The 228,629-nt window shown below is 35.4% G+C and carries 229 protein-coding genes, 3 tRNA genes, 3 pseudogenes and 1 riboswitch (2 of these 236 only partly in view); of the genes and pseudogenes, 109 read left to right on the forward strand and 126 right to left on the reverse strand.

From position 1 onward, the window contains the following. The 31 genes from R1T42_RS08280 to rpsL all read right to left on the reverse strand — a co-directional run. On the reverse strand, window positions 1-359 hold the 5' portion of the coding sequence (locus R1T42_RS08280; protein ID WP_006795793.1) for a DNA-directed RNA polymerase subunit alpha. Its footprint begins 634 nt before the window's first position; only the first 359 of its 993 coding nucleotides appear in the window; the start codon lies at window positions 357-359; its stop codon lies beyond the left edge, outside the window. Between the two features lie 23 nt (window positions 360-382). Continuing rightward, window positions 383-988, reverse strand: coding sequence for a 30S ribosomal protein S4 (gene rpsD / locus R1T42_RS08285; protein ID WP_042247937.1), 606 nt, complete (start codon window positions 986-988; stop codon window positions 383-385). Between the two features lie 84 nt (window positions 989-1,072). Beyond that, entirely contained in the window at window positions 1,073-1,462 is a 390-nt protein-coding gene (gene rpsK, locus R1T42_RS08290; protein WP_036580357.1) for a 30S ribosomal protein S11, read from the reverse strand. Between the two features lie 11 nt (window positions 1,463-1,473). After that, the gene (gene rpsM, locus R1T42_RS08295) at window positions 1,474-1,848 is read right to left on the reverse strand and encodes a 30S ribosomal protein S13 (RefSeq protein ID WP_036580355.1); all 375 of its coding nucleotides are present in this window, start codon (window positions 1,846-1,848) and stop codon (window positions 1,474-1,476) included. A 3-nt stretch (window positions 1,849-1,851) separates the two neighbouring features. Next, window positions 1,852-1,968: a type B 50S ribosomal protein L36 gene (gene ykgO / locus R1T42_RS08300; protein ID WP_015361145.1), complete on the reverse strand. Its 117-nt coding sequence runs from the start codon at window positions 1,966-1,968 to the stop codon at window positions 1,852-1,854. A 1-nt stretch (window position 1,969) separates the two neighbouring features. After that, on the reverse strand, window positions 1,970-2,185 hold the full coding sequence (gene infA, locus R1T42_RS08305; protein WP_015361146.1) for a translation initiation factor IF-1: 216 nt from the start codon (window positions 2,183-2,185) through the stop codon (window positions 1,970-1,972). Further along, the gene (secY, locus tag R1T42_RS08310; protein ID WP_036580349.1) at window positions 2,185-3,522 is read right to left on the reverse strand and encodes a preprotein translocase subunit SecY; all 1,338 of its coding nucleotides are present in this window, start codon (window positions 3,520-3,522) and stop codon (window positions 2,185-2,187) included. Before secY ends, infA begins: the two co-directional genes overlap by 1 nt. A 9-nt stretch (window positions 3,523-3,531) precedes the next feature. Continuing rightward, window positions 3,532-3,984 carry a 50S ribosomal protein L15 gene (gene rplO / locus R1T42_RS08315; protein ID WP_317290013.1) on the reverse strand — a complete coding sequence of 151 codons (453 nt, stop codon included), beginning with the start codon at window positions 3,982-3,984 and terminating at the stop codon, window positions 3,532-3,534. A gap of 11 nt (window positions 3,985-3,995) precedes the next feature. Continuing rightward, window positions 3,996-4,175, reverse strand: a complete 180-nt coding sequence (gene rpmD, locus R1T42_RS08320; protein ID WP_036580343.1) for a 50S ribosomal protein L30 — start codon at window positions 4,173-4,175, stop codon at window positions 3,996-3,998. A 10-nt stretch (window positions 4,176-4,185) separates the two neighbouring features. Further along, window positions 4,186-4,710 carry a 30S ribosomal protein S5 gene (gene rpsE / locus R1T42_RS08325; RefSeq protein ID WP_006795799.1) on the reverse strand — a complete coding sequence of 175 codons (525 nt, stop codon included), beginning with the start codon at window positions 4,708-4,710 and terminating at the stop codon, window positions 4,186-4,188. Window positions 4,711-4,727: 17 nt separating this feature from the next. After that, entirely contained in the window at window positions 4,728-5,075 is a 348-nt protein-coding gene (gene rplR / locus R1T42_RS08330; protein ID WP_036580341.1) for a 50S ribosomal protein L18, read from the reverse strand. 14 nt (window positions 5,076-5,089) lie between these two features. Continuing rightward, complete coding sequence (gene rplF, locus R1T42_RS08335; protein ID WP_036580339.1) at window positions 5,090-5,632, reverse strand: 50S ribosomal protein L6; 543 nt, start codon at window positions 5,630-5,632, stop codon at window positions 5,090-5,092. A gap of 10 nt (window positions 5,633-5,642) precedes the next feature. Then, entirely contained in the window at window positions 5,643-6,041 is a 399-nt protein-coding gene (rpsH, locus tag R1T42_RS08340) for a 30S ribosomal protein S8 (protein ID WP_042288581.1), read from the reverse strand. Between the two features lie 19 nt (window positions 6,042-6,060). Further along, complete coding sequence (gene rpsN / locus R1T42_RS08345) at window positions 6,061-6,330, reverse strand: 30S ribosomal protein S14 (RefSeq protein WP_036580333.1); 270 nt, start codon at window positions 6,328-6,330, stop codon at window positions 6,061-6,063. A 4-nt stretch (window positions 6,331-6,334) separates the two neighbouring features. Next, window positions 6,335-6,886, reverse strand: a complete 552-nt coding sequence (rplE, locus tag R1T42_RS08350; protein WP_006795803.1) for a 50S ribosomal protein L5 — start codon at window positions 6,884-6,886, stop codon at window positions 6,335-6,337. A gap of 2 nt (window positions 6,887-6,888) precedes the next feature. Next, entirely contained in the window at window positions 6,889-7,200 is a 312-nt protein-coding gene (gene rplX / locus R1T42_RS08355; protein ID WP_036580331.1) for a 50S ribosomal protein L24, read from the reverse strand. A gap of 9 nt (window positions 7,201-7,209) precedes the next feature. Continuing rightward, window positions 7,210-7,578, reverse strand: coding sequence for a 50S ribosomal protein L14 (rplN, locus tag R1T42_RS08360; protein WP_006795805.1), 369 nt, complete (start codon window positions 7,576-7,578; stop codon window positions 7,210-7,212). Beyond that, on the reverse strand, window positions 7,578-7,835 hold the full coding sequence (rpsQ, locus tag R1T42_RS08365; RefSeq protein WP_036580329.1) for a 30S ribosomal protein S17: 258 nt from the start codon (window positions 7,833-7,835) through the stop codon (window positions 7,578-7,580). The genes rplN and rpsQ overlap by 1 nt, the downstream gene beginning before the upstream one ends. A 9-nt stretch (window positions 7,836-7,844) precedes the next feature. Next, a complete protein-coding gene (rpmC, locus tag R1T42_RS08370) occupies window positions 7,845-8,027 on the reverse strand; it encodes a 50S ribosomal protein L29 (RefSeq protein WP_036580326.1) in 183 nt (60 codons plus the stop codon). 6 nt (window positions 8,028-8,033) lie between these two features. Beyond that, window positions 8,034-8,456, reverse strand: coding sequence for a 50S ribosomal protein L16 (gene rplP / locus R1T42_RS08375; RefSeq protein ID WP_006795806.1), 423 nt, complete (start codon window positions 8,454-8,456; stop codon window positions 8,034-8,036). A gap of 9 nt (window positions 8,457-8,465) precedes the next feature. Further along, on the reverse strand, window positions 8,466-9,188 hold the full coding sequence (gene rpsC, locus R1T42_RS08380) for a 30S ribosomal protein S3 (protein WP_006795807.1): 723 nt from the start codon (window positions 9,186-9,188) through the stop codon (window positions 8,466-8,468). Window positions 9,189-9,196: 8 nt separating this feature from the next. Further along, on the reverse strand, window positions 9,197-9,607 hold the full coding sequence (rplV, locus tag R1T42_RS08385) for a 50S ribosomal protein L22 (RefSeq protein WP_036580323.1): 411 nt from the start codon (window positions 9,605-9,607) through the stop codon (window positions 9,197-9,199). An 8-nt stretch (window positions 9,608-9,615) separates the two neighbouring features. Further along, window positions 9,616-9,894, reverse strand: a complete 279-nt coding sequence (gene rpsS, locus R1T42_RS08390) for a 30S ribosomal protein S19 (protein ID WP_036580320.1) — start codon at window positions 9,892-9,894, stop codon at window positions 9,616-9,618. Window positions 9,895-9,896: 2 nt separating this feature from the next. Next, window positions 9,897-10,721, reverse strand: coding sequence for a 50S ribosomal protein L2 (rplB, locus tag R1T42_RS08395; RefSeq protein ID WP_036580318.1), 825 nt, complete (start codon window positions 10,719-10,721; stop codon window positions 9,897-9,899). A 16-nt stretch (window positions 10,722-10,737) separates the two neighbouring features. Further along, the gene (gene rplW, locus R1T42_RS08400) at window positions 10,738-11,028 is read right to left on the reverse strand and encodes a 50S ribosomal protein L23 (protein WP_036580315.1); all 291 of its coding nucleotides are present in this window, start codon (window positions 11,026-11,028) and stop codon (window positions 10,738-10,740) included. A 3-nt stretch (window positions 11,029-11,031) separates the two neighbouring features. Beyond that, a complete protein-coding gene (rplD, locus tag R1T42_RS08405) occupies window positions 11,032-11,661 on the reverse strand; it encodes a 50S ribosomal protein L4 (RefSeq protein ID WP_036580313.1) in 630 nt (209 codons plus the stop codon). Then, window positions 11,661-12,278: a 50S ribosomal protein L3 gene (gene rplC, locus R1T42_RS08410; RefSeq protein ID WP_042247915.1), complete on the reverse strand. Its 618-nt coding sequence runs from the start codon at window positions 12,276-12,278 to the stop codon at window positions 11,661-11,663. Before rplC ends, rplD begins: the two co-directional genes overlap by 1 nt. A gap of 75 nt (window positions 12,279-12,353) precedes the next feature. Beyond that, on the reverse strand, window positions 12,354-12,659 hold the full coding sequence (gene rpsJ / locus R1T42_RS08415; RefSeq protein ID WP_006795812.1) for a 30S ribosomal protein S10: 306 nt from the start codon (window positions 12,657-12,659) through the stop codon (window positions 12,354-12,356). A 10-nt stretch (window positions 12,660-12,669) separates the two neighbouring features. Continuing rightward, on the reverse strand, window positions 12,670-14,811 hold the full coding sequence (gene fusA, locus R1T42_RS08420; protein WP_036580308.1) for an elongation factor G: 2,142 nt from the start codon (window positions 14,809-14,811) through the stop codon (window positions 12,670-12,672). 6 nt (window positions 14,812-14,817) lie between these two features. Beyond that, complete coding sequence (gene rpsG, locus R1T42_RS08425) at window positions 14,818-15,294, reverse strand: 30S ribosomal protein S7 (RefSeq protein ID WP_006795814.1); 477 nt, start codon at window positions 15,292-15,294, stop codon at window positions 14,818-14,820. Window positions 15,295-15,358: 64 nt separating this feature from the next. Then, complete coding sequence (rpsL, locus tag R1T42_RS08430; RefSeq protein ID WP_006795815.1) at window positions 15,359-15,733, reverse strand: 30S ribosomal protein S12; 375 nt, start codon at window positions 15,731-15,733, stop codon at window positions 15,359-15,361. Between the two features lie 173 nt (window positions 15,734-15,906). Between rpsL and R1T42_RS08435 the strand changes: the two genes are divergently transcribed. The 5 genes from R1T42_RS08435 to rlmB all read left to right on the forward strand — a co-directional run bounded on the left by R1T42_RS08435 (window position 15,907) and on the right by rlmB (window position 23,870). Next, window positions 15,907-17,571 (forward strand): BamA/TamA family outer membrane protein, encoded by a 1,665-nt coding sequence (locus R1T42_RS08435; RefSeq protein WP_317290014.1) that lies wholly within the window; start codon window positions 15,907-15,909, stop codon window positions 17,569-17,571. A gap of 116 nt (window positions 17,572-17,687) precedes the next feature. Then, a complete protein-coding gene (locus tag R1T42_RS08440) occupies window positions 17,688-20,702 on the forward strand; it encodes a SusC/RagA family TonB-linked outer membrane protein (RefSeq protein WP_317290015.1) in 3,015 nt (1,004 codons plus the stop codon). A gap of 11 nt (window positions 20,703-20,713) precedes the next feature. Continuing rightward, window positions 20,714-22,201: a RagB/SusD family nutrient uptake outer membrane protein gene (locus tag R1T42_RS08445; RefSeq protein ID WP_317290016.1), complete on the forward strand. Its 1,488-nt coding sequence runs from the start codon at window positions 20,714-20,716 to the stop codon at window positions 22,199-22,201. A gap of 17 nt (window positions 22,202-22,218) precedes the next feature. Next, on the forward strand, window positions 22,219-23,064 hold the full coding sequence (locus tag R1T42_RS08450; RefSeq protein WP_317290017.1) for a hypothetical protein: 846 nt from the start codon (window positions 22,219-22,221) through the stop codon (window positions 23,062-23,064). Between the two features lie 71 nt (window positions 23,065-23,135). After that, complete coding sequence (rlmB, locus tag R1T42_RS08455; protein WP_036580296.1) at window positions 23,136-23,870, forward strand: 23S rRNA (guanosine(2251)-2'-O)-methyltransferase RlmB; 735 nt, start codon at window positions 23,136-23,138, stop codon at window positions 23,868-23,870. A gap of 8 nt (window positions 23,871-23,878) precedes the next feature. Here the strand turns inward: rlmB and R1T42_RS08460 are convergent, their stop codons facing one another. Then, window positions 23,879-24,553 (reverse strand): rhomboid family intramembrane serine protease, encoded by a 675-nt coding sequence (locus R1T42_RS08460; protein ID WP_317290018.1) that lies wholly within the window; start codon window positions 24,551-24,553, stop codon window positions 23,879-23,881. Window positions 24,554-24,667: 114 nt separating this feature from the next. Here R1T42_RS08460 and R1T42_RS08465 point away from each other — a divergent pair, with 114 nt between their 5' ends. Next, complete coding sequence (locus tag R1T42_RS08465) at window positions 24,668-25,963, forward strand: replication-associated recombination protein A (RefSeq protein ID WP_317290019.1); 1,296 nt, start codon at window positions 24,668-24,670, stop codon at window positions 25,961-25,963. Here R1T42_RS08465 and R1T42_RS08470 read toward each other — a convergent pair. The 7 genes from R1T42_RS08470 to R1T42_RS08500 all read right to left on the reverse strand — a co-directional run bounded on the left by R1T42_RS08470 (window position 25,942) and on the right by R1T42_RS08500 (window position 31,876). Continuing rightward, the gene (locus tag R1T42_RS08470) at window positions 25,942-26,634 is read right to left on the reverse strand and encodes a YjjG family noncanonical pyrimidine nucleotidase (RefSeq protein WP_036580290.1); all 693 of its coding nucleotides are present in this window, start codon (window positions 26,632-26,634) and stop codon (window positions 25,942-25,944) included. The genes R1T42_RS08465 and R1T42_RS08470 overlap by 22 nt on opposite strands. Further along, a complete protein-coding gene (locus R1T42_RS08475; RefSeq protein ID WP_317290020.1) occupies window positions 26,627-27,940 on the reverse strand; it encodes a DUF7033 domain-containing protein in 1,314 nt (437 codons plus the stop codon). The genes R1T42_RS08470 and R1T42_RS08475 overlap by 8 nt, the downstream gene beginning before the upstream one ends. Then, on the reverse strand, window positions 27,940-28,638 hold the full coding sequence (gene radC, locus R1T42_RS08480) for a RadC family protein (protein WP_042270816.1): 699 nt from the start codon (window positions 28,636-28,638) through the stop codon (window positions 27,940-27,942). The genes R1T42_RS08475 and radC overlap by 1 nt, the downstream gene beginning before the upstream one ends. 16 nt (window positions 28,639-28,654) lie before the next feature. After that, window positions 28,655-29,416 (reverse strand): peroxide stress protein YaaA, encoded by a 762-nt coding sequence (yaaA, locus tag R1T42_RS08485; protein WP_036580284.1) that lies wholly within the window; start codon window positions 29,414-29,416, stop codon window positions 28,655-28,657. 142 nt (window positions 29,417-29,558) lie between these two features. After that, entirely contained in the window at window positions 29,559-30,608 is a 1,050-nt protein-coding gene (locus R1T42_RS08490; RefSeq protein ID WP_042270814.1) for an RluA family pseudouridine synthase, read from the reverse strand. Continuing rightward, a complete protein-coding gene (locus tag R1T42_RS08495; RefSeq protein ID WP_042247874.1) occupies window positions 30,592-31,197 on the reverse strand; it encodes a PASTA domain-containing protein in 606 nt (201 codons plus the stop codon). Before R1T42_RS08495 ends, R1T42_RS08490 begins: the two co-directional genes overlap by 17 nt. Window positions 31,198-31,201: 4 nt before the next feature. Beyond that, window positions 31,202-31,876: an N-acetylmuramoyl-L-alanine amidase family protein gene (locus tag R1T42_RS08500; RefSeq protein WP_317290021.1), complete on the reverse strand. Its 675-nt coding sequence runs from the start codon at window positions 31,874-31,876 to the stop codon at window positions 31,202-31,204. Window positions 31,877-31,897: 21 nt separating this feature from the next. On the opposite strand from R1T42_RS08500, the gene R1T42_RS08505 reads away from it, so the two are divergent. The 4 genes from R1T42_RS08505 to R1T42_RS08520 are packed head-to-tail and all read left to right on the forward strand — an operon-like array spanning window position 31,898 to window position 35,871. Continuing rightward, window positions 31,898-32,878 (forward strand): D-alanine--D-alanine ligase, encoded by a 981-nt coding sequence (locus R1T42_RS08505; RefSeq protein ID WP_317290022.1) that lies wholly within the window; start codon window positions 31,898-31,900, stop codon window positions 32,876-32,878. Next, window positions 32,875-33,327, forward strand: coding sequence for a pantetheine-phosphate adenylyltransferase (gene coaD / locus R1T42_RS08510; RefSeq protein ID WP_036580273.1), 453 nt, complete (start codon window positions 32,875-32,877; stop codon window positions 33,325-33,327). The genes R1T42_RS08505 and coaD overlap by 4 nt, the downstream gene beginning before the upstream one ends. Then, window positions 33,324-35,078: a M14 family metallopeptidase gene (locus R1T42_RS08515; protein ID WP_317290023.1), complete on the forward strand. Its 1,755-nt coding sequence runs from the start codon at window positions 33,324-33,326 to the stop codon at window positions 35,076-35,078. The genes coaD and R1T42_RS08515 overlap by 4 nt, the downstream gene beginning before the upstream one ends. Continuing rightward, entirely contained in the window at window positions 35,071-35,871 is an 801-nt protein-coding gene (locus R1T42_RS08520) for a hypothetical protein (RefSeq protein WP_317290024.1), read from the forward strand. The genes R1T42_RS08515 and R1T42_RS08520 overlap by 8 nt, the downstream gene beginning before the upstream one ends. Here R1T42_RS08520 and R1T42_RS08525 read toward each other — a convergent pair. Then, window positions 35,851-36,471: an NUDIX hydrolase gene (locus R1T42_RS08525; protein ID WP_317290025.1), complete on the reverse strand. Its 621-nt coding sequence runs from the start codon at window positions 36,469-36,471 to the stop codon at window positions 35,851-35,853. The two genes, R1T42_RS08520 and R1T42_RS08525, sit on opposite strands and share 21 nt — an antisense overlap. Here R1T42_RS08525 and pyrE point away from each other — a divergent pair. Then, on the forward strand, window positions 36,470-37,114 hold the full coding sequence (gene pyrE, locus R1T42_RS08530) for an orotate phosphoribosyltransferase (protein WP_036580265.1): 645 nt from the start codon (window positions 36,470-36,472) through the stop codon (window positions 37,112-37,114). The genes R1T42_RS08525 and pyrE overlap by 2 nt on opposite strands. 6 nt (window positions 37,115-37,120) lie before the next feature. Next, the gene (locus tag R1T42_RS08535) at window positions 37,121-37,507 is read left to right on the forward strand and encodes a hypothetical protein (RefSeq protein ID WP_042295445.1); all 387 of its coding nucleotides are present in this window, start codon (window positions 37,121-37,123) and stop codon (window positions 37,505-37,507) included. On the opposite strand, the gene R1T42_RS08540 is transcribed toward R1T42_RS08535, so the two are convergent. Beyond that, complete coding sequence (locus tag R1T42_RS08540; protein WP_317290026.1) at window positions 37,504-38,211, reverse strand: biotin--[acetyl-CoA-carboxylase] ligase; 708 nt, start codon at window positions 38,209-38,211, stop codon at window positions 37,504-37,506. The genes R1T42_RS08535 and R1T42_RS08540 overlap by 4 nt on opposite strands. Before the next feature lie 84 nt (window positions 38,212-38,295). Here R1T42_RS08540 and rsfS point away from each other — a divergent pair, with 84 nt between their 5' ends. The 6 genes from rsfS (at window position 38,296) to R1T42_RS08570 (ending at window position 43,135) form a co-directional block, all read left to right on the forward strand. Further along, the gene (rsfS, locus tag R1T42_RS08545) at window positions 38,296-38,667 is read left to right on the forward strand and encodes a ribosome silencing factor (protein WP_036580258.1); all 372 of its coding nucleotides are present in this window, start codon (window positions 38,296-38,298) and stop codon (window positions 38,665-38,667) included. Between the two features lie 20 nt (window positions 38,668-38,687). After that, complete coding sequence (ftsH, locus tag R1T42_RS08550) at window positions 38,688-40,709, forward strand: ATP-dependent zinc metalloprotease FtsH (protein WP_317290027.1); 2,022 nt, start codon at window positions 38,688-38,690, stop codon at window positions 40,707-40,709. 64 nt (window positions 40,710-40,773) lie between these two features. After that, on the forward strand, window positions 40,774-41,391 hold the full coding sequence (locus tag R1T42_RS08555; protein WP_317290028.1) for an LUD domain-containing protein: 618 nt from the start codon (window positions 40,774-40,776) through the stop codon (window positions 41,389-41,391). A gap of 1 nt (window position 41,392) precedes the next feature. Then, the gene (locus R1T42_RS08560; protein ID WP_317290029.1) at window positions 41,393-42,217 is read left to right on the forward strand and encodes a phosphatidate cytidylyltransferase; all 825 of its coding nucleotides are present in this window, start codon (window positions 41,393-41,395) and stop codon (window positions 42,215-42,217) included. Next, on the forward strand, window positions 42,207-42,857 hold the full coding sequence (locus tag R1T42_RS08565; RefSeq protein ID WP_317290030.1) for a phosphatidylserine decarboxylase family protein: 651 nt from the start codon (window positions 42,207-42,209) through the stop codon (window positions 42,855-42,857). The genes R1T42_RS08560 and R1T42_RS08565 overlap by 11 nt, the downstream gene beginning before the upstream one ends. Continuing rightward, window positions 42,857-43,135, forward strand: a complete 279-nt coding sequence (locus tag R1T42_RS08570) for an acyl-CoA-binding protein (RefSeq protein WP_317290031.1) — start codon at window positions 42,857-42,859, stop codon at window positions 43,133-43,135. The genes R1T42_RS08565 and R1T42_RS08570 overlap by 1 nt, the downstream gene beginning before the upstream one ends. 258 nt (window positions 43,136-43,393) lie before the next feature. Here the strand turns inward: R1T42_RS08570 and R1T42_RS08575 are convergent, their stop codons facing one another. Continuing rightward, window positions 43,394-46,027, reverse strand: a complete 2,634-nt coding sequence (locus R1T42_RS08575) for a valine--tRNA ligase (RefSeq protein ID WP_317290032.1) — start codon at window positions 46,025-46,027, stop codon at window positions 43,394-43,396. 119 nt (window positions 46,028-46,146) lie between these two features. Between R1T42_RS08575 and R1T42_RS08580 the strand changes: the two genes are divergently transcribed. Beyond that, window positions 46,147-46,578 (forward strand): DUF1573 domain-containing protein, encoded by a 432-nt coding sequence (locus tag R1T42_RS08580; RefSeq protein ID WP_317290033.1) that lies wholly within the window; start codon window positions 46,147-46,149, stop codon window positions 46,576-46,578. A 19-nt stretch (window positions 46,579-46,597) separates the two neighbouring features. On the opposite strand, the gene R1T42_RS14350 is transcribed toward R1T42_RS08580, so the two are convergent. Both R1T42_RS14350 and R1T42_RS08585 read right to left on the reverse strand, forming a co-directional pair. Further along, window positions 46,598-46,816, reverse strand: coding sequence for a PDZ domain-containing protein (locus tag R1T42_RS14350; protein WP_394805720.1), 219 nt, complete (start codon window positions 46,814-46,816; stop codon window positions 46,598-46,600). A gap of 33 nt (window positions 46,817-46,849) precedes the next feature. After that, on the reverse strand, window positions 46,850-47,926 hold the full coding sequence (locus R1T42_RS08585; RefSeq protein ID WP_317290034.1) for an aspartyl protease family protein: 1,077 nt from the start codon (window positions 47,924-47,926) through the stop codon (window positions 46,850-46,852). Between the two features lie 80 nt (window positions 47,927-48,006). On the opposite strand from R1T42_RS08585, the gene R1T42_RS08590 reads away from it, so the two are divergent. The 8 genes from R1T42_RS08590 to R1T42_RS08625 all read left to right on the forward strand — a co-directional run bounded on the left by R1T42_RS08590 (window position 48,007) and on the right by R1T42_RS08625 (window position 56,512). Further along, window positions 48,007-49,197: a pyridoxal phosphate-dependent aminotransferase gene (locus R1T42_RS08590; protein ID WP_317290035.1), complete on the forward strand. Its 1,191-nt coding sequence runs from the start codon at window positions 48,007-48,009 to the stop codon at window positions 49,195-49,197. After that, complete coding sequence (gene murB, locus R1T42_RS08595) at window positions 49,197-50,225, forward strand: UDP-N-acetylmuramate dehydrogenase (protein WP_317291860.1); 1,029 nt, start codon at window positions 49,197-49,199, stop codon at window positions 50,223-50,225. The genes R1T42_RS08590 and murB overlap by 1 nt, the downstream gene beginning before the upstream one ends. Window positions 50,226-50,258: 33 nt before the next feature. Continuing rightward, the gene (locus tag R1T42_RS08600; protein WP_036580230.1) at window positions 50,259-50,462 is read left to right on the forward strand and encodes a hypothetical protein; all 204 of its coding nucleotides are present in this window, start codon (window positions 50,259-50,261) and stop codon (window positions 50,460-50,462) included. Between the two features lie 7 nt (window positions 50,463-50,469). Continuing rightward, a complete protein-coding gene (locus R1T42_RS08605) occupies window positions 50,470-51,576 on the forward strand; it encodes a glycosyltransferase (RefSeq protein WP_317290036.1) in 1,107 nt (368 codons plus the stop codon). 65 nt (window positions 51,577-51,641) lie between these two features. Beyond that, on the forward strand, window positions 51,642-52,517 hold the full coding sequence (lipA, locus tag R1T42_RS08610) for a lipoyl synthase (RefSeq protein WP_036580226.1): 876 nt from the start codon (window positions 51,642-51,644) through the stop codon (window positions 52,515-52,517). 74 nt (window positions 52,518-52,591) lie between these two features. Continuing rightward, entirely contained in the window at window positions 52,592-53,029 is a 438-nt protein-coding gene (locus tag R1T42_RS08615) for a hypothetical protein (protein WP_036580223.1), read from the forward strand. Beyond that, a complete protein-coding gene (gene gap / locus R1T42_RS08620) occupies window positions 53,023-54,012 on the forward strand; it encodes a type I glyceraldehyde-3-phosphate dehydrogenase (protein WP_317290037.1) in 990 nt (329 codons plus the stop codon). The genes R1T42_RS08615 and gap overlap by 7 nt, the downstream gene beginning before the upstream one ends. Before the next feature lie 241 nt (window positions 54,013-54,253). Next, the gene (locus R1T42_RS08625; protein ID WP_317290038.1) at window positions 54,254-56,512 is read left to right on the forward strand and encodes a hybrid sensor histidine kinase/response regulator; all 2,259 of its coding nucleotides are present in this window, start codon (window positions 54,254-54,256) and stop codon (window positions 56,510-56,512) included. Here R1T42_RS08625 and lpxK read toward each other — a convergent pair. Next, window positions 56,493-57,476: a tetraacyldisaccharide 4'-kinase gene (gene lpxK / locus R1T42_RS08630; protein WP_317290039.1), complete on the reverse strand. Its 984-nt coding sequence runs from the start codon at window positions 57,474-57,476 to the stop codon at window positions 56,493-56,495. The genes R1T42_RS08625 and lpxK overlap by 20 nt on opposite strands. A gap of 47 nt (window positions 57,477-57,523) precedes the next feature. Between lpxK and R1T42_RS08635 the strand changes: the two genes are divergently transcribed. The 20 genes from R1T42_RS08635 to hisIE all read left to right on the forward strand — a co-directional run bounded on the left by R1T42_RS08635 (window position 57,524) and on the right by hisIE (window position 76,902). After that, window positions 57,524-58,615 carry a Nif3-like dinuclear metal center hexameric protein gene (locus tag R1T42_RS08635; RefSeq protein ID WP_317290040.1) on the forward strand — a complete coding sequence of 364 codons (1,092 nt, stop codon included), beginning with the start codon at window positions 57,524-57,526 and terminating at the stop codon, window positions 58,613-58,615. A 4-nt stretch (window positions 58,616-58,619) separates the two neighbouring features. Then, entirely contained in the window at window positions 58,620-59,399 is a 780-nt protein-coding gene (locus R1T42_RS08640; RefSeq protein ID WP_036580212.1) for a zinc ribbon domain-containing protein, read from the forward strand. A gap of 119 nt (window positions 59,400-59,518) precedes the next feature. Then, window positions 59,519-60,157: a peptide-methionine (S)-S-oxide reductase MsrA gene (gene msrA, locus R1T42_RS08645; RefSeq protein WP_317290041.1), complete on the forward strand. Its 639-nt coding sequence runs from the start codon at window positions 59,519-59,521 to the stop codon at window positions 60,155-60,157. Window positions 60,158-60,363: 206 nt separating this feature from the next. Continuing rightward, window positions 60,364-62,028: an asparagine synthase B gene (gene asnB / locus R1T42_RS08650; protein ID WP_317290042.1), complete on the forward strand. Its 1,665-nt coding sequence runs from the start codon at window positions 60,364-60,366 to the stop codon at window positions 62,026-62,028. Between the two features lie 187 nt (window positions 62,029-62,215). After that, a complete protein-coding gene (locus R1T42_RS08655; protein ID WP_317290043.1) occupies window positions 62,216-63,628 on the forward strand; it encodes an anthranilate synthase component I family protein in 1,413 nt (470 codons plus the stop codon). Next, a complete protein-coding gene (locus tag R1T42_RS08660; protein ID WP_317290044.1) occupies window positions 63,625-64,101 on the forward strand; it encodes a hypothetical protein in 477 nt (158 codons plus the stop codon). The genes R1T42_RS08655 and R1T42_RS08660 overlap by 4 nt, the downstream gene beginning before the upstream one ends. Beyond that, window positions 64,101-64,667, forward strand: a complete 567-nt coding sequence (locus R1T42_RS08665; protein WP_317290045.1) for an anthranilate synthase component II — start codon at window positions 64,101-64,103, stop codon at window positions 64,665-64,667. The genes R1T42_RS08660 and R1T42_RS08665 overlap by 1 nt, the downstream gene beginning before the upstream one ends. Window position 64,668: 1 nt before the next feature. Next, complete coding sequence (gene trpD / locus R1T42_RS08670; protein WP_036580197.1) at window positions 64,669-65,664, forward strand: anthranilate phosphoribosyltransferase; 996 nt, start codon at window positions 64,669-64,671, stop codon at window positions 65,662-65,664. Window positions 65,665-65,711: 47 nt separating this feature from the next. Beyond that, on the forward strand, window positions 65,712-66,515 hold the full coding sequence (gene trpC / locus R1T42_RS08675) for an indole-3-glycerol phosphate synthase TrpC (RefSeq protein WP_317290046.1): 804 nt from the start codon (window positions 65,712-65,714) through the stop codon (window positions 66,513-66,515). A gap of 17 nt (window positions 66,516-66,532) precedes the next feature. Continuing rightward, window positions 66,533-67,150: a phosphoribosylanthranilate isomerase gene (locus R1T42_RS08680; RefSeq protein WP_317290047.1), complete on the forward strand. Its 618-nt coding sequence runs from the start codon at window positions 66,533-66,535 to the stop codon at window positions 67,148-67,150. Next, window positions 67,147-68,322: a tryptophan synthase subunit beta gene (gene trpB, locus R1T42_RS08685; protein WP_317290048.1), complete on the forward strand. Its 1,176-nt coding sequence runs from the start codon at window positions 67,147-67,149 to the stop codon at window positions 68,320-68,322. The genes R1T42_RS08680 and trpB overlap by 4 nt, the downstream gene beginning before the upstream one ends. A 9-nt stretch (window positions 68,323-68,331) precedes the next feature. Then, window positions 68,332-69,096, forward strand: coding sequence for a tryptophan synthase subunit alpha (gene trpA, locus R1T42_RS08690; protein WP_317290049.1), 765 nt, complete (start codon window positions 68,332-68,334; stop codon window positions 69,094-69,096). A 290-nt stretch (window positions 69,097-69,386) separates the two neighbouring features. Further along, window positions 69,387-70,253: an ATP phosphoribosyltransferase gene (gene hisG / locus R1T42_RS08695; protein WP_317290050.1), complete on the forward strand. Its 867-nt coding sequence runs from the start codon at window positions 69,387-69,389 to the stop codon at window positions 70,251-70,253. Then, on the forward strand, window positions 70,253-71,548 hold the full coding sequence (hisD, locus tag R1T42_RS08700) for a histidinol dehydrogenase (RefSeq protein ID WP_317290051.1): 1,296 nt from the start codon (window positions 70,253-70,255) through the stop codon (window positions 71,546-71,548). The genes hisG and hisD overlap by 1 nt, the downstream gene beginning before the upstream one ends. Before the next feature lie 35 nt (window positions 71,549-71,583). Continuing rightward, window positions 71,584-72,741 (forward strand): pyridoxal phosphate-dependent aminotransferase, encoded by a 1,158-nt coding sequence (locus R1T42_RS08705; RefSeq protein WP_317290052.1) that lies wholly within the window; start codon window positions 71,584-71,586, stop codon window positions 72,739-72,741. A gap of 118 nt (window positions 72,742-72,859) precedes the next feature. Continuing rightward, on the forward strand, window positions 72,860-73,969 hold the full coding sequence (gene hisB / locus R1T42_RS08710) for a bifunctional histidinol-phosphatase/imidazoleglycerol-phosphate dehydratase HisB (protein WP_104515716.1): 1,110 nt from the start codon (window positions 72,860-72,862) through the stop codon (window positions 73,967-73,969). After that, window positions 73,966-74,562, forward strand: coding sequence for an imidazole glycerol phosphate synthase subunit HisH (gene hisH, locus R1T42_RS08715; protein ID WP_104515717.1), 597 nt, complete (start codon window positions 73,966-73,968; stop codon window positions 74,560-74,562). Before hisB ends, hisH begins: the two co-directional genes overlap by 4 nt. 1 nt (window position 74,563) lies before the next feature. Beyond that, window positions 74,564-75,277 (forward strand): 1-(5-phosphoribosyl)-5-[(5-phosphoribosylamino)methylideneamino]imidazole-4-carboxamide isomerase, encoded by a 714-nt coding sequence (gene hisA, locus R1T42_RS08720; protein WP_317290053.1) that lies wholly within the window; start codon window positions 74,564-74,566, stop codon window positions 75,275-75,277. Beyond that, complete coding sequence (gene hisF, locus R1T42_RS08725) at window positions 75,274-76,098, forward strand: imidazole glycerol phosphate synthase subunit HisF (RefSeq protein ID WP_317290054.1); 825 nt, start codon at window positions 75,274-75,276, stop codon at window positions 76,096-76,098. Before hisA ends, hisF begins: the two co-directional genes overlap by 4 nt. Window positions 76,099-76,245: 147 nt before the next feature. Next, window positions 76,246-76,902 carry a bifunctional phosphoribosyl-AMP cyclohydrolase/phosphoribosyl-ATP diphosphatase HisIE gene (hisIE, locus tag R1T42_RS08730; protein WP_317290055.1) on the forward strand — a complete coding sequence of 219 codons (657 nt, stop codon included), beginning with the start codon at window positions 76,246-76,248 and terminating at the stop codon, window positions 76,900-76,902. Between the two features lie 7 nt (window positions 76,903-76,909). On the opposite strand, the gene metF is transcribed toward hisIE, so the two are convergent. The 4 genes from metF to R1T42_RS08750 all read right to left on the reverse strand — a co-directional run bounded on the left by metF (window position 76,910) and on the right by R1T42_RS08750 (window position 82,636). Next, window positions 76,910-77,866 carry a methylenetetrahydrofolate reductase [NAD(P)H] gene (gene metF / locus R1T42_RS08735; RefSeq protein WP_317290056.1) on the reverse strand — a complete coding sequence of 319 codons (957 nt, stop codon included), beginning with the start codon at window positions 77,864-77,866 and terminating at the stop codon, window positions 76,910-76,912. 39 nt (window positions 77,867-77,905) lie between these two features. Continuing rightward, window positions 77,906-80,608, reverse strand: coding sequence for a methionine synthase (gene metH, locus R1T42_RS08740; RefSeq protein ID WP_317290057.1), 2,703 nt, complete (start codon window positions 80,606-80,608; stop codon window positions 77,906-77,908). Next, window positions 80,608-81,609 carry a homocysteine S-methyltransferase family protein gene (locus tag R1T42_RS08745; protein ID WP_317291861.1) on the reverse strand — a complete coding sequence of 334 codons (1,002 nt, stop codon included), beginning with the start codon at window positions 81,607-81,609 and terminating at the stop codon, window positions 80,608-80,610. Before R1T42_RS08745 ends, metH begins: the two co-directional genes overlap by 1 nt. Window positions 81,610-81,847: 238 nt before the next feature. After that, a riboswitch (SAM riboswitch) is annotated at window positions 81,848-81,956 on the reverse strand. 113 nt (window positions 81,957-82,069) lie between these two features. Further along, window positions 82,070-82,636, reverse strand: a complete 567-nt coding sequence (locus R1T42_RS08750; RefSeq protein WP_317290058.1) for a TetR/AcrR family transcriptional regulator — start codon at window positions 82,634-82,636, stop codon at window positions 82,070-82,072. Between the two features lie 107 nt (window positions 82,637-82,743). On the opposite strand from R1T42_RS08750, the gene R1T42_RS08755 reads away from it, so the two are divergent. After that, window positions 82,744-84,396: an aromatic amino acid hydroxylase gene (locus R1T42_RS08755; RefSeq protein ID WP_317290059.1), complete on the forward strand. Its 1,653-nt coding sequence runs from the start codon at window positions 82,744-82,746 to the stop codon at window positions 84,394-84,396. On the opposite strand, the gene R1T42_RS08760 is transcribed toward R1T42_RS08755, so the two are convergent. Beyond that, window positions 84,397-85,074, reverse strand: coding sequence for a sensor histidine kinase (locus R1T42_RS08760; protein WP_317290060.1), 678 nt, complete (start codon window positions 85,072-85,074; stop codon window positions 84,397-84,399). A 218-nt stretch (window positions 85,075-85,292) separates the two neighbouring features. Between R1T42_RS08760 and R1T42_RS08765 the strand changes: the two genes are divergently transcribed. The 4 genes from R1T42_RS08765 (at window position 85,293) to R1T42_RS08780 (ending at window position 88,789) form a co-directional block, all read left to right on the forward strand. Then, a complete protein-coding gene (locus R1T42_RS08765) occupies window positions 85,293-86,735 on the forward strand; it encodes a hypothetical protein (RefSeq protein ID WP_317290061.1) in 1,443 nt (480 codons plus the stop codon). Between the two features lie 51 nt (window positions 86,736-86,786). After that, entirely contained in the window at window positions 86,787-87,089 is a 303-nt protein-coding gene (locus tag R1T42_RS08770; protein WP_317290062.1) for a rhodanese-like domain-containing protein, read from the forward strand. A 34-nt stretch (window positions 87,090-87,123) separates the two neighbouring features. Next, complete coding sequence (locus R1T42_RS08775) at window positions 87,124-87,954, forward strand: helix-turn-helix domain-containing protein (protein WP_317290063.1); 831 nt, start codon at window positions 87,124-87,126, stop codon at window positions 87,952-87,954. A 157-nt stretch (window positions 87,955-88,111) separates the two neighbouring features. Continuing rightward, entirely contained in the window at window positions 88,112-88,789 is a 678-nt protein-coding gene (locus R1T42_RS08780; RefSeq protein ID WP_317290064.1) for a fimbrial protein, read from the forward strand. Window positions 88,790-88,875: 86 nt separating this feature from the next. Here R1T42_RS08780 and R1T42_RS08785 read toward each other — a convergent pair whose 3' ends face one another. Beyond that, window positions 88,876-89,415 (reverse strand): carboxymuconolactone decarboxylase family protein, encoded by a 540-nt coding sequence (locus R1T42_RS08785; protein ID WP_036580156.1) that lies wholly within the window; start codon window positions 89,413-89,415, stop codon window positions 88,876-88,878. A 235-nt stretch (window positions 89,416-89,650) separates the two neighbouring features. Between R1T42_RS08785 and R1T42_RS08790 the strand changes: the two genes are divergently transcribed. From R1T42_RS08790 to R1T42_RS08830, 9 genes are all read left to right on the forward strand, one after another. After that, on the forward strand, window positions 89,651-90,937 hold the full coding sequence (locus R1T42_RS08790) for an APC family permease (RefSeq protein WP_317290065.1): 1,287 nt from the start codon (window positions 89,651-89,653) through the stop codon (window positions 90,935-90,937). A 56-nt stretch (window positions 90,938-90,993) separates the two neighbouring features. Then, window positions 90,994-94,122 (forward strand): WD40/YVTN/BNR-like repeat-containing protein, encoded by a 3,129-nt coding sequence (locus tag R1T42_RS08795; RefSeq protein ID WP_317290066.1) that lies wholly within the window; start codon window positions 90,994-90,996, stop codon window positions 94,120-94,122. After that, window positions 94,122-94,586 (forward strand): hypothetical protein, encoded by a 465-nt coding sequence (locus R1T42_RS08800; RefSeq protein ID WP_042270752.1) that lies wholly within the window; start codon window positions 94,122-94,124, stop codon window positions 94,584-94,586. The genes R1T42_RS08795 and R1T42_RS08800 overlap by 1 nt, the downstream gene beginning before the upstream one ends. Window positions 94,587-94,686: 100 nt before the next feature. Further along, complete coding sequence (locus R1T42_RS08805) at window positions 94,687-95,520, forward strand: universal stress protein (protein WP_317290067.1); 834 nt, start codon at window positions 94,687-94,689, stop codon at window positions 95,518-95,520. A gap of 79 nt (window positions 95,521-95,599) precedes the next feature. After that, on the forward strand, window positions 95,600-96,892 hold the full coding sequence (locus R1T42_RS08810; RefSeq protein WP_317290068.1) for an acetyl-CoA hydrolase/transferase family protein: 1,293 nt from the start codon (window positions 95,600-95,602) through the stop codon (window positions 96,890-96,892). 102 nt (window positions 96,893-96,994) lie between these two features. Further along, complete coding sequence (locus tag R1T42_RS08815) at window positions 96,995-97,396, forward strand: DUF983 domain-containing protein (RefSeq protein WP_036580148.1); 402 nt, start codon at window positions 96,995-96,997, stop codon at window positions 97,394-97,396. Next, complete coding sequence (locus R1T42_RS08820) at window positions 97,380-98,006, forward strand: Crp/Fnr family transcriptional regulator (RefSeq protein WP_036580146.1); 627 nt, start codon at window positions 97,380-97,382, stop codon at window positions 98,004-98,006. Before R1T42_RS08815 ends, R1T42_RS08820 begins: the two co-directional genes overlap by 17 nt. A 59-nt stretch (window positions 98,007-98,065) precedes the next feature. Continuing rightward, window positions 98,066-98,866, forward strand: coding sequence for a sulfite exporter TauE/SafE family protein (locus R1T42_RS08825; protein WP_317290069.1), 801 nt, complete (start codon window positions 98,066-98,068; stop codon window positions 98,864-98,866). Window positions 98,867-98,925: 59 nt separating this feature from the next. Beyond that, window positions 98,926-100,332, forward strand: coding sequence for an MBL fold metallo-hydrolase (locus R1T42_RS08830; RefSeq protein WP_317290070.1), 1,407 nt, complete (start codon window positions 98,926-98,928; stop codon window positions 100,330-100,332). 56 nt (window positions 100,333-100,388) lie between these two features. Here the strand turns inward: R1T42_RS08830 and R1T42_RS08835 are convergent, their stop codons facing one another. Next, on the reverse strand, window positions 100,389-100,976 hold the full coding sequence (locus R1T42_RS08835) for a class I SAM-dependent methyltransferase (protein WP_317290071.1): 588 nt from the start codon (window positions 100,974-100,976) through the stop codon (window positions 100,389-100,391). Window positions 100,977-101,094: 118 nt separating this feature from the next. On the opposite strand from R1T42_RS08835, the gene R1T42_RS08840 reads away from it, so the two are divergent. From R1T42_RS08840 to R1T42_RS08890, 11 genes and pseudogenes are all read left to right on the forward strand, one after another. Continuing rightward, window positions 101,095-101,442 (forward strand): rhodanese-like domain-containing protein, encoded by a 348-nt coding sequence (locus R1T42_RS08840; protein WP_317290072.1) that lies wholly within the window; start codon window positions 101,095-101,097, stop codon window positions 101,440-101,442. Between the two features lie 125 nt (window positions 101,443-101,567). Continuing rightward, entirely contained in the window at window positions 101,568-101,834 is a 267-nt protein-coding gene (locus R1T42_RS08845) for a heavy-metal-associated domain-containing protein (protein ID WP_317290073.1), read from the forward strand. Beyond that, window positions 101,834-102,094: a DUF202 domain-containing protein gene (locus R1T42_RS08850; protein WP_317290074.1), complete on the forward strand. Its 261-nt coding sequence runs from the start codon at window positions 101,834-101,836 to the stop codon at window positions 102,092-102,094. The genes R1T42_RS08845 and R1T42_RS08850 overlap by 1 nt, the downstream gene beginning before the upstream one ends. 97 nt (window positions 102,095-102,191) lie before the next feature. After that, the gene (locus tag R1T42_RS08855) at window positions 102,192-102,458 is read left to right on the forward strand and encodes a cupin domain-containing protein (RefSeq protein WP_042248049.1); all 267 of its coding nucleotides are present in this window, start codon (window positions 102,192-102,194) and stop codon (window positions 102,456-102,458) included. Between the two features lies 1 nt (window position 102,459). After that, the gene (locus tag R1T42_RS08860) at window positions 102,460-103,464 is read left to right on the forward strand and encodes a Tll0287-like domain-containing protein (RefSeq protein WP_317290075.1); all 1,005 of its coding nucleotides are present in this window, start codon (window positions 102,460-102,462) and stop codon (window positions 103,462-103,464) included. Between the two features lie 96 nt (window positions 103,465-103,560). Continuing rightward, window positions 103,561-103,740, forward strand: a pseudogene (locus R1T42_RS08865) (NAD(P)/FAD-dependent oxidoreductase); the annotation flags it as partial. A 22-nt stretch (window positions 103,741-103,762) separates the two neighbouring features. After that, on the forward strand, window positions 103,763-104,233 hold the full coding sequence (locus tag R1T42_RS08870; RefSeq protein ID WP_317290076.1) for a methyltransferase family protein: 471 nt from the start codon (window positions 103,763-103,765) through the stop codon (window positions 104,231-104,233). Window positions 104,234-104,323: 90 nt separating this feature from the next. Further along, window positions 104,324-104,989 (forward strand): peroxiredoxin, encoded by a 666-nt coding sequence (locus tag R1T42_RS08875; RefSeq protein ID WP_036580126.1) that lies wholly within the window; start codon window positions 104,324-104,326, stop codon window positions 104,987-104,989. A gap of 63 nt (window positions 104,990-105,052) precedes the next feature. Beyond that, a complete protein-coding gene (locus R1T42_RS08880; RefSeq protein ID WP_317290077.1) occupies window positions 105,053-106,381 on the forward strand; it encodes an MBL fold metallo-hydrolase in 1,329 nt (442 codons plus the stop codon). Window positions 106,382-106,387: 6 nt separating this feature from the next. Beyond that, complete coding sequence (locus R1T42_RS08885; protein ID WP_317290078.1) at window positions 106,388-106,861, forward strand: Dps family protein; 474 nt, start codon at window positions 106,388-106,390, stop codon at window positions 106,859-106,861. Between the two features lie 8 nt (window positions 106,862-106,869). Continuing rightward, window positions 106,870-107,475 carry a class I SAM-dependent methyltransferase gene (locus R1T42_RS08890; RefSeq protein ID WP_317290079.1) on the forward strand — a complete coding sequence of 202 codons (606 nt, stop codon included), beginning with the start codon at window positions 106,870-106,872 and terminating at the stop codon, window positions 107,473-107,475. Window positions 107,476-107,521: 46 nt separating this feature from the next. On the opposite strand, the gene R1T42_RS08895 is transcribed toward R1T42_RS08890, so the two are convergent. The 3 genes from R1T42_RS08895 to R1T42_RS08905 form a co-directional block, all read right to left on the reverse strand. Then, entirely contained in the window at window positions 107,522-107,989 is a 468-nt protein-coding gene (locus tag R1T42_RS08895) for a tyrosine-protein phosphatase (protein WP_317290080.1), read from the reverse strand. Between the two features lie 86 nt (window positions 107,990-108,075). Further along, on the reverse strand, window positions 108,076-110,178 hold the full coding sequence (locus tag R1T42_RS08900; protein ID WP_317290081.1) for a TonB-dependent receptor domain-containing protein: 2,103 nt from the start codon (window positions 110,176-110,178) through the stop codon (window positions 108,076-108,078). A gap of 89 nt (window positions 110,179-110,267) precedes the next feature. After that, window positions 110,268-110,636: a hypothetical protein gene (locus R1T42_RS08905; protein ID WP_317290082.1), complete on the reverse strand. Its 369-nt coding sequence runs from the start codon at window positions 110,634-110,636 to the stop codon at window positions 110,268-110,270. Between the two features lie 177 nt (window positions 110,637-110,813). On the opposite strand from R1T42_RS08905, the gene R1T42_RS08910 reads away from it, so the two are divergent. The 8 genes from R1T42_RS08910 (at window position 110,814) to R1T42_RS08945 (ending at window position 121,087) form a co-directional block, all read left to right on the forward strand. Further along, entirely contained in the window at window positions 110,814-112,169 is a 1,356-nt protein-coding gene (locus R1T42_RS08910; RefSeq protein ID WP_104515736.1) for a cytochrome ubiquinol oxidase subunit I, read from the forward strand. A 10-nt stretch (window positions 112,170-112,179) separates the two neighbouring features. Beyond that, the gene (cydB, locus tag R1T42_RS08915; RefSeq protein ID WP_042247779.1) at window positions 112,180-113,217 is read left to right on the forward strand and encodes a cytochrome d ubiquinol oxidase subunit II; all 1,038 of its coding nucleotides are present in this window, start codon (window positions 112,180-112,182) and stop codon (window positions 113,215-113,217) included. 155 nt (window positions 113,218-113,372) lie between these two features. After that, complete coding sequence (locus R1T42_RS08920) at window positions 113,373-114,830, forward strand: NAD(P)/FAD-dependent oxidoreductase (RefSeq protein ID WP_317290083.1); 1,458 nt, start codon at window positions 113,373-113,375, stop codon at window positions 114,828-114,830. 13 nt (window positions 114,831-114,843) lie between these two features. Then, a complete protein-coding gene (locus R1T42_RS08925) occupies window positions 114,844-114,981 on the forward strand; it encodes a hypothetical protein (RefSeq protein WP_317290084.1) in 138 nt (45 codons plus the stop codon). A 126-nt stretch (window positions 114,982-115,107) separates the two neighbouring features. After that, window positions 115,108-116,418 carry a TolC family protein gene (locus R1T42_RS08930; RefSeq protein WP_317290085.1) on the forward strand — a complete coding sequence of 437 codons (1,311 nt, stop codon included), beginning with the start codon at window positions 115,108-115,110 and terminating at the stop codon, window positions 116,416-116,418. Between the two features lie 51 nt (window positions 116,419-116,469). Continuing rightward, window positions 116,470-117,546: an efflux RND transporter periplasmic adaptor subunit gene (locus R1T42_RS08935; RefSeq protein WP_317290086.1), complete on the forward strand. Its 1,077-nt coding sequence runs from the start codon at window positions 116,470-116,472 to the stop codon at window positions 117,544-117,546. Window positions 117,547-117,667: 121 nt separating this feature from the next. After that, window positions 117,668-120,862 carry an efflux RND transporter permease subunit gene (locus R1T42_RS08940; protein ID WP_317290087.1) on the forward strand — a complete coding sequence of 1,065 codons (3,195 nt, stop codon included), beginning with the start codon at window positions 117,668-117,670 and terminating at the stop codon, window positions 120,860-120,862. 12 nt (window positions 120,863-120,874) lie between these two features. Further along, on the forward strand, window positions 120,875-121,087 hold the full coding sequence (locus tag R1T42_RS08945) for a YgaP family membrane protein (RefSeq protein ID WP_036580099.1): 213 nt from the start codon (window positions 120,875-120,877) through the stop codon (window positions 121,085-121,087). 31 nt (window positions 121,088-121,118) lie between these two features. Here the strand turns inward: R1T42_RS08945 and R1T42_RS08950 are convergent, their stop codons facing one another. The 7 genes and pseudogenes from R1T42_RS08950 to R1T42_RS08980 form a co-directional block, all read right to left on the reverse strand. Next, the gene (locus tag R1T42_RS08950) at window positions 121,119-121,757 is read right to left on the reverse strand and encodes a VIT1/CCC1 transporter family protein (protein WP_317291862.1); all 639 of its coding nucleotides are present in this window, start codon (window positions 121,755-121,757) and stop codon (window positions 121,119-121,121) included. 77 nt (window positions 121,758-121,834) lie between these two features. Beyond that, window positions 121,835-122,529: pseudogene (locus R1T42_RS08955) on the reverse strand (efflux RND transporter permease subunit); the annotation flags it as partial. Between the two features lie 932 nt (window positions 122,530-123,461). Next, window positions 123,462-123,815 (reverse strand): DUF6686 family protein, encoded by a 354-nt coding sequence (locus tag R1T42_RS08960; RefSeq protein ID WP_317290088.1) that lies wholly within the window; start codon window positions 123,813-123,815, stop codon window positions 123,462-123,464. A 10-nt stretch (window positions 123,816-123,825) separates the two neighbouring features. Then, entirely contained in the window at window positions 123,826-126,021 is a 2,196-nt protein-coding gene (locus R1T42_RS08965) for a PepSY domain-containing protein (protein WP_317290089.1), read from the reverse strand. Between the two features lie 7 nt (window positions 126,022-126,028). After that, on the reverse strand, window positions 126,029-126,520 hold the full coding sequence (locus tag R1T42_RS08970) for a DUF2271 domain-containing protein (protein ID WP_317290090.1): 492 nt from the start codon (window positions 126,518-126,520) through the stop codon (window positions 126,029-126,031). A gap of 1 nt (window position 126,521) precedes the next feature. Continuing rightward, window positions 126,522-128,012 (reverse strand): ankyrin repeat domain-containing protein, encoded by a 1,491-nt coding sequence (locus R1T42_RS08975; protein ID WP_317290091.1) that lies wholly within the window; start codon window positions 128,010-128,012, stop codon window positions 126,522-126,524. A gap of 4 nt (window positions 128,013-128,016) precedes the next feature. After that, window positions 128,017-128,922 (reverse strand): DUF6607 family protein, encoded by a 906-nt coding sequence (locus tag R1T42_RS08980; RefSeq protein WP_317290092.1) that lies wholly within the window; start codon window positions 128,920-128,922, stop codon window positions 128,017-128,019. A 110-nt stretch (window positions 128,923-129,032) separates the two neighbouring features. Between R1T42_RS08980 and R1T42_RS08985 the strand changes: the two genes are divergently transcribed. The 3 genes from R1T42_RS08985 to R1T42_RS08995 all read left to right on the forward strand — a co-directional run bounded on the left by R1T42_RS08985 (window position 129,033) and on the right by R1T42_RS08995 (window position 132,324). After that, window positions 129,033-131,132, forward strand: coding sequence for a TonB-dependent receptor plug domain-containing protein (locus R1T42_RS08985; RefSeq protein WP_317290093.1), 2,100 nt, complete (start codon window positions 129,033-129,035; stop codon window positions 131,130-131,132). Between the two features lie 16 nt (window positions 131,133-131,148). Continuing rightward, window positions 131,149-131,778: an HmuY family protein gene (locus R1T42_RS08990; RefSeq protein WP_317290094.1), complete on the forward strand. Its 630-nt coding sequence runs from the start codon at window positions 131,149-131,151 to the stop codon at window positions 131,776-131,778. A 96-nt stretch (window positions 131,779-131,874) separates the two neighbouring features. Next, entirely contained in the window at window positions 131,875-132,324 is a 450-nt protein-coding gene (locus tag R1T42_RS08995) for a Fur family transcriptional regulator (RefSeq protein WP_317290095.1), read from the forward strand. Between the two features lie 60 nt (window positions 132,325-132,384). Here R1T42_RS08995 and R1T42_RS09000 read toward each other — a convergent pair. The 15 genes from R1T42_RS09000 to mraZ all read right to left on the reverse strand — a co-directional run bounded on the left by R1T42_RS09000 (window position 132,385) and on the right by mraZ (window position 148,537). After that, window positions 132,385-132,458: transfer RNA gene (locus R1T42_RS09000), tRNA-Arg, on the reverse strand. 9 nt (window positions 132,459-132,467) lie between these two features. After that, window positions 132,468-132,914 (reverse strand): GatB/YqeY domain-containing protein, encoded by a 447-nt coding sequence (locus R1T42_RS09005; protein WP_317290096.1) that lies wholly within the window; start codon window positions 132,912-132,914, stop codon window positions 132,468-132,470. Window positions 132,915-133,050: 136 nt separating this feature from the next. After that, complete coding sequence (gene ftsZ, locus R1T42_RS09010; RefSeq protein ID WP_317290097.1) at window positions 133,051-135,054, reverse strand: cell division protein FtsZ; 2,004 nt, start codon at window positions 135,052-135,054, stop codon at window positions 133,051-133,053. Window positions 135,055-135,120: 66 nt separating this feature from the next. Continuing rightward, on the reverse strand, window positions 135,121-136,452 hold the full coding sequence (gene ftsA, locus R1T42_RS09015) for a cell division protein FtsA (RefSeq protein ID WP_317290098.1): 1,332 nt from the start codon (window positions 136,450-136,452) through the stop codon (window positions 135,121-135,123). Window positions 136,453-136,456: 4 nt separating this feature from the next. Beyond that, the gene (locus tag R1T42_RS09020; protein ID WP_317290099.1) at window positions 136,457-137,170 is read right to left on the reverse strand and encodes a cell division protein FtsQ/DivIB; all 714 of its coding nucleotides are present in this window, start codon (window positions 137,168-137,170) and stop codon (window positions 136,457-136,459) included. Beyond that, window positions 137,160-138,527 carry a UDP-N-acetylmuramate--L-alanine ligase gene (murC, locus tag R1T42_RS09025; protein ID WP_317290100.1) on the reverse strand — a complete coding sequence of 456 codons (1,368 nt, stop codon included), beginning with the start codon at window positions 138,525-138,527 and terminating at the stop codon, window positions 137,160-137,162. Before murC ends, R1T42_RS09020 begins: the two co-directional genes overlap by 11 nt. After that, a complete protein-coding gene (gene murG, locus R1T42_RS09030; RefSeq protein WP_317290101.1) occupies window positions 138,520-139,608 on the reverse strand; it encodes an undecaprenyldiphospho-muramoylpentapeptide beta-N-acetylglucosaminyltransferase in 1,089 nt (362 codons plus the stop codon). Before murG ends, murC begins: the two co-directional genes overlap by 8 nt. Then, window positions 139,595-140,800 carry an FtsW/RodA/SpoVE family cell cycle protein gene (locus R1T42_RS09035; protein ID WP_317290102.1) on the reverse strand — a complete coding sequence of 402 codons (1,206 nt, stop codon included), beginning with the start codon at window positions 140,798-140,800 and terminating at the stop codon, window positions 139,595-139,597. The genes murG and R1T42_RS09035 overlap by 14 nt, the downstream gene beginning before the upstream one ends. Then, window positions 140,801-142,159 carry a UDP-N-acetylmuramoyl-L-alanine--D-glutamate ligase gene (murD, locus tag R1T42_RS09040; RefSeq protein ID WP_042270693.1) on the reverse strand — a complete coding sequence of 453 codons (1,359 nt, stop codon included), beginning with the start codon at window positions 142,157-142,159 and terminating at the stop codon, window positions 140,801-140,803. Next, window positions 142,159-143,394: a phospho-N-acetylmuramoyl-pentapeptide-transferase gene (gene mraY / locus R1T42_RS09045; protein WP_036580071.1), complete on the reverse strand. Its 1,236-nt coding sequence runs from the start codon at window positions 143,392-143,394 to the stop codon at window positions 142,159-142,161. Before mraY ends, murD begins: the two co-directional genes overlap by 1 nt. A 10-nt stretch (window positions 143,395-143,404) precedes the next feature. Next, complete coding sequence (locus R1T42_RS09050; RefSeq protein ID WP_317290103.1) at window positions 143,405-144,871, reverse strand: UDP-N-acetylmuramoyl-L-alanyl-D-glutamate--2,6-diaminopimelate ligase; 1,467 nt, start codon at window positions 144,869-144,871, stop codon at window positions 143,405-143,407. Next, window positions 144,868-146,859: a penicillin-binding protein gene (locus R1T42_RS09055; protein ID WP_036580066.1), complete on the reverse strand. Its 1,992-nt coding sequence runs from the start codon at window positions 146,857-146,859 to the stop codon at window positions 144,868-144,870. Before R1T42_RS09055 ends, R1T42_RS09050 begins: the two co-directional genes overlap by 4 nt. Continuing rightward, window positions 146,846-147,178, reverse strand: a complete 333-nt coding sequence (locus R1T42_RS09060; RefSeq protein ID WP_317290104.1) for an FtsL-like putative cell division protein — start codon at window positions 147,176-147,178, stop codon at window positions 146,846-146,848. The genes R1T42_RS09055 and R1T42_RS09060 overlap by 14 nt, the downstream gene beginning before the upstream one ends. A 2-nt stretch (window positions 147,179-147,180) precedes the next feature. Continuing rightward, the gene (gene rsmH / locus R1T42_RS09065; RefSeq protein WP_036580062.1) at window positions 147,181-148,095 is read right to left on the reverse strand and encodes a 16S rRNA (cytosine(1402)-N(4))-methyltransferase RsmH; all 915 of its coding nucleotides are present in this window, start codon (window positions 148,093-148,095) and stop codon (window positions 147,181-147,183) included. Continuing rightward, the gene (gene mraZ / locus R1T42_RS09070; RefSeq protein ID WP_317290105.1) at window positions 148,070-148,537 is read right to left on the reverse strand and encodes a division/cell wall cluster transcriptional repressor MraZ; all 468 of its coding nucleotides are present in this window, start codon (window positions 148,535-148,537) and stop codon (window positions 148,070-148,072) included. Before mraZ ends, rsmH begins: the two co-directional genes overlap by 26 nt. A gap of 298 nt (window positions 148,538-148,835) precedes the next feature. On the opposite strand from mraZ, the gene R1T42_RS09075 reads away from it, so the two are divergent. Both R1T42_RS09075 and yihA read left to right on the forward strand, forming a co-directional pair. Beyond that, the gene (locus R1T42_RS09075) at window positions 148,836-149,600 is read left to right on the forward strand and encodes an alpha/beta fold hydrolase (RefSeq protein WP_317290106.1); all 765 of its coding nucleotides are present in this window, start codon (window positions 148,836-148,838) and stop codon (window positions 149,598-149,600) included. Window positions 149,601-149,711: 111 nt separating this feature from the next. After that, window positions 149,712-150,317, forward strand: coding sequence for a ribosome biogenesis GTP-binding protein YihA/YsxC (gene yihA / locus R1T42_RS09080; protein ID WP_317290107.1), 606 nt, complete (start codon window positions 149,712-149,714; stop codon window positions 150,315-150,317). On the opposite strand, the gene R1T42_RS09085 is transcribed toward yihA, so the two are convergent. The 3 genes from R1T42_RS09085 to gldB form a co-directional block, all read right to left on the reverse strand. Next, window positions 150,314-150,562 carry a DUF3820 family protein gene (locus R1T42_RS09085; RefSeq protein ID WP_036580050.1) on the reverse strand — a complete coding sequence of 83 codons (249 nt, stop codon included), beginning with the start codon at window positions 150,560-150,562 and terminating at the stop codon, window positions 150,314-150,316. The genes yihA and R1T42_RS09085 overlap by 4 nt on opposite strands. 125 nt (window positions 150,563-150,687) lie before the next feature. Continuing rightward, window positions 150,688-151,026 (reverse strand): gliding motility protein GldC, encoded by a 339-nt coding sequence (gene gldC / locus R1T42_RS09090; protein ID WP_036580048.1) that lies wholly within the window; start codon window positions 151,024-151,026, stop codon window positions 150,688-150,690. Beyond that, complete coding sequence (gene gldB / locus R1T42_RS09095; RefSeq protein WP_317290108.1) at window positions 151,026-152,012, reverse strand: gliding motility lipoprotein GldB; 987 nt, start codon at window positions 152,010-152,012, stop codon at window positions 151,026-151,028. The genes gldC and gldB overlap by 1 nt, the downstream gene beginning before the upstream one ends. Window positions 152,013-152,086: 74 nt before the next feature. On the opposite strand from gldB, the gene nadE reads away from it, so the two are divergent. Further along, window positions 152,087-152,878 carry an NAD(+) synthase gene (gene nadE, locus R1T42_RS09100; RefSeq protein ID WP_317290109.1) on the forward strand — a complete coding sequence of 264 codons (792 nt, stop codon included), beginning with the start codon at window positions 152,087-152,089 and terminating at the stop codon, window positions 152,876-152,878. Between the two features lie 97 nt (window positions 152,879-152,975). Further along, complete coding sequence (locus R1T42_RS09105; RefSeq protein ID WP_317290110.1) at window positions 152,976-153,608, forward strand: response regulator transcription factor; 633 nt, start codon at window positions 152,976-152,978, stop codon at window positions 153,606-153,608. Here the strand turns inward: R1T42_RS09105 and dnaG are convergent. The 6 genes from dnaG to R1T42_RS09135 all read right to left on the reverse strand — a co-directional run bounded on the left by dnaG (window position 153,605) and on the right by R1T42_RS09135 (window position 160,027). Further along, window positions 153,605-155,566, reverse strand: coding sequence for a DNA primase (dnaG, locus tag R1T42_RS09110; RefSeq protein ID WP_317290111.1), 1,962 nt, complete (start codon window positions 155,564-155,566; stop codon window positions 153,605-153,607). The two genes, R1T42_RS09105 and dnaG, sit on opposite strands and share 4 nt — an antisense overlap. 228 nt (window positions 155,567-155,794) lie before the next feature. Next, a complete protein-coding gene (locus R1T42_RS09115; protein ID WP_317290112.1) occupies window positions 155,795-156,565 on the reverse strand; it encodes a hypothetical protein in 771 nt (256 codons plus the stop codon). A 126-nt stretch (window positions 156,566-156,691) separates the two neighbouring features. After that, on the reverse strand, window positions 156,692-157,876 hold the full coding sequence (locus R1T42_RS09120) for a porin family protein (protein WP_317290113.1): 1,185 nt from the start codon (window positions 157,874-157,876) through the stop codon (window positions 156,692-156,694). Window positions 157,877-157,955: 79 nt separating this feature from the next. Then, on the reverse strand, window positions 157,956-158,723 hold the full coding sequence (locus R1T42_RS09125; RefSeq protein WP_317290114.1) for a hypothetical protein: 768 nt from the start codon (window positions 158,721-158,723) through the stop codon (window positions 157,956-157,958). Next, the gene (locus tag R1T42_RS09130) at window positions 158,713-159,273 is read right to left on the reverse strand and encodes an RNA polymerase sigma factor (RefSeq protein ID WP_317290115.1); all 561 of its coding nucleotides are present in this window, start codon (window positions 159,271-159,273) and stop codon (window positions 158,713-158,715) included. Before R1T42_RS09130 ends, R1T42_RS09125 begins: the two co-directional genes overlap by 11 nt. A 166-nt stretch (window positions 159,274-159,439) precedes the next feature. Beyond that, window positions 159,440-160,027, reverse strand: a complete 588-nt coding sequence (locus R1T42_RS09135) for a fasciclin domain-containing protein (protein ID WP_317290116.1) — start codon at window positions 160,025-160,027, stop codon at window positions 159,440-159,442. Window positions 160,028-160,137: 110 nt separating this feature from the next. Here R1T42_RS09135 and R1T42_RS09140 point away from each other — a divergent pair, with 110 nt between their 5' ends. Further along, complete coding sequence (locus R1T42_RS09140; RefSeq protein WP_317290117.1) at window positions 160,138-160,701, forward strand: RNA polymerase sigma factor; 564 nt, start codon at window positions 160,138-160,140, stop codon at window positions 160,699-160,701. Then, window positions 160,698-161,495, forward strand: coding sequence for an anti-sigma factor (locus tag R1T42_RS09145; protein ID WP_317290118.1), 798 nt, complete (start codon window positions 160,698-160,700; stop codon window positions 161,493-161,495). Before R1T42_RS09140 ends, R1T42_RS09145 begins: the two co-directional genes overlap by 4 nt. A 91-nt stretch (window positions 161,496-161,586) precedes the next feature. On the opposite strand, the gene era is transcribed toward R1T42_RS09145, so the two are convergent. Genes era through R1T42_RS09160 form a run of 3 tightly spaced genes read right to left on the reverse strand, consistent with a single transcriptional unit; the run spans window position 161,587 to window position 164,732 of the window. Beyond that, window positions 161,587-162,489: a GTPase Era gene (gene era, locus R1T42_RS09150; protein WP_317290119.1), complete on the reverse strand. Its 903-nt coding sequence runs from the start codon at window positions 162,487-162,489 to the stop codon at window positions 161,587-161,589. Window positions 162,490-162,507: 18 nt separating this feature from the next. After that, window positions 162,508-163,152, reverse strand: coding sequence for a hypothetical protein (locus tag R1T42_RS09155; RefSeq protein WP_317290120.1), 645 nt, complete (start codon window positions 163,150-163,152; stop codon window positions 162,508-162,510). Between the two features lie 47 nt (window positions 163,153-163,199). After that, the gene (locus tag R1T42_RS09160) at window positions 163,200-164,732 is read right to left on the reverse strand and encodes a T9SS type A sorting domain-containing protein (protein ID WP_317290121.1); all 1,533 of its coding nucleotides are present in this window, start codon (window positions 164,730-164,732) and stop codon (window positions 163,200-163,202) included. A 197-nt stretch (window positions 164,733-164,929) separates the two neighbouring features. On the opposite strand from R1T42_RS09160, the gene R1T42_RS09165 reads away from it, so the two are divergent. Then, window positions 164,930-165,883, forward strand: a complete 954-nt coding sequence (locus tag R1T42_RS09165) for a mechanosensitive ion channel family protein (RefSeq protein WP_317290122.1) — start codon at window positions 164,930-164,932, stop codon at window positions 165,881-165,883. Window positions 165,884-165,920: 37 nt separating this feature from the next. Here the strand turns inward: R1T42_RS09165 and R1T42_RS09170 are convergent, their stop codons facing one another. Together R1T42_RS09170 and R1T42_RS09175 are read right to left on the reverse strand one after the other, a co-directional pair. Continuing rightward, window positions 165,921-166,730 (reverse strand): helix-turn-helix domain-containing protein, encoded by an 810-nt coding sequence (locus tag R1T42_RS09170; protein WP_317290123.1) that lies wholly within the window; start codon window positions 166,728-166,730, stop codon window positions 165,921-165,923. Between the two features lie 155 nt (window positions 166,731-166,885). Continuing rightward, a complete protein-coding gene (locus tag R1T42_RS09175; protein WP_317290124.1) occupies window positions 166,886-167,335 on the reverse strand; it encodes a nuclear transport factor 2 family protein in 450 nt (149 codons plus the stop codon). 144 nt (window positions 167,336-167,479) lie between these two features. Between R1T42_RS09175 and R1T42_RS09180 the strand changes: the two genes are divergently transcribed. After that, window positions 167,480-168,454 (forward strand): VPGUxxT family thioredoxin-like (seleno)protein, type 2, encoded by a 975-nt coding sequence (locus tag R1T42_RS09180; RefSeq protein WP_317290125.1) that lies wholly within the window; start codon window positions 167,480-167,482, stop codon window positions 168,452-168,454. Window positions 168,455-168,550: 96 nt separating this feature from the next. Here R1T42_RS09180 and R1T42_RS09185 read toward each other — a convergent pair whose 3' ends face one another. From R1T42_RS09185 to R1T42_RS09225, 9 genes are all read right to left on the reverse strand, one after another. Then, a complete protein-coding gene (locus tag R1T42_RS09185; protein WP_317290126.1) occupies window positions 168,551-169,000 on the reverse strand; it encodes a hypothetical protein in 450 nt (149 codons plus the stop codon). A gap of 186 nt (window positions 169,001-169,186) precedes the next feature. Beyond that, the gene (gene acs / locus R1T42_RS09190; protein ID WP_042248483.1) at window positions 169,187-171,097 is read right to left on the reverse strand and encodes an acetate--CoA ligase; all 1,911 of its coding nucleotides are present in this window, start codon (window positions 171,095-171,097) and stop codon (window positions 169,187-169,189) included. 25 nt (window positions 171,098-171,122) lie between these two features. Beyond that, a complete protein-coding gene (locus tag R1T42_RS09195; protein WP_317290127.1) occupies window positions 171,123-173,018 on the reverse strand; it encodes an acetate--CoA ligase in 1,896 nt (631 codons plus the stop codon). 2 nt (window positions 173,019-173,020) lie between these two features. Beyond that, window positions 173,021-173,386 (reverse strand): response regulator transcription factor, encoded by a 366-nt coding sequence (locus R1T42_RS09200; RefSeq protein WP_317290128.1) that lies wholly within the window; start codon window positions 173,384-173,386, stop codon window positions 173,021-173,023. Window positions 173,387-173,390: 4 nt separating this feature from the next. Beyond that, complete coding sequence (locus tag R1T42_RS09205) at window positions 173,391-176,069, reverse strand: ATP-binding protein (RefSeq protein WP_317290129.1); 2,679 nt, start codon at window positions 176,067-176,069, stop codon at window positions 173,391-173,393. 310 nt (window positions 176,070-176,379) lie between these two features. Further along, window positions 176,380-178,170 carry a sodium:solute symporter family protein gene (locus tag R1T42_RS09210; protein ID WP_317290130.1) on the reverse strand — a complete coding sequence of 597 codons (1,791 nt, stop codon included), beginning with the start codon at window positions 178,168-178,170 and terminating at the stop codon, window positions 176,380-176,382. 140 nt (window positions 178,171-178,310) lie between these two features. Then, the gene (locus R1T42_RS09215; RefSeq protein ID WP_036579994.1) at window positions 178,311-178,574 is read right to left on the reverse strand and encodes a DUF4212 domain-containing protein; all 264 of its coding nucleotides are present in this window, start codon (window positions 178,572-178,574) and stop codon (window positions 178,311-178,313) included. A gap of 18 nt (window positions 178,575-178,592) precedes the next feature. Next, a complete protein-coding gene (locus tag R1T42_RS09220) occupies window positions 178,593-179,837 on the reverse strand; it encodes a hypothetical protein (protein ID WP_317290131.1) in 1,245 nt (414 codons plus the stop codon). A 119-nt stretch (window positions 179,838-179,956) separates the two neighbouring features. Then, entirely contained in the window at window positions 179,957-180,370 is a 414-nt protein-coding gene (locus R1T42_RS09225) for an IS1/IS1595 family N-terminal zinc-binding domain-containing protein (RefSeq protein WP_036579986.1), read from the reverse strand. 132 nt (window positions 180,371-180,502) lie between these two features. Between R1T42_RS09225 and R1T42_RS09230 the strand changes: the two genes are divergently transcribed. Together R1T42_RS09230 and R1T42_RS09235 are read left to right on the forward strand one after the other, a co-directional pair. Further along, on the forward strand, window positions 180,503-181,324 hold the full coding sequence (locus R1T42_RS09230; RefSeq protein WP_317290132.1) for a hypothetical protein: 822 nt from the start codon (window positions 180,503-180,505) through the stop codon (window positions 181,322-181,324). 223 nt (window positions 181,325-181,547) lie between these two features. Next, window positions 181,548-182,411, forward strand: coding sequence for an OmpA/MotB family protein (locus R1T42_RS09235; protein ID WP_317290133.1), 864 nt, complete (start codon window positions 181,548-181,550; stop codon window positions 182,409-182,411). A gap of 75 nt (window positions 182,412-182,486) precedes the next feature. Here the strand turns inward: R1T42_RS09235 and R1T42_RS09240 are convergent, their stop codons facing one another. The 3 genes and pseudogenes from R1T42_RS09240 to R1T42_RS09250 all read right to left on the reverse strand — a co-directional run bounded on the left by R1T42_RS09240 (window position 182,487) and on the right by R1T42_RS09250 (window position 185,848). Further along, entirely contained in the window at window positions 182,487-185,336 is a 2,850-nt protein-coding gene (locus tag R1T42_RS09240) for a M16 family metallopeptidase (protein ID WP_317290134.1), read from the reverse strand. Window positions 185,337-185,456: 120 nt separating this feature from the next. Next, window positions 185,457-185,744 (reverse strand): annotated as a pseudogene (locus R1T42_RS09245) (hypothetical protein); the annotation flags it as partial. Between the two features lie 31 nt (window positions 185,745-185,775). Beyond that, a tRNA-Met gene (locus R1T42_RS09250) sits at window positions 185,776-185,848 on the reverse strand. 210 nt (window positions 185,849-186,058) lie between these two features. On the opposite strand from R1T42_RS09250, the gene R1T42_RS09255 reads away from it, so the two are divergent. Next, the gene (locus tag R1T42_RS09255) at window positions 186,059-186,523 is read left to right on the forward strand and encodes a ferritin-like domain-containing protein (RefSeq protein WP_042248442.1); all 465 of its coding nucleotides are present in this window, start codon (window positions 186,059-186,061) and stop codon (window positions 186,521-186,523) included. A gap of 45 nt (window positions 186,524-186,568) precedes the next feature. Here R1T42_RS09255 and R1T42_RS09260 read toward each other — a convergent pair whose 3' ends face one another. The 5 genes from R1T42_RS09260 to R1T42_RS09280 form a co-directional block, all read right to left on the reverse strand. Continuing rightward, entirely contained in the window at window positions 186,569-186,748 is a 180-nt protein-coding gene (locus R1T42_RS09260) for a CPXCG motif-containing cysteine-rich protein (RefSeq protein ID WP_317290136.1), read from the reverse strand. Continuing rightward, window positions 186,745-188,109 carry a TolC family protein gene (locus tag R1T42_RS09265; RefSeq protein ID WP_317290137.1) on the reverse strand — a complete coding sequence of 455 codons (1,365 nt, stop codon included), beginning with the start codon at window positions 188,107-188,109 and terminating at the stop codon, window positions 186,745-186,747. Before R1T42_RS09265 ends, R1T42_RS09260 begins: the two co-directional genes overlap by 4 nt. Then, window positions 188,099-191,317 carry an efflux RND transporter permease subunit gene (locus R1T42_RS09270; RefSeq protein ID WP_317290138.1) on the reverse strand — a complete coding sequence of 1,073 codons (3,219 nt, stop codon included), beginning with the start codon at window positions 191,315-191,317 and terminating at the stop codon, window positions 188,099-188,101. Before R1T42_RS09270 ends, R1T42_RS09265 begins: the two co-directional genes overlap by 11 nt. Before the next feature lie 5 nt (window positions 191,318-191,322). Beyond that, complete coding sequence (locus R1T42_RS09275) at window positions 191,323-192,483, reverse strand: efflux RND transporter periplasmic adaptor subunit (RefSeq protein WP_317290139.1); 1,161 nt, start codon at window positions 192,481-192,483, stop codon at window positions 191,323-191,325. An 80-nt stretch (window positions 192,484-192,563) separates the two neighbouring features. After that, window positions 192,564-194,489 carry an ABC-F family ATP-binding cassette domain-containing protein gene (locus R1T42_RS09280; protein ID WP_317290140.1) on the reverse strand — a complete coding sequence of 642 codons (1,926 nt, stop codon included), beginning with the start codon at window positions 194,487-194,489 and terminating at the stop codon, window positions 192,564-192,566. A gap of 58 nt (window positions 194,490-194,547) precedes the next feature. On the opposite strand from R1T42_RS09280, the gene R1T42_RS09285 reads away from it, so the two are divergent. After that, a complete protein-coding gene (locus R1T42_RS09285) occupies window positions 194,548-194,934 on the forward strand; it encodes a DUF983 domain-containing protein (RefSeq protein WP_036579942.1) in 387 nt (128 codons plus the stop codon). Window positions 194,935-194,938: 4 nt separating this feature from the next. Here the strand turns inward: R1T42_RS09285 and R1T42_RS09290 are convergent, their stop codons facing one another. The 7 genes from R1T42_RS09290 to topA form a co-directional block, all read right to left on the reverse strand. Beyond that, window positions 194,939-195,988 (reverse strand): NAD(P)/FAD-dependent oxidoreductase, encoded by a 1,050-nt coding sequence (locus R1T42_RS09290; protein ID WP_317290141.1) that lies wholly within the window; start codon window positions 195,986-195,988, stop codon window positions 194,939-194,941. Between the two features lie 89 nt (window positions 195,989-196,077). Beyond that, a complete protein-coding gene (gene porN, locus R1T42_RS09295; protein WP_006795966.1) occupies window positions 196,078-196,953 on the reverse strand; it encodes a type IX secretion system ring subunit PorN/GldN in 876 nt (291 codons plus the stop codon). A gap of 18 nt (window positions 196,954-196,971) precedes the next feature. After that, window positions 196,972-198,510, reverse strand: coding sequence for a type IX secretion system motor protein PorM/GldM (porM, locus tag R1T42_RS09300; RefSeq protein ID WP_317290142.1), 1,539 nt, complete (start codon window positions 198,508-198,510; stop codon window positions 196,972-196,974). A 51-nt stretch (window positions 198,511-198,561) separates the two neighbouring features. Beyond that, window positions 198,562-199,221: a type IX secretion system motor protein PorL/GldL gene (gene porL / locus R1T42_RS09305; RefSeq protein WP_317290143.1), complete on the reverse strand. Its 660-nt coding sequence runs from the start codon at window positions 199,219-199,221 to the stop codon at window positions 198,562-198,564. 40 nt (window positions 199,222-199,261) lie between these two features. Beyond that, window positions 199,262-200,629, reverse strand: coding sequence for a T9SS ring complex lipoprotein PorK/GldK (porK, locus tag R1T42_RS09310; RefSeq protein ID WP_317290144.1), 1,368 nt, complete (start codon window positions 200,627-200,629; stop codon window positions 199,262-199,264). A gap of 115 nt (window positions 200,630-200,744) precedes the next feature. Beyond that, window positions 200,745-201,905: a formimidoylglutamase gene (locus R1T42_RS09315; protein WP_317290145.1), complete on the reverse strand. Its 1,161-nt coding sequence runs from the start codon at window positions 201,903-201,905 to the stop codon at window positions 200,745-200,747. Window positions 201,906-201,911: 6 nt separating this feature from the next. Beyond that, entirely contained in the window at window positions 201,912-204,437 is a 2,526-nt protein-coding gene (gene topA / locus R1T42_RS09320; protein WP_317290146.1) for a type I DNA topoisomerase, read from the reverse strand. Window positions 204,438-204,736: 299 nt separating this feature from the next. Between topA and miaB the strand changes: the two genes are divergently transcribed. The 12 genes from miaB (at window position 204,737) to R1T42_RS09380 (ending at window position 217,856) form a co-directional block, all read left to right on the forward strand. Then, a complete protein-coding gene (gene miaB / locus R1T42_RS09325; RefSeq protein ID WP_317290147.1) occupies window positions 204,737-206,209 on the forward strand; it encodes a tRNA (N6-isopentenyl adenosine(37)-C2)-methylthiotransferase MiaB in 1,473 nt (490 codons plus the stop codon). 2 nt (window positions 206,210-206,211) lie between these two features. Continuing rightward, the gene (locus tag R1T42_RS09330; protein ID WP_036579919.1) at window positions 206,212-207,501 is read left to right on the forward strand and encodes a sigma-54-dependent transcriptional regulator; all 1,290 of its coding nucleotides are present in this window, start codon (window positions 206,212-206,214) and stop codon (window positions 207,499-207,501) included. After that, a complete protein-coding gene (lptE, locus tag R1T42_RS09335) occupies window positions 207,491-208,006 on the forward strand; it encodes an LptE family protein (RefSeq protein ID WP_317290148.1) in 516 nt (171 codons plus the stop codon). The genes R1T42_RS09330 and lptE overlap by 11 nt, the downstream gene beginning before the upstream one ends. After that, complete coding sequence (locus tag R1T42_RS09340) at window positions 208,000-208,839, forward strand: tetratricopeptide repeat protein (protein ID WP_317290149.1); 840 nt, start codon at window positions 208,000-208,002, stop codon at window positions 208,837-208,839. The genes lptE and R1T42_RS09340 overlap by 7 nt, the downstream gene beginning before the upstream one ends. Further along, on the forward strand, window positions 208,840-209,184 hold the full coding sequence (gene secG / locus R1T42_RS09345) for a preprotein translocase subunit SecG (RefSeq protein WP_317290150.1): 345 nt from the start codon (window positions 208,840-208,842) through the stop codon (window positions 209,182-209,184). It begins immediately after the preceding gene. Window positions 209,185-209,331: 147 nt separating this feature from the next. Next, window positions 209,332-209,607: a co-chaperone GroES gene (locus tag R1T42_RS09350; protein WP_036579909.1), complete on the forward strand. Its 276-nt coding sequence runs from the start codon at window positions 209,332-209,334 to the stop codon at window positions 209,605-209,607. Between the two features lie 113 nt (window positions 209,608-209,720). After that, entirely contained in the window at window positions 209,721-211,358 is a 1,638-nt protein-coding gene (gene groL / locus R1T42_RS09355; protein ID WP_036579907.1) for a chaperonin GroEL, read from the forward strand. Window positions 211,359-211,495: 137 nt separating this feature from the next. Beyond that, window positions 211,496-213,964, forward strand: coding sequence for a zinc-dependent metalloprotease (locus R1T42_RS09360; RefSeq protein ID WP_317290151.1), 2,469 nt, complete (start codon window positions 211,496-211,498; stop codon window positions 213,962-213,964). A gap of 117 nt (window positions 213,965-214,081) precedes the next feature. Then, a complete protein-coding gene (locus tag R1T42_RS09365; protein ID WP_036579901.1) occupies window positions 214,082-214,273 on the forward strand; it encodes a hypothetical protein in 192 nt (63 codons plus the stop codon). Window positions 214,274-214,275: 2 nt separating this feature from the next. Then, window positions 214,276-215,652 (forward strand): class I SAM-dependent methyltransferase, encoded by a 1,377-nt coding sequence (locus tag R1T42_RS09370; RefSeq protein ID WP_317290152.1) that lies wholly within the window; start codon window positions 214,276-214,278, stop codon window positions 215,650-215,652. Then, entirely contained in the window at window positions 215,642-217,105 is a 1,464-nt protein-coding gene (locus R1T42_RS09375) for a hypothetical protein (protein WP_317290153.1), read from the forward strand. The genes R1T42_RS09370 and R1T42_RS09375 overlap by 11 nt, the downstream gene beginning before the upstream one ends. Before the next feature lie 79 nt (window positions 217,106-217,184). Next, on the forward strand, window positions 217,185-217,856 hold the full coding sequence (locus R1T42_RS09380) for a hypothetical protein (RefSeq protein ID WP_317290154.1): 672 nt from the start codon (window positions 217,185-217,187) through the stop codon (window positions 217,854-217,856). Here the strand turns inward: R1T42_RS09380 and R1T42_RS09385 are convergent. Together R1T42_RS09385 and xrtF are read right to left on the reverse strand one after the other, a co-directional pair. Continuing rightward, the gene (locus tag R1T42_RS09385; RefSeq protein WP_042270630.1) at window positions 217,853-218,299 is read right to left on the reverse strand and encodes an exosortase F system-associated membrane protein; all 447 of its coding nucleotides are present in this window, start codon (window positions 218,297-218,299) and stop codon (window positions 217,853-217,855) included. The two genes, R1T42_RS09380 and R1T42_RS09385, sit on opposite strands and share 4 nt — an antisense overlap. Then, window positions 218,296-218,829 (reverse strand): exosortase family protein XrtF, encoded by a 534-nt coding sequence (gene xrtF, locus R1T42_RS09390; RefSeq protein ID WP_317290155.1) that lies wholly within the window; start codon window positions 218,827-218,829, stop codon window positions 218,296-218,298. The genes R1T42_RS09385 and xrtF overlap by 4 nt, the downstream gene beginning before the upstream one ends. 73 nt (window positions 218,830-218,902) lie before the next feature. Between xrtF and R1T42_RS09395 the strand changes: the two genes are divergently transcribed. Further along, entirely contained in the window at window positions 218,903-219,358 is a 456-nt protein-coding gene (locus R1T42_RS09395) for a GAF domain-containing protein (protein WP_317290156.1), read from the forward strand. Here the strand turns inward: R1T42_RS09395 and galE are convergent. The 9 genes from galE to R1T42_RS09440 form a co-directional block, all read right to left on the reverse strand. After that, window positions 219,345-220,373 carry a UDP-glucose 4-epimerase GalE gene (gene galE, locus R1T42_RS09400; protein ID WP_317290157.1) on the reverse strand — a complete coding sequence of 343 codons (1,029 nt, stop codon included), beginning with the start codon at window positions 220,371-220,373 and terminating at the stop codon, window positions 219,345-219,347. The genes R1T42_RS09395 and galE overlap by 14 nt on opposite strands. Window positions 220,374-220,488: 115 nt before the next feature. Continuing rightward, window positions 220,489-220,563: transfer RNA gene (locus tag R1T42_RS09405), tRNA-Val, on the reverse strand. Window positions 220,564-220,623: 60 nt separating this feature from the next. Then, window positions 220,624-221,841 carry a bifunctional folylpolyglutamate synthase/dihydrofolate synthase gene (locus R1T42_RS09410; RefSeq protein WP_317290158.1) on the reverse strand — a complete coding sequence of 406 codons (1,218 nt, stop codon included), beginning with the start codon at window positions 221,839-221,841 and terminating at the stop codon, window positions 220,624-220,626. A 2-nt stretch (window positions 221,842-221,843) separates the two neighbouring features. Further along, on the reverse strand, window positions 221,844-222,659 hold the full coding sequence (locus tag R1T42_RS09415; protein WP_317290159.1) for a hypothetical protein: 816 nt from the start codon (window positions 222,657-222,659) through the stop codon (window positions 221,844-221,846). A 1-nt stretch (window position 222,660) separates the two neighbouring features. Next, window positions 222,661-223,053 carry an ExbD/TolR family protein gene (locus R1T42_RS09420; RefSeq protein WP_317290160.1) on the reverse strand — a complete coding sequence of 131 codons (393 nt, stop codon included), beginning with the start codon at window positions 223,051-223,053 and terminating at the stop codon, window positions 222,661-222,663. A gap of 1 nt (window position 223,054) precedes the next feature. Continuing rightward, window positions 223,055-223,750 (reverse strand): MotA/TolQ/ExbB proton channel family protein, encoded by a 696-nt coding sequence (locus R1T42_RS09425; RefSeq protein ID WP_042248419.1) that lies wholly within the window; start codon window positions 223,748-223,750, stop codon window positions 223,055-223,057. A gap of 127 nt (window positions 223,751-223,877) precedes the next feature. After that, entirely contained in the window at window positions 223,878-225,428 is a 1,551-nt protein-coding gene (locus R1T42_RS09430) for a Na(+)/H(+) antiporter NhaB (RefSeq protein WP_042248417.1), read from the reverse strand. Beyond that, window positions 225,428-226,654, reverse strand: coding sequence for a Glu/Leu/Phe/Val dehydrogenase dimerization domain-containing protein (locus R1T42_RS09435; protein ID WP_317290161.1), 1,227 nt, complete (start codon window positions 226,652-226,654; stop codon window positions 225,428-225,430). The genes R1T42_RS09430 and R1T42_RS09435 overlap by 1 nt, the downstream gene beginning before the upstream one ends. A 70-nt stretch (window positions 226,655-226,724) precedes the next feature. Next, the gene (locus tag R1T42_RS09440; RefSeq protein WP_317290162.1) at window positions 226,725-227,780 is read right to left on the reverse strand and encodes an anhydro-N-acetylmuramic acid kinase; all 1,056 of its coding nucleotides are present in this window, start codon (window positions 227,778-227,780) and stop codon (window positions 226,725-226,727) included. A gap of 79 nt (window positions 227,781-227,859) precedes the next feature. Here R1T42_RS09440 and R1T42_RS09445 point away from each other — a divergent pair, with 79 nt between their 5' ends. Then, a protein-coding gene (locus tag R1T42_RS09445) for an acyl-CoA dehydrogenase family protein (RefSeq protein ID WP_317290163.1) crosses the window boundary here: on the forward strand, window positions 227,860-228,629 show its 5' portion. The gene runs 373 nt beyond the window's last position; 770 of the gene's 1,143 nt are visible here — the first part of the coding sequence; its start codon is at window positions 227,860-227,862; the stop codon falls past the right edge of the window.

Here is a 228,629-nt window from a genome sequence, read left to right on the forward strand (position 1 = left end):
GAAATATACTTCTGCATATCTCCAGCGGTAAAGGTATCCTTTCCTGAGAAAGAAACATTTACAACCTCACTATCAACTTCATCAATCTGACGTCTGAATCTAATCTGCTTGAAATTTAAAATGATTTCAGTAACATCTTCAACTACTCCTTCGATTGTTGAGAATTCGTGATCCACACCTTCTATACGTATAGAAGTAATAGCAAACCCTTCAAGTGATGAAAGTAATACTCTACGAAGAGCATTTCCCACAGTAAGACCATATCCTGGCTCTAAAGGTCTGAATTCGAATTTACCTTCAAAATCAGTAGAATCAATCATGATTACTTTATCCGGCTTTTGGAAATTTAATATTGCCATAAGATTACTTTGTGGATTAATTATTATTTAGAGTACAATTCAACAATCAACTGTTCTTTAATGTTTTCAGGAATTTGCATTCTTTCAGGTACACTAACGAAAGTTCCAGACATGCTTGATTTATTGAATGTAATAAAATCATAAACATGTTCATTACTGGATAAGGACTGATCAATAGCACTTAAAGATTTTGATTTTTCACGAACAGCGACAACATCACCAGGCTTCAATTGATAAGAAGGGATATTAACTAACTCTCCATTAACAGTAATATGTCTGTGTGAAACTAACTGACGTGCTCCACGACGAGTTTTTGCAACACCCATTCTGTAAACCACATTATCTAAACGTGACTCACATAACTGAAGTAATACCTCACCAGTAATACCAGTACTACGAACAGCCTTTTCAAACATTAAACGGAATTGCTTCTCTAGCACTCCATAAGTATACTTAGCTTTCTGTTTTTCTTTAAGCTGAACCGCATACTCTGATTCTTTTCCACGGCGTCTTGCATTACCGTGCATACCTGGAGGATAATTTTTCTTCTCCAAAGCTTTACTAGGGCCAAAAATTGGTTCTCTGAATCGACGTGCAATTTTTGCCTTAGGACCTCTATATCTTGCCATTTTACAAAATTTATTGAATGATGTACTGTGAATTCAGGTCAATATCCTTCGACAGCCACATAACCATTCGTTATTAATAATTAATTAAACTCTACGACGTTTAGGTGGACGACAACCATTGTGTGGTAATGGAGTAACGTCAATAATTTCAGTTACTTCTATTCCTGAATTGTGAATACTACGAATAGCACTTTCACGACCATTACCTGGACCTTTAACGTAAGCCTTTACCTTACGAAGACCAGCTTCATGTGCAACTTTGGATGCATCTTCAGCAGCCAATTGAGCTGCATAAGGAGTGTTTTTCTTAGAACCACGGAAACCCATCTTACCTGCAGATGACCATGAAATAACTTCTCCTTTTTTATTTGTCAAAGAAACCAATATGTTATTGAAAGAAGATGAAATATGAACTTCACCAACTGATTCAACAATTACTTTACGCTTTTTTGATACTGTTTTAGACTTTGCCATATCAATACTTATTATTTAGTTGCCTTTTTCTTGTTAGCAACAGTCTTACGTTTACCTTTACGAGTACGTGAGTTGTTCTTAGTTCTTTGACCTCTAAGTGGAAGCCCAGATCTGTGGCGAATACCACGATAGCAACCAATATCCATTAGACGCTTAATATTAAGCTGTGTCTCAGATCTTAATTCACCTTCTATAGTGAATTCACCTATGGCTGCACGAATCTTACCAATTTCATCATCATTCCAATCTGTCACCTTTTTATCTAAGCCAACACCCGTATCGATAAGAACTTGTTTTGCACGATTACGTCCGATACCGTATATGTAAGTCAATGAGACTTCTCCACGTTTATTTTTAGGTATATCTACCCCTGCAATTCTAGCCATAGCTTAACCTTGTCTTTGTTTAAATTTTGGATTCTTTTTGTTGATTACATAAAGACGACCTTTACGGCGTACAATTTTACAATCAGCACTTCTCTTTTTAATCGATGCTCTTACTTTCATATTAGTACCTATAAGTGATCCTTGCTTTCGTTAAATCGTAAGGACTCATTTCTAATTTTACTTTATCTCCTGGAAGCAACTTAATGTAATGCATACGCATCTTTCCAGATATGTGTGCCGTTACTACGTGCCCGTTTTCTAATTCTACCCTAAACATTGCGTTAGACAATGCCTCTATAATGGAACCGTCTTGTTCTATTGCCGACTGTTTTGCCATTACGCTACTGCTTTTCTATTTTTACCTGTTTTAATTAAGCCATCATAATGACGATTTAACAAGTATGAATTTATTTGTTGCATAGTATCTATCGCTACTCCTACCATAATTAATAATGATGTACCTCCATAAAATAATGCCCATTGCTGTGTTACTCCCATAAGAGAAACAAAAGCTGGAAATATAGCTACTAAAGCAAGGAAAATGGATCCAGGCAAAGTAATTTGCGACATAATTTTATCTAAATAATCCGCAGTTTCTGTTCCAGGTCTAATTCCTGCAATAAAACCACCATTTCTTTTTAAATCATCGGCCATCTTATTAGTAGGCACAGTTATTGCGGTGTAAAAATAAGTAAATATTATAATTAATAGTGCAAAAACTAAATTATACCAAAAACCAAAAATATCACCGAAAGCAGTTTGAACTGTTGTAGCCCAAGAAGTATCTAGCTGACCTAAAGCTGCTGGAACAAACATAATTGCTTGAGCGAATATAATAGGCATTACTCCAGATGCATTTAACTTTAAAGGGATAAACTGTCTAGATCCTTGTTCATTTTTTTCATAACCACCTGATGCAGCTCTTCTTGCGTATTGTACAGGAATTTTACGAACAGCCATTACAAGCATAATACATAACAAAATTACAACAAACCAAACTAATAACTCAACCAAAACTAACATCACACCACCAGTACCCGTGACTCTCGCAGCAAATTCTTGTACGAACGCCTGAGGTAATGTAGCTATAATACCAACCATAATTAACAGCGATATACCATTTCCAATACCCTTGTCAGTAATTTTTTCTCCTAACCACATCGCAAAAACGCAACCAGTAACAAGAATAATAGTACTACTAACAAGAAAAAGATTCATATTATCTGGCATCAAATAAGCATCACTAGGAACACCTAAGGTACCAAGACTTAAAAGATAACTTGGAGCCTGAATTAAACAAATACCAATAGTTAACCATCTAGTAATTTGATTAATCTTCTTTTGACCACTAGCACCTTCTTTTTGTAGCTTCTGTAAATAAGGAATCGCAATCCCCATAAGCTGCACAACAATACTAGCCGATATATACGGCATTATACCTAAAGCAAACACTGACGCATTTGAAAAAGCACCACCGGTAAAAGCGTTAAGGACGAAACCAATACCACCACCCTCGAAATTTTCAGAGAAACTAGCTAGTTTACTTGAATCTATTCCTGGAAGAACTACTTGTGCACCAAAACGGTAAACAAGAAGCAAACTGAAAGTCATAATAATACGATCTTTCAGCTCATCAATTTTCCAAATATTTTTTAATGTTTCTATAAATTTCATCGATTAAGATTATAAGATTTGTGCTTGACCACCAGCTTTTTCAATGGCAGCCTTTGCAGTTGCAGTAAACTTATGAGCACTTATGTTAATAGTAGCTTTCAATTCACCACGACCTAATATCTTAACTAAATCATTTTTATCGACAAGACGCTCCTCTATTAAATTCTCAATAGTAATTACATCACTCAAACGTCCTTCATCTACATAAGCTTGCAAAACATCTATATTGACACCTGCATACTCTTTACGATTGATATTTGTAAAACCAAACTTAGGAACACGTCTTTGTAAAGGCATCTGACCACCCTCAAAACCGATTTTCTTAGAATAACCAGAACGAGATTTAGCCCCTTTGTGACCACGTGTAGCTGTACCACCTTTACCAGAACCCTGACCACGACCAATGATCTTGGCAGATTTTTTAACTGAACCTGCAGCAGGTTTAAGATTATTTAAACTCATTTATTTTCTTTTTAAGCCTTCTCAACAGAGACTAAATGTTCAACTTTAGCAATCATTCCCTGAATAACAGGAGTATCATCATGCTCTACAACCTGATTCATTTTACGTAAACCCAACGCTTCCAGAGTACGTTTTTGTCTTAACGGTCTTTTAATTGCGCTACGCACTTTTTTTATTTTTAACTTTGCCATTATCGTATGATTAACCGTTAAATACTTTATCTAAAGAAACACCTCTTTGTTTCGCCACTGTATGAGCATTACGCAATTGCAACAGAGCATCGAAGGTAGCTTTTACAACATTGTGAGGATTTGAAGAACCTTGATTCTTAGAGAGAACATCATGTACACCCACAGCCTCAAGAACTGCACGAATAGCACCACCGGCAATTACTCCAGTACCTGTTGCAGCAGGAATTAATAAAACTCTTGCTCCACCAAATTTACCCTTTTGCTCATGTGGTATTGAACCTTTAACGAGAGGAATTCTTACCAAGTTTTTCTTAGCATCCTCAACAGCCTTAGAAATAGCCTCAGAAACCTCTTTAGACTTACCTAAACCATGACCTACTACTCCACTTTCATCACCAACAACGACAATCGCTGAAAATCCAAAAGCACGTCCACCTTTTGTTACCTTAGTAACACGTTGAACACCCACTAAACGATCCTTAAGATCAAGCCCACTAGGTTTTACTAATTCTACGTTTTTATATTTTTGGTACATTACTGTAATGTTTGTAATTAAAATTTAAGACCAGCTTCTCTAGCCCCATTAGCCAAAGACAATACGCGACCGTGATAAAGATAACCTCCACGATCAAACGATACCGTTTCAACACCAGCAGCTTTAGCCTTCTCTGCTACAGCCTTTCCAACCTCATTTGCTATAGAAATTTTTTCGCCATTTGACTTTAAATCTCTTGATGAAGCTGACGCTATAGTTACTCCATCTACGTCATTGATAACTTGAGCATAAATCTCTTTATTACTACGGTACACCGATAAACGAGGACGCTCAGCTGTTCCCGAAATATTCTTACGAATTCTTCTGCGGATTTTATTTCTTCTTTCAGACTTTGAAAATGCCATAATATACTTATCTATTATGCTGATTTACCAGCTTTTCTTCTTAATTGTTCACCCACAAATTTAACACCTTTTCCTTTATAAGGCTCAGGTTTTCTGAAAGATCTTATTTTTGCTGCTACTTGACCAACTAACTGCTTGTCAAAAGAAGATAATTTAATCTTCGGGTTCTTACCTTTCTCAGAAATTGTTTCTACCGTTACTTCCTTAGCTATATCCAACACAATATTGTGTGAATAACCTAAAGCTAAATCCAAGACCTGTCCTTGATTAGATGCTCTATAACCAACACCGACGAGTTCAAGTTCTTTAGACCAACCTTCAGAAACACCAGCAATCATATTAAAAACTAAAGACCTATATAATCCATGCTTAGCTTTATGATCTTTGGAATCAGAAGGACGAGTTACTAAAACTTCATCTCCTTCTACCTTAATGGCAACATCCGAGTAAACCTGAGTAAGCTTACCTAACTTACCTTCTACATTTATAACTCCGTTGTCGACCTTTACGGTAACACCAGCTGGAATTGCTACGGGATTATTTCCTATTCTAGACATATCTAATTATTTAATATACGTAACAAAGAACCTCACCACCTACATTCTCTGTACGGGCTTGTTTATCTGTCATTACACCTTTACTAGTTGAAACAATGGCAACACCTAAGCCATTAAGAATTCTAGGTAACTCACCTGCACCAGCATATTTACGTAAACCAGGCTTACTTAACCTTTGGATATCCTTTATAACTGATTCCTTAGTTTCTCTATCATATTTCAAAGCTATCTTAATGTTATCCTGAGCTGCATGCTCTTCAAACTTATAACTTAGAATATAACCTTGATCAAATAAAATCTTAGTAATTTCCTTTTTTAACTTAGAAGCAGGCACATCAACAACACGGTGATTAGCACGTACTGCATTTCTAATTCTAGTTAAATAATCTGCGATTGGATCTGTATTCATAATGCTATATTTAAGCTAATTACCAACTAGCTTTTTTAACTCCTGGGATTAAACCTTGATTTGCCATCTCTCTAAAAAGAACACGGGAAATACCGAACTGTCTCATATAACCTTTTGGCCTACCAGTAAGCTTACATCTATTGTGTTGTCTTACAGGAGAAGCATTTTTAGGCAACTTCTGAAGAGCTTCATAATCTCCAGCTTCCTTTAAAGCTTTGCGCTTGTCAGCGTACTTTGCAATTAGTGCCTCACGTTTGCGCTCACGCGCTTTCATTGATTCTTTTGCCATTGTATTAATCCTTTTTGAAAGGTAAACCAAGCTCACCAAGAAGAGACTTTGCCTCTTTATCAGTTTGCGCACTAGTAACGAATGTAATATCCATACCAGAGATTTTATTAACCTTATCTATATTTATTTCTGGAAAGATGATTTGCTCAGTAATTCCTAAATTATAATTTCCTCTACCATCAAAACCACTAGCTTTGATACCTTGAAAATCTCTAACACGCGGTAATGCAACCGTAACTAAACGATCTAGAAATTCGTACATACGCTCACCCCTCAACGTCACCTTAACACCTATAGGCATACCTTTACGTAACTTAAAGGAAGCAACATCTTTCTTAGAAAGCGTAGCAACAGCTTTTTGACCAGTAATTGTTGTCAACTCATCAAGAGCATAATCAATCAATTTTTTATCGGCAACTGCAGCACCAACACCACGGCTTAATACTATCTTTTGCAACTTAGGAATCTCCATTACATTATTGTAACCGAATTCCTCTTTTAAAGAAGCAGCAACGCGCTCCTTATATTCTGTCTTGAGTCTAGGAATATATGCCATGACTAAATTAAATCGTTTGTTGTTTTAGCAAATCGAACCTTCTTATCACCTTCCATACGATAACCAACACGAGTTGTTTTACCATTATTGTCAATCAATGACAAATTAGAAATCTGCATTGGAGCTTCAATTTCTTTAATCCCACCCTGTGGATTGGTAGCGCTTGGCTTCTCATGCTTTGAGACCATATTCACACCTTCCACGATGGCTTTATTTTTGTCTTTAAAAATACGAGTAATAACACCTTCAGAACCTTTATGTTCTCCAGCAAGTACACGTACTTTATCTCCTGTTTTAATTTTTACCTTTACCATGATTGTAAATTATAATACTTCTGGAGCTAATGAAACTATTTTCATAAATTGCTTATCACGCAATTCTCTCGCAACCGGCCCAAATACACGAGTACCTCTCATTTCCGAGTTAGGATTCAATAACACACAAGCATTATCGTCAAATCGTATATAAGATCCATCTGGTCGACGCACCTCTTTTTTAGTTCTTACTACTACTGCGGTAGAAACAGCACCTTTTTTGATATTACCATTAGGTGTAGCTTCTTTAACAGAAACAACAATTTTATCTCCTACTGACGCATACCTTCTTTTAGTACCACCTAACACCCTAATACAAAGCACTTCTTTTGCTCCCGTATTATCAGCCACCTTAAGTCTTGATTCCTGTTGTAACATTACTTAGCTCTTTCTATAATTTCTACTAATCTCCAATTCTTAGATTTACTAAGAGGTCGAGTCTCCATGATACGCACCGTATCACCTTCATTACACTCATTTTTTTCATCATGAGCAACGTATTTCTTAGTCTTTAAAACGAACTTTCCATACATAGGGTGTTTTCTCTTCTTAACTTCCGCAACAACGATACTTTTATCCATCTTGTTACTTCTTACAACACCAATACGTTCTTTTCTTAAATTTCTAGTTTCCATAATGTTCGTCTACTGATTATTTATAGCCGTTTTAAGTCGAGCGATAGTTCTACGCAAATCCTTAATTTGAGAAGGATTATCTAGTGGGGACACTATATGCGTTCTCGTAAGATCTGCATAAACCTTCTGTGATTCTGCTAACTTATCACTAAGTTCAGCAGCAGAATAACCTTTTACCTCTGATTGTTTCATAACTACTTATTGTTCTTGAAAATCGCGAGCGACTATAAATTTTGTTTTAACTGGTAACTTTTGCGCCGCTAACCTTAGAGCCTCCTTTGCTGTTTCAAGTGGAACACCTGAAATTTCAAATAAAATTCTACCTGGCTTAACTACAGCAGCCCAATATTCTACCGCACCTTTTCCTTTACCCATACGAACCTCTAAAGGCTTCTTAGTTATAGGCTTATCCGGAAATATTTTGATCCATAAAGAACCTTCTCTCTTCATGTAGCGAGTCGCAGCAATACGCGCAGCCTCAATTTGACGAGAATTAATAAATTCTGAATCTAATGATTTGATACCAAACGTACCATACGCTAGCTGATTACCGCGTCCGGAATTACCCTTCATGCGACCCTTCTGCTGTTTTCTAAACTTTGTCTTTCTAGGTTGTAACATCTCTAGCTATTATTTTCTGCGACGACGATTTCCACCTCTGTTCCCAGAGCCGCCATCTGATTTACTTTGTTTCTTCGATAAACCTACTAACGGAGATAACTCACGCTTTCCATAAACCTCACCTTTCATAATCCACACCTTAACACCTAAGCGACCATAAGTCGTATGAGCCTCAACTAAAGCATAGTCTATATCAGCACGGAATGTAGATAAAGGAATTCTACCATCTTTGTAAGATTCAGAACGAGCCATTTCAGCACCATTCAACCTACCAGAGATTTGTATTTTAATACCTTCAGCATTCATACGCATTGCAGCAGCGATAGCCATCTTTATTGCACGTCTATATGAAATTCTATTCTCAATTTGGCGAGCTACACTTGCTCCTACCAAAAAGGCATCAAGTTCAGGACGTTTAATTTCGTGAATATTAATCTGCACATCTTTACCAGTAATCTTCTTAAGCTCTTCCTTAAGACGATCCACTTCTTGACCACCTTTACCTATAATAATACCAGGTCTAGCAGTAGTTATTGTTACAGTTACAAGTTTCAAAGTACGCTCTATAATAACTCTTGAAACACTAGCTTTAGATAAACGAGCATGAATATACTTACGTATTTTATCATCCTCTGCAAGCTTGTCACCATAATCATTACCACCGTACCAGTTAGATTCCCATCCTCTGATGATACCTAAACGATTTCCTATCGGATTAGTTTTTTGTCCCATATCCTTTTTTAGTTAACCTCTGTATTATTAGTTTGACCTAACACAACAGTAACGTGATTCGATCTTTTTCTTATTCTATGTGCTCTACCTTGAGGCGCTGGACGCAACCTTTTCAACATAGACCCACCATCAACTCTTATCTCTTTAATAAAAAGACCAGCTTCAGCAACATCAGAATCTTCATTCTTCGCTTGCCAATTAGCTATAGCAGACAAAACTAATTTATCAAGTCTACGAGCAGCTTCTTTAGATGAAAACTTTAAAATATTTAAAGAATCCTCAACCTTTTTACCTCTGATAATGTCCGCCACTAACCTCATTTTACGAGGACTAGTAGGACAGTTGTTAAGCTTAGCAAATGCGACGCTCTTTCTCTCTTCCTTAAGCCTTTCAGCCATTTGTTTTTTACGAACTCCCATAGCTTAGATTACTTTTTTCCTTTGTTCTTAGCTCCTGCATGACCTCTAAAAGATCTTGTTGGAGAGAATTCACCTAACTTGTGACCAACCATATTCTCTGTAACATAAACAGGAATAAATTGCTTCCCATTATGAACACCAATAGTTTGCCCGACAAAATCAGGAGTAATCATTGATGCACGAGACCAAGTTTTAATAACAGTCTTTTTTCCGGACTCAACATTTTGAGCCACCTTAGTTTCCAACTTATGGAATACATAAGGTCCTTTTTTTAATGAACGAGCCATAATTATTTCTTTCTACGTTCTAAAATATATTGAGTACTAGCTTTATTCTTGTCACGAGTACGATAACCCTTAGCAGGTATACCGTTACGAGAACGTGGATGACCACCTGAAGACTTACCTTCACCACCACCCATAGGGTGATCGACAGGATTCATAACAACAGGACGTGTTCGAGGCCTTCTACCTAACCATCGTGATCTACCAGCCTTACCACTAACCACCAATTGGTGATCGCTATTTGAAACAGCGCCAATTGTAGCTAAACACTCTTGCAAAACTAACCTTGTCTCACCAGAAGGCATTTTAACAGTTGCATACTTACCATCCCTTGCCATTAACTGAGCAAATGAACCAGCACTACGAGCAATAACAGCTCCCTGACCAGGATGCAACTCGATACAACTAATAATACTACCTAAAGGAATACTCGATAATTTCATAGCATTACCAACCTCAGGAGACACAGAGTCACCAGAAACTATATTCTGACCAACTTGCAAACCATTCTGAGCTATAACATAACGCTTTTCTCCATCTTGATAATTCACTAAAGCAATAAAAGCAGTCCTATTCGGATCATACTCTATAGACGCGATTGTAGCAGGCACTCCTTGCTTATCTCTTTTAAAGTCTATAATACGGTAGCGCCTCTTATGACCACCACCTTTGTAACGCATAGTCATACGACCACTAGCATTACGACCACCTGAACGTTTTTTCGGAGCGAGTAAACTCTTTTCCGGCTTATCAGTCGTTATGGCATCATAGCCATTAACAACTCTAAATCGCTGTCCAGGAGTAACAGGTTTTAATTTTCTAACTGACATCTTTTGTCTGTATTATTTATATATTACTATAAAGGTCGATGGTATCTCCATCTTGCAATTGTACAAAAGCTTTTTTACTAGCTTTAGTTTTACCAATTTGCATCCCTGATTTTGTAAACTTTGTTTTACGCTCAACACGTACATTCATAGTTCTTACCTTAGTAACAGTAACACCATATGTAGCCTCAACCGCATTTTTAATTTGAATCTTATTAGCGTTAGGCATAACCTCAAACCCATAACGATTCAATAACTCACTATCACTAGTAGCTTTTTCTGTAATGATTGGTTTTATTAAGATATTCATAGCCTATTTACTTAAAGTTTCCTCGATTCCTTCTAATGAGCTCTCCAACACTACAACACTATTAGCATGTAAAATTTTGTAAGTGTTTAATTCTGAGTTAGTTACCACTTCAGAACCCTTGAAATTTCGAGAAGACAAATATACATTATTATTTGAACCACCCAACACAAAAAGAGATTTTTTATTATCTAATCCTAAAGACTTCAAAACATCTATAAAATTCTTAGTTTTTGGAGCCTCAAAATTAAAGTCTTCAACGATATGTAAATTACCTTCAGCCATCTTCTGACTCAAAACAGATTTACGAGCTAATCGCTTCTGACCTTTATTTAATTTAAAAGAATAATCTCTAGGAACAGGACCGAACATACGTCCACCACCTCTAAAAACACCTGACTTTATAGATCCAGCTCTTGCTGTACCAGTTCCTTTTTGCTTCTTAATCTTACGGGTACTACCAGTAATTTCAGCACGTTGCTTAGCCTTGTGAGTTCCTTGACGCTGATTTGCTAGATATTGCTTAACATCTAAATAAATCGCGTGATCATTAGGCTCAATTGCGAAAATGCTATCAGATAATTCAACCTGACGTCCAGTTTCTTTTCCTTTAATGTCTATAACTGATACCTTCATTACTTCTGTAAGATTACATAAGCATTCTTATGTCCAGGTACACATCCTTTAACCACTAAAAGATTTTTTTCCGGAACTACTTTAAGAACTCTTAAATTTTCAACTTTAACTTTTGTATTACCCATCTGTCCAGCCATGCGCATTCCTTTAAATACACGAGCAGGATAAGACGCCGCACCAATAGATCCTGGTGCACGTAAACGGTTATGCTGACCATGAGTGGCTTGACCAACTCCAGCAAATCCATGGCGTTTTACAACACCTTGGAAACCTTTACCCTTCGATGTTCCTGATACATCTATAAACTCACCTTCAGTGAATATATCAACAGAGATTGCATCTCCTAATTTGTAAACCTCATCAAAACCTTGAAATTCTACAACTTTTCTCTTGACACCAGTTCCCGCTTTCTTAAAGTGACCTTGAGCCGCTTTAGATGCGTTTTTGTCTGATTTGTCATCGAAACCAAGTTGAAGGGCAGCATAGCCGTCCACTTCTTCAGTTCTGACTTGGGTAACAACGCAAGGACCTGCCTCTATGATCGTACATGGCATATTCTTACCATTCTCATCATAAATGCTAGTCATTCCGATTTTTCTTCCTATTAACCCAGACATAATTATTATTTATTATATTAATGTTATTCATTAAATCACGCTTTCGCGAAAGCGTGATTTAATGAAACTTTTTTATTACACTTTAATCTCAACTTCAACCCCACTTGGTAACTCCAACTTCATTAAAGCATCAATAGTTTTGCTAGATGAACTATAAATATCTAACAACCTCTTGTAAGAGCTTAATTGGAATTGTTCACGTGATTTTTTATTAACGTGAGGAGACCTTAATACTGTAAAGATTTTCTTGTGAGTTGGTAATGGAATTGGACCAGTTACCACAGCACCTGTACTCTTCACTGTTTTAACGATTTTTTCAGCAGACTTATCTACCAGCATGTAATCGTAAGACTTTAACTTTATTCTGATTTTTTGACTCATCTTTTGAAAATTAGTTTGTTGCACCTTTAGCTGCTGCGATTACTTCTTCACTAATGTTAGAAGGAGTTTCAGCATAGTGTGAAAATTCCATTGTTGATGTTGCACGACCTGATGAAAGAGTACGTAATGTAGTTACATAACCAAACATTTCAGATAACGGCACTTCAGCCTTCACAACCTTTGCACCTGCACGATCACCCATATCATTAACCTGTCCACGACGACGGTTTAAGTCACCTACAATATCACCCATATTTTCTTCAGGAGTAATAACTTCAAGTTTCATAATAGGCTCAAGTATAACAGCTCCAGCAGATTTTGCAGAGGCTTTATAACCCATTCTAGCAGCTAATTCAAAGGAAAGAGCATCAGAATCTACTGGGTGAAAAGAACCATCCGTAAGAGTAACACGCATACTATCCATCTCAAAACCTGCAAGAGGCCCTGCCTTCATAGCCTCACGGAAACCTTTCTCAATAGCAGGGATAAATTCCTTAGGAACGTTACCACCTTTAATCTTATTAATAAATTGTAACCCTTCTTCTACTTTACCTTCTTCATTTTCTTCAGCAGGCTCGATAGTAAAAACAATATCACCAAATTTACCACGTCCACCAGATTGCTTCTTATAAGTCTCTCTGTGATCTGCAGCTCTTGTAATAGCTTCTTTATATTCAACTTGTGGCGCTCCTTGATTAAGCTCAACCTTAAACTCGCGACGCATACGATCAACGATAATATCTAAGTGCAACTCACCCATCCCAGAAATAATTGTTTGGCCAGAAGCCTCATCAGTTCTCACTTGGAATGTTGGATCTTCCTCCGCTAGTTTAGCTAACGCCATACCCATCTTATCAACATCTGCCTTAGTTTTAGGCTCAACCGCAATACCAATTACCGGATCAGGGAAGTCCATAGATTCCAAAACAATAGGATGCTTCTCATCCGACATTGTATCACCAGTTTTAATATCTTTAAAACCTACTGCGGCACCGATATCACCTGCCTCAATAAAGTCAATAGCGTTCTGTTTATTAGAGTGCATCTGATAAATACGAGAGATACGCTCTTTTTTACCTGAACGATTATTCAAGATATAAGATCCAGCATCTAAACGACCAGAATATGCACGGAAGAAAGCTAAACGACCAACAAAAGGATCAGTAGCAATCTTAAATGCTAATGCAGCAAATGGCTCTTTTACATCAGGTTTACGTAATTCTTCTTTTTCAGTATCTGGATTGATTCCTTTGATACCTTCTTTATCCGTAGGAGAAGGCAAATAACGACAAACAGCATCTAATAAAAACTGAACACCTTTATTTTTGAATGCAGAACCACAAATCATAGGGATGATAGACATATCCATCACAGCAGCACGAAGAGCAGCATGCACTTCATCCTCAGTAATAGAGTCCTCATCTTCCATGAATTTCTCTAATAAATTCTCATCGTAAGCAGCAACCTCTTCAATAAGAAGTGCACGATATTTCTTAGCCTCTGCCTTCATATCCTCAGGGATATCAATCACATCAAATGTTGACCCTTGAGTATTATCATGCCATACAATAGCACGGTTTTTAACTAAATCTACGATACCTTTAAAATCCGCCTCATCTCCAATATTTAAAACAATCGGCACAGCGTTTGATTTCAACATATCCTTTACTTGCTGACATACAGCAAGAAAATTAGAACCTTGACGATCCATTTTATTCACGAAACCAATACGTGGAACTTTATAATTATCAGCAAGTCTCCAATTAGTTTCTGATTGAGGCTCTACACCATCAACAGCACTAAATAAGAATACTAAACCATCAAGAACACGTAAAGACCTATTTACTTCTACAGTAAAATCAACGTGACCAGGAGTGTCTATAATATTAAAATGATAATCTTTAGTTTCTGGTAGCGGCTTTGCATTTTCTAAAGGAAACTTCCAAGTACAAGTAGTAGCAGCAGATGTGATAGTAATACCACGCTCTTGCTCCTGCTCCATCCAGTCCATAGTCGCAGCACCATCATGAACCTCACCGATTTTGTGAGAAACTCCAGTGTAATAAAGAATACGTTCCGTAGTAGTAGTTTTTCCTGCATCAATATGAGCAGCAATACCTATATTTCTTGTGTATTTTAAATCTCTAGCCATTATTTCTTAGAATCTAAAGTGAGAGAATGCCTTGTTTGCCTCGGCCATCTTGTGAGTATCTGTCTTCTTCTTAACAGCAGCACCTTCTTCTTTTGAAGCAGCTAGGATTTCAGAAGCTAATTTTTGAGAAAAACTTTTCTCATTACGCTTACGTGAATAACCTATCAACCACTTCATAGCAGTAGATATCTTTCTGTCTGGACGAATCTGCATTGGAATTTGAAAAGTAGCTCCACCAACACGGCGACTACGTACTTCAACATGAGGCATTACATTTGATAATGCATCTTTCCATAATTCAAGCGCGGTTTTCTCGTCGTCTTGTTTTTTCTCTTCTACAATGTCAATAGCATCATAAAAAAGTTTAAAAGCTGTTGACTTCTTTCCGTGTAACATCATCATGTTCACAAAACGGGTCACTAGCTGGTCGTTAAAACGTGGATCCGGAAGGATAGGACGTTTCTTGGCCTGTCTTTTTCTCATTTCTTCTCTTTGAGTTGTTAATTAAAGCTCACAAACTGAGTATAGCTTGTTAACTTAAAAAATTTTACTTCTTAGGGCGTTTTGCACCATACTTAGATCTACGTTGTGTACGGCCTGCAACACCTGCTGTGTCCAGCGCACCGCGCACTATATGATATCTAACTCCTGGCAAATCTTTTACCCTTCCACCTCTAACCAATACTATCGAGTGCTCTTGTAGATTGTGTCCTTCTCCTGGGATGTAAGCATTCACTTCCTTACCATTGGTAAGTCTAACCCTTGCCACCTTTCTCATTGCTGAGTTAGGCTTCTTAGGTGTAGTTGTGTAAACACGAGTACATACTCCACGACGTTGAGGACAAGAATCTAAAGCAGCCGATTTACTCTTCTTGGTTATTTTGGCTCTTCCTTTACGTACTAATTGTGAAATCGTTGGCATATTGTTTTACGCTAATAAATTAATCCCCTATTTTAGGGTCGGCAAAGGTATAAATAAAATTGAGTTATTCAAACCTCAGTTTCAAGTTTTTACAATATCTTTTTCCTAACGGACAAGAAACTCACATTTAAAGACGTTATTTTACCATATCGTTATCTATAAAACCTGCTTTTTTGAATAAGAAAATCTTCCTTATTATTTGTCTACTATCTTTCTGTAATAGCACTGCACAAACATTGCTATTGGAATACAAGGCAAGCCAAACCAGCGAACAAACAATCCTAGACAGCATTTCCAAAAATAAATCTTTCCTAAATTTTAAAGCCTTAAAAAAATATAACGACAGCTTAATCAACCAACTTAATCAAAAAGGCTATGTAAACCTACTATCCCAGCCTCTTCAAAAAACAGATGAATTTAAGTACCAACAAAAAATAGAACTCAATAAAAGATTTAAGACAATCGAAATTATCGCAAATCCTTTAAACAAAGAAATAGATAGTTTAGTTGAGGTAATGCTTTCGCGAAAGCGTGGTAAAAATTTTTACAACTTTGAAGAAGTCGAAGAGAAACTAAAAGAACTACATCGTTTTATTTCTAATAATGGATTCTCATTTCTAAAGATTCAGGCAAATGAATTTGAAACAAAAGGAGAAGACACTATCTCCCTTAATATAAATCTATCAATTAATAAAAAAAGAAAAATAGATAAAATAATAATTAAAGGTTATGATCAATTCCCTGAGAAATACATAAGTAAAATTACAAATCAGAATCTAGTATTCAATCAAAGCAATATTGTTAAAGTTAAGTCAGCATTTAAGCAGATACCTTTTACCACAATAGTCAAAGAACCTGAAATACTTTTCAAAAAAGACTCAACGTTCGTATATATTTATTTAAAGAAAAAAAACAGTAATTCAGCAGATGGATTAATAGGGTTTAATAATTCTGATAACGGTAAATTAGAACTCAATGGGTATATAGATTTAACATTATACAATAACCTAAACAACGGTGAAAAATTAACAATTCTATACAGAAGTGATAATGATGACCAAACCAGATTAGATATTAACACGGAGTTCCCATATATACTAAAATCAAATTTAGGGATAACTGCTGGGCTAAATTTACTTAGAAGAGATAGTACCTACCAAAACACAACGATCACTACAGGGCTTTTTTACGCATTAACACCACAAATGAATATCGGATTATCTTATAATAAAAAGAACTCGACAGTACAAGAAATCAACATCACAAACAACAATAGCAAAAGTGACAATCTCGTTTTAAACTTAAACCATCAAAAACCTGCTAAAGAGGATATTTTTTTGAGCGATATCTTAGCAGAAATTCAGATTAGTATCGGTAATCGAACAATAGAGTCTAAAACAAATAGACAAACACTTATCTCTTCAACTATTCACAAAAACTTATACATAGATAAAAAGCAAAGTATTCATCTAGAGAATCACATTAAATTTTTAGGAAGCAGTAATATCTTATTTAACGAACTCTTTCAAGTCGGTGGCTCTAATAGCATAAGAGGATTTAATCAAAACAGTATAGATACTTCTTCTTTTCTCTCACTGAACACAGAGTACAGATACAGATTAAGCAGCGGAATTTACCTACACAGCGTCTTGGATTACGCTATTTTCGAGAACTACACTACCAATAAAGCGCAAAATATATACGGAATTGGATTTGGCACCGCAATTTTAACACAGTCAGGAATTTTAAAATTAAGTATCGCGAATGGCACTTTCTCTGGGGCTAACATGGACTTTTCCAGCACAGTAGCACATTTAAACATGCAAATAATATTTTAGAATGTTACCTAAATGTTAACTATCACTTAAATAATTGCACAATTTGATAGGATAAAAGTTGTTTTATTAACTATTATTTGTGACTTTTGGCTTTGGCTAATTCAAATAAATCAAAAATGAAAACAAAATTAAATGGAATTTTAACGCTGTTCTTAGCGTTAGTTGTGCAATTTGCTATTGCACAAACAGTGACCGGTAAGGTTACTGATGCATCAGGTGAAGCTGTCCTAGGGGCAACTGTACTTGTGAAAGGTAGTTCAAACGCTACTACTACAGATTTTGATGGGAATTATTCTATCAATGCCAAATCAACTGATATTCTTGTTATATCTTTTGCAGGATACACACCAGCAGAATTTTTAGTAGGAACACAATCTGTCCTTAATGTGATACTGGAAGAATCTTTAGAAGTGGTAGTAATTGAAGGATATCGAACTGTTTCAAAAAAGACTTCTAATGTTGCCGCTAACACGATAACATCAGAACAAATTGAAAATAGACCGAATGCTTCATTTATCCAAAGAATTCAAGGACAAATCCCAGGTCTTAATATTCAAACTGCAACAGGACAACCTGGTGGTAACAGTTTAGTTCAATTAAGGGGTCCAAGTTCGATTAATGGTAACACAGAACCACTTTTTATAATTGATGGTGTACCTGTAGATGAAGATAACTTTAGATCATTAAACCCTAATGACATCGATACATTTACTACACTCAAAGACGCTGCAGCAACTGCTGTTTTTGGAAATAGAGGAGCAAATGGTGTAATCGTAATCACAACTAAATCTGGAAGTTATAACAGCCCATTAGAGATTTCTTATTCATCAAGTGTAGGATTTTCTCAAATCTTAGATAATGATTATAATCTTTACAATAGTCAAGACTACTTAAGACTTGAGCAAAGAAGAGGAACAGGATTAGGGAATACTTTGACAGATGCCGAAATTAATGCATTTAACGTTAACACAGACTGGTCAGACACTTTCTATAGAACGGGAGTTGTGAATAATCAGAATTTATCATTCCGTCAAGGAGGTAAAAACCTTTCTTCTTTCACTTCCTTAAGTTATACCGAACAAGAAGGAACATTAGTTGCTAGTAAGCTTCAAAGATTCACGCTAAGATCAAATATTTCTGGAAAAAGTGATAATGGTAAATTTAGATACAACACTAGATTTACAACAGGATATAGTCAAAACGAAACGCCTGGTAGCTTGGGTAGTGGTTCAGTATTTTTTAACTATGCGTTTGGTGCATTTAATGCATTACCATATTTAGACCCAGCAGACTATGATCCTGCAGCATTGACTGGAATTAACGCATTTAACATTCAAGCATCGCCATTCGTATTAATGGACAATATAAGATTTGCAGGTTCAAAAGTTGATGAGGTTAAAATAGTGGGTGGAGCAGACTTCTCTTATGATATTGCTAAAAACTTAACAGCTAACTATGCCGTAGGTTTAGATTACACTCAAACTAATTCCGTTTCGTATGAAGATCCTAGAGCTGCTTTATCAAGAGTAAGAGCAACATTAGACGCTAGAACAGTAGATGGAAATCAATCTGAAGCATTTAGTCGTGATGCGAGATTCAATTCTAGGGCTAATCTAAATTATGTGAATAATTTTGGTGAAAATAAAGAGCACACAGTTACAGCTGCTGCTTATGTTGAATATGTAAAAGCACATCTAAAGTCTTTCAACTACCGCGCAGAAGGTCTAGACCCAAGAACATTTAGTCCTGGTGATGGTTCATCTTACATAGGTGACAATGCAAACGACGATTTCTTTGTTCCAACCGTTGGATCTGGTAAAAATGAAGTAGGTTTATTTTCTTATTTTGCGCAAGCAGATTATGACTATAACAAAAAGTATGGTGTGTCAGCGACATTAAGAAGAGATTCTTCAAGTAGATTTACTGACGAAAATAAATGGGGTACATTTTGGTCCGCTGCGGTACGTTGGAACCTAGATCAAGAAGATTTTTTAGCTGAATCAGATATAAACACATTGAAATTAAGAGCTTCATATGGTAGTATTGGAAATGATAGGATTACTGGAGGTTACTATGGTTCATTATCTAACACTAGAACACTATTCGCTACCGGTCAAGGATATTCTGATAACCAAACTTTCGTATTAGGTTCATTAGGAGATACATCTTTACGCTGGGAAACTATAAAAACAGCTAACATTGGTATCGAGTACGGTGTTTGGGGAAGCAGACTACGTGGTACACTTGATTTCTATATCAAAAGAACTGAAGATTTATTTATTAATAGAAATGTTTCTGCAATCACTTCTACGTTTGCTAATCCAGCAAACTTAGGAGATTTAGAAAACAAAGGAGTAGAGTTAAGTGCAACTTATGATGTTATAAAAGCAAAAAAACAGGGAGATTTCAACGCTACGGTATTTGCTAACGTTGCATACAACGTTAATGAAATAACTTCTTTATCAGTTCCTGATGGAATTATTGATAATGGTAACACAGCTATCGCAGAAGGTCAAAGTTTAAATGAATATTTCGTAATACCTTACGTTGGTGTTAACCCTGCAAACGGTAATGCTTTATTTAGAGATATTAACGGTGATATTACAGAAAACCCAACAGATGACGACAGAAGATATACTGGAACAGATGCTACACCAGATGCACAAGGTGGATTCGGTTTTAGTTTATCTTACAAAAATTTCTTCTTTGAAAATCAATGGAGTTTTGCAACAGGTATCGACAGATTTGACTTTGACTTAGCAGGTTATCTAGACCCACAGGATGTTGGAATTACTCAACTATCTTCAGATCTTGAAAGAGCTTGGACACCAACAAACAGGATTACTGATGTTCCAAGTTTAGATGCGACAAATCTGAACGTACCAAACAATGACAGATTCCTTCAAGAGGCAGACTTCTTAAGATTACGTTTTGTTCAATTAGGTTATTCACTACCAAAAATAGCAACAGACGCTATTGGAATGAATTCAGCTAGAGTTTATGTAAGTGCTGAGAATTTACTAACATTCTCTAAATGGCGAGGAAATGATCCAGAGAGACCAGACGGTGCTACACAATATGACTTTCCAACTCCAAAAATCTTTAACTTAGGATTAGATATATCATTTTAAAAAAAGCAATCATGAAAAAAATAAAATTAATCGCGCTATTATTTATAGCAATATTAGCATCATGTGATGATGCTACAGAAATCGTACAGCCAGGAGAATTTCTTGGTGAGAATGCATTTCAAAATGTTGATGATCTGCAGACAGGTTTGTTTGGAGCTTATTCACAATTAAGTAATGCTACTATAATTTCATTTACCTCAATATTTACTGATGAGGTAAGTATTGGTAGGAGTAATGGTGGGCAAGGTATAACTAATGACGCAGTTCACTTATATAACCTGAATCCAAACACAGGAGAAGCTGGCACCATATGGTTAAATAATTATACTTTAATCAATTTTGCGAACAGAATTCTTGAAGCAGCAGAAAATATTACACCTGAAAGTGGCGAAGAGGATACTTACAACAAAGTAAGAGCTGAAGCTTTAGCACTACGTGCATTTGGTCACTCTCAATTATTATCTTTTTACGCTGAAGACATAACAGACCCTTCAAGTACAGGTGTTATTGCTATAGATTTTGTTCCTGAATTAACAACAACATTGCCTAGGAATACCGTTGGAGAAACTATGACTCTGATTACTAATGATCTAAATGAAGCTGAACTTTTATTTTCTGGACTTTCAACACCTGTTTCTAATTCTAGCAGAATTTTTATCGATACAGATTTTGTAAGAGCCGTTAGAGGTCGTATGGCGCTTTATACTGAAGATTATGTTACTGCTGAGATCATGGCTGACGCTCTTATCGCTTCATATAACATCACAGATCGCACAAACTTTGCAGCCGTATGGCAAGATCAATCAGTTAATGGAGTTATTTTTAAAGCTGACAGAACCGATAATAATGCAGGTATTGGTTCAGTATGGAACACAAACAATAGTACGGCAGGTGGATCTCCTGTTTATGAATTAAGTAGAAGTGTCTTTAATAAGCTTGAGAATAATCCAGGCGATATTCGAAGAACAGTATATGTAGACCCAACAAGTATTGTAGATCCTAACTACGCTTCATCTGTAGACCCAAGAAATACAGATGTTCTTGTCATTGACAAATATCCAGGAGACCCTAACTTGACTAGTGTAGTCATTAACGATTTGAAAATTTTCCGTGTAGAAGAATTTAGATTTATTAAGGCTGAATGTAGAATTTTCAATAACGATTTACCAGGTGCTGCTGCAGAAATCAAAGCAATCCGTGACCAGCGTTATTCCTCCGCAATAACATTACCTTCATACACAGACGCACAAGAAGCATGGGCTGATGTTTTAGAAGAAAGAAGATTAGAATTGTACCTTGAGGGCCACAGATATTTAGACGTATCGAGATTAGCTTCTAAAGCTAATCTTAATACATATGATAGAGATGCAACTGATTGCTCTATGATCAATCAAAGTAATTGTAACTTATCAACTACCTTAACCATAGCTAAATATTTCCCAATTCCTTTCGATGAAATCTCTGGTAATAATGCAATCAGTCAGAGCACAGGTTATTAATATAAAACAAATTAAAAATGAAAAATATATTTAAATATCTTTTATTCGCACTTGCCATCGTATTGGTGTCGTGTGAAACTGAGCAAATTGTTTTTAATGGTACTGGTAACAATCTTCCGTTAATTTCATTTTCTCAAAACAATTATGAATTACAAATAGAAATTGATGCTGTAGGATCGGTTGATATTCCTATTAACTCTAGCAATAGAACTAATGCAGATAGAGTATTCAATATTTCTGTAAACATGGTAGATACAGATGCAATCGCAGGGTCCTACTCTGTACCTGGTACTGTTACAATACCTGCTAACGAGTATAATGGTTTTTTAACTATAGATGGAACAGATGTTGCTGGAGTGGATACTAATTCTTTAAATTTAGTATTAGATTTAGAAACGAACACTGATAATGTATACGGAATTACTACCGCAGTAGTTAGTGTATTTCAAGTTTGTCCAGTTGATGAAACTTTATTTATAGGAGATTATCAAATGACACATCTTGTGTTTAACGGATTTGGAGTACCTACTTTTGGCTTTTCTAAAGTAGTTACTTTGGAAAATGCGGGAGGTACATCTAGAGCATTTGATGCAGCATGGGCACCAGATTTAGGCGCTTTCGGGGATGTCACTTTCAGTTTCAATTTATCTTGTAATGAAATCCTTTGGTCTCCTAGTCAAGATGTTGGAATAGGCTGTGCAGCTGGAGCAGGTAATGTTGAACTATCTACATCTGATGCTTCATTCGGAAATGGAACATACGATCCATTAAACGATGCTTCATTTACAATGAATTTGGTAGATGACGACACAAATGATTGTAATGCAAGAACTAATGTTTCAATTCTTATGACCAAAATCTAGTCTAAGATTTATATCAATCAAAACGCCTCAACCATTGGTTGGGGCGTTTTTTATTTACATACATTTGTAACATGGAAAAGACTACATACATTTACGGTTTAAGAGCGATTATAGAAGCCATCGAAAGTGGACAAAACTTAGGTAAAATCTATTTATTACGTGAAGCTGAAGGTGTTTTAATGGGACAACTTAAAACACTTGTTAACAAGCATAAAATCACTAACTCATTTGTACCTGTAGAAAAACTAGATAAAATATCCAGCTATGGAAATCACCAAGGTGCCGTAGCCTCTATTTCTCCGGTAGATTTTGCCTCATTAGAAGATATACTAGAAAAACGTAATGTTGAATCCAAAGAAATATACCTATTACTAGATGGTGTAACGGATGTACGTAATTTTGGTGCTATTATTAGAACCGCAGAGTGTACTGGTGTTAGCGCTATTATTATAGGAGAAAGCGGATCTGCTCCGATTAATCCAGCAACAATTAAAACAAGTGCTGGAGCTGTTTTTAATATTCCTATTTGTAAAGTAGCACATATAAAGGATGCGGTATTCCTAATGAAGGCTTATGGAATAACAACGATAGGTGCAACTGAAAAATCAGCTAAAGTAATCTATGATGTCGATCTTAACCATTCAATAGCACTAGTTATGGGAAGTGAAGACCGTGGTATTAACCCTTCAACATTAAAGGTAATTGATGAACCAATTAAACTACCTATGAAAGGTGATATTGCATCACTCAATGTATCTGTTGCCTGCGGAGCTATACTATATGAAATTGTAAGACAGCAAGGATAAGGTAACTCCTATTCTTCCTCTTCTAATTCAAAAAAATTACCATCCTCATCAAATTGACGCATGAAAGGATCGTCGCCGGCATTAAAGTCTGCAGTTTCCCATTGATATTTCTTTTTTTCAGGCAACTTATTTTTAGTAATAATGGCAAGTAGTAAACCTACTACTCCACCACTTAAATGACCTTCCCAAGAAATGCCTGTTTTTAATGGCAAAACATACCAAACCATGCTACCGTAAAAAAAAGCAACTACAAAACTTAAAGCAAGCATTCTATAATGCTTTGTGAATACTCCTTTAAAAAACAAAAAGCTGGCTAATAAATAAATTAAACTACTCGCACCAATATGATATGATGGCCTCCCGATTATCCATGTCATAATACCACTGAAGAATAAGCCTAACAATAATACCTTCAAACTTATATTTCTGTAAAAATAGCATAGTCCTGTAATCAATACCAATGACGGTATAGTATTACTCCATAAATGCCCAAGATCTGCATGAATAAATGGACTAAAAACAACTCCTTTTAATCCACTCAATTTGCCAGGTCTTATACCTAAATCTGTAAAGTTGAAATTGTATTTAACTTCAATAGTATAGATGAACCATATTGCAATGGTGAATACTAAAGCCGGCAATACCGTATAAAGGTCAAACTTAAAATATTGATAATCTTTCACTATAAAAGGATATCAAGAACATGACCAAATACGAATGTGGAAAAAGTGTCATGACATTATAGTTTTAGGATTTAAATTATAATAAATAAATATAGCTATACCTATCTTCGTAATATGCATAACTCACCTCTTGCCGAACGTATAAGACCTCAGAACCTAGATGATTATTTAAGCCAAAGTCATCTTATAGGGGAAAAAGGTACTTTGAGACAACATATTATTAACGGTACTATACCTTCATTGATTTTATGGGGACCACCAGGAACAGGTAAAACAACACTGGCTAACATAATCGCACAAGAAAGCAAAAGACCGTTTTACACTCTCAGCGCAATAAATAGCGGTGTAAAGGATGTCAGAGAGGTAATTGATAAAGCCAAAAGCGCAGGCGGCTTATTTACCGCAAAAAATCCAATACTCTTTATAGATGAGATCCATCGTTTTAGCAAGTCACAACAAGATTCTTTACTGGCAGCTGTAGAAAAAGGTTGGGTCACACTAATAGGCGCAACAACTGAGAACCCGAGTTTTGAAGTTATACCTGCCTTATTATCCAGATGTCAGGTTTATGTATTAGACGCTTTCGCGAAAGCGGACCTCGAGCAATTATTGCACAGAGCCTTAAAGGTAGATGAATTATTAAGTAAAAAAGAAATTACCATTAAAGAAACGGAAGCATTACTCCGCATCAGTGGTGGCGATGCGAGAAAGCTTCTCAATATTTTTGAGTTAGTAATTAATAGTCAACCATCTGGACCTATTGTAATTAATAATGAATTAGTATTTGGACAAGTACAGTCTAATCCGGCACGATACGATAAGACTGGTGAACAACATTATGATATTATTAGTGCTTTTATAAAATCCATAAGAGGTAGTGACCCTAACGCATCAGTTTATTGGCTAGCTAGAATGATTGAAGGTGGTGAAGATTTAAAATTTATAGCTCGTCGTATGCTTATCCTCGCTAGTGAAGATATAGGAAATGCAAACCCGACTGCTTTAATCATGGCTAATAATACTTTTCAAGCAGTTTCAACCATAGGATATCCTGAATCTAGAATCATTTTAAGCCAGTGTGCTATTTACCTAGCGACCTCAATAAAAAGCAACGCTTCTTATCTAGCAATAGGACAAGCACAACAAATTGTAAAGCAAACAGGCGACCTACCTGTTCCATTAGGACTAAGAAATGCGCCGACTAAGTTAATGAAAGAACTAGGATATGGTCAAGAATATAAATACGCTCATGATCATCCCGGTAATTTTGCACAATTCGACTTCTTACCTACTGAAATAAGTGGAATGAAAATTTTTGAACCTGGAAGTAATCCTAGAGAACAGGCTCAAAGAGAATTTTTACAAAAACGCTGGAAAGATCATTATGATTACAAGCCTAATAAAGGCTGAATTGACAATAAATCATGAACGACAATTTCATTTTTTGGAATTGGTTGATTTGTTGTATGAAACCATATAGTCTTGATACCAACTTGTTGTGCACCTAAAATATCTGCCGCATAACTATCTCCTATCATGAGACTGTTCTCAATGCTTGCTCCTGCCATTTCTATCGCCTGATGAAATATTTGAGGAGCTGGTTTTTTGTATCCAGCAGCCTCTGCCGTTAACACAATATTGAAATAATCATTTAATCCTGCTTTATCAATCTTATTTTGCTGAACACCGTTAAACCCATTAGTTATCAAATGCATTTCAAATTTACCTTTAAGACTATTTAAAAGGTCTATACAACCTGGAAAAAGGTGATTATTATTAGGTAAGTATTGAATATATAAATCTGCGAAAAGATCAATTTGCTTATCCTCTAAGGGGTAATTACAAGCATCAAAAGCAGTTTTTAATCGCTGATAACGTAACTCTTCTTTAGTTATCAAATTTTCTCTAAATTTTCTCCAAAAATCTAAATTTAGAGGTTCATAAACTTTTATGAATGCATCTAAATCAAGCTTAACATCATGCTCTTGAAAAATCTGTTGGTATGCTAACTTACTATTTAAATCAAAATCCCATAATGTATGGTCGAGATCAAAAAAGATGTGCTTTATATTTTTAAACATGATATGCTAATAGTTTTTTAATAATTGTATAAATATGTGATCGTTTTTTCAAGTCAAATTGATCATTGTCAAAGATGATTATAAAATTACCAGTTGCAACATCTGCATATCTTAATAGTTTATCTATAATTGCTTGTTGTCCATTAAGCATGAAATGTTCTATACTCCTATAATGTATGGCATACGGGTATACACGTAATGGTGTTTGAACCTCATAATCTAGGTCATAAAAATAAAACGAGTGACTTGTACTAGCTCTATAACCAGGTATATTAGTATACCCCATACTATAATCTTCAATAGTATCCATATCTACCAACTGCTTATAATGTCCAGGCATGGAAATTTTAGAAAATGCAGTCATTGTTTTAGAAAGCGGTCTGTTAGTGATACTTTCATAACGTTCAGCCTCTTTTGAAATTTTATCCTCTCCGTTTGCAAATGAAAATCTCAAACCTATTTCTACATAGTCAGCAATATGCTTGATAAGCTCTTGATAGGTTTTAGATCGATATGACACACCATTATCAATATAATTATAATCACCTAAGTGAAATAAGTACAAAATACGTCTACTGTATTTTAAATTTTTAGGTAGTTGTGCAATGCTTTCTCTATAAATCCTAAGGACTATATCATATACATTATATGGGTCCTTAACAAGCCTTAAATGAACTCCTATTTGTCTAAGAAACTTTCGTACTTGCAGTTTACTTAGACTTTCATAAAGAGAATGGAAAACAGGCACAATTGCCCTATTTTTATATTGAAATATACTAGCTGTTTCAATGGCGGTAATAATTTGTGTATCACGCTTACGCGGAAGCGTAATATCAAATCGCTTTTCCAGTTCTTCACCTAATTTTATAATCCACAAATCTAATAATGGTATATCTAAGAAGTGGTGTTGTGCAGCTATACTTGCAGAGGCAGTAAAACGACCTAAATCATCTTTTACTTGAGGTAAATATTCTTCATATCTCGTTAGCAAATAAAAACTAGCAGAAAAAATATCAAATGGTAAATCACTACGGTCTGGAGCTTTAAAAAAAATAGGTAATTCCTCCCATTGATGCACTTCAATCTCATGATCATCAATACCTACTTCATTTAAGAGACCGTAAGACCATATAAAAAATTCATCTCCAAGAGATTTTTTACCATAAGATAATTTAGGCCCTTCATATGCAATAAATTCACTGAGATCAGAGGTGAATTCAAATGGAATCTCTAGTAACCTTTTAAAGATGTGCTTAAATATATATTGTTTACGAGGTGATAATTTATTAATAAAGATTAATACCATTACATTAGATTATGATCTGCAAAACTGTAAAAGTTATCGCTCGTTATTATGAGGTGATCCAGCACTTTAACGTCCATAATTTTACCTGCTTCTATTAACTTTTGGGTTAACCTTTTATCATCTGCACTAGGCATCAATTTACCACTAGGATGATTGTGTGCTAGGATCATAGCTACGGCTGCTTCTTCAACTGCTTTTTGAAAAACGATACGTGTGTCTACCATTGTACCGGTAAAACCACCTTTACTTATTTGATGTTTTGCTAAAACTTTATGGCTGTTGTTGAGATATACTATCCAAAATTCTTCATGTGGCAAATCACCTATAATGGGTAATAACACTTTAAAGGCATCGTCACTGCATGTAATCACAGGCCTAGTCGCAGGCAATTCACTAGCGCGACGCTTGCCTAATTCCATAGCAGCAGCAATTGTTATCGCCTTTGCCTCTCCTATCCCTTTAAATTTCATTAACTCTTTAATACTCAGTTTTCCTAATTTGTCTAAAGAGTTACCGGCATGATTAAGTATTAACCTGCTTAATTCAACAGCACTCATTTCCCTATTACCACTACCTATAAGAATAGCTATAAGTTCTGCATCTGACAATGCAGAACTACCGTTAAGAGATAATTTTTCACGTGGCCTGTCGTTTTCTGACCAGTCCTTGATAGAAAACGATGTTGATTCTTGAGTCATGCTATAAATATAGCGCTTACCTTATAAATACTGGTTCATTTTCATTTACAGTATCTTTTTCAGAATAACGGTAATCATCTTTCTGAAAAGACAAAACATCTTGTAAACTACTGGATTGAGTCTCAATAAGGAAACGTGCCATGGAACCACGAGCTTTTTTTGCAAAAAAGGAGATCACTTTAAGTTTACCATTTTTATAATCTTTGAACACTGGACTTATTAACTGGCCATTTAAAGATTTTTTATCAATTACTTTAAAATATTCATTACTCGCAAGATTTACAACAACTTCATCCTGTTGAATTTCCTTATTAAGAGATGGAGTCACTATATCTTTCCAGAAAGCGTAAAGGTTTCTATCATTTTCTACAGGAAGTTTAGTTCCCATCTCCAGTCGATATGGCTGCAGCAAATCGAGCGGTCTTAGATATCCATATAATCCCGATAATATGCGCACCATAGATTGCATATCATCTATACGATTAACTTTTAAAGTATAAGCATCTAACCCAGTATAAACATCACCTGCAAAAGCATACACGGCAGGTCTGCTATTATCAGTAGTAAATTCTTTATCAAATTCTTGATTACGGTTATAATTTAAATCTGCTAGCGATTCTGAAATATGCATTAATTTACCTAGTTCATTTTTAGATATATTCCTTAAAACCTTATTTAGTTTCAAGGCCTCTTTTATAAAAATAGGCTGCGTATAATTATCTATTGGTAATTCTGTTTTATAATCAAGGGTTTTTGCTGGCGATAGTAAAATTTTCATGGCGCTTAAATTTAAGACTCAAAAATAAGAGTAGAAATTTCTTTTATCACATAAAGGCTAGTTAACTTTTCAATACAATAATTGATAATCCTTATCTAATAAAAAAGTCCAAATGATATAATTATATCATTTGGACTTTCTTTTAAGCATCCTTAGAGTTAGCAGCATATACGCGCCATTTCTCTATACAGTTCATCATGTCATCTGGTATATCACAATTAAAACTCATCCATTTTTTGGTTACTGGATGTTCAAAGCCTAATGTTTTTGCATGCAGAGCCTGACGCGGTAATACCTTCATACAGTTATCTACAAACTGTTTATACTTGGTAAAGCTAGTCCCTTTTAAAATCTTATCTCCGCCATAGCGTTCATCATTAAATAAAGTATGTCCTATATGTTTCATATGAACACGTATTTGATGTGTTCTACCTGTTTCTAATTTACACGAAATCATTGTCACATATCCTAATCCTTCGATGACACTCCAATGTGTTACCGCAGGTTTACCTTTATAAGCTTCTTCACCAGACCACACATAGTTTTGCAATCTATTTTTAGGATGTCTACCTATATTGCCTTCCACGGTTCCACTTTGTTCATCAAAATCTCCCCATACTATCGCAACATATTCTCGTTCACTAGTCTTTGCAGCAAACTGAGCACTTAAATAAGACATGGCATGTTCTGTTTTTGCAACTACAAGCAAACCACTAGTGTCCTTATCAATACGATGCACTAAACCTGGACGATTACTACTATTATTAGGCAAATTCTCAAAATGGTGTATCAATGCATTTATAAGAGTCCCTGAATAATTTCCATGACCAGGATGCACAACCATACCTGCAGGCTTATTAACAACAACTAATGCATCGTCTTCATAAACAATATCTAGAGGAATATCTTCTGCAACTAATAAGTTTTCATGAGGTGGATGCTTAAATAATACGCGGATATGATCACCAGCCTTAACTTTATAATTAGATTTTACAACTACATCATTTACTCTTACAGATCCGTCTTTAATACTTTGCTGTATCTTACTACGTGTAGCATTTTCAATAAAATTCATTAAATATTTATCTACTCGTAATGGCTCTTGTCCATCACTTGCAGTAAACTGATGATGCTCGTATAAATCATCATCGTGAGCATCGTCCAGCTCATCTGTATTAGTTACCTGTGGCATCTTCTGTTGTATCTTGAGCAGCTGGCTCTTCTCTGTTAAGTAATGATTTATCTCCTAATACAAGATCGATGACAGATGTCTTCATTAATGATTTTCCTGGCTCGATTTTGTCACCTTTATATCGTAATTCTAACACCATATCTGTAGCGATGTGCGGTCTATATGAGATATTACCTATTTTAAAACCTAGTGCTTTTAAGGTAGGTTCCGCTTGTCTTCTAGTCCTATTAATGAGATTAGGAATTTTAACCTCACCATAACCTGATGGGTTTAACTTTATATAAATCTGTCTATTCTCCTTTACAAATTTTCCTGCAGCAGGATCTTGTTCTATCACACTACGCGGTGGATATTCTGGATTATAACTAGAACTGTCAATCAACTTACGTCTTAGATCTAATTCTTCAAGTTGTTCATCCACTTCAACAAGTGACAATTTTGCTAGATTAGGAACTTGAATTTTCTGACCATGATTCGTATAAGAACTTAACCAAAATAAGTAAACAAAGCATAAAGCCACTACTAAAACGATGGCTAGTAATAAATGCTTTAAGAAGGTTTTTGTAAAAAGAAATTTGATAAAACTCATGTAATTAATTCAAATCGTTTAAAAATGCAGTAAAATTTATGCTAACTCGTTTAGAACCGTTTGATTGTAAGTAATAACGATCTCTTGCTGCATTCATATTTCCTATTTCCAATATAAAAGCAGCTGAATTAACCTTTTCTAATAACGCCATACCATTTACTTCAGTACGTATTGTAGAAAAATAAGCGTCTTTAGTGAGATGGGTGATTAAAGAACTAGCATGCTCTTTACTTTTTTCAAACTCCAAGTTTTTATCGTTTAGTATAATAGCAGCCTGCCTAGGTCCATTATCTGAAAAACCCATATGTATAGATATAACTAAATCCGGCTTTAATGCATTTATCTGATCGGCACGTTCTTCTATTGTCAAATGTTCTCCACTTGGATTGTGATAGATAACATTTAAATCACCTGTTAATTCTCCAGTAATTTCAGCTACTAATGCAGCTAAAATCTCATACTCACTTTCATCATCCACTATCGCTCCTCTATCTACAGCATCATGACCACGATCAATTACGACTGTAAAAGGTTTTAAATCTTCACAATTAGCTTTTACCGTTATACTAAAAGCACTTATCAGTATAAAAAGAAGATATTTTTTCATCTTAAATATTTGTTCAAATATAATCATTGAAAACATACTTAGAACCAGTTCTTTTTTAACTTTGTTGTTCATGCTTTTGCGAAAAGTTATTCTATGAAAAACATTGCGGTATTAATGGGCGGCTATTCCAGTGAATGGCAAATCTCTATGAAAAGTGGCGCTGTAATTACAGAACACCTAGACCGAGATCTTTACAATGTATTTTCCATCGTTATTCTAGAAGAAGCGTGGTATTATGTAGATAAAGAAAAGAACCGCTGCATAGTAGATAAAAACGATTTCAGTATTACAGTTAATGACAAGCACATCACGTTTGACTGTATTTACAATACCATACATGGAACACCAGGTGAAGATGGTAAAATACAAGCATACCTTGAATTGTTACATATACCACAAACTTCTTGTGACTCATACCAAAGCGCGATTACCTTTAATAAAAGAGACTGTATAGCAGTATTAAAGCCATGGGGAATTTATACTGGCAAACACATTTACCTCAATAAAGGAGCTGATTATAATGCGGTGGATATTTCAAAAAGATTAGGATTACCATACTTTGTGAAAGCTAATCGCAGTGGTAGTAGCTTTGGTGTATCAAAAGTTTATAAAACCAATGAGCTAGAAAAAGCACTTGAAGTGGCCTTTGCAGTAGATAATGAAGTCATATTAGAATCGTTTTTAGACGGTATAGAAGTATCTGTAGGTGTGTATCAAATAGATGACGAGGTTATCGCGTTACCACCTACTGAAATAGTAAGTGAAAATGACTTCTTTGATTATGAAGCAAAGTACCAAGGTAAGTCACAAGAAATAACACCAGCCAGAATATCACTAGAACTTACATTGGCTGTACAGGAACAAAGTAAAAGAATTTATAGTGTACTTAAATGTAAAGGTATAGCTCGAGCAGACTTTATTTTTCACGATGGCACACCGCATTTTATAGAAATAAATACCAATCCAGGAATGAGTACCGAAAGTATTATTCCGCAACAGATAAGAGCTACAGATAAAACGCTCCAACAAATATTTACAGACGTAATAGAAAACACCATAAAACATCACTCATGAAAAGAGCCGTATTTCCAGGAAGTTTTGACCCGATAACGCTAGGACACTATGATATCATCGAGCGCGGTTTGGGCTTATTTGATGAAATCATAATTGCCATAGGTGTTAATGCCGATAAAAAATATATGTTCTCACTAGAGCAACGTAAAAAGTTCATAGAAAAAGCATTTATCAATCAACCAAAAATTAAAGTTATGACCTACTCTGGACTGACTATTGATTTTTGTAAAAAAAATGATGCTAGCTTTATTTTACGCGGTTTACGTAATCCAGGTGATTTTGAATTTGAAAAGGCAATTGCACATACTAATCGTAAACTATCAGAAATAGAAACCGTTTTTCTATTGACTAGCTCTGGTAAATCTTACATATCATCATCAATCGTTAGAGATGTAATCAGAAATAATGGAGATTACACTAGTCTTGTACCAGATACCGTAAAGCTATGAGACTAATTACTTATCTATTTTTAATAACCATAATCATATCGTGCCAGCAGTCTGATAAACAAATTGCCGAAGAGATAAAAGACTGGCAAACACCATTTGAAAAAGGTAATGGAAATCAAACAGCCACTTATCAAGAGGTTATTTCATTTTATGAAAACTTAGCTACTACCTATTCTACCATTGAAATGGAAGAGATAGGAATCACTGACAGTGGTCTACCATTGCACCTCATTAGTTTTTCAAATAGTAATATCAACTGGAGCTCTGTAAATGAAGACAAAATTAAAATCCTTGTTAATAATGGTATTCATCCAGGTGAAAGTGATGGTATAGACGCTACCATGATGTTAATGAGAGATTTGGCAACTGGTAAACTAGAAGCTCCAGAAAATCTGATATTTTCTGCGATTGCCATATATAATGTAGGTGGCTCTTTAAATCGCAACAGCCATACTAGGACTAATCAAAACGGACCAGAAGCATATGGGTTTAGAGGTAACGCCAGAAATTATGACCTCAATAGAGATTTCATAAAAGCAGACAGTCGTAACGCTCAATCGTTTTATCAAATCTATCATAAAGTAAATCCAGATATATTTATAGACAATCATGTAAGTAATGGTGCAGACTATCAATACACTTTAACGCATCTATTTACACAACACGATAAATTAGGTAAGGCAGCAGGTAATTACCTCTACAGCAACTTACAAAAAGAACTAGAGCAACGCATGCTTAAACGTAATCATGCTATGACTCCATATGTAAATGTTTATGGTGTATCACCAGAAAATGGATTTTCTCAATTTATGGATCATCCTCGTTATAGCACTGGATACACTACCCTATGGAACACCTTAGGCTTTATGATAGAAACACATATGCTTAAGCCTTATAAAGATAGAGTTCTAGGAACACAAGCAATAATGGAAGAGACGATTGCCCTAGGCTCTCAAAATATGGAAGCGATAAAAACAGCTAGAGCTTCATCTTTTAAAGAATTTAACAATGCTAGCTTCTATACTATCAACCATGTTGTAGATAAGACCAAAGCAGACACATTACTTTTTAAAGGCTATAAAGCGTTGCGCAATGTCAGTGAATTAACTGGACAGCAACTCCTCACCTATGACCGCAACCAGCCTTTTGAGAAAAACACACCATACTATAATCATTATATTGCTGTAGACTCAATAAAAGTACCAAAATTCTATGTTATCCCACAAGGTCAGTGGGAAATCATTGAATTAATGCGCATGAATAATATTCAGATGGAAGTTTTCCCTGCAGACAGCACCATGACCGTTTCACAGTATCGTATAGAAGACTACGACACATCTAGTAGCGCATATGAAGGTCATTATCCACACTCTAATGTTGTGGTAAGCAGTAAAGATATAGAATTACGCTTTCGCGAAAGCGATATCATCATCCCTACTGCTCAACCAGGAATAAGATATATCATAGAGACCCTAGAACCACAAGGTCAAGATTCCTTTTTTAAATGGAATTTTTTTGATACTATTTTACAGCAAAAAGAGGGCTTCTCGACCTACGTATTTGAAAGCACTGCAAAAGAATTACTATCAACTAATCCAGAGCTTAAAAAGGAGTTTGATTCCATTAAAAAGTCAAATGATAAATTTGCTCAAAGTAATTATGCACAATTGAAATGGCTGCATGATAGATCACCTAATTATGAAAAAGCCCATTTAACTTACCCAATCTATAAAGTACATTACAATGATTAAAAATATTATTATTCTTATAGCAGCATGCGCATTTATTTCTTGTAAAAACGACAAAGAAATTATCTCTTTAAATGTAGAAGAAACTGTAAAAACAACTCGTCTTATAGATGATTTTGAATGTAACAATACCTCTTATGTTTTTCAGATTCCTTTTTATGAAGGTGACGCAGAAACCAAAGAGAGACTTAATAAAGAAATAAAAAATATTATTACTCAAGATTTTATAGACGTGACCTATAATAGAGATGCAGACCTTGAAGAAATATGGAGCATTTTTATGTCTCATCGTGAACAAAAAATATGCAGTGGCGATATGAGCGGTATTACTAATATTAACATTGAACACACCACTCAAACAGACGCATTAATAAGCTATGAAATCACTTACACTAGAAATGGGCTACAAAAAAGACTAATCAATTCATTTAAAAAGCCAGAACTTATCATCATAACAACGTCTGACCTTACAAAAGATCAAAAAGAAGATGATGTGAGGACTATTTTTGATATTAATCTACAACAGTCTGTAGCCAATCTAGCACTAGATGTGAAAATTGATGATCAAGCAGAATTCAGAAACTATGTCGAAAACAAGGTATTTAATTTCGAGAAATCAGAATTTGAAAACGCTACAATTGGAATTAAAGAATTAGGTGTAGATTCTTTAATGTTACAGTTAACTAAACATATAGAGCTACCTAAAACCTTTTCTTATTTAAATCCCGATGTAAAAGTAGAAATTAGAGCTAAAGAAATGGAATATTACCTAGACCTATCTCCTCTTAAAATTTAAAGTTTGATCTGGAAATAATTCTTTTATATTACTATAAGAAGATTCCAGTGCTTTTTCTGCCTCACTTTTATCTAGCCATGTAGCTATATCAATACCTTCCTCTGCTTGAGGCTCTAATGGACCAGAATAGTTAGTTTCTAGAAGATACCAATGGGTAAGTTTAAGTTTTAATGCAGACTTCCTATTAAATACATGATAGGTGCGACCTAATTTTTTAATCATTTTTAGTTTTTTTGCACCTGTCTCTTCTTCTATTTCTCTTTTGGCAGTTTTCCGCATTCCCTCAAATCGATTAGCCTTACCTTTAGGAAGGTCCCATTTACCGTTGCGGTGAATGAATAGAAACTTATTTTCATTATTCATAACCAGTCCACCACCAGCTTTGACTAGTGGTAACTTTTTATGAAGTCTCTTTAAAAGCTTCTTTTCATTTTTTGAATATAGCAATACTTTTTTGAGTTTGCCTTTTTCAATTTTCTTAATGATTTTGAGCAAGTCAACATCTTTAAGAGAAAAAACTTCATAGTCGGGATATTCATCCCTATTTGATGTCACGATAATTGCGACGTCTTTCACAAAAACTTTATACATTTGCGCCATGGTTATAAATAAGGATATCGCAATTAAAACGGCTGAATTATTATTGCAAATTAAAGCAATAAAATTGCAACCACAAGAACCTTTTACTTGGGCTAGCGGCTGGAGATCACCAATTTATTGTGACAACCGCGTAACACTTTCATACCCAACGATTCGCAATTTTTTAAGAGAACAACTCGCTAATCAAATTGAGGAATTATATGGTAAGCCAGATGTTATTGCAGGTGTAGCAACAGGTGCTATAGGCATAGGTATGTTAGTCGCAGACTATTTAAATCTTCCGTTTATTTACGTAAGGCCAGAGGCAAAAAAGCACGGTCGTCAAAATCAAATTGAAGGTCATCTAGAAGAAGGTCAATCTGTAGTCGTCATTGAAGATTTAATAAGCACTGGTAAAAGTAGTCTTAATGCAGTTAATGCCTTAAAAGAAGGCGGCGCAAATGTAAAAGGTATGTTGGCACTGTTTTCGTACGGCTTTGAATTTGCACAAGAAAATTTTGAACAATATAACTTGAACTTACATACATTAAGTGATTATAATCACTTAATACTACAAGCTCAAAATACAGGACACTTCTCTGAGCAAGAAATTGAATTATTAAAAAGCTGGAGAAAAGATCCTAGCGCCTGGACAGGTAAATAAAATATTATGAATTTAGAAAGCCGTACGGTACAAACACAAAAAACACCGCAAGAGTTATTTGAATTTTTAACCCAAGTTGAAAATTACAAGCAATTAATGCCAGACGATACAAAATTTGAAACACATGGAGATGACAAATTTTTATTCGGTCTTAAAGGTATGCCAGAAATCAAACTAGGTCTTCAAGAATCCATACCCTTTACAAATGTCACATTAGGTTCCACTAGTGATAAACTTGCATTTACATTGAGTTGTGACATAGAACAGGTTGCAAATGGTTCTCAAGCGCAATTAATCTTTAATGGTGATTTTAATGCTATGATGGCTATGATGATTAAAGGTCCTATTAAAAAATTCTTAGAACAACTTGCTAGCGGATTAGAGAAACTTTAATAATTCCATTGCACTTGTTTTAAATCATAAGCGGTGATTTGCCCATCTTTTTGAAGGAGCAATTCACCGTTTTCTGTTACTCCATGTACGGTAGCGACCACATCCTGATTATTAATACTAAAATTCATTTCCTGACGATACTTAAATAAAAATTTAAGATACTTTTCAATGGTTTGTGTTCTATTTTTAAGAGCGTAGTCTAAATGAAAAAGAAACTGTAATAAAAGCTCTTCGAGTTTAAAATTTTTACCGGTAAGATTTTTTAAAGATATTGCTCGTGGTAAATTTTCAAAATCTTCTTGATTTACATTAAGTCCAATACCTACAATAGAATGAATCCATTGACCTTTTTGATACGTATTTTCAATTAGAATACCGGCGAGCTTCATCTGAACTGACAGGATGTCGTTAGGCCATTTTATTTTGGCTTGTACATTTAAATCTGATTTAAGCCATTCAATCATAGCAACAGATACGATTTGATTCAGTTTAAACGGTGTTAACCCAGATAGATTATCCGAAACTAAAACGCTGAATGTCAGATTTTTACCATCTTCAGTATGCCATACCGAACCTCGATTACCTCGACCTTGTGACTGTGACAAACTATAAATAGCAGTTAGGTGCTGTGTTTCGCTTTCGCGTAAGCGTGCTTTTAATTCATCATTTGTTGATGTAGTGGCATGTAATTTGACTATTTGCAAGTGACTATTTATCTATAGATTAAGTTTTATTTTGTAAAACTGCTGGTAAAAAAAGAATAAATTTGTCGTAACAAAAAATATTTGATGACTAAAGAAAAAGTTTCTACTGATGCGTTAATCGCTCAAATGATTGCTGGAATAGAAGATGTGAAAGGTAATGACATCACAATCATGGATTTAAGAGAGATTGAAAATACTGTTACAAGCTATTTTATAATCTGTAATGGTAACTCTAACACTCAAGTAAACGCAATCGTTAACTCCATACAAAGAAAAGTAAGTAAAGAATTGCAAGAAAACCCATGGCATGTTGAAGGTTCTTCACAGGCAGAATGGGTACTTATGGATTATGTTGATGTTGTTGTACATGTTTTTCAAAAACATGTAAGAGAATATTATGACCTAGAAGGTTTATGGGGAGATGCTAAAACTACAATGGTAGAAAGTACTTACTAATAACAAGATTATACAAGCTAATGTCTGAACAAAATAAATCAAATCAAAAACCTGGAAATAGCAAACCTATTTTACCAGGAGGCGGAAAACCTAAATTTAGTGTATGGTGGATTGCGGTACCTATAGTACTTGCATTTCTAGCTTACTCATTGATAAGCGACGCTGTCAACTCTCCAAAAGAAACTAACAAATCCGAATTCTTTTCTTATTTAGAAGACGGAGATGTAAAGGAAGTTATCGTATGGAATGGCAGGTATGCAGAAGTATTTCTTACCAAAGAAGCCCTAAGTAACGAGACAAAGCATAAAGATGCTTTGAAGCCTAGCGCAATGAATCAAGGTAAGGTACCTCAATATAAATTTGAATTTGGTGATTTAGAAATTTTTCAGCCACAGCTAGAAGAAGCCGTTCAGAATAGTAATCTAAAAACAAAAGTTTTATATAAAACTCAAGACAACACGTTCATGAATGCTATATGGAGCTTCTTACCTATTATTCTTTTAATAGGAGTATGGATCTTCATCATGCGACGTATGAGTGGTGGTGGCGCTGGTGGTGGCGGTGGCCAGATTTTTAATATTGGAAAATCTAAAGCTAAGCTCTTTGATCAGAAAACTGATGTAAAGACTACCTTTAAAGATGTGGCTGGTCTAGAAGGTGCGAAAGAAGAAATACAAGAAATTGTTGACTTTTTGAAAAACCCAGAAAAATACACCTCATTAGGTGGTAAAATACCAAAAGGAGCATTATTGATAGGTTCTCCAGGTACTGGTAAGACATTGCTAGCAAAAGCGGTTGCCGGTGAGGCAAAGGTTCCTTTCTTCTCATTAAGTGGATCTGATTTTGTAGAAATGTTTGTAGGTGTCGGTGCTAGTCGTGTTAGAGATTTATTTAAACAAGCAAAAGAAAAATCTCCTTCAATCATATTTATTGATGAGATAGACGCTATAGGACGAGCAAGAGGGAAATCTAATTTCTCTGGATCTAACGACGAACGTGAGAATACTCTTAACCAACTTCTTACTGAAATGGATGGTTTTGGTACTAACACCAACGTGATCGTATTAGCAGCAACTAACCGTGCAGACATTTTAGATAAGGCATTAATGCGCGCTGGTCGTTTTGACAGACAGATCTATGTTGACCTACCTGACGTGAATGAACGTGAAGAAATTTTTGAAGTTCACTTAAGACCTCTTAAAAAGGTTGATAATGAGTTAGACACTTCATTCCTTGCAAAACAAACGCCTGGTTTCTCTGGTGCTGACATTGCAAATGTTTGTAATGAAGCTGCTCTTATTGCTGCAAGAAAAGGTAAAAAAGCAGTTGATAAACAAGATTTTTTAGACGCAGTAGACCGTATCGTAGGTGGACTAGAAAAGAAGAATAAACTTATCACACCGTCAGAGAAAAAGACTATTGCTTATCACGAAGCTGGTCACGCAACGGTAAGTTGGATGACTGAGCATGCTGCTCCTTTAATAAAAGTTACAATTGTACCACGTGGTCAATCACTAGGTGCTGCTTGGTATTTACCAGAAGAAAGACAGATTGTACGTCCTGAACAAATGCTGGATGAAATGTGTGCGACAATGGGTGGACGTGCTGCAGAGAAGGTTATTTTTAATAATATATCTACGGGTGCTTTAAGTGATCTAGAAAAGGTCACTAAACAAGCTCGTGCTATGGTGACCATATATGGTCTAAATGAAAAGGTTGGTAATATTACCTATTACGATTCTAGTGGTCAACAAGAATACAGCATGTCTAAACCGTATAGTGAAGAAACAGCTGTCATAATTGATCAAGAGATCTCTAAAATCATTGAAGCTCAGTATCAAAGAGCCATTCAAATTCTTGAAGAAAATAAGGATAAGTTAACTCAATTAGCAGAAGTACTGCTTGAAAAGGAAGTTATTTTTAAAGATGATTTAGAAAACATTTTTGGAAAACGACCATTTATTAAGGAGGAAGCAGTTGCTTTAAAGTCATCGACAAGGACAATTGCGCCGACATCTAATTCAAAGGAGGAAGAAGAATAGTTTGTAACTACTGTAATTAGTAAGTATATTTACCTAGTCCCTAATATTAACGCGTCTAACATAGATGAGTATTTTTAAAAAACTCTTCAAAAAATCTTCTGATTCTGAGTCTTCTCAGAACAAGGATACTGGGCGCTCTAAATACATGCCAGAGGAAAAACTTCCATTGGATGAAAGGTTTATACATAACTTTACTACTCAAGGCGGTAGGTTTCTCTATTCTCTAGATGAGTCTGAAGTGCAAGCTAATTTTGAAGATGTTCTTGTAGAACACGATTTCTTTGAAACTAATGTACTTTGTACTGATTTGAATTTAAGAAATCGTTTTAATGGATTCAACCTATGTTTTTCTGATGTACATGAAGATTGTAGTTTTTTCTTGACCACTTGTGAGTATATTATTTCGGATAATGGGGCTATTTTATTTTCTTCTAATCAATTAAAAGAAAAGAAACCGGTTGATTTTCCAGAGACAATGATCGTGCTGGCTACAGCAAGTCAGATTGTTGAATCCATCGGTGAAGGATTGAGAGGTATAAAACATCGCAGCGGATCAAACATTCCCACTAATATCACAACACTTAAAAACTTTGAAGAACCTAAGGTTCAAGAGAAAAAAGATCTTATGAACTATGGTGTCCCTAACAAACGTGTCTACCTCATATTATTAGAAGATTTATAAGATGCGTGAATTATTAGTACGTTCCGTTTCAGGAATCATGTATGTTTCATTAGTAGTTTTAAGCGCCTTATACTCTAGGGATGTTTTTATTCTGCTATTTTGTGTTTTTGCATTTATTTGTTTGATCGAATTAATGCCAATGATACGGTTAAAACAGTTATTGATTTATCCAATGCTACCTATCAGCTATATTTTGCTAGTCTGGTATGATTGGCCTGCCATTTATCAACCCTATTACAACTATGCAATCTATAGCTTATTAGGCGCAACACTACTGGTAAACGTTTATCTAATTAGGGATTTAGTTTTATTGAATAGAATACCCTTATTTAATACAAAAAAACATATTATAGCGCTACTTTATTTAATAGGTAGTAGCTTATTTCTAGCTTTAATACCAGATGTTGTAGAAGAATACAAACCTGAATTACTGATAGGTATTTTCAGCATCATATGGGTTAATGATAGCTTTGCCTACATCACTGGAAAGAACTTTGGTAAACACAAATTATTAGAACGTATTTCTCCAAAAAAGACTATTGAAGGGTTTTTAGGCGGATTAGTAATGGCACTTCTCGCTGGAGTTGCTCTACACTATTATGTTGGTGTTTATGGTTTATGGCAATGGATTGTACTAGCTTTCATCGTAGCTTTCTTTGGGACTATAGGTGATTTAATTCAGTCTAAGATCAAAAGACAAGCTGCAGTTAAAGATAGCGGAAGTATAATGCCTGGCCATGGAGGTATCTTTGATAGGATGGACAGTATTATATTTGCAGCACCATTTGCTTACTTATTTTTCACAATACTCAACTATGTTTCATAAAGAAGGAACCATTTCTATATTAATAGGAATAGCCGTTGCTGGTATGCTTACTGCAATAGCAACACAAATCGATATGCCTAACTGGCTTTCCTACACGTTAATTGCCCTAGGATTAGTTTTTTTAATTATCATCTTACAGTTCTTTAGAAATCCAAAGAGAGCGACAATACTAGATGACAAGACTATAGTATCTCCTGTAGATGGAAAAGTTGTAGTCATAGAAAAGGTTCAAGAAAATGAATATTTTAAAGGTGAACGTTTAATGATATCTGTCTTCATGTCACCCATTAATGTCCATGTCACAAGGTATCCTATAGGCGGTAAAGTGAGTTATAGTAAATATCATCCAGGAAAATATCTAGTAGCCTGGCATCCTAAAGCCAGTGAAGAAAATGAACGTACAACCGTTGTTGTTGATCACAAGAACGGTAAACAAGTAATGCATCGTCAAATAGCAGGTGCTCTAGCAAAACGTATCGTTAATTATGCTGTTGAAAATAATGACGTTGCACAAGGAAGTGAAAGTGGCTTCATTAAATTTGGCTCAAGAGTAGACGTTTATCTACCGATAGATACTCCTGTAAATGTAGAATTGAATCAAAAAGTAAAAGGTGGTATTACCGTGTTAGCGCAATTTTAATGACTAAGGAAGAACTCAATAAAAAGTTTCAAGCTGCATTTGAAAAAGCTAGTCAAGAAGAACAATCATTAGTTCCTCTTGAACTTCAATTGCATTTGTATGCTTATTACAAAAGAGCTATTGATGAACCTTATGTTAATAATCGCAGTTTTGAAACTAATGATTTGCGCAGCGCATTTAAAATGAATGCTATTATACAAGTTCAACAAATCACCAAAGAAGATGCTAAAGAGAGATACATAAAAATCATTGAGGATTTATATCCTAAACCGTGGTAACCTTCTAGACATCCTTATTTTTCTTTTCAATTGGCTTCAAAAGATATCTCATAAGCCAAATAGTTCCTTTTACCAGACCGATAAGAATTAACACAGCAAATATTAAAATCACCAACGGATGCTCTATAAATGACTCCTTACCTGAAATTAATATTATCGGAAATTTGAGTTGTATCATATTTACTTAAAAGTCTTAAATATAAAAAACGACCTTTATTAATTAAAGGTCGTTTTCAAATATTATTAAAGTAGGATAACCTATCCTTTCAAAGCTTTCATACTAGCCTCTATTGTTTCAATTTTTGCAAGTGTATCAGCTTCTTTTTGTTTTTCCTTATCAACTATCTCAACGGCAGCATTATTAACAAACCTTTCGTTTCCTAGCTTCTTTTGAACACCAATTAAAAACCCTTGAGCTCTCTTAAGCTCTCCAGACAGTTTTTCAATTTCTGCAGCGACATCTATATTTCCTTCTAACGGTATGAAATACTCATTAGACTTCACACGATAACTAGCCGCACCACTTACTTGTTCTTCAACTAGATGTATTTGAGAAACGTTACCCATTTTCATAATAAGACTGTCATATTCACCTGACAACTCCTCATTATTAATGGCGTTCAAGGTAATCTCATTCTTAAAGCTTATTTGCTTTTCCTTACGTACAGTTCTTATTCCAGAAATCACATCTTGAACCAGTTCAAAATCATTTAATAATGATTGATTTATCGCATCAGCAACTGGCCAAGTGTTAATACACAAAGCATCTTTTACATCTCTAGCGGCAATCGATTGCCATAACTCTTCAGTAATAAAAGGAGTAAATGGATGCATTAACCTCAAATTATCTTCAAAAAGTGCAATTACCTCAAAAAGTGTTTTAGGATCTATAGGTTTTTGATATTCTGGTTTTATAATTTCAAGTAACCAACCACAAAAGTCATCATATATTAACTTATAGCTCGTCATGAGCACATCGCTTATTCTATATTTAGAATAGTGGTCCTCGACCTCATTTAAGACTTGAGCAAATCTCGATTTATACCAGTTTAAACCTTGTAGAGCATGTGCTGGTTGAGATAGTGTTTCATCAACTTCCCATCCATCAATTAACCGATAGGCATTCCACATTTTATTTACAAAGCTCTTACCTTGCTGGCATAGGTCTTCATCAAACATAATATCATTTCCTGCAGCAGCACTCAATAAAAGTCCTACTCTAACACCATCTGCTCCATAATTCTCTATTAACCCTAGAGCATCTGGAGAATTACCGAGAGATTTCGACATTTTACGACGTTGTTTATCACGTACTAATCCCGTTAGATATACTTTGTCAAATGGTTTCTCATCTCTTAATTCATATCCGGCAACTATCATACGTGCAACCCAAAAGAATAAAATATCTGGGCCTGTCACTAAATCTCTAGTAGGATAATAGTAATTGATCTCTTCATTTTCTGGCTCAAGCACACCATTAAACACACTTATAGGCCATAACCAACTAGAGAACCATGTATCGAGAACATCATTTTCCTGACGTAAATCTGATGCTTGCAGGTTGTCATTATTAGTTCGCTTTCGCGAAAGCGTAATCGCATCTTCAATACAGGTAGCAACTACAAAATCTTCCTTACCATCGCCATAGAAATAAGCTGGTATACGTTGTCCCCACATTAATTGACGTGAAATATTCCAATCGCGTACATTTTCCATCCAGTGAAAATAAGTACTCTTAAATTTTGCTGGTAATAATTCTACTATATCCTCACGCACTGCTTTAATTGCAGGCTGCGCAAGGTCTTCCATTTTTAAAAACCATTGATCACTCAATCGTGGCTCAATTACAGCTCCAGTACGTTCACTAGTTCCTACTTTATGAACATGGTTTTCTTTATTAATTAAGAAGCCTTTTTCCTCGAGCTCATTGGATATTTCTTTACGCACAAGAAATCGATCTTTACCTGCATAATGCAATCCATAGCTATTTAAAGTCGCGTCTGCATTGAATATATCAATTACTTCTAATTTATGCGTCTCTCCTATCTTCTTATCGTTTTCATCATGTGCAGGAGTAATCTTTAGTGCTCCTGTTCCAAACTCCATATCGACATATTCATCTGCGATCACAGGAATCTCACGATTTACAATAGGTACGATAACTGTTTTACCTACTAGATCTGTATATCGATCATCATCTGGATGTACGCAGATTGCTGTGTCTCCTAGGATAGTCTCGGGACGTGTGGTTGCAATTGAAATAAAATCATTGCTTCCTTTAATCTGATATTTTAAATGGTATAAGTGACCATTACGTTCTTCATAAATCACCTCTTCATCACTAAGAGTAGTCTCTGCCTCTGGATCCCAATTTACCATACGGAAACCACGATAAATCATACCTTTATTGTATAAGTCTACAAAGACCTTGATTACAGAAGCTGACATGTCGTCATCGAGCGTAAATTTAGTACGAGACCAATCACAACTGGCCCCTAATTTTTTAAGTTGCTCCAGAATAATACCACCGTACTCTTCTGTCCAGTCCCAAGCATGTGCAAGAAACTCTTCTCTACTCAAGTCATTTTTATCAATGCCTTGTTCTTTAAGTTTCTTAACAACTTTTGCCTCTGTAGCTATCGATGCATGGTCTGTACCAGGCACCCAACATGCATTATAACCTTTTAAACGTGCCCTTCTTATAAGGACATCTTGAATTGTATTATTAAGCATATGACCCATATGCAGTACACCTGTAACATTAGGTGGTGGAATGACAATCGTATAACTTTCACGCTCGTCTGGAACTGATTTAAAAAAATCATTCTCCATCCAGTACTGATACCACTTATCTTCTGTGGTTTTTGAATCATATTTTGCTGCTAAGGACATTTTTGGCTTAGTTTTTGAAATTTCATCGACAAAAGTACTATTTACTTAAATTATACACATCATTAACAGAGGCTTTAAGTAGTAATAATTACTTTTATTCACGATAAAGAAATACGAAAATGAAAAATATCTTCTTTTTATTAATAGCAATCGGTTTTGCGCAATTCATAAATGCACAAGATGAATCTACTCTTGACAAAACAACTACAGTAAAATTTGTTGAAACAACAATAGACTATGGTAAAATAGAAAAAGGCAGTAACGGTGTGCGCACTTTCACCTTTACTAATACTGGTGAACACCCTTTAAAAATCTATAATATCTATTCAGCATGTAATTGTGATATCGTAGCTCAACCAGAAGAACCTATAGCTCCTGGAGAAAAAGGTGAAATTAAAGTAAAATATGACACTGAAAAAGTAGGGCCAATCGTTAAAACTATTACAGCAAATACAAATACAAAAGAGAAACTTATCCCTTTAAACTTAGTTGGTGAAGTATTACCTGCAAGTACAGACAATAATGACGAAGAAGAGAAAATGAAGATGTAAAATCATTCTATTAGGGGAATTAATTAAAGTTTAAAGTTGATTCTCCTCTTTTTACTGTTAGTTTTAAATTGCTATATGGGTTCGTATAAAATTTCTTATTAATAGATTGTAAAGTCATATTTCTGCTTTTAGTTGAGTTGACTTTTAATATTAAATCTCCTTTTCTGATGCCTGCAATTTCAGCAAGTGAATTACTTCTAACTTCAGATACGATAACATTGGGGGAAAATTCATAAATTAACTTAGTTGTATTAGAAACTGATTGGTTTTCTTATCCATCATTTCGATAAAAGCTTTTTGCCCAAAAACCCTTCTCTCTGGTAACTACTAAATTCATGCCTTCAACTTTTAATTGAATACCTGCCATATTATAATAAAAGCCATCATTAAAATTAGAATTTGGACTTAAAGAAATTAGTTGGTTTTCAAAGTCAAAAATTACATCAAAGCGTCTCAGGATTTCACCGCCAATAGAACCATTGCTATTGTTAGTTACATTTTTATTTGCCCTCATCCCTAATGATTTTTTATAATCTGGAAATGAAACCGTTGGTCTTTCCATTTTAAATCCAGATATTGAGAGTTGATCTAACTTTGACCTGCGACCATAAATCTCGCCGGTTAATGTATATCCTAAATAATCATTGAAACCTGACCTAGGATAACTAAAGTTTAAAGAATCAATTTCATGTAGCCATAATGAGTCGCTACTTCCAGTATCAATAAGAACATCAGTTATTAGGACACTATTATTGTTAGCAATTTCACCATTGATATACGGCTTTCCCTTTATTAATTTGATTGGCTCAAATTTTGCTTTTCTAACATTCCTAGGTAATTTGAATTTTCGATTGAACACATATATGTTTTGTGAGACGTAATCAATCTTAATTATATATTTTTTAAAAAAATCTGTCCCCAAAATTCCATTAACGTTCATTCCTAATCGCTCAACAAAATAAGAGTTTGATTGCTTCATAACTACTATTTCGGCACTTGAATCAATCAATCCACGTCCTATAGTGATGATATTATTGTCACTGAAATAGGCCTCCACAAAATCAACATTATTTTTTTTACCTGAATATCTAACAATCTTTTCTTTTTTAATGTTCAAGGTATCAATTCCTTTAAAATCAAAAACAACTGTTCTTGTAGATCCGGTATCCACAATAAAATTAAGTAGTACACCATTTACTTGAACAGGCACAATAATTAAATTAGACGCCAGTTCAAAAGGTATAATTTCTTTTTTTACATCATTATTTAAAATAAATCCTAAGTTTTCTTGCGCTTTAATATTGTAGCCAAAGAATACTAGAAACAGAACAATCAAATAATTTTTCATAAAACATAAATATAAGGAAATCATAATCGTTTTTATATAGACCTTAGTCGTATTACATTTGCAAAACAAAATAGAAATACATGCCAGCAATATCCCACAAAGGTGCCAAAATGCCATCTTCACCGGTTAGAAAACTAGTTCCGTTTGCAGAAGCAGCAAAAAAAAGAGGAATACATATCTATCCTCTGAACATAGGTCAACCAGATATAAAAACACCTAATCAAGCTATACAAGCGGTAAAAGACACTGACATGGAAATTCTAGCATATAGTCATAGTGCTGGAAACGAGTCGTATCGTACAAAATTAGTTGCTCATTACAATAAAATAAAAATGGGATTAACTATAGATGACGTGATTGTATCTACAGGTGGTAGTGAAGCACTGTTGTTCACTATGGGTAGCATATGCGATTACGGAGATGAGGTAATCATACCAGAACCCTTTTATGCAAACTATAATGGTTTTGCAACAGCAAGTGGTGTTACAGTAAAACCTATATCTACTAAAATTGAAAATAATTTCGCATTACCTTCTATAAGTGATTTTGAAAAACTTATTACCGATAATACTAAAGCAATTCTAATTTGTAATCCTGGTAACCCAACTGGTTACTTATACACCCAAGATGAGATGAATCAACTAGCAGCGCTAGTAAAAAAACATGATTTATTCTTAGTGGCTGACGAAGTCTATCGAGAGTTTGCATATGATGGTCGTGAGCATCTGTCAGTAATGAATATACCAGGTTTAGAACAACATGCCATAATGATTGATTCTGTATCTAAAAGATATAGTATGTGTGGTGCTCGTATAGGATGTATGGTTTCTAAAAATAAAGAGGTCATGGCTACAGCTATGAAATTTGCTCAAGCTAGATTAAGTCCTCCAACATTTGCTCAAATTGCTGCCGAAGCCGCTCTAGATACTCCACAAGCTTACTTTAACGAGGTTATAGGAGAATATATTGAGCGTAGAGATATCCTTATAGCAGGCCTTAAAAACATACCAGGTGTAGAAGTTGCAAATCCAGGTGGTGCATTTTATTGTGTTGCTCAATTACCTGTTGATGATACAGATGCATTTGCCCAATGGATGCTAGAATCTTTTCAATTAGATAATGAAACTATAATGGTAGCTCCAGCAGCTGGTTTTTATAGCACTCCTGGTGTAGGTAAAAATCAAATCAGAATCGCTTACGTTCTTGAAAAAGAATCTTTAATAAAAGCAGTTCAAATCTTAGCAGAAGCTCTTAAAGCATATAACGCGTGATTGAAATAAGATCACACTTCTCTCTTAAGGAGTACAACACCTTTGGAATATATGCTTTTGCAAAAGCATATACATCTGTATCTACTATAAAGCAACTTAGAGAAGTGCTTGCTTATTATTACAATAAGGAAGTATTTCTTTTAGGTGGCGGTAGTAATATGTTACTACTTAATGATATTGAAAGACCTGTTGTTCATGTAAATCTTAAAGGAATAGATTTATTGAAACAAGATAATGAACATGTGTTTGTACAAGCAATGGCAGGAGAAAACTGGCATGACTTTGTCATTTTTTGCATTGAAAATAATTGGGCTGGAATTGAGAACATGGCTCTCATACCTGGTAATGTAGGCACCTCTCCTATTCAAAATATAGGTGCATATGGAGTGGAGTTAAAGGATACTTTTGTTTCATGCACCGTTATGAATATTAAAACAGGTGATGTAAAAACACTCCATTTAGAAGATTGTAAATTTGGTTACAGAGAATCCATCTTTAAGAATAAAGCTTTAGGCAAATATGTAATAACGTCCGTAACTTTTAAGCTTACAGATATCACAAAGACAAATGATTACCAGCTCAAAACTAGTTATGGTGCAATCCTAAACGAATTAGAGAACCTACAAATAGAGCCATCCATACAATCTGTTGCACAAGCTGTAATTAATATAAGGAGCAGCAAATTACCTGATCCAAAAGTGATAGGTAATAGCGGTAGTTTTTTCAAAAATCCTATTATTGAAAAAAGTTATTATGAAGACCTTATAAGAATGCATCCATCTATACCGCATTACCCAGTAAATGAAAAGCAAGTAAAAGTACCTGCTGGCTGGCTTATAGATCAATGTGGTTTTAAAGGTCAACGACGTGGTGATGCTGGTGTACATGATAAACAAGCGTTAGTTCTAGTAAACCATGGTAATGCTAGCGGACAAGAAATAATTGCACTTGCAAAAGAAATCCAATCGATGGTTCAAAACAGATATGGAATCACTATTGAAACTGAAGTGAATTTAATTCAGAATTAAGAATACATCACTTATTATTCTTAAATTTGCACTATGGAATTACTCTTTATTACTATAGGTATATTAGCTCTTGCAGTTGCGGGAATAGCTATCAAGATATGGGCAAAAAAAGACGGGAAATTTGCAGGAACTTGTGCTAGTCAAAGCCCTTTTCTTAATAAGGATGGTGAAGCTTGCGGTATGTGCGGTAAATTACCCGAAGAGCAAGATTGTAAAAACCCATCTTTAGAATCTTAATTAAAAGATGGAAATAGGCATAGCGTTTATAGTCCTGGCGGGATTTGTGCTTATTAATATAATATATTATTTCTTTTTGGCTCGAGTTGGTTTTTATAAATCATCTCTAAATAACACATCTCAAGATGCAGTATCTGTTATTGTATGTTCAAAAAATGAACAAGATAACCTCACAACACTAGTTCCCTTACTACTACAGCAAACTCATCCTAACTTTGAAATCATATTAATCAATGACGCTTCTATTGATGACACATTAGAGGTTATAGAGCATTTTCAAGATCTAGATGCCAGAGTTAAAAAGGTAGATGTTGTTAATAACGAAAGTTTTTGGGGAAATAAAAAATACGCACTTACTCTAGGCATCAAAAAGGCCATTAATGAAAATCTAATCTTTATAGATGCAGATTGCAAACCGGCAAGTAATAACTGGTTAAAAACTATGGCCAGCGGCTTTACTAATCATAAAAGTATTGTATTAGGTTACGGTGGTTATGAGAAAAAAAAGTATTCAATTCTTAATGCTCTAATTAGATATGAAACTGGCATAACTGCCATACAGTATATGAGTTATGCATTGCACGGGAATCCATATATGGGAGTAGGTCGCAATCTAGCTTACACCTCAAAGCAATTTTATAACGTCAGCGGTTTCATAGATCACATGAAGGTACTAGGTGGTGATGATGATCTTTTTGTAAATCAAGCAGCTACTAAGGATAATACCTCAGTAATTATCGAACCCGACGCATTTACAGTAAGCACTCCTAAAAACACATGGACTAAATGGTGGACTCAAAAACGCCGCCATATCAATACTGCTTCTCATTATAAAGGCAAACATAAATTCTTATTAGGACTTTATTTTTTCTCTCAGATTGGCTTCTTTATAGCTTCAATAGTAGGCTTTATATTTGGGATCAATTGGTTGTATATCCTAGGATTAGTGATTTTAAGATACACCATTATCTGGTTAGTTGTAGGGAAAGGTTTATCTCGCTTTCGCGAAAGCGATATTATACCATTTATACCCTTTTTAGAAATACTTCTAGTCTTTACGCAACTAGGACTTTTCTTCACCAACGCAGGAAAACCACCAAAACGCTGGAAATAGTCAGTTTGACAGATTTTTAACGACTACAATACTTCTCACAAAAGCTTTATACCTAAATTTGTAGTATGAATACAGTAAAAGAATCCATCGCGCCACCTGCAAAAGGGAAACCTAAATGGTTACGCGTTAAGCTTCCTGTAGGGAAGAAATATAAAGAATTACGTGGTCTGGTTGATAAATATGATTTACATACCATATGTACTTCGGGTAGTTGCCCTAACATGGGTGAATGCTGGACTGAAGGTACTGCCACTTTTATGATATTAGGTAACACGTGTACAAGATCATGTGGATTTTGTGGTGTTAAAACAGGTCGCCCAGATGATATTGATTGGGCAGAACCAGAGAAAGTTGCACGATCTATTAAATTAATGGGTATTAAACACGCTGTTGTAACCAGTGTAGATCGTGACGATTTAAAAGACATGGGTTCTATTATATGGAAAGAAACCGTGGCTGCTATACGCCGCATGAATCCAGAAACAACTCTAGAAACATTAATACCAGATTTTCAAGGTAATAAGCGCAACATAGATCGTATTGTAGAGGCTAATCCAGAGGTAGTTTCTCATAACATGGAAACGGTCCGTCGTTTAACTCGCGAGGTACGTATCCAAGCAAAATATGACACCAGTCTAGAAGTACTACGCTATTTAAAAGAGCAAGGTATTAATAGAACAAAATCTGGTATTATGCTGGGTCTAGGTGAACGTGAAGAAGAAGTGATTCAAGTAATGAAAGATTTGCGCGATAATAATGTAGATGTAGTGACTATAGGTCAGTATCTACAACCTTCTAAAAAACACCTGCCAGTAAAAGAGTTTATAACACCAGAGCAATTTAAGAAATATGAAACGATAGGCTTAGAGATGGGCTTCCGCCATGTGGAAAGCGGTGCTCTAGTGAGAAGTTCTTATAAAGCTCATAAACACATTTTATAATTTTTTGCCTTTAAGCATCAAAATACGTAACTTAATCTACTCCACTTACACTAATATATCAAAGTATATTGATAATGAGAATAGAAGAAGCACAACAAACTATAAACTCTTATCGAGTATTAACCACTGATCGCAAGTCTTTAAAATTACTTGATAAATGGAATGAACTTCTTATCGAAGTTAAGAATCTGGATCTAAATCAAAATGAATTAGATATTCTTAATAAAGAACTTGAAGTACAGTTGTGTCGTATAAGCGATTCTAATATCGAAAGAAAAGTAGTAAAAGAGAGTTTGAAATCTACACTTCTTTTTATGCAAAACATGCTAAGAATTAAAGACTCCTATCAATACACAACTATAGGATGTTTTGCAGGATTATTAATTCCATTAATATCTAACATAAGTATCATATTCGGTTTTTTGATAGGCATGGTAATAGGATTTATTTTAGATAATTATTTGAACAACACACAACGTAACATCAAGACCAATTTGCACGATACATGGTAAAGATTAAAGTAGCTATTAATGGATTTGGTCGCATCGGTCGTACATTTTTGAGAACCGTTCTAAATGACGATCATATAATAGAAGTTGTTGCTATAAACGATTTAGCTTCTAATCGTATCATGTCACACCTATTGAAATATGACTCTATTCATGGAACTTTATCACATGATGTAACTTATACAGAGGACTCAATAGTTATCAACGATAAATCGATATTATTTACACATCATAAAAATTTAGAAGACCTTAACTGGACAGGTGTTGATGTCGTGATAGAATCTACAGGTAAATTTAAAACGCTAGCGCAATTACAAAAGCATCGTGATGCTGGTGCAAAAAAAGTGATCTTAAGTGCGCCACCAGTAGATGATGATATAAAAACAGTCGTATTAGGTGTTAATGACCATGTAATAAATGAAGATGATGTCATATTATCTAATGCTAGTTGTACAACTAACAATGCAGCTCCTTTTATTAAAGTTTTAGACGAGTTATGTGGAGTTGAACAAGCATATATCACCACGGTACATAGTTACACTTCTGACCAAAGCCTGCATGACCAACCGCATAATGATTTAAGACGCGCAAGAGCAGCTGGACAATCCATAGTTCCTACTACTACTGGAGCAGCAAAAGCACTTACTAAAATATTCCCTCATCTTAGTGACGTGATAGGTGGCTGTGGTATACGAGTACCAGTTCCTAATGGCAGCCTTACAGACATGACTATTAATGTAAAAAGAGACACAAGTATCGATGAAGTTAATGCTGCCTTTCTCGCTTTCGCAGAAGCAAATCCTAACACCTTTTCTTACACTGACGTACCTTTAGTTTCCATTGATATTTCTGGCAACCCTTACTCGTGTATATTTGACTCTCAAATGACTTCTGTAATAGGAAAACTTATTAAAGTAATAGGCTGGTATGATAATGAGAGCGGTTATAGTAATCGATTAAAAGATTTGGTTATCAAAATAAGCTAACCAAATAAAACAGGTTTTTAAATAAATAATTGAGACCTAAAAATCCCGTTGTACCGTATTTTTATTACCTATGTTAACAGGTCACGCTTCAGATCATTAAAAACATCGACGAAATACACTCTTAAGTAGCTAAATTGACAGGTTTTAAGGCTTTTAACGAGCGTAATTCTATATTTGTGTGTTTACTAATAAGTACTTTATCTCTCCAATTAATAAAATACTACTATTATTCGCCCTTTTATTGGGTGGACTATGCCTCGCTCAAAGCGATGATGACGCCTCGTTATCTATTAACAGTCAACAGATTGCAGTAGAAGCGATGCTCGAAAAAGCACGTTTAGCTCTACAAAAGACAGACTATGAAAAAGCTCAGGATATTGTTTCTAGTGCCATAGAAATAGCAAAAGACTCTTCATTATTTGCTAGTACTCAATTAGTCCAGGCAGAGTATTTTTTAATTTGTAATCAATTAGATCTTGCAGAGCTTAAGTTATCAGACATTGAACAACTTATTCCTGAAAAATCCGACAGCCAAATAAGGTTATACTTGCTGAAATCTAATCTTTTAATTAAAAATAAAAAGATTATTGATGCCGATCAAACCCTTAATAGTGCTAAGATTTTAATACAAAATTCTTCAAATCAAGAGTTGAGAGCTCTACAATTATTTTTAAGAGCTCAGCTCAATCTTGAAACTAAAAATTTATATGAGACCGTAAATGGTTTCAGGAATGTAATACCGTTACTGCAAAAACAACAATTACACTTCTATGAATCACAAGCGACACTTGGATTAGCTAAAGCCTATTTTGAAAAACAAGAACTAGATGAGGCAAATGCTGCAACTAATGAAGCCCTTAGAATCAGTAAAAACTATGGCTTCATAACCACTGAACAAGAAACCTACAGCCTTAAATCCTCAATTGCTCGTGCACAAGGCGACTATCAAAAAGGTCTAGAGTATATGGATCGTTATATTGAACTTAAGGAATCTATAGACAAAAACGGTGATAGCGGCAATGCACTAGCTATAAGAAATAAAGAGAATGAAAATTTAAAAGTTGAACTTGCAAAAAAGCAAAAAGACCTAGATAGACACGATTATACAAATATTTTATTTTTTGTTTTACTGACATTGCTTTCTTTACTAACAATGTCGCTTTTTAAGAACAATAAGTTCAGGTTGCGAGCAAACAAAACATTGGTAGTTAAAAACAAATCATTGATTGAAGAGCGTGATAGAGCACAAGATGCTGCAAAAATTAAAGCAGACTTTCTATCAACCATCACCCATGAACTTAGAACACCTATGTACGCCGTTACAGGTTTAACTCACCTATTATTAGAGAACACACCTAGATCTGATCAGAAAGAACACTTAGAGACCTTACAATCGTCTGGTGAGTACTTGTTATCCTTAATTGACAACATACTTAACTTCAATAAACTTGAAGCTAATAAGGTAGAATTAGAATCTATCCCTTTTAGTCTTAAAAAACGTATTCAAGACCTTACCACGTCATTAGAAAGTCAATCTAGAGACCGCAATAATCAACTTCAATTAGAATTTGATGATGCAATACCTAGTCGCATTAATGGTGATCCAGTAAAAATCACTCAGATATTAATTAATCTTATAGGTAACGCCATAAAATTCACTCAAAACGGGAATATTTGGATTAGAGCAAATCGAGTAAAGCAAGTTGATGATCGTTGTCTTATCAGATTTGAAGTTGAAGATAACGGTAAAGGAATATCCGAGGAGAAGCAAGTTGCCATCTTTGAAAACTTTGCACAGGAAGAATCTAGCACAACAAGAGAATATGGTGGTACTGGGCTAGGATTAGCTATCGTAAAAAATCTAGTTGAATTAATGCAAAGCGACATCAAATTAGATAGTAAATTAGGACGCGGTAGTATCTTTTCATTTGATATATGGTTTGATTTACCAGACTCTAATAAATTTTATGATGACTATCAACCTGTAAAATCAATCTCAAAACCAAAGTATACATCTGATAAAGAAGTAGTTTTCCCGTCTGAGCCTTCTGAGATAGTCGCACCAGTTAAGACCACTTCCATAAATGAAGTTTTAAGTGAAAAGCCTCTCGCTCCTGGAGAACACTTAGAAAAAAGAATCCTAGTAGTAGAAGATAATAAAATTAACCAGATGATTACTCGTAAAATTCTTGAAGGCAAGAATTTTAACTGCGATGTCGCAAATCATGGTGCAGAGGCATTACAAAAGGTACAAGAGACAGAATATGACCTGATTTTAATGGATATACATATGCCTGTAATGGACGGTAAAAAAGCAACTACTGAAATACGTAAACTCAATAGAGAGATTCCTATTATAGCCTTAACTGCTGTCACTTTAAATGATTCAGAGAAAGAACTGTATCAAATAGGTTTTGATGACATAATCCCTAAGCCGTTTAAAATGGATGAGTTTTTTGAAAAAATTCAAAAAGCATTTACTAATTATCAAGTACTATAAATTGGGGCTCTTCTCCTAAAAACCTTATCTTCATAGGTAAATAATATACTTTTGGCACGTCCCATGGCGACAGTCTAGTATAATCTTTCTCGGTCGTAATAACGATATCTTGAGCAGCAATGATGTCAATTTCGCTTTCGCGAAAGCGGTGATGATCACCATATTCTAGATGCTCAACTTCAAATTGTTTCTTTAAGAAATTTATGAAAGGTGCTGGTTTTGCTATACCGGTAACCGCCGTAATCTTATCAAACTTTAACTCATCTAACAAAATAGATCTATTAGATTGAGATACCCTTTTTTCATATTCAATAGTAGAAAAATAAACCTTCTGATTCTTCAAAGGTTTTAGCTGTTGTATCATAGAATCCATTTCTGCTTGAGAAAGATTTTCTGGACACTTAGTAACAACAATCGTGTGAGCACGGTTAGCTCCTTTTCTAGATTCTCTTAAATTGCCTGCTGGCAATAAATAATCATTTGAATAAAGCCTGTCATAACTAGTGAGTAAAATATAATGACTAGCCTTCACATATCTATGTTGAAAAGCATCATCTAACAAAATAATATCTATAGAGTGATTTTTTAATAACTCTATAATACCATCTACTCTTTTCTCACAAACTGCACTTATGATGGCGTCATTATACTTTAATTTAATTTGCAATGGCTCATCACCTACTTGAGCGGCTGTATGATGATTTTCTATTTCAATGTAACCTTTAGTCTCACGTCCATAACCACGACTTAGAACTGCAATTTGATTTCCTTTATAATGTTCTATCAACCATTCTATCATAGGAGTCTTACCAGTTCCTCCAGTACTCAAATTGCCTACTGCTATCACTGGTATATCAAAAGTTTCTTGAGTAAGATAACCATTGTCAAATGCCCAGTTACGAGCTCGAGTGATACCATTATATAGTATTGAAAACGGAAATAATAAATTTCTTAACGATTGCATGTTTCAAAAGTAGGTTAATTTTATCTTTAGCTTTTTAAATCGTATTCATGAAAATCCAAGAAGTCCTTTCCTATATTGAACAATTAGCTCCAAGACATTATGCTGAAGATTTTGATAACACAGGTCTATTGACTGGCGATTCTAATACAGAAATAAAAGGTGTTTTAGTAACCTTAGATTGTCTAGAAAATGTTGTCGATGAAGCTATAACTAAAAATTGTAATTTAATAGTGGCCTTCCACCCTATTATTTTTAGTGGACTTAAAAACTTAAAACCAGATAATTATGTCAAAAGAGCGGTTGTTAAAGCCATAAAAAACGACATTGCTATCTATGCTACACATACGGCTCTGGATAATGCAAAATACAGTGTTAGCTACCGTATGGCAGAAGAATTAGGATTAAAAAACATTAAGACATTAATCCCGCAGAAAGGCATTATCAAAAAACTAGTTACCTATATACCAAAGAGTCATTTTGAAATGGTTAGAGAAGAACTTTTTAAAGTAGGCGCTGGTAAACTAGGCAACTATGAAGAGTCTAGTTTTAGCATAAATGGAACAGGCTCTTTCTTAGGTAATGAAAAAAGTAACCCAATGATTGGAGAAAAAGGAAAACGCTCTACAATTGAAGAAACTATGTTGTCTGTGACATTCTTACCACATTTAGAGTCTATCGTCCTTAAAACCCTATTTAAAAGTCATCCTTATGAAGAAGTTGCTTATGAAATATCGACTTTAAACAACCAATATGACCATATAGGAATGGGTGCAATAGGTGAATTTAAAGAAGAGATGAGTACTAATCACTTTTTAAACAAGACAAAAAACACTTTCAATTCAAGAGTTGTAAGGCACACCAATTCAAAAAATAAAAAAATAAAAAAAGTAGCATTACTAGGTGGTTCCGGAGCTTTTGGCATTAAAAACGCTATACAATCCGGCGCAGATGCTTACATAACGGCAGATTTAAAATATCACGACTTTTTTCAAGGTGAGTCCATTCTATTATGCGATGTGGGACATTATGAAAGTGAACAGTTTACAAAAAACATTTTACACGAATATCTTAGCAAAAAATTTAGTAATTTTGCAATCCTTTGTGCAGATGCGCAAACAAACCCTGTAAACTATTATTAAACAGATGGCAAAAAAGACGGAAGCTACTGTAGAAGATAAGCTTAGAGAGCTTTACAATCTACAATTAATCGACTCCAGAATAGATGAGATTCGCAATGTGCGCGGTGAATTACCTCTTGAGGTAAAAGATCTAGAAGATGAGGTGGAAGGATTAAACACACGTGTGGTTAAGCTTAGCGCTAAACTTGAAGAGCTTAACGAATCTATCAAGGATAAGAAAAATAGAATTGAAGAATCTAAATCTCTTATCAAAAAGTATACAGAACAACAAAAGAATGTACGTAACAATCGTGAATTCAACTCTCTTTCTAAAGAAATTGAATTTCAAGAACTAGAAATGGAACTTGCAGAAAAACACATTCGTGAATTTAAAGCTCAAATCGAGCAACAAAATGAAGTTGTGAATGCTAGTAAAGATCGTATGTCACAACGTGCAGAACATCTTAAGCATAAAAAAGCTGAGTTAGAAGAAATTCTAAAAGAGACTGAAAAAGAAGAGCAAGCTCTTATGAAAATGTCTCAAGATCACGCAACTACAGTTGAAGCTAGATTAATTAAGGCTTATACTCGTATAAGAACTAGTGTACGTAACGGTCTTGCTGTTGTACCTATCGAACGTGGTGCCTCTGGTGGTTCTTACTTCACAATTCCACCACAAGTGCAGGTTGAGATTGCAAGTCGTAAAAAAATCATTACAGATGAACATTCAGGACGTATTTTAGTAGATGCAGCTCTTGCTGAAGAGCAGGTTGAGGCAATGGAAAAAGTATTTGCTAAACTATAGTCACTTATCATAACGTATAGAAATCCCTTATCTAATGATAGATAAGGGATTTTTTATTTAACGAGTTTTTAATACAACTATTTTCTTCAAAAAGTATTTTTACTTGAAACAAGTAAACCATGAAACTGATAAGTACCATAATATTAATATTTATTGCCTCAACCTGTAATACACCAGTTGAAAAAAAGGCAAAGCAAAAAGAAATTTTACCCGTAGAAGTAAACACTCAAGACGGATTAGAAAGAGCATACTTTGCTAGTGGTTGTTTCTGGTGTGTAGAAGAAATATATGAAAGCGTTCAAGGTGTCCAAGAAGCTATCTCTGGATATAGCGGTGGCAACACTGAAAATCCTACTTATAGAAACCATGCAGATCATGCTGAAGCAAATGAAATAATTTACGATCCAGAAACTGTAAGTTTTAAAACTTTAGTAGATGTTTATTTTGCCTCACAAAATATAGAGCAAGTAAATGGTCAAGGTCCAGATATAGGTGAATCCTACCGAAGTATTGTTTTCTATCAGAATAATGAGCAAAAGAAAATTATAGAAGATAAAATTACTGCCCTAACTAACGAAGGCTATAAAGTAGCTGCTGAAGTAAAAGCTTTTCAAAAATTCTGGATTGCTGAAGAATACCATCAGGACTATGCAAAACTGCATCCTAATCAAGGCTATATACAAGGTGTATCAATTCCAAGGTGGAGAAAATTTGCCTCTAAAATGCCAGATGTTATTAAATCTTCAGTTAGACATTAAGACCTATTACAAATCCTACGCAAGTATTAATTGTAACAGAAATTTGTTTGCTAAAAGATTTTTTTTACATTTACAGAGTTATGATAAAAAACAATAATATCAGATTTAATAATAATTCTTTACTCACGTAAGGTAGTATCTGGTATTTTAAAAAATTCAAAAGGTCTACTTCACAGTAGACCTTTTTTCATTTAAACAATTTAGTTATGTGCGGAATAGTAGGGATGTTTCAGCTGAAAAAAGACAGCCAAGACCAACGAGAAAAAATCTTAGAATTATCAAAAAAATTAAGACATCGAGGACCGGACTGGTCAGGTATTTATTGTGGTAGTAATGCAATACTTGCTCATGAACGATTAACCATTGTAGATCCACAATCAGGTGGTCAACCGTTATATAGTCCAGATGGTAAAGTAGTACTTGCCGTAAATGGAGAAATATACAACCATCAAAAAATACGTGACCATTATAAAGATTCTTATGAATTCAAAACTAAAAGTGACTGCGAGGTCATATTAGCTCTTTATCAAGATAAAGGTATAGACTTTATGGATGAGCTTACCGGTATGTATGGTTTTGCTCTTTATGATAGTGAAAAAGACGTTTTCCTATGCGCAAGAGACCATCAAGGAATCATTCCTCTCTATCATGGTACAGATGAATTAGGGCAATTTTATGTCGCTAGTGAACTTAAAGCTTTAGAAGGCACCTGTAATCAAATCAGCCCATTTCCGCCAGGACACTACTATTATAGTGAAGATGGCAGCTTTACAAAATGGTATGATCGCGAGTGGAAAAGTTATGATTCAGTAAAAGAAAACAAAAGCTCTGTCGCTGAACTTAAGAAAGCAATGGAAGATTCTGTTCATAGACATTTAATGAGCGATGTACCATATGGTGTGTTACTTTCTGGTGGATTAGATAGTTCTATTGTAAGTGCTGTTGCAAAAAAATATGCCGCAAAGCGTATAGAATCAGGTGATAACAAAGAGGCTTGGTGGCCTCAATTACATTCATTTGCCATAGGTTTAGAAGGAAGTCCTGATCTAGCAGCAGCACAAGAAGTTGCAGACCATATAGGTACCGTGCATCACAGTGTCAACTTCACAATTCAAGAAGGTCTAGACGCAATAAAAGACGTAGTTTATTTTCTAGAAACCTATGATGTTACTACCATTAGAGCATCCACACCTATGTATCTTCTTGCACGAGTTATTAAATCTATGGGAATTAAAATGGTTCTATCTGGTGAAGGTAGTGATGAGATTTTCGGAGGTTACTTATATTTTCACAAAGCACCTAGTGCAGAAGAATTTCATAAAGAAACCGTGCGTAAACTAGATACACTACATCTATATGATAACCTAAGAGCAAATAAATCTCTTGCAGCATGGGGAATTGAAGGTCGCGTTCCGTTCTTAGATAAAGAATTTATGGATGTAGCTATGAGACTCAACCCTAAAGATAAAATGTGTGGAAATGGAAAAATGGAAAAACACATTTTAAGAGAAGCGTTTGAAGATGATCTACCTAAAAGTGTCGCTTGGAGACAAAAGGAACAATTCAGCGATGGCGTTGGATACAGCTGGATCGATACCTTAAAAGAAGTCGTAGAAGATGTGGTGACTGATGAAATGATGAAGGCAGCTCCATTTAAATTTAAAATCAATCCGCCGCAAAATAAAGAAGAGTATTACTATCGTAGTATTTTTAGTGAACACTTCCCTAGCGATACTGCCGCAAACTGTGTACCTTCTTTAAAATCTGTAGCCTGCTCGACACCTGTTGCATTAGAATGGGATGAAGCTTTCAAAAACATGAATGACCCATCAGGTCGAGCAGTAAGTGGTGTACATGATGAAGGTTATTAAAAAAATGTTAGATACTTGTAGGTTTGAAAATGCCTACTTACATTTACAACCTCTATGAGAAACACAAATCATACTTGGTGGTGGAATGATACAGCTCAACAGCCGTAAAGTCACCCGTATGTTTATATAACAAAAAGGTCTGCTTAACGGCAGACCTTTTTTATTTTACCCATTTTTAGAACTTATAATGCAAAAACATAAAGCAAAAACTACACAAAAATCCATATTAGCAGATATGCTTACACCTGTAGCTATATATATGCGATTACGTGATAAATATCCAGGCAGTATATTACTAGAAAGTAATGAGTATGGTGAACGCAGTAATAGTTATTCATTTATTTGTTGTAATCCGATAGCGCAGTTTTCAGTTACAAACACAAGCATTGAAAGTCAGTATCCAGATGGTTCAAGCGAGCAATCTTCTTTCAATTCAAGTTATGATCTTGCTGCTGGACTTACGCAATTTAAAAACTCCTTCTCACATACAGATTCTGATTTCCCATTTCCTAATCATGGGCTTTTTGGATATTTAGGCTATGATGCTGTTCAATTATTTGAGTCTTTAGAATTTCGCTTTCGCGAAAGCGAGAAGAACATACCTCTTGCTCATTATCAAGTTTTTCAAAATGTAATGGTTTTTGATCACTACCATAATCAACTTCATGTTTTTGAACACTTATATGATGGAAAAAAACCTAAAATAAATGAATTACTAAGCGTCATTAAACATAAAGATGTCGCTCAATATAGTTTTAATACAACTAATGATGAAACATCAGAGATGAGTGATGATGATTTTAAAAAGCTAGTTGAAAAAGGGAAAGAACATTGCCGTCGTGGTGATGTTTTTCAAATAGTTTTATCTCGCAAATTCTCTCAAGATTTTCAAGGTGATGATTTTAATGTTTATCGTGAATTAAGAGCAATCAATCCTAGTCCTTACTTATTTTATTTTGACTATGGTAATTTTAGAATATTCGGTTCTTCACCAGAGGCGCAATTAATTATCAAAGAAAATCACGCCAGTATACAGCCTATTGCTGGAACCTATAAAAGAACTGGAAATGACAGTGCAGACTTAAAAGCTGCCGAAGACTTAAAGAAGGATCCTAAAGAAACTGCTGAACATGTGATGCTAGTAGACCTAGCTCGTAATGATTTGAGTAGACATGCTAGAAATGTTGCGGTGACTGACTATCAAAATATACATTTTTACTCTCACGTGATTCATATGGTTAGTAAAGTGACTGGATTAATTAATGAAGAGGATAAAATACAGCTTATAGGGGACACTTTTCCTGCTGGAACTTTAAGTGGAGCGCCTAAATATAAAGCCATGCAACTTATTGATACATATGAAAACTCTAGTCGCAGTTTCTATGGCGGTGCTATAGGATATTTAGGATTTAATGGTGATTTTAATCACGCCATTATCATACGTAGTATATTATCACAAGGCAAAACTCTTAACTTTAGAGCCGGCGCAGGCGTTGTTGTACATAGTAACATAGATGACGAGACACAAGAAGTATATAATAAAACTAATGCCTTAAGAAAGGCCATAAATCAAGCAACTCAAAACCACTCAACAAAATGAAAATAAATATTCAACTACTTATCTTATTTACTTTAATTGTAACTGGATGCTCTACTAATCCTGTATTGTTAGATGTAAAACCTACGGAGGATATGACAAGACTAAAAACCGAAAATCTTACTGATTTTGAAATTATTAAGAATGACGATATTAAATATCTCACACCTACAGAGATTTTTAACTCGATCTCCGTTAGCTATAGAATAGGTGTGACATTGGGATTTAAAAATGATTTTTATATCAAAACGATGCTTAAAAATTTCACCACTAAAGATGGATACAGAACGGAACTTGTGCTACGCAGTTATGACAGTAAAGACCAATTATCAGATGAGCTTGTGCTCGCTAGAACAGATAATGACACTATTTTTTCAGGTAAAGTTTTTAAAGATCTTACTATCCAAAAAATGGTTAATAATGTAGAAACAAATTACACCATAGATTCAAAAGGTAAATTTCAAATTATTAAATAATGAAAAGTATTCTTCTTATAGATAATTACGACTCCTTCACCTTCAATCTGGTTCATTATTTAGAGGATTTAAATGTAAAAGTAAAGGTAGTTCGCAACGATAAAATTACACCTGAAGAGTGTGTCAATTACGATGCTGTCGTTCTATCTCCTGGCCCAGGAATTCCTAGTGAAGCTGGCAATTTGTTACCTATCATTGATTTTTTGAAAGATAAAAGACCACTTTTAGGTATTTGTTTAGGTCATCAGGCCATTACTGAAGTTTTTGGTGGAGAGATTATAAATCTAGATAAAGTATATCACGGTATCTCTACTAACATGACACATAACGGTAATGAGATATTTAATCATATCGACACTAATTTTGATGCAGGGCGATACCATTCTTGGGCTGCACAAAATAGCAGTTTTCCAGATGTTCTAGAAATAACCGCAACTGATGAAAACGGTCAAATCATGGCTCTTAAACATAAAGAACTACCTATTTACGGATTACAATTTCACCCAGAAAGCATTATGACTCCGCAAGGAAAACAAATGCTTAAAAACTTCATAGACACTTTGTAGTATGAAAGAGATTCTAAACGAATTATTTAATCATGGGACGCTTTCGCGAAAGCGTGCTTATGATATCCTAACTGCCATAACTAGCGGAACTGTAAACGATGCGCAAATTGCAGCATTCCTAACTGTTTATGGCATGCGCAGTATCACTGTAGAAGAACTGGCAGGTTTTAGAGATGCTATGTTAGAACAAGCAAACCTTATTGACCTAACAGAATTTAATCCGATAGATTTATGTGGTACTGGTGGTGATGGAAAAGACACTTTTAACATAAGTACCCTAGCTAGTTTTGTAACTGCTGGTGCAGGTGTACCTGTTGCAAAACATGGTAATTATGGAGTGAGCTCAGTAAGTGGTTCTTCTAATGTTATGGAACATCTAGGATTTGTATTTACAAATGATCATGATATTCTTAGAAAACAAATAACTGAGGCTAACATTACTTTCTTACATGCACCGCTGTTTCATCCGGCGATGAAGGCTGTTGCTCCTATTAGAAAGCAATTAGGTGTAAAAACCTTCTTTAACATGTTGGGACCATTAGTAAATCCAGCAAAACCTAAATTACAAAGCGTAGGTGTTTTTAATTTACAACTAGCCCGTAATTATGAATATCTTTTTCAGTCAGAAACAGATAAAAAATATGCGATACTACATGCACATGAAGGATATGATGAAGTAAGTCTTACAGGAAAAGTGCGCATGGCTAAAAATAATGGAGTGAGCGATCTATCGGCTAGTGATTTTAATATGAAACCTTTAAAACAATCAGATATTTATGGTGGTGATACTGTAGAAGATGCTGCATTGATTTTTATGAAAGTACTTGAAAATAAAGCGACCGATGCACAAAAGAATGTAGTCATCGCTAATGCCGCAACTGCTATATCAGTAGCCCAAGATATAAATCTTAAAAATGCAGTCGTTGCTGCGAGAGCATCTTTAGAAACTGGTAAAGCCCTAGAAAGTTTTCAAAAACTTATGGAGCTTAAAGCTTAATACAATGATCAATTCATAATTCAAACAAGAGTACAATTTCAGGTATAATGGAAGATATCCTAAAGAAAATAACTAATCAAACTGCTCAAGATCTAAAAGCAAGAAAGGCTCAAGCTCCTCTATCAGACTTGAGATCTATGGAGGCTTATTCTCGTAAACCAGTTTCACTACATGCAAGTTTAAAGAATGGTAGCGGTATCATTGCTGAACATAAGAGACAAAGTCCTAGCAAGGGCTCTTTCCATTGCCCAGCGAGCTTACAGGAAGTCGTTAAAGGATATGAAAATGCCGGTGCAAGCGCCATTAGTTGTTTGACTGACGAGCCATTTTTTGGTGGTACGTTAGACGATTTACTAGAAGCAAGATCACAAGTTAATATACCTATCCTGCGCAAGGATTTCATGATTGACTTATATCAAATTCATGAAGCCAAAGCCTATGGAGCAGACGCTATTCTACTAATCGCAGCATGTTTAAATAACGAAGAATTAAAAACCATGTCCCTAGAGGCTATAAATCTAGGTCTTGAAATTCTTTTTGAAGTTCATGATTTAGAAGAATTGAATCGCATTAAAGAGGTAACCACTTCTTTGAATACGTCTAAGTTTGTGATAGGAGTTAATAATCGTGATTTAAAAAGGTTTAAAACTGATATTCAGAATAGTAAAAATCTTTTACCACATTTTCCAGAAAATGTTCTTGCTATATCAGAGAGCGGTATCTCAGATCCTGAAATAGTAAAAGAACTTAAAACTTTAGGCTTTGAAGGTTTCTTAATAGGCGAAAATTTCATGAAGACAGACCTACCAGGAGCAAGTTGCGAGCAATTTATAAAAGCTATAAAGTCATGATGATTAAAGTATGCGGTATGCGCGATATAGAAAACATCAACCAGTTACAAGAATTGGATATTGATTTCATGGGAATTATACGATACTCAAAATCAAAGCGCTTTGTAGATGACATTCAAAAGGAAAAAGTTGCCCTACAAACCATGAATAAAGGTACTGTAGGTGTTTATGTGAATGAGACTTTTGAAAAAATATTGCAAGATGTGATTCCTTTGCAACTAGACGTTATTCAATTACATGGTGATGAGAATCCCGCTTTCGCGAAAGCGTTACTAGAAATAGATATTAAGATATTTAAAGCATTTCAAATCAAAGAAGAATTTGATTTCGATAGCTTAAAAGAATGGGAAGAGCTTGCCGCACAACATGTTGGTAAACTCTTTTTCTTATTTGATACGGCCACACCTAATTATGGTGGTAGCGGTAAGAAATTTAACTGGTCTATTCTCGACTCTTATAAAGGAGAAGTTCCCTTTTTATTAAGCGGTGGAATATCAATAGATGATGTTGCAATAGTAAAAGATATTAAACATAAGATGTTTTTAGGTGTAGATCTCAATTCAAAATTTGAAACTGCGCCTGGCGTTAAAAACATAGAAGAAATAAAAACATTCATAGAAAAGTTAAGAAAATGAGCTATCAAGTAAATGAGAAAGGGTTTTATGGAGAATTCGGTGGTGCATTCATTCCAGAATTGCTCTATCCTAATATTGAAGAGCTACAAGAGAACTATCTAGCGATTGAAAAATCGCCAGAGTTTCAAGAAGAGTTTCATCAATTACTCAAAGATTATGTAGGTCGTCCTACTCCATTGTTTCTGGCAAAGAGGTTATCTGCAAAATATGGAGCAGAAATCTGGTTGAAACGTGAAGATTTATGTCATACTGGTGCTCATAAAATTAACAATACCATTGGTCAAATTTTACTTGCAGAAAAGCTAGGTAAAAAAAGGATCATTGCAGAGACCGGTGCTGGGCAACATGGTGTGGCAACAGCAACCGTTTGTGCATTAAAAGGTCTAGAGTGTATTGTTTACATGGGTGAGAAAGATATCAAACGTCAAGCACCTAATGTCGCACGTATGAAAATGTTGGGTGCAGAAGTTAGACCAGCAACAAGTGGTTCTAAAACTTTAAAAGATGCAACTAACGAGGCGATGCGCGACTGGATCAATAATCCAGAAGACACTCATTATATTATTGGTTCTGTAGTTGGACCTCATCCATATCCTGATATGGTGGCACGGTATCAATCCGTGATTTCTGAAGAGATCAAGAAGCAAATGGATGGTTTACCAGATTATGTCATTGCTTGTGTAGGTGGTGGCTCAAATGCAATGGGCGCTTTCTATCACTTTTTAGATTATAAAGAAGTAAAATTAATAGGAGTTGAAGCGGCTGGATTAGGCGTTGATACAGATAAAACTGCTGCAACTTTAACTCTAGGAACTCCAGGTGTATTGCACGCAAGTCGTTCTATAATGATGCAAGATAAAGACGGACAGGTTGTAGAACCTCATAGTATAAGTGCAGGATTAGACTATCCTGGAATTGGACCAGCACACGCATGGTTAAAAGTATCAGATCGAGCACAATATATGGCTGTAACTGATGCTGACGCACTCATCGCTGCCGTAGAATGCAGTCGTCTTGAAGGAATTATTCCTGCTCTAGAAACTGCTCATGCCTTTTCTGTTTTGAAAGATCTAGACTTAAAACCTACTGATCGTGTAGTAATTAATTTATCCGGTCGTGGTGATAAGGATATGAATACTTATATGGAAGAGTTGAATTTGAACGCATTATAGAACTTGAAGATGAATAACAAACTCACAGAATTACTTAAACACAAGCCTGAAAACTTGTTGAATATATTTTTTACCGCTGGGTATCCTCAATTAGAAGACACCACTACTCTACTGACTGCTTTAGAAAATGCAAAAGTAGATTTAGTAGAAATAGGGATTCCTTTTAGTGATCCACTGGCAGATGGACCTACCATTCAAGAAAGCAGTAAAATCGCTTTAGAAAATGGTATGTCTATTGAAAAGTTATTTTCTCAATTAGAAGATCATACTCCTATAATTCCTGTTTTATTGATGGGATATTTGAATCCTGTGATGCAATATGGATTAGAGAAATTTTGTAAAAAATGTCAAGAAGTAGGTGTTGACGGATTAATAGTTCCAGACTTACCTATGTATGTTTATCAAACTGAATTTAAAGAGATCTTTGAAAAATATAACATTAGTAATATTTTCTTAGTGACACCACAGACTTCAGAAAAGCGCATTAGAGAAATCGACGATAATTCTAATGGATTTATATATGCTGTAAGCTCTGCGAGTACTACTGGATCTAAGACAGACTTTTCTGCAGCAGCAGATTATTTAGGAAAACTTAAAGAAATGGATTTAAAAACTCCTATTCTAACTGGCTTCAATATTAAGAATCAACAAAATTTTCAAGATGCTTGTAAATATGTGAATGGCGCGATTATAGGCAGTGAATTTATTAGACAAATCACCAATGTAGATGACATCTCACAAGCAGCTGCTAGTTTTGTATCAAGTATTAAATAATCATGTCATTAAACGCTAAACAAAAAGTGATAGACTTTTAAATTAAAGTTAAATCCTATTAAAAAAGTAGGATTAATTTTCGTCATTCAAAATTCAGACTTATGTTTGTACTGCAATGAAAACAAAAAACCTACATCATCATCATTTAACTTACCGTCAGGCGAGATAAAAATGTATTGATGTAATTCAAACATATTTTAAAAACCGTCTGTTTCAGACGGTTTTTTTATTTCCAATAATTTGGGGTAAAAAAGGTTTGTAAGCAGCTTAAATAACATTCTCAAAATAGAATGGCAACAAAAATTATGATCAGAATAGCAGTACAAAAATCAGGAAGACTATCAGATAAATCTTTGCAACTCTTAAAAGATTGCGGAATTAAATTTGACAATGGTGGTCGTAAATTATCTACACAGGCAAAAAATTTCCCGATGGAAATTCTTTTCTTAAGAGATGACGATATACCACAATACGTAGCAAATGGTGTTGCAGATCTTGGTATTTTAGGACTTAATGAAGTAGAAGAAAAAGATCAAGAAGTAGACGTGATCAAGCAACTAGGTTTTGCAGGCTGTCGTTTAAGCCTTGCTGTTCAAAAAGATGTAGATTATCCTGGACTAGAATGGTTTAATGGTAAAAAAGTAGCGAGTAGTTATACCACCATCGTTAAAAAATTCTTTGCAGAAAAAGGAATCAACGCAACAACAGAAGAAATAGGTGGCTCTGTAGAGATTGCTCCAGGTATAGGACTTGCAGAAGGTATTTGCGACATCGTTTCTACAGGATCAACTCTTATCATGAATGGTCTTAAGGAAGTCGAAACAGTAATGTATAGTGAGGCTGTTTTAATCTCTAATCCTAACTTAAGCATAGAGAAGAAAGAAATCCTTGACAAGCTAACGTTCAGAATAGACGCTGTGCAAAATGCACAAAAAAGTAAATATATCTTATTGAATGCGCCCAATGATAAGATAGAAGAAATATCTGCCTTGTTACCTGGAATGAAAAGCCCAACCGTTTTACCACTAGCTGAAGAAGGATGGTCTAGCTTACACTCGGTAATTGAAGAAAATGATTTCTGGAATGTCATCGACCAATTAAAAGATGCTGGTGCTCAAGGAATCTTAGTGAGTCCAATTGAAAAATTAATTGCGTAATGAAAATTATATCTAACCCAGATTACTCTCAACAACAAGAGTTATTAGAACGTCCTCAACAAGAACGTGCTAATGTAGAAACTGCAGTAACAGATATTATACAGCTGGTTAGAGAAAATGGTGACCAGGCGTTATATGCTTTTGCAGAAAAGTTTGATCAAGCTAAGCTTACTAACTTAAGAGTTACACAGGAAGAAATAAGCGACGCAGCAACTAAAGTTTCACCAGAATTAAAAGCAGCAATTCAAACCGCTTTTCAAAACATTTATAAATTTCACGAGGCTTGTTACACTCAGGATTATCCTGTTATAGAAACCATGCCTGGCATGACCTGCTGGAGAAGATCTTTACCTATTCAAAAAGTAGGCTTATACATCCCTGGCGGCTCTGCTCCTCTTTTTTCTACCGTTTTAATGCTAGCCATTCCTACCAAGATTGCTGGCAATAAACGTGTCGTTCTTTGCAGTCCTACAGACTCAAATGGAGATATAAATCCAGCCGTATTATACACTGCTAGTCTTTGTGGAGTTACTGAAATCTATAAGGCAGGTGGCGCACAAGCCATTGCTGCCATGACTTATGGAACTGAAAGTATTCCTGCGGTAGATAAAATCTTTGGTCCTGGAAATGCTTTTGTAACTAGAGCAAAAGAACTCGCACAACAGCAAGGTGTTGCTATCGATATGCCTGCTGGACCATCAGAGGTTTTAGTTATTGCAGATCAAGAAGCAAACCCAGTATTTGTAGCAGCAGATTTACTAGCACAAGCAGAACATGGACCAGACTCTCAAGTTATTCTATTAACTGATTCTATTACTCTAGCAGAGGCTGTAAATGAGCAATTAAGTATTCAATTAAGTACGCTTTCGCGAAAGCAAACAGCAGAAAAAGCTATGGAGAATAGTAAAACTATCGTTCTAGAAAGTATAGCAGAATGTATCAAATGGTCTGACGCTTATGCACCAGAACACTTGATCATAAATGCAGAAAATGCTGATGATGTAGCGGAGCAAATTCAAGTTGCCGGATCTATTTTTATAGGTTCATATACTTGCGAGAGTTTAGGTGATTATGCTAGTGGTACTAACCACACATTACCTACCTATGGATATGCGCGTAATTATAGCGGCGTGTCAGTAGATAGTTTTGTAAATAAAGTGACCTATCAAAAAGCAACACCACAAGGTTTAAAAAACCTAGGACCAGTCGTTGAAATAATGGCTACTGCCGAAGGTCTTGATGCGCACAAAAATGCGGTGAGTGTACGATTAAAAGAAATTGAGAATTATAATTAAGCGATTCCGCTTTATAGCGGAATGACAGAATAAAAATGGAATTTAACTTAGAAAACATAGTCCGCAAGAACATTTGGAATTTGAAGTCTTATTCTAGTGCTCGCAGTGAATTTGATTTATACGGCAGCGATAAAAATGAGCTGACTTTATTAGACGCAAATGAAAATCCTAAGGGAGATTTAAATCGTTATCCAGACCCTTTGCAGTCTTCTATAAAAGAAGAACTTGCAAAACAAAAAGACATTTCGCCAGATCAAATATTTGTAGGGAATGGTAGTGATGAGGCTATTGATTTACTATATCGCATTTTTTGTGAACCAGGAAAAGACACAGTAATTACTTGTCCACCTACTTATGGAATGTATGAAGTTAGTGCAGCGATTAATGATGTAGAGGTTTTGAAGATTCCGTTAAGTGAGCGTTTTGAATTAAATGTAGATGCCATTCTTGATGAGATTTCCGCCTGCGCGGAAATAAAGCTCCTGTGGATTTGTTCTCCTAATAACCCTACTGGAAATGTACTGCTCAAAGCCGATTTAAAACACGACTGGCAAGCACAAAATTACACTCGCGGCGGAATGATGGACATGCCGTTTGCCCCAGAGTTTGAAGCAGAAATGTTAGAAAATCAACGACAGCTAGATCGTTTGTTCGGTAACTTCAATGGTATTATCGTAGTAGATGAGGCTTATCAAGATTTTACGGAGAACATGAGTTTCATAAAACGACTAGAAGATTATCCTAATCTTGTGGTGTTACAAACCATGTCTAAGGCTCATGGTATGGCTGGTGCAAGAGTAGGATTTGCGTTTGCTTCTTCAGAAATTATTGAATTATTCAATAGAACAAAGCCGCCATATAACGTAAATGAATTGTCTCAAAAAGCAGTTCTAGAAGCGTTACAAAACGAAGAAAAAACAAAAACTGAAATACAAGAAATTATCAATAACAGAGGTTTTCTTGTGGAACACTTAAACAGTTTTGATTTTATAAAAGAAGTATATCCTAGTGAGGCAAATTTTGTACTTGCCAAAGTAGAAAATGCTACACAAGTTTATAATTACCTACGTGATAAAGGTATTATTATACGTAATCGCAGCAGTCAGATTGAAGACACCTTGCGATTTACCGTTGGGACGATGATGGAATGTAAAGCGGTAATTACTGCGTTGCGAGAAATTAAAGAGAATTAGATGAATTAAAACCGAAGCTGTTCTTCAATAGTTTAAAAATTATAAAAGAGTCATCGTTGATGGCATTTAATCAAATAAAGTCGATTGCGGGAAGAGGTTTCCGCCTTCGCGGAAATACATGAAAAAAGTATTATTTATAGATCGCGATGGTACCATCGTAAAAGAGCCACCAGTAGATTATCAACTAGATAGTTATGAAAAGTTAGAGTTCTTGCCTGTGGCGATTACTCAGCTACATCGCATCGCTCGTGAGTTAGATTATGAATTAGTTATGGTGACTAATCAAGATGGATTAGGAACGGATAGTTTTCCAGAAGACACCTTCTGGCCAGTGCATAATTTAATGATGAATGTTCTAGAGAATGAAGGGATTAACTTCAGTGAAGTTTTAATAGACCGTTCATTTCCTGAGCAAAATGCACCTACTCGTAAACCACAAACTGGTTTATTGACGCATTATATAAAAGGTAATTACGACCTTGAGAATAGTTTTGTAATCGGTGATCGCAATAGCGATATGCAACTGGCTAAGAATTTAGGCTGTAAAGGAATACAGCTACCTAGTATTACTGACGACTCTACTTTTGAAGACGAACTAGTAGTTCTTAAAACAGAATCTTGGAAAGAGATTTTTGAATTTTTAAAAGGACAACCTCGCAAGGTCACGGTAAGCCGTAAAACAAATGAAACCGATATCAACATCGTTTTAAACCTTGACGGTTCTGGAAACGGAAAAATAGATACCGGTTTAAAATTCTACGATCACATGCTAGAGCAGTTACAACGTCACGGCTCATTAGATTTAGATATTAAGGTAAATGGCGATCTTGAAATAGATGAACATCACACTATTGAAGACACGGCGATTGCTTTAGGTGACGCTTTCGCGAAAGCGTTATCCTCAAAAAAAGGAATCAATAGGTATGGCTTCTTGCTACCTATGGATGACTCGCTAGCACAAGTAGGAATAGACTTCGGTGGTAGACCATGGATCGTATGGGAAGCAGAATTTAAACGTGAATATGTGGGCGATATGCCTACAGAATTGTTCTTCCACTTCTTTAAATCATTCAGCGATGCGGCAAAATGCAATCTGAACATGAAAGTAGAAGGTGATAACGAGCATCACAAAATAGAAAGTTTATTTAAAGCGTTTGCAAAAGCGATAAAAATGGCGGTAAAACAAACTGGTGATGGTAAATTACCGAGTACAAAAGGAACTTTATGATTGCCATTGTAAAATATAACGCAGGTAATATAGGAAGCGTCACTAATGCGCTCAACAGACTAGGAATAGAGAATAAAGTAACTGACGATCCTGAAGAATTAAAGGCGGCAGACAAAGTTATTTTCCCTGGCGTAGGAGAAGCTGGTACCGCGATGAACTATTTGCGTGAACGTGGACTAGATCAAGTCATAAGAGAATTGAAACAGCCTGTGCTAGGAATATGCTTAGGAATGCAATTGATGTGCAGCCACAGTGAAGAAGGTGATACAGAATGTCTAGGGATTTTTGACACTACCGTAAAGAAATTTCCGGCTACCGAAGGAATGAAAGTGCCTCACATGGGATGGAATAGTTTAAATACTGAAGTTGTTGATCAACAATCTTCCATCTTGCAAGGCTTACAACCAGCAGCAGATGTATATTATGTACACTCGTACTATGCTGAAGTTTGCGAAAACACAGTTGCGGCTTGTGATTATATTTTGCCTTTCAGTAGTGTCTTGCAAAAAGACAATTTTTATGCAACACAATTTCATCCTGAGAAAAGTGCTGGAATAGGTGAGCAGATATTAAAGAACTTTATAGAATTATAGTATGCGTATTATACCAGCAATAGATATTATAGACGGTAAATGTGTACGTCTATCACAAGGCGATTACAACCAAAAAACGGTTTATAATGAAGACCCACTAGAAGTTGCAAAAGAATTTGAAGCAAATGGAATAAAACACTTGCATTTGGTTGATCTAGATGGAGCAAAAAGTAGTCACGTCGTGAACTGGAAAATGCTGGAGCGCATCGCTGGACAGACTGGTTTGCAGGTTGATTTTGGCGGTGGTGTGAAAACTGACGAAGACATAAAGGTCGTATTTGAAAGTGGAGCAAAACAAGTTACTGGCGGTAGTATTGCTGTTAAGGATGCTGCAACTTTTGAAGGTTGGATTTCCAGATATGGAACTGATAAAATCATCCTAGGAGCAGATGCTAAGGATGGAATGATCGCCACACACGGCTGGCTAGAAAGTAGTGAACTAGAAGTGGTAGAATTCATCAAAGAGTGGAATAAAAAAGGAATCGAGTATGTGATTTGTACCGATATAGCAAAAGACGGTATGCTTGCTGGAACTAGTAATGAGCTGTATAAGGAAATCCTTAACACAGCACCAGTTAAATTAATAGCTAGTGGTGGCGTTGCTGTCGTAGAAGATTTATATCGCTTGCGCGAAATGAATTGCGAAGGAGCCATAGTAGGAAAAGCATTCTATGAAGGTAGAATTACATTTAAGGAATTGAGAGAATTTGTATGAGCTTAAAAAAAAGAATTATACCATGCCTTGATATTAAGGATGGACGTACCGTAAAAGGGATCAACTTTGTTGGATTGCGAGATGCTGGTGATCCTGTAGAACTTGCAAAGCAATATGCTGCTCAAGGTGCTGACGAGTTGTGTTTTCTAGATATTACAGCAACTATAGAGAAGCGTGACACTTTAGTACCGCTAGTTCGTGAAATCGCTGCTGTTTTAAATATTCCATTTACTGTAGGTGGCGGAATTAACGACGTAGCTCTTGCCAAAGAAATCATTAAAGCTGGTGCTGATAAAATAGCTATCAATAGTGCTGCCGTAAAAAGACCAGAACTAATTAGTGAACTCGCTGCTGAGTTAGGTAGTCAGTGTATTGTGGTTGCGGTGGATACGAAGCATTCTCACGAAAGTGAGAATCTAGCTGATTCAAAAAGCAAGCCTAGCGAGTCAACAGCAACAGATTTCCACCTACGCGGAAATAAAGTTTATGTAGCTGGTGGACGTGTAGAGACCGAATTAGAAACTATTTCTTGGTGTCAAGAAATTGAAAGATTAGGTGCTGGAGAAATCTTGCTTACCAGTATGGATCATGATGGTACAAAAAATGGTTTTGCTCTAGAACTTACCGATGCCATTTCTAGAAAAATGAGTATTCCTATCATTGCATCAGGTGGTGGAGGAACAAGTGCTCATTTTGAAGAGTTATTTAAAGACACAGAAGCGAGCGCTGGACTTGCAGCGAGTATATTTCATTTTGGAGAATTACCAGTTCCTGAGTTGAAAAAACAGCTTACTGCGTCTGGAGTTGCTGTGAGAAATTAAAATAGGATTGCGATAAAATAAAGTGAAGCTGTCCTTCGACGGCTTGACAAAACAAAAACATCGCGGTGAGAAACTAAAGATTTCTACCTGCGTAAATAAAATCGAAAGTGTTGAATCGAAGAGATTCCCACTTTCGTGGGAACAAATATGAAACTAGACTGGAATAAAGGAGAAAACGGATTATTGCCTGTAATTGTACAAGACGCTACTAACAAAGAAGTGTTGATGTTAGGTTATATGAATGAAGAGGCATTTGAAAAAACTAAAGCTGAAAATAGAGTGACTTTTTACTCACGTAGCAAACAACGACTTTGGACCAAAGGAGAATCTTCCCAAAATTATCTTGATGTGGTGGATATTAAAATTGATTGTGATCAAGATACTATTTTGATTCAAGCAAATGCGCACGGAGCTACTTGTCATACTGGTGCTGTGAGTTGCTTTGATGATTTTGTGAGTACATCTCATGAAAGTGATGGATCCTCAGAGATCCTGAAACAAGTTCAGGATGACAGTTTGATAAACTTTACTATTAAAGATCTTGAAAAAACGATTCACCAGCGTATTGATGATAAAATAGAAAGCTCTTATACCTATTCATTGATTCAAAAAGGGATCAATAAAGTAGCTCAAAAAGTAGGTGAAGAAGCCGTAGAAACGGTTATCGATGCTATCAATGGCACCGATGAAGATTTCTTGTATGAAGCTGGAGACTTAATGTATCACTATCTGGTTTTACTAAAAGCAAAAGGATATTCACTAGCTAATATTGAGAAAGAACTGGCTATAAGGCATTCTAAATAAATTCCATTTAAAACAACTTTTCAGCGATAGCGTTAATGTTATCACTTTTCCCCATTGAATAGTAGTGTAATATCGGGACTCCTGATGCGATTAACTCTTGACTTTGATTAGTACACCACTCTACTCCTAACTGACGCACGGCTTTATTATCTTTACATTTAATCACTTCTCTCACCAGTTCTTCAGGCAGTTCTAGGCTAAAACGATGTGGTATTAAATTAAGTTGCTTACGAGTAGCTAGTGGCTTTAATCCAGGAATTATAGGTACGGTAATTCCAGCAATTCTACACTTATCGACAAAATTGAAAAACTTATTGTTGTCAAAGAACATTTGAGTAACAATATAACTAGCGCCATTTTTAATTTTCTTTTTCAGAAAATGTATGTCACTATCTAAACTAGGTGCTTCCATATGTTTTTCAGGATAACCAGCGACGCCTATACAGAAATCTGTAGTCGCAAGGTTTAATAATTCTTCATCGATATATGTTCCCTTATTTAGATAAGCTATTTGCTCCACTAACTCAGTTGCATATAAATGTCCATCTTTTTCTGGAACAAAATAGGTTTCACTTTTTACAGCATCACCACGCAATGCCATCACATTATCAATTCCTAAGAAATCGAGATCGATAAGAAAATTTTCGGTATCTTCTTTTGTAAAACCACCGCATAAAATATGAGGAATGGCATCCACATTATACCTGTTTTGAATAGCGGCACAAATCCCTACAGTTCCTGGACGTTTACGCACTACTTTCTTTTGTAAATAACCATTTTCTACTTCTTTATAAAGATATTCTTCGCGGTGATATGTCACATCTACAAATGGTGGTTTGAACTCCATTAAAGGATTCATTTGCTCAAAGATTTGACTAATATTTTGACCTTTTAAAGGTGGTAATATTTCAAAAGAAAATTGTGTTTTACCTTTTGCATTCTCTATATGCTCTAGTACTTTCATATTATAGTTGCACTCTGCGTGCTTGTATTATTTGATAATTTAATCAGCAATGTTAGGTGCTAACCATTTAGTTGCCTTTTCTAGCTTGATTTTTTTGCGTGATGCGTAATCTTGTACTTGATCTTCTTTTATTTTTCCAACTCCAAAATATCTAGCTTCAGGACTTGCAAAGTAATATCCTGATACAGAAGCTGCTGGCCACATTGCTAGTCCATCGGTAAGCTCTACTCCTATGCGTTCTTTGACTTGTAATAAATCCCAGATAGTTTCTTTTTCAAGATGATCAGGACAAGCTGGATAACCTGGTGCTGGTCTTATTCCTTTATAAGATTCTTTAATTAAAGCTTCGTTATCTAAAGATTCATCGCTAGCATAGGCCCAATGTGTTGTACGTACTTTTTTATGTAAATACTCTGCAAAAGCTTCAGCAAGTCTGTCTGCAAGTGCTTTTATCATTATGCTGTTATAGTCATCATTATCCTCTTCAAATTGTTTTGCAAGCTCATTTGTACCAAATCCTGTTGAAACACAAAAAGAACCTATATAATCTTGAGTACCGGTTTCTTGTGGCGCTATAAAATCAGCTAATGCTATGTTAGGTCGTCCTGCCGCTTTTTTACTTTGTTGTCTTAATGTATGGAATCGTACTGATTTTTGAGACTGATGCAATGGATTATCTTTAGGCACTTGAACTAGAACATCATCGAAATCGATACTGTTTGCTTCAAAAACTCCGAAAACTGCTCGAGCAGTCAACCACTTTTCATCAATGATTTTTTCTAACATTTCTCGCGCATCAGCAAATAATTCTGTGGCTTGTGTTCCTACTATCTTATCCGTAAGAATATTTGGGTATTTACCATGAAGATCCCAACTTTTAAAAAATGGAGACCAATCTATATATTCTTCTAAAAGTGATAAATCTAGATTCTCAATAACTTGAATTCCTGTTTGAACTGGTTTTGAAATAGTCTTTGCAGCTGTTTTCCAATTGATTTTAAACTTATTTGCTCTTGCTTCTTCGATAGTGCAAAAATCTTTTTTCTTCGTTCTGCTTAAAAATTGTGTTTTAAACAGTTCATATTCATCTCTAATATTCTGTTTGAAATCGTGATTATCTTTTTGTAATAAATCACCAACAACCGTTACTGCTCTAGATGCATCATTGATATGTACTGCTGTATGACTATAATATGGTGCGATTTTCACGGCAGTATGAGCTTTGGAAGTAGTTGCTCCACCTATTATTAGTGGAATGGAAAGATTATTTTTCTCCATTTCTTTAGAGAGATGAACCATTTCATCCAGCGATGGAGTAATAAGTCCACTAAGACCTATTATATCTACATTTTCTTTAATCGCAATTTCTATGATACGTTCTGGCGGCACCATAACTCCTAAATCTATAATTTCATAATTGTTACATCCTAGAACTACACTTACTATATTCTTACCTATATCGTGTACATCTCCTTTTACAGTTGCCATTAAGATTCTACCAGCAAATGATTGTTTACCGTCTTTTAATTCTTCAATAAATGGTTGCAAATAAGCTACAGCTTTCTTCATCACTCTTGCAGACTTCACTACTTGCGGCAAGAACATTTTACCACTACCAAATAAATCGCCTACCACATTCATACCTGTCATTAAATGTCCTTCAATGACATCAATAGGTGCGCAAGATTGCAATCGTGCTTCTTCTACATCTTCTATGATAAAAGCATCTATTCCTTTAACCAGTGCATGCGTGATACGCTCTTGTAATGGTTCATTGCGCCATTCTTGAATAGTTGCGGTAACTTCTTTAATTATTCCTTTAAGTGACTCAGCAAATGTGACTAAAGCCTCCGTAGCATTATCGTGTTTATCAAAGAGTACATCTTCTACCTTTTTTAATAACTCAGGTTCTATCTGATCATAAATCTCTAGCATTGTAGGGTTCACGATTCCTAGGTTCATTCCATGTTGAATGGCATGATATAAAAAAGATGAATGCATTGCCTCGCGCACGGTATCATTCCCTCTAAAAGAAAATGACACATTACTAACTCCACCAGAAACATTTGCATAAGGCAAATTTTCACGAATCCATCTAGTAGCCTTAAAAAAATCTATCGCGTTACGACGATGTTCATCCATACCGGTTGCCACTGGAAATATGTTAGGATCAAAAATGATGTCCTGAGCAAGAAAGCCCACTTCATTTACTAAAATATCATAACTACGTTTACATATATCAATACGTCGCTGGTAAGTATCTGCCTGACCGTTTTCATCAAAAGCCATTATGATAACTGCGGCACCATAACGTTTCACAAGTTTTGCTTGATATTTAAAATTCTCTTCACCTTCTTTAAGACTTATAGAATTTACAACACATTTACCTTGAACAACTTTAAGTCCAGCTTCTATGATTTCCCATTTTGAACTATCTATCATCACAGGAACTCGAGCTATGTCTGGTTCACTAGCAATAAGATTTAAGAACGTAGTCATGGCATAAACACCATCTAGCATTCCTTCATCCATATTCACATCTATGATTTGTGCACCACCTTCAACTTGATCTCGTGCCACTGCAAGTGCTTCTTCATACAATTCTTCTTTAATAAGGCGCAAGAACTTACGAGAACCAGTAACATTTGTGCGTTCTCCTACATTTATAAAGTTAGATTCTGGTGTAACCACTAAAGCTTCTAATCCAGATAAAGTGAGGTATTTATGATTAGTATATGACATTAGATACTTGTGTTTAAAATTCTAGGTTTGTAACATGATGCAACTTGTTCAATGGCTTTTATATGTGCTGGACTGGTCCCACAGCATCCACCTATTATATTGATGATTCCATCTTCTAAATAGGATTCTATATAGGATTGCATTTGCTCTGGTGATTCATCATACTCGCCAAAAGGGTTAGGCAGTCCAGCATTAGGATGTGCAGATGTATAAAACTGTGTTTCTTTAGAAAGTCTTTGTAAATATGGTTGTAATTGTTGCGCACCTAGCGCACAATTAAACCCTACGGATAATAGTGGAATATGTGATACAGATGTTAAAAAAGCTTCAACCGTCTGACCCGAAAGTGTCCGTCCAGAAGAATCTGTTATAGTACCTGAGACCATAATAGGAATATTTACACCACGTTCTTCCTTGACTTCTTCAATCGCAAAAAGAGCAGCCTTTGCATTAAGTGTATCAAAAATGGTCTCTACCAGTAAAACATCACAGCCTCCATCTATTAATGCTTCTACTTGTTCTTTATAAGCAATGCGCAGTTCATCAAATGTAACTGCTCTATACTCAGGTCTATTAACTTCTGGCGATAAACTAGCAGTGCGATTAGTAGGACCTATACTACCTGCAACAAACCTAGGTTTCTCTGGTGTTTTTAAAGTAAACTCATCAGCAACACGCCGTGCAATTTTTGCACTTTCATAATTTAATTCATAGACTAGATCTTCCATTCCATAGTCTGCCATTGCTATGCTTGTACCAGAAAAGGTGTTAGTCTCTACTATGTCCGCACCAGCTTGATAATACTGTTCGTGTACACGAGCAATCGCATGCGGTTGAGTGAGTGATAGTAAGTCGTTATTACCTTTAAGTGGTGAAGGATAATCAGCAAAACGCTCGCCACGATAATCTTCTTCAGTAAAATTATATTGCTGGAGCATAGTTCCCATTGCCCCATCTAGGATTAGGATTTTTTTCTTTAAGTTTTCCTCAATTGTGGACATCATAGATCAGTGTGTTTAGTACAAATTTGAATTTAAGAATGATGCAACACCGCTTACTTAACCATAATTCAATTGAATTATAGCAAGCTGGCAGATCTATAAAAAGTAAAAGTCTATTTACAAATGGCATCTTCTAGATTTAAAAAAATCCAATGCAAAACACGCGACCTGAGTCTGGTGAATTTAAAAAAAATGTAATCTAGAAAGATGCATTAATATCCATATGGATATTAACGTTTGGTTATCTATCAATCACAAATGTGATGTAGAATGTAGCACCTTCTATGGCTGGCATAGGGTTGCTAAGGTTTCAACGGGTCTATTCCCTCAACCTTTCTTGATAACAAGTCAGTAAGTCATTGAACTAAGTGTCAAATATGATAAGAAAATCATAAACGTCCAAAGGATATTACTTTTAAAACAGAATAATTTAAAAAGATGTTCTGTTTTAAAAATCTATTTATCTAGAAACAAGTCCAGTAAGCAAGATTACTGGTAATTCAGATTTTAGATCTTTAAGTTCTGAAGGAGTTTTTTTAGGAATCCAGAGATATATAGAACGTAAAGTGCTTAATAGATTAAAAAGCATGGTCTCGATATTGAGGTTTTTGAATTCACCCGTAGCGATCCCTTTTTCTAAGATCTTTTTAAAATCAAGTTCATAGGTCTTTCTTAATGTGATATACTCTTGATATTTAGACCCTTCCAGATGCATCCAGTCGGTATTCAAGACAGCAAGTGCGTTGGTATATTCTAGAGCAATATTAATGTGTAGTAGGATTAATTGTTCCGCTTTCGCGAAAGCGGACTTATCATCCATCTCCACGGTATCCATACCGGTGGTGAATTCATGTGCTACCTCAAGAATGAGTGTCGCAAGAATCTCCTGTTTCCCAGAAATGTGATTATATAAACTAGCAGCTTTCATATCCATAGCAGCGGCAAGATCACGCATAGTAACTGCACTATAACCGCGTTCTTTAAAAAGTTGGGCTGCGGTTTTGAGAATTTGTTTTTTGCGTGTCATAAGATGCAAATATAATAGATGATGACTATCTTAAAATTGATTAAAAATCGATAGTTAGGAATTAGAATAATTACTTTTAGACTAGCTTTGAACTTTACCCTACGATAATGCTAGAGAATATAGAAATTAATCCACTCCTAGAGAGATTGCCACCACACTTGAAACAGTTTATAAAGCCACAGAACTATGAGCTTTACACGTATCAAGATCAGGCAGTATGGCGTCATGTCATGAGAAAAAATGTAGATTTTTTAAGTAAAGTTGCACATGGATCTTATCTAGATGGATTAAAAAAAACAGGTATCTCTATAGATAATATACCATCAATGTATGGTATGAATCGCATTCTTAAGGAAATAGGTTGGGCTGCTGTGGCTGTGGACGGATTTATTCCGCCAGCGGCGTTTATGGAGTTTCAAGCATATAAAATATTAGTGATTGCTGCCGATATCAGAAAGCTAGATAATATAGAGTACACACCAGCGCCAGACATTATTCATGAGGCAGCTGGTCATGCACCTATTATTGCTAGTCCAGATTATGCAGAATATTTAAGACGTTTTGGCGAGATAGGAAGCAAGGCGATTTCTAGCGCACATGATCATGAGATGTATGAAGCTGTGCGCAAAATATCCATCCTTAAAGAAACACGTAGTGAAAAACAAAATCCAGAATTAGACAGAGAAATTGCTGCTGCCGAAGCTGAGATAGAACGCCTACAAAATAAAAAGGTTGAACCTAGCGAGATGTCTCTCATACGAAACTTACACTGGTGGACTGTTGAGTATGGACTGGTTGGGACATTAGATCATCCTAAACTGTATGGAGCTGGATTATTATCGAGTCTAGGAGAAAGTAAAAGCTGCCTAGAACCTGAAGTAGAAAAAAGACCTTATACCATTGATGCAGCATACCAGGATTTTGATATTACTCGTAAGCAACCACATTTGTATGTTACCCCTAATTTTGCTCAATTGAGTGAAGTATTAGAAGAGTTTGCAAATACCATGGCTGTGCGTAAAGGTGGACATCGTGGTTTACAAAAATTAATTAATTCAAAATCCCTAGGGACGATTGAACTGAGTACTGGATTACAGATTAGTGGTCATTTTACACGCATGATTACTAACGATGATAATGAGGTCGTTTTCTTTGAAACTACAGGAGAAAGTGCTCTAGCATATCGTGAAAAAGAGCTAATAGGACACGGACGCAGTACTCATAAAAATGGTTTTTTAAGTCCGCTAGGGAAACTTAAAGGTATCAATCTAGCTATTGAGGATATGGGACCACGTGATTTACAAGCTTATAATTTTTATGATAATGAACGTATCGAGTTTACTTATGAAAGCGGAATTAAGGTAGAAGGATTGAACGTGACTGGACAGCGTAATTTGAATGGTAAATTAATGTTGATACAGTTTACAGATTGTACAGTGACGTATAAAGATGAAATTCTTTTCTCGCCAGAGAATGGAATGCTCAACCTCGCAGTTGGAAAAGAGATTGTAAGTGCTTATGCAGGTCCTGCAGATTATTACAGTTTTGACCTAGTTTTTCATGAAAGTGAAACTAAAACGATTAAGCCAGTTTTCTCAAAAAGAGAAATAGCTATTCAAGGTTTATACGAGAAGCTACGTAACTTTAGAGAAGAAGATAAAATCAATAAACCATTACTCGAGAAATTGAAGAATCAAGTTGAAACAGATTTCCCTGAGCAGTGGCTGCTTATTGAAGAGATAGACGAGTTGATAGGTTAACTAAATTTTGGAAATAGGTATTTGTGCATTAACCACCGTACCGTTTCCTATGGTGCTAGTCAATTTTAAATCGCCTTTTAAATCATGGGTTGCTTTTAAAATGGCTTTTATTCCATTGCCATCTGAAATTTCTTTGCGATTGTAGCCTATACCGTTATCATGTGTGATAAGGTGTAATTTACCGTCTTCAATCGATGCAATACTGAAAATGAAATTTGCTTGAGAATGAATGGCTGCATTATGTAAACCTTCATTTATTATAGTCAATAATTGTAATGTTTTTCTAGGTTCGAAGTTCAATAATTCCCTTTCAGGAAAGTTTATTTTATAGGTTGAATTGTTTTCTATTGTTTTAGAATAATGATCTTGCAACTGTTTTATTGCTATTTCTAGATCTTTTAAAGTAAACTGATTTTTACTGGCTGCAAAGTGATAAATTAACTGGAATGCATGATTTTTTACTTCGGTCTTTTCAAGTTTCTTTTGATTGAATTCTGTTAAGATAGCATCCCTTTGTTTCTTCAATCGATTTTGATCATTCGATATTTCCAATCGCTTCATTTTTTGCTCTTGTCTTTCTAACTTTGATAGTAGCATGATGACAACTATTCCTATGAGTAAACCTATTACTATGTAACTTAAAATTCCTTCCATGATTCTAATGTATGAAATACTCATGAGAAGTTTTATCTATATTTTAATAAAAACATAACAGATAGATAACCTAAAAAAAAATCGATTATTGATAATATAATATAGAAATTAAGGTTAATTAACTTCCTAAAACTCGTTTTCTAATCAAGTACAACATATAATATTGTATTTCATCGAATATAGAGTTTTAATTCCCCCAAAAAAAAGATTAATATTATTGATATCTACTTTTGCAAAAAAACATGGAAAATAAATTTTTATATATACTAATGATTTGCGGACTTGGTATTTCACAAGCTCAAGTTGGTATAGGAACTGATACTCCAGAAGCTTCTAGTATTTTAGACATTACGTCAAGTAATAAAGGATTTTTAGCACCTAGAATTGCGTTAAACAATATTTCTAATGGAATGATTGATGGTACAAACGCAAATGCTGACGGGCTTATGGTTTATAATACAAATACCACTACAGTGAATGGATCTGGTAAAGGTTATTATTACTGGAATGATACAATTTCTGAATGGGTTGCAATGAAAACAGCAGCTGCAAATGTAGATAAATGGTCTAAAGATGGTGATATATTATCGGGAGGTGAATTTATAGGACCTACTAATAATGGGCATGATCTAGAATTTAGAATTGAAAATGATGTTGTTGGTGAATTTACAACTGATGATTCTATTCGTCTAGGAAGAGATATTAATCTAATTGGATCTACTTCTGTCGCCATAGGATTTGAATCTCAAGCAACTGAAAACGAAACAGTTGCTGTAGGGAGAAAGGCTGAAGCTTCAGGTTCCCGTGGAACGGCAGTAGGTACTGAAAGTCGTGCTGAAGGTTCAGAATCTGCCGCATTTGGTAGAGGTAGTGCTGCCGAAGCTGATAGATCTGTGGCTGTAGGTTTTGAATCAAGCGCTACTCAATCTGACGCAACCGCAGTAGGAAGAAATGCTAGTGCAAGTGGAAGACAATCAACTGCCATAGGTTTTAATTCGGTCGCCACCAATGAAGATGATGTTGCATATGGTTCAAATAGTTCAGCTACTGGACAGTTTTCTGTTGCTGTAGGTTTTAATGCATCAGCTTCTAATATAAATACCGTAGCTTTAGGAGAAAATGCAAATGCACCAGGAGACTCTGCTATAGCACTAGGATCTGATACTCAATCTATTGCTGAAAGCTCTATAGCTATAGGTGATAACACAACGGCAACAGCTTTTGAAGCAACGGCTATAGGTGACGAGGCAGATGCTACTGGTATTGCAAGTTTAGCTATGGGAAGTAATACAATTGCTGAAGGAGAAAATAGTATAGCAATAGGTCAAAACGCTCATTCTAGTGCAGATAATGCAACTGCAATAGGTTTCAATGCTGAAGCTCCAGAACCAGATACAATGATCTTAGGAAACGGAGACATCAATGTAGGAATAGGAACAAACGAACCAACTACAACTTTGGTAGTAGAAGGATCACCAGGTATAGCAGCAATTTTAGATGGTATAAGCCTGCCTAGAGTCACTGGTGATCAACTTCATGAAAAAATGTACACAACCATACAAACAGGCACTATCATATATGTATCGACTGGTGCTGATGTTACTAAACAAACGGGACAAACTATTAATGTAGACTCTGAAGGTATTTATTATTTAAACTCAGCGGTTATCTGGACAAAACTTTAAAAATTTGATTTTCGAATTTTTAAAGTTAACTACTCCTTTAAAACAAAAATTATGTTCGATCTATTTAAAAATAAAAAAAAGGAAACTATACAGAAATACCTTAATGATAATGCACAATTACTCGACGTGCGCACTGCCTCTGAGTTCAACAGCAACCATATCGAAGGGTCTAAAAACATACCCGTTCAAGTTATAGATCAAAAGATGAAAAGCCTTGATAAAGAAAAGCCAGTCATTGTTTATTGCGCGATGGGTGGACGTAGTAATATAGCTGCTAGTAAACTAAAAGCAAACGGTTTTAAAGTTGTTAACGCTGGTGGTATAGGCTCCATGAGAAAACATTTAAAACTGTGATACTTTAGTTATATATTCTTCCTACTTTTAAATCATGAAATTAGATCACCATAGCATAAAAGATAACGGAAGGTTTACCATTACAAGCTTTCAATGTGGACCGTCATTACAACTTCTTCAAGAAAAAGGGCTTTACAAAATTGTCTGGTGTACAGATGGTGAAGAACGATTAGTGGTTGATGGGTATGATGTGGTTCTTAAAAAGAATCAGGTTCTATTTTGCACACCTGTTAACATAGTAGACATTCCTAAAGATAATTATGGTCTAATTGCATTTGTATTCAACAGAGAATTTTATTGTATCCAACACAATGATCCAGAAGTTTCTTGTATGGGAATGCTTTTCTATGGATCCTCAAACGCTCCTATCATCAATCTATCGACAAAAGAACAGGCCAGTTTTAATGCTATGTTAGTTCTATTTCAAGAAGAATTTGAAACAAGAGATCATATTCAAGGTGAAATGCTGCGCACTCTTTTAAAAAGGATGTTAATCACGTCAACTCGATTAATTAAACAAGATAGTAATCAAGCTAGCTTATCTGTAAAGCAAGTGGACTTAATTAGAAAATTCAATATACTGGTAGAGCAACACTATAAAGAGAAACATCAAGTGTCAGACTACGCAGATTTACTTTTTAAATCTCCTAAAACCTTATCTAACTTTTTTAAGAAACACGATGTAAAGTCTCCTTTAAAAATCATTAATGATCGTATCGCTGCAGAGGCTAAAAGACTGTTGCTCTATTCTGATAAAAGTGCCGAAGAAATAGCTTATGAATTAGGATATAAAGAACCAAGTCATTTTTCAAAATTCTTTAAAACACAGGTAGGGACGAGTCCCTTAGGATATAGAAAAAAGTAGATCCTTCATAAGAACTATAAATACTGCTCTTTACGATAAGAATTGATTATCGATTGAAGGCATGAATTCATCGAGTCAACTGCTGCTTAAATAGAATACTTGTTTTCAGTTATAGCTGTGGCATCTAATATTGTCACAATTAATAACTTAATATAACATGAAAACAATAAAAATTCTTTTATTAATGCTCGCAATCACGGCAATTAGTTGTGATGGAAATGATGATATGCAAAATCCATCTGGAACCACTCTTAATGGCTTTACGGTAGTTCAAAACAATGGTGCAAGTACATTTTATGAAACTACTAACATGTATATTGAAATCGATGATGATAATGATGATGCTTTCCCACTAGCACCGGATTATTATTCTTTTTACTTTTTAAATGGAAGATTACTAGATAGAGATCAACATACCGTTGTAGGTGGAGATGAAATTTTATTATCTACCAACACAACAAATTTTGCAGGTCTAAAAGTGGATGTTGCTACTCATCCAGATTTACAAACCGGTATTCCTCCAACGGCAAACAATACTTATATAGCAAGTACTGACGACAGTAATATTATTCATGATTTCCAAGTAAATTCTTTAGTACCAGCGTACTTCTTTACTATAGATGGGACCTCATACGAATTTGGAAATGGAGATGCTAGTGTGGGTACTTTACATGAACCGGCAACTTTAGGCCATACGGTCACCATAAACACCATTAATATAGACAGCACAAATCCTTCTAACAGCACTATCGATGTTGATTATACATTTGTAAATACATCTGGCGAATTAATTTCTGGTCATTATGATGGAAGTTTAGGCATCATTGAAGATTAAATTAAAAAAACAGGCCTATCTTCTAAAAGATAGACCTGTTTCAACCAACCAACTATGAAAAACTATATCTTTATTTACTTATCTATTTAAGCTCCTAATGGCTCTACCGCAGGAAAGTCTACAGGAACTTGAGTTGTATTATGTAAATAGTTCGAGATGGTTTTATCACCTACTAAAACTATTGTATCTACTAGATTTTCTTGAGTATAACCTGCCGCTAGAAAAGAATCTACCACAGCTTTATCTGCTCTACCTCTATTCTCTGTAATATTTTTTGCTAGACCTGCAAGAGCATTGTAACTAGTCTGAAAAGATGCTTTACCAGCTCTTAATTCTAGAGTTTGTTCTTGAGTAAAACCATTCATTTGTGCAATTGCAGTATGTGCTGCAAGGCAGTAATCACAACCATTTACTTCACTTACTGCTAGATTTACCACTTCTTTTTCTTTATTATTTAAAGATGTTTTTGCTCCAGATAAAGAAAGGTAATTATTTAATGCATTATTAGATAATGCATAAGTGGCATATAAATTAGGAACAAAACCTAATTGCTTTTCTAGGTTATCAAAAATTCCTTGATTCACTTCATTTACTTCGCTTCTTTGTGGTACATTAAATGTTGCCATGATATTATATAATTTTAATTATTGTTATTTTATTATCCCTTAGGACACTACAAAGATGCGACAGTAAGTAGCCTCTAAATATGTGTTCATTTCCCTAGTACTGTTCTATTCTTCCCTAAATCTTTAATTCGACAGGTTTTAATACTTTATGAAATGCTTTTTTACTATTTATATCACTAGCACCTCTTATAAAGCAGTACTTTACTTATTTTTATAATCACAAACCAAAATATTTATGAGCGATAAGCAGATAGATCTTAAAGGCGCTATAGCTATAGGTATAGGTGGTATGGTAGGCGGCGGAATCTTTGCCGTATTAGGTCTAGCTATATCACTAGCCAAAGGTGCAACGCCTGTGGCATTTCTTATCGCAGGAATCATAGCCATATTCACAGCCTACAGTTATTCTAAATTATCTCTAGCCTACCCAGACACTGGCGGTACGGTACGTTTTATTAATGAAGGTTTTGGTAAAGGAGTTTTAAGCGGCGGACTCAATAATCTATTATGGATAAGTTATATCATCATGCTGGCGCTTTATGCCAGTGCTTTTGGTTCTTATGCGCCCAATTTAATTACCATCACAGGTGACACCACCATAGATACCCATATATGTATAAGTGCTGTAGTGATTATCGCCACTATAATTAATTATGCTAGTGCAAAGCTAGTAAGCGCTATAGAAAGTTATGCGGTGATTATAAAGCTTATCATATTGCTAGGTTTTATAGCAGTAGGTATATATGGTATGAATTCCAGTGCAAATCTAGAACAGCTAGACCCTTCTAATTGGGAAGGCACTTTTCAAATCATCACTGGCGGTATGGTCATTTTTGTTGCCTATGAAGGTTTTGAACTCATTGCAAATGCCGTATCGGATTTGAAAGATCCAGAAAAGAACATTCCTAGAGCTTATATGATTTCGGTACTTTTTGTTGTAGCACTTTATATAACCATCGCTATTATCACCGTAGGATCCTTGCCATTTGACCAAATTAAAGAAGCTAAGGATTATGTGTTATCTGAGGTAGCAAAACCTACTTTGGGACAGGCTGGGTTTACCATCATGACTATTGCAGCGTTGATTTCTACATTTTCGGCTATAAACGCAACACTTTACGGTGGTGCTCGTGTAAGCTATAAGGTCGCTGAAGATGATGAGTTACCACATGAATTCACCTTTAAATTCTGGAATCACCCTATTGGGCTTTTAATAATCGCAGTAGCCACATTACTTCTTGCTAATCTTGCTCCGTTAGAAAGCATATCCACCTCTGGTAGTGCTGGTTTTTTATTATTATTTGCTGTAGTAAATTATATTGCTTTTAAACAGCATAAAAAACTAAATGCAAATAAGATAATCACGCTGTTAGGTACCATTTTATGCGTGGTAGCATTGGTCATGCTTATTATTCAACAATCACAAAGCAGTTTATCTGGTGTTATCATTATCGCTTCTATAATAGCAGCTTGTTTTATAATGGAATACTGGTATAAAAGGACAGAAAAACCAACTTCTTAAACTACCAACTTGTAGATATCAATTCTCAGCTTATATTTAAGGTAAATTTTCCTACCATGAATAAGTTGTACTATATCCTATTTGCGTTTGTTGTTCTCGCTTTCGCGAAAGCGGAATCACAACAATTACCAGAACCACCAGAAGAACAGAAGTTCTATGAATCGCAGGAATTTAGACTCTTGGGACCATTCCGTGGTGGACGTAGTGCTGCGGTTACCGGAGTTCCCGGAAAACCTAATCTTTTCTATTTCGGTAGTACAGGTGGTGGTGTTTGGAAGACTTTAGATGGTGGACGTACCTGGGCTAATATTTCTGATGGATTTTTTGGTGGTTCTATAGGTGCCGTAACTGTTGCTCCTAGCGATCATAACGTAATTTATGTAGGTGGTGGCGAGAAAACGGTGCGTGGTAATGTTTCCAGCGGCTATGGCCTATGGAAAACAGAAGACGCAGGTAAAACATGGACTGAGGCTGGATTACCTAAAAGCCGTCACGTACCTAGAATAGTTATAGATCCTAACGATCATAATACCGTTTATGCCGCCGTATTAGGTAATATCTATAAGCCTACCGCAGACCGTGGCGTTTATAAAAGTACAGATGGTGGTAAAACATGGAGTAAAAAACTATTTACTAATGATTTAGCCGGTGCGGTAGATTTAATCATAGACCCTAGTAATCCACGTGTATTGTATGCAAGCACTTGGAGATTACAACGCACACCATACAGTCTATCTAGTGGTGGCGATGGTAGTGCTATATGGAAAAGTAACGATTATGGAGAAACGTGGAAAGAGATCTCAAAAAATGAAGGTTTTGCAAAAGGAACTTTAGGAATTATGGGAATTACAGTTTCCCCTTTAAGTTCTGATCGATTGTATGCGATTGTGGAGAACAAAGATCAAGGTGGAGTTTACAGAAGTAATGATGCAGGATTAACCTGGAAAAAAACAAACGATTCTAGAAGTTTAAGACAACGTGCCTGGTACTATTCCAGAATCTATGCCGATACGGAAGATATAGACCAGCTGTACGTAGTAAATGTTAATTATCATAAAAGTACCGATGGTGGTAAAAACTTTTCTAACGCGAGAGCACCACATGGTGATCATCACGATTTATGGATCGCACCAGAAGATTCTGACCGTATGATTATGGGAGATGACGGTGGCGCACAAATCACTTATGATGGTGGCGAGACATGGAGTACGTATCACAATCAGCCTACAGCACAATATTATCGTGTGACGACAGATAATTCTTTTCCTTATAGAATCTATGTAGCACAACAGGATAATGGGACGATAAGATTACCTCATCGCACCACTGGACGTAGCATTACAGATAACGATTGGGAAGGAACTGCAGGTGGCGAGAGTGCGCATATTGCTGTAGACCCTAAAGATAACGACATCGTTTATGGTGGTAGTTATGGTGGTTATTTAACTCGTTATAATCACAAGACTAAATCACAAAGAGCGATTAATGTATGGCCAGATAACCCTATGGGACATGGTGCCGAAGGAATGAAATACCGCTTTCAGTGGAATTTCCCTATTCTGTTCTCTCAACATGAGCCTAATAAACTCTATGCTTTTTCTAACAACGTACACGTCACTACTAATGAAGGTCAGAGCTGGAAAACTATCTCACCTGATCTAACTAGAAACGATCCAACAAAACTAGTTTCTAGCGGTGGACCGATTACTCAAGATAATACAAGTGTAGAGTATTACTGTACCATTTTTGCCGCAGCAGAATCTCCTTTAAACGCTGGCGAGTTATGGATAGGTAGCGACGATGGACTCATACACCTTTCTAAAGATGGTGGTAAAAACTGGAGTAATATTACACCTAAGGGATTACCAGAATGGGCACAAATTAACAGCATAGAACCTAGCCGTTATGACGCGGCTACTTGTTATGTCGCTGCTACACGTTATAAATTAGGCGATTTTACACCTTACTTATATAGAACTACAGATTATGGTAAATCATGGAAAAAAATAACAAATGGCATCCCATCAGAGCATTTTTCTAGAGTCGTAAGAGAAGATGATCAAGTACAAGGAATGCTGTATGCAGGAACAGAAACTGGTTTATACATTTCTGCCGACGATGGAAAATCATGGAAATCATTCCAGATGAATTTACCCATCGTACCAGTTACAGATCTAGCTGTAAAGGATAACAACCTAATTATCGCGACACAAGGTAGAAGTTTATGGATACATGATGATCTAGGATTAGTGAGAGAAGCTTTTTCTAGTTCGCTTTCGCGAAAGCAAGACGAAAACAAACTTTTCAAACCTAAAACCTCTTACCGTATGGCAGGAAATGGTCGTGCAGGTTCACTTACCGCAGGAGCAAATCATCCCGCAGGAGTACAAGTACATTTTTATATTCCGACGTTGAAAGAAAAAGATAGTGTATCACTTTCTTTTTATGACTTTAAAAACGAGTTGATAAAAACCTATGCTACCTATGATAAAAAGAACAAATTAAAAGTAAAAGAAGGTGCCAACTCTTTCAATTGGAATACGGTTTATGATGGAGCAGAAAAACTACCAGGGATGATTTTATGGTGGGCAAATATGTCTGGACCTAAGGCCGTACCTGGATCTTACAAAGTAGAATTATCAGTAAATGGTAAAAAGGAAGCACAACCTATCACTATTATATCTACTCCTAATAGCGAGGCTAGCGATGCAGACATGCTAGCACAATTTAATTATGTAAATGAAGTAAACGCTACTGTAGACAAAGCTCACAAATCAATTAAAAACATACGTGCATTCAATAAAAAATTAAGTGCTTTTGAAGCGTTGTATGGAGATAGAGAAGAACAAGGTGTTAAAGATATGATTGCCATGTCTAAGGAGATGAAAAAGAAATTTAGCGAGGTAGAAAAAGCACTTTATCAAACTAAAAATCGAAGTGGTCAAGATCCTTTAAATTTCCCTATTAGATTAACTAATAAACTAGCTCATTTAAATAGTCTGGCACAAATAGGTGACTTTGCTCCTACTTCACAAAGTATAGAAGTTAAAGCTGAATTAACTGCTGAGATTGAAAAGCAACTGGCTATTTTTGACCAAGTTTTACAATCCGATATTAAAAAATTCAACGAGCAGTTTAACGCATTGAATTTAGAGTATCTCGTGATTGAGAAAGAGAAAAAATAATGGAGGAATTAAGCGGTTATTGGGAAGGTTATTTTATCTATGGATTAGGATTTGATCTTCCTTTCTTTGGAGAAAGAGTCAGGCTATTTACTGAAATGGAATTTAAAGACGGCATTATAACCGGACATCAGACTGAAGAAAAAGGACCTTTTTCAACTGGCAGAACAGTAAATTTTACTGGGTTTTGGGAAAAAGACTTAGTATCATTTACAGTTCAGTATACCAACAACGATGTCATATTAGAAGATGGGTTTAGCACTGAAGAAATAGGCCATGTATTTGAGATTACTTATAATGGAACATTCAACCCAAAGAAAAAAGCTATAAACGGTCTATGGTTTATGGAAAACGAGCTAGATTCTCATCTTGATCTAGAGATACCACCTGCAGAAGGTTTATGGGTATTGAAAAAAGCAAAGAAACCAGTAAGTGATTTTGATTACTCATTACTAGGTTTATCATAGACTTGATAACACAATAATTTGTAAAAGCTGATGGTTGTCATATTTTAGAGTTGGATAGGTGATTAATTTTGGCATTGTTAAACCAATTAACCTATTAACAATGAAAACCATTCTAATACCCATCGACTTTTCAAAAACCAGTCATAAAGCTCTAGAAGTAGGTGCTACTATAGCAAAACGTATCAAAGCAAAGCTGGTATTGATACATATGGCAGGTCTTGAAGAAGGACTTAATGATAAGAATAATAGTTTTGAACAAGCTATCTTCTACAGTAAGTATATCGGCGGTAAGTTTGAAGAACTTATTAAAGAGCCTTATTTAAAAGATGTCCTTGTAGAACCTATTTTACAAAAGCATTTAGATTTTGAAAGCATTAATGATTTAGCAAAGGAAATTGACGCCGCTCTAATCATTATGGGATCTCATGGTAGTAAAGGCCTGACTGAAATTATTAAAGGAAGTAATACAGAAAAAGTAGTTCGTTATTCTGAAACACCAGTACTGGTCGTGAAAAATAATGAAATCAACTTTGCTCCAGAGCGTTTATTATATGTGAGTGATTTCAATACTGAAACGATAAAAGCTTATCATAGAATGGTAGAAATAGCTACCATGTTTAATGCACGTATCGAGTTCTTATACGTAAATCTACCAGACAAACAATTTAAAAGCACTAATGAAATGGATGAAACCTTACTTACCTTTTTTAAAGAAGTTAAGCATCCAGATCCAGTTAAAGCCATAAGCACGGTAAATCGTTATGCAGATTACACTGTTGAACAAGGTGTAATGAACTTTGCTTCCTTATCCGGTACAGATATTATAGCAATTCCTACACATGGTCGCACTGGGATATCGCATTTGTTGCAAGGCAGCATTAGTGAAGACATTGCAAATCATGCTGTGATGCCTGTGCTTACTGTTAAAATGTAGATATACGCTTTCGCGAAAGCGTATTAAATACAATCCATAAACATTATAAGATATTTCTCGTTTTACGAATACCATAACTATGGGACTAAACATTATTACACCAGCAGAAGCTGTAAAAAATATTTCATCAGGTCAACGCTTATTTTTTCAAGGAGCCGCTATGACACCTAATCTTTTAATTGATGCATTATGTCATCGATATAAAGAATTAAATGATGTTGAAATTATACAAGTTCATACAGAAGGTAATGCCTTATATACTCAATCGCCCTATCGCGATAGTTTTAACATAAACAGTTGCTTTGTGGGCGGCAATGTACGTGGAGCTGTAAATGGTGGAAATGGAGATTATATTCCGATTTTCTTAAGTGAGATACACTTACTTTTTAGAAGAAATATTTTACCTATTGATGTAGCTTTCATACAGGTCTCGCCGCCTGATGTACATGGATATTGTTCCTTAGGCACATCAGTAGACATTACTTTACCTGCGGTACAAACTGCAAAAACGGTCATTGCGCAAATCAATCCTAATGTGCCACGCACCCATGGTGACGGTATTATTCATGTAAGAGATATAGACTTTGCTGTTGAAGGAGAACACCATTTAAGTATTTCTAATTCGGCTATTATATCTGACATTGAGGCGCGCATCGGAGCAAATGTAGCTAACCTAATTGAAGATGGAGCTACCCTTCAAATGGGAATAGGAAATATCCCTAATGCGGTGCTAAACAACCTAGGCAATCACAAACGATTAGGAATCCATACTGAAATGTTTTCTGATGGAATTTTACCACTGGTAGAGAGTGGTGTAATCACGGGTGAAGAAAAAGAAGTGAAAACTGGGAAAATAGTAACTTGTTTTGCAGTAGGGTCTCAAAAGTTATATGATTTTGTAAATGATAATCCATTAGTTCATTTTAAAGAGGCTGCTTATACTAATGACACTGCTATAATCAGACGTAATCCAAAAGTGACAGCTATTAACAGTGCAATTGAAATTGATCTTACAGGGCAAGTTTGTGCTGACACGATAGGTAATAGACAGTATAGTGGTGTAGGTGGACAAATGGACTTTATAAGAGGCGCTTCACTCTCACAAGGTGGCAAACCTATTTTTGCAATGACTGCAGCTACTGCAAAAGGGATTTCTAAAATAACACCATACTTAAAACAAGGTGCTGGTGTCACAACAACGAGAGCCCACGTCCATTATGTAGTTACAGAATATGGCGTTGCTGATCTCTTTGGTAAAAACCTAAAACAACGAGCAAAAGCTTTAATTGAAATTGCACACCCCAATTTTAGAGAAGAATTAAATCGTGAAGCCTTTGAACGATTCGGAAGTAGTTTTCTTAAACAAAGCTAATTAGTCTTGTTTTTGTACTGAAATTATGATACGCAATTCAGTATCTATGTAACCTATGTTACACATAAAAGAGGCTGCAATAAGTAGCTTTGAAATAAAAAGATGTTTAAGAAATCTATTATATACAGTATCCTTTTTCTGAAGTGTCCTCAATGTCGTCAAGGAAATTTTCTAGAAGCAAATCCTTATCAGATTTCTAAAATGAATAAGGTAAAAGAAAGATGTCCTAAATGTGAATTAAAATACAGTATCGAACCTAGTTTTTATACTGGTGCAATGTACGTTAGTTATGGAGTAGGAATTGCTTTTGCTGTTGCTACGTACGTAATTTTATTATTTTTAGGTGTTGCAGATAATCCTTTAACTATCTTTATAGCGATAGTTGCTGTACTCGCCCTAACGTTCCCCTACATAGGTGCAGTTTCTAAAGCTATATGGGCACATCTTTTTTTTAAGTACAATCCTATGATTGCAAAACAAGTTAAAAATGATACAAGAGCTTAAAGAATATTATGGTTCACAATTTGAGCTAGCACTTATAGAAGACATCAATAGCGTGGCAACTTTTATGGAAGTTCCTGCTGGACAAGATTTAATAAAGCCTGGTCAGTACATTAAATCCATGCCACTTTTACTTTCTGGAAGCATTAAAATTATGCGTCCCGATGCTGATGGCAATGAGTTATTACTCTACCATCTAGAAAGAGGTAACACTTGTGCCATGACTATGACTTGCTGTGTAGGAAATACTAAAAGTGAGATTCATGCTGTAACCGAGACACCAGTTAAGCTGTTGATGATACCTGTTACAAAAATGGAAGAATGGTCTTCTAAATATAAGACCTGGCGCAATTTTGTCTTTACAAGTTATCATACACGTATGATGGAGCTCTTAGAAAGTGTAGATAATATTGCTTTTAATAATATGGATGAGCGCTTAGAGAATTACTTGAACGATAAAATTAAAATTCTTAATAGTAAACATATCTATACTACTCATAAAGAAATTGCTGCAGATTTACATACCAGCAGAGTTGTCATCTCCCGACTACTTAAAAAAATGGAAAATATTAATAAGATAAAACTACACCGCAGTTTTATTGAAGTCGTGTAACATCTGTTACAAACATGCGATGACGCTCCTTCTATATTTGAGTTCTAAATATTTATAGAATGGAAATAATAGAAATATTAGGATTTATAGGAGCGCTTTTAATAGGTCTTGTGCTAGGGCTTATAGGTGGTGGTGGTTCCATTCTTACAGTTCCCATTCTGGTATATGCCCTTACATTAAATCCTGTTCTAGCCACTGCATATTCTCTTTTTGTAGTAGGTGCAACATCATTAGTAGGTGCTATCAAAAATATGATGAAAGGTATGGTAGACTTCAAGACGGCTATCATTTTTGCTATTCCAGCATTCATAGCGGTATACCTAACTAGAGCTTATTTAATACCTGCGATACCAGATGAATTATTTACTGTAAGCGGAATTGTTATAACTAAAAATCTGACAATCATGTTATTTTTTGCTGTTATAATGCTGTTAGCATCAATTTCCATGATACGTAATAATCGTAAAGAAAGTGATGAAGATAGCGTCATAACCTACAACTATCCACTAATTATTGTAGAAGGTTTAGTAGTCGGTACCATTACCGGAATAGTAGGCGCTGGTGGCGGATTTTTAATCATTCCTGCTTTAGTACTACTCGCAAAACTACCTATGAAAAAAGCAGTAGCCACTTCCCTATTTATTATTGCTATAAAATCTTTGATAGGCTTTTTAGGTGATGTAAAAAACCTAGAGATAGATTGGTCCTTTTTATTACCCTTTACCTCACTTTCCATTATTGGAATATTCTTAGGCATCTGGCTCAATAAATTTATAGACGGTAAAAAACTAAAAAAAGCATTTGGTTGGTTTGTCCTAGTTATGGGTATATATATCATTTACAAAGAGCTCGTTATGTGACTTATGTTACCATTTTAAATGATCAGAACTTTTAATTTTAAATCAGAAATAAAATCATTATGAAAGTAGAACAAATTTATACGGGATGCATAGCTCACGCTGCATATTACATAGAAAGCAATGGTGAAGCTGCGGTATTTGATCCTCTAAGAGAGGTGAATCCGTATATTGAAAGAGCAGAAAAAGATAATGCACAGATTAGATATGTTTTTGAAACTCATTTTCATGCCGATTTTGTGAGCGGTCACCTAGACCTACGTGAACGGACTGGAGCACAAATTGTTTTTGGACCTACGGCACAACCTGGCTATGACGCTTTGATTGCAAAAGACGAACAGGTTTTTGAGTTAGGTGATTATAAAATAAAAGTAATCCATACTCCTGGTCACACTATGGAAAGTACGACCTATTTATTAATTGATCAAGATGGTAAAGAACACGGTATTATAACAGGAGACACTTTATTTATCGGAGATGTAGGACGTCCAGACCTAGCTCAGCATGTTGTAGAAGATCTTACAGAAGACAAACTAGCTGGTTACTTGTACGATTCGCTGCGTAACAAAATTTTACCGTTAAGTGATGATTTAATTGTGTACCCTAATCATGGCGCTGGATCAGCATGTGGTAAAATGATGAGTAAGGAAACTACAGATACTTTAGGGAACCAGAAGAAAACCAATTATGCATTGCAGGAAATGAGCAAAGAAGAGTTTAAAAAAGCACTTCTTACTGGTCTCACACCACCACCAGGTTATTTCCCTCAAAATGTAATGATGAACATTAAAGGTTATGAAAGTTTAGACATCGTTATGGATAGGGCTACAAAAGCTCTTTCTCCAGCAGCGTTTGAAGCTGCAGCAAATGAAACTGGAGCAATCATCCTAGATGTAAGATCTCAAGAAGAGTTTGCAAACGGTCATATCCCTAGATCCATATTTGTAGGTTTAGACGGTAATTTTGCACAATGGGTAGGATCGCTAATTGCAAATGTCAAACAACCATTACTACTTATTACAACAAAAGGTCGAGAAAAAGAAACACTAACAAGACTTTCCCGAGTAGGCTTTGACCAAACAATTGGCTATTTAAAAGGCGGATTTGAAGCATGGAAACAAGCCGCTATGGAATATGATAAAGTGACCTCAATAACAGTTAAGGAATTTGAAGAAGAGCAAAATGAGCGTCATCTACCTATTTTTGATGTACGTAAAGAAGGTGAGTTTTTATCAGAACATGTCGTGGACGCTCACAACACTCCACTAGATTACATTAATGATCACCTAGCATCATTTCCAGAAAACACTTTTTTCATTCACTGCGCTGGTGGTTATAGAAGCATGATTGCAGCATCGATATTAAAAAGTCGAGGTATACATAATTTAATAAATGTAGAAGGAGGATTTAACGCTATTAAAGAAACTGATATCGCTGTTACTAATTATGTCTGTCCATCGACACTTTAGTAAGGTATCAAATTATGGTTGAGTTAGTTGAAAGCGGCAAGAAATTGTCGCTTTTTTTATTTGGATAGAACTAAAGTTGTCATGGCTCGTTCATCTTGCACATTAGTCGTTTTTACCGGTTCTAATAATTCTAATTGAAATTCTGAAAGCAATAATGTAATGCGTTCTCTGGTTAAATAATAAGTCCCTTTTTGTCCATTATCTTTAAACCGTACTATTGGGGCATTACCATCTAGCCCGATGTTTGAGGCCATTCTAATTAATAGAGTGCCACCAGGTTTTAATACTCGTATCAATTCTTTAAACATTTCTGTAAATTGCTTTTCGCTTTTTGCAAAATGCAATACAGCACAACATAAAACGTGGTCAAAACTACCATTCTTGTACGGTAGTTCATCCAGATTTGAATTTATAAAATTAGCTTTACCCTTTGGGTATTTCGCTTTCGCGAAAGCGAGAAAATCAGAATCTACATCATTACCATAGATCTCAAAATCATTGTCATAGAACCATTTTAAATTTCTTCCTTTACCACAACCTGCATCTAAAATAGATTGTTGTGGATGATAACGATTTTTTAAAATCTGGTCAATAATATAAATATCAATACCGCCTAGCAGGTCATTTGTTTGCTCAAAATTCATAAGTGTAAATTTAATAATCTAACATTTGTAATTATAATGAATTAGTGTAACAAAGGTCACTTTTGAATAGCTTAGAACATGGTATTTTTATTTTGAAAAATTATATAAAAATATTATCATGTCATTTTTAAGCAGCCTTTTTGGCACAAAATCATCGTCTGATCAAATAAAGAAATTATCTCCTGCAGATTTTAAGCAGGCAATTAAAAGTATGAACAAGACAAAACAATTAGTGGATGTAAGAACACCTAGCGAATTTAAGAGTGGTCACATTAAAGGCGCCGTTAATATTGACTTTTTTAACACGTCTAAATTTATGGATGCGTTACAAAAATATGATAAAGAAAAGGCCATTTATTTATACTGTCGTTCTGGTAGCCGTAGTAATAATGCCGCTAGAAAACTTGAAAACATAGGTTTTAAAGAAATTTATGATTTACAAGGTGGTTTTATGAACTGGAGATAAACAATACTACTTACTGATATGAATAGCATTATTAAATATCGCATCTTAAATAGTCGTATTCGGTAACATAGGTTACCTACTATAATCTTATAAAATCTTAACTTACTTGTTTAAATAAAAGCATTATGAAAACTTCAATTATAGTACAAAATTTAAAATGTGGCGGTTGCGCAAATACGATTACTTCTAAGATTATAGCGCTAGACAACATATCAGATGTCATCGTTGACACAGAAACCTCAACAGTATCATTCAATGCAGCATCAGCTAGCGATGCTCTTTTTGCAAAGGAAAAATTAAAATCAATCGGCTATCCATCGATAGAAGAAAATAATAACACTTTTACAAAAGCAAAGTCTATTATGAGTTGCGCAACAGGTAAAATAAGGTAATGCAAAAACTCAAATTATCGCTCACCGACAGACTTGCTATAGAAAGAACTAGGCTAGCAAACGAGCGTACGTTTTTGGCCTATTTTAGGTCTGGCGTTGTTTTTTCTAGTTCAGGTCTTGCTATTATAAAACTGCAAATACTGGAAGAAATTGAGTGGATAGGATATGCACTAGTGATAATAGGTCCTATTTTATTTCTAGTTGGCTTGTTTAGATTTCTTTACGTAAAACGCAGTATTAATAAAAACACCATTATCTAATGAAAATTACTGCTCTATTTTTCTATTAGCACTATCAGTAATTAGTTGTAAAAAGAAAACTATTGATAACGATACAAACGGAAATGGTCTAGCTGCAATGGTTAATTATGGTGATACAATCACAAATGAAGTTGTATTTGAAAGTCATTATAAAATGATTGTTTTTGCATTAAAAAAAGGGCAAAACCTCAAACCACATAGCGCTCCTATGGATGCACCATTACTTATGCTAGAAGGTAGCGCAACCATCATTATAGGTAGTGAAAAAACCAGGCTCAGTGCAGGAGATATTATAACATTGCCTAAAGAAATCGATCACGGTGTTAACTCACTTACCGATTGTAAATTTTTATTACTTAAATAAAATGAAATTAATACTTTCCTATATTTCTATTTTTCTACTAGTTGCAACCCTTACGAGCTGCAATAATTCAAAAAAGTCAGATTACGCCACTCAAAATGATATTGAGAAACAAACGATTTACACAGCGAGTAATCATCCCGGTAAAAAACTCCTAGAAAATCAATGTTACCTATGCCATAATCCTAATGCAAATATTGAAGGACGTATCGCTCCACCAATGGTCGCTGTTAAGTCGCATTACCTGAATGATGATATTTCACAAAAAGAATTTGCAGACGCTATTTGGAATTTTGTAGAAAAGCCGACAGAAAAAAAATCTAAAATGAGAGGTGCCGTAAGACGATTTAACCTGATGCCTTATCAAGTATTTAAGGAAGAAGACATAAGACTTATCGCTGATTACATGTATGAATTTAAAATCGATGAATCAGAGTGGTTCAAAAAACATATAGAAGAAGAAAGTAAAGGCAAGGTAAAATACCGCAATGATGGTGCAAAATTAAACGACACTTTAATTAGTAATCATCATACACCTGAAGAGAAAGGTCTACAATATGCCTTAAGCACAAAAAAAGAATTGGGAAAAAACTTAATGGGAACCATTCAAAAAAAAGGAACTAAAGAGGCTGTGACGTTTTGTAATGTAAAAGCCTATCCTATTACAGATAGCATGGCAATAGCTCAAAACGCAAGAATCAAGAGAGTTAGTGATCGTCCTCGCAATATTAATAATCAAGCCAATAAAAAAGAGTTAGCAATTATTGAACAATTCAAAAAGTCAATAGCTAGTAATAAAGATTACAAACCAGTAACAGAATTAATTGACGGCGTGAATCATTTTTATTATCCTATCACTACAAACTCCATGTGCTTGCAATGTCATGGTGAACCTAATAAAGATATCAATGGTGATGTATATAGAACAATATCACAGTTATATCCTAATGATAAAGCTACTGGCTATGATATAAACGAAGTACGTGGTATATGGAGCATCACTTATTAATTTCCCTTACCGTTGTTCATTTAGAGTAGACTTAAATATCTACTATTTTAATTTTATTAAAGGTAAAATAAAAAGCTATTGAGAACTCTACATCAAATAGTTGTAGATAATATTATCAAATTAATGAAAGTACAAAAGAAAGATGGTTGAAATTATAATGGTTATTCCTCTTGCCCACTAGTTACAGGATATGGTAAAATGACGCTGGCAGAGTTTGATTATGAAGGCAACTTTACACCAGATCCTAAGTTGAAACAATTAGCACTTAAGATAAGTGACCTCTTTTAAAATTATAATTATGAAAAACCTAAGTTATAAAGATTATTTACTAGTCGGTCTACAGGCTCTTTTATTTATAGTGTACATCGTAAATCTAAAGATAATTGATATAAAATTATCGAGTGTAATAACAACCACAGGTTTGCTCATTGCCATTATAGGATTTTTTATTTTTTTGATAGCTATTTTACAATTGAGTAATAATCTCTCACCTTTCCCTACTTCTAAAAACGACTCTTCTCTAATTAAAAACGGTTTATATAAATATATGAGACATCCTATATATACTGGTATATTATTGATGTTTTATGGATATGGTGTATATCAAGAATCTCTCTATAAGATTTTAATAACATCAGTGCTACTCATTCTTTTCTCTGTAAAATCTAGATATGAAGAAAGTAAGCTAAAACAAAAATTTCCTAGCTATTCAACATATGCACTAATAACTGGTAGATTTCTACCAAAGTTATTAGTTAAAAATAGTTAAATAACTCGTTGTGTAACATGGGTTACCGTACCAATTCTAATGATAGCGTAAATTTATCATGTGAAACAAAAACAATAAATTAATACTATTATGGAAAATTTAAATGTAGTACCAGAACAAATAATTTCTATGCCTAGAATAGGCGATACAGCACCAGATTTTGAAGCGGTTACCACCAAAGGAAACATCAAAATGTCTGATTTTGCAAAAGACAAATGGATTGTTATGTTTTCTCACCCAGCAGATTTCACTCCAGTTTGTACGACTGAAATGAGCGGATTTGCTCAAAGAAAAGCAGAGTTTGATGCGCTTAATACAGAATTATTAGGGTTAAGTATCGATAGTATTCACGCACACTTAGGTTGGGTTCAAAATGTAAGAGAAAATACAGGTGTTTACTTTGACTTCCCGATCATAGCAGACATAGACATGAAGGTGTCAAAACTTTATGGAATGCTACAACCCAATGAAAGTGAAACGGCTGCAGTTAGAGCAGTATTCTTCATTGATCCTTCAAAAAAAATAAGACTTATCATGTATTATCCACTTAACGTTGGTCGTAACATGGATGAAATTTTAAGAGCCCTAGATGCGTTACAAATGTCAGATAAGCACAAAGTAGCAATGCCATTAGATTGGAAAAGAGGTGATCAAGCGATCTGTCCACCACCTAAGTCATTAGATGCATTAAATGAAAGACTAGCAGATGATTCTGTTGAAAAAATCACTTGGTATCTTGCAAAAAAAGATATTTAAATCAAATAAATAAGGGCTTTATTTATCTTTAATAAAGCCCTTAAATAAATTAAAAATACAGCTATGAACATTAAACAATTTGAATACAAACCGTTAGCACATTACTCCTATGCGATAGTTAGTAATGGCGAGATGGCAATTGTTGATCCAGAACGTGATCCTAGTCAGTATTACGCTTTCGCGAAAGCGAACAACGCTACTATCAAAGCAGTCATAGAAACACATCCACATGCAGATTTTGTAAGCTCACATCTCGAGCTATATAAAGAAACAGGTACTACCATTTATAACAGTGAAAAATTAGGTGCAGACTATCCGCATCAATCATTTGATGATGGCGATAGTATCACCATAGGCGATATTACTCTTAAAGCAATCAACACGCCAGGACACTCACCAGACAGTATTACCATCGTTGCCACAGATACTCATGATACAGCACTATTCACAGGTGACACTTTATTTATAGGTGATGTAGGTCGTCCAGATTTGCGTGAAAAAGCCGGTAATATGCAAGCAAAACGTGAAGAGCTTGCGGCAATGATGTATGATACCGTAACTACTAAGTTTACTGATTTACCAGATGACGCAGTGGTATATCCAGCTCACGGTGCAGGATCGTTATGTGGTAAAAATTTAAGTGATGCAGCGAGTAGTACATTAGGAGATGAACGTCGTGATAATTGGGCTTTTAAAACGCAGTCTAAAGAAGATTTTATGTCAACCATACTGGATGGTCAACCTTTTATACCATCTTATTTTGGGTATGATGTTGATATTAATAAATCAGGCGCAGACAGTTTAGAACCATCCATATCTGAAATACCGTTTGAAGAAAATGGCAGCGCCACAGGACTTATAGTAGATATGCGAGATGAAGCAACTTTTAAAAAAGGGCATCTCAAAGGAAGCTTTAATATTCAGGCCGTTTCTGAAAATGCCAAATTTGAAACTTGGTTAGGTTCCATAGTTACTCCAGAAGATACCTTTACTCTTGTAATCGATTCTAAACAAAACAAGAACACTATGTTGCATCGAGTGGCAAAAATCGGATATGAAAAAACACTTACTAAAGTAATCACACTTGCTCAAGAAAATCTAGAACAAACACCTACACTAGATCTAGCCGATTTCAAAGAGAATCCAGATAATTACACTATAGTAGATATACGTAATACCAGCGAGGTAGAAGAAGAAAAGTTTTTTGAAAATGCCTTATCTCATCCATTAAATGAATTGAGAGATACAGCAAGCGAGATCCCTACCGATAAACCTATCGTAGTACATTGCGCAGGTGGTTATCGCAGCGCTGCAGGAAGTAGCATTTTACAGAAAAAACTAGCAAGTGCCACCGTGTATGATTTAAGTGATGAAATAGAACAATTTAAATAATAGATTATGAAAAACATGAACAACATAGGTTTAGACATTAAAGCATCCCAAAACACAGCAGCTGAGCTTAATGATCTTCTTGCAAACTATCAATTATTCTACATGAACCTAAGAGGTTTTCACTGGAATATAAAAGGGAAAAAATTCTTTGAACTACATCTTAAATTTGAAGAACTTTATAATGATGCCTTAGTTAAAGTGGATGAAATTGCAGAGCGTGTTCTAACCTTAAGCGCTACACCTTTGCATACCTTTAATGCATACCTAGATGCGTCAGAGATAAAATCTGCAGAAAACGTGACAGATGGTGAAGTAGCTATCAATGGTATCTTAGAATCGTTAAAGATTCTTTTAAGCAAAGAGAGAGCTATATTATCTATTGCCGGCGATGCAAACGATGAAGGAACGGTAGCACTTATGAGTGATTATATCGTGCAACAAGAGAAACTTGTATGGATGCTGTCTGCTTACCAAGACTAATATAATTTATGAAACAATACCCAGCAGACTTTTGGAATGAACGCTATGCCGAAAAAGAATATGTCTATGGCACACAACCCAATGTGTTTTTCAAAGAACAACTAGACCAGTTAGTGGCAGGAAACGTACTTCTTCCTGCCGAAGGTGAAGGCCGTAATGCGGTGTATGCGGCTTTGCAAGGTTGGGATGTTGTTGCTTTTGACATAAGTACAAGTGGTAAGGTAAAAGCGATGCAGTTGTCAGCAGCGCAAAAGGTTGTAGTAGATTATCAAGTTACTAGCGTGCTTGACTTTAAAACTGATATCAAATTTGATACAATAGGATTATGTTATACCCATTTTCCTATAGAAATAAGAAAAGATGCATTTCAACATCTCTTAAAATTTTTAAAGCCTAATGGGACAGTTATTTTTGAAGCTTTCGCGAAAGCGCAATTAGGAAAGCCTTCAGGTGGTCCAAAAAACTTTGGGATGTTATTTTCTATTGAAGAAATCAAAGACGAATTTCCAGAATTAGAGTTTAAATTATTAGAAGAAAAGACTATCGAACTGTCAGAAGGAAATTATCATAAAGGTAAAGCCGAAGTCATAAGGTTTATCGGTATTAAAAAATAAAAAAAGCCCTTCTTATCTGAAGGGCTTTTTTACGTCCTGACTTAACTCATTCTAATCCTAATTCTTGTTTTATAGCAATAGTGTCTAAATTCTCTAAGAGACCTATCAAGTGTGGATACCATTTTTCATGATAGCCGTATTCTTTCTGTCTAAACTCTGCAATAGCTTTTTCCTTAGACCAATTCTCAAACACCATACGATAAGCTGCCACTACTACACCTGTTCTATCTGAGCCATGCCAGCAGTGAATCAATAATGGTTTAGGAGCTTCAATAATAGCTTTTAAAGCCGTAATGATATCTGATTCCTTAATCTTTTTAGTCTGTAGTGGTAAGTGTATTAATTCTAAATCAGTACCTCTAGCTTTGGTAGAGTAATTTCTCAAGCGTCTAAAACTAATGATCGTTTCAATCCCTGCAAGTTCAAGTTCTTTAAAACCCTTTTTACTAGGTTGTTCAGATCGGAATACAGAGTCATTAATCTTATATAGGTTTTTAAAAGACTTAGAATTCAAAATTAAACTATCCGAAATTTGCGCATGAGCTGACGAAAAAAGTATTAAACATGCCAATGATATTATCAAGTTTATTTTCATTTTATTTAAAATTGATAATTTGCAAACACAGAGAAGTTTCTTCCTGGATCATTGATCGGCACACGACCAAAATCGGCTTGATTTGTAAATGAAAAATTCAAGTGATTATTATAAGTTGCATCAAAAATATTCAACACAGCAACACCTAGTTGTACATTTTTATAAGGTTTTACTCCTAATCTTAAATCCAAGGTTTCATATCCTGCCGTTTCTATCTCTCTAAAACTGGTAGAGATTTCATCTTGTTTTGACGTGATGGTATAATCAAGATTTGCCCAGAATTTTTCTTTTTCAAACCCTAATCCTAGTCTTGTAATAAAAGGTGGTGTTAAAGGTAAGGACTCGTCTAGGTCGTTATTTCTTGTATACACATAAGAAAACGCCGTGTTGAAATTGAAATAGTTAGCAAATTCTATACTTGCTTCAGCCTCAAAACCGGTTTTATAAGCATCATCTATATTGATAAATCGCTTGACCTCTTGGGGTTGTGCCGTAGGGTTAAACTTTCTATCTAGTGTAGGGTCCACTACAGGAACGATGTAGTTTTCATAAATAGAATAATATCCAGAAATACCATAACGTATAGCGTCGATTCCTTTTTCAAAAGTTCTTTTCCCTTTAAAACCTATCTCAAACTGATTATTCACCTCAGCATCCAGATTAGGATTTCCTACGTATTCAAAAGGATCTTGACCTACTGAAAAATGATTGATATAACGTTCTATCATGTTTGCAGATCGCACACCACGACCATAGGCAACTTCCAGCGTGTTGTTTCCTGAAAGTTTGTGCTTTACAGAAACGGTAGCCGACACATTGTGCTCTTCTCGTTGTCCTAGATCTGTGTATAAAGCTTGAAAATCTGCCTCTGGATCTTGTATGTCTGATACTACAAGGTCATAACGGACACCAGCCGTTAGCATGGTTTTATTAGAAAACGCATATTTATTTTCGGCAAAAATACCGTAGTCATTCACATAAGAATCTTGCCAAACCTTATCTTGAAACACCATAGGTTCTGGTAAGAGGTCACCCATCATATTGCGTTTTACCGTTCGTGTTCTACCGCCATCTCTGGCAATAAGTAACGCATCTAAACCACTATATAGAATCCATTTCTCTGTAGGATTCATTTTAAATTCTACTTTTCCACCAGCTGTTGTAGCATCTATGGTAGAGATGGCTCCAGTCATCATAAAAGATGGTCTTCTATTGTTAGACATGATATGATCTACATAGGAATAATAAGCTTTGACATTAATTTCTTCAATAAAATTATTCACCTTAGAAAACTTATAGTCTATGGACAGTATCGAGCTGTTATCCTCATCGGTATCCATAGGTAGTCCTGCATGCAATACATCTCTTCCATAAGACTGTCGCCAGTGCGCCTGAATTCTTTGATTATCTTTAATATTATAACCTAATCGCAAGCCATAATCCAGACTTCTAAATGCCGAAGGGATTTCAGTTCCATCACCATCTTCATAGTTTCCAAAGTCACGATAACCGGCATTTGCCGTGATATCATATTTATCTGTGATTTGGTGTAGTTTCAAGGAAGAGACTAGCGCATTTCCATTAGTCTCATAACCACTGCTTACACTGCCATGAAAACCGTTACCTAGATGTATGGGCTTTTCTGTAACTAAGTTAATAATCCCGCCAAAGGTCGCGCCATATCTAACGGTATAAGGTCCTTTTATGACTTCTATACGTTCAATATCTTCTGGGACAACATGAGTGGTAATCGGATCCATACGATTAGGGCAAGCGTGCATCGCTTTAGTTCCACCATCAAATTGAATGTTCAACTGTTCATATTGTGAAGCTCTAAAAGATGGATCGATGGCATAGTTTCCACGCTTAATGAGTGAAAATCCATTAAAGTCGTTGAACAGATCTGCAACGTTTTTAGGCTGTACTACTTTTTTAACTAAATCTGTTCTTACCGTTGTGAGTACTGGATCTGTAGCTCCTTGACCAGTGACGATAACAGTATTTAAAGCTACCGGTTTAGTAACTGTAGTGTCTTGCACTTTTTCTGTCGTCTCTTGTGCAAATAAAGACATAGGTATTAATGCGCATATTAGCGCTAATTGTTTCATTTTCATAATAGTATTTTCATAAAATCGCACCATAAAGGTGTTGAACGACTATTTTAAATTAGCGCTCGATAAGTTAATCTCGAAGTGTATTATGAAAATCGTGGCGGATGAAATATACCGTCCATATTAGAATCTGTTATAGTGTATTGATAAAAGAAAAAGCAATTGTGTTCCTGATCAACTGTAGTTAAAATTGCAAAACTTATTTCTTCTAGATAGTAGATTTGCTCTTCCCAGTTAATTAAAGGTAATGAAGCGTCTTTATCACTAGAACCTTCGGCCATCATCTTACTTAAATAACATTTTCCATCGCAGTTTAATGTAGGCTTATCTTTATTCTCACACAACCTTTCTACAAAGCTATCCAAGTCAACTATGTACCAGCTATACATAATAGTAGTACGCAAGCTATTGCTTAAAAGTACAATCGATAATAAAGTGGCAACCCATAACTTCATATGACAAAATTATCAATAGGTCTTTTAATGTTAGGTGACAAATGTCACATAAAGCAAAGGTTTCGTAAAGACGCTTTCGCGAAAGCGATGTTTTAAAAAATTAACGGTTTTAAGTGACTATTGTAACATAACAAACTAAGTCTAGAACCTATTTTTGTAAAACAAAATCATGTCACGATGGATACAGAAATTCTAGCCCGTATACAATTTGCTTTTACCATTGCCTTTCACTACATATATCCGCCTTTAAGTATAGGTATAGGATTAATTATGGCAATTATGGAAGGTTTATATCTCAAAACCGGTAATAAACAGTATGAAGTCCTGACGCGTTTTTGGTTAAAAATATTTGCGATCACTTTTGGGATAGGTGTTGCGACTGGTATCATCATGGAATTTGAATTTGGTACTAATTGGTCAGTTTACTCTAGATATGTCGGAGATATTTTTGGAAGTGCACTTGCTGCCGAAGGTCTCTTTGCATTTGGTCTAGAGAGTACTTTTTTAGGAATTTTACTATTTGGATGGAATCGAGTTTCTCCTAAAGTTCACTTTTTCTCAACTATAATGGTGTTCTTAGGTTCTATGTTCTCTGCGGTATGGATTGTTGTAGCAAATAGCTGGCAACAAACACCGGCCGGATACCATATCGTAGGTGAAGGATTTGATGCCAGAGCTGAAGTGACTGACTTCTGGGCTATGGTTTTTAACCCATCGAGTGTCGATAGAATCATTCACGTCTGGCAAGGTGCTTTTCTTGCTGGGACTTTTCTAGTTCTTAGTGTACATGCTTACTATTTATTAAAAGGGCGATATGTAGAAATATCAAAAAAAGCCTTTAAAATTTCCCTAGCCGTTGCAACTATTATTTCTTTAACACAATTACTTTCTGGACACAGCTCTGCAGATGGCGTTGCCGTTAATCAACCGGCAAAGCTAGCTGCGATGGAAGGCCATTATGAAAAATCTGCACCTGCAGATCTATACCTATTCGGTTGGGTAGATAATGACACGCAAGAAGTCACCGGTATCAAATTACCTGGCGGACTCTCATTCCTAGTACATCAAGATTTTGAAGAGCCTATCACAGGTTTAAATGCTTTTCCAGAAAATGAACGTCCTGGACAGGTAAATGCTGTTTTCCAGTTTTATCATATTATGATATCGATAGGCATGTTTTTAATAGGATTGACCTTATATGCATGCTATTTATGGTGGCGAGGTACTTTATTTGATAAAAAATGGCTGTTGAAGATATTTGCTTACTCAGTTCTTTTACCACAAATAGCAAATCAAGTAGGTTGGTTTGCTGCAGAGATGGGAAGACAACCATGGATAGTCTATGGCCATTTAAGAACTGATGAAGGATTCTCTCAAGAAGTATCTTCTAATCAGATATTGTTCTCGTTAATTTTATTCTTAGTGGTTTACACAGTATTGTTTCTTTTATTTATTTATTCAGTAAATAAGAAGATAAAGCACGGCCCATATGACGAGGCAAAAAACCCAGATGAATTTTTAAAATACGTTTAAGACTAGCAGTATGGAAACTTTTTTAGGTATAGATTACCCTACACTATGGTATTTAGTCGTTGGATTATTATTTTCAGGATATGCAATTTTAGAAGGATTTGATTATGGTGCTGGCGCATGGCATTTATTTTTCAAAAAAGATTTAAGTAGACGCATCGCTATTAATGCCATAGGACCTTTATGGGATGCAAATCAAGTATGGCTTATTATAGGTGGTGGCGCCTTATTCGCAGGGTTTCCTGTGATGTACGCTACCATGTTATCTGCTATGTATATTCCATTTATGCTATTTTTATTATTGCTGGTTCTAAGATCATCTGCCATTAAATTTAGAAGTTCTGAAGAGATGAAATGGTGGCGCACCACTTGGGACATCATCTATTTTATATCTAATACATTAATCGCATTTTTATTAGGAGTCGTTTTAGGTAATGTTTTACAAGGTTTTGAAATAGGAGAAAACTATACTTATAAAGGTGGTATTTTCTTTGCATTTCTAAGTCCTTATGCCATCATGGCTGGATTTACAACCTTGTCATTATTTATGACCCAAGGTGCTATTTTCTTGCTTCTCAAAACAGAAGGAAGATTACACAGCAGATTAACTTTTTTACTTAAAAAAGGGATGATTTTCTTTATCATTAGTTTTGCAGTAACCTCGTTATACACACTCATATTCTTACCAGGTGTGACTGATCGGTTTAAGGAACAACCATTATTTTTTGCACTTCCTATATTAGCATTTCTAGCAGTGGCAAATGTGCCTCGATTGGTGTCTAAGAAAAAATATTTTCAAGCATTGATCTTTTCATCTTTAACGATGGCCTTTTTATTAATGTTAGTAGCCTTTCAACTATATCCAGTATTATTACCATCAACGATAGATCCGGCTTTTAGCGTTACTATATACAATGCAGCATCTTCTCAAAAATCATTAGGAATCATGCTTACTATGGTAGTCGTAGGAGCTCCACTTCTTGCTGGATACCTTATCTTTTTATATAAAACATTTAATGGTAAAGTTCAATTAGACGATACCAGTTACTAGTCATAAAGTGTTATAATTACGCTTTCGCGAAAGTGAGATAAATCAACAAAAAGCCACCCATTAAAGGTGGTTTTTTTGATTAATAATCAGTTGCGTAACACAGGTTACAGTATTCACATTACAAGGCGATTACCTTTGATACAAAGCCTTAAAAAATGTCAAAAATAGTCATACTAGGAGCAGGGATTTCTGGACACGTTGCGGCATCGCATTTACGTAGAAAACTGTCTAAAGAGCATGAAGTAGTCGTGGTCTCACCTAATAGTAATTATCAATGGATACCATCTAATATATGGGTAGGAATAGGAAGAATGAAATCTAAAGAAATCTTATTTCCGCTTGCACCATTATACCGTAAAAAAAACATCACTTTTTTACAAGCCAAAGCAGTCTCATTTCATCCTGAAGGTGATATTAAAGAAATTAAACCTTATGTATTATCTGAATATGTGGTAGGAGAAAAAAAAGGCACTCAAGAAAAAGTAACTTATGATTATTTAATAAACGCTACAGGTCCTAAACTTAACTTTGAAGCTACAGATGGATTAATTCCTGGATCAAATAAAACTTATTCTGTTTGTACCTATGATCATGCAGATCATGCGTGGCATGGATTAAATGAGCTGATTCAAGAAATGAAAAAGGGCAAAAAAGCAAAGATCCTGATAGGTACTGGACATGCTAAAGCCACTTGTCAAGGCGCTGCCTTTGAGTATATATTAAATGTAGAACAAGAATTGCGCAAGCATAAAGTGCGTGACATGGCAGAAGTTACATGGATTTCAAACGAATATCAACTAGGTGATTTTGGTATGGATGGTATGTTACTATCCTATAACGGTATGACCATGAAGTCTAGCGAGATGGTAGAAATGATTTTTGAAGACCGTGATATTAAATGGATTCTAGGTGCTGGAGTTGATAAAATTGAAGATGGACTTGCACATTATGAGAATCTAGATGGTGAACATAAAACCGAATCTTATGATTTTGCGATGCTTATCCCAGCCTTTTCAGGCCATGGTTTTAAGGCATTTGATAAAGATAATCAGGACATCACAAATAAACTTTTTAAAGGTTTTATGATTGTTGATGCAGACTATACATCAAAACCATATGAAGAATGGTCTGTACAGGACTGGCCAGAGACTTATCAAAATCCTTCTTATAAAAATATTTTTGCACCTGGTATTGCTTTTGCTCCACCACATGCCATCTCAAAACCGCGTAAAAGCAAAAACGGCACAGACATATCACCAGCACCACCACGTACTGGGATGCCGTCTGGAATCACCGCAAAATTAGTGGCAGATAATATTATTGATTCCATAAAAACCGGGAATGAATCATTAGAGCATAAAGGTAGTTTAGGAAATATGGGTGCAGCCTGTATAGCATCTGCTGGATATGGTCTCACACAAGGTAGTGGTGTAAGTATTACTACCTATCCTATTGTACCTGATTATCATAAATATCCTAAATCACAAGGTCGCCAACTAGGCAAAACCTTTGGAGAAATAGGGCTTGCTGGTCACTGGCTCAAACTAGCATTACATTATGCATTTATTTACAAAGCAAAAATGAAACCTTTCTGGTGGTTAATTCCAGAATAAAAAAATAGAACTCATGACAGAAAGAATATCAAAGTATCAACGATTTAAAATGATGAATCCCATCATTCAGTTTTTTAAATTCATCTATCTCAGTATTAAAATTATGGTTGTAGTAGCTGGTGGACATGGAGGAACACGTGAGGTAAAATAACGATCATCACAATTTATTGAAAGCCATCTATTAATAGGTGGCTTTTTAATTTAAATAAGGTTGAGTAACATAGGTTACTCTAGCAAGAAAAATAGCGAGTTAAATTTGCTTTACTAATCTCTTGTAATGAAGAAAATCTTATTATTTATAACCTTTAGCATTGCGATATTAACGCAAGCGACAGCACAGCAAACTACTCTAATTTCAAAAGAAGAAGTTGCTGAAAAAGTGGTTAAAAACAACAATTCTATAAAAATATCTGAGCAAGAATTTCTAGAAGCAAAAGCAGATTTTGATCAGACTAAAGCTGTTTTCTTGCCTAACATAACCGCAAGTCATACTGGTATTATCACCACTAATCCATTGATGGCTTTTGGTTCTAAATTAAATCAAGGAATCTTAACTTCAAACGACTTCAATCCAGATCTTCTTAATGATCCAGATCAGATTCAAAACTTTGCAACTATAATAGAAGTGCAACAACCCTTAATTAATATAGATGGATTGTACCAACGTAAAGCTGCAAGAGCCTCAATGGAAGCTGTATTACTTAAGAAACAGCGCACAGAAGAGTATCTATCTTTTGAAGTAGAAAACGCATACATGCAATTACAACTAGCTTACAAAGGGATTGCGGTGCTAGAAAAAGTTCAAGAAGCCGCTCAAGAGAATTTAAAACTAGCGCAAAACAGATTAAATCAAGGATACCTGCAACGTGCAGATGTATTAAACGTAGAAGTAAGACTTACAGAAGTTCAAAACCAACTACAAACTGCGCGTAGTAACGTGCAAAATGCATCTGACTATCTTTCTTATTTAATGGATGACGATGGTTATACCATATACAAGCCTAGTGATAGCTTAACGATTAAAAGCATCACTATTAAGGATAATAACTTTTCTGAAAACAGATCAGATATTAAAGCCATGCAGCTTGCTACTACTGCATATGAAGCTGCAAGCAAGGCAGACAAGATGGCTTTTCTACCTAGACTTAATGCATTTGGATCCTATGAATTGTATGATGAAAATCTATTTCAAGCAAGTGCAAATGGATATGTGGTAGGTGCACAATTGAGCTGGGATCTTTTTAAAGGATCACAACGTATCGGTCAGGCTAATAAAAGTAAAGCAACATTAGAAAGATCAAAATTACAATACGAGCAATATGTTTCTAAATCAAAATTAGAAATTAATAAAGCACAACGCATGCTTAATGATGCAGAAAACAGATTAAAACTAGCACAACTAGCACTAGATCAGTCTAAAGAATCATTACGCATACGTACCAATAGATTTAAAGAAGGTCTTGAAAAAACATCAGACCTACTAAATGCCGAAACGCAATTTGCTCAAAAACAATTAGAATATTATCAAACGGTTTTTGAATTCAACTATGCACAGGCCTATATCAACTTTTTAACCAAGTCAGAATAACAAATCCATCTAATAAAAGAGCCCAAGCTTTTTATTTATAAAATATAAAGAATGAAAAAATCATATATCCTATTAACCGCAGTCTTTACCTTACTAATAATAAGCTGTGGTGAAAAAGAGTCTCAACCAGTGGTGGACAATTCTCCTGCAATTCCTGTAACGGTACAGGCAGTAATTGACAACAATAGCAGTCCTTTTCTTGCGGTAAGTGGTAAAGTGCAAGCCGCAAATAGCGCACAATTAAGTACACGCATGATGGGATTTGTAAATAATGTTCTAGTTAACGTAGGTGATCCAGTAAAAAAAGGTCAGTTGTTAGTAGCCATAAATAATACCGATTTACAAGCTAAAAAAGGACAAGTAAACGCTAGTATTACCGAAGCTACTGCAGCATTTAATAATGCTCAAAAAGATTACAACAGATTTAAAAACCTGTTTGCAGATAATAGTGCGTCACAAAAAGAACTAGATGATATCACTGCAAATTTTAATATGGCCAAGGCTCGTCTAGAAGGTGCACAGCAAATGAAAAATGAAATTAATGCTCAGTTTGCATATTCTAATATAACCGCGCCTTTTAATGGTGTTATTACTAGCAAAAACATTAAAAAAGGTGACATGGCAAATCCTGGGCAACCGTTACTTTCAATAGAGGCGCCTGGCGATTTTGAAGTAATGGCTATGGTACCTGAAACTGAGATCTCTCAAATTAAAAAAGAAACAGAAGTACAGGTAACGATATCTTCCATTCAACAAACATTAACTGGTAAGGTAAAAGAAGTAAGTACATCTGCACAACAAACTGGTGGTCAGTATCTAGTAAAAATAACGTTAGATAAAACAGAGGTACCGGTTCTATCTGGCATGTTTGCCACTATTGCTTTCCCAGTTGAAAGAAAAGCTGCAAATCATAATGTTCTAATTCCGTCATCGGCACTTATTACAAAAGGTCAACTTACTGGTGTGTACACAATCAGCGAGAATAATACAGCCATGCTACGCTGGTTGCGATTAGGTAGAACTCTAGGTGATCAAGTAGAAATATTATCAGGACTTAATGCCGATGAAAAATACATTACCTCATCAAATGGTAAGCTATTTAACGGTGCAAAAGTGACTATACAATAATTCAATATTGCGTTAAGGATAGTAGTGAAAATCCTTTTTGTGGTTTTTTTCGCTTTCGCGAAAACTGCCTTCAAAAAGATTGTAACGGATAGCCTGTTAAAACGCCCAAAAAATATATCTAATGAAAGAAGGATTAGCTGGTAAAGTTGCCAAAGTCTTTATGAATTCAAAGCTGACTGTGCTCTTAATGATCGTCTTTATGGTCGTAGGAGTATACAGCTCATTTTTAATACCACGTGAAGAAGAACCACAGATCGATGTACCTATGGCAGATATTTTTGTAGGTTATCCAGGTGCTAGCCCTACTGAGGTGGAATCTCGTGTTATTAAACCACTGGAGCAACTTATTTCTAACATCAAAGGTGTCGAGTACGTCTACTCTACTTCTATGAAGGAACAAGGAATGGTGATTGTGCAGTTTTATGTGGGCGAGGATATTGAACGCAGTTTTGTAAAATTATACAACGAGATCAATAAACACATGGATCAAATGCCTGAAGGCGTGACCATGCCACTAGTAAAAACTCGTGCCATAGATGATGTCCCGATGCTAGGCCTAACTTTATGGAGTGAGAATTATAGTGATTATCAACTAGGACAGATGGCTCATGAATTAGAGGCCGAAATAAAGAAAATAAACGATGTAGCTATCACACATAAAATAGGTGGTAGAGAACGTCAATTAAGAGTTGTTTTAGATAAGGATAAACTAGCCTCTAGTGGTCTAGACTTTATGCAAGTCTCTCAAATGATTAAGGCTAATAACGCCCAACTTAACGCTGGAAAATTTGATAAAAACGACACCGAGTTTATCGTTAACACTGGTGATTTTCTAGCCAGTACTACTGATGTTGAAAATCTTGTAGTTGGTGTGCAACAAAATCAACCTATCTATTTAAAACAAGTCGCTCAAATAATTGATGGACCAGAGGTGCCTCAAAGTTATGTGAGTTTAGGCTTTGGTCAAGGAAGTGATAAAAAAACCGATTTCTTATCTGAATATCCAGCGGTAACTATATCTGTTGCAAAACGTAAAGGTGCAGATGCTATGAAAATTGCAGATGTCATTATTGCCAAAGTTGAACACCTGCGTAAGACTTTAATACCAGATGATGTGCAAGTAGAAATTACACGTAATTATGGCGAGACGGCATCTCATAAAGTGTCAGAATTATTATTGCACCTTATAGGTTCTATTATTGCTGTAACCTTTGTTGTAATGCTAGCGATGGGCTGGCGTGGTGGACTCGTTGTATTTCTTTCTGTACCGATCACGTTTGCATTAACTTTATTGAGTTATTACATGCTGGACTACACCTTAAACAGGATCACCTTATTTGCATTAGTGTTTGTAACCGGTATTGTAGTAGATGATTCCATCATTATAGCAGAGAATATGCACCGGCACTTTAAAATGAAGCGATTGCCTTTTAAGGATGCTGCTTTATATGCTATAAACGAAGTAGGGAACCCTACTATCCTAGCAACCTTTACGGTAATCGCATCTGTATTACCTATGGCTTTTGTATCTGGATTAATGGGACCATATATGGCACCTATGCCTATAGGAGCTTCCATTGCCATGATTTTATCTTTGTTTGTAGCCTTAACCATTACTCCATACTTAGGTTATATATTCTTAAGAGAAAAAGATAAAAAAGGTAGCGTTGAAAAAACAGAAAAACCACTTGAAGAAACTCTTATTTATAGACTGTATAATAAATTTGAGCGTCCTTTAATGGAAAATCGTTTCAAACGATGGTTATTTCTAGGTGGTACTTTTTTGATTTTACTAGTTACCATGGGATTGTTTTTCACAAATTCTGTGGCAGTAAAAATGTTACCCTTTGACAATAAAAACGAGTTTCAAGTGGTCATAGATATGCCTGAAGGTACTACACTAGAACGCACTGGTGTGGTCGCTCAAGAAATATCTCAGTATTTATCTACTAGACCAGAAGTAGTCAATTATCAAAATTACATCGGGACATCTGCACCTATCACTTTTAATGGGTTAGTGCGTCATTATGATTTGCGTGGTGGTAGTAATATGGCTGACATACAAGTTAATCTAATTGATAAAGAACAACGTAGTGCACAAAGTCATGATATCGCTAGCTTATTGCGTCCTGATATTCAAAAAATCGCTGCGAAGTATAATGCTAATGTAAAACTAGTTGAAGTACCGCCAGGACCACCAGTACTTTCCACAATTGTTGCAGAAATTTATGGTCCAGATTATGAACAGCAAATTACTGTAGCAAATGAAATGCAAAATATTTTAAAGAACACGGATGATGTAGTTGATATAGACTGGATGGTAGAAAACGACCAAACTGAATATCAATTTACTATCAACAAAGAAAAGGCAATGTTATATGGCGTGGCACCGCAACAAATAGCCTACACCATGCACCTAGCACTATCTGATAGACCAGTAACAAATCTATATGATGAAGATGCTGTACAGCAAATAGGTATTGTGCTCGCACTAGATGAAAAAGAGAAGTCAACCATTCAAGACATTTCACAAATTAAAGTTGCTTCTAATCAGGGAACCATGGTACCTATTGCAGACTTAGTAGAGGTCAGTGAGTCTATAAGTGCAAAAAGTATTTATCGTAAAAATCAAAAAAGAGTCGTTTACGTCATGGCAGATATGGCAGGAGAACTAGAAAGTCCTGCATATGCTATCCTAGGCATGGAAGAAAAATTAAAATCAATTCCTATGCCTGAAGGCTACAGTATTAGCGAAATGTATTTAGGTCAACCAGATTTTGAAGATGATTATACGGTAAAATGGGATGGCGAATGGCAAATAACATTAGAAGTATTTAGAGATCTGGGAATTGCATTTCTAGGAGCCATCATCTTAATCTACATATTGATTGTAGGATGGTTTCAAAATTTTAAAGCACCTATCGTTATGATGGTGGCCATACCGTTATCCCTAATCGGTATTATTTTAGGTCACTGGATTATGGGTGCTTTCTTTACCGCAACATCTTTTATAGGAATGATAGCCCTAGCCGGCATTATGGTTAGGAACTCTGTATTATTAATAGACTTCATCAATTTAAGAACTGCCGAAGGTGTACCTCTTAAACAGGCTGCTATTGAAGCTGGTGCGGTACGTACCACTCCTATCCTGCTTACAGCAGGTACAGTTGTTATAGGCGCATTTGTCATACTATTTGACCCTATTTTTCAAGGGTTGGCAATATCATTAATGGGTGGAACTATTGTGTCTACTGTATTGACCTTACTGGTAGTACCATTAGTTTATTATATGATAGAAAAGAAAAATTATAAATAATAAAATCAAGCAATGTTAAATACATATTTTAGAGTAATCGTAGGTACCATGGTACTTTTAAGCGTGGTGTTAACCGTTTATGTAAACCCAAACTGGATGTGGTTTACGGTATTTATAGGTGTTAACCTTATACAGTCTGCATTTACAAAGTGGTGTTTACTAGAAACTATTCTAGTTAAATTAGGTGTTAAGAAAGAAGCAAAAGGTTGTGCTGTTAATCCATAACAGGATTTAAAAAATATGCCATAATAGATTTTTATAGATTCACTTCAAATAAATTCCCTATTAATGCTGTAATTCCCATGGCCAGTGTTCCCCATAAAGTCACTCTAAAAATGGCTTTCAAAACACTAGAACCACCTGCACGCGCAGCAACAACACCTAACAAGATTAAAAACACTATAGCAAATACATACTGAACATATTCCATCAGATCAAGAGGTGACATATAAGCAACAACCACTGGCAAGAAACCACCGACTGTAAAAGCAATACCTGAGGACAAAGCTGCCTGTAAAGGTTTAGCTTCGGTCTGTTCTGATATCCCTAGTTCATCTCTTGCATGAGTTCCTAGGGCATCATGTGCTGTTAACTGCTTTGCGACTTCTATTGCTGTAGCTGGATTTAAACCTCTTTCTTCATAGATTTTAGCAAGCTCTACTAACTCTTGCTCTGGCATATCTATCAGCTCTTGTTTCTCGCGTTTTAGATCAGCTTGCTCTATATCTGTTTGAGAGCTAACAGAAACATATTGACCAGCAGCCATAGATAAAGCTCCTGCCACTAACCCAGCGACACCTGAAAGTAAAACTGGTTCTCTCGTAGTGCTCGCTGCGGCAACACCTATGATGATACTAGCCGTAGATAAAATACCATCATTAGCACCTAAACTCATAAGGTTTGCGTCCACCCCAAAAATGTACATAAGGGATAAGGCAAATAATAAACATAGCGGTGTTATCGCTACTACAAGGCCTGATTTACTTTTTCTATATAACTACCGCCAGAAATACTATTGTTCATTTCTAAGGCTGTAAATACTTCTTGCGACGTGATATCCATCGCGTTTAATTTTTCTGTATTAATAGCAACTTCATATTGCTTTAAAAATCCACCCCAAGTATTGACCTCTACCACGCCAGGTATACCAGATAATTGCCTTTTTACTATCCAATCCTGTATGGTACGCAGGTCTTGTGCAGTATACTGATCTTTATAACCTTGCTCTACATCAAGTATATATTGATATATCTCACCTAGTCCTGTGGTAATAGATCCCATTTCAGGTGTTCCAAAACCTTCTGGAATTTTCTCTGTTGCAGATTTTATCTTCTCGGCAATAAGCTGTCTAGGAAGATAGGTTCCCATATCATCATCAAAGACAATAGTAACCACAGATAATCCAAATTTTGAAACCGAGCGAATTTCCTGTACACCAGGTAAATTTGCCATTTCTAATTCTACAGGATATGTAATGAATTGCTTCATATATTGTGTAGATGGTTGCGGGATATTGTAATAACCTATACCTGATTATTGGTAACATCTGGTACGGCACCTATAGGAATTTGAGTAAGAGAATATAAACCGAATCCAATAATGAATACAGTAAATAGAAGAATAATGAGCTTATTCTTAATGCTGAAATTGATAATATATGATAGCATTAAGAATAAATAATAAATGTTATTATCATCTATCACACAGTTGTGAAAGAGAATTAAAAAGATTAATTACAGATATTTATGAAAACTTAGGCGGTAGGAACAACCCATCACAATGCAATGATGATAAAGGTGCCTGATAAAAGAAGTTAAGTTTTTTAAACTATAGAGGTTCTAATAATTTTAATTCTGCCTTTTGAGAATTAACCACAAAAGCTAGGATTGAAGTTATATGAGATTGATGTTGAAAAGGTAATTCTTCATGCTCATCCTTTTCTTCTTGATGATCTTTGGAATGTTCTGCTTTTAATTCTCCGTAGTGTTTTGATATAAAGACAACAATATTATCACCATACTGCTCATTATGATATTGAGCATGCTCTACAAATTCATCAATTTGTGAGATATCACTAGTATCCCAAATCTTTGCATCAGGATAATGATAGATATGCTTATTAATTTACTCACAATGGTAAATGTATAAAACTTAATTATATGGTTGTGTAACAATTATAACCATAGGTGTCAATTTAATTTATGGACATGTATTTAATTTAGATAATGTATTGACTTACTAGATCAAATTTTACAGACTAAAATCATTACTTAAATACAGTATTGTAATCCTGCACATCATCTCAATCGAACTAATTATGTTTAATAACATATTGACCCATATCTAAATATATGGACTACAATGAAAAATGGTATCCTACTTACATTCCATACCTTGTAATAATTACTTACTTCAAATTTAAAAATACTGAGTTTTATATAAAAAAGGTCAAAAGAAATTTTGAGTAAACTCGATTCCTTTTGACCTTTTTCAATGTATTCGTGACCTCGACAGGACAGAGTTCAAACTTTTTGGAAGAAGACATTGGGTTAATCGTCTCAAAATCAACAAGCAATAGAATCTGAGTTTTCTTGTTTTTTCAGTTTAAAAACAACGTGTAATCAATGTCTAATACATTAAGAGACTCATCAGGCTTTTTTGCACATTGAAATAGTAGTTCTTTAAAAGCCGTTAATTCGGATCTATTAAATAGTAAAGACAGATTGGTTTGCAATGTATTCATTACTATTTTCCGTTTAATAGGCATCGAATCATATTTTGTTTCCCAGTATTCAATCTCGATTCCAGATACGTATTTCTGAAATGATCTCATTTCCTCTTGGGTTAATTCTATGTAGATATTGGTGAATGTCAAATGATACATTTTACAGTTTTGGCAGTAGGAAAGTTGACCGTAAATATTCTTAGCTATTGTTTTTATTTGATGGCACATTGATTCTATTTTAGTAACAGTCGGTTAAGATTTGCTGTTGGTTTTCAAAATCACTTAATGGTCGGTTCAATTGTGTTTTACTAATTTCTTCTAAGGCGGCCAATACTGTATCTTGCATTTTTAATGAACCACAAATCATAAAAACAGTACCGTTGTTTAAAGCTTGGGCAACTGTGATTTGTTGTAGTTTTAGTGCATCTTGCACATACATTTTAAGCGCAGTTTGTGAAAAAGCAAATTGAATATTCAAAAGATGATTTTGTGAGATGGAATCATTGATAGCCTCGCGATACAAATCAAAGGAAGCTTCAGTTTTTCCACCCCATAATAATTCTACGGGCACATCTATGTTGTTATTAATCATACCTAGAAAAGGCGCAATGCCTGTGCCATTTGATATACACCAAACGGCAGGTGCTTCCTGCGGAAAGTAAAAAGAATCATTTTCTTGTATGGTCGCCTCAAGAATATCTCCTTCTTGAAGTGTATAGAGGAATGTAGAACATATTCCTTGCCTGTGCCATTTGATACTCAATAGCATGTCATCTCCTATTCTGGCAATAGAATATTGTCTTATTCTATGGCTTCCCAACGCTATGACATTCAGCAAATCTCCTGATTGAAAATCACTATGAACGTCTGGTTTAAGTCGCAAGAGAAAAGTGTCATCTAAGTTGTGCTGGGTTTTCTCTTTTACAGTAAAACGTTGTGATTGTTTAATTGTCTTTTTATGGTTTTTCAATGAAACATCCAGATTCATCCCTGTACGGTGGTTCCAGTGCGTTACCCATTTTAAAAATTCGTCTTCTGATTGCTCATTTACTTTAAACAAAGATTGTAGTCGGTTAAACTTTAAGTGCGTGTTAAACAACGTGTCTACTGTAATGGCAAACTGACAATATTTTGTATAATCCATAGAGCCAAAACCAACTACAGCAAATCCTATGGGATGTGATTGTTGCACTTTATTAATAAGATGTTCAAATTTGCGAGCGTTTCTAGGCGCATCACCGTCGCCGTAAGTTGCTGTGAGTGCGACCAGGTACTTTGCTTTGGGATAGCTGGTGTACTCGTTAAGCGTGGTCATTGCTACAGTATTTCCTTTTTCTTTTAACGCTTTCGCCAAAGCGGATGCATAAAGAATTGTAGTTCCCGTTTCAGAGCCTACTAAAAGTATTACTTCACTTTTATTTACAGTGTCCAGAACTAGAGCGGGCACTTTCTTTTTACGACGTTTTAAGTACATCGCAGCTCCTGAAACTATAAAAAAGAGCACACTTGCCGAAGAAATGGCTAAAACGATACTCCACAAAATATTTCCTGCTCCTGTATGCCATTGCAAACTCCAGCGCATTGTAAGTTGCGTGAAAGGATGTGTCACTTCACTAAGAACCTCACCTGTGTGTTGATGCACCAATAGATCACGATTGCGTAACGTGATTTCAAAATAATCTAATTCATCGTCAGAAAATGGAAAGTGTACTGTTCTTACATCAGTTAGCTTAGTTTCTGCAAAGAATTTTTGCTGGTTAAGCGGTTTATGTTTTACATCAGGATTACCTAAGACTGACCAATCCAACTGGTCAATATTTTCTGGTAACAAATGAAATTTTTCTGCACTTAAATAAACACCTGTTGCAGCCACAAGAATAAGTGGAAATAAGAGCCACCTTCCCAAAATTACGTGATAACGTTGATTAAAGTCACGTTCTCTTACTTTACTATATAATTTTAAGAAACCACCTTGCCTTTGAGCTAATAACAATACTCCAGTTATTGCTATAAAACAAAGTAAAAGACTTACTAAGCCTACAAAAAATCTTCCTATACTCTTTAAAAATAATGAGCGATGTAAATTAGTTACCCATCTAAAAAATGCCGATTTTTCAGTGACTTCACCCAGTAATTCACCAGTAACTGGATGTATATAATGATGAACCGTTTCTCCCTGCTCATTGACCAAAGAAGCTGTAACAAAATCATCTGGTGTTACAGTAACCTTAAGCACTTCTTTATGTTCCTTTTGTAAGGCTGTAATTGTTTGTGCCAGTGTAACGCCTTCTAGCGGTATCACGTCATAGCTTTTAACCGATTGCGAGATAGGTTCAAATGCGAGAATAACCCCACTAACCGAAGCCACAATTAAAAAAAGTGCCGACGAAAATGCCAGCACTAAATGACTATATCTCCAAAGGTTACGCGTCATTGTTGAATTAAGATTGCGGCATCAATCGCACGTAGCGTATAAAACCTGAGCCATCTTTTTTACCCTTAAGATTTTCAGTAGTAAGCTCAAATTCTATATCACTTGTGTGATATTCTTGATCTTCTACTGCTGTTTCAAATCTAATGCGATATCCCTTATCCATCTTATCTACAGGAATGTTCAAAACGCTAATGGTACGTTCTCCACCGCTCACTGTAGCACCAGAAATGGCATCAATATCAGGTCTTCGTTTACCGTAAAATTGCCACCATTCTGTTATTTCACTATACCACTCACTGTCTTTTCCTTGTACATAAAGTGTTTGATCATACTCGCCGTTATTATCTATAATAGAAACAACAACATAAGCGCCTTCTCCCGTATAATTCTTTAATTGAATCATACATTTATAATTTGCTTTCTCACTAAAATCAGTAAAGCTTATTAAGAGAAAAGCAGCCGCTAAAAGTGCTAGAGGTAATTTAAAAATCTGTCGCATTTTATTTTAAAAATTTAAGAGAACTATCATTTTGTTGCAGGAGCTCATTAGCTGTTGCCAGATCATAAACAGACTCCTCAAATTCCGTAATTACAGTTTTATCTGCGCCGTTTGCAATAAGATATTGTAAGATATCGCTCGAATGTGCTTTCATTGCTGCAATTTGTAATACAGTGTAGCCATCATCATTTTTTGTATTGATGTCTATATCAAAAGATGCAAGTCTTTTTAATAATGCTAGATCATTGTTTAGGGTTGCGATATGCAATAAGGTGTTGCCATTATTTTGAACAGTGCGCATAGACAAGCCGCGGTCAAGAAGTAATTTTAGTTTTGCCTCAAATGAGCCCGTATTATTTGCCTTATAGGCGTTCAACAAGTAGTAGGCCAGCGTGTTGTTTTGAGTATCTACCATTTCAATAGCTGCATTTTTGTTTAGTAAAAATTCTACAACTTCTGGTGTGTTTCTATTTACTGCCATGGCGAGAGCGCTGCGACCGTTTTGATCTTTAGCATTTATGTTTTTGACCTTTGGGTAAAGATATTTTACAACTTGTAACGTATTACTATTTGCAGCATTCATAAATGGGGAATCGCCTCCATTATCTTGCAGATTGATATCTACACCTTTATCAATAAAATATTGAAGTAAACTTAGGTCATTACTACGATATGCAATACGATGTAATGGATTACGACCATTATCGCCTACTACATTTATAGCAATTCCTAAGCTCTCTAAATATTTAAACATTTCAACATCATAAGAACTACCACGTGTACCGAAGGAAGTATACAGCACAGCATTACCACCTTTTGAGTTTAAGCTTTTATAATCCACACCTTTTGCAACAAGTAGTTTTAAAAAGTCAACATTTCCTTTTTTAGCTGCGTAATTGAAAATACCATTGTTAATCGCGTCTTTACTATCTAATGAAAAACCTTTATTAATAAAGTAAGAAAGTTCAACTTCTGTAGCAAGGGCAGGCGCTACCAGTAATAATAAATTGGCACCGTTTTCATTCTTTTCTGCTAGCAGGTTCACCCCATATTCCTCAAAAGATTCAAAAATGGCGGTATTTTTTTGACCTGCGTTTGCAGCGAAAGCGAGCGGTGTATAACCATGGCTGTCAAGTTCCGTAACTGAAGAACCTTTTTCTAGTAAATAGTTTACGATTTTAACTTGTCCTGCATAGGCAGCCCAATGCAAATAGATTCGGCTATCGTGGGTTTTCTTATCTATGGTATTTCCTTCAAACGACAGCAGGTATTTTACCACATCATCGTTAGCCTTTTCAAGCATTGCGTAAATGGTTGCGTCAAATGCGTTGCGGTTAAGCTCCGTCGCGTCATTACCAGCTTTTACATCTATTTTCACTTGCTCGAGGCTAGGATTATTCTTCCAGTACGAACGATTTAAAAATACATTCTGCGCAGATAGTAGCCCGCAGGATAAAATAGCGAGCAGTAAGAGATTTACTTTTAATGTCATTGTGTTATGGTTTTTTCACAAACGATTCTATAACAGGATCTATCTGCGTTTCTTCAGTTACTTCCTCATCAAAAAGATGTTTGTATAAGGGCTTATTATCCACTTTAGTTTCTAAAACCAGATCTTTATTTCTGCCATATACTTCGTCCCATTTTGCTCTTACGGTAGCCCATTTGTCATAATTATCCTTCCACCATTGTGCTGCTACGGCGCAACGGCTGTCATCTACTTTTACGTAGGTATTATATCCTTTTTCTTTTGCAATTACGATATCTTCTTTGCCTTCTTCACGTACAATCTTTTCATTGTCCTGATCGTGTAACCAGCCGTAGTCTGTAATTTCCTGACGATTACCGCGCATCGTTAGGTTATAATCACTACGCGTAGTGTACTCACGTCTAGGTAGTGGTGCTGTAGTGGTGTTTTCCCAGTAGCTTTTACCATCTACGTGTACCCAAGTGCCAGAGCCTTCATATCGTGGACTATCATCTACCTGATATACCTTTTGTGTCCACTGTCCAGCTACTTCCTCATCTTCTTTTTTTGTATAAGACCACTGATTATCGGCATTATACATATAGAAATCCTTGTTTTCAAACAGCCAGTCTTGACGCCAGTGCTTTACAACCATAGGTTTTGCTGGATTCCCAACTTGTAAGAGATGCTGTATCTGTATTTTATCATCTTCATCGGTCACTAGCTGTGCCCACTCTAAGGCTTTATCTACTTTAGTTTTAGATGGCTTATACAAAGAATCATTTGTGTAGTTAAACGTCTCTGCAAAATTGAAGGTTACTTCATAGCAACCACACATTTTTTTAATAGCCTCAGCATCTTTTTTTTGTTTGTCTTGCGCAACGCTCATCATTGCTATAAATAGAGTGCAAATTGTAAAAATGGTAGTTTTCATTTGATTTTGAATTGAAAATTAATTGGATGCAAAAATAGTTATTTTAATTCATTCTAAATAAAAATAAAACATATATTTGCACCTTATTAAGAATGATTCTATTTAATATAATGGGTAAGAACCTGGCTTTTAGTGTTTTATTGGTATTCGCTTTCGCGAAAGCGTACTCACAACAGCAAGTGATAGATACGACAAGGACAACAGAATTAGAAGCTGTTGTACTTACAGCGACTCGTACAGCGCGTCAACTTTCTTCTTTACCATTACCTGTGACGCTAGTGCCAAAAAAGCAAATCATACAATCAGGAACCATACGGCTGAATGAAATTTTAAGCGAGCAGACAGGTATTATCACCATACCAGATGAAAGCGGTTTTGAAGGTGTACAAATACAAGGAATCGCGTCAGACTATGTATTAATATTAATAGATGGCGTGCCGCTGGTAGGTCGTAGTGCAGGGAATTTTGACCTCAGTAGGCTTACCGTGGGAAATATCAAGCAAATCGAAGTAGTAAAAGGACCTTCTAGTAGTCTGTACGGCTCTGAAGCTCTAGGTGGCGTGATCAATATTATTACTGAAAAGCCTAAAGGCGAAATCCTTAACGGCAATATCTCGTATAGAATAGGTCGCTTCACACAGCAAGATATTAATATTGACATTAAACAACGTATAAAAAAACTAAGATATGCCTTATTTGCCAATCGATTCTCTAGTGAAGGTTATGACCTTAATCCCGATGCAGCCGGGCAAACTGTAAATCCTTTTGAAAACTACACACTTAACGGTCGTGTATTTTACGACCTAACTGATAAGCTTGAGCTGTTCTCATCTGTTCGCTTTTACGACCAGACACAAGAATCTGGTTTTGTGGTAGATGAAACCGCTTTTGAAGGTGATACTGAAGAACAAGAATGGAACGCGCACCTGCGACTAAATCATAAATGGAATGATAAACTCAATGCCGAGTATGAAATGTATTACACCAATTATTCGGCAAGCGAACGCCTAGCTAGTCCAGTTTCTGACGAGGTGTTGAGCGATAGCGATTTTGACCAGCGATTGTTGCGTCCAGAGGTTCGTTTTAATTACGCTTTCGCGAAAGCGAAAACAGGATGGAACAAAGGTACGCTCACAACAGGAATAGGTTTACAATATGATGAACTGGATAGGACGTTTTTTGATAATAAAGTCAGTTTTAATTCGCAATACATCTACACACAATATGATGCTAATGTACTAGAACGGCTGAATATGATTGTAGGAGCGCGTTTTGATAACCACTCAGAATACAGCAATCAGTTAAGTCCTAAACTCGCATTGCGATATAAAATTAATGATGCAATTGCCGTAAAAGGCTCTGTAGGCTACGGTTTTAAGGCGCCAGATTTTAGACAGCTCTATTTTGACTTTACAAATACAGCTGTAGGTTATACCGTATTAGGTTACAATGTAGCAGTTGATAAGCTCGCAGCATTACAGGCACAAGGTCAAATACTCGATGTTGTGGTGTCTGAGAATGAGTTAGGAAACCCACTAGAAGCCGAAAGTTCTGTAGGTTATAATTTAGGTATGACTTACAATAAAGGGAAATGGAATACCGAGTTGAACTTATTTAGAAACGATTTTAAGAACCTTATTGATACACGCATTATTGCACGCAAGACTAATGGACAGAATGTGTTCAGCTATGTAAATTTTGATGAAATATACACCACAGGTTTTGAGGTAAATGCTGGGTATAAAGTGAATAAAAACCTGCGTGTAAATGCAGGATATCAATTGCTCTATGCATTTGATAAGGCTAATGAAAAACGTGTTGAAAACGGTGACGTATTTGCGAGAGATCTGCAAACAAACCAGACCGTGGTTGTTGATAGGTCAGACTATTTTGGGCTTGTCAACCGCTCACGGCACAACGCAAACTTGAAGATATTTTACGACATTCCTAACCTAAAAATAAATCTCAACCTTAGAATGCTTTACAGAAGTAAGTACGCTCAGTTTGATACCAATGGTAATGGTCTGATAGACACGTATGACACCAGCTTTATAGATGGATATGTGACTACAAATGTTGCTGCCAGTAAAACATTTTATAAAGACTTCAACCTGCAGATAGGTGCAAACAACCTACTAGACTATACCGATCAAAACATTCCCACACTGCCAGGAATTCAAGGCTATATAAGATTAAATTATAACTTTTAAAATAAATATAATTATTATGAAAACAAAAGACACTCTTAAAACCCTAGCTATTGCCGCATTATTTATAGGATTTACATCTTGTAGTAGTGATGATGACAACACACCTACCCCAGATCCCGTACAGGCACAACTTGTTGAAAATCTAGCCGCACCACAAACTGGTGGACAAGGACAACCTGTAGGTGGCGAGTTTACAAAATTTGATTTTGCAACAGGAACGGAAACAACTAGTGATACCGATTGGGATATCGCTTTCAGAGGAACAACCATTGCCATAAATGGAGGAGTTGCTACGGGAACTAATGATGAACCCACAAGAAATGGTAATGCTGGAGCAGCAATAGTAAACGGAACATTTGCCAGTGTTACCACAGCAGATGAAGTTGTATTCAACCAAGATACAAATGCTGCATTTGCCATTCCTACAGGAAGCGATAATGGCTGGTACAACTATAATTTTATAACAAATCTAGTCACACCAATTCCTGGAAAAGTTGTCGTGATAAGAACTCGTGATGGCCGTTACGCTAAGGTTGAAATATTGAGTTATTATTTAGATCAAGATAGCTCAAACCCAGCAAACGGAAGACATTACACGTTTAATTATGTGTACAATCCTAATGAAGGAGATACTTCATTTGAGTAACAGATTTATTTTGAGTTAGCTAGTAACCTGAGACGCTTCTTTATTCATAAGGAAGCGTCTTTTATTTTTCATTAATTTTTATAAAACATTGTAATAATGGCCTGTATAAGTAGCTTTAAAATAATAAAAGAAAGATTTACCAGATTTCTAGAAGAAAATGGGCATAGAAAAACCCCTGAGCGTTATGCGATTTTAGAAGAGATCTATCATACAAATGAGCACCTTGAAATAGATACTTTGTACTCAAGAATGGTAGCGAAAAAATATAGAGTCAGTCGTGCGACATTGTACAATACGATGGATATTTTAATAGCATCAAAGTTAGTGCGTAAGCATCAATTTGGGGATAACGTGGCGCATTATGAGAAATCATTTTTTGACGGTAAACACGATCATATCATTCTAGAAGATACAGGAGAAATACTTGAATTTTCAGACCCTAGAATTCAAGAAATTAAGATGACAATAGAAGAAACCTTTGGTGTGGCAATTGATACACACTCCCTTTATTTTTATGCTACACGTAATAAAAAGGATGAGAGTTGAGAAGTTTTACAATTAATTTCAATAAAAAAAGCCTCGCAATCTATTGATTATGAAGCTTTGTGACCACGACAGGATTCAAACCTGTGACCGCTGGAGCCGAAATCCAGTGCTCTATTCAGCTGAGCTACGTGGCCCTTTGATGTCTATGTTAATTGGTTCTTTACTATGGTACTAATAGCTCTACCATCTGCCTTACCAGCTAGTTGCTGATTTGCCATACCCATAACCTTACCCATATCTTTCATTCCTGCTGCACCAGTTTGGGCTATAATATCTTGTACCACTTTTGCGATTTCTTCTTCACTTAATTGTTCTGGTAAAAACTGTTCTAAAACAGCTGCCTGTGCTAGTTCTGGTTCTGAAAGATCTTCTCTATTTTGTTCAGAAAAAATACGTGCACTATCCTTACGTTGCTTAACTAGTTTTTGAACAAGTTTTATCTCATCTTCTTCAGATAAATCGGCAGTATCACCTGATGTTTTTGCAAGTAATAATTCACTTTTTACAGCACGTAATGCGGCAAGAGCTGTTTGATCTTTTGCTTTCATGGCCTCTTTCATAGCGGTCATGATATCTTTTTCTAAACTCATAGTATGTATTCTTTAAGGCCATAAAAATAAGGCTTATAATGACCTTATACAACAAACTCGATTTCAAAACACTACATAAAAAAGCCCAAATTCTACTTAAAGAATTCGGGCCTACTGCTTTTAGGGAAAGCAATTCTTAATCTACATTATCGTGTAAAAATGAGTTGTTGTTTGTCCTCAACTGTATATCATCATTTTCATCTGTAGAAAGTGTAGTTCTAGAGCGATCAGCCTCACTAGGCAATTCATCTAGCTGTACACCATGTCGTTCAAAAGCAGGCTTTTTTTCAATTTCTTCAAGTCTATGTGAATTCTTAAACTTGAAATTGTAAGCATGCATTTTACGCTTACGTTCTTCGGCTCTAAGCACTAACATTTCATTGATAGGTAAGTCTGTAAGATCTACATCGTCAACAGCTATGTCTTTTACCACAGTACTATTTAATGGCTCTGTAGGCGCACTTTTAGTCACAATCTGAATTTCCTCTTCTGCAACTTGTTCAGGCTGCTTATTGACAGGCTTAGCTTGATTCATGGTTTCTTCAATTTCCATGTAATCATCTAGTGAGTATTTAGTTATTCCATCTGTTGTTACTTCAGTTACAGGAATCACGTTAATAGGGTCGTTAACTTCTATGTCTTCTAGATTGTGTACAATAGGTTTTTCTGGCTCTATAGTTTCCTTATTAGACACAGGCATATCAAAATCTAAAAAGAATTGATCCTTTTCTTCTTCAATCTCTTCTTCAAGATGAGTCGCTTCAGGTTGTGCTTCTGTTATTACAAATTCTGTTGGTTTTACCTTATCCAGCACTTCTTCATAAACCACATTTAGGTTTGAAATAAACTCTGTAGTTGGTATTAAAGTATTCTCTTCTTTAACCGCTGGCATTATTGGCTCAGGTTCTTCTTCACCTAGAGTGTGTATAATTTTCACAGACTCTGTAGGCAGCGGTGCAACTAAAGGTTGTGGTGATTCCGCTTTCGCGAAAGCGTTATCTATATCTCCTGTACCATCAACACTATCATCTAGGTCCATAATAACTTTTCCTGGAGATGCATCGGTCGTTTTCTCTTGTAAAACGGCACTAGCGCGCTGCTCATCTTCTAAGGTGTGAATGATGCGTTTTGCCTCAGTATTTGAGATATCATTTTGCTGTTCTTTATTAAATCCCGTAGCGATTACGGTTACAGAAATAGCGTCTCCCAAAGATTCATCTTCTCCTACACCCATAATGATATTTGCACCACCACCAGCTTCTGTCTGGATTAAATCATTAATCTCTCCTATTTCATCAATGGTAATTTCTTCTGATCCAGAAACAATAAGTAGCAATACGTTCTTTGCACCAGTGATTTTATTATCATTTAATAAAGGAGAATCTAAAGCCTTAATAATCCCTTCTTGGGCACGGTTTGCTCCTGTAGACTGAGCACTTCCCATAATGGCTGTTCCAGAATTTGAAAGAACGGTTTTTGCATCACGCAAGTCAATGTTTTGCGTGTAGTGATGCGTTATAACCTCTGCAATACCACGTGAGGCAGTAGCAAGTACCTCATCTGCTTTTGAGAAACCTGCTTTAAAACCTAAGTTCCCATAAACTTCTCTAAGCTTATTATTATTAATAATTATTAAGGAGTCCACCTGAGAACGGAATTTTTCTATTCCCAGCTGTGCTTGCTCGTTACGTACTTTACCTTCAAAATTGAATGGTGTGGTTACAATTCCCACAGTAAGAATGCCCATCTCTCGTGATACTTGAGCAATCACTGGCGCAGCACCAGTTCCTGTTCCACCACCCATACCAGCGGTAATAAATACCATTTTAGTATTAGTATCTAACATACCTCGCAATTCTTCAATGCTTTCTTGCGCAGCACGCTCACCTACCTCTGGGTTTGCTCCAGCTCCTAGACCTTCTGTTAAGGTTACACCTAATTGTATTTTGTTAGGCACTGGACTATTATCTAGCGCTTGTGAATCTGTATTACAGATCACAAAATCTACTCCTTTTATTCCTTGCTGGAACATGTGTTTAATGGCATTACTACCGCCACCACCGACACCTATTACTTTAATCACATTAGACTTATTTAAAGGTAAGTCAAATGCTATACTGTTAAAATCTTCATTACTCATATCGCTGCTACTTTATGGTTTAAGCTCTCTTTATTCTTTTATTTAATCTTGTTTTCTAATTGATAACTACTCTGCATTATCTAGAAAATCCTTCAATTTTGTGGTCCAATTTTCAAAGAATCCACGTTTTTTACTTTCTTGAACCTCTGGTTCTGGTTGCTCTATTTCATCAACCTCTACTACTGGTTCTTCTTTTACTTCTTCTACCGGTTGCTCTTCTAATTTTGAATTAAGGTAACCATCTTCTAATCCTTTCATCACTAGTCCTACTGCTGTTGCAAAAACAGGACTTGTACTTTCTGCATCGCTATCACCAGCTAGGTGTTCATTAGGGTAGCCTATACGACTAGGCATTCCAGTAACATACTCTGCTAATTGTTTGATATGCTTTAACTGACTACCACCACCAGTTAAAACGACACCTGCAATAAGTTGCTTTTTAGGATCATCATGTCCATAGTTTTTAATTTCTACAAAGACATTTTCCAAAATCTCAATCACTCTAGCATGGATTATCTTACTCAAGTTCTTAAGTGTAATTTCCTTAGGCTCACGACCACGCAATCCTGGAATTGATACAATTTCATTTTCTTTATTCTCTCCAGGCCATGCACTACCGAATTTTGTCTTCAACAATTCTGCCTGCTTTTCTATAATAGAACAACCTGCTTTAATGTCTTCAGTAATGATATTTCCTCCTTGAGGAATAACTGCTGTATGACGTATAATCCCATCCTTAAAAATTGCGAGATCAGTCGTTCCACCACCTATATCGATAAGCGCTACACCTGCCTCTTTTTCTTCTTGACTCAATACAGCGTCTGCACTAGCTAGTGGTTCAAGTGTAATTTTCTTAAGGTCTAGATCTGCGCTTTTCACACATCGATAAATATTCTTAATAGAAGCTACCTGACCAACGACCACGTGAAAATTTGCTTCTAGACGACCACCATACATTCCTACAGGCTCTTTGATCTCTGACTGACCATCGATTTTATATTCCTGTGGCAAAACATGAATAATTTCTTCACCTGGTAACATGACCAGTTTATGCACTTGTCCACATAAGGTATCGATATCTGATTGATCAATAACCTCTTCAGAATTACCTCTAGTGATATAATCACTGTGCTGCAAACTGCGTATATGTTGACCTGCAATACCGACTGTTACCTCTTTAATTTTTATACCGCTTACAGCCTCTGCCTGATCAACAGCTTGCTGAATAGACTGTATGGTCTGTGTGATATTATTAACAACACCTCTATGTACACCAAGGCTCTTTGATCTTCCTACACCTAGAATTTCAAGTTTGCCGTACTCATTCTTACGACCTATCATGGCCACAATCTTTGTGGTCCCAATGTCCAGTCCTACTGCATATTCTTGTAAATCCATTTCCTTACTTTTTAATACTAACGACCTGATTTTTATACCTCAAGTCGATCGTTTTAACTTGATTTAAGCGATTATCTTTCTTCATTTTTGCAATAAACGCTTTATAGTTCATCGCCTTGTGTTGTAAATCTTCTATTTTACCCAATAAGATGTCATGATCATGAGCTCTTATTTGCATAGTAGCTTTTCCTTTTTTATCAAAAGAAATTTGTGTGATGGAAGGCTTTAAAAACGAATCATCATTTATAAAATTGATCAATTCAAAAAGCTTTTCATTAAATGACTCTTTATAACCATAGACCAGCGGAACAAATGCTGTGTGCTCTGTTGATAAAGGCATTATTTTGTTATCGGCATCGAGATACACCTGAGAAGATAACATTAACCTTGCAATAGGCGTGCGCTGTTCTACTAGCACATTAACTTCACCTTCTAAAGAAACGGAAACCTCTGCACCCCTGATCATTGCGTTATCAATCAAACGCAATTCACCTTCATTCAAATCTAATTTTTCTAACGCTATAGATTCCACACTGTCTATATTTTGTATCAACAATTTATTAACGTTTTTTTCAGATATGAATAATGCTTTACTATCTGTAAAAGAAACAGTTACATCTTTAACCGTTCTTTTCTCAAATCGATGACCTGCAAAAGCGTATGCACTGAATATCAACACTATACACAGACCATATTTTAGTATGCTTTTAATGCTCATTATTCAACGGTTTATTTATCAACTTTTTTATCTCTACACCTATATCTCCAGCACCTATCATAACCACCACTCGAGTGTTCATTTCTTCTATAAACTCTGCGATATCTTCTTTTTCAAGAACCGTTATGACCGCAGGCTTTTCCTCTAATTTTTGAATTTTACTACACAACACCTGAGAGGTTATACCTTCTATAGGTAATTCTCTTGCAGGATAGATGTCCAGCAATGCTATTTTATCAAATTGAGCTAGACTAGTAACAAAGTCATTCATGAAATCTTTTGTACGAGAAAATAAATGAGGCTGAAAAATAGCTAGCACTTTCTCGTTAGGATACATTTCCCTTACCGCTTGATGAACAGCATTTATTTCTGTGGGATGATGCGCATAGTCATCAATAAGAACCCTTTCTTCTGTATTTACTCTATAAGTAAACCTGCGCTCCACACCTTGAAAAGTCACTAGAGCATGTTTCAATTTTTCTATGGAAACACCATACTCTACAGCCATTGCAATCGCTAGAAGTGCATTAGATAAATTGTGCTTGCCCGGTAATTGTAAACAAAATCCTTTATGGATATCTTCTTCAATTTGTAAATCAAAATGATAAGCACCACCAGCAATTACGATATTGATTGCTTTAAACTTACCATGAACTAACCCTACCTTTATACCATCTATAGCAACCTGTTCATTTACTAAAAGCGTCTTACCTTTTAACAATGATGCAAAGTCATGAAAGGTTTTTTCAAAGGTGGCAACATCTCCATAGATATCTAAATGGTCTGCATCTATTGCTGTTATACCAGCAATATCTGGAGATAATTGCATGAATGATCGATCGAACTCATCTGCCTCAACGACCATTACATCTGTTCCTGAACATAGGTAGTTCGTGTTATATTCTTCTAAAATACCACCACAGAAAGCTGTTACTTCAACATCACTTTTATAAAGTAGATGTGCTAGAATCGCACTAGTTGTTGTTTTACCATGTGTTCCAGCAACAGCTAGACAGGTCATCGTTTGTGAAATCTGCCCTAATAATTGAGCACGTTTGAGAATTGGTATTCCGCTTTCGCGAAAGCGTAATAATTCATCCATCGTGGCTGGAATAGCAGGTGTAAATATAACTTGAGCCGTATCAGGTTTTTTAAATTCTGCAGGGATGCTATTGAAATCATCATTGTAATGAATATCAATCCCTTCTTCTTCTAATTGTTTTGTGAGCGAAGTAATGACCTTATCATAACCTGCAACTATTTTACCTTGCTCGTTTAAATAACGAGCAAGCGCACTCATCCCGATACCACCTATACCGATGAAATAAACATGTGTGATATGTTGCAAACTAGTCATTAATAATAGATTCTAACTGGTTAACAATATCTATGGTTGCATGAGGTAATGCTAGTTGTTTGATTTGAGATGATAGATTGTTTTGCAACTCAACATCTGAAATCAAACCTTTCCAAATGGTATTAAAATTTTGATCAATTCCTACTTCTCTAACTAATAAACCAGCTCCTTTCTCTACTACAGCAAGAGCATTTTTAGTCTGGTGATCCTCAGCAACGTTAGGTGATGGAATAAAAATCACTGGTTTACCAACAATACATAGTTCTGAAATAGTCCCGGCACCAGCCCTAGAAATGATAAAATCTGCCGCACTGTAAGCTAAATCCATTCTACTTATAAAAGCATGGACTTGCACTGATTCCTTTGCTTTATTCTTATACTGATCATAATAGAACTTACCACACTGCCAAATGATTTGAACATCTTGTGCAATATTTTCTAATTGAGTATCGATGAGTTGATTAATCCTGCGCGCTCCCAAACTACCACCAAGTATTAATAATGTTTTCTTGGAAGTATCAAGGTCAAAATGATTGAGAGCCTCTTCTCTTTTTGAATCGATATCTAGTAAATCTTGACGTACAGGATTACCAGTAAGAACAATCTTTTCTTTAGGGAAGAATCGATCTAGTCCTGTACTGGCAACACAAATTTTCTGTACTTTTTTAGAAAGTAATTTATTTGTAATTCCCGGATAGGAATTCTGCTCTTGGATTAAACTAGGTATTTTTTTCATACTAGCCATTTGTAATAATGGTCCACTAGCATACCCACCAGTACCTATTGCAGCTGTAGGTTTAAATTTATTAATTATGCGTCTTGCGTCCCATAAGCTTTTTGTAACCTTTAAAGGGAACGCAAAATTGTCTAAGGTGAACTTACGTTGCAAACCACTAATCCATAAGCCCTTAATTTCATAACCAGCTGCTGGGACTTTTTCCATTTCCATACGATTACTGGCGCCCACAAATAGGATCTCGCAATCTGGCCAGCGACGCTTGCATTCATTTGCAATAGCTATTGCTGGATATATATGACCGCCTGTGCCGCCACCTGATATGATAAATTTATAAGGCTTCACTTAATACATCTAAAGGGTTCAACTCTTCTTCATTTAATTCGTCTTCTTGTTGACGTAGTTTCTGTCTTTTTGAGCTTACACTCAAAACGATACCTACTGCCATACAGGTCATCCATATCGAGGTACCACCGCTACTTATTAGCGGTAAAGTCTGTCCAGTAACTGGAAATAAATTCACAGCAACACCCATATTCATTAAAGCCTGAATTACAATAGGCAAGCCTACTCCTATTACAAGTAAACTGCCGAAAATGGTTTCGGCTTTATTTGCGATAACGACGACTCGAAATAGGAAAAATAGATATACTGCAAGTACAACTAGACCACCAAAAAGTCCAAACTCTTCGATAATTATTGCATATATAAAATCACTCGATGATTGCGGTAAAAAATGTTTAGTAGAACTTTTTCCAGGACCAACTCCAAAGGGATAACCATTTGCAATAGCGGTCTTTGCTTTTTCAACTTGATATACAGAATCACTATCTCCATCACCAGCAAAACTAGCAATACGAGATGCCCATGTATCTACACGGTTAGGTAGTAAACCAGGAAATGCTTTGGCAGTCAACACAAACAACCCTAAACCTACAATTCCTGCTCCGATGATAGCAAGTAAATACTTCCATGGATAACCACCTATAAAACACAGAATCAACACCATTAAAAAGATAAGAGCTGTTGTAGAAAAGTTAGATGGTAAGATCCATATCAATGTAAACGCTACTGGAAACCATAACGGCCAGAGAGATTGCTTAAAGGTCACAACTTTATCTTTAATACCACTCAAGTATTTAGCGACATATGTCATCAACACTACTGATGCAAGTGTACTGGTCTGAAAACCGACACCTATAACTGGTATACGTATCCATCGACTGGCATTTGCTCCATCCATAGTTGTCCCTTGTAACGCTGTATAGATAAGCATTAAAATGACAAACGGCAGTAACATCACACTCAAACCTTTAAACCAATTGTATGGTATTTTATGGACAGCATATGCTATACTCAATCCTAGTACTAAATGAACAAAGTGTTTAACGATATACTTTGCCGTATCTCCTTCTCCACCGTTTAAGTAAGCAAGATTACTACTAGCACTGTACACAGGTAAAAAAGAGAAAATAGCAAGTGCTAGGACTAATGCCCACAGAAATAAATCACCTGATATGTAATCTTTAATTTTCATTTATAGTGCTCTCACTGCATTTTTAAATTGTCTTCCACGATCTTCATAATTTTCAAATAGATCAAAACTGGCGCAGGCAGGTGATAATAAAACGTTATCTCCAGGACCTGCAAGTTTATATGCGACACGTACTGCATCTTCCATAGAAGATGTTTCAACCATATTATCTACACAACTACCAAATGCCTCAACAATTTTTGAATTATCAGTTCCTAGACAAACTATAGCTTTCACATTTTTATTTACTAATGCATACAACTCACTGTAATCGTTACCTTTATCAACACCACCTACAATCCATACCGTAGGCTTTTCCATACTATCTAATGCATAATAAGTTGCATTTACGTTGGTAGCCTTTGAATCATTGATATACTGTACCTTATTAATTTTCAAAACTTGCTCTAGACGATGCTCAACTCCTTGAAAAGAAGCTAAACTTTGTCTTATGGTTTCTTTACGGATTTGAAGCAATTTTGCGGTAGTGGCTGCTGCCATCGCGTTTGCTGTATTGTGCTGTCCTTTAATGGATAAATTTTGAATAGGCATAGTAAAAAGGTTTGTGTCTAGGTTAATGTTGATATTATGGTCTTGTATGTATGCTCCAAAATCTAGCTGCTTCTGCATGCTGAATGGAACTAATTTCGATTTGGGCTTATGAATTTTGAGAGCTTCTATTATAGCAGGATCGTCAGCATTGTAGATAAGAAAATCATTCTCATCTTGATTCATGGCAATGCGCAATTTACTGGCTACATAATTTTCAAATTTGTAATCGTATCTATCGAGATGATCTGGCGTAATATTTAATAAAACAGCTATTTTAGGTTTAAAGGTTTTTATACCATCTAGCTGAAAGCTACTCACCTCTAGAACTCTATATTTAGCTGGTGCTTCCGCAACTTGAGCAGCATAGCTTTGTCCTATATTCCCACCTACGGAGACGTCAAAATCTGCTATTTGAAGTATATGACCTACTAAACTAGTAACTGTAGTTTTACCATTACTACCGGTTATAGCTATTTCTACCTCATCTGTAAATCTTGAAGCAAATTCAATTTCAGAAATCACAGGAATATTAGCCTCTAGAATTTTTTGAACAATTGTAGCGTTGTCAGGTATACCAGGACTTTTAACTACAACATCTGCATTTAAGATTTGCTCCATATCGTGTCCACCAGTCTCATGTGGGATATGTTGATCTTGTAACGCTTTCGCGAAAGCATCTTTCAAAACACCACCGTCGCTTAAAAAAACATCATGTCCTCGTTGCGTTGCCAGCATAGCAGCACCTACGCCACTCATGCCGCCACCCAATATGACAATACGCTTTTTATTATTTGTTTTCAACCAGCTCATTACCTTACTTTAAGTGTTACAATACTGATTATAGCAAGTAAAATCCCTACAATCCAGAATCTGACAACGATTTTGCTTTCATGAATTCCCTTTTTCTGGTAGTGATGATGTAGAGGTGACATTAGGAATATACGTCTTCCTTCACCGTATTTTTTCTTAGTGTATTTAAACCAACTCACCTGCATCATTACAGATAAATTCTCCATTAAAAAGACTCCACAAAGTATTGGTATTAGTAGCTCCTTTCTCGTTGCAATAGCTAGCACAGCAATAATCCCTCCTATAGTTAAACTACCCGTGTCTCCCATAAACACTTGTGCAGGATAGGTGTTGTACCATAGAAAACCGACTAGAGCACCAGTAAACGCCGTTATAAAGACTACCATCTCACCAGAATTAGGAATATACATGACGTTCAAATAGTCTGAAAAAATAATATTACCCGATATCCAAGCAAAAAGAGCCAATGTTATAACCGCAATAGCACTTGTTCCTGCCGCCAGACCATCGATACCATCTGTCAGATTTGCGCCATTTGAAACAGCAGTTACTATTATTATTACTATAGGAATAAATATTAACCATGCCCATGATGCCAGACTAGGATCAATCCAATCAATTAATGATGTGTATTCAAATTCATTATTTTTAAGAAATGGTATAGTCGTTTTTGTAGACTGTATGGCCTCACCAAAGGCCACTGGTAATTCAGTACGTGCCATTATCTCTTGGGCTACAACAGGATCCGTTACTTCTTCTTTAATTGTAATACCAGGGTGAAAGAACATAGTTGCCCCTACAATAGCCCCTAAGCCTACCTGACCTAAGACTTTAAACTTCCCTTTTAATCCGTCTTTATCTTTTTTAAAGACTTTAATATAATCATCAGTGAAACCTATTAATCCCATCCAAATCGTAGTAACAATTAAGAGAACTACATATATATTATCTAATTGTGATAATAAGAAAACAGGTATTAACGTCGCCATAATTATGATGACGCCACCCATAGTAGGTGTTCCAGCTTTTTCTGACTGACCTTCTAAACCTAAATCTCTAACTGTTTCACCAACCTGTTGACGTTGTAAAAATTTTATGATACGTTTTCCATAAACGGTAGATATCCCTAGTGACAATAAAAAAGCGATGGCTGCTCTGAATGTAATGAAACCAAACAACGACGCACCAGGAAACTGGAACTGCTCTTCTAGGTATTTGAATAAGTAGTATAACATTTATGAATGGTTATTTATTAAGTTGGTTAAGTAGGTCTGCCACAATCATGCGGTCATTAAAATCAGATCGCACACCATTAATTTCTTGATATGTTTCGTGTCCTTTTCCCGCGATAAGAATAATGTCATTAGCTTGTGCCAATTGTACAGCGGTTTTAATAGCATTTCTACGATCGGTCACGGTAAGTGTTTTTTTAAAGTCTAAAGGTTCTACACCAGCTTCCATATCATCTAGGATATCATCTGGATTCTCTGTTCGTGGATTATCACTAGTAAATATGACCTGATCACTTAACGACGCAGCTATATTTGCCATGACAGGTCTTTTAGTTTTATCTCGATCACCGCCACACCCGACAACAGTTATTAATTTTTCATTACGTGTACGGATAGCATTAATCGTATCTAATACATTCTTTAAAGCATCTGGCGTGTGGGCATAGTCTACAATAGCAGTGATGCGTTGTGCGGCAGTTGTAAAATATTGAAATCTTCCAGAAACACCATCTAACTTTGAAATCGCTTCTAAAACCTCAGTAGCCTCTAACCCTAACTCTATAGCACAACCATAAATAGCAAGCACATTATAGGCATTAAATTCACCGATCATTTTAGTCCATAATTCTTGATTATTTACTTTTAATTGTAGACCACCAAATTGATTCTCTATAATTTGAGCACGATAATCTGTATATGTTTTCAGAGCATAACCTAGCTTACGAGCTTTAGTATTCTGCAACATAAATTCACCGTTCTTATCATCGCGATTTGTTAATGCAAAAGCCTTAGAAGGTAGCATATCAAAGAATCGTTTCTTCACATCTCGATACTCTGCAAAGGTGCTGTGATAATCTAGATGGTCATGGGTTAAATTTGTAAACATGCCACCTACAAAATATAGACCGGTTACACGTTCCTGATCGATACCATGACTACTTACCTCCATAAAACAATAATCTACACCAGCATCGCGCATATCGGCAAGATGACTATTTATAGTTATTGGATCTGGAGTAGTATGTTTAGTAGGAATTACTTTACCATTAATTAAAATCTCTACGGTAGAAATTAAACCTGTTTTAAAACCTAGGTTTTTAAATAATTGATATAATAAACTAGTTGTGGTAGTCTTACCGTTAGTTCCAGTAACACCAACTAATTTTAAATCCTTAGAAGGATTACCATAATAATTTGCTCCTATCAGTGCTAGCGCTTTGTGAGCATGATTAACCTGTACATAAGTAACATTATCAGATTGGTAATCTGGTAAATCTTCTAATATGACAGCCCTAGCACCACTAGCTACAGCTTTTTCAATAAATTGATGACCGTCTACAGCACTACCTTTAAGAGCTACAAAAACATCTCCTTCTTTAATCTCTCTAGAATCAAATTGTACTCGTTCTACAGAAATATCTGTAGGACCAATAACCAACTCCAGGCTCACTTTATATAATAAATCTTTTAAGTTTCTCATGATAGAGTTAGTGTAATTTGATCATTAGTCTTTACTCGAGTTCCAGGTGCGGCACTTTGTTCTTTAACCTTACCTTTTCCTTTGAGTACTACTTTTGCTCCAAGATTTTCAAGTAATGTCAAAGCATCCATGGCGTCCATACCTTTTAAATTGGGTATTTTATTTGACGTGGATTGAGCTTGTGTATAAAATGCTTCTTGAGACTTTATGATATCATCTGGCGCTATTTCAGGCATAGGCACTTCATCCAGCATAGGATTATTTGCATAAATCTTTTGAGCGATTTTTTTAAACACTGGACCAGCAACGATATTTCCATAGTAACCTTTCGCTGTATTCGGTTTATGTATCACTACTATACAACTATACTTAGGTTCATCTGCAGGAAAATAACCAGCAAAAGAAGCGATATATTCCAGTTTTTTTGTTTTATCTCCGTAACCAGTCTGACAGGTACCTGTTTTGCCAGCCATAGAAAAACTTGGGGAATAAAGATTATCTGCTGTACCACGCTTTACAACATTTTCCATCATTACTTTCACCTTGTTTACCGTTTGTTGAGAACAGATAGAAGGGTTTAAAATACTGCGGTCAAACCTTTCAATTAACTGATCTTTAGAGCGCACTTCTCTTATTAAGCGAGGCTTAACCATCACACCATTATTAGCGATCGCGTTATAAAAAGTCAAGGTTTGCAAAGGTGTTAGATGCACTCCATAACCGAAAGCCATCCATGGTAAAGATGTACCACTCCATTGATTATCCTCGGGATGTGGAATTCTAGGAATACCTTCGCCAGTAATAGATAGATCTAATCTTTTATTTAATCCCATACTATAAAGACGATCAACATATCTAGCGCTTTCATCTTTACCCTTATAATTATCTGTAACCATCTGTACTAAAGCAGTGTTAGAAGAAACCTCAAATGCTCTCGCAACACTTATCTTTCCATAACCGCCATATTTAGAATCTTTTACATCACGCCCATAATATGAAATTTTCCCACCTCTAGTATCAAAGACAGTACTTGTATCTACCACCTTATCTTCAAGAGCTGCAACTACACTCATAAGTTTAAATGTAGAGCCAGGCTCGTGTGATTCCCATACCGCATAATTGCGCTTTTCAAAATATTTACCACTTTCTCCACGACCTAGATTAGAAAGAGCTTTTATTTCTCCAGTTGCAACTTCCATCACAACTGCAGTACCGTGTTCTGCTTGAAAATACTCTAACTGCTCTAGTAAGGCATGATGAGCAACATCTTGCATGTTCACATCTATAGTAGTGTAAACATCATATCCATCCTGTGGCTCAATCTCATTTGCGCCACTAATAGGTTTCCATTGATTTTGAGAAATTTTTTGTTTTTGGCGCACTCCATTACTACCTCTCAAGTATTGAGAGAAGGCGCCTTCTAATCCTACAGGCGCACTACCAGGTTTATCATAACCTACTATACGTTCTGCCATTTTACCTAGAGGATGTTCTCTTACTACACGCTGCTCTACAATGATACCACCTCGATACGGACCTTTTCTAAATAGAGGAAATGATTTAATCTGTATGTAATCACTATAGTTTAAGTTTTTAGTGATTAGCAAATAACGATTACGGTTACTGCGAGCGGTACGTAGTTTTTTAGAAAAATAAGATTTTGGACGGTTTAGCTTTCGCGAAAGCGAGTCACTCAAAGCCCCAATAAACTCATTAAAATCTGCCTCGCTAGGTGCCACTGCATCAAATCTGATATCATATTTTGATATAGAAGTTGCTAGTAATTGCCCATTAGCATCATAGAGATTCCCGCGGTTTGCAGGTATAGTATCATTTTTAAAAATTCGCTGTTCTGCCTTTGCGCGATATTTATCTCCGTCAATAAATTGAATATTAATAATCTTCACAACAATTCCTAGGGCAATGATTAAAAGCACTGCACCTACAATGTAGATTCTATTCAGTATGCTTTTTTCAGTTGTTGCCATCTGGCGCTGTTGATTTAATAATTATTTTTTGTGGTGGATTTTTTGCCGGTGCAATTCCACGCTTCTTTAATTTATTTGCTATTGTTGATTCCATTTGCAGAAACATCAACTCACGTTGACCATCTACATACTGACTGCGCAATTCATTTTCTTGCTCTGCAAGCTGGCCTATGTAATGCACTTTTTTCTCAAAACTATGCCCAGTGTAGATCATGACTATAGATAGAAATACCGCAAAAATGATAAAGCGCCAATTTTTGAACGCATCATCATTTGTAAGGAAACTACCTTTTAATATGTCATAAACCTTAGACGCCATAACTAATCTTCAATACGTTGTGCGATGCGTAATTTTGCACTACGCGCACGATTATTTTCTTTAATCTGAGCTGCTGTCGGGACTATTAGCTTACCTACTTTTTTAAAGGGCACACTTGCTCTACCAAAAACATCCTTTTCAGGTTCTCCATGAAAAAGACCATTACGCATAAAACGCTTTACAGGACGATCTTCTAAAGAATGATAGGATATCACACTAAGCCTTCCACCTGTTTTTAATATTTCTTTGGACTGCACTAGAAACTCCTCTAACACGTCCATCTCCTGATTCACCTCAATACGTATTGCTTGAAAAACTTGAGCTAGCATTTTATGCTGTATACGCTCTGGAACAAATGGAGCACATATTTCTTTCAATTGAGCTACTGTCTCAATAAGACCTTCATCACGCTTTGCAATGATTGCTCTAGTTAATCTAGGCGCAATACGCAACTCACCATATTCTTTAAAAATTCGATTTAGATCATCTTCATCATAATCATTAACAACTCTAACAGCATCTAGTTCACTTTCTTGATTCATACGCATATCAAGTCTAGCATCAAAACGTGTAGAAAAACCACGATCTGCCTCATCAAACTGATGAGAACTCACTCCCAAATCTGCCAAAATCCCGTCAACTTCTTTCACACCATACATGCGTAAAAAACGCTTCATGAATCGGAAATTTTGATTTATTAAAACAAACCTAGGGTCATCAATCACGTTTTCTAAAGCATCAAGATCTTGATCAAAGGCAAACAACTTACCATCCTCACCTAACCTAGACAAAATTTCACGTGAATGACCACCACCTCCATAAGTCACATCTACGTAAACTCCTGAAGGGTGAATAGCAAGTCCATCAATGGACTCTTCCAGCAATACCGGACTATGATAAGAGCTCTGTTGTGTCATCTCCCATTACTTCTTCTGCGAGATCAGCAAAATCTACAGCAGCCTCATCAATAGCCTGCTCATAACTTTCCTTATCCCATATTTCTATTATATTAATCGCACTCGATACGGTGAGATTTTTAGTAATACTAGCGATATGTATTAAATCCTTAGGAATTAACAACCTACCATTTGCATCTATTTCTACCGTTTTTACACCAGCAGTAAAACGACGTATGAAGTCGTTATTTTTTTTCTTAAATCGATTGAGCTTATTCATACGCACCATCATTTCATTCCACTCTTTCATGGGATACAACTCTAAGCATGATTGAAATACGGAACGCTTAAGCACAAAGCCTTCTTGCAAGACTGGCGCTAGCTGTTTTTTCAATGAAACCGGCATCATAAAACGCCCTTTTGCATCGATTTTACACTCGTATGTTCCTATGAAATTGATCAAGCTTGATGAGTTATTATTTCAAATATAAAATTATTACTCCACAATTTACCACTTTTTACCACATTGTTAATAAAACGACGTTATTCTGAATAACTACGGGACTTATGAACAATTCAAATGATAACCTCTTTTTAAGATTTGAGATACTTTAAATATTGCTTTCACATAAATGAATGCTAAAAAACATAAATCGTGTCATGAAGTGGGAAAGCCTAAAAATTACCATTATACTCATTTACAATGCATGCATTATATAATGCAAATAAGCTATATTTGCTTACTGTACTAAATACAGTATATGACGCAAGAGCTGATTACCGAAGGAAAATTTGAATACTATGCCACTGGCGAAGGAACACCCATAATCATTTTACATGGTTTAATGGGCGGATTGAGTAATTTTCAAGGCGTGATCGACTATTTCCCTTCTCGTGGATATCAAGTTGTAGTGCCTTCTCTACCGCTATACAGCATGCCTTTACTAAAAACTAGTGTAGGGTCATTTGCAAAATACATCAATGAATTTATTGACCACATGGGCTGGAAAGAAGTGATTCTTTTAGGTAATTCTTTAGGTGGCCATATAGGTTTAGTAACTACAAAGTTATTTCCAGATAAGATAAAAGCCTTAGTGATAACAGGTAGCTCTGGCCTTTATGAAAGTGCCATGGGAGAAAGCTACCCTAAACGTGGTAACTATGAGTACATCAAGAAAAAAGCCGAAGGTGTATTTTATGACCCAGCCGTCGCTACAAAAGAAATTGTCGATGAAGTTTTTGGCGTTGTAAATGATCGTAATAAATTGATCAAAACACTAGCTATTGCAAAAAGCGCTATACGTCACAACATGGCCAAAGACCTTCCTAAAATGCCAACACCTGTTTGTATTATATGGGGAAAACAAGACAGCGTAACGCCTCCAGAGGTCGCTACTGAGTTCCATGAAAAATTACCAGATAGCGAACTTTTCTGGATTGATAAATGTGGTCATGCTGCTATGATGGAGCATCCTGATCAATTTAATGAAATACTAGCTGCTTGGCTAGAAAAAAGAGAACTGTAAACGATTCATCATCACTATCGTTTTCTGATTTAATTACCCTAAACTTTTAACACTATCTCATTTACCTATTCTGGTAGTCTAAAAAATTAAGGACTAACTTATCTTTGCCAAATGAAAATAACTAGTTCAGAATTTGTAATTTCAAATCAAGACGTAAAGAGATGTCCCGACAGTAAATTAGCAGAGTATGCTTTTATAGGACGATCTAACGTAGGCAAATCTTCTTTAATCAACATGTTGACCAATAAGAAGAGTCTCGCTAAAACATCAGGACGACCAGGAAAAACACAGTTAATCAATCACTTCTTGATTAACAAAAGTTGGCATCTTGTTGATTTACCAGGCTATGGTTATGCTCGTGTTTCTAAGACTAGTAAGGCAAAATTTCAAAAGTTTATCACTAATTATTTTAAACAAAGGCGTCAGTTAGTATGCGCATTTGTACTAGTTGATGTGCGTCATGAACCGCAGCCTATTGATACAGAATTTATGGAATGGCTAGGTGAGAATGGTATCCCTTTTGGAATTGTTTTTACTAAGTCAGACAAGCTTAAACCAAATGCACTAGAACGCAATGTTGAATTATATAAAACGCAATTGCTAGATGGCGTCTGGGAAGAGGTCCCACCATACTTTGTGACCAGCTCTAGTAATGGAAATGGTAAAGAAGAATTACTGAACTATATAGGTGAGATTAACGATAACCTAGACAATTAAAAGACTGGTCGATCATTTACCGTCTTGCGACGTATTTCTCTCAAAATATCTTCAATACCGTTAACTTTCATATCATAAACGGTTGTCATGTAACGACCTAACTTACCTTCTGGAAAACCTTTCCGACGGAACCAAACATAATATGACTCTGGCAACTCACTTAAGAATCGCCCCTTATGCTGGCCAAATGGCATTTTATACCATGCCAGCTCTATCAATTGTTTATGATCAAAAAATGGTTCCAAAGTGAGGTGACAAACATTATGTCAGAGACGGATTTTTTTTCACCGCTCTGACTTCACATGATTATTAATTATCCCAGCTACTAAGATCTACTTATACAGCTAACATAGTGCAGTAAATAATGGAATTACTTTTTCTTTAACTCTAGCTTTTCTGCAAAGTAGTCACAAAAATCAATCATTGTATCTCTCATCTTATCATCATTAGTCGCTCGATGATAAGAGTCTGCCATTGATACTAAGGTCTGATGAAAAAATACTCTCATCTCGTCAACTGGCATATCTTTAGTCCATAAATCTATACGGAAACTCTCTTTCTCTATAGAATCCCACATAGATACCATCATTGCTTTAGCTTCTGCTCCTGTAACGCCACCATCTGGCGCACTCCATCTAATATGTTCTGGAACACGATTTTCATCTAGTTCAATTCCTATTTTAATCTCTGATCTATGATTTTGAGCCATTATTGTTTTGGTTTATATCCTGATTTATTAAAAATAACATCTGCTGGCAAAGTGAGCATTGCATCTACTGGAGTATCATTATTCTCCATGTAAGACTTAACAATACGATAGCCTATATACTGACCTACTCCACCTGGAGTATTTTGATCTACTTCTAAGTAAAATTTTGAAAACGGTGCCGGTAATATAAAACGTGATTGTAATTTTGGATTAGTATTATACAACAAGTTTTCATCTACAAAGAAACTCCACATTTGAGATTCGTTATTTACTACAAAGTCAAATTTTTCGGGCGCATAATTAAATATCTGGGCTCCTGTTGATTGCGGCGCAAACAACTCTTGTACATAATGAAGCTTACCGTGATACACCATAGATCCCAGTAATGATCTATCCATGGATGGCTTTACAAATAAATAAGCATAAGCTAGACCTACGTCTGCTGGCAAATGTTCTATTTGCAAACCTTGTTTTTGATAATTACTAATCCCAGCATAAAGCTCGTGGTCATTACCTAGATAGGTATCTATCGCAATCAATAGCTGAGCTTCAGTAGGCGTTACCTTGCGTCTATAATCTACTTGAGATATAACAGTAACTATATCTGGGGTTTCAAATTCTGGAAAATAATATTCTACATGCCTGAAAACATTATCTACTTCATCATGTATTTTTTGATAATCAAATTTGCGATCCATCACCGCATTCTCTAGCACCATTTGAATTGTGTCTGCACCTGTTAACTTTGCAATCCACACACTATCTGCAAAACGTTGAGGAAACAACATTGAATATTCCTGCTTTAAACTACTTAAATCGTCTGGAGTGGCTTGAGCAAACTCTTCATGAAACAATTTGATTTCAGATTGTATGGGTATTGCAGCAATTTCCTGCTCTAACCTCGATGAATCGTTGCACGACGAGAGTATGAATAACGCTTTCGCGAAAGCGAGATATTTAAAACCTCTGTAAATCTTATACTTCATAGTCCTATAACGACGCTTTTTTTAATTAATTTTAAGGCTGCAAAAATACAGCTAATCTATATCAATTAAAGACTATGAAAGTAGATAAAGTAACAGATCATATTGTAACATGGCTTAAAGACTATGCCACCAAAGCAGGAGTAAAAGGATATGTTGTAGGTGTAAGCGGCGGAATTGATAGTGCCGTTACCTCAACCCTATGTGCCATGACAGGTCTAGATGTCTTATGTGTTGAGATGCCTATACACCAACATCAAGATCATGTAACCCGAGCTCAAGAACATATTAAACAATTAAAATCGAGGTTTGATAATGTAAACGATGTGCGTAGTGATCTTACACCGGTTTTTGATAGCTTTATAGACAACATGCCAAACATAGAAGATAGCGCACTAGTAGAATTAACTCGTGGAAACACACGTGCGAGATTGAGAATGACGACATTATACTATCATGGTGGCGTTCATGGACTGCTGGTTGCTGGAACTGGCAATAAAGTTGAGGATTTTGGCGTTGGATTTTACACTAAATATGGAGATGGTGGTGTAGACGTAAGTCCTATTGCAGATTTAATGAAAAGCGAAGTGTATAAAATAGGGAAACATGTATTAGTCCCAGACAGCATTATGAAAGCAGCACCTAGTGATGGATTATATGGAGCAGAACGTACTGACGAAGATCAAATAGGCGCTAGTTATGATGAGCTAGAACATATCATGAATGAGATTAGTGACGGAAAAACAGTGAGTGATTTCACCGGCAGAAAGCTAGAAGTGTTTAACCTTTATAGTATTTTAAACAAAAAGAATCAACACAAAATGAACCCTATACCTGTTTGCATGATCCCTAAAAACCTTATAAAATAGGACATAACAGCCTAATAAGCAAGGAAATACTTACATTATTATCGATTGTAAAGCCTAATTAATCGTTGTATATTTGTACTTACAAATACCCCTAAAAATGAACGTTTTATTAGCAGACCATCACCCTGTATTCCGAAGAGGAATTAAAAGTCTGATGAAGGACAGTAAGCGTTTACGCTTCACTGGCAAGGTAGAAGATGGAGAGATGCTCTTATCAGGCATCAAGGAGAATAAACCAGACTTATTAATCCTAGAAATTGACTTACCTAATTCTAACGGTGCTGGCGCATTGAGAGATATACGATCTCACTTCCCAGACCTGAAAGTACTTATCGTAAGTTGTCACCCAGAAGAGATATATGCCATAAGTGCCATTAAAGCTGGCGCAAATGGATATATCGCAAAAACTAAATCTTCTAAAGAGATTAAGAAAGCGATCGAAACTGTGATCAGTGGAGAAACATTCTTATCTGATTCTATCAAAGAAGTAATGAACTCAAAAAGTAAAACTGGTAAATCTGTAACTCTACGTTACAAAAAATTATCTGCCAGAGAAATTGAAGTTCTTAATTTACTTTCTAGAGGAAAAAGAAATAAGGAAATATCGCAAATCTTGAGTATCAACGAGAAAACTGTAAGTACTTACAAAACTCGCTTACTTAAAAAACTTAATGTAGATAATATCGCAGACTTGATACATCAGTCTCGACTTCTACAAATCACCTCTTAGACTACACGGTTTAGGCGTCTCCCCAGATATCTACTCAATTTATTATAGTCCCTTACAGTAGATAGTATATCAGTATTATCTACTGCGGGATCTTTAGATATAGTTTCAAATAAAGCTTTTATCTTCTCTTCTATCATTAACCTTCGGAAATTCAAAATAGCATCCATTGTATAAGTGGAAACTGTTTCATCCTTAGACTTTACAAAGATCATTTTACCATCCCATTTATGCAGTTGATATTTATCCTCTTGCATCACTAGATCTGCAACTAGTCTAGCCTCATGCTCATTAAGTGTAGACATAACCTGATTAAGATCTACTTTACCTTGCATAAGCAATAAATCTACTATCTTAGGGTACAAAGTTTTAAAAATGGAGTTGGAAAACTCTATTTCATCGTTTTGAAGGTCGAGATAAACCTTTTCATAAACTGGCATCGTAACTTTAACAGGTTCAACGACTAGCTCACCATCATCGGACTCTTGTAAAAACTCTTCTTTAAAATCTTCTACTTTATCACCGTATAATAATAAGATTTTAATGATAGCGTGCTCAAGTACAGATCGTCTGTCCACTTTTACGGCAGCCTCTGCGTTTTCAACTTTCTTTAATGGTTGGGATTGTTGATCACGACGATCTTTCTTGCGTTGCTCCTTTATACCTGCATTACGATTTTGGGCTAGTGAAGAAAATAATACATCCTCACCTATGTCCAGTATAGCAGCGCTTTCTCTTACATAAATCTCTCTAGAAATATCATCAGGCACCTTTGCAATACTCTGGACAATATCTCTAATCATCTCGGCTTTTTTGATAGGATCTCCAGCAGCTTCATTTTTGAGTAAATTAGATTTAAAACTTATAAAATCTACCGAGTTTGCTTTTAAGAAATCTTCAATTTCTGTCTGTGTATGTGCTTTTGCAAAGCTATCTGGATCTTCACCTTCTGGAAAAGTACAAATACGGACATTCATTCCTGCTTCTAGAATTAAATCAATTCCACGTATAGCGGCACGCATTCCTGCGGCATCACCATCATAAAGAACAGTAATATTTTTAGTAAGCCTTTGTATTAATCTGATTTGCTCTTTAGTTAAAGCGGTACCAGAACTAGACACTACGTTTTTAACGCCAGCTTGATGAAGCTGTATCACATCTGTATAACCTTCTACTAGGTAACATAAGTCTTCTTTAGCAATGGATTGCTTTGCCTCATAGATACCATATAGCACCTTAGACTTATCATAGATATCACTTTGTGGCGAGTTAAGATATTTTGCGGCCTTCTTATCATTAGTAAGAATCCTACCACCAAAACCTAATACTCTACCTGACAAACTACGTATAGGAAACATCACTCGACCTTTAAACCGGTCAAATTGTTTTTCTTCCTTAACGATGGTTAAACCAGTTTTATCAAGAAACTCTAATTGATATCCCGCTTTTATAGCAGCATCAGTAAAGGCACTCCACTGATCTGGAGAATATCCTAATTGAAAGTACTTAATCGTTTCATCAGTAAAGCCACGCTCTTTAAAATAGCTGTAGCCTATAGCTTTACCCATTTCGGTTTTGAGCTGTGACTCCATCCACTCTGCAGCAAATTTAGAAACCAAAAACATAGATTCTTTTTGATCTTGTGTTTGCTTTTCTTCATCGGTTTGTTGAGTTTCTATAATCTCAATACCGTATTTATTTGCTAACCATTTAATGGCCTCAGGAAATGTAAAATGCTCATGTTCCATTAAAAATGTCACTGCATTTCCTCCTTTACCAGAACTAAAATCTTTCCAAATTTGCTTTACAGGTGATACCATAAAACTAGGTGAGCGCTCATCAGAGAACGGACTTAAACCTTTAAAGTTTGAACCTGATTTTTTGAGTTGTACAAAGTCACCTATTACCTCTTCAACTCGAGCGGTTTCAAAAACATTATCTACAGTAGTACGTGATATCAATTTATGGAAATTCTAATTTATGGTAACTTTTAACTCTACAGTAAAAATAGCTGACTGCTATTTACTGTGCTTCCGAATCAGAATGTAAAAATAAGAATTAAGCAGCATAAGTAAATGAATCGAACTGACAGTAATTTCAACGGACTCGATATTAGTCTCGCTTTCGCGAAAGCGTATAAAAAAAGCCCTTATCATTATAAAGGCTTACTTCATTGCAATTATTGATTTCTATCTGAATCGAACACCTAAAGTAACGTACTGTTGTTGCACTGGTGAGTCTTTAAAAATATCGTTTAAACCATAAGTCGCAAAAATTTGCGAGTCATTCCATCCCGCATAAACACTTAAGCCGTATTGAAAATTATTTACTTCAAAGTCATTAGTAAGCGTGTTAGTCACGTCACGACCTTCGCGCTCATATTTAATTTCTTGAGAAGAAGTTGAAACCAGCCCTATATATCCACCTACACCTACTACAAATGGTTTTGTACCACCATAGCGCTTGATACCGTCTTCATAATCTTTTAAATCACGTCTCCCAAATTCAAGATGTACTGGTGCTAATATACTTACTTGAGTGAATCGTGAGCCATCTAAATCAAATCCTGCATCTTCTAGTCTCGTGACATTATTAAATGTACTAAAAACCTTATCATCATTAATCCTTAAACTTTGAATGCGCATAGTAAGTCCATAGTTGAACCTCATAAAATCATCTTCTTTTTTAAGTCTTGTCGAGAATTCCAGTCCTACATCAAATACACCTGATCCCCAAAAACGATAATCATCACCTATACCATTGCCATCTCCTAAGGCCTGATTAAATCCAAAACCGACATACAGCTTTGTATTAGTCATGACCGTTTCTTGATCTCTTCTAGATTCATCAAACAAGTCTAGAAAATCGTAAGGCGCATCTTCCAGCTCATTTTCTTCTTGAGCATAACCTAGATTAAACAAACCGACAACTGTAATAATTAAAAGTAGATTAGTTTTCATAAAATATTTTTATTTAAAGTTAATGTAGTGATAGTAATGCGATTATACATTAACTAATTTTTAACCATAGAAACAGCTCATGTTATTAAACAAGAGCTGTTTCACTGGCTAATTCAAATCTTTATTTTATTGAATCCTAATACCGAATGTTACATATTGAGCGTCTACAGAATCGCTTTTAAATACATTATTGAAATTCATACGACCAAAGAAGGTAAAACTATCTTTACCTACGTAGGCATCAATACCATATAACAATACTTCGTTATCGAAATTATTAATTCGAGTTTCCTTAATCTCACGTCCATCTAAATCGTATTTTAATTTTAAACGTGAACTCATATTAAAACCGGCAAATCCACCGATACCAAATTTCCATTTATCATATTCTTGAAAACGTACACGACCATCTTCATATTCTTTACGGTCACTACCACCAAACTCTAAGTGAAGAGGAAATACCAACTGATCCTGACGGAATTTTGCTTTTTCAGTATCAAAACCTATAGCTGCTACTTGCGCTTGATCGCCTTGAGTTATAAACCTATTACCATTAAGCTCTGTACCTTGTGTTTGATACTCTACACCATACATTAACCTTACATGGTTATTTTTATCAAGTGTCGTTTTCCACTGATATCCTAGAGAGAAATAGTTATTATTAGGGTAACTAAAATCATTGATTCCTAGATTCTCACCATTCATGTAATTATATCCAAAACCTAGGGTAAATCCAGAAGTCGTCTTGATATACTTTTGATTTTGCCTATTATTCTCAATATTAATACTGATTCCCTTTTTAGTAGAAATCTCAAGTGTTGATGAGGCATGGTCCTCTAATCTATAATCATAAAATGCAGAGGTACGGTTAACCTTAATTAAATTAATTTCGGCATCTGTTTTCACTCTATGTTGAGTAATGATCTCTGCAAGATCTTCGGCAAACTTTGCTTTGGATTCATCTGCTTGTTCTTCAGAAATTTTATTATCCTCTAAAGATTTATTAACTCGCTCAATCATGGTTTTGAATTGAGTCTTTTTATCTGACACGTAAAGGCTATGACTTTCTTCTAACGCCGCTATTGCAGATTCACTACTCATTATTTTTCTCTCATGAGCGCCAGGAGTTCCATTAACATATTTTATCACTTTACCATCTACTGTATCTATTTGAACAGGATATTTTTCTCGCATTTTTGCAGCTCTAATAGAATCTCTTCTAGTAGGTTTTTTTTCAGTTTCTTGAGCTTGAGTAAATAGTCCTAAAAAAAGAGATAAAATCAAGCTTGCAATAAGTACATGTGTTTTCATAATTTTTAATTTTTAGATATAAGTATGGCTGTCCGTTGTACATAAACAGCTGTTTTAAAGGTTATTAAATTGGTTTTGTTTATTTATTACGATCTACGATTGCAACAGCTTCTGCTCTTAAGAAATTAAGTCCACCTTGTATGCTGTTTTGCAATTTACTTCTATTATCAGATTCGATATCCCATTCTGTTTCTCTCAATAATTTATCGGGATTTATTGTCTTTACAGCCACTTCTGTGACCTCAACTTTACCCATCGCTTTATTAAGTAAAAGTTCCATTTCTTCCTCGGCAGTAAGTTGTTTTTCTATAATATGCTGATTAGACACACTAGCCATTGCTGTATCCTCATTACCCTTTGATAATGCCTTATCTATATTTAAAGATGATGCGGGATTTTGAACATTGATTGCTTGATCTTTTACTTTAGAATTTACAGTCTTAGGTTGCTTGTTATTTTGAGCAATCGATTGATTTTTTATAGCATTATTATTAGAGTCATCATTATTTTGAACCTCAGTATTAACCGTGCTAGCTACATCAATATTTTTGTCACGTTCTAATTTAGGCTCAACAATTAGTAAGTCGTCTTTAGCATTATCTGTATTCAAGGGTAAAGTGTTAACTATCTTATCATCGCTATTGATAATAGTCTCATTAGATAGTGATGGATACAATAATAACGCAGCAATAAAAATAGCGGCGATAGCACTTAACCAATAAATAACCACTGGCTTTTTACTCTTCTTATCATCTTCATCTAATCGAGCAGACAGCACGTCCCAAGAGCCTGCACTAGGCTTTATCTCTCTCTTTTCAAAAGTGTTTTTTATATTATTAAGCTTCATAATGCTTCTTTTTCATCATTTTTAATTCTTCCTGCAGCATCAATCGCGCTTTACGGAACTGTGTTTTTGAGGTACTCTCACTTATTTGAAGTACTTGAGCAATCTCGCCATGTTTAAAACCATCTATTGCATACATTACAAAAACAGTTTTATACCCTACCGGCAATCCATCAATGGCCTGTTGCAGAACATTCATATCAATATCGTCATCTGTATCTTCATCCATACAAGCAGGCTCTTTTTCTTCATCAATACTAGAAGAATATTTAAAAGGGTCTTTCTTGCGTAAATAGTCAATACACTCTCTAACCATTATACGTCTTACCCATCCTTCAAAACTTCCCTGATGTGAAAAACTATCTAGTTTTGTAAATACTTTAAAAAAACCGTTAAGCATCAATTCTTCTGCCAGTTCCACAGGTAATACATATTGTCTACAAACACTCAGCATTCTAGATGCATGCTTATCATAAAGATGCTTCTGGGCTTTCCTATCGCCAGCAGCAGCTTTTTCAATAAGCTTTTTTTCGTTAGTATAGAGTTGTATCACTTTCACAATTTACAGACTTTCTATTAACATAGACGAGATGTTTTTAAAAAGGTTGTCTAGATTATAAAAAATATTTGATTTTTATTTCGCTTTCGCGGAAGCGCATAAAAAAACCTCTCTTAATCCACATGATTAAAAGAGGTCTTAGAGCAATTTTTAGGGAAAATTACTCTTTTGGAAGCACTACGGTATCAATAGCGTGAATCACACCATTAGTAGCTTCAATATCTGTTACGGTTATTGTAGAACTTCCGCCATTTGCATCTTGCAAAACTACTTTTCCATCTACTAGGCTTGCATAAATAGGCTGACCTTGTACTGTAGTAGCCATAAAACCACCACCATTACTTTCTATATTTTCAATAATTTTTGCCGCTGTCCATTCGCCAGGGATGACATGATATGCAAGGATACTTGCGATCTTATCTTTATTTTCTTCTTTTAATAATGTAGCAATTGTTCCCTTTGGTAGTTTATCAAAAGCACTATTTGTAGGAGCAAAAACGGTAAAAGGCCCATCACCTTGTAAGGTCTCTACTAAATCTGCAGCTTTTACAGCAGCTACTAATGTAGCAAAACGTTTATCTGATGCTGCAACACCTATAATATCGTCAGACATGACTTGTGATGTTGATGGTTGAAGAACAGCTGTCTGTGTAAGGCTAGCTGAGGCTAGTTGCTGGTCTGATTGTGCATTTACACTTAATGCTAATCCTAAGAAAACTAGTGCGGTAAAGAGGTTTGTTAATTTCATTTTCAAGTTTTATTTTGTTAATTATTTGAAAGTTTGATGCATCTAAGGGTAATACGCCCGTAACTTTGAAATGGATTTTTAACAAGTACTAAAAAAAAGTTAAAACAACATTGACTCCTATTTTAGAACAACATATCGTTGAATTAATAAAGCAAGGCGACCAGCGTGGCATGAGTTTACTCTATGACAATTATGGACCTGCTTTATATGGATGCGCTTTAAAACTAACTAAGGATAAAGATGCTTCAAGCGACATTTTACAGGATGCTCTTATCAAAATATGGAACAATAGCAGCAGCTATAATCCAGACAAAGCAAAGTTTTTTACCTGGTGTTATGGTATCACTCGCAATACTACTATTGATTATTTAAGAAAAGTTCAAAAAAAACAGTCTAAAGAAATCCAATTAAAGAATCGAGACGTATATCCTATAGAGGACACTACTAATCAAGATGATAAAGAAAGTCTTAAAAGGCAAATTAGTACCTTAGACACAAAATACATTTCGGTATTAGATGCGGTTTTTTATAAAGGAATGACACATATGGAGGCTGCAGACTATTTAGACATTCCTCTAGGAACTTTTAAAACTAGGATGCGTGCCGCTTTAATTGAGTTGCGCTCGATTAATAAAGGAATCACCATCCTATTATGGATTTTATTAATATCATGAAATTAGAGAATCAACATATCGAAGAGTTTTTACAATCTGGATTACTAGATCGATATGTCATTGGTGACACATCTGATACTGAGAATACTATGGTTGAGGATATGATCAACCAGCATAGTGAGGTTCAACTAGCTTACGATAAGTTACAAGAAGAGCTTTTCTTATATGCAAATACAAATGCGATTACACCACCAGATTACTTAAAAGAACAGATTTTAAATAAAGTAACACCTAGAAAAGAATTAGAACCAGAATATAGTAAACATGAAAACTGGTTAAGTATTGCAGCTGTTATCGTTGCTCTGCTAGCATTATCTGGGCTAGGTTATCTATATCAACAAAACACTGGTCTTAAACAAGAAATTGTAGAAACAACTACTCAATTTGAAAACCTAGAGCGTGATTATGAACTTAATGACACTCAAAAAAGAATATTAGAAATGCGCCTTGCGTTTATAGAAGCTGGTGATACTGAGAAATATTTAATGCGAGGTTATATAGAAGAAGAACCGTTACGTGTTATTGCATATTATAATCAACCAGCTGGTAAAGCTCAAATTGAAATTGCTGCATTACCTGAACTAGAAAAAGGACTGGACTATCAATTATGGGCAGATGTAGACGGCGAGATGGTTTCCCTTGCTGTGTTAAACGATTTGAAACCTAAAACGATAAGTGCTGAAATTTTAAAAAAAGCATCAGATTTAAATATCACCATTGAAAAAGCTGGAGGAAGCAAGCACGCAAGTGTTGAAAACCTTGTATCATCGACACCACTAAATACAATACCATAATCTACTATAGATTTTAAAATACTCTTTTCAAAAGTAAAGCCGATGTTGATTGAACAGCATCGGCTTTATGATTTTATATGATTGAAAAGATTTATTTATTCTCTCCTTTATAACCAAAACGTCGCAGCTGTTTCTCATTACTACGCCAGTTTTTATTCACTTTTACATACAACTCTATATGAACTTGCTTACCAAAGAATTTTTGTAAATCCTTACGAGCCTCAGTACCAACACGTTTAATAGCAGCACCTTTATGACCTATTATAATACCTTTTTGAGTCTCGCGCTCTACCATAATCACTGATCGTATTCTTATGATATCTTCATCTTCAAAAAACTCTTCTGTATCAATCTCTACAGAGTATGGAATTTCTTTTTTGTAATGAATTAAGATTTTCTCGCGTATGCTTTCATTTACAAAAAATCGTTCTGGTTTATCCGTTAAAGCATCTTTAGGATAAAAAGCTGGTGAGGCAGGCAATATCTCTACAATACGTGCCATTAATTGTGGGACACCAAAATTCTCTAAAGCACTAATTGCAAAAATCTCTGCATTAGGCAATCTCTCTTTCCAGTGTTCAACAGCCTCTTCTAATTGAGAAGCCTGTCCTTTATCAATCTTATTAATCAATACAATAACAGGAACCTCTGCAAAGGTTAATCGTTTTTCAAACGCTTCATTTTTAAGTTCCTTTTCACCTAGTTCTACCATATACAGAATACAATCTGCATCTTCAAAAGCATTTTTTACAAACTCCATCATACTTTCTTGAAGCTTGTATGCTGGTTTAATAATACCAGGTGTATCACTCAATACCATTTGAAAATCCTCACCATTTACAATACCTAATATACGGTGACGTGTCGTCTGTGCTTTTGAAGTGATAATAGATAAACGCTCACCTACTAGAGCATTCATCAATGTAGATTTTCCAACATTAGGATTCCCTACTATGTTAACAAAACCTGCTTTATGTTCTACTTTCTCTTCCATGTGACAAAGGTAGCCGTTTTAAAATTGTGGCTTTTCAATTAAGGCTTTTAAAAATGTAGATTCGACGTTTTTCACATCATTTTCCATCATCGCAATTTTAGTCTTAGAAGCAATTGCCGGAAACCCCTTAAAATTATATGTTAACCACTCTACATTCTCACCATCACGATTTGTAACATCTTCTATAGAGAAGGCATTTTGAGCCATCTTTTCGGCCTCTGGAAAAAAGAAAAGTTGGTCACTAGCAGTAAGGTTATAATCTTGAATGGCTTTTATAAAACGCGCTCCATTTTCTGATGGTTGATCACCATTAAACAATAATTGATCTGTGTCTTCATCCATCTTTTCAAAATCACCTGATTCACCTACTTGATCATTAATTAAACCTCTTACATGTTGTAATTCAGTCAGTAATCGTTCTGACTTGGTATGAAACTCATTCATATGGTTATAGGCACTTGCATATACCGCTGGGTTTGCCATGGCGCTATCTGTTATCGTTTTCATTAAAGACTCGATTTCCTTTGACTTATCAAGTGAAGCTGCTTCCACATTAAGTTCTATGGCATCAAATGCCTCAGTAGTTTGCTTATTAAAAAAATTACAGGCCGTTATAGTAAACAGTAATGCTATTGAAAATAGGATGTATAAGTGTTTTTTCATGGTGATTTGGCTGTTTATTCCGCTTTCGCGAAAGCGAAATTATACTATTATTCCTTAATTAATTGTCTTACCGTTTTGGAACCTTGCACATCTATAATGGTTAGAAAGTAAATTCCTGAAGGAAGTTTTGAAGTATTGATAACGTTGCTGTTTAAAATAGAACTTACTGGCTGACCTAAAGTATTATACAAGGTTAATTGACCAATTTCCACCTTTCCCTCAACGTTAACTTGATCTAGAAACGGATTAGGGTATACAGAATAAGTCTTACTAAAGGACTCTCTACTTGATAATGTATAGACATCTTTAAATCGCACAAGCATGGTTCTTCTAGTAGTCGCGTCAGTAGCCATACCTACTACAATCACTTTTCCATCATCCTGTAATAGAACTTGTCTATTATAATCTTGATGCGTACTACGTGGTAGAATGTATCTGCCACTATTACCGAAGCCATTAACTAAAGTACCATCATCTCCTACATTAAGTAGTAATAAATCATAATTATTGCTACCTATTATGTCTGCCTGAGCGATAAACGAGCCGTCTGGCAGCTCAACAATACTGTAGGCAAACGTGACTCCATAGTTACTAGAACCATGGTTAAAAAATGCTACCCCAGTAGTGTTAAATGTGGTATCTAAAAGACCATTTGCAGTGATTTTATAAAGTGCAAGTTGCGTGTCTATGGAGTTATTACCAGCTGCTCCGGTAATTAATAATCCTCCATCAGCAGTAAAAATCATGTCTCTAGTTGTATAGTTCTCTAGAGTATCAGTTATAGTTACTACGCCATTAGTTCCATAAGAAGTGATAAATGTGCCTTGAAGATCTAATTTCATAACCGTTGCATCATACTCATTTGTAGCAGTGTTAAGAATAGTACCGCTTAAAAAAAGTTCGTCTTGGTCATTAATTATCAATTCATAGAAACGAGAATCTGTGGGAACTGGCAGATCCAAAACTCCGTTAGTACCAAAGCTAGTATCGAGCACACCTGAATTATCATATTTAAGCAACTTATTAACTACAGCAGTATTTTGAGTGGCTGCTAGCACAAATATTTCTCCCGTGCTGGCAACAGCTACTTCCCATACCTCATCATCATTTGTTCCTAGATTAGTTTTTACATGACCATTTGTCCCAAATGTTGTGTCCACAGAACCATCAGGCATCAATCGTGATACAAAAACATCCCAATAAGTCCCAAAGAGTGAAGCATCACTATCTGATGTTCCTGCTATAATAATTTTACCGTCTGACTGTACTCGCATTGAGTTTGCATTATCCTTAGAATTTGCATTAATATTTACTAAGACTAAACCATTAGTCCCAAACGTAGTATCTCTCGATCCTGTATCTAGATATTTCTCTATATAATAACTGGTATTAGAACCTGGATTTCCTGCTACAAGAACTTTGTTGCCTGGCAGCATGGCAGACACGTTTAAAAATGTACCATTAGTTGCTCCAGTTGCATAACCATTAACAGCATAAGTTTGATCTATAGAGATATTTTGAGCCATTGAACTACTCAAACTTATCAATGTAAACAATGTTGAAAACCATATTTTTCTCATAACTCTAAAGTACTATTTTATAAATGATTATCTCTTAGCAATAGATACATCTTAATTTAAATGTTAATTTTTAAGGATACTTGAAGTAAATTTTGTTTTTATTAAGGATATCTAGTTAAACCTTGTTAAATAAAAGATATACACTGTTAAATAGCTTTACTTTTATTGGGAATTAGAATCATCCCAATTAATAATTTATGATATTCCAACAGGAAAATACAAAAGAAGTAGCAGCTGCTGCCTCAGAAGCTGCAGAAGCTGAAGCAAAATCTAATATGACTACCACTGAATTGATATTAGATCAATTAGAATCATGGTATGAAACTCTTATCACCAACTTGCCTAGCATGGCAGTTGCACTTATCGTATTAATAGTAACTTATTTTATATCAAAATGGGTTAGTAGAGGTGTACAAAAACTAGTACAGCATAAAGTTAATCAAGTATCTGTACGTAAACTAATAGGTAAAGTCGCTGCAGCGGTAGTAATTGTAGGTGGTTTGTTTATTGCCTTAAATGTGCTGGATTTAAATGAAACGGTACAAGCCATAATTGCTGGTGCTGGTGTATCAGGTCTGGTTATAGGTCTTGCCTTACAAGGTACTTTATCAAATACTTTAAGCGGTGTGCATTTAAGTTTTAGAAAAATGGTAAGCGTTGGCGATTGGGTAGAAACTAATGGCTATGAAGGTGAAATTATCTCTATCGATTTGAACAAATTCATCATGCGTGAGGCTGATAATAATACAGTAATTATACCTAATAAGTTAATCATGGATAATCCCATGAAGAATTATGGACTTACTAAAACCATGCGTGTTATTGTACATTGTGGTGTTGGATATGAGAGTGATTTAGATCACGTAAGAGAAGTGGCTAAACAAGCGATTATCGATAATTTTGATCAAATTAATTCTAAAGACGACGTAGAATTTTATTATAGAGAATTTGGTGATAGTAGCATTAACTTCATGTTGAGATTCTATTATGATATTGAGAATGGATTACAAAAGTTAATCAATACTAGTGAAGCTATTATCGTTATCAAAAAAGCCTTTGACAAAGAAGGAATTAATATACCATTCCCGATAAGAACATTACAGTTTGACAATCAATTGCAAATGCAAAATGTTCCTGAACAACAAAGTTAGAGTAGTTTAGATTTATAGATTGAGAATCCCTAGATCATTAATTATCTAGGGATTTTTTATTGGAATTATCCCAAGCTTTATACAGAAGTATAATTAGCATAATTTCAAAAGCCAATGTTGCTAGAATCCCTAGCGGAAATAGAATGATTAAACAGAAAGACACACCACCAATAATACCTGTAATTCCTGCCCATTTTGCAAGTTCTCCCAGTTGTACGCGATGAGTAAAAAACCCTATTGCCAAAAACAGATATATCAATCCATAGAGGAAAAGAGAAGAGTATGATAGCACCATGCCTATTCCTTCATTTTCATCAAGAAAATTAGAATAAAACAAGAAGTCAATAATATAAAATATTGCGAGTAAAGCTATTGCACCATAGGAAGCATTTTTAATTAACGAGCTTTCATTTAATCGACCATAGTGCGCGATAGCTATTAGTAAAACAGTTAAAGTTAAGTATTCAATAATTACACTTACTGCATAAATAATAGGTGACATAAGCTCAGTATTAAAAGCTTCGTTTATACTTACCAACACATTTAATGTGCCTAATATTAAATAGATGATACCAGCGATAATTCCCCAACCTAGTAAAGACTTATTATAATTAATGGCAGGTAAAACATCAGGTTGTTTTTCTGATTTTTTAAAGACCTCATCAATGGACTTCCCTAATGCTTCAAAAATATTCTTAACCGTGTAACTTCTAGGAGTCACATCTCCATTCTCAATGCGTTGTATAGTGCGTACATTAATATTGCACAGTTCAACAAGCTCTTCTTGAGTAAGTCCTTTTTCTTTTCTTAATTGTGCAATGTAGTTTCCTAATTCTGGCTGGTTCATAACAAATGGGTTTTAAAATTCATGCAGCAATATTACTGGATATGACAAGCTAGGTCAAAATATTTTAAGCAACTTAAACCCGACATTTACACGGCAAAGCCTTGAGTAGCCTATAAAACTGGTAAATCAATCTTTTGATTGTCTAGTTGAATGCATTAACTTAATTTCCAAACAGAATCTTTTTTAACAGCTACAACACTTTCTAACCAGCTACTTTTAAAACTAAGAGTGTCTAACTTGAACGTACCGTAATTGTGATATGCTAGCCATAATTTATCACCGTTACGTTTTGCCGCAATTCTTTCAAAATTGTTGATGCGGTCAAATTGGAGCTCTCTTTTCTTAGCACTTTTACACCAATTTGCAATAGTGTCATTATTCCATACCTCACCATGTTCTAACAGCAAAAAATCATCTGTTTGATACTTAGTTATTGCTGCCTCATCATAATCTGACCAGACTTCATCAAATAAGTTTTGAACCACTTCCTCTACAGCAATCGTGGCTTCTTCATCAGTTTCTTGAAGTTTTTCGGCTGTTGCGGTCGAGCAAGCATACACGATTACTATTAAGAAGAATAATGTCAGTAGTTTAATAATTTTCATAAGAATAGATTTGAGTTAAAGTTAACACGCATTTGCGAAAGTGTAAACAAAAAAAACATAAGCATTTAAAAATCACAATATTGTTATTTAATCGTGACATCTTTAATACGGATTAACTCTAATTTTAATCAAAACAAAAAGGTTATGAAAAATACGGTAAACACTATTATAGCTATAAGCTTAGCACTATACTCAATAGCTACAAGCGCACAAAGAACAGACCCAAAAAATCAAGATAAAGAATTAGGTGCTATAAGCTGGTATAGAGATTATTCAACCGCGTTACAATTATCTAAAGAATACAATAAACCAGTTCTTATTTTATTTCAAGAAGTTCCAGGATGCGCTACTTGTCGTAATTATGGTCACGATGTATTGAGTAACCCATTGATGACTGAGGCTATTCAAAATGAATTTATTCCATTAGCTATTTTTAATAATAAAGGCGGAAAGGATAAAGATGTATTAAAAATCTATAAAGAACCTGCATGGAATAATCCCGTGGTACGCATTGTAGATTATGATGGTGTAGATATCGTAGATCGCGTGGGAAATGATTACAGTGCCCAAGGATTATATAGCGCAATGGAAAATGCTTTAAAAGTTTGCAAAAAAGATATTCCACAGTACATGAAAATTTTAGCAAAAGAACTTTATGGCCATATCAATTCTAGGAACAAAGAAACCTACTACAGCATGTACTGTTTCTGGAGTGGCGAGAAGCTATTAGGCACGCAACCTGGTATATTGAATACCGAGGCAGGATTTATGAATGGTTATGAAGTAGTAAAAGTAACCTATGACAACACTGCGGTAAACATTAATGATTTAAACAGTTATGCAAGTAGTCAAGAAATGCGTCCTATTAAAAAGGATCAATCTTACAGAATCAGTTCTAAAGATGAAGATTATTATTTAAAACATAGTAACTACCAGTATTTACCTTTATCTCCTCTACAGCGCACATTGATAAATAGTGCTTTAGGAAATAGAAATGATGCACAACAATATTTAAGTCCACAACAAAGGGCATGGTATGCACAATCTCGTAAAACTGATAAAATTCTGTATTTATCACCCTTTGGACAAGCTTGGAAAGAAAGGACGTACCGTTCTTAATTTAAGTATACTAAAGACTTCCTTAAAAAATGAATACAAAAACACCTAACAACGTCGTCAATTTGTTAGATGTTTTTCATATTTATATGAATGTAATTACAGCACATCTGGTAAAGCCTCTATTCTACCATAAAATGTGGTAGGTCTTACAGCTTCATAAAGATTAGCATAAGAAACATCTGATTCAATAATATCTTTTAATGATGGCATTTGAGCACTGAGCTTAGTTACAAACTCTGTTGAATCACTACTTTGATTTGCCGTTCTTCTAATCAGTTTTAAGTACTCTACTTCTGTTAGTGCTAGACGATATTCATCACTCGTAAATACTAAGCTGTCTTGACCATTTCTAGCGGCACGCAGTGCTTTCCTAAATTTAAATCGATCACTGTTACTTATTTCACTATTTAGCAGTATAAAATCATTTAACTCTACTTTTACTGACCCTAAATAAATTTCATCTAATTGATCTTGAAAAACTTGTGCATTACTATGAATGGATAAAAGAAAAACTAGGGCTGCTGTTATATTTATATATGTTTTCATGATTATGAATTTTACTTATTATTATAGTGCAAATTTAAAACCTATAGATAGTAAAACATGTGAACATCTTTCATCTAAAATGATATATTATTCCCAAAAAAAACCACGTAAACAAATTTTGAATTTATTTACGTGGTTTTTATTTAGTACGCTTTCGCGAAAGCGAAATACAATTTATTCACCGCACTAAATAAGCGCTTTTTCTATAATATCTTCAACAACTTCTGGATTAAGAAGAGTGCTTATATCACCTAGATTAGAGGTGTCATTACATGCAATCTTTCTTAAAATACGGCGCATAATTTTACCGCTGCGAGTTTTTGGCAGACCTTGAGTAAATTGAATTTTATCCAGTTTTGCGATAGCTCCTATACGATCTGCGATCAATTGATTGATTTCTTTACGCAGATTATCATGATCTCTTCCTTCTCCTGTTTCTTTCAAAGTAATATAACCATACAAAGCATTTCCTTTAATATCGTGTGGAAAACCTACAATGGCACTTTCTGCCACTGCAGGATGCTCATTTATCGCATCTTCTATAGGTGCTGTTCCTAAATTATGACCGCTAATAATGATTACATCGTCTACACGACCTGTAATTCTATAATATCCCACAGCATCTCTTAATGCGCCATCTCCAGTAAAGTACATATTTTCAAAACTATTGAAATAGGTGTTTTTATATCTTTCATGGTCGCCATAAATAGAACGCGCCATGGATGGCCATGGATATTTAATGGTTAATCTTCCTTCTACCTGATTTCCCTTTATTTCTTTACCTTTTTCATCCATTAGTGCTAGTTGAATACCTGGTAATGGTAAGGTGGCATATGTAGGTATGGTAGGTGTAGAGTATGGTATAGGTGAGATCATTATTCCGCCAGTTTCTGTTTGAAACCACGTGTCTGCAATAGGGCTATTTTTCTTCCCGACATTATCATTATACCAGTGCCACGCTTCTTCATTAATAGGCTCACCAACGGTACCTAAAACTTTAAGAGAACTCAAATCATGATTTTCTACAAAGCTTATATTTTCTTTAGCGAGCGCTCTAATTGCAGTAGGCGCAGTATAGAATTGTGTAACCTTGTGTTTTTCTACTATTTCCCAGAATCTACCATAGTCAGGATATGACGGCACGCCTTCAAACATGACAGATGTGGCACCATTTGCTAAAGGTCCATAAACAATATAACTATGGCCAGTGATCCAACCTATATCTGCAGTACACCAGTAGATGTCATTTTCTCGATATTGAAATACATTTTTAAAGGTATATGCTGTATAAACCATGTAACCTGCCGTGGTATGCACCATTCCCTTAGGCTTACCTGTTGATCCTGAAGTATATAAAATGAATAATGGGTCTTCGGCATCCATAACTGTAGCCTTACAGGTAGGACTTGCTTCATCTAACAAAGGTTGTAACCAAATGTCACGTCCTTCTTTCATCACTACGTCACTATTGATTCTATTTACAACAAATGATTTTTTAATACCTGGACAGCTCTCTAAAGCTTCATCAACAATACTTTTAAGATCAATAGTTTTTTTACCACGATAGCTACCATCACTACATATAATAGTTTCACAATCACAATCATTAATACGTGTCGCTAGTGCCGTAGAACTAAAACCTGCAAATACTACTGAGTGTATGGCACCTATTCTTGCACAAGCTAATATAGCGACCGCTAGTTCTGGTATCATAGGTAAATAAACACAAACACGATCGCCTTTATTAATCCCTTGAGACTTTAAAACATTTGCAAATCTAGAAACACGTTCATGCAACTCTCGGTAAGTTATGTGCTGTGATTCTTCATCTGGATTATTAGGCTCGAATATAATAGCGGTTTTATCTGCTCTAGTAGCTAGGTGTCTATCTAGACAATTCTCTGTAATATTAAGTTTTGCACCTTCAAACCACTTCACTTCTGGTTTTGAAAAATCCCAGCTTAAGACCTTATCCCATTTCTTACGCCACAGGAAATGTTCTTCGGCTATTTCTTCCCAGAAATTCTCTGGATTACGTACTGATTTTCTATAAACTTGCCAGTATTCTTCGAGGTGTTTTATGTGATAATTACTCATAATTATAAATTAATGGGTTAGTTTTTTATTGAAATTTTCCGATTCTGTGCGACTTATAAATATCTTGAATCTCGCTTATGATTTGAATGTCATTTAGTGTTGATGGCACTTTAAAATCATCTACGTCTGCTATGTTGCGCAACAATTTGCGCATAATTTTACCACTGCGTGTTTTAGGTAATCGATTAACAACTAAAACATTTCTAAGGGAAGCAACAGCACCTATCTCTTCTCGTACATTTAAAACAATTTGATTTTGTATTTGATCTAATTGATTTGAGGTTTTGCTTTTCAACACGATTAAACCTAGCGGCTGCTGTCCTTTTAAATCACAATGAATACCAAAAACAGCACACTCTGCGACATCGGTATGATTAGAGACGACTTCTTCCATCTCGGCAGTAGAAAGTCGGTGACCTGCAACATTGATAATATCATCCACACGACCTGTTACAAACACATAACCATCCGAATCTTTATAGCCACCATCGCCAGAAAAATAAAAGTCAGGGAATCTTTCTAAATATCCTTTTTTAAATCGCTCTGTATTGCCCCAGATATTCTTTAACGTACCTGGTGGCAAAGGAAGTTTTATAGCGATATAACCTTCTTCGTCAGGTTTTGTTTCAAGGCCGTTTTCATTTAAAATCTGGATATCATATCCACAAACTGGTTTTCCTGCGCTACCTACTTTACTTTCTAATAACTCTACGCCTACCATATTGGCTAGCATAGGCCAGCCACTTTCAGTCTGCCACCAGTGGTCTATTACTGGTATACCAAGGTGTTTTTTAGTCCATAATAGCGTTGCAGTATCACAACGTTCTCCAGCTAGAAATTGATATTTTAAAGATGAGAGATCATACTTTTTAATATATTCTCCATCAGGATCTTCTTTTTTAATTGCTCTTATAGCAGTAGGAGCCGTGAACATGACACTGACATTGTGCTCACTAATCACACGCCAAAACGTACTCGCATCTGGCGTCTTTATAGGTTTACCTTCAAATAATATTGTCGTATTGCGATTGATCAGTGGTCCGTAAACAATGTAACTGTGCCCTACTACCCAACCTACATCACTTGCTGCCCAGTAAGTTTCACCTTCATCAACACCATATATTTTTTTCATAGAAAACTTAAGAGCTGTTGCATAACCACCAGTATCTCTTATAATCCCTTTAGGTGTTCCTGTAGTACCTGATGTATATAATATATATGAAGGATGTGTAGATGGTAATTCAACAGCTGCTGTTATCTTAGAATCTGCAACTAATTGCTGATAATCCACATCATAAGGTTTTTGATCCATTACCGGCGCCTCTTCTCTTTTAAACAGGATTACTTTCTCTGGTTTAAAATCTGCTTTTTCAATCGCTATATCCACAAACGGTTTATATGGAATGACGCGGTTTATTTCTATACCATGTGAAGCGGTAATAATAGCTTTGGGTTTACAATCATTAATACGTATCGCTAATTCATGAGGTGCAAAACCACCAAAAACAACTGAGTGAATAACACCTAATCTAGCACATGCTAACATTGCAAACACTGCTTGTGGTATCATGGGCATGTAGAGCAAACAAGTATCTCCCTTTTCAAGACCTAGTGATTTTAATCCACCTGCAAGTCTAGATACCTCATCATATAATTGATTGAATGTAAATGATTCCTTTTTGTGGGTTACTGGGCTATCATATACAACAGCAAGTTGCTCGCCATATCCATCATTGATATGCTTATCGATACACAAGTAACTCAAATTTGTAGTTCCATCTTTAAACCATTGGTAATAATCATTTGTGTCTTTAGATAAAATTTCTTGAGGCTTCTTGAACCACTCAATTTCGTTACTCTGAGTTTCCCAAAATAATTCAGGCGATTTTAAACTTTGCTTATAGAGGATATCATAATTCATAACTATGCACGTATTAAATGATCAACTGCTGTAATTAATTTTTTAACAGAAAAAGGCTTCGTGAAATACTCGTCAGCACCTAGCTTAAGACCTTTTTCTATATCTGCAGCTTTACTTTTTGCAGATAAGAATATGACTTTCGCTTTCGCGAAAGCGGGATTATTTTTTATCATCTCAATGGTCTCATAACCATCTACCTGTGGCATCATGACGTCTAGAATAACTAAATCAGGAATCTCTCTTTCCATAATAACCAGCGCCTCACTTCCATCACGAGCGATGAAAACTGAATATCCTTGCTTCTTAAATGCATATTCTAGAGACATCACGATATTAGGTTCATCATCAACAATTAAAATCTTCTTCATATTCCTACTTTTTAAATTCTACTATAAATCGAGCACCATCAATAAAATCAGGATCGACCCTAATACTACCATGATGACTTTCTATAATGTGACGGCTTATTGCTAATCCCATACCACTTCCCATGGGCTTTTTTACATTTTGGTTATTGGACTGATAAAATTTATCAAAAATGAACTCCATATCCTCTTGAGGTATGCCTTTTCCATTATCTTCAAAAATCATTAATACAGTTGTATCTGTTAATTGAGTCTTCACTTTTATAACTCCATCTTTACTTGAAACAAATTTTATACTGTTAGAAAGGAGATTAGTGAATACTTGCAGAATACGATCCTCATCATAATAAAGATTTATGGATTCTATTTCATTAACATCAATCTTAACTTGTTTTTTAAGAGCTAATTGATAAACACCATCTACAGCTTTATGGAGAGTATCTTTTAATGAGTGTTGTTTTTTATCCATCACTTCTCGCCCATTAGATAGTTTTTCCAGATCTAAAATATTTGTAATTAATGCTGCCAGACGATCAGAATCATTAACGATGTTATCTAGAAATTTTTTCTTTAATTCGACAGGCATATCATCATCGTCAAATAAAATTTCACTTGCTGCTCTAATGGACGCTGTAGGCGTTTTTAACTCATGAGCTACAGTATCTAAAAACTCATCTTTCTGTCTATCTTTTTCAACAAGTGCTTGATTTGCATTTTTAAGCCTATCGCTTAAACGTTTTAAATCATGTGATTGCTGTTGCAATTGCTTATTAATAGTAATGGTTTCCTTGTTTTCTTCTAAAATTTTAAGTACTTCGGGTAGAGAAACTGGTTGCTCTTTAACAACACTACTAATCATTAATTTTGCACTTGCAGCTCCTATAGAACCGGTCAGTAATTTTTCTGAAAAATTAACGAGTCTAGCATCTGCCTTTTCTTCTTGTGGATCAATATTATATTTGCGATAAAATAAATTTAAGGCTCTCGTAGTACGTTTTTCTCCTAGAAATCTGATTAATGCTTTTCTGATCTCAGACACATAGGCTTCACCTCTCCAGACGAAAGCATTTTCTTGTAACTCTCCATAGCTCGATACATTAACAACCAGTTCTGCATAATTGCGCTCTCTATAATCACCTTTTTGTAATACAGAAAAAACCAAGTAGGACATCACATTAAACACCATAGACCAGAAAAATGCATGAGTTACTGGTGGCATAAAGTCAACACCAAATAGCTCATATGGTTTTAAAAGTGCAATACCTGCTGGACCGTTTGTTATAAGAGAGCTACCTTCTACAAATACCTCTGTTATAAACGGCAACACTAATGTGTAAAAAGTAACTAAAGAACCTACAATTATACCTGTCTTTGCCGCAATAGCACTTCCTCGATTCCAAAACAATCCTATAAAAAAGGCAGGTGCTAATTGCGCAATGATTACAAAAGCAATCAATCCTATACTAAACAATGATAATTCAATATTGAAATTTACATAAAAGAAATAGGCGCCTATGATTAGTATAAAAATAGAAGCTCTACGTACATTTTTTATACGCTGTGCATTACGTTTAGGATTACTGTCATTAAGTGCTTTTATAAAGCCATAAGGAATGATTAAATTATTACTAATCATCGTACTTAATGCTAATGCACTAACGACAACCATTGAGATGACCGAAGAAAGACCACCTAAAAAAACCATAAGTCCTAAGAACTTATGACCATGTGCTAACGGTAAATAAAGCGTGTAATAATCTGGATTTAATTCACCGGATAATAATAGTTTTCCTGCCCATGCTATAAAAATCACAAAGACATTAAACAATAATAAATAAAGCGGAAAAACCCAACTGGCTTTTTTTAAATGACTGACAGATGTATTTTCTACAACACTTACTTGAAATTGACGTGGTAATAAGAAAATTGCAAAAAAGGATAGTGCAATCATAAAGTACCAATTAATACTAGCTTCTATGTTTGAAAATGTCGCTAACTTTTCAAATCCATCTAATGCTGATATTTGGTTATATATATCTGTGGTCCCATCAAACAAGTAGAATGTGACATAAACACCTATAATTAAAAAGAACACTAATTTTAAAACACTTTCTACAGCTACCGTAAAAATTAAACCACTGCGTCTGCGAGAAGCATCTGTTGTCTGTGTACCAAAAAGAGCCACAAAAACCGCTAATAATACAGCGATATAAAAAGTACTATCTGTAAATACGGAAACACTTTTTGAGCTGCCTGAAAGAATATCAAATGTTTCAGAAACAGCTTTTAGTTGCAAGGCTATATATGGAAATACAGCAATCACGCAAATAATAGTTACTAGCGCACCGATGGACCTTTTATTACCATATCGCAATGAAATAAAGTCTGCAATACTTGCTACTTGATATTGTTTAGAAATAACCACAATTCTTTTCAAAACGAGAATCCATAAAGGCAGAGCTATAATAGGTCCTAAATAAGTAGTCAAGAAACTAATACCACTAGTGGCTGCGATACCTACACTACCATAATAAGTCCATGCACTGCAGTATACAGCAAGTGACAAGGCATAAACCCATGGATTATGAACCCATTTAGATTTTGACCTGCGATCTGCCCAGATACCTATCGCAAATAGAAGTGATAAATACCCAACAATAACTAATATAATCACATAACTAGCCATACTTTTTAAGAACTGTAAATGTTATTATCACACTCAATAACCACACAAAAAAAATGTAAGCATACAACAAAGGAATCCCTAGTATATCAGTATCATTATTAAAAATGAAAATGACAGGCAGGTTTAAGAAAATAACCAATCCTATCGATAGAATTACAAGTTTTTGTTCATGGCGTTTTTTCATAGTATCGTTTACAAGTAAACTCTTAAGGTAATATTTTTTAGGTTAAAATGAGATGGACTTTTTCTATTACTAACTCTAAATAATATCAGGCAATACCTTAGGGATGGCACTGCCTGATATTTTAAATTAATGTCCAGTTGCTTCTCCTGCTCCACTAGGTATACGTATGTTTTCAACAATATCTTGCACATCTTGTGGTGGTGGTGATGTAAAATGACAGACCACCAGACTCACTATAAAATTGATTAACATCGCTACACTACCGAAACCTTCTGGAGATATACCAAACCACCACTCGTCTTTACCGGGTAGTACTTCATCAAACCAACCCAACTTGTATTTCATCATATAGATTAACATCGTTAAGATACCTATTACCATTCCTGCAATTGCTCCTTCTTTATTCATACGCTTGTAAAAAATTCCGAGTATTATTGCTGGGAAAAAGGATGCTGCCGCAAGACCAAAGGCCAATGCAACTACTGCTGCCACAAACCCAGGCGGATTAATACCAAAGTAACCTGCAACACATACGGCTCCTACTGCACTTAAACGCGCGGCGATCAATTCTCCTTTTTCTGATATGTTAGGATTCACTACCTTCTTAATTAAATCATGCGATACAGACGATGAAATCACCAGTAATAATCCAGCAGCAGTAGACAGCGCCGCTGCTAGTGCACCAGCAGCAACCAACGCGATAACCCATCCTGGAAGATTTGCAATTTCGGGATTTGCCAATACCATAATGTCTCTGTCCACATACAATTCATTTGCCGAGGTCACACTGGCATTAGTAGTCGCACGATTACCTAATGCTGTACGCACTTTTTCATTAAACATAGGCTTGGATTTATTACCTTCAAATGCATTACCTGGACTATATTGAACGATCCCATCACCATTTTTATCGGCCCATGCGATTAGCCCTAGATCTTCATAATTTTTTAACCAATCTGGTTGATCTGCATATGACTTACCTACAACACTATCAATCATATTTGTTTTTGCAAATACTGATACGGCTGGTGCCATTGTATATAAAATAGCGATTAGTAGTAATGCCCATCCAGCACTTTTACGAGCATCTTTAACTCTTTTAACGGTAAAGAAACGTACAATAACATGCGGCAATCCGGCCGTTCCTACCATTAATGCTAATGTAATAGCAAACACATCCATCATCGATTTAGAACCATCGGTATAAGCAGCAAATCCTAGTTCAGTACTCAATCCGTCTAGTTTATCTAGTAAATAAGTTCCAGACCCATCAGCTAGGGTACTTCCCATACCTAATTGTGGTATAGGATTTCCGGTCATTTGAATTGATATGAAAATTGCAGGGACCGTAAAAGCAAATATTAAGACGCAATATTGCGCTACTTGCGTATAAGTGATTCCTTTCATACCGCCTAAAACAGCATAAAATAAAACGATTATCATCCCTATGATTACACCTGTATTGATCTCTACTTCTAAAAATCGCGAGAAAACCAGCCCTACACCACGCATTTGTCCTGCGACATAAGTAAATGAAACTAGCAACGCACAAAACACAGCTACAAGCCTTGCTGTTTTGGAGTAATATCGATCACCTATAAAATCTGGCACTGTAAATTTTCCAAATTTTCTAAGATAAGGCGCTAGCAATAACGCCAGCAAAACGTAACCACCTGTCCATCCCATGAGATAAACTGACCCATCATATCCAGCAAAAGCAATAATACCTGCCATAGATATAAACGATGCTGCACTCATCCAGTCTGCTGCAGTAGCCATACCATTTGCAAGTGGTGATACTCCACCACCGGCAACATAAAATTCTTTAGTAGAACCTGCGCGACTCCATATCGCGATCCCTATATAAAGGGTAAAAGTTAGTCCTACAAGTATATAAGTCCACATTTGAACATCCATAATATTAATATTTTGAGTTGTTAGTTGTTGTGTAAGATCTAGATGATTTTATTATTACGCTTTCGCGAAAGCGTAATGTTCCCAACCCAGCACCTACTACAACAGTATATTTTTTAGATTTACTTTAATTCTACTTTTGACTATTCTTCATCATAACCATATTTTTTATCAAGCTTATTCATGATGCGCACGTAAACAAAGATGAGAATGACAAAAACATATATAGAACCTTGTTGTGCAAACCAGAAACCTAGCTTAAAACCGCCTAAACGTATGGTGTCTAATGCATCTTTAAATAGGATACCTGCTCCATAAGAAACGATAAACCAAATGAGTAATAGAATGGATAGATATTTTATGTTTTCTTTCCAGTATGCAATTGCGTTTGCTTTTTTATCTGACATAATTGATTGATTTTAAGATTATAGATATATCATTGCTTGTAGGGTAAGTGTGCCTACAGCATCCAGATTTCCATATTTTTGATTAGAGTACTCGAGTGAAATTTTAGAATTATGACCGCTTAGATAAAGATTACCGCCTATACCATATCGGGTGGCATTATCATCAATGGCATCTATACTGCGAGATGACAATGACAGGTATGGTTGTATTTTAAGATTTGTGTTTTCACTAGGTAATACATATCCCACATGACCATATAACATGGAGCCTGTTTCATAAGTTTGTCCTAAAGTAAAATTAGTACCGTAGTCATTATTCTGATAAGTAGCATATGCTGTTATCGCAGCACCTTTATCACCTACTGGCGCATCATAAAATGCGTCCACCGCAAAAATCGCAACGTCTTCACCTTGAAAATCATTATTATCATCTAGACTTACACTACCATTAGGGTGATAGAAAAAACCAGCTCCAATATTGAAAACTTCCTTACCACCTAAGTAAGAACCGACTTTATAAGGCAAAAAGTTACTTTCTTGATCTAAGAAATGATAGTCAAAATAACTAGCATAATTCTTACCAGCATCTTTACTTCCTAGTATCTCACGACCATTATAAGTAGCGTCATCAACTGCTGGGATTCCATTAACATCAAGACCGTTTGTTAAAGCCTCATTAATCGCAACTCGATATTGCAACCTATCAAACTTACCTTTAAAATAAACTCCCATATGTCGAGCAAACTGATCGCTTAAGCCTATGGTAGCCCAGCTCTGACGATTATTATCTAGCGTCAGCATGTTGAGTGTACTTTGATTATTTAATCTTGAAATACCATTCCAATAATGTAAACCACCACCTACCGCGTGATCGTTACTAAGTGACCATTGTCCCCATACGTCATGAAAAAACAATTGAGAACTATCACTTTTCCCAACTGGATTGAGATTATTTGCGTTCTGACTATTAAGACCAAAATGCGTCAATATTAAAAACTTGTCAGATACCTGTGCATACATTAATACACGAGCACGGCGCATTGAAAAGTTTAAATCACTTTCCTGGTTGCCAAAACTATTTAAAGACTCATTATCGGAATGTTGAGCCCAGAATTGCGCCCAAGAAATAATGCGGAAATATTTAGATCCATCCTCATTAAGCTTCACCTTCATTCCGCCTGTATACTCACTCGAACCTTGTGCAAATCCAACAGCTACTGCAAGAAGAAAAAATGAGAGAAAAAAAGCGTATCTATTTTTCATAAGATATTGTTTTTAAGATTAGTATAAACCATTAGAATTCAATTCTAATCGCACTGCTAACCTCATCAAAATCTTATGTTAATAAAAATTTAATATAGCTATCTGTTAAGCACTATAGTTTAATCTCTAAATCGTTCCCATTGTATAAGCATGAACTTATCACCTAGCTCAGTAACGACAGCGCCTGCACCTTTAATATTGAGTGGATTAGAGAAATACTCACCTAACTCTACAGCATTTAAAATCTTATAAGTAGGATGATATTTTGTATTGCTAGGTCTTTTAATATTATACTTTTTTACCCAATTCAATATACTTACGTGAGATATCCCAAGAATACGTTCTATCTCTCTATATGTCAATCCCTCAAGGTAAAGTTGCAAGGCCTTATTAACGTAGTAATCATCTATCTTTTTACCTATTTTATCTACTGTAAAGAAATAGTTACAATCCTTACATTTATAGCGTTGACGGTTATTAATAATTCCGCTTTTGATATGATTTTCAGACGAACAACTCGGGCAAACTCTCATAACCTATATTAATTTAGCATAAATATATCAATTTAGCATTAATTTATCTATTCTACTATGATTGTTTTTTATAGTAGCCTTTATAGTTCTCATTTTATTAGTGTTACTTTTGCGTTTTGCACAACAATAAGTATGAAATACTACATATTTACCTTTCTAGTAATTACTATTTTTAATCAGTCCTTTTCACAAGTAGAACCGGTTAATACATCAGGTCGCAAAGGAGATTTTTACATTTATTGGGGTTGGAACTTATCTGCCTATAGTAAATCAGATATTACATTTACAGGCGACAATTATGACTTTACTCTTGAAGATGTAGTGGCATATGATCGTCAATCAGATTTTGATCCTAAAAAATATCTAAATCCTGGTAGCATAACCATACCTCAATACAATTTTAGAATAGGATATTTTATAAACGACAAGTATAATATCTCTATAGGAGCAGATCATATGAAATATGTTATGCTAAGAGATCAAACCGTGCGTATTAATGGTCGCATAGACGATACCTCTACCCTATATAACGGCGTTTATGATAATGAGGAAATATCGCTAGATCGCTCGTTTTTACAGTTTGAACATACTGATGGGCTTAACTATGTTAATATAGGATTGCGTCGCATGGACCATTTGTGGGATTATAAATTCTTCAGCCTTCAAGCGGTCACTGGTCTTGAAGGAGGAATCATTATTCCTAAAACAAATACTAAATTATTGGGCCGCCAGCGTTATGACGAGTTTCACGTATCAGGATATGGCTTAAGTGCTGTGCTAGGTATTAATTTTGAGTTTTTTGAGCACTTCTTTGTTCAAACAGAATTAAAATGTGGTTATATCAACATGAATGATATCCGAACTACTGCTGACACTTCAGACTCTGCGAGTCAGAGTTTTCTATTCCGTCAAGTGAATATGGTGTTTGGAGCTCGTTTTAAATTGTGGGATTAGGGTTTCCTCACATCTTTCAGACCTTTATTAATACGCTTTCGCGAAAGCGAGATTAACACAATTCTCTTTTAATCAAAACCGTTAATTCTTTAAGATTTCTTATCTCAAAAACACAAAATACTCTTAAATAGGCTATTTATTTTACCATAATAAATCCAATTTATTGATTTGCTCGTATCACCAACAATGAGTCAAAAAATCAAATAAATCAAAAATGTATATTATGAGAAAATCAAATTTATTCATAGCGGTAACAGCCGCTGCAGTACTAGCAAGTTGTGTATCCAAAAAGAAATATGTCGAGCTAGAAACCAACTACAACGATACTAGATCTGAACTTCAAAAAACTAGAGTTGAAAAGGAAGATCTTAAAAATAAAATGGAGCAAATAGAGATGCGAGTGGAACGCTACAACTCTAAAATCGCTTCATTAAAATCAGATCAAGATGGCATGATGGTATCTACTGACGGAGGATCACTAGTACTATCAGAAAATAACAAAAAGGCAATGCGTAAAACATTGCAAGATGTCCCTGCCGCAAAACTTGCTGGAGCAATTACCTTAAAAGATTCACTTAATATAGCCATAGCTCATAATATTGCAAAGAAAATGGGCTCAACAGCTAGTGACAAAGACCTTAACGTATCTATTGAAGAAACTGTCGTAATGATCAATATAGATGATGATTTATTGTTTAAAGACAGTAGCTATAGAATAAGTAATGATGCTGATGAAATTCTAGCTAAAATAGCTGAAGTTGTAGCCTCAGAACCATCATTAGAAATTCTAGTAGAAGGACATACCGATAGCCGTACCGTTAAACAAGGTAGTCATATAAAGGACAACTGGGATTTAAGTACAGAACGTAGTGCTGCTATTGTGAGAAGATTAGAAGAAAAATTTGGAGTATCGCCAGAGCAATTAATTGTTGCCGGAAGAGCTAGTTATGACCCTATAGTTCCAAACGACAGTAAAGATAATATGGCTAGAAACCGTAGAACACAAATCGTTATCATGCCTAACTTGGATAAGTTTTTTGCTATGTTAAATAGTGACGAGCAATTACTTAGTGAGAATGATAAATAAAACTTCAATCATTTAATTTAAAAAAGGGCTCTCTATTTCTAGAGAGCCCTTTTTTATAAATTATATTATCACAATTTACTTTTTAAGTTCATTAGTTTCTGGATTAAGTAAAATCGGAGCTCCATAGCCTAGGTCTTTCATGCGATTCATTTGACTTGCTGCATCACCTACTATTAGATAAATCATTTGATCTGGATTTAGGTATTCACTACTGAGTCTTTTCACATCTTCAATAGTCATATTTTCTACTTCTTGCTCACGCTTCTTGAGATAATCTTTATCAAAACCATAAGTACTCATGTTATCTAACATACCCAATTTTGCAGATGCAGTCTCTAATCTGCGAGCGTTACTCTTTATCATGAAGCTTTTAGTCACCTCTAAATCTTCTGCAGTAAAGCCTGTACCATATTCCTCTATAATTTCTTTTACCAAGGCCGCAGACTCATAAGTCACATTAGTGCGCACACTACTAGAAACACTAAAAGAACCTGCAAGATCAGTTCCTCCAAATCTAGAACCTATCCCATAAGTATATCCTTTACCTTCTCGTAATTGTTGTGTTAATTGTGAAGCAAAACTACCACCACCTAAACGATAATTCATTACCTGCGCAGCATAGAAATCTTTATCTGTCGCTTTTAAAGCTGGATATCCAAAGTTAATGACCGACTGTTTTGCACCTGGTACATCATAAAAATAAACGGCTGCTTTCTCAGGTCTGTTTACTTCGGGTAATTCTGGGAAGACTACATCTTTAGTAGCCCAAGATTCATTTAAAGATTTTAAGCTTGACGCCGCTTTAGATTCATCAATAGCACCCACAAATTTAAAAGTAGCCAAATTTGAAGCTACATAATTATTATAATAATCTTTTAAATCTTGAATAGTAATCGATTGTACACTTTGTTCTGTACCAGCACCATTTCTAGATAAAATATTATTCTCGCCATACAGTAATTTAGAAAATTCGTTTGACGCGATAGCATTAGGGTTTGCTTTACGTTGCTCAATCTGACTGAGAACATCTTGTTTTAATAATTCAAATTCAGTCTCGTCAAATCGTGGTTCTAAAATCATTTCTTGAACTAGCGCCATTGTTTTATCATAGTTGCGCGCAAGCGTTGTACCTGCAACAGTGATAGACTGGTCACCAGCATAGAAATATATACTAGCACCTAATGATTCAATAGCATTTTCTAATTCTTCTGGTGTTTTAGTAGCTGTACCACGCATCATTAAATCTGCTAGTAAATTTGAAACACCAACTTTATCAATATCCTCTAATAGCATTCCTCCTTTAATATCCATACTAAATTCGACTAAAGGAACCTCATTACTAGTGATTCCATAGTATTTCATACCAGATGACAATTCATCTTGCCACACATCAGGAGTTTTTAAACTAGGAGCTTCTCCATAAGATGGTTCTACAGATCTATCAAAAGTTGATGGCGTTTTCTCATATGTGGCTTTAATACTTGCGTCAAAACTTTCTTCAGCGCCAGGAATAATCTGCTCTTCAACGACCTCAGCAAGTGTAGAACCAGTAAGGATTAAGTCTTTTTGATCACGAGGCACAAAGCTAGTAGCGATATAAGGTTTACCCTTTATATATTTCTCATAAACACGCATAACATCCTCACGTGTCACATTCAAAATATTCTTTACATCTTGCGACACAAAACCAGCATCACCAGCAAACATTTCATATTGAGCTAACTGGAAACCCTTTCCTAACGCACTACTTAAACCTCTATAAAAACTGGTTTCTTGACCTGCTTTAATACGATCTAAATCAGCTTGTGAGATTCCATCTTTTTCAAAAAGAGCAAGACCTTTGTCTAATGATGCAGCGACACTATCTAACGCTGTCCCATTAAATGCATTTATGGAAATTGTTGTCTCACCAGCTAGTTCAGACCCATAATTATACATGGTTACATTACTAGTTAATTGTTCTTGATCCACCAGCACTTTATTGAGTGGCGCTTTTTTACCAGATGATAAATACTGAGTTAGTATATCTAAAGCATAAGCATCCTCATCATACTCTGCAACTGTAGGCCAAGTGTATGTTAATTGAGGAACGCGAGCAAAGTTGTCTTCATAATACAACTTTTTTGTAGCGTCAATAGTTACTGGTCGTTTTGCTAATGGAGATACTTCTTCACCTGCAGGGATTTCATCAAAATATTTATGTACCCATGCTTTAGTTTGTTCCATATCAAAATCACCTGCAATCGTTAATACGGTATTGTTAGGCGTGTACCAGCGACGGTAAAATTCTTTGACATCATCTAATGTTGCATTTTGTAAATCTTCTAGCGAGCCTATAACCTGCCAGTTATATGGATGATCTTTAGGATATAAATTCTTACCAACTACATAGCGCACATGACCATACGGTCTATTGTCTACGCTTTGTCTTTTTTCATTTTTAACCACTTGCTTTTCCTTAGCAAGAACTGGATCAGTAACTGTGTTAACAAACCATCCTAGTTTATCAGCCTCTGCCCATATCATTTTTTCAAGGGCGTCTTTAGGAACTGTTTGGTAATAATTAGTACGATCGCGACTCGTAGATCCATTTGCTCCAGAGCCTCCTATACGGGCACTCATAGCATCTAGTCCACCTTTACCTAGGTTTTCAGATTCTAAGAATAATAAATGTTCAAAAAGGTGTGCAAATCCTGTACGACCTTCTTTTTCTCTAGCGCTACCTACGTGAACAGTAAGAGCAACCGCTGCAACAGGATCTGAGTGATCTTGATGTAGAATAACGGTAAGGCCGTTATCAAGCGTCATCTTTTCAAACGCAACATCTAGTGTTACCTCATCATTATCTTGGGTAACTACCTTGTCATTCTTACAAGATAATAAAAAAGCGACCATACATAAAGCCGCAAAAAATCTGATATTCATGGTTCTTGATTTAAGGCCATGAAGTTAATCAAATCTCTTATTATCTATAGTTAAGATATTATAATGTGGTCATCTTTATAATTACGCTTTCGCGAAAGCGAAATATAAAAACATAGCTATTTATGAATTATCAGAGGCAGAAACCTCTTCTTTTTTAAAAAACAAATAATAGGCATTAATAGCAATGATGGCAAGGTTTGTAATTAACACTGGTATACTATCTAGCATGAAACCATAGATCACAAAAAGTAAGCAGCCTAAAGAGTTGAACCAACGTAGTTTCTTCAAATCCTTTCGAGTAAAAGAAAATAACAAAACGGCGCTAGCGGCATAGCCTATGAATTCTGTAAGAGTAATGTCCATGAAAATAATTTTAAAGAGACAAAGGTAGTTTGAAAGAAACAAAAAAGCCGATTCATTTGAATCGGCTTTTGCTTAGTAGCGGGAACTGGACTCGAACCAGTGACCTTCGGGTTATGAGCCCGACGAGCTACCTACTGCTCTATCCCGCGATGTAACGTTTCGTTGTTCTTGGCTCTCAACCTTCGAGTAATAAGCTCGACAAACTATCCGTTTTTATGGATGGCAAATATACATCTAATTTAGAGTTCTCACAAGTAGAAACCTTAAGATATTTACAAATCATGTTAAGCTCTTCTTAATTGAGGTGATATTAAGAACTTAAGCAGCTCTTATATAGTATCTTAAATAAAAAAATCAATATGAAAACTACAGTCCAAACAGAGAAATATTTAAACGATTTACTTGAAAAAACCTATGATGCCCAACGCGGATACGCAAATGCAGCGGAAATTACGGAGCATGTACAGCTTAAAAGATGGTTTGCAGAGCAAGGAGCAAGAAGAACACATTATGCTGCGTCTTTAACTAAAGAGTTAAAAGCGATGAACCAAGATCCCGAACTCGATGGAAGTTTTAAAGGTGATATGCATCGTGGATGGATGAATTTAAAAGCTGCACTAAGTTTAAATAAGGACGAATCAATTTTAGAAGAATGTATCACTGGTGAAAAAAAAGCGATAGAAGAATATACGACGGTATTAGAACATAAATCTGAGTTACCACCTACCGTAGTATCTATACTAGAGGCACAGAAAGATGAGATACAATCTACTGTAAACACAATTAAACGATTAGAAGATATTGCAGATGATCACAATCTGTAATCAAAAAGAATAGTCAATAAAAAAAGCGGTTTTACACCGCTTTTTTTATTGACCTATTTCTCTAGCTTCAAAAGAAGTTAATTCTCCGTCATCAAATCCTACCTGTAACTCAATAGGATTACAACACACTTCACAGTCCTCTACATAAGTTTGAGAGTATGCAGAATCTAAAAGCATAGATATTTCTTGCAAGCAATGTGGACACATGAAAAAATGTTCTATCATAAAGGCATATTCAAAATTTGCCCTACTAGTTGTAATAATTGATACTCTGCAAGCTTTGCATCATACTTTGCTAGGTTCTTAATTGTTACCGCGTTCAATAGGTTAAGTTGCGCTTGTCTAAATTCTACACTACTGACTTGACCTATTTTGAATTGTTCTTGACTGCGGTTAAAATTATCTTCATTAGTAAGTACATTTTGCTCTTGCATTTGATATATGGCAAGCGCATTCTCATAATTCCCTTTTGCATTTGCAATATCACGCGCTACTTCTTGTTCTAATTGACTTTTAAATAAAGCCTCATTCTTATAAGCAATCTTTGCATTACGCAAATTATTTAAAGAGGAACCACCGTCAAAAATATCCCAAGTCAAATTTGCTCCTACAGCTATACTCGCACTAGTTCTGGTAGTAGAAGGAAAAAATGCTGTCGGTGGGTTTTCTGATTGATTCCACCCATAAGAACCCGTCAGACCTATACGTGGCAGCAAAAGCGCCTTAGTTGTTTTAATATCATAATCACTTATCTGTAATGTACTTTCTGCCTGTAGCAGACTGACATTATTCTCTTGAACTTTTTCTAAAAAGCTATCCATCATTAAGACATTTTGAAAAGTCACCGTCGTATCGACCACATATTGACTATCCAGATCGCGGTTTAATAATAGGTTTAAATCACGTTTAGTATTGCGTAATTGTTGTCTAGAATTTAAAAGGTTGATACTATCTGCGTTAATATCTACTCGTGCGTTAAGAACCTCTAATTTATTAACCTGACCATAATCAAATTGATATTGCGCACGTTTTTCACGCTGTTTTGAGATTTTCAGATTCTCTTGAAAAATCTTTTCATTCTCGGTTAACCTTGCAATCTCTAAATAAACACTCATCAATTGAACAGTAGTAGTCTCTATAGTAGACCTAGCTTGTAATTGGCTTAATTGATATTGTTCTTTAAGCCGTTTATAATTATACAACCTACCCAATCCATCAAATAAGGTATAATTCAAAGATAATCCTGCATTATACTGTGTAGTTTGCGCATTATTGATTTCTATATCATCTCGTGGTAGGCCGTTAGCGTCTAGCGCGCCATTAAAGTCTGTTTTAGAATCATTCTCATCAATAGAGGCACCTGCGGTTCCTTGAAGACTAGGTAAATAACCTGAGTTCAAGATACTGGTATTATTTTCAGCTATGATTTCTGAATTTCTTGCTATCTGGATTCCATAATTATTTTCTAACATGAGCTCAACAGCTTGCTCTCGTGTTAATAATGATGCATCGGACTGTTGTGCATACGCTTTCGCGAAAGCGAGATACATCAAAGCAATAAGACCAAATAATATTTTATGCTTCATCATAATGCTTTTGTTCTTCTTGTTCTTTTGCAACACTTGTTAAATCTCTTTTTACAGCTTTTTTACCAGTACGCAACCAATAAATTGCGGCTTTTCCATTATTCCCAAAACTGAGGAATAATGGCAGCATAAGTAAAGTTAGTACAGTAGCCATACCGATTCCATAAGAGATGGATATCGCCATAGGTTTTAAAAACTGTGCTTGCCTACTTTTTTCTAATAGTAAAGGTGCTAAACCTGCAATTGTAGTAATAGAAGTTAAAAATATAGCTCTGAAACGGCTTTTACCTGCTTCAAAAAGAGCTTCATCAAACCCTAATCCGTCAGCAAGGAGAGAATTAAACTTACCTATAAGTACGAGACCATCATTAACCATAATACCTATTAAAGCGATAATACCTAGAAGAGACAAGATATTTACTGGAAAACCATGTATCCAGTGTCCCCAACCTACTGCCACAAAGCTAAATGGAATTAATAATATAAGCATCACTGGCTGTATCCAACTGCGGAATGTAAAGGCAATCACAAAATAAATAAGTAATAAAATTATCGGACCTGCAACGGCAGCACTTTGCGAGAATTTATCTGCCTCGCGCGCCTGTCCACTTAAATAATTAGGTGAAATAGTAGGATACTTTTTTTGTAATTCTGGAATAATCTCAGACCTAATATTAGCTAGTATATCTGTCGCACTACCAGATGGATCTTTAAGATCTGCACTGATAAGGACTTCTCTTCTACCTTCTAGGTGATTAATGACCACATCACCTCTCTCGATGGTATAACTAGCGATATCTCTAAGCGGCACTCTATCACCAGATGGCGTTAAAACTCTAAATTCATCAAGGTCTTTAATACTATTACGATTATCACGATCATAACGTACCCAAACTCTTATCTCATCCTGACCACGTTGAAAACGCTGTGCCTCTGTACCAAAAAACGCAGACCTAACCTGCGCCATTACCGTTCTAGTTGTAAGACCTAGTGAGTAAGCAGTTTCTTTAAGTTCTAAATTTATTTCTTTGATTCCTGCAGGATCATTATCCTCGATATCCTTAAGTAACGGATTATTACTTAAAATCTGCTTGAACTCTGCAGTAGCTGCTTTAAGTTCATTAATGTCATTACTGAGTAAAGAAACAGCAACTGGACTACCACCAAAGTTACCACCAGACCCAAAAGTTAAAGTTTCTGCTCCTGGAATCTCACCAACTAATTCCCTTAAACGATTTGCGACAATTTCAGAATTCACTTCTTCTGGTCTACTTTCACCTGGTAATAAGTTAATAGAAAGACTAGCGGCAGATGAGGACGTTTGTGACTTTATAATGTTTTCAAATAACATGATAGAATCGCCGTACTCTTCACCTTTTAAGTATTCTTCTGTCAATTGTTCATTTACTATTAATGCCTTTTTTTCAATAGAATTGATAATAGAATCTGTTATAAACTCTGAAGTTCCATTAGGCATGGATAGATTGATACTTACTTGATCACTAGAAATTCTAGGGAAAAATGCTGTTTTAATAATACCACCACTCATAGACCCAAAAGTCAATATTAGTGCTGCGATGAACAGTGCAAAAGTGAAAAATTTATTTGCGAGTGAAAAGCGTAGCACTGGAGCATACAATTTATCACGCATCCAGTTCATAGCTTTATCACCATAATCATTAACAATACGCATTTTTTGAAACACTCTAGCAATACCTTTTTTAGGTTGATTGTTCTTAGGCTGTAAGGCTTTAGAATGTGCTAAATGGGCTGGTAAAATAATAAGCGCTTCTACTAGTGATACTAACAATGTCAATATTACGATTACTGAAACCTCACCAAATATGTCTCCTATCCTTCCTTCTAGAAACAGGAATGTAGAGAACGCAAGTAATGTCGTTATAATAGCACTTAAAATAGGCGGAATTACCTCCATCGTACCGTCAATAGCCGCTTGCACCGGCGACTTACCGTCTTCATAGTGTTGATAAATATTTTCTGCTATTACGATACCATCATCAACCAGTATCCCGATAACGATGATCATCCCAAATAGAGATAATACATTAATAGTAACGTCAAATTGACCAGCAAAAATGAACATTCCTAAAAAAGCTATTGGCAACCCAAAAGCTACCCAAAATGCTAATCGAGTATTAAGAAAAATAGAAAGAAAGATTAATACTAGAAGCATTCCCACTACAGCATTCTCTGTTAATAAAGCTGTACGTTGATTTAAAGTAACCGATAAATCCCTAACGACATCTAATTGAACGTTTGTAAATCGCTGATTGTAATCTTCAATATATGCCTTAACCTTATCTGCAGCATCAATTAAATCTTCAGAATTTGTACTAGTCACGGTAATATTTACAGCTAGTTTATTATCATAATAGGTAGCATTAGGTGTTTCAGAAAAACGATCTCTAATAATTGCAACATCTTTTAAAAGCACGCTTGTTCCATCTGCCAGCGTTTTAACTGGAATGTAACTTAACTCATTACCATAATATGATCTACTATTTGCTCTTATCAAATATTCTTCTCGGTCCGTTTTTATATTTCCACCAGTCGTAAGAATGTTTGAACTAGCCACAGCATTTGATATTTCTTCAAAACTGATATCATAACCTAACAAGGTATTTTCATTAACGGCAATTTCTATCTCTTCATTAGGATAACCTGATATCGCAATTTGTGATATACCATCAATACCTCTAAGATCATTTTCAATATCTCTAGCGAGTTGCTTTAACGTGTAAAGAGGCACATTTTCACCACTCAACGCAAATGAAATAGTAGGCCTGGATTGCTCTTGCTTAGACACGACTAATGGCTCCATTCCTACTGGGAAAGAAGACACACGATCTACCGCGTTCTTAACCTCAAGAAGCATAAAATCGATATTATATCCTTTAAGAATCTCAACAGTTATAGAACCAGAATTTTCTCTAGACGCAGATGTCACACGATCAATACCTTCGATTCCTTTAAGGTTATCTTCTATTTTTAGAACAACACCTTCTTCAATCTCTTGTGGCGATGCACCTGGATAGGTCGCATTAATATTAATAATTTTTGAATCAGTAAGTGGAAAGAAAGATGATTTAAGAGACAGCATCCCAAAAATTCCGAAAATCACAAACCCAACAACAATCACATTTACCGCGACACTATGCTTTATAAAGTAAGCTATAACTTTTCTCATGTGTCTTATTTAATGGCTGATTGATCTGTTTCAGTCTGATTTGCTTTTTCTTGAGCAGCTTGCTCTTCTGTCTTCACAATCATCCCTTCATAAGCACCAGGAACAGATTGGGCAATAATTACAGTTCCATTTTCCAGGCCTTTAACGACTACTTTTTTATCAGAAAAGTGCACCGGCTGAATCGTTTTCAAAACTAATCTCCCATCTTCTACTGCAAACAATTGATTTTCATTTTGCAATAAACTTCTATTAATCTCAATCGCATTTTCGATTTTCTGAGCATCTAGGTTAGCCGTTAAATACATACCTTCTTTAAGATTATCATCTTTAACCTCAATAACAGTAGTAATGGTTTGAGAAGCCTGATCTACCTTACCGTTAATACGAGAGACTTTACCACTGTAGACTTTAGCATCAGAGATATTCTTAAGCTCTACAGACTCACCTACTTTTAAGAAACCTGCAAACTCAGAACTGATAGCTACTTGAAGTTCGTAAGTACCTGTTTGAATGAACTCACCTAATTGCTGACCACTTCTTATCAAAGTACCTTCAGTAACCATTGCTTCTGTGAGAACACCGTTAAAAGGAGCCCTAATTCTATACTTTCCTAATCTGCTTTCAAGATTCTTGATATTGTAGTAAGTAGTATAAATATTGCGGCCAGTAATGAAGTATTTTTCTTTATCATCAATAGGCTGCGGTAACGCTGGTGTAGTTGCATTCATATCCCATGAATCGAGATAAGACTGCCATTGCGCATATGATGATGGATAGTCTAACCTTAAGTCAGGCATTATAGCCGTAATCTGATTATTGAGATTACTACGTGAACTTTGTACCTGTGCATAGAATTCTGAATTTTCTATGATGATCATATTTTGACCAGCACGATACTCTTGACCTGTTTTAAACAAAATACCAGTAGGCTTAAAAACACCTGTAACCTCTGCAAACAGTTCAACGCGACGTTTTGCCTGTAAATTTCCATTTGCTGGTATTACTATCGATACGGTAGAATTTGTAATGGTATCGGTGGTAATAATTTTAACCTCTTTTTTCACTCGAGGCTTAGGTGCTGTTTTACTATCAACAATGACTTTTGATGCATAAATTGCTCCGCCAATGATCAGCAATGCAAGTATACCTAATATAATTTTGCGCATAGAATAGTTTTAGTTGGTACTTAGACTTGTAAAACTACTCAAGGTCTATTCTTAAGAGGTTAAAATTTACTTAAAGGTATTTAGAATTTATCGAGCTGTTCAGAGATGTCTTCCCATTTTGTCATCCATTCGTCTAATGCTTTCTTTTTTGCTTGGTAAGCATCAAAAAAACCTGGCTTTGCAGCCAGTTCATCATAGTTTGCTGCTAGCTCATGATCTAATTTCTTAATCTCTCGTTCTAGATTATTGATTTCTGACTCTGCTTTTGACAGGCGATTATTTAAAGACTTTTGTTTTTTCTGATCTTCGTATGAAAGCTGTTTCTTTTCTGTTTCTTGCTTTCGCGAAAGCGGATCAACCTTAACCTCAGTAACTTTTTCAATCTCACGCATGTCTTGAGCCTTGCGCTGCTGAAGATAATAGTCTATATCACCTAAATGCAGGTTTAATTTATGATCACGGAATTCATAAACAACGTCAGTAAGACCTTGTAAAAACTCTCTATCGTGCGACACGACGATAAGTGTCCCGTCAAATTTAACCAAAGCTGCTTTCAAAACATTCTTAGACTGAATATCTAGGTGGTTAGTAGGCTCATCCATAATAAGAACATTAAATGGCTGCAATAGCAATTTACAAAGCGCTAATCTATTGCGTTCACCACCACTTAATACTTTTACCTTTTTTTCTGCCTCATCACCGCGGAACAGAAATGAACCTAGCATATCTCTCACCTTCACACGATTCCCATCATCTGCAGCATCTATCATAATGTCTAGGACTGTCTTTTCTCCATCTAGATATTCAGCTTGATTCTGGGCAAAGTACCCTAACTGCACATTGTGCCCTAGATTAACTTCACCTCTAGCATCTTTTATCTCGCCTACTATGATTTTTGCTAGGGTAGATTTCCCCATTCCGTTCTGACCTACAAAAGCAACACGAGCACCTCTTTCTATCATTAAATCTACATCGCTCAGTACCTTTTTTTCACCATAAGACTTACTAACTTTATCAATCTCTAAAACCACTTTACCGGGCTGTATAGACTTAGCAAAGTTGATGTTCATCGCTGCATTATCAGTTTGTTCAATTTCCACCACATCCATGCGATTCAACTTTTTAACAAGTGATTGAGCCATGGTAGCCTTACTTGCTTTAGCTTTAAATTTTTGAATCAGCTTCTCAGTACGTTCAATCTCTTTTTGCTGATTCTTAAATGTAGCTTCTTGTTGCTCGCGCATTTCAGCACGTAGTGCAAGGAATTTTGTATATGGTTTTGGATAATCATATATACGCCCCAAACTAATTTCAATAGTACGGTTAGTCACATTATCAAGAAACATTTTATCGTGACTTACAATCACCACTGCACCAGGATATGTCTGCAAGAATTGCTCTAACCATAAAATAGAATCGATGTCCAGGTGATTTGTAGGCTCATCAAGTAATAAAATATCGTGATTTTCTAGTAATAGTTTTGCAAGCTCTATACGCATGCGCCATCCACCAGAAAGCTCATCTGTAAGCATTCCAAATTGCTCTGGTTTAAAAGCAAGTCCCTTTAGTATCTTTTCTGTTTCACCTTTGTACTGATATCCACCTATAATTTCATATTCATGAGTTAAAGTACTCATGTCCTCAATAAGCTTTGAGTAAGAATCAGATTCATAATCAGTTCTTTCTGCTAATTGGACGTTTATTTGATCCAGTTCTGCTTCTATTTCTCTCGCTTTCGCGAAAGCGGTATATGCTTCCTCTAGTACGGTACGGCCTTTTTCAAAATCAATATCCTGACGCAAGAAACCAATGCTCGTACCTTTTTCCATGGCAAGTTGACCTTGATCGTATTCTAGATCTCCAGCAATTACTTTTAATAAGGTAGATTTACCTGCTCCATTTTTACCAATAAGCCCTACACGATTTCCTCCATTGAGTCTAAAGGTTATCTCTTCAAATAATGGCTCGCCGCCAAAACTAACATGTAAATCGTGAATATTGAGCATAGTGGTTTTTGTATCTTTGCAAAGATGCGTAACTGCGCATAAACACTAAAGCTTTCTGATGCTAAAAGGAACAAAATTATACAGTATTTTCACAGGAACCTGTCCAGTATGTCAAAACGAATCGATGTACACGAGTTCAAATTTGTATAATCCAAGTAAAACGCAAGAGATGCACGAGAGATGCTCTCATTGCGATACAAAATATAAGATAGAACCTAGCTTTTTTTATGGTTCTATGTATGTGAGTTATGGTGTAGGTATTGCGATAGCCATGGCTGCATTTGTTATTTGTTACTTCTTACTGAACTTATCGAGGTGGAACATATTTCTAGTAATTACGTTCATCTCAATTGTTAGTCTACCTATTGTAATCCGAATTTCAAGAAATATATGGATTAATATTTTTATGGACTATGATAAAGAAAAAGCTAAAAAGAATTTGTAAAACATTACAAATTGACTTTCTCAAATCTTTTAATGTCTATCTCTTTGTGTAATGACAGATTGTTAAACATGCGACCGATTAATTGTAACGATGCCCACGGCGCTATAAGAACCGCTCTACTACCCATACCATTAAACACCCATACATTCTCATCAATCGAGTGATGACCTACAAAAGGACGCCTATCAATGGTTGTAGGTCTAATGCCGTGTTTATGTTCTATAATCTCGTAAGGTAATTTCATAAAACGCTCTAAACGCGTAGTTAAAAATTCTTTTCCTGCCAAGGTAGCTACGTCAACCAGATCATCGCGATCATAGGTAGCACCTACCCAAAACAAATCATCTTTATAAGGCATTAAGAAAACTGAAGATTTGAGAATATAGTCTAATTCTAAGCCCGGGATTTTTATCAAAAGCACTTCTCCTTTATTACCTTGAATAGGCAAGTGATTAAAATAGGGATTATCGAGTATGCGATAACCGTCTGCAAAAATAATATGGGCAGCACTCAAAGACTTATAACTTACAGAGTCATGGGCTGTCTCTAAACAACTATAATCAAAGGTTTCAAGACTAACAGAGTCTAAGGATTCAAAAAAAGATAACGTGAGCGACATGAACTTAATAGTATCCACCCAACCCGTTCCATTCACTAAACCATATCCGGAAGAAGCTTCTATTCCATTGATATCAATCTTTTGAACTGTTGAGTTCATGAACATCTTTAAGTCTTCTCTAGCTGACTTCTTAATCCATGTTAAAGATTCTTTTTCATCATGAAACCTACGAGCGACAGTAATCGGTGTACGAACATCTACATCTGTATTTTCTAACACATAATCAAACATGTTGTTCAAAACTTCAAGTTGAACACCAGCGTTCCAAACAGCCGTAAATCGTTTTAATACCATTGGGTTATACACACCAGCTGCAACAGAACTACTTCCCTTTTTACGGTCCGAAATTAACATTAAGCTTTTACCTTGTTGATGCAATTGCCATGCAAGAGAACAAGCTGCAATTCCACTTCCTACTATTATCACATCTTTCATAAATCAAAGGTACTACCTAAATAAATCTATTAAACAAAAAAAACGCCTTGCTAAGCAAGGCGTTTGTATTTTTCAATTACTTATAGAACTTAATAGTTCCACATATCGATTTCCTTATTTCTAACGATATCTTTAAGTCTTTCAGATTCTAATAATTGCATCATAGAATTATCTGCTATATAGGCTTCAATTTTACGATCACCGTGTACGTTATCCATTTTATAGATAACACCGCTGAATCTTCTCGAGTTTAAAATATGATCAAAAGATATAGGCTTAGCAGAATTCAGTGTATTAAAAGCTTTTGCATTATGCAATAACTCTCTTACATCTGGATAGTAAATCCAAAACAACTCAATTCCTTTAGGATCATCCATAAAATTAACATCTGGAGTCACTGGCGCTATTCCTAATATACGATATCTCATCTCACCTTGACGTGTATCTAAATACCAAAGACCTCTAACATTGTATGCAGATACATTATCTGCACCTATAGAAGTTTTAGTGATATACTCAGCATCTACACGACCTTCAGCATTGAATTGTTCAATACCATAGTCTGAAGTATCTACTCTTGAAAGTGAAGTTTCAATATCTGCAAATTCTCTTTTTTCATTGAAATAAGAGTCTGAATAAAGATCTATTTCCCCATTTCTTGCAGCTGCAGCAATTACGTGAAATAATGCACGACGCTCTTTACCTACATAATTAGTATCAATAGGATAATACAATGGAAAATTCACTCTTTCATCAAGATCTATCTTTTCCCAAGTAGTTCTAGACCAAAGTACGTCACGATCACCAATGAAACCATAAGGTAACGGTGTATCATTATCGTTTTCCGTTTGAGAGGCAGTTTTCTTACCTATCTCATTAGGATCCTTTGCATTAAGTATATTGTTTTGAGCAAAAGCTGACGAGGTCAACATTAATCCCAATACAAAAACAAATAACTTATTCATATCTCTTTTTTTCAATAATTAATCTAATAACTCTACCGCTACTGGAGTAACTGTTTTAAGCTTTACTCCTGGAACAGTCGCCTTAATACCAGCAAACTGTACGATATCTCCTTTACGTGCTTTTCTCAAGTTACCTTGGGCAGCACTATTTAATTTAGTACCAGAAACCTTTACAGAAGGCGCTCCAGGAACTTTAAATAAAAACTCTGTTACACGTGGTGTTAATTCAAAGTCAAAATCATCACCGAAAGTTGCTCCAACAGTAGAAACTGCAAGGTTAGATCTGTTCTTCTTAACATCAATGTATTCTCTACTAATGGTACCGATAGGTCTTGGAAGATCCTTGATACGGAAAGTCCCAGAATCTGACACTCTTTCTCCACTAGGTAATTCACCAGTAACGGTAATCTTAACCTCTTTACCAGATGTAGGCTTCATTATATAACCATTTCCACTTCTAGTTAAACCAGGTGCAGATGCATTAACTTTATTACTAGGTACACCAGCAAAAGTAACTGTCATTGGGTTATCAACACCACGATAAACAACGTTCATCTTATCTGCAGAAATAGTTGCAGAATTAGGCTTAGGGATCACAGCATACTCTGATTCAATATCAATCTTAATAATAGAATCATTTTCAACAAATTCCATATAACCAGTGATTTTCTTTTCACCTACACTACCAGAACCTAATTTTAATGGAATTTGACCATTTACGATATCTGCTTGAGGTATTTCCTGGCCATTGATTACAACTTTATTAGGAACAGTTGTATCATCATAACGACCTAAAACTACTGTACCTGTAACTGTTTCACCATTAAAGAAAGCTGTTTTATCCAGATTAACTATTGACTTATAGTTATTCATAGAGGCAATCTTAATAAGCTCACCTTGAACTAACTGACCCATTACATCAGACTCAATATTACGAATCTCATTTTGTAACAACGTTAATTTAGTTTTAGAAGCGATTAAAGGGTAACCCTTATAGTTGTACTCCATATATTCACGATCGATATTCTCACGATCCTTAACATCACCAGTGCTGAATTTTTTATTTAATTCAGCCTTAACATCATCATAACCTTCACCTAAGGCAGCAACCATATCAGCTTTGTAGCTAGCCATCTTAGCTTTGAATTCTTCACCTGCTGGACTTAACTTATCACCTTGAAAGAAAGCATTATCAAGAATATCTGTCTTATCTTGAACTTGGTAATCCTTCTCAGATCCAGGCTCTATAGTTGATGTAAGCATCTCTTTAATACCTTCTAAATAGGTATTATAGTCATTACTTAATTTAGATACCTGTTGAGCTCGGTCAGCAGCAACTTGATACTGTGCCGGCTTTTCTTTTGCCTTTTGATTTAAATCAATTAATGAATTTGAATTCACTGCAGCTAGTGCAGTATTACTTGAACTTAAATTTTCCTCTATGAGACCAAAAGCTTGAAGAACCTCTTTACTCATATTCAATGCAAGCATTGCAATAAATACAAGATACATTAGGTTAATCATCTTCTGCCTTGGGGACTGTTTTCCTCCTGCCATAATATTCTAATTAGCTGTTATTAATAGTTTTATATTTATAATTATTGCTAATTATCCTTTCATTGCACCTAACATGTTTCCATAAACGCCATTTAGGGAAGACAAGTTATTAGTAAGTCCAGCCATTTGCTCTTGAAGTTTTGTTGCATTTTCAGCAATTGCTTCGTTAGCTTGAGCCTGACGCGTAGAACTTTCTACTTGCACTTTATAAAGACTATTTAATGATTCCATTTGCGCTGCAGCAAGAGCCATTTCTTCAGAATACTTTTTAGTTGAAGACATTGCTTCAGCTGTTGGAGCGATACCTTTCGCAGCTCCTTCAAAAGAGCGGATGCTATTTCCTAAACTAGACATTAATTCACCATCAAGCTTAGCTTCTTTAAGCATATCATCTAATTTCTTAGAAAGCAATCCTTGAGCATCTTGAGGCTCTTCTTTCTTACCTTTCTTAGCGATAGTTTGACCACCAGATAATTCAGGATAAACAAGTGACCAATCTAAATCATCTTCAACTGGCTCAAATGCCGAGATAAAGAAAATTAACGCTTCTGTAATCAAACCAATTGCAAGTAATGTACCACCTGTCAATTTAGTAAACCCTAAATCAAGCTCCCAGTGAAGAATCTTAAATAGTGCTCCTATGATCACTACTGAAGCTCCGATTCCGTAAGCCATGTTAAATAATTTCTTTGTTGTTTTAGATTGTGCCATTTTAATAAGGTTTTAGTTAAATTAGTAGTTAAAATTTATTTTAATTGGTAGCTGCGTTAAGAGTAACGTCAGTTCCCATGTAAGATTGTACCGTACGGAAACCAATATAGCTTCTTGCTGAATCAGCATACTCATAATCACGAGTTCCTACTTGTAAGAAATAAGAAATATCTTTCCAAGATCCACCGCGAACACCTTTTCGCATGTTATTCTCATCATTCACAACAGGACTCATAGAAGACATAAATTCATAAGAACCTGCGTCGTAAGATGAATTCACCCATTCTGCTACATTACCAGACATATTGAATAAGTTATATTCATTAGGTTCATAAGAACGAGCTTCAACGGTATACAAAGCTTGATCTGCTGCATAGTCACCACGTAATGGTTTGAAATTAGCTAAGAAACAACCTCTATCGTTTTTAGCATAAGGTCCACCCCATGGATAAGTAGCTCCTTCTAGACCACCACGAGCAGCATATTCCCATTCTGCCTCAGTAGGTAGACGGTATGCATTTACATTGTGACGACCACGCTCTTTTCTGAAAGAATTATGATACAAAGTTCTCCATTGACAGAACGCTTTAGCCTGCTTCCAATTCACACCTACAACCGGATAATCACTGTAGGCCTCATGCCAGAAGTAATCATTGTGCATAGGTTCATTATAAGAGTAATTAAAATCACGAATCCAAACTGTAGTATCTGGATAGATTTCTACTGGTGTCTGAGTAATATACTTACTTCTTTTATCGTTAGGATTACGAGCAGCTTTCTGAATATCCATTTCTGAATATGTAAAAACTAATTTCTTTACATCAAGTGTACGTTGCCCGTTATACATTTCTTCAAAAGGAATGTACATTGAATCATAAACCTCTGCATAGAATTCATCTGGAATATCTTCTGTATCCCAAATCAAATCAACATCGTGATTTAATTTACGACCTTCATATCCAGTCTCTCCCATACCAGCATAATTATCTTGATAATACTGTTCCCATGGAGTCAAATCTGTACTCTCGTCTGCATCTAAGAATGCAAACTCACCGATACCATCATCACCAGGAGTAGAACCATTATCATCTGCCATAATAGCTAGACGAGTTCTAAATATAGAATCTCTTACCCAGTAAACGAACTGGCGATACTCTGCATTTGTAATTTCAGTTTCATCCATGTAAAATGAAGGAACTGTTACTGTTTTGGTAGGTGCATTGTTAGTAGCGGCAAAATCATCATCACTCTTACCCATGATGAATGCTCCACCAGGCACTAATGTCATACCGTAGGGCTTCTCAGGATGCCATGCTTTTCCTTTGGCTCCAACCACCATTCCGCGATCTCCTCGACCACAACTTGCTAGAAAAGCAACCACTGCTGCTAGGACAAATAACTTTTTCATAAGGGTATTTTATGTTTTCTTTATGAATTAAGGTCGTAAACCTATCTAAAATAAATATATCTGGCAACTTTTTTTTACCAAATAAATTTAATTTGACTAATTACGCATTAATACGCTATACTTCATTCTTTCTTCTCGCTTTTAACCATCTCTCTGGCAAATTTTGATCACAAGCCAGTTCGTAATCTTTGCGAGTACATGGTAATAACGTTTGTTGTTTTAGTTTATTATTAACATTTGAAAGAAAAGGCAACTCTATCCACCATCGTCCCGTTTTATTAGACTTATAGAATGTTAGAACCTCATCTTCAATAGGCACACGATATTTTAAATAGCCGTTTTCTACATTAACAGGATACTCTCCTGCTCTATAATTATAACCTTCTATAAAATACCAAATCATTTCTGCAATAAGTTGCGAGCCTGTTAAACTGGCATCAATTGGAATTTCAAATATCCCAAAAACTTGTGTTCTATCACTTATACCTGCATATCTCGACAAACTACAAATTTGCTTGCCGTTAAGCCCGTTTGGATTCGCTTTCGCGAAAGCAGTATCACCAGCCTTAACCACAGCCATATCTATACCAACCACGTCTGCATCGCGCATCACTGGCTCAGCCAATTTTACATCTTCATCAAGAATACCTAATCGAGTGGCATCAAAATACATGCGCTCTAAAAGCTCTATTTCATCTTGACTGTTAAAATATGTCTGAAAGCCCAAATTGCTATAATTAAATAAATTATACGGTTGGTCTGCTACCATTTTCCCAACATAACTTCTAGAACTTATAGGTAATTCAATATCACCAATATCAAATCTACAATCAACGTTAACCACATTAATCATGTATTTAATATCATCAAAGGCTCTATATATAGGATACATTAAATCCTGGCTACCACCTAAATAAATTGGAATTATTTTCTTTGATAATAACTCTGCTGTTAATTGCTGTAAAACATAATAGGTATCCTCTACTCTATCACCTGGGTGAACATCACCCATATCCACAATATTTAATAGCCAGTTACCCGGAAATAGCTCATAGAATTGTTTTCTAGCCTGATCAACATTTTTAATCTGCAATAAGGCATTTTCATCGCGACGATTCTCTAAAACACCTACTAGCACCATCTGAACACCTTTTAATTGTGGTAGCCCAGTATGCGCGGTATGTATTTTAATGACGTTACCTATTGCATGTTGTGGTTGCAACATTGCATGAGCTTGCACTTCATCACTAACTGGTTTTAGAAACTCAAATGCCATTGAAAATTACTTCTTTGTCGTTTTTTTCTTTGCTGCTGGCTTCTTTTTTGCTGCTGGCTTTTTCTTTGCCGCCGCTTTTTTCTTAGGAGCTTTCTTTGCCACTAATTCTATTGCCTTCTCTAGAGTAATAGAAAGCGGATCAATAGTTTTGGCTAACTCAACTTTAATTTTACCTTTAATAACGTTGTGCCTTCCCCATCTAGCCTTTTCAATTCTTATACCTTCATCTTCCCAATTAACGATAAGTTTATCCTTTTCTTTCTGAATTTTATCTTTGATCAATTGCTCAATATCATCATTTGAAAGGTTATCAAAATCGTACTTCTTATTCACTGATATAAACATTCCAGCCCATTTAATGAATGGTCCAAAACGACCAACACCTTTTGTCACTGGTTGTTCTTCAAACATATAAATAGGCGCATCAGCTTTTTCCTTTTGTTGTATTAACTCTGCAGCTCTTTCAAAAGTAAGTGTCATAGGATCATCTCCATCTTCAAGAGATACAAAAGTTTTCTCATTGAATTTTACATAAGGACCAAAACGTCCTTGATTCACCTCAACTGGGAAACCATTATATTCTCCAACTGTCCTAGGCAGTTTAAATAAATCCAATACCTCTTCTAACGTAATGGTATTTAAAGATTGTGACGGTAACAAACTTGCAAATTGCGGCTTCTCTTCATCTTCTACCGTTCCTATTTGAGCCATAGCACCAAAACGTCCTAAACGCACACTAATCGGCTTTCCTGTTTTAGCATCTGTACCCAAAACTCGCTCTCCAACTTCGCGCTCAGCATTTTCCGCAACATCCTTTACCGTAGGATGAAAACCTTTATAGAAGTGATTCATCATATCTGTCCACTCCTCTTTACCTTCTGCTATGTTATCAAAAGACTCTTCTACTTTTGCTGTGAAATTATAGTCTAATACATTACTAAAATGCTCAACAAGAAAATCATTCACAACTCGACCAACGTCTGTAGGTATTAATTTCCCTTTATCAGATCCTGTTTTCTCTGTAAGTTCTTTTTCCTTAATATCATCTTTAGATAACGTTAATTGAACATAAGATCGCTCTTCACCTAAAGACACTCCTTTCTCGATATACTTTCTATTTTGAATAGTGGTGATAGTAGGAGCATAAGTAGAAGGTCTACCTATACCTAACTCTTCTAACTGCTTTACTAAAGAAGCCTCTGTAAATCGATATGGTGGTCTAGTGAAGCGCTCTGTAGCAGTGATTTTTTTATTTAATAAATCTTGCCCTATCGATAGTGCAGGCAATAACCCTTGTTGTTCTAAGTCTTCATCATCTGTACTCTCTAAATACACTTTCAAGAAACCTTCAAACTTTACAATCTCACCACTAGCAGTAAAATTCTTATCATGAGTGTTTGCACTTATAGATACGTTAGTACGTTCAAGCTTTGCATCGCTCATCTGGCTCGCTATAGCACGCTTCCATATTAACTCATAAAGTCGCGTCTGATCTTTATCTAATCCCGCACTATGAACTGCAAAATCTGTAGGTCTAATAGCTTCGTGAGCCTCTTGAGCACCTTTAGACTTTCCTTTATAGTTGCGCTCTTTATGAAACTTTGTACCATAAGCACTTTCAATTTCTGCCTGAGCACCTTTTTTTGCCTCATTACTTAAATTCACAGAATCTGTTCTCATGTAAGTAATTAAACCAGCCTCATACAATCGTTGCGCAAGTTGCATTGTACGACTTACGTTAAAAAACAACTTACGAGAAGCCTCTTGCTGCAAGGTGGATGTTGTAAATGGCGGTGCCGGACTTTTAGTAGCAGGTTTTTTAATTAAATCTGCAACCTCAAATTGCGCTCCTTTATTTAATTCAAGAAAGCTTTGAGCTTCTTTAAGAGAATTTAAATTCCCTGGTAGTTTTGCTTTTAAAAGACTTCCGTCCTTAGTATTGAAATCGGCATCGATTCTAAAAAAATTATCACTTTTAAAATTGATTATTTCGTTTTCGCGCTCTACAATTAGACGCACCGCAACAGACTGTACACGACCAGCACTAGCTCCACCTTTTACTTTCCTCCATAAAATCGGAGATATTTCATAACCTACAATACGGTCTAAAATCCTACGTGCTTGTTGGGCATTCACTAAATCATAATCGATTTGACGAGGATTTTCAATAGCTTTTTGAATCGCACTTTTTGTGATAGCGTTAAAAACGATACGCTTAGTCTTATCTTTTTTAAGATCTAATTGCTCTGCAAGATGCCATGCAATGGCCTCTCCTTCTCGATCCTCATCACTCGCTAGCCATACCATTTCTGATTCGGCAGCCATTTTCTTAAGTTTCTTGACCAGATCTTTCTTATCTGAACTAACTATATATTTAGGAGTAAAATCATCATCTACATCAACACCTAACTCTTTTGCAGGAAGATCAGCTATGTGACCAAAACTGGATGCTACTTTATAGTCTTTACCTAAGAATTTTTCTATGGTCTTTGCCTTTGCCGGCGACTCTACAATTACAAGATTCTTTGCCATTCAGATTTGAATTTTTGGAATGCAAAGGTATGTGTATTTTTTTTTAGTTCTGCAAAAGTCTAATTACCAATCATTTAAAACACATCACAAATCCTCAATGTGTTCACTATCGGTAGGTTATATAATAAGAACGATAATACACTATACATTTTAATAACCTAACACAGATTATGAATAGCCTGATTGACTAAGTGGTTCACGCTTTCGCGAAAGCAAAATTTAAAAAGCAATTATATGACAATATGTCACAAAACAAGTAAAATTAGTATCTTTGCACGCTTATTAATGAGGTAACGTAGATGGAAAAGATTATAGAAGAAGAAAAACAAGGTACGACGATACAATTGGAAAACAATGGTAAGAATAGTCGTAAACTATATATAGAAAGCTATGGCTGTCAAATGAATTTTTCAGATTCTGAGATTGTAGCTTCTATTCTTGCAAAAGAAGGTTTTAACACCACTAATGTACTGGAAGAAGCTGACCTAGTTCTAGTAAACACATGTTCTATTAGAGATAAGGCAGAGCAAACAGTGCGTAAACGCTTAGAAAAATACAATCGAGTAAAAGAAAGACAAAACCCTAATATGAAAGTAGGTGTTCTAGGCTGTATGGCAGAACGTCTAAAGTCAAAATTCTTAGAGGAAGAAAAGATTGTAGATATGGTTGTAGGACCTGATGCATATAAAGATTTACCTAATCTAGTCGCTGAAATTGACGAAGGACGAGATGCCGTAAATGTAATTCTATCTAAGGAAGAGACTTATGGTGACATTGCACCAGTTAGACTTAACAGCAATGGTGTGACTGCATTTGTGTCTATAACACGTGGTTGTGATAATATGTGTACTTTTTGTGTCGTCCCGTTTACTCGTGGTAGAGAACGCAGTCGTGATCCACAAAGTATTCTAGAAGAAATTAACGATTTAATCAAAAATGGTTTTAAAGAAGTTACCTTATTAGGACAAAATGTAGATTCTTACCTATGGTATGGAGGCGGATTAAAAAAAGATTTTTCAAAAGCAACACCTATGGCTCAAGCTACAGCTGTTGATTTTGCTCAATTATTAAATCAAGTAGCGACCGCATATCCTAATTTAAGAGTTCGTTTTGCAACAAGCAATCCACAAGATATCAGTGACGATGTTTTACATGCTATATCAAAGCACAGGAACATTTGCAACTATATTCATTTACCCGTTCAATCTGGAAGTGATCGTATTTTAAAAGAGATGAATCGTCTACATACTCGTGAAGAATACATGAGACTTATAGATAGAGTTCATGCTATTATACCTGAATGCGCTGTATCACAAGACATGATCACTGGTTTCCCTACAGAAACAGAAAAAGATCATCAAGACACATTGAGCTTAATGGAATATGTAAAGTATGATTACGGATTCATGTTTGCATATTCAGAACGACCAGGAACCATGGCTGCTCGTAAAATGGAAGATGATGTTCCTGAAGAGGTAAAAAGCAGACGCCTAAATGAAATTATCGCAGTACAAAGAAGGACTGGATTAGAAAGAGCTCAATACTTTATAGGTAAAACAGTAGAATGTCTTATTGAAAAGGAGTCTAAAAAATCCGACACACAATGGGCAGGTCGTAATTCTCAAAATTATGTTGCCGTATTCCCTAAGGAAAACTACAAAGTAGGTGATTTTGTCAACGTTAAAATTACAGATTGTACAAGCGCAACATTAATAGGTGAAGCTGTAGGCTACTCAGATATGAAAGGCCCATTAACTATTGATACTGAGTAATTATGGAAAGTGTACAATCAATTAAACAGCGTTTTGAACTTATAGGAAACGATCCAGGATTTAATCGTGCGATTGAAAAAGCGATTCAAGTAGCTCCTACAGACATATCTGTACTAGTTACTGGAGAAAGTGGTGTAGGTAAAGAAAGTATACCTAAAATTATACACGCTCAATCTCATCGTAAACACGGCAAATATATTGCTGTTAACTGTGGTGCTATCCCAGAAGGAACGATTGATTCAGAACTTTTTGGTCATGAAAAAGGTGCGTTCACAGGAGCAACATCTACTAGATCTGGATATTTTGAAGTTGCAGATGGAGGAACTATCTTTTTAGACGAGGTAGGTGAACTACCACTTCCTACGCAGGTACGTTTACTGCGTGTTCTTGAGAATGGTGAGTTTTTAAAGGTTGGGTCATCAGCGACTCAAAAAACAGATGTTCGTATAGTAGCAGCAACTAATGTGCGCATGACTGATGCTATCGAGAAAGGAAAATTTAGAGAAGACCTTTTTTATAGATTAAGTACAGTGGATATTAACCTACCACCATTAAGAGAAAGAAAAGGAGACATACACTTACTCTTCCGCAAGTTTGCATCAGACTTTGCAATGAAATATAAAATGCCTACACTTAGATTAGACGAAGGCGCAATTTCACTATTAGAAAGTTATCGATGGAGCGGTAATATTAGACAATTACGCAACATAGCAGAACAAATTAGCGTTCTAGAAAAAGAACGCAATATTAACGCAGCTGTTTTACGTAATTATCTACCAGACGCTGGGAAAAACTTACCTGCAGTAATAGGTTCTGATAAGAAAAGTGACAGCGACTTTGCTAATGAGCGCGAAATTCTTTACAAGGTTCTTTTTGACATGAAAAATGATTTAAATGACCTAAAAAAATTAACTAATGAATTAATGGTTAAAGGTGACATTAATGATGTCCAAGAAGAAAACAAAAGCCTGATAAAGCGCATTTACGGTGAGGATACAAAAGGAGACGACTATGAAGACGTTATTGATCAAGCATATGAAGTTACGCAAGTAGACACACCATCGTTTGACGCACAACCACAGTCTAATTTTGTAGAACCAGTAGCACAAAATGACCGTTATGACTTTGCGCAAGAAGTGCAAGAAGAAGAATCTCTATCTTTAATGGATAAAGAAATAGAATTAATAAAAAAATCACTGGAACGTCATAAAGGTAAACGTAAAGCTGCTGCAGATGACTTAGGTATTTCTGAACGCACACTTTATCGTAAAATCAAGCAATATGATTTATAAAATCCTAAGAGCATTATTAAGCTTGACACTATTGTTAAGTATTACTTCATGTGGTTTTGGCTACAGTTTATCAGGCGTATCAATACCTGATAATATCAAAACATATCAAGTTGATTTTTTTCAAAATCAAGCAGCATATGTAGAACCTGGTATTGAGAGAACATTTACACTAGAACTACAGGATCTTATATTAAACCAGAGTAGTCTAGATCTAGTTAATAAAAATGGAGATTATGTTTATCAAGGAGAAATCACTCGATTCTACATCGCTCCTATGACAGCAACCGCCAGCAATACAGCATCTCAAAACCGTGTTACCATTGAAGTAAATTTAAGATTTACAAACACTAAAGATGACGAAGCTAGCTTTGAAAAAAAATACAGCTTTTTCTATGATTATGCAGCGACAACACAACTTCAAGGAGCTGCTTTAGATACCGCATTAGAAATTATCTTTGACCAAATAACGCAAGATATTTTTGCAGACACACTTGCGCAATGGTAGATAAATATTCTCGCATTAATGAATTGCTCAACAAACCTCATGAAATGATGGTAGATGACCTTTCTATACTTGAAAACACAATTAAAAAATTTCCATGGTTTCAAGCGGCGCGCAGTGTACATCTTAAAGGTTTACATAACGAGAGTAGTCCATTATATAATAAGGAATTACAAATCACAGCTACACACACCACAGATAGAGGTGTGCTATTTGATTTTATAACGTCTCCTATTTTTGTTCAAAATAGAATTAGTCAACAAATTAAGAATCAACAAGATTACTTAAAAGAAATACCTGTAGATATAGAGTCGATTCATATTAAGGAAGAAGATTTTAATAGTAGTGTAGATTTCAAAAACACGCTTGATAAAGATTTATTTGAAAGACCTACAAATACTACGAGCATCGTCGATGAGCCACTTAAATTTAATCAAAGTGAATCATACAGTTTTGCAGAATGGTTAAAATTGACTTCTTTAAAACCAATTAACAGAAAAATAGAGGTTACTAATAAAAGCCCAAATGATGATACTGAGACTGCACCAGTAGTGGATGCCGAAAAAGCGAAAAAAATGGCTATCATTGATCAATTCCTAGCAGAGAAACCTAAAATAAAACCTAGAAAGGATAAAGTTTCTAGTACAAATATTGCAGATTTACAAACACCATCAGACCAGTTGATGACTGAAACTCTAGCACAAGTTTATCTTGCGCAAAACAACTATCCTAAAGCTATTCAAGCTTATCAGGTTTTAGTTTTGCAGCATCCAGAAAAAAGTGGTTTCTTTGCAGACCGAATTCGTGAAATTAAGAATTTACAAAGCAATATATAAATGAGCACATTATTTTATCTTTTCTTAGGATTAATCGTTGTTGTAGCCTTTTTACTCATAGTAGTAGTAATGGTTCAAAATCCTAAAGGTGGCGGACTTTCATCAAGTTTTGGTGGTGGTGGCACTCAACAATTAGGTGGTGTAAAAAAAACAGGAGACTTTTTAGATAAAAGTACTTGGGTTCTTTCTACGTTACTATTAGTATTAATCCTAGCTGCAAGTTCTGTATTAATTACAGAAAAAACATCTGCAAATAGAGATATTATAGACACTAATAATGTTGAAACACCTGCTGCAAATCCAGTTCCGACAACTACAGATGACACAGCAACTCCGTTAGATTGAGAATAGTCATTACGACATTTCAATACTGACAAAATATCCAACCATACCGGTTGGATATTTTTTTTTATGATGTTTTGTCATGCTATTTTAAATGGCATACTTATGGAACGTTGCAGTTCAAATTAAATCAATTAAAATTCTAATATAATGGCATTAAAAATTCAACCTTTATCAGACAGAGTGCTCATCGAGCCTATGGCAGCTGAACAAAAAACAGCATCTGGCCTTTACATTCCTGACACTGCAAAAGAAAAACCTCAACAAGGAAAAGTTGTAGCAGTAGGAAAAGGAAAGAAGGATTATGACATGACCGTTAAAGTAGGAGATACTGTACTTTACGGAAAGTATAGCGGTACAGAGCTTAAACTAGATGGCGCTGAGTATTTGATGATGCGAGAAGACGATATTTTAGCGATCGTTTAATATATCGAATACGCTTTCGCGAAAGCGAAACACACAACTCATTACATTTTTCAAATTAGAATACTAATTAAAAAATTAGAGTGCTGTATGAGCACTCCACAAAACAACACAAAATGGCAAAAGAAATAAAATTTGATTTAGAAGCGAGAGACGGCATTAAAAGAGGTGTTGATGCTCTAGCAAATGCAGTTAAAGTAACATTAGGACCTAAAGGTCGTAACGTGATTATAGGGAAATCTTTTGGAGCACCAGTAGTAACTAAAGATGGCGTATCCGTAGCAAAAGAAATTGAGCTTGTAGATGAATTAGAGAACATGGGAGCTCAAATGGTAAAAGAAGTTGCTTCTAGAACTAATGATCTAGCTGGTGATGGTACAACTACAGCAACTGTTCTTGCACAAGCAATTGTAAAGGAAGGTTTGAAAAACGTCGCTGCCGGTGCTAATCCTATGGATCTGAAACGTGGAATCGACAAAGCTGTTGAAGCTATTACTGCTGATCTAGATAAACAATCTAAAAAAGTAGGTGATTCTAGCGAGATGATTAAACAAGTTGCATCGATATCTGCAAATAACGATGATGTCGTTGGTGATTTAATAGCAAAAGCCTTCGGTAAAGTAGGTAAAGAAGGTGTTATCACTGTTGAGGAAGCTAAAGGAACTGAAACGTATGTAGATGTTGTAGAAGGTATGCAGTTCGACCGTGGTTATCTTTCACCGTACTTTGTTACCAACTCAGAAAAAATGACTACTGAGTTAGACAACCCTTATATTTTATTGTTTGATAAGAAAATTTCAACGATGAAAGAATTAATGCCTGTTCTAGAGCCTGTAGCTCAAACCGGAAAACCACTTCTTATCATTGCAGAAGATGTAGACGGAGAAGCTCTAGCAACATTAGTTGTAAATAAATTGAGAGGTTCACTTAAAATTGCAGCTGTAAAAGCACCAGGTTTTGGAGACCGTAGAAAAGCGATGTTAGAGGATATTGCTATTTTAACTGGCGGTACTGTAATCTCTGAAGAAAGAGGATTCACTTTAGAAAACACAACTCTTGAAATGCTAGGTACTGCTGAAAAGGTGGATATCAATAAGGACAATACCACAGTTGTAAATGGTAGTGGAAAAGCTGCTGATATTAAATCTCGTGTAGGACAAATTAAGTCTCAAATAGAGAATACAACATCTGATTATGACAAAGAAAAACTTCAGGAACGTCTAGCAAAACTAGCTGGTGGAGTTGCTGTTCTATACGTAGGTGCAGCAAGTGAAGTTGAAATGAAAGAAAAGAAAGATCGCGTAGATGATGCCCTACATGCTACACGTGCAGCTGTAGAAGAAGGTATTGTTGCTGGTGGTGGTGTTGCTTTAGTACGTGCGAAAGCTGTACTGACTAAAATAAAGGCAAACAATTCTGATGAGGAAACAGGTATTTCTATTGTTGCTAGAGCTATTGAAGCTCCACTAAGAACAATCGTAGAAAATGCTGGTGGTGAAGGAAGCGTTGTGATATCTAAGATCCTAGAATCAAAAGGAAGCCAAGGTTATGATGCAAAAAACGACACCTATGTTGATATGTTAAAAGCAGGAATCATTGACCCTAAAAAAGTAACACGTGTTGCTCTAGAAAACGCAGCTTCTGTGTCTGGAATGATTCTTACTACTGAGTGCGCTCTAGTAGAAATTAAAGAAGAAAATGCTGGAGGAGGAATGCCAGCTGGTATGCCAGGCGGCATGGGTGGAATGATGTAAAATCATTTCATAGATATTTAAAAAGCCATCTCTATTGAGATGGCTATTTTTTATTTTCTATTTTAAATAGTTGTTAACGCTACATTAAGATTTTATTATACCGATAGACAATATCTTGTAGCCACCAAAAATCTATAATGATGCGTATAATAAAACTATTGACGTTACTCGTTTTTGCTGCTACTATAACAACCAGTTGTGGTTCACAAAAATCAAGTAAGAAATCAGCAACTGCAGGAGCTGAGAAGAAAAAACCTAAGAAAGGTGGTATCCAACCTTACACCAAGGTAATTACTAAGGATGCTAAAAGTGATGAAGGACTATTCACCGTTCACCAAGTAGAAGATAAGTACTTCTATGAAATACCTGACAGTCTTTTTAATAGAGAAATGCTTATGGTAACTCGTATTGCAAAAACAGCATCTGGACTTGGCTTTGGTGGTGGAAAGCAAAACACAGAAACACTAAGATGGCAACGTAAAAATGACAACGTCCTTTTAAGAGTAGTATCTCATCAAGTAGTAGCTGCAGACTCTTTACCTGTAAGTATGGCTGTAGAAAATTCAAATTTTGAACCTATCCTCTACTCTTTTCCTATACAAGCTATTAAAAAAGATAGCATTAATAACAATGTTGTGATTGATGTAACGGACTTCTTCAGTAAAGATGTACCTTCTATAGGATTCCCTAAAAGATCACGTACTAGATATAAAGCCACACGTTTAGACGAGAAACGTTCATATATTGATACCTTAAGATCATATCCTCTAAATATAGAATCTAGACATGTAAAAACGTATCTAGCTAGCTCTCCACCGTCTAACAGCAGTACTGGATCAATCTCTTTAGAAATGAGTAATTCGATGATATTACTTCCTAAAGAACCTATGAAACGACGTTACTTTGACCAGCGTGTAGGATGGTTTGCTAGAGGACAACAAGACTATGGACTAGATGCTCAAGAAACTAAAACAGTACGCTATTTAGACCGATGGAGACTAGAAGTTAAAGACGAGGACATCGCAAAATTTAAAGCGGGCGAACTTGTGGAACCTAAAAAACAAATTGTTTATTATATCGACCCTGCAACGCCACAACAATGGAGAAAATATATCAAACAAGGTATTGAAGATTGGCAAGTCGCATTTGAAGCTGCTGGCTTTAAAAATGCAATCATCGCTGCAGACGCTCCTACTAAAGAGGAAGATCCAGATTGGAGTCCAGAAGATGTACGTTATTCTGTGGTAAGATACCTAGCCTCTCCAATTCCTAACGCAAATGGTCCTCACGTATCAGATCCACGTAGTGGTGAAATCCTTGAGTCAGATATTAATTGGTATCACAACGTTATGACTTTACTTAGAAACTGGTTCTTTGTACAAACAGCAGCTATCAACCCAGATGCTCAATCTACAGAATTTGATGAAGCTGTTATGGGACGTCTCATTAGATTTGTAAGCTCTCACGAGGTAGGACACACACTAGGATTACCTCACAATATGGGTAGCTCAATTGCCTATAACGTAGAAGACTTAAGAGACCCAGAATTCACTAAAAAGTTCGGTACAGCTCCTTCTATTATGGATTATGCACGTTTTAATTACATCGCTCAACCTGGCGATGGTGACGTTGCCCTGATGCCTAATATAGGACCTTATGATAAATACTCTATTGCATGGGGTTATAAACCTATATTGGATAAAACAGCTCTTGAAGAGAAAACTATCCTAGATCAATGGATTCTAGAAAAAGCAGGTGATCCAGTATATCGTTTTGGACGTCAACAATTTGGTGTTGTAGACCACACTAGCCAGACTGAAGACTTAGGTGATGACTCAATGAGAGCAAGCACTTATGGAATTAAAAACCTTCAAAGAATAATTCCTAATTTAGGGAAATGGACAGGTAAAGAAGGTGAGAATTTTGATAACCTAGAGACTATGTATGGTCAGGTATTAGGACAGTACAATAGATATATGGGACATGTAACAGGTAATATTGGTGGAGTAAAAGAAACCTATAAAGCATATGGTCAGGAAGGTGCCGTTTACGAGCATGCCTCTAGAGATAAGCAAACAAGAGCTATGCAGTTCTTACAGAAGGAATTGTTCAGCACACCTAAATGGTTAATAGATCAAGACATCTTTAATAAATTTGAGTCTGATGGTGCTATTGAACGTATACGTAGCACACAAGTTCGTACTTTAAACAACTTACTAGACTTTGGACGCATGGCGCGTCTAATGGAAAATGAAGAAGTTAATGGTAGCAGTGCTTATGGGCTTTTGGAAATGATGCAAGATTTAAGAAAAGGAATTTTTAGCGAGCTTTCTAAAGGTCAGACAATTGATAGGTACCGTCGTAACTTACAACGTGCTTATGTGGAGCGTCTAGAATTTATTATGAATAATGAACAGCCTAGAAGTCGTTTTGGTGGTAGTTCTATAGATGTTGAACAAAGTGATATACGTCCAATTGTACGTACAGAATTAAAGCAGTTAAGATCAGATGCAAAAAGAAGCATAGGCCGCACAAGAGACCAACTTTCTAAAATACATTTAGAAGATTTAGTGGAACGTATTGATTTAATTTTAGACCCTAAGTAAAAATTTTATTTACGCTTTCGCGAAAGCGTGTAAAACTATATTCATTTATAAAGAACTGCCTTCTCAATTGAAGGCAGTTTTTTTTATTGATGATTTATAAAAGTTTATATTGCACATATGAATACTCTACTCTACATCGATGCAGGTTTAGGAATGATGATTGCTCAAGCAGCAATAGCTGCATTTGCAGGATTTGTTCTTTTTTATAAAACTTTAATTATAAAGATTAAGGGCTGGCTGGGAATCACTAGTAAAACGGATGAGTCAAGTTTTGATGACATGTATGATGAAAAAGATTTAAAAGATTAATAATGCTCAGGCATCCGGCTTCATATCGTGATCCTTCTGGTTATATTTTTAAGCAAGAAGGTGAATATTTAAGACATATCAATCAACCATATTTTATTGAGTATAATACTATCAAAAACAGTGGTATATACGAACAATTATGGAATAAAAACTGGTTAATCAAGCATGAGGAGATAAGTGTTTCTGAAGATAAAATAATTCTAAGACCAGATCAATTAGATTTCATCACCTATCCTTATGAGTGGTCATTTACCGCATATAAGCATGCCGCACAACTTACCTTGCGTATTCAACTATTCTTACTTGAAAATGGTTTTTCACTTAAGGACGCTAGTGCTTTCAACATCACATTTCATAAAGGAAAAGCTATATTCATAGACACTTTAAGTATTGAAAGATACCGCGATAACGAGCCATGGAAGGGTTTAAAACAATTTAACGAGCACTTTTTTGCTCCATTATTACTCGCTCAAAGACACGGCAGTTATTACCTTAAGTCTTTACAGCATCGTATCAATGGCTTCCCGTTAGATGAGGCCTCTAAACTATTATCATGGAAATCTAAATTGAGTCCGACGATTTATTCTCATATTCATTTTTTAGGTAAACAGAAAAATGAAACTATAGGTCAAGCGTCTAATGACTCAAAAAGTAAAGGGCTAGACAAAGTTTCACAAATTAAAATGCTAAAGACTCTAGAGATGCATATCTCTAAGATGAGCCTACAAGAAAACACAGAATGGAGTGCCTATTATGACCAAACTAATTATGATGAGCAGGCCTTTAATCTCAAAAAGGAATTTATACAAAAATGGACTGCTGATATAAACGCAAAAAAAGTTATGGATCTAGGTGGAAATGACGGTACCTTTAGTAAGGTGGCGTTGACTAATGCTAATCAGGTAATTGTTTGCGATATCGATCAGAGTGCCATTAATGACTGTTACACAAATAGTATTAAACATAAAGAGTTTAATATCATCCCTATTGTAACCGATTTAATGCAGCCAGCAGCAAGTTTAGGATTCAATAATCAAGAACGAGATTCTTTTATTACTCGCATACAAGACTACGGTTCAGATTTAAGTATGGCGTTAGCTCTAATACATCACATGACTCTATCTGGCAATGTACCATTCGAAATGAGTGCTTTATTTTTCAAATCCTTGAGCCCTTATTTAATTATTGAGTTTCCTAATAGAGAAGATAGTTGGGTGCAGTTTATTTTAAATAGCAAAAGAGATGCTAAAGACTTGTTTGACTATTACAATTTGGTAAATTTTGAAGAAGCTTATAATAAACACTTTTCTATAATTAAAAAAGAAGCTATTAAAGGGACACATCGCACACTCTTTTTAATGAAAAGAAATGAAAGATAAGATCATTTCCTATCTTAACAATAATAAGCACTACTGGTGGACGGTAGGTTTATTACCTGGCATGTATGCTATCACCTATTTATACACTAACAATTATACATTAGTCAATTCTTGGACTCAATTATTGTACCTAGTTTTAAGTATGATCATTGCACCTAGCGCACTGATGATACTTATGAGTTTTGTATTAAAGAATAAAAGCGATAGAATTAAGAATGTCTTTTATTCAAGTAGTCTAATTATCTTAACAGCTATCTCCTTATCTCTGGTAATTTATTTAGGATGGAGGTGGAAAGCGCTAATTCTAGTAGCTATAATTGCTATTATAGTGAGTTGGTTTTTAGGTAAACATTATAAAAAAGGAGTATTAATTTTATTCTTGATGTGTTTACTAGGGATTTTACAACTCTCATTTTATCTTTTCACATCTATCTACACTTACGAGAATTGGATTAAAGAAAGTCCTTTCGTGAATATTGAGTTTCAGATAAAACCTAACATCTACTATATTCAACCTGACGGATACGCTAATAAGCCTTCCTTAACTAATGATAATTACCACTTTGACAATAGTCGCTTTTATAGTGACATGATCTCAAAAGGATTTAATTTTAATCATCAATACCGCAGTAATTATCCATCAACACTTACTTCAAACGCAACTCTATTTACAGGGCAACATCATTTTTACGACAGTGAAAATTTCAATAATGAGCTTTTTAATGCGAGACAAATTATAATGGGTAAAAACCCTGTTTTAGAAACTTTTAAAGAGAATGGCTATAGAACAACAGCAATTTTACAACACAGATATTTATTACTTAACCATCCAGACATTTATTATGACGGTATAAATATCAACGAAAATGAATTGTCAATTTTACCTGATTACCAACTAGACAAAGATTACTTTAATGATTTAAAACTTGCTATTAGTACCGCAGATAACAAACCTCAGTTTTATTTTATTGAAATTCTAGAACCAGGACATATCACTGGACTTAAAGCTAAGAACACCTCTGCGATAAAAGAACGTAATCAATATATAGATAATTTAAAAAGCATTAACACTACTCTTCAAGACATTGTAGACTATATAACCTCTCAAGATCCAGAAGGCATCATCATAATGGCTGCAGACCACGGTGGCTTTGTAGGATATAATTACACCGGTGAAAGCTATTCATATTTAACAGATGACATAGCATTACATCAAGCAATATTCGGCGCTTTACTGACCATAAAAGCTCCTGCTGAATTTCAATCACATCAAAAAAAAATTAAAAGTAGTATCAGTCTATTCCCTAATCTGTTCAACTACCTTTCTCAGGATTCAATATCAAAAAACAAATTAGACAATAGTAGTTATCAATTAATTAAAAGTGGCACACAAAGTGGTATTTATAGATATTATGATGAAAATGGAATTCCTGTCACAGAAAAACTACAGTAAAACGCTTATCGTTTTACTATTAATATTAACCGGCTTATTATCCCAAGCACAGTCTTGTGTTTGCTATCAAAATCATTTTTTGAATGATTATAAAGAAGCTGATTTTATAGCACAAGTCACAGTGACTAACGTGGAATCTGACTTTAGACTAGAGAACGAAGATTTGATTGAATTTGACACATCGATAATATTTAAGGGTTCAGAATCAAAATCATTATTTATAGAACAAGAAGTGGGGAATAGCAGTGATAATTCTAAATGCAGACTGTTCTTAAAACCAGGTGATGAACTTATCGTTTTTGCTCAATTAGTTAATGGAGCAATAATCACTACACCATGTCATAGAAATAGTTTTATTTATAAAGATGATCCTAAATTCTTGCTAGAAAACAAGAATCTAATAGGCACACTTAATACGCTTTCTTTATTCAATGAACAAATTGAAGCATCTTCTATTAATTGTTCCTCACTTGAAAATGATACAGATGTAATTAATAAAGTTGGCAAACTAAATCTAGTAGAATCGGATGCCTATTTTGGACTTTATAACATAAAATTCACTGAAGACAATTCCATCAGTTATGTAGGTGTAATATCACCCTTTAATAAAGAAATTGATAAAAAAATAAGAATAATGCTTATTAAAAAGGAATGGGAAGAATGTGCTCTTAATGAGAATAGAGAATTACTCGTTGCATATTTTTATCATCCTGCCTCAACATATAGAAAAGAATATTTAAGCACATACTAGACAAGTTTGTTCCCTTTAGTTTTTAAGAAGTAAAAACCAGCCACCAATATGAATAATAAAATGGGCTGTATTAAAAAACGACGGATATAAAATAATGCCATTTTCATAAAACTAGAATCTGCATCTATAAGTAAAGTAAAAGCAACTATTAATATAATGTAAGCAAACAAATACACCCATAACGCTGCATGGATATAACTTTCTCTTTTATACAAAAACCATATGATCCATAGAGAAAGCACCATATTCAGTAGATATCTTAAGCTAGTACCAGCAATTAATTTCCACACGTTTAATTTGGGAAGGTCGTATAATTGAAAATCTGAATGAAAATAATCATATAAAGGATCGTTAAATAAAGGCACCTCATACAACCGTATGAGTAATAAGGAGGTAATCAAAACCATTATCACAATTGATGAAAAAAACCTTGAGATAATCATATATGTTTTGGTTTTTTAATCCAAATCAACCAAAGTAAAATCACAGAACCGTAGATCACCGCTGGAAACAATATATCATGTGAAATATGATCATACTGTGGATACTTATTTTTAATAATAGCTAGGGCTACTAATCTGAATAGATTAACTATATAGATGAACGTAATACCGAACAGTATGAAGAAAGCTGTTTTTTTCCACGCTTTCGCGAAAGCAAGAACAAAAGCAACAAATAGTATCATTACACTTATTGCATTACAACCTTCTATCACTCGATAGACCACGGTTTTATTTAAATACATATAAACCGATGGATGATGCGGCACATTAGATATCTGGGCATCATAACCTATAGCGTTTAACAGCTGCTGGGTTTGATACGACACTTGAGAAGTCACAGGATCTGGATAGTTTGATGAATTATAATCCTGTTGTAAATAGAGATAGTAAATTAAAGATAGAACGATATAAATAACGCCAAAAGTAGCCACAAACTTAAAAACCGGCACATAGGTACGTAGAGCGCTCATCATTAATTATTTTATGACAAAGTTAAATATTTAATCAAAGGCATGACTTAATTTTACCTTTTTAAAATACATCATGATACTAGACACATTAAAACCAAAAGTTACCGAAATAGTAAATCATCCAGACTTAACAGCCCAGCTTAAAATGCAAGGTGTATGTGAATTACTGCAGTCTAATATAGATTATTATGATTGGGTAGGTTTTTATATGGCTCATGATACTGAACCTACATTACATCTATGGTCTCAGGCGGGAGAACCTACAGACCATACAGTTATTCCTTTTGGGAAAGGAATATGTGGCCAAGTCGCTGTTTCGAACAAAAACTTTGTTGTAGATGATGTGAATGCACAGGATAACTATATAGCCTGTAGCATCCATGTAAAAAGTGAAGTTGTCATCCCATTATTTAAAGATGAGAAAAATATAGGTCAGATAGATATCGATAGTAACACGGTAAATGCTTTCTCTAATAAAGATGAACTATTTCTTGAATGGATCAACGAGCAAATAGCTAGTATTCTTTAATCTCCATTACAGTTTGCTGCCATTTCCAGGCACTAGCAAGAGCTTCTTGTAAGGTAAATTGTGATTTCCAACCTAGCACATTATTTGCCCTAGTAGTATCTGCATAAGCAGCAGTTACATCACCATCTCTGCGATTTACAATTTTATAATTAAGGGATTGTCCAGTAACATTCTCAAATGCCTTAACCACTTCTAACACAGAAGATCCAGTTCCCGTTCCTATATTAAATGTTTCAAAGTTAGTAAGGACTTCATTATTGATTAGCCTTTCTAAGGCAACAACATGCGCAATAGCTAGGTCCATAACGTGAATATAATCACGAACAGCTGTTCCATCAATTGTAGGATAGTCATTCCCAAAGATTGAGAGCTGTTCTCTTTGACCAATAGCTGTTTGAGTGATGTAAGGAACTAGGTTTTGAGGCGTTCCTAACGGCAATTCACCGATTAATCCAGAATGATGCGCCCCAATTGGATTGAAGTAACGCAACGCAATCGCGCTTAATGAAGAATCGATTTTACAAACATCGGCAATAATCTCTTCCCCTACTTGCTTTGTATTGCCATATGGAGATTCAGCAGGTTTTACTGGAGCAGACTCTGTGATTGGTAACACATCTGCCTGTCCATAAACAGTACATGAAGAACTAAATATAATATTGGGTTTAGATAATTTTTGAAGCTCTTGCAATAGATATACTAACGTATTCATATTGTTTTCATAATACAATAACGGATTCTGAACACTTTCACCAACAGCTTTAGAAGCAGCAAAATGTATCACTCCACTTATATCTTGATGATTTAGAAAAAAATCGCTTAACGCTTGTTTATTTCTTAAGTCCAGTTTTTCAAATTCGGGTTTCTTATTACAAATTGTATGAATCCCTTCTAACACACTGATAGATGAATTAGAAAGGTTATCAACTATAACGACCTCATAGTCTCTATTAAGCAACTCTACAACGACGTGTGAGCCTATAAAACCTAATCCACCAGTAACTAATATCTTCATGAATAAAAAATCTTCAGTAAAAATACATCTTTAGCTTTTTAAAAACACCTAAAATAGAAACCCTTTAAATTAAAAAAAGGCATAAAAAAAGGTCTTCATTTCTGAAGACCTTTTGTGGGCGCTAAGGGATTCGAACCCCTGACCCCTTGGGTGTAAACCAAGTGCTCTGAACCAACTGAGCTAAGCGCCCTAAAAGCGGATGCAAATATAAAACCTTTCCTGGAACTTACAAGTGTTTTTGAAATAAATTTTAAATTATTTCTGCTACTACAAAAACACTACCAGTCACTACTATAAAATCATCACTGTGTGCCAGACTCTTAGCTTTATCTAGAGCGTCAGAAACAGAATTAAATTTTTTAAAATTAAATTGATGCTTTTTGAAAAAACTAGATAAAACATCTATTTCCATTCCTCGTATCGCATTTGGCTTTGCGATGTAATAAAAAGCATTCTTAGGCATTAATGATAAAACTTGGTCCACATCTTTATCAGACACCATTCCCATAACTATATGAAGCTTATTAAACTTCTCTAGTTTCAATTGCTTCACTAATGTTTTTATTCCTGCTTTATTATGTGCTGTATCTGCAATCACCCTAGGTTGAACTTGCAATAATTCGTACCTACCTCTCAATCCTGTATTTGCAGCAACTTTCAACAGCCCGGCTTCTAATTGGGTAAGGGAAATTTTAAAGTTGCTAGACTGCGTTAAAACTTTTAACGCAGTTTGTGCAACTCTACTATTATACTTTTGATATTCACCTTTTAAATCTGTAGCGAGTGGCTTCAAGCGATAGTTTACTTGATGATATATAGAATGCTTTTTTATTGCGCTTTCGCGAAAGCAATTCCTCAAAGAATCACGTCTCTCACCTACAACTACAGGTACATTATTTTTTATAATACCTGCTTTTTCTCCAGCTATTTTAATAAGAGTATTACCTAACATCGCTACATGATCTTTATCTATGTTTGTTATCACTGAAACTAAAGGCTTTATTATATTAGTAGAATCTAATCGACCTCCAAGACCTGTTTCTATAATAGCGATATCTACTTCTTGCTCTTTAAAGTATTGAAAAGCCATACCTACAGTCATCTCAAAAAACGACAGTTGATTACTTTCAAAAAACAATTTGTTTCTATTTACAAAAGCAACCACATAATCTTCTGAAACCATCACACCATTAATCTTAATGCGCTCCCTAAAGTCTTTGAGATGCGGTGATGTATATAACCCTACATTATAACCAGCCTCTTGCAGTACACTTGCTATCATATGACACGTGCTTCCCTTACCATTTGTACCAGCTACATGAATAGTTGAAAAGGATAGGTGGGGATTTCCTAAATGATTATCTAATAATATAGTGTTATCGAGATTTGCCTTGTAAGCCGCTTTTCCCACACGTTGATACATTGGGAGCTGATTGAAAAGCCAATTTAGAGTCTGTGAATAGTCCAAAACTATTCTCCAACTTTAAAAATAACCTCGACGAAACCTATTTGGATATCTTTAGCCTTAGAAGCTGCACTGAATTTATAGGTCTCAGCGCTTTTTTTTGCGGCAACTAATAAGCAATTTGCTCTATTAGTTGTTCCTTTTTTTCCTGGTATGGCTTGCACAACCTTACCAGTTCTATCAACATGAATTTCAACAATAACAGTTCCCGTTTCAAAACAGTCAGGCTCAGCTCCTTTTCCGGATAATGCTTTTCTTCCACCTAGTCCAGCTCCACGACCACTATGCCCAGATCCTGGTGCCCCATAATAGGTATTTGCATAAGGATCACCGTTAATATCACCTTTGTTCCCTGGACCATCTCCAGGACCTTCTCCGCTATTATCTTCACCATCCGTTGGCGTTGCACCAGTAACATTATTAAGCATGTCAGTTACCGATTGATCTGGCTTAGGCTCTGGCTTGGGCTCTGGTTTTTTAACAGGCTCTGTTACAGGTTTTGTTACCGGCTTGGTTGAATTTGGGTCTGAATTGATAACTGGCGCATCAATATTATCTTGTGTGGCGACATTATCAACCTGAGCGGTGGATTGATCTACAGGTGATGGATTAGACTCTGGAGTAACCTTGGTTGCCTCTGCAGGTTCAACAGGTCCAGAACCTACTGCAGTATTCCCGAAGTTGATTGCTATTCCACTATCTTCCTCTTCTGGTATTTCATCTAGCACTGAAACAAAAACAAATAACAATAGAAAAACACTCATCAAAATACTTGTAATGATGAATGATTTCTTTTTCTCTTTAGTGTCTAGAAAACTCATTTTATTCTGGTTTTACAGCAAGGATGATATTGATTTTATTACGGTTTGCTATGTCCATAACTTTAACAGCTTTATTGAGGGCGATATCGCCGTCTGCTCTTAATATAATGGTAGGCTTTTCTTGACCATCCATTGTTTTAATAATCATCGACTCTAATAACTCTTCTTCTACCTCTATCGCATCGACAAAAAACGCACCATCTTTAGTAATACTTACGGAAGCTTGCTGCTTATTTTCACTACGACCACTTGCACTAGGCAATATTAAATCCAAAGCTTGTGGAGTAATACTCGGTGAGGTTAGTAAGAAAAATACAAGCAACAGAAACACGATATCTGTCATGGATGACATCGAGAAATCAGGGCTTACTTTATTTCTGCTTCTTAAGTTCATATTATGCAGGTTCGTTTAAAAGATCTAAGAAATCAACAGCGTTAGACTCCATTTGATGCACTACTTTGTCAGTTTTAACTACTAAATGGTTATATCCTATATAAGCTATAATACCTACTATAAGCCCTGCAACAGTGGTTGTCATTGCGGTATAAATACCTTCTGCTAGAGTTCCCATTTCTGGAGCACCTTCACTTTCTGCTAGGGTTCTAAAAGCAATTACCATTCCTATAACTGTCCCTAAAAACCCAATCATAGGTGCAGCTCCTGCAATAGTTGCTAGAATACTAACATTTTTTTCTAATTTATACACCTCTAATTTACCTGCATTCTCGATGGCTCCATTAATATCCTCAAGAGGTGAACCTATCCTACTAATACCTTTCTCTGTTAAACGTGCAACAGGAGAATTTTCTTGAGCACATAAGATCTTGGCTGCATCAATACGACCGTTACTAACATGATCTTTTATTTGTAACATGAATTTATCATCAATTTTTGAACTGCCTTTTATCTTAAATAACCTTTCAAAATAGATGTATAAAGCAACAAATAATAATAGAATTAAGATACATATAATCACTGTTCCAGATGGATCACCTGATAATATGATGTCAAAAACTGTTTGAGTTTCTTCTTCTACTAGTGGCATAGTAGACTCAACAACTTCGCCTGTTTCTTGAATAAATAGATTCATTAAATTTTTCTTAGTTAGGTTAGTAACGCATTTTATATGTTAAAGATTGTATACAGTCTAAAGGCTTATTCTAATTATGCTTTCGCGAAAGCGTGATTACAATAAGCTATACAATATTACTGATTTATTATAAGAACATAATCACACATGCAAGTCCTACTAATGTAAGAACTACAGTATATGGAAATGCCATTTTAACCATCTTACCGTAAGAAAGATTGATTACTGGTGCAAGAGCAGACGTTAATAGAAATAAGAATGCCGCCTGACCATTAGGTGTCGCAACACTAGGAATATTAGTTCCCGTATTAATCGCAACTGCTAAATGTTCATATTGCTCTAAAGATATTTTTCCAGCGTCATATGCATTACCCACTTCATTTATGTAGACTGTTGCCACAAACACATTGTCAGAAATCATACTAAGAACACCATTTGCAAGATAGAATATTGCCGGTTGACTACTAGGATCCTGGCTTAATGCCCATTCAATAATAGGTGCAAATAAATGCTGGTCATGAATCATCGCAACGATCACAAAAAACACAACTAACAGTCCTGTAAATGGAAGTGCTTCTTCAAAGGCTTTTCCAAGACTATGTTCATCTGTTATCCCCATAAACGCAGTTTGAATCACTATTAAAGCAAGACCTATAAAACCAACTGGTGCGATATGTAATGCTAGACCTATAATTAAAAGAATAGCAGAAACTCCTTGAACCAAAAGCCCATATTTTTCTTTACTTGTACGCTCTTGATCACGCTTTTCCATCCACCCTTCAATTATTTGTCTAACTACCGGAGGCATTTTCTGACCAAAACCAAATGTTTTAGTAACTTCTAACAATACGGTTGTAATTAGACCAGCTATTAAAACTGGGATCGTAATAGGTGCCATGTGAAGGAAAAACTCTATGAATCCATATTCATAAGGTAATGCTGTATTAAGCTTTGTACCGATAAGTAAATTCTGAGGTTCACCTACAATTGTACAAACACCACCTAACGCTGTTCCTACCACACCATGCATTACTAAACTACGTAAGAATGAACGGAAATCTTCTAATGTTTCACCACTTAACTGCTTCCTGTCTAATGTATTATCATGATCTAAATCTAGATCACTAGAATGTATTTTATGATAAACATTATAAAAACCTAGACCGACACTAATTAGAACTGCTGTAACTGTAAGAGCATCTAAAAAGGCAGATAACACAGCACTGATTAGCACAAAAAATAGAGAAAGAGCTATTTTAGATTTTACCTTTGTAAACAGTTTTACAAAAATATACATGAGTAGAGGTTTCATAAAATAAATTCCCGCTACCATAAACACTAACAGCAAAATCACCTCTAGGTTTTGTGCTACTTCTGCATAAACACCACCTAATACTTTATTACCTAAATCATCTAATACGACCTTATGTGTTTCATGATCTACTTTATACATAGGATGTGTTAATCCTAATGCAATAACTTGAATAGCTAGTAAACCACCGGACTGTAAAGGATAACATTTTAAAGCCATCGCAAGACAGAATATAAACTCTGCTATAAAAATCCAACCCATTACCGTTCCATCAAGAACAAAATATGCGGCTGTATTAAAAACTAAAAATGCTAATATGGTTGACTTAAACCATGTAGGGCTATTACCTAAAAAAGACTTGAACATTAAACCAATTGTTTTAAAGCGATTTCAAAAGCAGTAGAACTGATTTGAGTACGCGAACTATTATTATTATAAGTATTTTGAATTGCGTTTCTAATTGTCATGCTGGTATCGTTAAAGATAGCTTCATCCGTCATTTGAACGCGACGTTCCATAAAGTATGCAAAAACTCTTGCCATTCCACAATTTGAAATAAAATCCGGAATAAGGCTTACTTTTTCATCCGTATGCTCCATAATAGAGCCAAAGAAAATTTCTTTATCTGCAAATGGCACATTAGCGCCACAAGAAATAACCTCTAATCCAGAGGCAATCATTTGATCTATTTGATCCTGACTCACTAATCTAGAGGCAGCACAAGGCGCAAAAATCTCAGTCTTGAGCGACCATATTTTTTCATTTACTTCTTCAAATGGAACTAAGTTTGAAGATCTTAAAGTATTACCATCTTTATTTAAGAACATTTCTTTAATTTCTTCAAAAGAAAAACCGTCTTCATTAATTAATCCACCAGCTCTATCGATGATTCCTACAACTCTCGCACCCATTTGTGAAAGATAATAAGCAGCGGCACTTCCTACATTACCAAAACCTTGAACAACGGCACGTTTACCTTTAACATCACCGCCATAAATATCGTAAAAATGTTTTACAGCTTCTGCAACGCCATAACCAGTAATCATATCTGCTACCGTATATTTTCTAGAAACATCTGGCGAATAAATAGGATTTTCAATAACTTTTATCACACCTTGACGTAATTGTCCTATGCGGTTAATTTTATCAGCCTCGGTAGGGGAAAAATGACCTGCAAAGACACCTTCTTGAGGATGCCAAACCCCACAATCTTCAGTGATAGGGATTACTTCATGTATTTCATCAACGTTAAGATCACCACCGGTGCCATAATAGCTTTTAAGTAAAGGAGAAACCGCTTTATACCATCTCTCTAGCACACCTTTTTTACGAGGATCTCTAGGGTCAAAGTTAATTCCACTTTTAGCGCCACCTATTGCAGGACCCGACACCGTGAATTTAATCTCCATAGTTTTTGCTAGTGAGAGAACTTCATTTTTATCAAGTCCAACTCTCATACGTGTTCCACCACCTGCGGCGCCACCTCTCAAACTATTAATTACGGTCCAACCTTGGGCATCTGTTTCTGGATCATTCCAATGGAATACGATTTCGGGTTCAGCGTTCTCATAACGCTTTAAAAGTTCCTTCATGTTTTATTTTCAGGTTAGTGCAGACAAATATAAAAAACACCTGACCACTTCAACTCTTTTTTACAATTTCTTAAGGCAGATAAATCTTACCACTTGAATGATCCATAGACGCTCCTGTTACCGAAGCAAGGCAATTATTCTCATTGCGTAATTTAAGCACTCCTAGAAAAGCAAAAATGAGTGCTTCTTTATATTCAATAAGCTCCTTATTCGGTATAATTATTTCGGCCTTAGAATAAGAAGATATACGATGTATTAAAAATGAATTATAAGCACCACCACCTGTAACAAATACAGTAGATTCAGGTAACAGTACGCTAGAGATTTGCATTGCTACATGTTCAGTATAAGTAGCTAAAGCATCTAAAGGATTATCGATTGATTTGATAATATCCCACACATGATTGTCAATCCATTCCACTCCTAAAGATTTAGGACCATCAACCTTATAATACGGTAGTGAATTTAGTTGAGCTAAAACCTCAGAATTAATTTTTCCTGCTTTCGCGAAAGCACCACTATCATCATAATCTGACCCTAGGCGATTTGCAAAATAATTCAGCACTACGTTAACCGGGACAATATCAAAAGCTTTGCGTATATCATTAAGACTATAAGAGATGTTTGCAAATCCTCCCAGATTGAGACAATAATCATATTTATTAAAAAGAAAAAGATCTCCAATAGGTACTAAAGGGGCACCTTGACCACCCATATCTACATTTTGAGACCTAAAATCACAAACAACCCGTTGACTCAATAAGTCAGCTAATATAGGGAGGTTACCTATTTGGAAAGTATACCCATCCCCAGGCTGATGATGTATAGTATGTCCATGACTACATATCGCTAAAAGTTCGGTGATTTGATTTTCATATATAAAATCATTAATACAATTACTTAAATATAAAGTATATTCATCATTTAAATCCCTCAAATGAATATCTGACAACAAAATAGCACTAGCCAATTTAGTTCGCCAAACTTGATTATACTCTATCGATTTTACTTTCAATATATGAAAGTTCCATGAATCATTACGTACTAATTTTACATAAACCAAATCGATAGCATCTAAAGAAGTTCCAGACATTACACCTATAACGTTATAGCACTGATGGTTCATAGAATAATAGTGTTGAATAAACTCTTAAATAAGCTTAGATTTGCAAAGATAAATGAAGTATTAATCATATTACAAATACATGGATTTTAGTTTAACAGAGGAGCATTTAATGATACGTGATGCAGCAAGAGATTTTGCACGCACCGAGTTACTTCCAGGAGTAATTGAAAGAGATAAGGATCAACATTTCCCTAAAGAATTGATTACTAAAATGGGTGACCTAGGCTTCCTAGGCATGATGGTGGACCCAAAGTATGGTGGTGGTGGAATGGACACTACTAGTTATGTTTTAGTTATGGAAGAGCTTTCCAAAATTGATGCTAGCGCTAGTGTAATTGTATCCGTAAATAATTCCTTGGTATGTTATGGTTTAGAAGCGTACGCTAGTGAAGAGCAAAAAGAAAAGTATTTAACCAAATTAGCAACAGGAGAATCGATTGGAGCATTTTGTCTAAGTGAACCAGAAGCTGGTAGTGATGCCACATCACAACGAACAACAGCAATCAATATGGGTGATCATTATCTTTTAAACGGTACCAAAAACTGGATTACTAACGGTAGTAGTGCCGATTACTATATTGTCATTGCACAAACTGATAAAGACAAAGCCCACAAAGGTATCAATGCATTTATAGTTGAAAAAACTTGGGAAGGCTTTGAAGTAGGACCAAAAGAAGATAAATTAGGTATTAGAGGTAGCGACACCCATTCTTTAATATTTAATGACGTTAAGATACCTAAAGAAAATAGGATTGGCGAAGACGGATTTGGATTCAAATTTGCAATGAAAACATTAGCTGGAGGTCGCATAGGAATAGCGGCACAAGCACTAGGTATTGCAGCCGGTGC

Source organism: Nonlabens ulvanivorans, from assembly GCF_032922765.1.
GTDB lineage: Bacteria > Bacteroidota > Bacteroidia > Flavobacteriales > Flavobacteriaceae > Nonlabens > Nonlabens ulvanivorans.

Coding starts and splice junctions, on each gene's coding strand:
- R1T42_RS09435 (WP_317290161.1), bottom strand. CDS start 226,654: ATGAAGGAACTTTTAAAGCGTTATGAGAACGCTGAACCCGAAATCGTA.
- fusA (WP_036580308.1), bottom strand. CDS start 14,811: ATGGCTAGAGATTTAAAATACACAAGAAATATAGGTATTGCTGCTCAT.
- rplV (WP_036580323.1), bottom strand. CDS start 9,607: ATGGGAGTTCGTAAAAAACAAATGGCTGAAAGGCTTAAGGAAGAGAGA.
- rpmD (WP_036580343.1), bottom strand. CDS start 4,175: ATGGCAAAGTTAAAAATAAAAAAAGTGCGTAGCGCAATTAAAAGACCG.
- R1T42_RS08815 (WP_036580148.1), top strand. CDS start 96,995: ATGTTTAAGAAATCTATTATATACAGTATCCTTTTTCTGAAGTGTCCT.
- R1T42_RS08950 (WP_317291862.1), bottom strand. CDS start 121,757: ATGAGTTTAGGTGCTAATGATGGTATTTTATCTACGGCTAGTATCATC.
- rpsS (WP_036580320.1), bottom strand. CDS start 9,894: ATGGCTCGTTCATTAAAAAAAGGACCTTATGTATTCCATAAGTTGGAA.
- R1T42_RS09315 (WP_317290145.1), bottom strand. CDS start 201,905: ATGGCATTTGAGTTTCTAAAACCAGTTAGTGATGAAGTGCAAGCTCAT.
- R1T42_RS09195 (WP_317290127.1), bottom strand. CDS start 173,018: ATGAATTATGATATCCTCTATAAGCAAAGTTTAAAATCGCCTGAATTA.
- R1T42_RS08760 (WP_317290060.1), bottom strand. CDS start 85,074: ATGAGTATTTCATACATTAGAATCATGGAAGGAATTTTAAGTTACATA.
- R1T42_RS09205 (WP_317290129.1), bottom strand. CDS start 176,069: ATGGCTAGTTATGTGATTATATTAGTTATTGTTGGGTATTTATCACTT.
- R1T42_RS08785 (WP_036580156.1), bottom strand. CDS start 89,415: ATGGCAACATTTAATGTACCACAAAGAAGCGAAGTAAATGAAGTGAAT.
- R1T42_RS09180 (WP_317290125.1), top strand. CDS start 167,480: ATGAAAAATACGGTAAACACTATTATAGCTATAAGCTTAGCACTATAC.
- rlmB (WP_036580296.1), top strand. CDS start 23,136: ATGGAAAAGACTACATACATTTACGGTTTAAGAGCGATTATAGAAGCC.
- R1T42_RS09115 (WP_317290112.1), bottom strand. CDS start 156,565: ATGAAAACTAATCTACTTTTAATTATTACAGTTGTCGGTTTGTTTAAT.
- infA (WP_015361146.1), bottom strand. CDS start 2,185: ATGGCAAAACAGTCGGCAATAGAACAAGACGGTTCCATTATAGAGGCA.
- rplC (WP_042247915.1), bottom strand. CDS start 12,278: ATGTCTGGGTTAATAGGAAGAAAAATCGGAATGACTAGCATTTATGAT.
- hisIE (WP_317290055.1), top strand. CDS start 76,246: ATGAAACTAGACTGGAATAAAGGAGAAAACGGATTATTGCCTGTAATT.
- rpsH (WP_042288581.1), bottom strand. CDS start 6,041: ATGAATACAGATCCAATCGCAGATTATTTAACTAGAATTAGAAATGCA.
- R1T42_RS08600 (WP_036580230.1), top strand. CDS start 50,259: ATGGAATTACTCTTTATTACTATAGGTATATTAGCTCTTGCAGTTGCG.
- rsmH (WP_036580062.1), bottom strand. CDS start 148,095: ATGACACAACAGAGCTCTTATCATAGTCCGGTATTGCTGGAAGAGTCC.
- lpxK (WP_317290039.1), bottom strand. CDS start 57,476: ATGCAATCGTTAAGAAATTTATTATTTCCGTTTTCAATACTATATAAT.
- cydB (WP_042247779.1), top strand. CDS start 112,180: ATGGAAACTTTTTTAGGTATAGATTACCCTACACTATGGTATTTAGTC.
- R1T42_RS09075 (WP_317290106.1), top strand. CDS start 148,836: ATGACGCAAGAGCTGATTACCGAAGGAAAATTTGAATACTATGCCACT.
- era (WP_317290119.1), bottom strand. CDS start 162,489: ATGGAAGAGAAAGTAGAACATAAAGCAGGTTTTGTTAACATAGTAGGG.
- yihA (WP_317290107.1), top strand. CDS start 149,712: ATGAAAATAACTAGTTCAGAATTTGTAATTTCAAATCAAGACGTAAAG.
- ftsZ (WP_317290097.1), bottom strand. CDS start 135,054: ATGAGTAATGAAGATTTTAACAGTATAGCATTTGACTTACCTTTAAAT.
- R1T42_RS08445 (WP_317290016.1), top strand. CDS start 20,714: ATGAAAAAAATAAAATTAATCGCGCTATTATTTATAGCAATATTAGCA.
- R1T42_RS08655 (WP_317290043.1), top strand. CDS start 62,216: ATGCAAAAACATAAAGCAAAAACTACACAAAAATCCATATTAGCAGAT.
- R1T42_RS09430 (WP_042248417.1), bottom strand. CDS start 225,428: ATGTTCAAGTCTTTTTTAGGTAATAGCCCTACATGGTTTAAGTCAACC.
- R1T42_RS08525 (WP_317290025.1), bottom strand. CDS start 36,471: ATGGCGCAAATGTATAAAGTTTTTGTGAAAGACGTCGCAATTATCGTG.
- rplP (WP_006795806.1), bottom strand. CDS start 8,456: ATGTTACAACCTAGAAAGACAAAGTTTAGAAAACAGCAGAAGGGTCGC.
- R1T42_RS09395 (WP_317290156.1), top strand. CDS start 218,903: ATGATACTAGACACATTAAAACCAAAAGTTACCGAAATAGTAAATCAT.
- R1T42_RS08605 (WP_317290036.1), top strand. CDS start 50,470: ATGGAAATAGGCATAGCGTTTATAGTCCTGGCGGGATTTGTGCTTATT.
- R1T42_RS08990 (WP_317290094.1), top strand. CDS start 131,149: ATGAAAACAAAAGACACTCTTAAAACCCTAGCTATTGCCGCATTATTT.
- gap (WP_317290037.1), top strand. CDS start 53,023: ATGGTAAAGATTAAAGTAGCTATTAATGGATTTGGTCGCATCGGTCGT.
- lptE (WP_317290148.1), top strand. CDS start 207,491: ATGATTTATAAAATCCTAAGAGCATTATTAAGCTTGACACTATTGTTA.
- R1T42_RS08905 (WP_317290082.1), bottom strand. CDS start 110,636: ATGAAGTTATGGGTTGCCACTTTATTATCGATTGTACTTTTAAGCAAT.
- hisA (WP_317290053.1), top strand. CDS start 74,564: ATGCGTATTATACCAGCAATAGATATTATAGACGGTAAATGTGTACGT.
- R1T42_RS09020 (WP_317290099.1), bottom strand. CDS start 137,170: ATGAGCATTAAAAGCATACTAAAATATGGTCTGTGTATAGTGTTGATA.
- R1T42_RS09285 (WP_036579942.1), top strand. CDS start 194,548: ATGCTAAAAGGAACAAAATTATACAGTATTTTCACAGGAACCTGTCCA.
- R1T42_RS08860 (WP_317290075.1), top strand. CDS start 102,460: ATGAAATTAATACTTTCCTATATTTCTATTTTTCTACTAGTTGCAACC.
- R1T42_RS09420 (WP_317290160.1), bottom strand. CDS start 223,053: ATGAACTTAAGAAGCAGAAATAAAGTAAGCCCTGATTTCTCGATGTCA.
- R1T42_RS09220 (WP_317290131.1), bottom strand. CDS start 179,837: ATGAAAAATAGATACGCTTTTTTTCTCTCATTTTTTCTTCTTGCAGTA.
- R1T42_RS09270 (WP_317290138.1), bottom strand. CDS start 191,317: ATGAGAAAAGTTATAGCTTACTTTATAAAGCATAGTGTCGCGGTAAAT.
- rpsJ (WP_006795812.1), bottom strand. CDS start 12,659: ATGAGTCAAAAAATCAGAATAAAGTTAAAGTCTTACGATTACATGCTG.
- rplN (WP_006795805.1), bottom strand. CDS start 7,578: ATGTTACAACAGGAATCAAGACTTAAGGTGGCTGATAATACGGGAGCA.
- R1T42_RS08830 (WP_317290070.1), top strand. CDS start 98,926: ATGAAAGTAGAACAAATTTATACGGGATGCATAGCTCACGCTGCATAT.
- R1T42_RS08470 (WP_036580290.1), bottom strand. CDS start 26,634: ATGTTTAAAAATATAAAGCACATCTTTTTTGATCTCGACCATACATTA.
- R1T42_RS08800 (WP_042270752.1), top strand. CDS start 94,122: ATGGAGGAATTAAGCGGTTATTGGGAAGGTTATTTTATCTATGGATTA.
- rpsL (WP_006795815.1), bottom strand. CDS start 15,733: ATGCCAACGATTTCACAATTAGTACGTAAAGGAAGAGCCAAAATAACC.
- msrA (WP_317290041.1), top strand. CDS start 59,519: ATGAAACTGATAAGTACCATAATATTAATATTTATTGCCTCAACCTGT.
- R1T42_RS09370 (WP_317290152.1), top strand. CDS start 214,276: ATGCTCAGGCATCCGGCTTCATATCGTGATCCTTCTGGTTATATTTTT.
- hisG (WP_317290050.1), top strand. CDS start 69,387: ATGGCAACAAAAATTATGATCAGAATAGCAGTACAAAAATCAGGAAGA.
- lipA (WP_036580226.1), top strand. CDS start 51,642: ATGAATACAGTAAAAGAATCCATCGCGCCACCTGCAAAAGGGAAACCT.
- R1T42_RS08465 (WP_317290019.1), top strand. CDS start 24,668: ATGCATAACTCACCTCTTGCCGAACGTATAAGACCTCAGAACCTAGAT.
- R1T42_RS08755 (WP_317290059.1), top strand. CDS start 82,744: ATGCTAGAGAATATAGAAATTAATCCACTCCTAGAGAGATTGCCACCA.
- acs (WP_042248483.1), bottom strand. CDS start 171,097: ATGAGTAATTATCACATAAAACACCTCGAAGAATACTGGCAAGTTTAT.
- R1T42_RS08840 (WP_317290072.1), top strand. CDS start 101,095: ATGTCATTTTTAAGCAGCCTTTTTGGCACAAAATCATCGTCTGATCAA.
- rpsE (WP_006795799.1), bottom strand. CDS start 4,710: ATGTACCAAAAATATAAAAACGTAGAATTAGTAAAACCTAGTGGGCTT.
- R1T42_RS08535 (WP_042295445.1), top strand. CDS start 37,121: ATGAATTTAGAAAGCCGTACGGTACAAACACAAAAAACACCGCAAGAG.
- R1T42_RS09105 (WP_317290110.1), top strand. CDS start 152,976: ATGAACGTTTTATTAGCAGACCATCACCCTGTATTCCGAAGAGGAATT.
- porM (WP_317290142.1), bottom strand. CDS start 198,510: ATGGCAGGAGGAAAACAGTCCCCAAGGCAGAAGATGATTAACCTAATG.
- R1T42_RS09210 (WP_317290130.1), bottom strand. CDS start 178,170: ATGGATGTTCAAATGTGGACTTATATACTTGTAGGACTAACTTTTACC.
- galE (WP_317290157.1), bottom strand. CDS start 220,373: ATGAAGATATTAGTTACTGGTGGATTAGGTTTTATAGGCTCACACGTC.
- R1T42_RS08920 (WP_317290083.1), top strand. CDS start 113,373: ATGTCAAAAATAGTCATACTAGGAGCAGGGATTTCTGGACACGTTGCG.
- R1T42_RS09440 (WP_317290162.1), bottom strand. CDS start 227,780: ATGAACCATCAGTGCTATAACGTTATAGGTGTAATGTCTGGAACTTCT.
- R1T42_RS08515 (WP_317290023.1), top strand. CDS start 33,324: ATGAGACTAATTACTTATCTATTTTTAATAACCATAATCATATCGTGC.
- mraY (WP_036580071.1), bottom strand. CDS start 143,394: ATGTTATACTACTTATTCAAATACCTAGAAGAGCAGTTCCAGTTTCCT.
- R1T42_RS09350 (WP_036579909.1), top strand. CDS start 209,332: ATGGCATTAAAAATTCAACCTTTATCAGACAGAGTGCTCATCGAGCCT.
- R1T42_RS09365 (WP_036579901.1), top strand. CDS start 214,082: ATGAATACTCTACTCTACATCGATGCAGGTTTAGGAATGATGATTGCT.
- R1T42_RS08590 (WP_317290035.1), top strand. CDS start 48,007: ATGCCAGCAATATCCCACAAAGGTGCCAAAATGCCATCTTCACCGGTT.
- R1T42_RS08705 (WP_317290052.1), top strand. CDS start 71,584: ATGGAATTTAACTTAGAAAACATAGTCCGCAAGAACATTTGGAATTTG.
- R1T42_RS09375 (WP_317290153.1), top strand. CDS start 215,642: ATGAAAGATAAGATCATTTCCTATCTTAACAATAATAAGCACTACTGG.
- R1T42_RS09230 (WP_317290132.1), top strand. CDS start 180,503: ATGAAATACTACATATTTACCTTTCTAGTAATTACTATTTTTAATCAG.
- R1T42_RS08930 (WP_317290085.1), top strand. CDS start 115,108: ATGAAGAAAATCTTATTATTTATAACCTTTAGCATTGCGATATTAACG.
- trpC (WP_317290046.1), top strand. CDS start 65,712: ATGGAAGATATCCTAAAGAAAATAACTAATCAAACTGCTCAAGATCTA.
- R1T42_RS08965 (WP_317290089.1), bottom strand. CDS start 126,021: ATGACGCGTAACCTTTGGAGATATAGTCATTTAGTGCTGGCATTTTCG.
- R1T42_RS08575 (WP_317290032.1), bottom strand. CDS start 46,027: ATGTCCTTAGCAGCAAAATATGATTCAAAAACCACAGAAGATAAGTGG.
- R1T42_RS08560 (WP_317290029.1), top strand. CDS start 41,393: ATGCGTGAATTATTAGTACGTTCCGTTTCAGGAATCATGTATGTTTCA.
- R1T42_RS08810 (WP_317290068.1), top strand. CDS start 95,600: ATGGGACTAAACATTATTACACCAGCAGAAGCTGTAAAAAATATTTCA.
- R1T42_RS09005 (WP_317290096.1), bottom strand. CDS start 132,914: ATGAGTTTAGAAAAAGATATCATGACCGCTATGAAAGAGGCCATGAAA.
- porL (WP_317290143.1), bottom strand. CDS start 199,221: ATGGCACAATCTAAAACAACAAAGAAATTATTTAACATGGCTTACGGA.
- rpsN (WP_036580333.1), bottom strand. CDS start 6,330: ATGGCAAAAGAATCAATGAAAGCGCGTGAGCGCAAACGTGAGGCACTA.
- R1T42_RS09275 (WP_317290139.1), bottom strand. CDS start 192,483: ATGCGCAAAATTATATTAGGTATACTTGCATTGCTGATCATTGGCGGA.
- R1T42_RS09340 (WP_317290149.1), top strand. CDS start 208,000: ATGGTAGATAAATATTCTCGCATTAATGAATTGCTCAACAAACCTCAT.
- R1T42_RS08770 (WP_317290062.1), top strand. CDS start 86,787: ATGTTCGATCTATTTAAAAATAAAAAAAAGGAAACTATACAGAAATAC.
- coaD (WP_036580273.1), top strand. CDS start 32,875: ATGAAAAGAGCCGTATTTCCAGGAAGTTTTGACCCGATAACGCTAGGA.
- porK (WP_317290144.1), bottom strand. CDS start 200,629: ATGAAAAAGTTATTTGTCCTAGCAGCAGTGGTTGCTTTTCTAGCAAGT.
- R1T42_RS09235 (WP_317290133.1), top strand. CDS start 181,548: ATGAGAAAATCAAATTTATTCATAGCGGTAACAGCCGCTGCAGTACTA.
- rplR (WP_036580341.1), bottom strand. CDS start 5,075: ATGGCATTTTCAAAGTCTGAAAGAAGAAATAAAATCCGCAGAAGAATT.
- R1T42_RS08635 (WP_317290040.1), top strand. CDS start 57,524: ATGAAAATCCAAGAAGTCCTTTCCTATATTGAACAATTAGCTCCAAGA.
- R1T42_RS08475 (WP_317290020.1), bottom strand. CDS start 27,940: ATGGTATTAATCTTTATTAATAAATTATCACCTCGTAAACAATATATA.
- R1T42_RS08970 (WP_317290090.1), bottom strand. CDS start 126,520: ATGCGACAGATTTTTAAATTACCTCTAGCACTTTTAGCGGCTGCTTTT.
- R1T42_RS09240 (WP_317290134.1), bottom strand. CDS start 185,336: ATGAATATCAGATTTTTTGCGGCTTTATGTATGGTCGCTTTTTTATTA.
- metH (WP_317290057.1), bottom strand. CDS start 80,608: ATGTCATATACTAATCATAAATACCTCACTTTATCTGGATTAGAAGCT.
- R1T42_RS09330 (WP_036579919.1), top strand. CDS start 206,212: ATGGAAAGTGTACAATCAATTAAACAGCGTTTTGAACTTATAGGAAAC.
- R1T42_RS08450 (WP_317290017.1), top strand. CDS start 22,219: ATGAAAAATATATTTAAATATCTTTTATTCGCACTTGCCATCGTATTG.
- R1T42_RS08640 (WP_036580212.1), top strand. CDS start 58,620: ATGGCAAAAAAGACGGAAGCTACTGTAGAAGATAAGCTTAGAGAGCTT.
- rpsK (WP_036580357.1), bottom strand. CDS start 1,462: ATGGCAAAGTCTAAAACAGTATCAAAAAAGCGTAAAGTAATTGTTGAA.
- R1T42_RS09050 (WP_317290103.1), bottom strand. CDS start 144,871: ATGAGAAACTTAAAAGATTTATTATATAAAGTGAGCCTGGAGTTGGTT.
- groL (WP_036579907.1), top strand. CDS start 209,721: ATGGCAAAAGAAATAAAATTTGATTTAGAAGCGAGAGACGGCATTAAA.
- R1T42_RS08565 (WP_317290030.1), top strand. CDS start 42,207: ATGTTTCATAAAGAAGGAACCATTTCTATATTAATAGGAATAGCCGTT.
- rpsQ (WP_036580329.1), bottom strand. CDS start 7,835: ATGGAAACTAGAAATTTAAGAAAAGAACGTATTGGTGTTGTAAGAAGT.
- R1T42_RS09425 (WP_042248419.1), bottom strand. CDS start 223,750: ATGAATCTATTTATTCAAGAAACAGGCGAAGTTGTTGAGTCTACTATG.
- R1T42_RS09360 (WP_317290151.1), top strand. CDS start 211,496: ATGATGCGTATAATAAAACTATTGACGTTACTCGTTTTTGCTGCTACT.
- R1T42_RS09280 (WP_317290140.1), bottom strand. CDS start 194,489: ATGCTCAATATTCACGATTTACATGTTAGTTTTGGCGGCGAGCCATTA.
- R1T42_RS09055 (WP_036580066.1), bottom strand. CDS start 146,859: ATGGCAACAACTGAAAAAAGCATACTGAATAGAATCTACATTGTAGGT.
- R1T42_RS08875 (WP_036580126.1), top strand. CDS start 104,324: ATGGAAAATTTAAATGTAGTACCAGAACAAATAATTTCTATGCCTAGA.
- ykgO (WP_015361145.1), bottom strand. CDS start 1,968: ATGAAAGTAAGAGCATCGATTAAAAAGAGAAGTGCTGATTGTAAAATT.
- R1T42_RS09225 (WP_036579986.1), bottom strand. CDS start 180,370: ATGAGAGTTTGCCCGAGTTGTTCGTCTGAAAATCATATCAAAAGCGGA.
- R1T42_RS08880 (WP_317290077.1), top strand. CDS start 105,053: ATGAACATTAAACAATTTGAATACAAACCGTTAGCACATTACTCCTAT.
- R1T42_RS08765 (WP_317290061.1), top strand. CDS start 85,293: ATGGAAAATAAATTTTTATATATACTAATGATTTGCGGACTTGGTATT.
- R1T42_RS09155 (WP_317290120.1), bottom strand. CDS start 163,152: ATGAAAAAACACTTATACATCCTATTTTCAATAGCATTACTGTTTACT.
- rpsD (WP_042247937.1), bottom strand. CDS start 988: ATGGCAAGATATAGAGGTCCTAAGGCAAAAATTGCACGTCGATTCAGA.
- pyrE (WP_036580265.1), top strand. CDS start 36,470: ATGGTTATAAATAAGGATATCGCAATTAAAACGGCTGAATTATTATTG.
- R1T42_RS08570 (WP_317290031.1), top strand. CDS start 42,857: ATGACTAAGGAAGAACTCAATAAAAAGTTTCAAGCTGCATTTGAAAAA.
- R1T42_RS08500 (WP_317290021.1), bottom strand. CDS start 31,876: ATGAACAACAAAGTTAAAAAAGAACTGGTTCTAAGTATGTTTTCAATG.
- R1T42_RS09290 (WP_317290141.1), bottom strand. CDS start 195,988: ATGAAAGATGTGATAATAGTAGGAAGTGGAATTGCAGCTTGTTCTCTT.
- nadE (WP_317290109.1), top strand. CDS start 152,087: ATGAAAGTAGATAAAGTAACAGATCATATTGTAACATGGCTTAAAGAC.
- R1T42_RS09260 (WP_317290136.1), bottom strand. CDS start 186,748: ATGATAGAACATTTTTTCATGTGTCCACATTGCTTGCAAGAAATATCT.
- R1T42_RS08855 (WP_042248049.1), top strand. CDS start 102,192: ATGGTTAATTATGGTGATACAATCACAAATGAAGTTGTATTTGAAAGT.
- rplE (WP_006795803.1), bottom strand. CDS start 6,886: ATGGCATATATTCCTAGACTCAAGACAGAATATAAGGAGCGCGTTGCT.
- R1T42_RS09215 (WP_036579994.1), bottom strand. CDS start 178,574: ATGTCAGATAAAAAAGCAAACGCAATTGCATACTGGAAAGAAAACATA.
- trpD (WP_036580197.1), top strand. CDS start 64,669: ATGAAAGAGATTCTAAACGAATTATTTAATCATGGGACGCTTTCGCGA.
- R1T42_RS09385 (WP_042270630.1), bottom strand. CDS start 218,299: ATGATTATCTCAAGGTTTTTTTCATCAATTGTGATAATGGTTTTGATT.
- R1T42_RS08680 (WP_317290047.1), top strand. CDS start 66,533: ATGCGCGATATAGAAAACATCAACCAGTTACAAGAATTGGATATTGAT.
- gldC (WP_036580048.1), bottom strand. CDS start 151,026: ATGGCTCAAAATCATAGATCAGAGATTAAAATAGGAATTGAACTAGAT.
- R1T42_RS08520 (WP_317290024.1), top strand. CDS start 35,071: ATGATTAAAAATATTATTATTCTTATAGCAGCATGCGCATTTATTTCT.
- R1T42_RS08615 (WP_036580223.1), top strand. CDS start 52,592: ATGAGAATAGAAGAAGCACAACAAACTATAAACTCTTATCGAGTATTA.
- R1T42_RS08910 (WP_104515736.1), top strand. CDS start 110,814: ATGGATACAGAAATTCTAGCCCGTATACAATTTGCTTTTACCATTGCC.
- murD (WP_042270693.1), bottom strand. CDS start 142,159: ATGAGCTGGTTGAAAACAAATAATAAAAAGCGTATTGTCATATTGGGT.
- R1T42_RS09200 (WP_317290128.1), bottom strand. CDS start 173,386: ATGAAGAAGATTTTAATTGTTGATGATGAACCTAATATCGTGATGTCT.
- rplX (WP_036580331.1), bottom strand. CDS start 7,200: ATGGTAAAGGTAAAAATTAAAACAGGAGATAAAGTACGTGTACTTGCT.
- gldB (WP_317290108.1), bottom strand. CDS start 152,012: ATGAAGTATAAGATTTACAGAGGTTTTAAATATCTCGCTTTCGCGAAA.
- ftsH (WP_317290027.1), top strand. CDS start 38,688: ATGTCTGAACAAAATAAATCAAATCAAAAACCTGGAAATAGCAAACCT.
- murC (WP_317290100.1), bottom strand. CDS start 138,527: ATGACTAGTTTGCAACATATCACACATGTTTATTTCATCGGTATAGGT.
- rplW (WP_036580315.1), bottom strand. CDS start 11,028: ATGAATATCTTAATAAAACCAATCATTACAGAAAAAGCTACTAGTGAT.
- R1T42_RS08845 (WP_317290073.1), top strand. CDS start 101,568: ATGAAAACTTCAATTATAGTACAAAATTTAAAATGTGGCGGTTGCGCA.
- topA (WP_317290146.1), bottom strand. CDS start 204,437: ATGGCAAAGAATCTTGTAATTGTAGAGTCGCCGGCAAAGGCAAAGACC.
- R1T42_RS08890 (WP_317290079.1), top strand. CDS start 106,870: ATGAAACAATACCCAGCAGACTTTTGGAATGAACGCTATGCCGAAAAA.
- R1T42_RS09185 (WP_317290126.1), bottom strand. CDS start 169,000: ATGAAAACATATATAAATATAACAGCAGCCCTAGTTTTTCTTTTATCC.
- rsfS (WP_036580258.1), top strand. CDS start 38,296: ATGACTAAAGAAAAAGTTTCTACTGATGCGTTAATCGCTCAAATGATT.
- R1T42_RS08505 (WP_317290022.1), top strand. CDS start 31,898: ATGAAAAACATTGCGGTATTAATGGGCGGCTATTCCAGTGAATGGCAA.
- R1T42_RS08825 (WP_317290069.1), top strand. CDS start 98,066: ATGGAAATAATAGAAATATTAGGATTTATAGGAGCGCTTTTAATAGGT.
- R1T42_RS08665 (WP_317290045.1), top strand. CDS start 64,101: ATGAAAAGTATTCTTCTTATAGATAATTACGACTCCTTCACCTTCAAT.
- R1T42_RS08995 (WP_317290095.1), top strand. CDS start 131,875: ATGGCCTGTATAAGTAGCTTTAAAATAATAAAAGAAAGATTTACCAGA.
- R1T42_RS08985 (WP_317290093.1), top strand. CDS start 129,033: ATGGGTAAGAACCTGGCTTTTAGTGTTTTATTGGTATTCGCTTTCGCG.
- hisB (WP_104515716.1), top strand. CDS start 72,860: ATGAAAAAAGTATTATTTATAGATCGCGATGGTACCATCGTAAAAGAG.
- rplO (WP_317290013.1), bottom strand. CDS start 3,984: ATGAGTTTAAATAATCTTAAACCTGCTGCAGGTTCAGTTAAAAAATCT.
- R1T42_RS08805 (WP_317290067.1), top strand. CDS start 94,687: ATGAAAACCATTCTAATACCCATCGACTTTTCAAAAACCAGTCATAAA.
- R1T42_RS09175 (WP_317290124.1), bottom strand. CDS start 167,335: ATGAAAATTATTAAACTACTGACATTATTCTTCTTAATAGTAATCGTG.
- R1T42_RS09255 (WP_042248442.1), top strand. CDS start 186,059: ATGAAAACTACAGTCCAAACAGAGAAATATTTAAACGATTTACTTGAA.
- secG (WP_317290150.1), top strand. CDS start 208,840: ATGAGCACATTATTTTATCTTTTCTTAGGATTAATCGTTGTTGTAGCC.
- porN (WP_006795966.1), bottom strand. CDS start 196,953: ATGAATAAGTTATTTGTTTTTGTATTGGGATTAATGTTGACCTCGTCA.
- R1T42_RS08490 (WP_042270814.1), bottom strand. CDS start 30,608: ATGCCACAGGTAACTAATACAGATGAGCTGGACGATGCTCACGATGAT.
- rplF (WP_036580339.1), bottom strand. CDS start 5,632: ATGTCTAGAATAGGAAATAATCCCGTAGCAATTCCAGCTGGTGTTACC.
- rplD (WP_036580313.1), bottom strand. CDS start 11,661: ATGAAGGTATCAGTTATAGACATTAAAGGAAAAGAAACTGGACGTCAG.
- R1T42_RS08745 (WP_317291861.1), bottom strand. CDS start 81,609: ATGTCCACAATTGAGGAAAACTTAAAGAAAAAAATCCTAATCCTAGAT.
- ftsA (WP_317290098.1), bottom strand. CDS start 136,452: ATGGATTTACAAGAATATGCAGTAGGACTGGACATTGGGACCACAAAG.
- R1T42_RS08795 (WP_317290066.1), top strand. CDS start 90,994: ATGAATAAGTTGTACTATATCCTATTTGCGTTTGTTGTTCTCGCTTTC.
- R1T42_RS08975 (WP_317290091.1), bottom strand. CDS start 128,012: ATGACATTAAAAGTAAATCTCTTACTGCTCGCTATTTTATCCTGCGGG.
- R1T42_RS09265 (WP_317290137.1), bottom strand. CDS start 188,109: ATGAAGCATAAAATATTATTTGGTCTTATTGCTTTGATGTATCTCGCT.
- R1T42_RS08780 (WP_317290064.1), top strand. CDS start 88,112: ATGAAAACAATAAAAATTCTTTTATTAATGCTCGCAATCACGGCAATT.
- hisH (WP_104515717.1), top strand. CDS start 73,966: ATGATTGCCATTGTAAAATATAACGCAGGTAATATAGGAAGCGTCACT.
- R1T42_RS09165 (WP_317290122.1), top strand. CDS start 164,930: ATGATATTCCAACAGGAAAATACAAAAGAAGTAGCAGCTGCTGCCTCA.
- R1T42_RS08870 (WP_317290076.1), top strand. CDS start 103,763: ATGAAAAACCTAAGTTATAAAGATTATTTACTAGTCGGTCTACAGGCT.
- R1T42_RS08945 (WP_036580099.1), top strand. CDS start 120,875: ATGTTAAATACATATTTTAGAGTAATCGTAGGTACCATGGTACTTTTA.
- R1T42_RS08940 (WP_317290087.1), top strand. CDS start 117,668: ATGAAAGAAGGATTAGCTGGTAAAGTTGCCAAAGTCTTTATGAATTCA.
- xrtF (WP_317290155.1), bottom strand. CDS start 218,829: ATGAGCGCTCTACGTACCTATGTGCCGGTTTTTAAGTTTGTGGCTACT.
- R1T42_RS08660 (WP_317290044.1), top strand. CDS start 63,625: ATGAAAATAAATATTCAACTACTTATCTTATTTACTTTAATTGTAACT.
- hisF (WP_317290054.1), top strand. CDS start 75,274: ATGAGCTTAAAAAAAAGAATTATACCATGCCTTGATATTAAGGATGGA.
- R1T42_RS09170 (WP_317290123.1), bottom strand. CDS start 166,730: ATGAACCAGCCAGAATTAGGAAACTACATTGCACAATTAAGAAAAGAA.
- R1T42_RS08580 (WP_317290033.1), top strand. CDS start 46,147: ATGAAAAATATCTTCTTTTTATTAATAGCAATCGGTTTTGCGCAATTC.
- trpA (WP_317290049.1), top strand. CDS start 68,332: ATGAATAACAAACTCACAGAATTACTTAAACACAAGCCTGAAAACTTG.
- R1T42_RS08850 (WP_317290074.1), top strand. CDS start 101,834: ATGCAAAAACTCAAATTATCGCTCACCGACAGACTTGCTATAGAAAGA.
- R1T42_RS08900 (WP_317290081.1), bottom strand. CDS start 110,178: ATGAAACAATTAGCGCTAATATGCGCATTAATACCTATGTCTTTATTT.
- R1T42_RS08925 (WP_317290084.1), top strand. CDS start 114,844: ATGACAGAAAGAATATCAAAGTATCAACGATTTAAAATGATGAATCCC.
- R1T42_RS08960 (WP_317290088.1), bottom strand. CDS start 123,815: ATGTGCCATCAAATAAAAACAATAGCTAAGAATATTTACGGTCAACTT.
- R1T42_RS08835 (WP_317290071.1), bottom strand. CDS start 100,976: ATGAATTTTGAGCAAACAAATGACCTGCTAGGCGGTATTGATATTTAT.
- R1T42_RS08440 (WP_317290015.1), top strand. CDS start 17,688: ATGAAAACAAAATTAAATGGAATTTTAACGCTGTTCTTAGCGTTAGTT.
- rpsC (WP_006795807.1), bottom strand. CDS start 9,188: ATGGGACAAAAAACTAATCCGATAGGAAATCGTTTAGGTATCATCAGA.
- metF (WP_317290056.1), bottom strand. CDS start 77,866: ATGAAAGTACTAGAGCATATAGAGAATGCAAAAGGTAAAACACAATTT.
- R1T42_RS09120 (WP_317290113.1), bottom strand. CDS start 157,876: ATGAAAACACATGTACTTATTGCAAGCTTGATTTTATCTCTTTTTTTA.
- R1T42_RS09060 (WP_317290104.1), bottom strand. CDS start 147,178: ATGGCGTCTAAGGTTTATGACATATTAAAAGGTAGTTTCCTTACAAAT.
- R1T42_RS08885 (WP_317290078.1), top strand. CDS start 106,388: ATGAAAAACATGAACAACATAGGTTTAGACATTAAAGCATCCCAAAAC.
- R1T42_RS09035 (WP_317290102.1), bottom strand. CDS start 140,800: ATGAAAATTAAAGATTACATATCAGGTGATTTATTTCTGTGGGCATTA.
- R1T42_RS08980 (WP_317290092.1), bottom strand. CDS start 128,922: ATGAAAACTACCATTTTTACAATTTGCACTCTATTTATAGCAATGATG.
- asnB (WP_317290042.1), top strand. CDS start 60,364: ATGTGCGGAATAGTAGGGATGTTTCAGCTGAAAAAAGACAGCCAAGAC.
- R1T42_RS09135 (WP_317290116.1), bottom strand. CDS start 160,027: ATGAAATTAACAAACCTCTTTACCGCACTAGTTTTCTTAGGATTAGCA.
- miaB (WP_317290147.1), top strand. CDS start 204,737: ATGGAAAAGATTATAGAAGAAGAAAAACAAGGTACGACGATACAATTG.
- R1T42_RS08935 (WP_317290086.1), top strand. CDS start 116,470: ATGAAAAAATCATATATCCTATTAACCGCAGTCTTTACCTTACTAATA.
- R1T42_RS09160 (WP_317290121.1), bottom strand. CDS start 164,732: ATGAGAAAAATATGGTTTTCAACATTGTTTACATTGATAAGTTTGAGT.
- R1T42_RS08750 (WP_317290058.1), bottom strand. CDS start 82,636: ATGACACGCAAAAAACAAATTCTCAAAACCGCAGCCCAACTTTTTAAA.
- R1T42_RS08820 (WP_036580146.1), top strand. CDS start 97,380: ATGATACAAGAGCTTAAAGAATATTATGGTTCACAATTTGAGCTAGCA.
- rpsG (WP_006795814.1), bottom strand. CDS start 15,294: ATGAGAAAAAGACAGGCCAAGAAACGTCCTATCCTTCCGGATCCACGT.
- rplB (WP_036580318.1), bottom strand. CDS start 10,721: ATGTCAGTTAGAAAATTAAAACCTGTTACTCCTGGACAGCGATTTAGA.
- R1T42_RS08790 (WP_317290065.1), top strand. CDS start 89,651: ATGAGCGATAAGCAGATAGATCTTAAAGGCGCTATAGCTATAGGTATA.
- R1T42_RS08555 (WP_317290028.1), top strand. CDS start 40,774: ATGAGTATTTTTAAAAAACTCTTCAAAAAATCTTCTGATTCTGAGTCT.
- hisD (WP_317290051.1), top strand. CDS start 70,253: ATGAAAATTATATCTAACCCAGATTACTCTCAACAACAAGAGTTATTA.
- R1T42_RS08775 (WP_317290063.1), top strand. CDS start 87,124: ATGAAATTAGATCACCATAGCATAAAAGATAACGGAAGGTTTACCATT.
- trpB (WP_317290048.1), top strand. CDS start 67,147: ATGAGCTATCAAGTAAATGAGAAAGGGTTTTATGGAGAATTCGGTGGT.
- R1T42_RS09415 (WP_317290159.1), bottom strand. CDS start 222,659: ATGAGTTTTCTAGACACTAAAGAGAAAAAGAAATCATTCATCATTACA.
- radC (WP_042270816.1), bottom strand. CDS start 28,638: ATGACTCAAGAATCAACATCGTTTTCTATCAAGGACTGGTCAGAAAAC.
- R1T42_RS08585 (WP_317290034.1), bottom strand. CDS start 47,926: ATGAAAAATTATTTGATTGTTCTGTTTCTAGTATTCTTTGGCTACAAT.
- R1T42_RS09145 (WP_317290118.1), top strand. CDS start 160,698: ATGAAATTAGAGAATCAACATATCGAAGAGTTTTTACAATCTGGATTA.
- secY (WP_036580349.1), bottom strand. CDS start 3,522: ATGAAATTTATAGAAACATTAAAAAATATTTGGAAAATTGATGAGCTG.
- rpsM (WP_036580355.1), bottom strand. CDS start 1,848: ATGGCTAGAATTGCAGGGGTAGATATACCTAAAAATAAACGTGGAGAA.
- R1T42_RS09125 (WP_317290114.1), bottom strand. CDS start 158,723: ATGAAGCTTAATAATATAAAAAACACTTTTGAAAAGAGAGAGATAAAG.
- R1T42_RS08495 (WP_042247874.1), bottom strand. CDS start 31,197: ATGAGTTTTATCAAATTTCTTTTTACAAAAACCTTCTTAAAGCATTTA.
- rpmC (WP_036580326.1), bottom strand. CDS start 8,027: ATGAAACAATCAGAGGTAAAAGGTTATTCTGCTGCTGAACTTAGTGAT.
- yaaA (WP_036580284.1), bottom strand. CDS start 29,416: ATGAAAATTTTACTATCGCCAGCAAAAACCCTTGATTATAAAACAGAA.